This window comes from Luteimonas sp. GW821-FHT14E02 (assembly GCF_058803905.1).
Genome location: NZ_JBXAPK010000001.1, coordinates 229,948 through 459,372, shown reverse-complemented (window position 1 = coordinate 459,372; position 229,425 = coordinate 229,948). Strand labels below are relative to the sequence as shown.

The window sequence follows — 229,425 nt, the reverse complement described above, 5'->3', positions numbered from 1 at the left end:
ACCACGGAAGTGAACAACGGTAGCGGCGGCTCCGGCCAATCGAACTGGTTCAAGGGACCGGACGGCAATAGCGGCTCGTTCCAGACCTGGAGCAAGCGCAAGGGCGATACGGCGCGCGCGGTGCTGTACATGGCGATCCGCTACGAAGGCGGCGCCGACGCCAACGGCCAGTCCGAACCGGATCTGGAACTGACCGACAACCGCAGCCAGATCGTCATCACCTCCAGCTCGCCGGCCTACATGGGCCTGCTCTCGACGCTGCTCGCCTGGCATCAGGCCGATCCGCCGGACGCGGCCGAGCGCGAGCGCAACGAGGTGATCTACAGCTTCCAGGGCAATCGCAATCCCTTCATCGATCATCCGGAGTGGGCGACCAATGCGTTGTTCACCTCCAGCAAGCCGGCGAGTTGCCAGCTGCTGCCGTAATCCGCGCACTGCCCAGCTTTCGAATATCCCCCCTCTCCCGCTTGTGGGGGAGGGGATGGGGTGAGGACAAGCGCCCGCCCAGTTAAAATCGCCGCATGCAACTCATCGACATCGGCGCCAACCTCACCCACGACAGTTTCGACCACGACCGCGATGCCGTCCTCACCCGCGCGCAGGCGGCGGGCGTCACGCAGATGGTGATCACCGGCGCCAGCCGCGAGCATTCGCCCAAGGCACTGGCCCTGGCGCAGGCGCATCCAGGCGTGCTGTTCGCCACCGCCGGCGTGCATCCGCACCACGCCACCGAATACACCGACGAATGCGATGCCGAGATGCGCGCCTTGCTCGCGCATCCGGAAGTCGTCGCCGTCGGCGAATGCGGGCTCGACTATTTCCGCGACTTCTCCCCGCGCCCGTCACAGCGCAAGGCCTTCGAGCGCCAGCTGCAGACCGCCGTCGACACCGGCAAACCGCTGTTCCTGCACCAGCGCGACGCCCACGCCGACTTCATGGCGATGATGAAGAACTTCGACGGCAAGCTCGGCCCGGCCGTCGTGCACTGCTTTACCGGCACGCGCGAGGAACTGTTCGACTACCTCGACCAGGACTGGCACATCGGCATCACCGGCTGGCTCTGCGACGAACGCCGCGGCCAGCATCTGCGCGAACTGGTGAAGCACATCCCCGCCAACCGCCTGATGATCGAGACCGACGCGCCGTACCTGTTACCGCGCACGATCAAGCCGGCGCCCGCGCATCGCCGCAACGAGCCGATGTACCTGGCGCACATCGTCGAGGAGCTGGCGCGCGATCGTGGCGAGGATGTCGCCGCCTCATCGGCTGCGACGACTGCGACGGCCAGTGCTTTCTTTGGTCTTCCCGGAGCGCCGTAACGCCTCGGGTTCCGCCGCTTCCTTCTGCTGCTCTTTCGCGGGTTCGGCCACCACGCGCGTCAGGCGCCTGTCCGCCTTGGCAACGTCGAAACGCGTCCACTGCCTTCGCGCCGCGGCGGCCTCGGGTTGATCGTACAAGCGCTCGCGACAGGCATCGGCCGGCATTTCCAGGAAACGCACGGAGAGACCTTCTCCCGTCAACGTCATCACGCCGACGCCATGACGTTCGCTTTGCGCATAGCGGATTCGATCATTGCCCGTCGCCAGTAGCGGATCGAGCTTGCCGACCAACCGCTTCCCCGCTTCGGCCGTGGCCGGATCGGCGGCGGCGCTGCCCGCCATGATGTCGCGCAACGTCTGTGACGACACTGCCGGCACGGTGAATTCGACGGTGCGTTCGCTGAGCTGTGTAGCGAAGCCGGCATGGATGTCGCCCGAGAGCACTACCGCGCCGCCGGCCTTGTCGAGTTCGCGCACCCACGCATCGCGCTCACGCCCGAAACCGTCCCACTGGTCGACGTTGAGGTAGAACTTGCGCTGCATCAGCGCCGGCGCCTGCAGTTCGGGATCGGAGAGGTCGAGGATCATGGACGTCATCGACACGGAACTGGCGAGCAGTGTCCACTGCGTCGATTTTCCGTTGGCCAGCTGCTCCCGCAGCCAGGTTTGCTGGGCTTCGCCCAATGCGCTCGTCGCGCGACCTTCGGCTTCACGCAACGCAAGCAGCAGGTCGTAGCTGTCCTTGACGACGAAGTAGCGGCTGCCGAGATGGTGGAACAGCTTGCTCTTGCCGAACATCAGCCATGGCAGGCCACGCGGATAATCACCCTCTTTCGGCGGAATGTCCGCGCGCATGAATCCGGGCACCGCCTGGTTGTAGCGTTCGAGCACACTGTTCACCACGGTCAGCGCCATCGGCGCGGCGATCAAGGCCTGCGCACGCGCCTTGGCTTCGCGCGGGGCGAGCCCTTCGCCGACATAGGCCTTGCTCAGGGCGCGGCGCAGCGGCTTGCGCAGTGATTTCCATTGTTCCTCGCGCAGATCGATGTACGGCAGCAGCTTCGGGGACATCTTGTCGAAATCCATCCCGAGCTTAGGCAGCAGCGTTCGCAACGCCTCCTGGTCGTAGGCGAGCGCACCGGGGAACGCATCTTCTGGAATCAGATGATCGGGCCGCTTGCTACGGTAATCGAGCAATACCAGACGCGCGTTGCGGCCGAACTCCAGCGTGCGCCACAGCTTGGTCGCCGGGAACAGACGCTGCGCATCGACCCCGAGCACATCCACATTCGACGTGCCGTCATTCTCGACCTCGCCAACCTCCACATCCACCGGCATGTATTCGAAATACGCCTGCTCGGCGTTGCGGCGGCGCTGGCGGTCCTCGTCGTTGACGCGTCCGTTGCTGTAGACGGCGTGATCCTGCCAGCAGTCGTCGCTGAATTCATGATCGTCCCAGATCGCCACCAGCGGCGCGCGTTCGAGCAATGTCTGCAACACCGAGTCGCCACGATATTCGCGATGCAGCTGGCGATAGTTGTCGAGGCTGCGTGCGGCGAAATACGGTTTGCCGCCCTTGCCGATCTGCAAGGCGCCCGCCTGATCGGTGAACGTGATGCTGCGTGTGGCGTCCTGCGTCTGGAAGCTCTCGTCACCGACGGATTCGTAGATGAAATCGCCCAGGTGCAGGACGAAGTCGAGATCTTCCTGCAGCAGCGGCAGCAAGGTGTTGTACCAGCGTCCGCCGAAATCCTGACAGCTGACGAAAGCGAAACGCAGCGGCGCATCGGTATCGGCCGCCGGCGCGGTGCGCGTGCGTCCGTGCGGCGAACTCACCCAACCCTGCTCGGTCTCGCGCAGGAAGCGATAGTGATAATCACGACCGGGCTGCAGGCCTTCCACGCGCACGCGCAGGCAGTGGTCGGCTTGCGCATGTGCGACCAGATCACGCTCGACACGCAACTGCGTGAAGCCGGCATCGTCGGCCACCTGCAGCCGCAGCGGAACGTTCTGGCCATTCGTATCCGGCGCACGCGTCCACAGCAGGACCCGATCCGGCCGCGGATCGCCGGAAGCCAGCGACTGCGGAAAATGCGCTCGCGAAATCGTCGGCGAAGCAGCGCCGATGGCCGAAGCCAGCGCGGACCCGGCGAAAGGCACCGCAGCAGCCGACACCACCAGCGCCTTGAGGAACCTGCGTCGCGAAATTTGCTTGAAGTCGTGTTCCCGATCGGCGGCCAATGCCTTCTCCCCATCATCCCCTGGGTCACCCCCGGGTTCGGGGGAGACGAAACTGCGGAGGTTATCCCGAACCGGTGACCTTGGCATGACGCCGGGATGGAGTCATGCTCCCGCAACAGGGGGCGGACATGCTGCACAGCTGTCTTGCCTATCGCAGCGGGCATCCCATGCCCAACCAGGGGATCCATCACAACATGCGTACCGACCAACGCCGTCCGGCCGTTTTCCGCCGTCGCCTGCTTTCCCGCGCCCTGCGCGCCGCCCTTCCCGCCCTCGCCCTTCCCGCCCTCGCGCTTCCTGGGCTCGCCCTGCCGGGCCTGGCCCTGGCCCAGGAATCCGCACCGGCGAATTCCGATCCCGTCCAGCTCGATAAGATGGTGGTCACCGCGCAGAAGCGCGAACAGCAGGTGGAAGAGGTGCCGATCGCCATCACCGCCTACTCGGGCGATTTCATGGACAAGCTCGGCATCACCAGCATGGGCCAGCTCGCGGACTACGTGCCCGGTCTGCAGGTGCAGGAGCAGAGTCCGAACAACCCCGGTTTCGTGATCCGCGGTATCACTTCCGACAGCGGTGATCCGAAGGAAGCGCCGCGCGTGTCGGTGTTCCAGGATGGCATTTCGATCAGCAGTTCGCGTGGATCGTCGGTCGAATTGTTCGACATGGATCGCGTGGAAGTGCTGCGCGGGCCGCAAGGCACGCTGTTCGGGCGCGCCGCCGAAGTCGGCGCCGTGCATCTGATCCAGAACAAGGCGCGCGACGAAGATTCCGGGATGCTCGAACTGGGCGTCGGCAGCGAGAATCAGCGTCTGATCAACGGTTACGTGAACACTTCGATCGCGCCGGATGCCCTGTTCGCGCGCATGGCGGTGTTCCACGAAAAGCGCGACGGCAGCGTCGACAATGCCGCCGGCGGCACCTTGAACGGCAAGGACACCACCGCCGCGCGTTTCAGCCTCGGTGCGCGCATCGGCGAGGCTAGCAAGCTGGATTTCATCCTCAACTATCAGGAAGACACGCCGCCTGGCACCGATTTCCGTAGCGGCACCATTCCGAATCGCCGCGGCAGTACCAGCCATTACGACACTGCGGAACTCAATCGCGGCGACGAGCTGGGGCTGCGCCGGAAAGTCTACGGTGCGACGGTACTTGGATCGTTCCCGCTCAACGACAACTGGACGTTGAATACCATCAGCGGCTGGCGCGAGTTCGATTCGCATGAGGAATTCGACGCTGATGGTTCGCAGGTGTATGCGCTCGAATTCGCCGAAATCGCCGAAGGCACGCAGTGGAGCCACGAGCTGCGCTTCAATTACGATAATGGCGGCAGCTTCGCTGGCTTCTTCGGCACCAGCTACTTCGAGGAGGAAGGGTCGCAGACCGTGCCGTTCCGGACTGATGAACGTAGTCTGGCGGCGCTGCTATCGCAAAATGCAGAGTTTCGTCAGCAGGTATCCGATCTCCTCGGGGGAGCTACGGTTCCAATCATTCCGCCGACTTTGCCCGATGGCAGCCCGAATCTAAATTACACCCTCCTCGGATTGGAAGGCCTTCTCAAGCCTTATCACGAAGAGTCCTTTGCGAATTATGCGTCGACCAAATCTTGGGATCTCTTTGTCGACGGCACCTGGCGCGTCAATGATCGCTTTGAGCTCAGCGCCGGCTTGCGAGGAACAAAGGAGCGGCTATACGGAGCATACGAAGGCTTCAAGGGCAACACTGCAAGTCTACTCAATGGACTCGGCGGCACAAAGATCGACGCAACTGGCGAAGACACGGGCTCGGCGATTCGTCCCCTAGCGGGAAACAATATTCTTAACTTGGCCACCAATGGTCGTATGCAGCATAGCGAGTCTTTCGATTCGTTAGTCGGCCGTATTGCCGCTCGCTATGTCTTCAACGACCACTTGAGCGGATACGCCACCATCTCCCGCGGACGACGTCCTAACGTAATCAGCGTCGAACCACGAGACAGCAACGGCGTTGTCGTTCAGAAAACCGATGTGCTTCCTGCAGAAATCGTTGAGAGCTATGAAATCGGCATCAAGGGAAATGCCTTGAATGGCCGTCTGGTCTACGATTTGGCCGGTTACTGGTACAACTACTCCAACTTCCAATCCTCACGCCCAAATCCACGTGGCGGCACACCGCTTTTCATTCCCACCAATGCGGGCAATGCCACGGCTAAAGGCATCGAAGCTTCGATGAGCGGCAGGCTGGCGGACGGACTCACTGTTTTCGGTAACTATGCTTGGACGCATGCTCGTTTTGATGACCGTGATGACAACGGTAATCCTCAAGAATTTGCCGGCAATCGCTTCCGCCTGACACCCGACCATTCCGCCGCGATCGGCCTGGATTGGCAGGTTCCGTTCGGCTCGGGCGACTATTTCTATCTGCGCCCGTCGTATACCTGGAAGTCGAAGATCTACTTCGAGGACGAAAACACGCCAGGACTGGAACAGAAAGCCTACGGCCTGCTCAATCTGCGCCTGGGCGTGCGCCTGAACAAGGATTGGGACATCGGCGTGTGGGCCACCAACCTCACCGACGAGGAATATCTGATCGACGCCGGCAACACCGGCCGTCAGTTCAGCACGCCAACATTCGTCCCCGGTCGATCACGCGAATATGGTGTTTCAATTAGCGTGAAGTTTTAGTCAAATAACAAATCTTTTTCAAAAATCAATTTTGAAGAATTATACTCATTTAAGAGAGCTATTCCCGCACAACGGCAACGGTAAATTGCACTGCAAGATTTAACTCTCTAACAGCAGCGATACTCTCCACATCAAGGTAAAATTCGCTCGTCCCCCCCCCATCCTCATCAGCATCTACCGCGATGAAAACATCTATGTAAGCCTCTTCAACATCAGACAGACCTCGCGATATAACCCTACTATTGCTTAATCTTGACGCAATATCTTTAAGCGTGGCCGATATATCTCCCTCTGCTTGAATAGACATAGCCCACATTCCTGTCTTCTCAACAACCTCCTTACCAGAGGATGTTAGCCATCTATCTCCTTTCTTATGATACTGACTCGGGGCAATGCCCAGCTGCCTTGTTAATTCTTCAGGATTTAGATTGTCTCCCTTGAGATACACTGAAATCCGACTTATGACATTCAAATTACTCATTTTGATTTCACTTCATCTAAGTTGCCGACAACTTCGCCAGCAGGGTTCACAACGTCACCTGTATCTGGATTGACTCCGTAGTTTTCTTTGCCTCGACCACCACCCTGCCCTTTCTCGCTTTGTTTAATGCCATGGAACCTACCGCGTCCTTCCTTAGCCCCAACTCCATTTCGACGCCCCCACTCTTCCGCTCCTTTATCGCCGGGCCAATAGCTTGGAGGTAAAGCACTGGACCTCATCCCACATGGCCCGCCCCCTGGCATTTCACATGGAGATGCGCCCAACTCTGTAGGCCATACTAGTAATAATGGCAACAACACCCTACTCGCAATCAATTCAGGCCAGGGAACAGGAAGGGGAACTGGTCGCAGAGGCGTCATAGGTCGGGGAGCGGGGCGTGGAGCAGTTACTGGAACAGGCGGTAATGTTGTTGTCGGGGGCAATGCAACAGACCCAGCAGTCGCTGTAACTATTACTGGCGCTAGTTCTATAGGAAGATCTTCCTCTGCCGTTTCTCGCCCATCTGGATCCGTAAATCTATAAGGATTATTATTGGCATACCAATACCGATTAAAGTTGGTTCCTGTTACCGAGTCTGCCGTGACTGGATCAACCGAGAGGAACCGTCCGATATTGGGATCGTAGTACCGCTGCTGCATGTAGTTCAGCCCAGTGCTCGCATCCAGCGTATGCCCGGTATAGCCCGGCCCATCCTCCAGCGGCCGATTCAGCACCTGCCCGAACGGCTCGTATTCGCTCCTCTCGAGGATGGCGCGATTCTGATCCGTCTCCGCCACCGGACTGCCCAGCGCATCGGTGTGCTGGTATTTCGTCGTGGTGGTGCTGGTCGTGGTGTTCAGCTCTCTGAGCGCGACAAGACTGCCGCCGAGATAGATCGACTCCACCCGCTTGTTGTTACGGTAGTCGTAGCTGGTCAGCAGCTGCCCCGACTGGCTGTACATCTGATAGCTGCACGCTGCGGACGTGCAGCTGAGCACGCGCCGGCCCTGGCCGTCGTAGGCGTACCACTCCTTGCCCGGCACCTTGCGCAGTCGGTTGCCGTAGTCGAACTCGAAAGCCTGGCCGTTCTTGTTCGCCAGGTTGCCCTGCACGTCGTAACCCAGGCCGATCACCGTGCTGCCGGCGCAGCCTTCGCCATTAAAGTTGTTCTTGACGTTCGCCAGCCGCCAGTTGGCGTCGTAGCAGTACGCCAGGAGCCGTGCCTTGGTACCACCGATGACCACGCCGGTCAGGTTGTCGAGGCCGTCGTAGCTGTACAGGGCCACATGGTTCGCGGCATCGGTGCCGTACATCGGCGAGTCGACCTTGGTCAGCCGGTCCAGCTCGTCGTAGGTCATCGTGCGATTGCCGCGGTTGCCCGACAGGCCATCGCTGATCGCCGCCACGTTGCCGTTCTGGTCGTAGTCGTAGCTGTCGTCCAGGAACTTGCTGGTGCCGTAGTCGTCCAGGCTGCGGTCAGGCAGGTGGCGCAAGTTCTGCGTCAGCGTGTGCTTGATGCCGTTGCCGTAGGTGAACTGGGCAATCGCGCCGTTGGGGTAGTAGCTCACGCCGGTGGCGTAGGTGCCCGCCTGCGTCGGCTGGCCCAGGGCGTTGGGGGCGTAGTCGATCGACAGGCCGCTCGGGTAGGTCTGGATCTTCAGGGATCCGTTGGCGTCATAGCCGTAGCCGGCGCCCCACACCGAGGTGCCGCCCAGGTGGTTCAGGCTCTCGCCGGTCAACAGACGCCGCCGGTTGTAGGCATAGCTGGTGAGTGTCGGGTTGGCGACGTTCGGGTTCGTCACCGCGATCGAGGCCGGCAGGCCATCCGGGAAGTACGTCCAGGTCTGGTTGCCCTTGGTATCTGGGAAGTTCAGTGTCTTCAGGCGATTGCGCGCGTCGTACGTGCGCGTGACCTTGCGCGCGGCGATGCTGGCATCCGTGTCCTGGCAGCTGGTAGTGCTGGTGAGGTTGAGACCCGCCGCGCTCCAGTCCAGGTTGCCGGCGCCGTCGTAGTGCATCACTGTCGCCCCGGTCTCCGGTTCGATGGTTTTGCACAGCTCCTGCGCGGCGTTGTAGACGTAGCTGCGCGTCTGCGATAGCGGCGGTGGCACCAGGAACACGCCCGAGTTGTTGATCGTCAGGTTCGAGCCGCCGGTCTGGGAGATGCCGTGGACGTAGATCTTCTTGTTCGAGTGCTGGGTACGGATCGCATCGCTGATCGGGATCGAGAAGCGGTACGCGGTGCCGGAGGTCCCGCAACGAGTCGCGACCGCCGCTTCGCTGGCATTGCTGGCGGTGGTGATGGCGATGCCCGTGCCGGTGCCGGCTGGACCGCCGACATACACGTGCACGTCGATCGAGGCGATCACGCCGGTATCGCAGGCCCAGCCGTTGATCCGGTACTGGGTGCCCGACAGCACCACGCCGTCGATGTTGCCGATCACCTGGGCCCAGGCCGGCGCGCCTGTCAGCAACAAAGCCAGCAGCAGGAAGAAGCGCTTCATGGACAATCCTTGAAAGAAGGCACGGGGCCGCTGGCTCGCGTCCGAGGGACTCAAGGTCTGATGAGAGTCGTGCATGGCGGCGCCCCTTATTGATCCGGACCGGAGCGCGTGACCTGCAGCGGTTTGCCGTAGGCATCGCGCGGGATCGTGGTGCGCACGCCCTTGGGCTGATCGATCGCCACTGGCAGCTCGGTCGTGGGCTGGTCCCAGGCCATGTAGGTGGTGGTGGTCTTCTGGCCGCGCGGGTTGGTGACCCGGGTCTGGAAGCCGCTCAGGTACTCGGTGGTCGTGGTCAGCACGCCGAGTTCGGAGTCCTGCTTGACCGTGGTCGGACGATCCAGCGCGTCGTAGCTGGTCGTGGTGCCCTTGAGCGTCGTGTCGGTGTAGTTGGCCTGTCCGTTGGTGTTCATCGGATAGGACTGGAACACCAGCCGGCCCTGCGTGTCGTAGCGCTTGACGACCTCCGACATCGTGCCGGCGGTATTGCCCAGATCCACGCTCTGCTCGACCACCGGGCGCCACAGCGCATCGAAGATGGCTACCTTCCGGCCCTGGCCGGTGAGAGTCGTCTGCCGCCAATGGCCGGCGGGCATGCCGTAGGCCGCCGGATAGCCGTCATCGAAGGTGATCGAGGTCGAAGCCCAGGCCGAGGTGTCGCAGACGCCGGACTGGGTCTCCGAGGGGTAGGTGATCAGATTGATCCGGCCCATGGCGTCGTAGCCGTAGCAGGTCTTGGCGCCGGTCTCGTCGGTGACCGACTGGATCCAGCCGTTGTCGTCGACCACGGCCGACTCGGTGGCGCCGCTCGGGCTCTCGGGGGTGACCGGGTGCTTGATCGACTGCGGGGTGCCGCGCTTCCAGCTCGACAGGGTCGTGACGTTGTTGTTGCCGTCCTTCACCGTCGCCACCGTGCCGTCGGGGTTGTAGGTCAGGGTCTGCTTGAGCTTGCCGAAGGCGTAGCTGCGCAGCGGCAGCGCGGTCGTGGCGTCGTAGTCGGTCTGGGACATGACGTCGCCATCGCAGACGCTGCTGGCCGGCACCGAGGCCGTGCACGTCACCGATTTGACCTGGCCCAGCACCCACTTGGACAGGTTGTCCGAATAGGCTGTCGCCTCGGTGCGGCTGTAGCCCAACGAACTCGACTTGGTCACACTCAAGGGGCGGGCTAAAGAGTCGAAAGTCCCAACACTATGATTAAATGTAATGCCGTCCTGCTGAAACGAAGAAATTTGCACAGGGCGGCGTTTAAAGAATAATGGGTTTCCGTACATATCAGGAAGCCCGCTTCCTTTCGGGATATCACCATAGTTGTCTGGAAATGGATGTCCATTTAGCGTTTGAATATAAGAGATATTGCCTGATAAGTAGGCAACGCCATCCTTTTCTATAGTTTTTGACAGCAGTCTGCCTTGATTATTGCGATAATCGTTTCCAAAATTATATTTTTCAGCAACTCCGTTCGGCAGCGATACTTTTGTTATTGTATGGTCATCGCACGCCGCGCCTTGATTACACTGAAAGTCAAAAGACCAACTAGAGTCATATTCATAACTCCAAATCATTGCTGGAAGTCCAAGACCAGTTACTCGTTTTGTTTTTAATGATGCAACTCCATACACAGTTGGAACTCCAGTTACAACTGGAGTGGATCCAGCGGCTAACTCGCAACGACCAGGGGCATTGTTAACACCATGAAACATTGGACGAAAATCAAACTCCCCTTTTACGCCGGATGGATGCGTCATGACCTCCTTAAATAGGGGGAGGAATGCTGGATCAACTTCTTGATCTTCTCGGGGCTGACCCAAATTGCGTATACCTGCCTCACACTTTCCTTTCCAGTCATAACCATACCCGAAAAGCGTCAAGCCACTGCCACCTCCCCACTGACTAGCGTCCAGCTGCTTAGGATAAAAAATCCATTTTGAATTATCTGGAAGAGTAACAGAGCGCAAATATGGAAGTGCCGTGTTGTTTTCTCCAGTACGGTCATTGTCGTAAAGCCATGCTCTAGATCCTGATGTTATCTTTGATATTAATCCATCACTATATGTAACATCTATTCTAGCCCCGTCGCTGGAGACTATATTTTTTAACATAGCAGGATTAGATGTATCATAAGAATAAGTAATCGTGTTGCCGAAACGATCTGAAACTTTAGTGGCAAAAATATAATAATAGGACAATGGCCACGCCAGCTCTGGGGAACCTCCCAATATTGCGTTTGGGCGAAAATCTGGCGCATCAATTTCCACGATCCAATCGAAATAATAAACAACGCCATTAGGGAGCAACGCAGTGAACCCCTCCCCAGGGCCATTTTTAAGCGTGGCTATACAGCCTATTCTCCACTCAGACTTAGTCGACCCAAAATAGACTTTCCCATCCGAAGGTGTAGGCTGACCGGAGTTTTTTTGCAGAACAATCTCGCTACCACTGGCAGGAATATAAATTTCAACTCCATGCCAATAATTATGCGCATTTAGCTTGTATGGATAATAATTTGCTCCAACGGAAGGCAGATTTTCTTTTGGCGCATACTTTCCCGCGCTGCATCGCCTTGTTCCTGCCCCATCAACATTCCATCCATCCCTAGTGTCATATGTGCCCACCATATATGGCACATTAATCCCCCAATCCAAGAAGCCTGGCGGTGCAGGGACCGCCCTTGAGTATGGGCTTATGGTTTTCTTTATCCTTCCAAATATAAGATCGAGGCCATAGTTTGTTTTTATTACGGCATCATTTTGAATGAATGTCACGACTCCATCTTGGAGATTTATTTTTTCCCCGAACAAATCATTGTCCAATGATACAAAATTCCTAGATTTTTCAACCTCTTCATCATAAGAAAGGTGTGAACTAAAAGCCTGTGCGCTTACAAGGCTCGGCTTAATCACACTAAATATAATTAACGCAAATAAACTCGCATGAGTTTTCCATGGAGTTTTATTTCGAAGAGAATTTTTCATAATCATCGATCTCTTTGTTCTTGCTTTTCTGTTCATAAATGTACGAGTACTCCAACCGCTTCCAGTTGGACGTGTTTTTATGAGTAATCTAAGAAGTTGTTTTATCGCGGGTGAAGAATCCTAGGATCTTCTTACCGAACGCCACAATCACCAGCACCAGCGGGATCAGCAGCTTCTTCAGGCTTAGCAGCAGCACGCCAATCTTGGCGAGCAGGCCGGTTTTCGCGGCCAGGCCACCGCCGATCAGCGCCGCGATGCCGTAAGCGGCGACCTTGTCGGTGGACGCATCGTAATCGGCGTAGCGCGCGCCCTGATCGAACTCGGTCATCGGCAACAGCTGCTGCATGCCCGCCTGCACCGTCGGCAACTGGGACATCCCGCCCACCGCGTTGAGGCTGAGATAGCCGCGGCGCCCAAGCACACGGATGTCGTAGTTGAGCGTGTGCTGCTCGGAGCCCGCGAAATTCAGTTCCTTGGCCCAGATCAGCTTCTTGTTGGCGCTGTCGTAGCGCGGCGGCTCCGCCCAGCCGACGAGGTCGACGGTTTCGTAGCCGGCCTTCTTGCGCTCGGCGTTCTCTTCCTCCGTGCCTGCCTTCATGTCTTTCAGCAGTTCGTCGTAGTCGGTCTTGGCGGCGTCCTCGTCGGAGACGTAGCCGTCGTCGGAGTACGTCACCACCACCGCCCACGAGTCGTCGCTGGCGAGCGGTTGCGCGGTCGGCACCACCAGGCCGAGCACGGTATCGTCAGGCGGATTGCCCCACAGCTCTTCCAGCACCTTGCGGGCGTCGGCCTTGTCGAGATAGCGGAAGGCCGAGTCGAGTTTGAAATGCGCTTCGGCTTCCGGCACGGCGATCTCGCCGCTGCGGAATTGCAACCCATCGACGAAAGCTTTCAGCTTGGCTTCGCCATCGTCTTGGGCGAACGCGGTTGAAGTCACGGCCAGCAGGATGCCGACCGATAGCCATTTTGCGAACATGAGTGTGCCCCTTTCCTTGTGGACGTCCCCACGTCCTGTGATCAGTTTGCAACCGTGACGGGGTTCGCGCAAGCGCTTCGGCGTCAGGGTTTCGCCGGTTCTTCGCGCCGGGATTCGTAGCTCTGCAAGTGGATCCAGGCGGCGCCAAGCAGCGGTGCGTCGAGGCCGGCCGCGCGAGCGCGGTGCAGCATGTCGCCGACGATGTGTGCGGCTTCCACCGGTTGCCCGGATTCGAGATCGCGCAGCATCGAGGCGGTGAGCGGTGAGCCTGCCTGGGTCAGGGTGTCGCGGGCGGCAACCACGGTCTGTGCTGGCACCGGCTGCCCGGCGGCTTCAGCCACGGCGAGGCATTCGCGATGGAGGGCGTCCATGAATGCGGTGCCGCCCTCGCTGGCGACGATGCGGCCGACACTGGCACGCATCAGGCAGGTGCCGGCGGCGAGCGTGGCGAGGAAGCTGAACTTGTTCCACAACTCCTGCGCGATGCGCGGGCTGTGCAGGTGGTCGATTCCCGCCTGCGCGCACAGCGCGTCGAGCGCTTGCAGCTGCGAGGTCCCCACGCCCGGCGTGCGTTCGCCGAACGTGATCGAGGCCAGCCTGGCCAGATGCAAGACCTCGCCTCCCGGACCTTTCATCGCACTGATGACGCACAGCCCACCAAGTACGCGATCCGCGCCGAAGCAGGCATCGAGCGCGTCGTAATGGCGCAGGCCGTTGAGGATCGGCAGCACGGCCGTGTCCGGGCCGATGGCGGGCGCGATGGCCTCGATCGAGCTGTCGAGGTCGTAGGCCTTGCAGCTCAGCAGCACCAGATCGAACGGTCGGCGTGCCGCCAGCGACGGCAGTTCGTCCGCCGTTGTGTAAGCGACGCGGATGTCGGCATCGCCGAGCGGGCTGCGGATGCGCAGGCCATCGCGTTGCAATTGCGCCGCGCGCGCCGGCCGCACCAGGAAGGTCACGTCGGCGCCGGATTGCGCGAGACGTCCGCCGAAATAACCGCCGGTACCGCCCGCACCGAGGACGAGGATGCGCAATCCCGACATCACATCAGCTGCGCAGGCCGACGCCGCGCTTGAGCAGCCACAAGCCGAGCGCGGTCAGCGCGACGACGAAGCCCAGCATCAACGCATACGCCACCCACAGCGGCACGTCGGACACACCGAGCAGGCCGTAACGGAACGCGTTGACCATGTAGAAGATCGGATTGGCGTGGGTGAGCGTCTCGGCCCAGCCCGGCAGCAGCTTCACCGAATAGAACACGCCGCCGAGATACGTGAGCGGGGTGAGGATGAAGATCGGCACGATCGCCACGTCGTCGAATTTCTTCGCGTACACGGCGTTGACGAAGCCGGCCAGCGAGAAGATCGTCGCGCCCAACACCACCGTGCTCAGCGTCACCAGCGGATGCGGCAGGCGCACGTGGGTGAAGAACATGGCGATGCACAGCACGATCACGCCCACCATCAGACCGCGCAGCACCGCGCCGGTAACGTAGCCGCCGAGGATCACCCAGCTCGGCATCGGGCTGACCAGCAGTTCCTCGACGTGGCGTCCGAACTTGGCCCCGAAGAAACTGGAGGAGATGTTGCCGTAGCTGTTCTGGATCACGCTCATCATCACCAGGCCCGGGACGATGAAATCCATGTAGCGGATGCCGTCCATGGTGCCGACGCGCGAGCCGATCAGGCCGCCGAAGATGAGGAAGTACAGCGTCATCGTGATCGCCGGCGGCACCAGGGTCTGGCCCCAGATGCGCAGGATGCGTACCACTTCGCGGCGCACGATGGTGACGAAGGCCACCCAGTTGCGGCGGGCGACACTGGTCTGCGCGGCGGTTGCGGGCAGGGTTTGCGTACTCATGCGGCCTTCCCCTGCTGCTGCGCGGCGCCGTTCTGTCCGGTCAGGCGCACGAACAATTCTTCCAGGCGATTGGACTTGGTGCGCATCGAACGCACGCGGATACCGGCCTCGTTCAACGCCGCGAACACACGGTTGAGGTCCATCGCGCGCGGCATGTCGAGATCGAGCGTGTGGTCGTCGGTGGCGAGCAGCGTGGCGCCTTCGATGTGCGGCAGCGTCGGCGGCAGCATGCCGTCGATGTCGAACAGGAAGCCTTCGACGTCGAGCTTGGCGAGCAGCGCGCGCATCGGCCCCTGCTCGACGATCACGCCGCGATCGATGATCGCCAGATGCCGGCACAGGTTCTCGGCTTCTTCCAGATAGTGCGTGGTGAGGATGATGGTGGTGCCGGCGGCGTTGATCTCGCGCAGCGTGCTCCACATGCCGCGGCGGATCTCGATATCGACGCCGGCGGTGGGTTCGTCGAGGATCAGCAGCCTCGGCCGCGTCATCATGGCGCGGGCGATCATCAGGCGCCGCTTCATGCCGCCCGAGAGTGTGCGCGCCATGGTGCGGGCCTTGTCCCACAGCTGCGCACGCTTGAGCTCCTCCTCCGCGCGCACGATCGCCTCCGCGCGCGGGATGCCGTAGAACCCGGCGTAGTTGACCAGGATGTCGAAGGGCTTCTCGAACATGTTGAAGTTCAGCTCCTGCGGCACCAGTCCGATCAGGCGCATCGCGGCATCGCGCTGCGCGTGCAGGTCGACGCCGAACAGGCTGACATCGCCGGAAGTCTTGTTCACCAGCGAGGAGACGATGCCGATCAGGGTGCTCTTGCCGGCGCCGTTGGGGCCGAGCAGGGCGAAGAAGTCTCCGGGCTGCACGTCCAGCGACACGCCTTTCAGGGCCTGTACGCCGGTGTCGTAGGTCTTGCGCAGATCGCGGATGGCCAGCGCGGGCGCGCCGGGCACGGGTTGCGGGGATGGGGTCATGCTGGGTTCGTTGGCGTCTGCGGGGTGGGTCGCGTCGGGCTGTGCGTGCAATCGGAGCGTGTGCAATTCGGGCGTCGTGCGGGACGAGGCCCGCCGCGCCGGCGGCTTGGAGAGCGTGGAGGCCTGGGCCGGCGGAACGGTGTAATGCCACGATCGCAGCGGCGGAGCCGTTATTATAGGCGCCCTACGGGCCACGGCCCGGTAACGAACCGTTCCAGGGCTTTGAGCACATCTCAAGCCAGCCGAGCGATTTCCTCCGTACTGACAGGTCCTAGGTGCCCGTTCACTTCCCGCTGAAACTCGTCGGCCGCCGCATGCTGGCGCCGACCGTCGCCCACCTCTCCTTCGTCCGCGACGACGGGCAGCCGCTGGATTTCGTGCCCGGCCAGTTCGTGCAGGTGCATTTCAGCTATGCCGACGGCACCGGCACCAAGCGCAGCTACTCGCTGGCGACGATCCATGATCACGCCCTCGGCCCGGGCGACATCGTCGAGATCGCGGTGAGCTACGTCTCCGGCGGCGCCGCCACGGCGCTGTTCGAAGGCCTGCGGGATGGCGACCAGCTGCAGGCCAGCGGCCCCTACGGCCGGTTCTGCCTGCAGCCGGCCGACGCCAACCGGCGTTACCTGCTGATTGCCACCGGCACCGGCGTCACGCCCTATCGCGCGATGCTGCCGCTGCTGGAGCGGCAGATGGCCGAACGCGGCATCGAAGCCGTGCTGCTGCAAGGCGCGCGCACGCCGCAGGAATTGCTGTACGGCGATGAGTTCCGTGCCTTCGCCGCGCGCCATCCCGGTTTCCGCTACGTGCCGTGCCTGTCGCGCGAATTGCCCGAACCCGGCTCGCCGCATGCGCACCCCGACGTGCGCCATGGCTATGTGCAGCAGTTCCTCGACGAATTCGCCCCGCGCGCCGAGGGTGACATCGCTTATCTGTGCGGCAATCCGGATATGGTCGACGCCTGTTTCGAGGCGTTGAAGGGGCATGGGTTGCCGGTGCCGCAGATTCGGCGGGAGAAGTACGTCAGTAGCAAGTGAGCGTGGATGCCGGATGGATGCCTTGTCGCAGACCGCGTTGTTTTCGCCTGCGGACTTGCCTCGCAGCGCGCAGGGTTCCGTTCGATAGAAACGGATATGCCAGACAACCCCCTCAAGGTCCCATTCTCATGGGCCGAGAAATATCAGCCTAAGCCCCAGCTTTTGCAGTAAAAACCCTGATTGACGGCTAATCGCGGGGATGCCCAGAATCCGGGCCATATCCCTCTTGGGGGTCTAATTTTAGTTAGGTGCGCGCATGGGGATTGACGTTCTTTGGAGAGACGAGCGCGGACAGATCCTGGCTGCCGTCGAGGACCCGGAGATGCTGCTCAGCAGGCTTAGCAACCTGTTCTTTAGGCAAACAGGTAGCACCTGCCTTCGCTTCATAGATCCCGCGGGAGACGCTTGCTTCAACCAGCATCAGATTCCTGTCCTGCTCAGTGAGTTGCGCCACATCCTCCCGTCGGTATCTCATATGCGGACAGCCGAGCACCTCCAAAAGGTAGTTCGGCTCATTGAGGACTCGGGCCAAGCACACACCTACGTGTGGTTTATGGGCGACTAGCCGCGCACCTAGCAATTCATCCAAGCCGAAGCCGCTTCGCGGGGCGACTCAATTCAGGCGTTGAGCTGTATGGCCACAGATTTCGCATACGCGGCATTCTTTTTCCCGGTGCTAATTTGCATTGGCACCCTTATCGTCCTGGCCATAGGAGCACCCGCCGATAGGCAAGCCTTTGTTGGCCTAGGGCGCGTGCGCCTGGCGCGCGGTTATCTTGGGGCGCTGTTCGCAACTTTCATTTGCACCGCCATAGCAGCAACGCAACTAGGTTTTAACAAAGTCTCTCTTGGCCATATTACGTCTGGGGAGCTTCGCCACTTGCTTCCCGGTTATATGCTTTACTTCTTCGTATTGGCGGTCCCTTTCGTTCTAGTCGCTCTTACCGTCATTGGACTACCTGCACTGGCCGTGCTGCGCAAGCTCAACGCCATGACAACAGTTTGGATTGCTTGCGTTGCACTTGCCTTTTCTCTTGTTATTGGCACATGGACTTTGCTCAGTCCATATAACCTGTGGTGTTCCAGCCACTTGATTAAATGCGGGGTAGAGTCTGTCCTTTCAACGGCTATGTTCGCCACTCCTGTTGCAATCGGATTTGCGCTTTCCGCTAAGATTCCGTTTAGGCACCACGCAGATGCAGCCTAACAATTCGCTGAAGCGAAGCCGCTTCGCGGGTCGACTTAATTCAGATGTAAGACGCCATGACTCACCATCTCGCATCGTGCAGCTGCGGAAAACTCACCCTCAGCGCCCAAGGGGATCCCGTCCGCATCTCGATCTGCCATTGCCTCGCATGCCAAAAGCGCACCGGCAGCGTGTTCGGCGCCCAAGCCAGATTCCCCGCCGACGCAGTGACTATCCGGGGTGAGAGCACGGAGTATGTCCGGGTCGGCGACGAAGGCAGCGTGGCCCGGTTCCACTTTTGCCCGACGTGCGGTGCAACGGTCTTCTATCAGTTGGGTGCGATGCCGAACATCGTGGCAGTTCCCGTCGGTGTTTTCACCGACCCAAATTTTCCACCGCCCCGGATATCGGTTTATGAGGAGCGCATGCATCGCTGGGTGGGTCTTCCTCAAGACATCGAGCACATCGATTGAGTTGCCCAGCGGTCGTCGCCATCAACCGGCTTGCAGCTTGGCGGCATTGATCGCCCATTGAGCGGCGAAAGCACGCTGGTATGCAGGCCGCGCTTCGCCTCGGGCGACATAGGCGGCCAGGCTCGGAAATTCGTCCAGGATGCCCGACGGTCTCAGCCTGAGCAGCACCGACACCATCATCAGATCACCCGCGCTGAACCCGCCGTCGAGCCAGTCGGCGCCACCCAGACGGGCCGAAAGCTGGACCAGCCGATGGCGAATGCGTTCTTCGACCAGGGGCAGACGTTCCTTGGCCCAGGGCTTGTCGCCTTCCTGGAACTTGACGATGACGAGGTCGAGGATCGGTGGTTCCACGGTATTGAGCGCGGCGAACATCCAAGTGATGGCGCGCGCCCGCGCATTGGCGTCGTCCGGCAACAGGCCCGGGTGGTTTTGGGCGAGATGAAAGACGATCGCGCCCGTTTCGAACAGGACGAGATCGCCTTCCTCGTAGGTGGGAATCTGGCCGAAGGGATGCAGGCGCAGGTGCGCGGGTTCCTTCATCGCGCGGAACGAAACGAGGCGGACCTCGTAGGGTTGTCCGACTTCTTCCAGCGCCCAGCGCACGCGCGTATCGCGCGCCAGTCCCTTGCCGCCGTCGGGCGAGCGTTCAAAGGCGGTAATGGTGATGGTCATCGCGACGTGCTCCTGGTGAAAGCCGGTTGCGGGAGATCGGCTCAGACGGCCTGATTGCCCGCTTTCACCATGACGACGAACGGCCGGATGCGAATTCGACACATGCCGGAAAATCTTCGTATGAACGCGTGTCTTCCGGCGCGCGGGCTCGCGTTCGGCCCGAAGCGAACGTTCGCAATTGGCCGTCAGGCGCCGCCGCGCGCGGCCACCACCGGGGCCAGCGTTTCCAGCCAGCGCATCGCATGGCGCAGGCAGGCTGTCGTGCGCATGCGGCGTAGCTGAGCGGCGACGCCGGCCGTCACCGTCCACGCATCGCGACGCACGAATCCGAGCACGATGCGCCAATCCTCGCTGGCCGGCCGCACGCAGGCCTGCGGCGACAGCGCATCGCGCAGGCTGCCGCCGTAGCAGGTCGCGAGCGCGTCGTCGAAAGCCTCCGCCAGCAGCGCGCCGAGACGTTCGCGCGATTCCTCGATGCCGAGCACCGCCGTCGGATCACCACGCCCGGCCGGCATGTCGGTGGCGAGCACGGCCGTCGCGCGTGACCACGACACCGCACGCCGCTCAAGCTCGCTGTCCAGCAATGCCGCGACCAGCAGCGGGTGATAGCGCTGGAAGAAACGTGGCGCCGCGCCATGCGGCGCGGGCAGGTCTTCCCACGCCGAAAGATGTCCGTGCTGGTCCGCGCAGGCGCGCAGCACCGCATTCGCGGTTCGAATCGCGGCAGTGGCGGGCATGTCGGTGAACAGCGCGCACAACAGCAGTTCGGCCAGCAGATCGAGATCGCGCCGCCACAGGCACCACCACAGTCCGGTTTCCAGTGTGTCGTGGATGTCCGCCGCGGCATAGTCGCGCGGCAATGGATTTTGACCGAAGTCGGTGAGGTAGAAGATGGCGTGCGTCAGTGCGTAGCCGTCGTCGACCGTCAGCAGCGGCAGAAATGGGGAACGCGCCAACCAATGCAGCGGCTGCGGCCCCGGTTCGCCACCCGACAAGCCTTCGCCAAAGGCGACTTCCAGTGCCTGATAAGGACTGCGCTCGCAATGCGCACCCAACCCTGAGGCGTGGACGGCGGAAGCGGCGATGCGGAATCCCGGTATGTCGTATCCGAGCGCGGCCAGGAATCCATCGCCGAGCGCGAGCATCGGCAATCGCGACGGCTGCCACAGCATCCCTTCGAAGACGGCATCACCGCGCAGGCGCGTCTCGGCCCACTCCAACAGCGGCTCGGCCTGCGAGCGCACGCGCGCCCACGCCGGGGCATTGCGCGCCACGCCCCAGCACAGCAGGGCGATCTCGCACGCGGCCTTGTCGGCGGCGCGCTCTCCCGGCGCGCATTCGCGCAACGAGGGAAGGTTCGCATGCAGATACGAAAACACCGCATCGACGCAGAACGTGCCGCGCAGCTTCGCCGTGCCTGGCATGGACAGGACGGACCGCGTTGGCCCGTCCTGCATCGCGACGTTCGATCGCATGCTCAACCTTGCCGCTGTGCGCCGATTTCGTTGCGGACCAGTTCCTTCAGCGCGGCGCGGTCGAATTCTTCAAAGCGGCGCGGTCCTGGCCAGCGCCGGATGATCCAGCCGTTGCCGCACCAGAAGTCCCACGGATCCAGTCCGGACAGCGCCCCACCCTTGACCATCGAGGCGAGGGTGACGTCGAGATTGAGCAGCTTGCCCTCGACGAGGTTCTGCACGTTGTGTTCGAGATCATTGTTCCTGGGCATGTGCCTACTCCTTGCGATAAAGGTCCGCTCTCGATCGAGGCGATCGCGCGGGGAAGAGAGCCGTCCCTGGCAATCGCGGCCGGCAGGGGAATGCCGTGCGCGATGTCCGAAGCCTTGGGTTCAAATGTTCTGGGTCCGCTATGCGCCCTCATATCTATAAAACGGATTCGCTGGCGGGGAACTGACATGTCCGTGTCGGGTTTTTTTCGCGCCCGCGCGGCTCCGCCCTGCCTTTGGTCACGTTTCCGCAACGGCGCCGGCATGTCATCCTGAATCGACCGTCCCGCATCATGTCCGCCATCATGTCCCGCAAAGCCAGAGTCGTCCTCGTCGCGCTGTGCCTGCTCGCCTGGTTCGGGTACCGCTACGCGAGCGAACAGGCCGCGCCCGCGAACAAGGCCGACTCCGCCCGCGCAACGGCCGCGCCGGTGCCGACACGCATGTTCGGCCGCATCGCCTTCCAGCCGTGCACGCTGCCCTCGCCCACGGGCGCGCCGAGCGTGGAAGCGCAATGCGGCAAGTTCGAGGTCGCCGAGAATCCCGCGCTGCCGAAGGGCCGCAGGATCGCGCTCAACATCGCCTGGATTCCGGCGGTCGACGACAATCGCGACATCACCGATCCGGTGTTCATGCTCGCCGGCGGCCCCGGGCAGTCGGCGACGCGGAGCTACGCGATGGTGGCGCGGGCGTTCCGCGAAGTGGGCAAGCGTCGCGGCGTGATCCTGGTCGATCAGCGAGGCACGGGCGCGTCCAATTCGCTTGCCTGTGATGCGGCCGAGGATCCGGTCAACGATGATATCGAAGCGGGTGGTTCCGCTCGCGCGGCGGCTCTGTACTGCCGAGATGTTCTGTCGAAGCGCGCGGACCTCCGCTTCTACACCACCAGCGATGCGATCCGCGATCTGGACGCGGTGCGGGCGGCGCTGAGCGTCGACAAGATCAACCTGCTCGGCATCTCCTACGGCACGCGCGTGGCGCAGCAGTACGCGCGCCGCTATCCGCAACACACGCGCACGCTGGTGCTCGATTCGGTGGCGCCGAACACGATCTACCTCGGCAACGATTTCGCGCGCAACCTCGAATCCGCGCTCGATCTGCAATTCAGCCAGTGCAGCAAGCGACCGGACTGCGCGAAGCCGCTCGGCAATCCGCGCGAACGCCTGAACACCTTGATGACGAGGTTGCGGACGCAGCCGCCGCAGGTCACCTATCGCGACGCCAACACTGGCGAGAGCAAGCAGGAAACGCTCACGCGCGCGCACGTCGCCGCGCTCGCGCGCATGTACGCATACGCGCCCGACGCGGCCGCGGTGCTGCCGCTGCTGCTCAACGAAGGCGCGCAAGGCCGCTACGACGGCCTGATGGCGTTGTCGAAGATGCTGGGCGACGATCTTTCCGATCAGATGGCCATGGGCATGCAGTGGTCAGTGATCTGCGCCGAGGATGCCGACGGCCTGCGCAGCGATCCGGCGATGGCCGACTCCCTGCTCGGCAATGAGCTGATTTCGACGCTGCTCGCGCAATGCGAAGTCTGGCCGAAGGGACAGCGGCCGGCCGATTTCCACACACCGCTGCGCAGCGACGTGCCGGCGTTACTGCTCTCCGGCGAACTCGATCCGGTGACACCGCCAACCTATGCCGAAGCCGTCGCGAAGACGCTGCCGAACGCGCGAACGCTGGTGCTGCGCGGCCAGGGCCACAACGTGATCGGCGCCGGCTGCATGCCCAAGCTGCTGGCGCTGTTCTTCGACAGCGCCGATGCGAAATCCCTGGACACGAACTGCCTGTCGACCCTGTCGTACACGCCGCCGTTCACCACATTCAACGGATGGACGCCATGATCATCGCGGAACACCTGCGCAAGACCTTCAAGAGCAAGGCCGGTCCCGTGATCGCGGTCGACGATGTCGGCTTCGAGGCGCGCGATGGCGAAATCACCGGCCTGCTCGGCCCCAACGGCGCCGGCAAGACCACGACACTGCGCATGCTCTACACGCTGATGTCGCCGGAGCACGGGCGCGTGACGGTCGACGGTGGCGACGTCGCCCTCGATCCCGCTGCGGCGCGGCGCGCGCTCGGCGTGCTGCCGGATGCGCGTGGCGTGTACAAGCGCCTGACCGCGCGCGAGAACATCCGCTACTTCGGCGAACTGCACGGAATGGATCGCGCCCAGATCGATGCACGCACGCGCGTACTGGCCGAAGCGCTGCAGATGGAGGATTTCCTCGATCGGCAGACCGAAGGCTTCAGCCAGGGCCAACGCACCAAGACCGCGATCGCGCGCGCGCTGGTGCACGATCCGCGCAACGTCATTCTCGATGAACCGACCAACGGCCTCGACGTGATGACCACGCGCGGCCTGCGCAACTTCCTGCGGCAGCTGCGCGAGGAAGGCCGTTGCGTGATCTTCTCCAGCCACATCATGCAGGAGGTGGCGGCGCTGTGTGATCGCATCGTGGTGATCGCGCACGGGCGCGTCGTCGCGCAAGGCACGCCGGACGAACTGCGCGCGCAGACGGCGGAAGCCAATCTGGAAGATGCGTTCGTGAAACTGATCGGCTCAGACGAAGGGATGCTCGCATGAAGTCCTTGCTGATCGTCTGTCTGAAAGAGCTGCGCGAACTGGTGCGCGACCGCCGCACCTTGTTCCTGCTGCTGGTGATGGGCCCGCTGCTGGTCCCTGGCCTGATCATCGGCATCGGCACGCTGGCGCAGAACCGCGCCAAGAGCCAGACCGAGAAACCGCTCGCCATCGCCATGGTCGGCGCGGAACAGGCGCCGAACCTGATCGCCTTCCTCGCCAGCCAGGGCATCTCCCGCAAACCGATCGCCGGCGATGCCGACGCGGCGATCCGCAATCAGGAAGAAGACGTCTACCTGCGCATCGGCGAGGGCTATGCCAACGACTGGCGCGCCGGAAAGCCGGCGCTGGTGGAGATCGTGCACGACAGCACGCGCAACGATGCCGCGATTCCGGTCTCGCGCGTGGAAGCGGCGCTGGCGCTTTACAACGGCAAGGTCGCGGCGTTGCGGCTGGTCGCGCGCGGCATCAGCCCGAGCGTGGCCGCGCCGCTGGCCGTCTCGCACAAGGACCTGTCGACACCGGAAGCGCGGCGCAGCATGGCGCTGGTGTTCCTGCCCTACCTGCTGATCCTGAGCGCCTTCATCGGCGGCTCGCACCTGATCATCGACGCCACCGCCGGCGAGCGCGAGCGCCAATCGCTGGAACCACTGCTGGCCACGCCGGCTTCGCGCAGCGCCATCGTCAGCGGCAAGATGGCCGCGGCGTGCATCGTCGGTTTGATCAGCCTGTCGCTGACGCTGCTCGCGTTGAAGGCCGGCACGTTGCTCGCGCCCGGCGTCGGCCGCGTGATGGACGTGAGCGGACCGGCGATCGCGAAGATGCTGCTGATCCTGGTGCCGATGCTGCTGATCGGCAGTTCGCTGCTCACCTACATTTCGGCCGGCTCGAAATCGGTGAAGGAAGCGCAGGGCCACATGCCGATCCTGATGCTGCTGCCGATGGTGCCGACGATCCTGCTGATGGTGAATCCGGTGCGCACGGAGCTGTGGCAGTACGTGGTGCCGTTCCTGGCGCAGAACCAGATCCTGTTGAAGGTGATCCGAAGCGAAACCATCATGCCGCAGGAGTGGACGGTGTATTTCGCCGCGGGTCTGGGACTCGCTGCCGTGCTGTGGTTCGCGGCGACGCGGCGGTATCAGCAGGAGCGGCTGGCGATTTCGGGTTGATAGCGAACCCCGAAGAAGTCGAAGCGTTCTCGGATCGGTTCGACATTCTTCGTCATTCCCGCCTTCGCGGAAATGAAGAGCAAAAAACGAGAGCCGCGCATTTCTGCGCGGCTCTCGATCTTCAAACTCTTTCGAATTTTTACTTGCTGGCGCTGAATCCAATCTTGCGCCGCGTCGTCACCGCCGTCGGCACCGGCTCGAAACGCCAGCGCCTCACCGCCGCGACCGCTTCGCGATCGAACACGCGTGGTGGATTCGCGCGCACGACGCGGGCGCCGGTGACCGTCCCGTCGGTGCCGACCGTGAACTCGACTTCCACCTCACCCGACTGCCCCGCGCGCAGGGCATCCATCGGATAGCGCGGCTGGGGCGTGCTGACCGGTCGCAGTGTCGGCGCGGCGGCGGGTTCGGCTTCCGCCTTCGGCGCCGCAGCGGTGGCGGTCTGCTGCTCGCGCTGCGCGGCGGCCTGGCGCTCGGCTTCCCTTTGCGCCGCGGCCTTGCTTTCGGCTTCACGCTGCGCGGCGGCCTGACGTTCGGTCTCCTGCTGCGCGGCCAGTTGCTGTGCCGCCTGCTGCTGTTGCGCCGCCTGTTGTTGCTGGCGTTCCTTTTCGAGCTGCGCGGTGCGTGCCTGCTCCTGTTCGGCGGTCAGCTTTTCTTCCTCGCCGCGCTTGGTCACCGCTTCCTGCGCGGACGTGATGCTCGCCTTCAGGCGTGCCAGCGCGGGATGGCTCGGATCGGCCTTTTCGAGCAGGCTGTACAGGCGCTGCGCCTCGGTGAAATCCTCGCGATCACGGCTCTGCTCGGTGGCGATGACGGCCATCGGCAGCAGGTCGGTCAACGCGCTGGATGCACCGGGATCGCCGGGCGCCTTGTCGCGCAGCGCCAGGTAGTACTCCATGGCGTTGTCGCCGGCGGGCGCGTACAGGCGGCTTTCCTGATAGGCCTTGGCAGCCTTGTCGCGCAGCGTATCGGCGTTCAGCGCCGCCACTTCCTGTGACACGGCTGGTGCCGGCGCGGCGGACGATGCGGCACCGGAAGGCGTCGCAGTGCTTGCGGCATCTTCCTTCTTGCCGCAGGCGACGAGCGCAAGCATGAGGACGGCACCCGCCGTCATCCGCGCGCAGACCGTCCGATGTCGTCGCGTTCGTGGAACCATTCGTGGAGCAGGCATTTCTGTTATCCCCCTGGCGTGCCTTTGTGGCACCTCCTAAGGACGCGATAGTAGCGCGTGTTTGTCAACCAGGTCCGGTTAGAACCGTGACGCGATCGCGCCAACGCGCGATTTAACGTGATCGCTTAACACACACGGCGCCGATACCCTCGATACGCCGCCGCATGTCACTTGCCGATGCAAAAAGTGGAGAAGATGTGGCCGAGCAGATCGTCCGGGACGACCCGGCCAGTGATCTCGCCCAGCGCATCGTGGGCGGCGCGCAGCGACTCGGCGGCCAGGTCTAGGGTTTCCCCGGCCAGGGCCGTGCGCGCCATCTCCAGTTCGTCTCCGGCCCGGCGCAGCGCCTCCACCTGGCGCGCACGCGCCGTGAACGCGCCCTCGGCGTTTTCCGAGCCGCCCTGCGCCCAGATCGCGCGCAAGCGCGCATGCAGCCGGTCCAGGCCGATGCCGGTGCGCGCCGAAACGCGGAGGACGTCCTGCGTGTCCGCCGTGGCCTCCTTCCCTTCCGCCCCCGGCAACAGGTCCGCCTTGTTGTGCAGCCATAGCTGCAACGGCACGCCGGCGATCGCCGCCGCGACCGCGGCGCGGTCGGCCTCGGGTTGTCGCGCATCCAGCACCGCGATCGCCAGGTCCGCGCGTTCGAGCTCGGCGTGCGCCCGGCGCACGCCCTCGCGCTCGATCGTGTCCTCGGTTTCGCGCAGGCCGGCGGTATCGACCAGGGTCAGCTCGACGCCGTCGATGCGGATGGTTTCACGCAACAGATCGCGGGTGGTGCCGGCGATGTCGGTGACGATCGCGCGTTCGCTTCCGGCCAACGCGTTCAGCAGCGAACTCTTGCCCGCGTTGGGCGGGCCGACGATCACCGCATGCAGTCCGTCGCGCAGCTTCTGCCCGCGTTCGGCGTCGGTGAGCAGCGACGCGAGTGACGTGATCGCATGATCAAGCCCCGTGCGCAGCTGCGTGCCGCCGAGCGTGTCGAGCGGCTCGTCGGCGAAATCGATCGCGGCCTCGGTGTGGATGCGCAACCGCAGCAATTCGGCGGCGATGGCGTCGACGCGGCTCGAGAAGACACCGTCGAGCGCGCGACGGGCCGCACGTGCGGCGCGCATGTCGCTGGCGGCGATCAGATCGGCCACGGCCTCGGCCTGGGCGAGATCGAGTTTGCCGTTGAGGAACGCGCGTTCGCTGAACTCGCCGGGGCGCGCGTCGCGGGCGCCCAGGGCCAGGCAGCGGTGCACCAGTTGCTGCAAAACCGCCGGGCTGCCGTGTGCCTGCAGTTCGACCACGTCCTCGCCGGTGTAACTGGCGGGGGCCTGGAATAGCAGGACGATGCCGTCGTCGATGGTGGTGCCGTCCTTGTCGACGAAGCGGGCGTATTGGGCTTGTCGTGGTGTCAGTTGTTTCCCGGAGACCACTTCTCCGATCTCGCGCGCGCACGGGCCGGAGAGGCGCACGATGCCGACGCCGCCGGCGCCTGGGGCGGTGGCGATGGCGGCGATGGTGTCGGTTGTGGCTGGCATTGGCTTATGTTCGCAGAATCGGGAGCAAGAGCGTTCAGAAGCAAAGGCGTTTCGTCCGCTGCGCGGCCGAGTTCATTTCTTTTGATAAGCGTCAAAAGAAACGAACCAAAGAAAAGCGCTTTTCTCGACACAGCAATCCCATGGCGGATTGAGCCCCAGGATTTTCCGACTCGCCATCCATGGCTCGGTCGGAAAACGGCGGGCATCCATGCCCGCCGCCCTTCGGGTCTAGAGGCAATCATGGCTCGCAAGGTTTAGCAGCCAAGAGCAAAAGCTGCTCGGCTTTGCCTCGCCTTTCGCTTCTAAAAATGCTTGAGCGCCCCCACCAGCCGGAGACCCGGAGGGCGGCGCACAGGGATGTGCGCCGTTTTTCGACCGAGCCAGGATGGCGAGTCGAAAAATCCCGATAGCAATGAAACTCTGGGGCTGCTTCGTCGGGGAAAGCGTTTTTCTTTGGTTCGTTTCTTTTGACGCTTATCAAAAGAAATGAACTCGGCCGCGTAGCGGACGAAACGCTGTTGCTCTTCACAAGCAACAGCGAAAGCAAAAATGGATCCCAGCTTTCGCTGGGACGACGATCAAGCGAGAAGCTGGATGACCAGCCATTCGGCTGTTGAAAACCCGGCTTTCGCCGGAATGACGAGCAGCGGCAGAAGCAACAGCAAAAATGGGTTCCGCCTCGGGGGGCGAAACCCGGCCAGCCCCAGATTTGATCCAAGGCTGAGATGACAAGCATCAAACCAGGAAGTCAGGACTTCTCAGCCACTACCACCTTCCCACCCGGCGGATCCGAATACTTCTTCAGCATCAACCACTGCTGCAACAACCCAAGCCCACCGTTGGCCACCTGATACAACACCAGACCCGCCGGCAGGAACGCCAGGATCACGCCGAAAATTAGCGGCATCATCTGCATCATCTTCTGCTGCATCGGATCCATGCCGACCGCGGGCGTGAGCTTCTGCGTCGTCCACATGATCGCCATGTTGAGGATCGGCAGGATGAAGAACGGATCGCGCGCGGTCAGGTCCTGGATCCACAGCGTCCACGGCGCCTGGCGCAGTTCCACCGATTCCATCAGCACCCAGTACAGCGCCATGAAGATGATCATCTGCGGCAAGATCGGCAAGCAGCCGCCCACCGGATTGATCTTCTCCTTCTTGTACAGCTCCATCAGCGCCAGCTGGAATTTCTGCTTGTCGTCGCCGTAGCGTTCCTTCAGCTGCGCCACGCGCGGCTGGAACTTGCGCATCTTCGCCGCCGACTTGTACTGCGCGGCCGAGAGCGGGAACAGCAGCAGCTTCAGCAGCAGCACCATGCCGATGATGGTCCAGCCCCAGTTGCCGAACAGGCCGTGCAGCTTGTCCAGCACCCAGAACAGGCCCTCGCCCAGCATCGCGAAGAAGGAGTACTGGCTGTAGTCGACCGCGCGATCGAGCTTGGGCACATCCTGCGCCTGGATCTGCTTGACCAGTTTCGGTCCCACCCACAGACGCGCGCTGGTCGCGTCCTTCGCGCCGGGCGCGACGGTGAACGCGGGACCGGTGGCGGCGATGCTGTCCACACGGCCGGTGTGCGCGAGCGAGAACAACGCCGCCTGATCGCGCTGCGGAATCCACACGCTCAGGAAATGGTGCTGGAGCATGGCGATCCAGCCGCCGGTCACGGTGACGTTCACCGGGCCGTCTTCGGCGAAATCCTTGAACTTGCGCCGCTGGTATTTTTGATCCGCGTCCAGCCACGTCGCGCCGAGGAAGCTGTAGGACGCCGGATCGGTCATGCTGCTTTTGATTTCCGGCGGAATGCGCGCCAGCTGCCGATAGACATAGCCTGCCCACGGCTTGCCGCCGGCGTTGGCGACTTCATCGCGCACTTCGATCGCATAGCTGCCGCGTTTGATCGTCCAGATGCGGCGGATGGTCACGCCGTCCGGTCCGTTCCACACGAACGGCACCGAGATTTCACCCTGCCCGGTCGCAAGCGCGACATTGGTGTTGGCGGGATTCTCGGCGACGAAACCACTGACGTGATTCGGCGCGCTCGCGCCGTTCTGTCCCGTCCAGCCGCTTTGCGCGACGTAGTAATGCGCGGCGTTCTCGTCGAGCAGTTTGACCGGCGGGCTGCCCTTCTCGCGCGTCTGCGGGTACTGCAGCAGTTCCGCGTCGAACACGTTGCCGCCGTCCAGCACCAGGCGCAGCACGTCGGTGGTGACGGTCACGCGGGTGGCGGAAGCGTTCGCGGCAGGCGTCGGCGCAGCGGCGCTCGGCGTGGCGGGGGCGCTGGATGCGGCGCTCGGCACCGTGGGTGCGTTCTGCCCTGGAATCAGCGTGGGAATCGCGGCGCTCGGCGCCGATTGCTCGGTCGCGGCCGGGGCGGGCGGCGCGTTGCGTTCCTTGTTCCATTCCAGCCACAGGAAGGCGGCCACCGTCAGCCAGGCGAAGAGCAGGATCGTACGAGTCGGATTCATCGGGCAGGCGTGCTTGGGCCGTCGGAAGCAGAAGCATCCGACGCAGGACGGGAAGGGGAGTCGACGGACGGGGCGGGGCGAATTGTGCCGCCCCCCGGCGATACGGGCAATGCGCCGGCGCGTTGTAACAGTTGCAGGAAGGCCTCACGCAGCACGGCGTTGTCGCTTTTTGCGGCCGGAGGACGGGCCACGATCACGTAACTGCCCGCCGGCAGTTGCGCGCGCAGCTGGCGAAAGGTTTCGCGCAGCACGCGCTTGATGCGGTTGCGGCCGACGGCATTGGGATCGACTTTGCGCGAAACCGCCAGGCCCAGTCGCGCAGGTTCGCCATCGGCACACAGGTGCAGCGCGAACAGAGGCGAGGCCGTGCGGCGGCCTTGCTGGAAGATGCGGTCGAAATCGGCGCGTGCACGGACCCGCGCCCGGGGCGGGAGACCGGCGGTCATTGCGGCGACATTGTCGGGAGCCGGCGCGTCCGGACCTGTGGAAGGCCGGCGACCAGCACAAGGCCTGCCGTCAGGCGGTCAGGCGCTTGCGACCCTTGGCGCGGCGGCGGGCCAGCACTTTGCGGCCGTCGGCGGTCTTCATGCGGGCACGGAAGCCGTGGTCGCGCTTGCGCTTGAGGTTGCTGGGTTGGTAGGTGCGCTTGGTGGCCATGGCTGAATGCCAAATTCTGAAAGCAAGACCGACTACTTTAGCGATGCCTGGGCCCGATGGTCAAGTCAGGTCTGTATCGGCCAGGCGGTACCGCGTCGCCCTGGCTCAGCGTGCCAGCGGCACCCGACTTCAGATTTGTGATAACTATGTGATTTTACTCACAATATTATTGTGAACTTCACTGCAATTTCATCGCGGTTCCCTCAGTTTGAGCCAGCGCTCACTCATAGCGCCGCTCCGGACAAGCCAGCTTGCCCGTCAGCCATCCGAAACGAAACGGGGAACCCTTATGCGCTTCAAACAACTCGCCTTAGCCTTGGCGGGGTTGGGACTATCGGTCGGTGCCATGGCCGCCGCGTCCCAATTCCTGGACCCTCCACGCTCTACCCGCGCCGGCTCCATGCCGGTCACGCCCGCCAGCCTGGTCTCGGCGGCAAGAGGCGCGTCGTCGGCACGCGCCACGACCACCGCCACGACGTCGCTCTCGACGACCACCGACAGCGTGCTCGCGGACGAGACTCCCACCGAACCGCTTCCGCCAGGCACCGGCGGCGTCTCCGCCTTGAACAAGGCACTCCAGCTCATCATCACGTCCCTGATCAACATTCCGGTCATTCCGGATGTGATCATCGCGCTGATCCGCGCACGCGAAGAAACAGTTCCCAACGCGCGCCAGACGGCCGCGGTGACGACGCGCGATCAGCCGGTGCCGATCCGGCTGCGCGCCCTCGGCCCGGGCGGTGACTTCCTCGCCGACGAAACCGATCCGCTGTATCAGTACAAGGTCATCGAACAGCCCAAGCACGGCACGCTGTCCGGAACGCCGCCACATCTGGTGTACACGCCGGATCCCGGCTTCACCGGTTTCGATCGCCTGAAATTCCAGGTCGGCTATCCGTTGCAATTGCTGCCGCTGCCGAAAGTCGCGCAGATCGACATCAAGGTCAACGGCTCGTACAACACCTTCGAAAGCGGCCAGGTACGCCCGCTCGCGCTGAATTCCGACAAGACGCGGTTGTATGCGGTCAACACGCCCGACAACCGTCTGGAAATCTTCGACGTCACGCAGACCGTGCCGCGCCTGCTCGACAGCGTGCCGGTCGGTCTGGAGCCGGTCGCCGTCTCGCTGCGCAACGATGGCGAGGCCTGGGTGGTGAACACGTTGTCCGACAGCGTCAGCGTCGTCGATCTGGCCGCGCCGAAGCCGGCCGTGAAGCGCACGCTGCAGGTCGGCGACGAACCGCAGGACATCGTCTTCGCCGGTCCCAGCAAGCAGCGCGCTTTCGTCACCACCGCGCACCGCGGTCAGAACTCGCCGTCGGATCCGGCGCTACTGACGCCGGGTGTCGGTCGCGCCGACGTGTGGGTGTTCGACGCACCGAGCGTCGATCAGGCGCAGGGCGATGTCGCGCCGCTGAAGGTGCTCCCGCTGTTCGGCATGCCCGCGCGCGGTCTGGCGGTGAGCCCGGATGGCGGTACGGTGTACGCGGCGATCTTCAAGTCCGGCAACCAGACCACCGTCGTCGGCTCCACCAACCTGATCTTCGGGCCGAACAGCACCAAGTACGGCAAGAAGGGACTCAGCACCGACGCCAGCGGTCTTGGCGGCAGCAACCTGGAAATCCTGGGCGCCAAGAAAGCCCCCAACACCGGCGTGATCGTGCAATACAAGAACGGTCACTGGGTCGACAGCTACGGCACCAATTGGGACGCCTTCGTGCCCTACTCGCTGCCGGACAAGGACGTGTTCGCAATCGACGCGAACGCCGCCTCGCCGGTGATCAAGCAGGAAATCCCGCACGTGGGCACCTCGCTGTTCAACATCGCCGTCAATCCGGTTTCGGGCGCGCTGTACGTGTCCAACTACGATGCGAGAAATCTCGAACGCTTCGAAGGCGACGATCGCACCGACGGCAAGCTCTCGGTCAACGGCCGCTTCATCCGCAACCAGATCACCGTGATCAAGAACGGGCAGGTGCTGCCGCGCAACCTCAACAAGCACCTGGTGGATGCGCAGACGCTCGGTTCACCCGGCGACAGCCAGCGCAGCCTGGCGATGCCGCTGCAGATGCAGGTCAGCGACAACGGCCAGACGTTGTACCTGGCGGCCTACGGTTCCTCGAAGATCGGCGTGTTCAACGTCGACCAGCTGGAGAACGACAGCTTCGTGCCGTCGGAAAGCGCGCACATCAACGTCAGCGGCGGCGGTCCCGCCGGCCTGGTGCTGGACGAAGCGCGTGGCCGCATGTACGTGCTCACGCGTTTCAACAACAGCATCGCGGTGGTGAACACCGCATCGCGCGCTGAAACCGCATCCGTGCCGATGTACAACCCGGAACCGGATTTCGTGGTCAAGGGTCGTCCGTTCCTCTACGACGCGCGCTTCGCCTCGGCCAAGGGCGACGTGTCCTGCGGCACCTGCCATCTGTTCGGCGACATGGACGGACTGGCCTGGGATCTGGGCAATCCGAGGGATACGTGGAAGCCGAATCCTCGCAAGTATTCCGATCCGCTTTCGCTGTTCCTGGCCACGCGCGCCAATCATCCACTGAAGGGACCGATGACCACGCAGAGCTTCCGCGGCCTGGAATTCCAGGGCCCGCAGCATTGGCGCGGCGATCGCACCGGCGCCACGCGCGTGAACGGTGAACAGCTCGAGAAGGCCGCGTTCAAGGAGTTCCGCGTCGCCTTCACCGGATTGCTCGCGCGCGCGCAACAGCCGACGGAAGACCAGTTGAATCAGTTCACCGACTTCATCATGCAGCTGCGCTATCCGCCGAACCCGATCCGCAACCTGGACAACAGCCTCACGCCCAACCAGGCCGCCGGCAAGGAAGTGTTCTACAACCAGCTCACTTCGGGCTTCCCGACCTTCCGCGACGACATCGGCATCATGAATGGCTCGATGCTCACCTGCAACGAATGCCATTCGGTGCAGCCGGACTCGCAGCGCTTCGGTGGATCGACCCTGATGTCCTTCGAAAGCACGCCCATCTCGCAGGACTTCAAGATCCCGCATTTCCGCAACCTGTATCAGAAGGTCGGCAAGTTCGGCTTCAACATCCGCGGTTTCGCCAGTACGTTCATGGGCGATCAGGTGTCCGGCTTCGGCTTCCTCAACGATGGCACCGTCGACACGGTGGACACCTTCCTGAGGTTCGGAACCCGGGAAGCTGGATTCGATAGCCGCGTGTTCGTGTTCCGCTCCCAGGACGACATTCCCAAGGTGGCCGATTTCCTGTACGTCACCGACACCGGTCTCGCACCGATCGTCGGCCAGCAGGTCACATTGGGTGCAGGCAATGCGGGCGCGGTCTCGCGTCTGGATCTGCTTGAGCAGCGCGCCTTGGCGCACACGCGCACGGGTGGGCCGCTGACGCCGGAATGCGATCTTGTCGCCAGCGCGAAGATCAATGGACAGTCCTATGGCCTGCTGTTGCAGGACGATGGCAAGTTCGTGACCGACAGTGCCGTCTATCCGTCGATTTCGGACGCCGATCTGCGCGGCCTGCTCGTGCAGGAGGGCAACAGCGCCACCTTCACCTGCGCACCGCCGGGTTCGGGCCGTCGCATCGCGCTGGACCGCGACGAGGATGGCATTTTCAATGGCGCCGACACGGTGGCCAGCGGCCGCGCCGTGACCACCATTCAGCCGTACAACAACGAAAACGAGACCGACAAGATGGAAGACTCGTTCCAGAGCAACTACCTCCTCGAGATCGTGGAGAAGGCACTGCTGCGCTGGCCGGACTTCACGCTCCGATAAGGCACGGGCACCCGGCCTGGGCCGGGTGCTTGTTTCACATCACCACGGACCTCTCTCCCCGGACGGGGAGAGAGGTTTTTTTATGGCCACACATGACTTTCCGCGCAGCAATGGCACGATCGCAGATGCGCCGCCCCGGGCCCGGTGATAGTCTGCTCCGCTCCGTCGCGGTTCGGGCATGCCGGCACCCGGCGCCTGTTTCCCTTATCTGGTTTCAATGAGTCTCACTTCCCACCCCGACGCCTGGCCGCGCTGCCTGGAACGCCTGGAAGCCGAATTCCCGGCCGAGGACGTACACACCTGGCTGAAGCCGCTGCAGGCGACCTGGCGCGACGACGCCACCGTGCTGTACGCGCCCAACGCCTTCGTTCGCGACGAGGTGCGCACGCGCTATCTGGCGCGCATCCGCGAGTTGCTCGACCATTTCGCCGGCTCGCCGGAGGTGTCGCTGGAAATCGGTTCGCTGCCGCGCGCGACGACCGTGCAGGCCACACACGTCGCGCCGGCCTTTGCGACGCCTGTGCGCGGGTTTCCCGGCGGCGAGTCCTTCTCCGGCAATCTCGACGAGCATTACAGCTTCGACAACTTCGTCGAAGGCCGCAGCAACCAGCTCGGCCGCGCCGCCGCCTGGCAGGCCGCGCAGAAGCCTGGTGATCGCGCCCACAACCCGTTGCTGCTGTACGGCGGCACGGGCCTGGGCAAGACGCATCTGATGTTCGCCGCCGGCAACGAGATGCGCCGCATCAATCCGGGCGCGCGCGTGCTGTATCTGCGTTCGGAGCAGTTCTACAGCGCGTTTTTCCGTGCATTGCAGGAAAAATCCGCCGATCAGTTCAAGCGCCAGTTCCAGCAGATCGATGCGCTGCTGATCGACGACATTCAATTCTTCGCCGGCAAGGACCGCACGCAGGAAGAGTTCTTCCACACCTTCAATTCGCTCTTCGACGGCAAGCAGCAGATCATCATGACCTGCGATCGCTATCCGCGCGAAGTCGACGGCCTGGAGCCGCGCCTGAAGTCGCGCCTGGCCTGGGGTTTGTCGGTGGCGATCGATCCGCCGGATTTCGAAACGCGCGCGCAGATCGTGCTGTCGAAGTCGCGCGAGCGCGGCGCGCAGATTCCCGAGGACGTCGCGTTCCTGCTCGCCAAGAAGATGCGCAGCAACGTGCGCGATCTGGAAGGCGCGCTCAACACGCTGGCCGCGCGCGCCAACTTCACCGGACGCGCGATCACCGCGGAATTCGCCCAGGAAACCCTGCGCGATCTGCTCCGCGCGCAGCAGCAGGCGATCGGCATCGCCAATATCCAGAAGGTCGTGGCAGACTACTACGGGTTGCAGATCAAGGATTTGCTGTCGAAGCGCCGGACCCGTTCGCTGGCCCGCCCCCGCCAGGTGGCGATGGCGCTGGCGAAGGAGCTGACCGAGCACAGCCTGCCCGAGATCGGCGACGCCTTCGCCGGCCGCGACCACACCACCGTCCTGCACGCCTGCCGCCAGATCCGGACCCTGCTCGAGACCGACGGCAAGCTGCGCGAGGACTGGGACAAACTCATCCGCAAGCTCAGCGAGTGAGCAGATGAAGTTATCCCGGAAGGCAGTGGACGCAACCGGGAGAACCTGTGGATAACTGACCGGCCGAGGACGACGCCAAAAGTTGTCCACAGCTTGTCCGGAAGCCAGCGGTGCGTTATCAACGGACCTGGCTTCGAAAAATAGCGTTCAGAATCAAAAAGTTATCGGTGTTACCAACGCATTTCGGCGACACCAGCACCACCTGCTTTTGTATTTATCCAATTCCTTAGAGCATGGCCATAGGGGACCTGAGCAACATGCGTTTCAGTCTGCAGCGCGAAGTGTTTTTGAAACCCCTGGGCCAAGTGGTCAACGTCGTCGAACGGCGTCAGACCCTACCTGTGCTCGCCAATCTGCTGGTGCAGGTGAAGGGCGGACAGCTGTCGCTGACCGGTACGGATCTGGAAGTCGAGATGGTCGCGCGCAGCGCGGTCGAGGACGCCAAGGATGGAGAGACCACGATCCCGGCGCGCAAGCTCTTCGACATCGTCCGTGCCCTGCCCGACGGCAGCAAGGTGACGGTGTCGCAGACCGGCGACAAGATCACGGTGCAGGCCGGCCGCAGCCGCTTCACCTTGGCCAGCCTGCCGGCGAACGATTTCCCGTCAGTCGATGAAGTCGAGGCGACCGAACGTGTGTCCGTCGCCGAAGCCGCGTTGAAGGAACTGATCGAACGCACCGCGTTCGCGATGGCGCAGCAGGACGTGCGCTACTACCTCAACGGCCTGCTGTTTGATCTCGGTGACAAGCGTCTGCGTTGCGTGGCTACGGACGGTCATCGTCTGGCGCTGTGCGAGTCGGCTCTCGACGTGGCGGTGCAGGCCAAGCGCCAGATCATCGTGCCGCGCAAGGGCGTGCAGGAACTGCAGCGCCTGCTCGAAGGTGGCGATCGCGCGCTCGAGCTGGAGATGGGCCGCAGCCACATCCGGGTGAAGCGCGACGATGTCACCTTCACCAGCAAGCTGATCGACGGCCGTTTCCCTGATTACGAGGCCGTGATTCCGATCGGTGCCGATCGCGAGGTGCGGATCGAGCGCGAGGTGCTGCGCGCTGCCCTGCAGCGCGTGGCGATCCTGTCGAACGAGAAATACCGCGGCGTGCGCCTGGAAGTCTCGCCGGGGCTGCTGAAGATCAACGCGCACAACCCCGAGCAGGAAGAGGCGCAGGAAGAAGTCGAGGCCGAGACCAAGGTGGATGGACTGGCGGTCGGCTTCAACGTCAACTACCTGCAGGACGCCCTCACCGCCCTGCGCGACGAGCACGTGGTGCTGATGCTGCGCGATGCCAACTCCTCCGCCCTGGTGCGGGAAGCGAGCAGCGAGAAGTGCCGCCACGTCGTGATGCCGCTCCGGCTGTAATGCAGGTCCCTCTGCAAGAGCCCGGCCACCTCGCCCCGCTGACGGTGGGGCTACGATGGCCGGACTTTCCAATCAAGCGGTTCCACGTGGAACATCGCCGCCCGGTACCTGCCGGGCGGTGTCGTTTTAGGCGTTCCGCATGCGCCTGACCCGCCTCGACATCCGAGACCTGCGCCGCTTCGACACGGTCACGTTGGCCCCGGTACCCGGCCTCAACCTGATCACCGGCGACAACGGCGCCGGCAAGACCAGCGTACTGGAAGCCATCCATCTGCTCGCCTACGGCCGCAGCTTCCGCGGGCGCGTCCGCGATGGCCTGATCCGCAGCGGCGCCCCGGCCGTGGAAGTCTTCGCCGAGTGGTGGGAGAACGCCGGCGCACGCGTCCGCAAGGTTGGCCTGCGCCATAGCGGGCAGGCCTGGGAGGGCCGGCTGGACGGCGCCTCCGTCGGTCAGTTGGGCGAACTGTGCGCTGCGCTGGCGGCGGTGACCTTCGAGCCGGGCAGCCACGCCCTGGTCAGCGGGGGCGGCGAACCGCGCCGGCGTTATCTGGATTGGGGCTTGTTCCACGTGGAACCTGCCTTCCTGCCGCACTGGCGCCGCTATGCCCGCGCTTTGAAGCAGCGCAACAGCCTGCTCAAGCAGCGCGGCACGGCGGGGCGACGCGTCGGCGACGCCCAGCTGGAAGCTTGGGACCATGAGATGGCAGAGGCCGGAGAGCCTTTGACCCGGCTGCGCCAGCGCTATCTGGAGCAGCTGCAGGACGCCCTGCAACCCGCCTCCACCGAGCTTGCCCCGGAACTCGGACTTGCGACGCTGGACTTCCAGCCCGGCTGGCGCCGCGAGGATATGCCCCTGGCCGACGCCCTGCTCCTGGCCCGCGACCGCGATCTCGCCGCCGGCTACACCTCGGTCGGCCCGCACCGCGCCGACTGGCGCGTCCGCCATGCCGCCCTGCCGAACGGAGAGACCCTCTCCCGTGGTCAGGCCAAGCTCACCGCTCTGGCCTGCACCCTGGCCCAGGCGGAGCACTACGTGGCCCAGCGCGGCGAATGGCCGGTGGTGCTGCTCGACGATCTGGCCTCGGAACTGGATCAGGCCCATCAGGGCCGCGTCCTGCAGCGCCTGGCCGCGGGGGCCGCCCAGGTGATCGTCACCGGGACCGAGATCCCGGCCTCCCTGGCCCGGCTGGGGCTGGAAACGGCGAGGTTCCACGTGGAACAAGGCGCCATAAGCCCGTAGGGCGGGCCTTGGCCCGCCATCGCCATGATCTGTTCGTGGCGGCTTTCGATGGAGCGTCGGGTTTTTGAGGTGGCCATTTTTGAGATGGTCATGGCGGGCCAAGGCCCGCCCTACAAGTTGCCGCGAAACATTTCCTTCAAGCACCCGCGTGTCACGGGAAACGCAAGAGAACCCGCGCCAACCCGCCTCCACGCTGACTGCGACCGCGCCGGCACGGCGGCTTCGCCGCCTTCCGGATGCTATAATTTCGCCACAAATCCCTATAGCTAATGTGTCTCGGCGCCGGCTCCCAACGCCGCCGCCGCGGGAGCCTTGAGCCGCATGACCGAAACAACCGACGACGCCCTCCCCACCGGAGCTGGCGCCGGCCCAAACCAGAACAAGAACGCCCCGAACGACTACGACTCCAGCCGGATCACCGTGCTGCGCGGCCTGGACGCCGTGCGCAAGCGCCCCGGCATGTACATCGGTGACGTCCACGACGGCACCGGCCTGCACCACATGGTGTTCGAGGTGGTCGACAACGCCATCGACGAAGCCCTCGCCGGCCATGCCGACGACGTCGTGGTCACCATCCACGAGGATGGCTCGGTCAGCGTGTTCGACAACGGCCGCGGCATCCCGGTCGACATCCACAAGGAAGAAGGCGTCTCGGCGGCGCAGGTCATCATGACCCAGCTGCACGCCGGCGGTAAGTTTGACGACAACAGCTACAAGGTTTCCGGCGGCCTGCACGGCGTCGGCGTGTCGGTGGTCAACGCGCTGTCCTCCAGGCTCAGCCTGGACATCTGGCGCGACGGCCACCACCACCACCAGGAATACGCCATGGGCGAGCCCCTGGCGCCGCTGGCCGTGGTCGGACCGCAGGACGGCAAGCGCGGCACGCTGGTGCGCTTCTGGCCCTCGGCCGAGACCTTCACCGACATCGAATTCCACTACGACATCCTCGCCAAGCGCCTGCGCGAGCTGTCCTTCCTCAACTCGGGCGTGAAGATCACGCTGACCGACGAACGCGGCGGGCACACGCTCGAGGAAGGCGTGCGTCGCGACGTGTTCCAGTACGCCGGCGGCATCGCCAGCTTCGTCGAGCATCTGGCGCAGCTGAAGAATCCGCTGCATCCGAACGTGATCTCGGTGACCGGCGAACAGAGCGGCATCACTGTCGACGTCGCCCTGCAGTGGACCGACGCCTACCAGGAAACGATGTTCTGCTTCACCAACAACATCCCGCAGAAGGACGGCGGCACGCACCTGATTGGTTTCCGTGCCGCGCTTACGCGCACGCTGACCAACTACATCGAGCAGAACGGCATCGCCAAGCAGGCCAAGGTCACGCTGTCGGGCGACGACATGCGCGAAGGCCTGATCGCCGTGCTGTCGGTGAAGGTGCCGGACCCGAGCTTCTCCTCGCAGACCAAGGAAAAGCTCGTCTCATCGGAAGTGAGACCGGTTGTTGAGAGCACGTTCGGTGCACGTTTGGAGGAGTTCCTGCAAGAACACCCCCTCGAAGCCCGTGCCATCACCGCCAAGATCGTGGAGGCCGCCCGCGCCCGCGAGGCCGCGCGCAAGGCGCGCGACCTGACCCGCCGCAAGGGCGCGCTCGATATCGCCGGCCTGCCCGGCAAGCTCGCCGACTGCCAGGAAAAGGACCCGGCGCTCTCGGAACTGTTCATCGTCGAGGGTGACTCGGCGGGCGGCTCGGCCAAGCAAGGCCGCAACCGCAAGACGCAGGCGATCCTGCCGCTAAAGGGCAAGATCCTCAACGTCGAACGCGCGCGCTTCGATCGCATGCTCGGCAGCGCCGAAGTCGGCACGCTGATCACCGCGCTCGGCACCGGCATCGGCAAGGACGAGTACAACCCGGACAAGCTGCGTTATCACCGCATCATCCTGATGACCGACGCCGACGTCGACGGCTCGCACATCCGCACGCTGCTGCTGACGTTCTTCTACCGGCAGATGCCGGAGCTGATCGAGCGCGGCCACATCTACATCGGCCTGCCGCCGCTGTACAAGATCAAGCAGGGCAAGAACGAGCTGTATCTGAAAGATGATGCGGCGCTCGATGCGTATCTCGCCAACAGCGCGGTCGAGGCGGCCTCGCTGATTCCCGCCACCGGCGAGCCGGCGATCGAAGGCTCGGCGCTGGAGAAACTGCTGCTCGCCTATGCGGGTGCGCGCGAGACCATCGCACGCAACGCGCATCGCTACGATCCGAGCGTGCTCGAAGCGCTGATCGACTTCACGCCGCTCGATGCCCAGCATCTGGTCGCGAACACCGACGAACGTCATGAGCTCGACGCGCTGGAAGCCCGCATCAATCGCAGCGGGCTCGGCAAGCCGCGCTATTCGCTGCAGTTGCAGCTGGCCAACGAATCCAGAGCAGCCGCGCTGCTGATCACGCGCCGTCACATGGGCGAGGAGCTGGTGCAGGTGCTGCCGCTGTCGGTATTCGAAAGCGGCGAACTGCGTCCGCTGCGCGATGCTGCATCGCTGCTGCACGGCCTGATCCGCGAGGGCGCGCAGATCGTGCGCGGCAATCGCGCGCAGCCGGTGGCGAGCTTCGCGCAAGCGCAGGCCTGGCTGCTGGAAGAAGCGAAGAAGGGCCGCCAAATCCAGCGCTTCAAGGGCCTGGGCGAGATGAATCCCGAGCAGCTGTGGGATACCACGGTGAATCCGGAAACGCGTCGCCTGCTGCAGGTGAAGATCGAGGACGCGGTGGCCGCGGATCAGATCTTCTCCACGCTGATGGGCGATGTGGTGGAACCGCGCCGCGAGTTCATCGAAGATAACGCCTTGAAGGTGGCAAACCTGGATGTCTGATCTGGACGTCTGAAACAGAACGCCTCACGGGCGTCCCGATGGACGTCCCAGGCGAAGCAAGGGGACGCGCATGGAAGCTTACGATCCGAACACGCAGACGATCCCGGCATTGCCGCCGCAACGGGTGGCATCGCCGGTGTGGGCGTTCGCGCTCGATGCCGTGATCGCCGTGGCGATCATGCTCGCGGTGAGCATCGCCTACAGCATGCTGTGGGGCGTCTGGCTCGGATTCGAACAGAGTCGCCGCGGCGTGCCCTTCGATCCGGCGGTGATCCAGCAAGGGCCGGGCACGCTGTCGCTCCTGTTGATGACCTTGCTGGGAATGTCCGCCGCGGCGTTCACGGTTTATTTCTGGCGTCGCCGCGCCAGCGTGCAGGAGCGCGCGCTGTCCTGGCAGGCGGCGCGCAAGCCATCGACCTGGGGCTGGGTGCTGCTGACGCTCGTGGTCGTCATGTGCGCGAGCATGGGGACGACCTCGCTCGCCACATGGATCGATTCCAAGTTCGCGCCGAGCAACCTGGAGATCATGCAGGACATCCAGCAGCGCATGCCCTGGCTGCTGTGGGCGTTCGCTGTCGTGCTGGCGCCGCTGTATGAGGAAGTGCTGTTCCGACGCGTGCTGTTCGGGCGGCTGTGGGCGGCCGGTCGCCCCGTGCTGGGCGCGTTGCTCAGTTCGGTGCTGTTCGCGCTGGCGCACGAATTTCCGGGCATGGGCAACAACTCGCCCGCCGCCGCGGCGCTGCTGTGGGGGTACTACGTCCTCATGGGCCTCGCCCTGGCCTGGATCTACCGCCGCACGGGCACGCTGTGGGCGCCGATCGGGGTGCATGCGCTCAACAATCTCGCCGCCTGCATCATGATCGTCCTGGGCATTGGTTGATCGGGGATTAATCCTCGCAGGGCTAAAACGTCCCCGTCATCTCGACCGGGGAGCCCTGATGAAAATGTTGATGAAACCGCTGCCGCTGTTGCTCGGCCTGGCGATCGCCGCGACCGTCGCCGCCTGCGCCACCACCAAATCGCCCACCGGCCGCACCCAGTACGTCGGGGCCGTCTCCAAGGACCGGCTCAACCAGATGGGCCTGCAGGCCTTCTCCGAGCAGAAGTCCAAGGTGCCGCAGAGCAAGGACAGCAAGCAGATCGCCTACGTGCGCTGCGTGGTCAATGCGCTGACGAAGGAACTGCCGCCGCAGTGGCGGACCACCGGCTGGGAAACCGCCGTGTTCGTCAACAAGGATCCCAACGCCTTCGCCCTCCCGGGCGGCAAGGTCGGCGTCTACACCGGCATCTTCAGCGTGGCCAGGAACCAGGACCAGCTGGCGGCCGTGATCGGCCATGAAATCGGCCACGTCATCTCCAACCATCACGATGAGCGCATCACCCGCCAGATGAGCGCGCAGACGGGCCTGGGCATCGTCGGCGCCGTGCTGGGCGCGCGCTACGGCGAGGGCGCGGCGAATGCCACCAACCAGTTCGGTGGCATGGCCGCGCAGGGCCTGTTCCTGCTGCCGAATTCGCGCACCCAGGAGAGCGAGGCCGACGTCGTCGGCCAGCAGCTGATGGCCAAGGCCGGCTTCGATCCGCGCCAGGCCGTGAACCTGTGGCAGAACATGATCGCCGCCGGCGGCAGCCGCCCGCCGCAGTGGCTGTCGACCCACCCGGACCCGCAGGCGCGCATCAGCGAGCTGCAGGGGCGTGCCGCCGGCCTGGTGCCGACCTACGAGCAGGCGAGAGCCTCCGGGCACAACCCGAAATGTGGGTGAGGGGCTGCGTGCTGGCGGACGCCTTCAAGGTCGAAGGACGTCCTCAACGCTCTGAGGTGCTGTCGCCCTGAACGCCCGGCCATGGATTTGGAGCCGCGCCGTCAGCGCGGCGACAGGCCGGACGATCCGAAGTCTGAAATGTAGCGACATGGACGGCAGCGCAACACGAACCGATGAGGCCTCGTCACCGAATCGAAAGACAACCACATTTTCTGCTTTCGGAATCCCCGCTCCAGGTAATCCAGAGCCAAAAACCAGCCTTTTCCCGCCTAACCCACACCCTGAAATCCGCATTACCGACTGCCCCCTCAGCATCCGTTCACGAATGTCAACCCATGACAATGCAATGACATTTTTTGTCATTGCGGGGACAGATGAAGCTCACGTTAAATTCACATAGCGCTTGTCGCGCTCGATTCTGTTAGGGTTCGCACCCCCGGCCTCGCGACGGGTTCCAACTCCGCCCCCTTTCGTCTTGGTGATTTATGTCCAACAAGGCACGCAAGCATGCGCTGAGCGCAGCCATCGTCTCGGTGCTGCTCCTGTTCGCCACCTCGGAATCGCTCGCCCAGTCCGGCTCGGATGACGGCAACAGCCGGCGCGGCAGAAGCTCGCAGAAATCGGGCAAGGCCGAGGTGCTGTACCCGGACGCGGCGCGCAAGGCACCCGAGGGCAAGGCCGGCAAGCTGGCGTCGAAGATGCAGAAGATGCTGGACCTGTACAACGACGACAAGCAGCCCGAAGCGCGCACCGCCGCCGATGCCATCATCGCCGACGAGAAAGCCAACGCCTACGAGAAGGCCTTCGCCAACCAGATCGCCGCGCAGGCCGCCTACGGCCAGGACGACACCGCCGCCGCCAAGAAGTACCTGCAGCAGGCCATCGACCTCAACGCGCTCGACAACAACGGCCACTACCAGTCGATGTACATGCTGGCGCAACTGCAGATGCAGGACGACCAGTACGCCGAAGCGCTGGCCACGCTGGACAAGTTCCTGACCGAAACCAAGGCGCAGAAGCCCGAGTACCTGGTGGTGAAGGGCAATATCCTCTATCGCCTGGAGAAGTTCCCGGAAGCGATCGCCGCGCTGAAACAGGGCATCGACTCCGCCGGCGCCGACGCCAAGCCGGACTGGCAGCAGGTGCTGATGGCCGCCTACTTCGACAGCGACCAGCCGGCCGAGGCCGCCAAGGTCGCCGAGGGCCTGCTCGCCAAGAATCCGAACGACGTGAAGCTGCAGAACAACATGGCCGCCATCTACATGCAGGCCGGCCAGAACGACAAGGCGATCGCGCTGATGGAGAAGATGCGCGCCGCCGGTCAGCTCACCGACGAAAAGCAGTACCGCAATCTCTACGCCACCTACCTCAACACCGAGAACAAGGAAAAGGAAGCGATCGCGGTGATCGAGGACGGCTTCCAGAAGGGCATCCTCAAGCAGACCGACTACCAGCCGAATCTCGCGCTGGCGCAGGCCTACTACTTCTCCGATCAGATCCCGCAGGCGATCGAGGCCTACAAGAAGGCCGCGCCGCTGTCGCCGGATGGCGAAACCTACCTGAACCTGGCACGCATCCTGTGGCAGGAGAACAAGATTGGCGACGCCAAGCAGGCCGCGCAGAAGGCATTAGACAAAGGTCTCAAGAAGCCTGAAGACGCCAAGAAAATCCTTGCGCTGAAGGGGGGCTGATGTCAGCGCGCACGCCGCAGCGGTTGGTATCGCTGCCATCGATTGGTATAAGCTTAGAGGTTCCCGTGGCTGTGATTAGGCTGCGGTTCAACAACACCCGGTGCGCTGCGGCGTCCGGCCACATTCGAGCCTGCTGCGCATGACGGAACAGTTGCCAAAACACTCCGAGTACGGTCATTCCAAGTACGACGACCGCGACGAAGACGGTCTCAACTGGCCGCGCATCGCGGGCATCACCCTGGCCATTGCCGTGCACGTCGGCGCGCTGTTGCTGTTGATGGCGCCGGTGGCGCCTCCCGGCGGCCCGAAGGACGAGGAAGAGACCACCCGCGTGGTGATCATCGAACCGCCGCCGCCGCCGCCCCCACCGCCGCCGCCGCCGCCGGAACCGCCCAAGCCGCAGGAAATCAAGCAGCTGGCGCCACCGCAGCCCACGCCGCTGCCGCCGCCGCCGGAAGAGCCGCCGATCATCGTCGACACCCCGTCGCCGATGGATACCCCGGCCCCGCCGCCGGCCCCGCCGTCGCCGCCCGCCCCGGTGGCCGACATCGGCGCCAGCGTCGATATCTCGTCGAAGAACATGAACCCGCCGAAGTACCCGCCTGCGGCCGTCCGCGCCGGCATCGAGGGCACGGTGATCCTGATCATCGACGTCGACGCCAACGGCAACGTCACCAACGTGTCGGTCGAGAAGTCCAGCCGCAACCGCGATCTCGATCGCGCCGCGATGGAAGCCGCGCGCAAGTGGCGCTTCAACCCGTCCGTCGTCAACGGCGCGAAGGCCGCTGGCCGAGTGCGCGTCCCGGTCGACTTCAACCTCGGTTGATGCCGGCTTCGCCACGAATCCTTTCGCAACATCGTTCCACCGCTCCACTTAAATCCAAACCACAACATCCACAAAGGTAAGCGTCATGCTGCAGGAATCCACCACCGCGCCCGCCGCCGCCCCCACGGGAGGCGACGCCGCCGCTGCTCTGTCCCAGATGGGTGTCGACCATCTGATTACCGAGATGACCACCAACCCTGGGCAGCACGTCGTCCAGTGGGTGGTGACCATCACTCTGGTTCTGATGTCGGTGATGTCGATCTACTGGATCGTCGTCAACTTCCTCAAGAACGCCAACCTGCGTCGCCGCGGTGACAACGTCACCACCACGTTCTGGGAAACCACGAACGCGCAGGACGCGATCCGCCACATGGAAGATCAGCCCAAGAGCGAGCCGTTCTCCAAGATCGCCCTCGACGCTGCCCAGGCCGCCGCGCACCATCAGCGTCATGAAGGTTCGCGTCTGGTCGAGTCGCTCAACCGCTCCGAGTTCGTTGACCGCGCCCTGCGTCAGGCCGTGACCCGCGAATCGATGAAGCTCGAGAACGGCCTCACCGTGCTCGCCACCGTCGGTTCGACCGCGCCGTTCGTCGGTCTGCTCGGTACGGTGTGGGGCATCTACGGCGCGCTGATCCGCTTGGGCGCCGGTGGTCAGGCTTCGATCGACGCGGTGGCCGGCCCGGTGGGCGAGGCGCTGATCATGACCGCGGTCGGCCTGTTCGTGGCGATCCCGGCGGTGCTCGGCTACAACTTCTTCGTGCGCCTGAACCGCATCACCAACAACAAGTTCGACACCTTCGCGCACGACCTACACGACTTCTTCGCCACCGGCGCTCGCGTCGGCGAAGTGCCGGTCAAGCGTTGATCTTGTTGAATCGATCTCCCTGAATCCTGACGGAGCCCGACCATGGCCTTCAGTACCGGCGACGATAGCGGCGCACCGATGTCCGAGATCAACGTCACGCCCCTCGTGGACGTGATGTTGGTGCTGCTGATCATCTTCATGATCACGGCACCCCTGATGTCGCACAAGATCAAGGTGGAGTTGCCCAAGGCGAATCTCGACAAGATTCCCGATTCAACGCCGAAGACGCAGCCGATCACCATCACGGTGACCGATGATGGCAACCTGTATTGGAACGACCAGCTCGTCAACCGCGACACGATGGAAAGTCGTTTCTCGGTCGAAGCGCAGAAGACTCCGCAGCCGGAAATCCGTGTTCGTGGCGATTCCACCACCAAGTTCCGCTTCATCAATGAAGTGATGAACACAGCGCAAGGCCAAGGCATGCGCAAGGTCGGTTTCGTCGCCACGAAGGATCAGGGTAACTGAGGATTTAAGACCATGGCATTCAGTTCCGGCTCTACCGGCGGCCCGATGGCCAACATCAACGTCACGCCCCTCGTGGACGTGATGCTGGTGCTGCTGATCATCTTCATGATGACGGCGCCGATGCTGTCGTATCCGATCGATATCGATCTGCCGCAGCGCTCGCTCAATCCACCACCGACCACGGTCGAACCGCCGCCGCCGATCCGTCTGCGCGTCGATGCTTCCGGCCAAGTGTTCTGGAACGACAGCCCGACACCGCTCTCGGCTCTGCGCAACATGATGGAGACCGAGGTGCAGCGTGACGTCAACAACCAGCCCACGCTGGAAATCGACGTCAACGAAGATGCCGATTACGGCATCCTCGCCAAGGTGCTGGCCAGCGCCAAGAACGCACAGATGATCAAGATCGGTTTCGTCAAGAAGTAAAACCCAAGGCCGGCGCACCGCAGCGCGCCGGCCGGACGCTTACCAAACCTTTCAGCGCCGCCCAATGGGCGGCGCTTTTTTATGCGTGGCACAGACGGCCCATCGCTTCGTCATCCCGGCGAAAGCCGGGATCCAGCCTTCCGGTCAGCACATGATTTGCAGCCCCGGCAGAAAAGCTGGATCCCGGCTTTCGCCGGGATGACGAGTGTCTGGCTCATCCGAGAGGAGGGACCCGCTTGCAGACGCCGCGCGGCTGGGTGTAGCGTGAAGCCGTGCCCATTCCGGAAGCGAGGTGCGTCATGGCGTTCTCGAACGGTTCCGCGCAGCGCAGCATGGCCACGATCAACATCACGCCTCTGGTGGACGTGATGCTGGTGCTGCTGGTGATTTTCATGATCGCCGCGCCGATCGCGACGAAGGTGATTCCGATGACGCTGCCACAAACAACGCCGATCGACCCGGTTCAGCCGCAGCCGCCGATCGAGCCGATCAACTTGCGCGTCGAGGCTTCAGGCGACGTGCTCTGGAATGGCAGCCTCACTCCGCTTTCCGCCCTGCAGAACATGATGCAGGGCGAAGTCATGCGCGATCCGCGCAATGCACCGAAGCTGGAAATCGACGCCAGCGGCGATGCCGACTATGCGGTCGTGGCGAAGGTGCTGGCGGCGGCTGAGAACGCTGGCCTGGAGCAAGTCCGCTTCGTTCGGAACTGATTCGTCCGAAACTGACGAATCACACTGAAACGATGGCGAGGTAACGCTTCACCGTCGTCTCCAGACCGTCATACAACGCCTCCCCGATCAGGGCGTGCCCGATGGACACTTCGCTGACCTCCGGCACGCCGGCCAGGAACATGGCGAGGTTGGCTTGGTTGAGATCGTGCCCCGCGTTCACGCCGAGCCCCGCCGCCAGCGCGGCGCGCGCGGTCTCGGCATAGGCGGGCAGGGCGTCCAGACCGGTGCCGGCGGCGAAAGCGTCGGCGTAGGGACCGGTGTACAGCTCGATGCGATCGGCGCCGATCGCGGCGGCGCGCGCCACGTCGGCACCCGTGTCGGCGAACACGCTGACGCGGCAATCCAACGCCTTCAACCCCGCGATCAGCGGCTGCAGCGCCCCGGCATCGCGGGCGAAATCAAAACCGTGATCGGAGGTCAGCTGCGCATCGCTGTCCGGCACCAGTGTCGCCTGCGCCGGCCGCGCTTGCGCGCACAGGGCGTGGAAGCCTGGATAGCCGGCCCGCGCCGGCGCGAACGGATTGCCTTCGATATTCAGTTCGACGCCGTACTCGCGCGTGAGCGCGGCCAGCGCCAGCACGTCATACGCGCGCACGTGGCGCGCGTCGGGACGCGGATGCACGGTGATGCCATGCGCGCCGGCATCCAGGCAGACGCGCGCAGCGCGCAGGATGTCGGGCTCGCGCCCGCCGCGCGAGTTGCGCAGCACGGCGATCTTGTTGAGATTGACGCTGAGAACGGTCATCGCGTGTGCGTCGTCACAGGGGAATCCCGCACAGGCATGCGCCGCTTCGCGCATGCGCTCCACGTGAAGTCACGGTTGCGGTGAATCGTGCTGCGAATGGGAGGGCACGCCGGTGCTTTGGCTGCGCGCCTCGGCCTGCTCGCGCAGACGACGCAGCGCCTGCGGATCGAGCATAACCTCCACATCGCGGCTCTGGTTGCCGATGCGCTGCGCGAGCAGGCCCAGCACCCAGGCGATCAGGAGACCGAGCGCGGCCAACAGGCAGAGGATCACCACGACCATCGAGGTGGTCTTCAGGGCGATCACGAAAGCGACGATGGCCAGCAGCAGGTAAAGCCAGATCATCTGCGCCTCACGGGAAGGGAAGGGACCAGGTAGCCAAGTGTAAATGGCGATGCCGCACACTTGCGAGTCGAGGCCGCATTCGCGCGGCCGAGGCGGCATGAGCTGGGTGCCCGGTCACGAAAGGACGGGAGCCCGCGTCCCGGAACCTGGTGGCGATCACAACAGCGGCGAAAACAACCGCGCCACCGCCTCGGGCAGGCGCACGCCGAACAAGGATTGCGAGCGATCCTGGCGCACGCGCGGCGCGTGGGGGAACTCGCCTTCGATCAGGTGCGCCAGCTGCGCCGCGATGCCGGCGTCGTGGAACAGCATCGACACCTCGAAGTTCAGGCGGAAGCTGCGATTGTCGAAATTCGCGGTGCCGATCATGGCGACATCGTCGTCGACCAGCAGCGCTTTCGTATGCAACATGCGCGGACCGTATTCGTAGACCTTCACGCCCGCGGCCATCAGCTCGTCGTAGTAGGAGCGCGCGGCCAGCGTCACCAGCCGGCTGTCGCTGCGCTGCGGCACCAGCAGGCGCACATCCAGCCCGCCGAGCGCCGCCGAGGTCAGCGCCATCAGGGCCGCCTCGCCGGGCACGAAGTAGGGCGTGACCAGCCAGACGCGCCGAACGGCGGCATGGATCGCGCCCACGTGCAGGCGATGGATCGCCTCCCACGACGAATCCGGCCCCGAGGGCAGCACCTGCGCCGGGATCGGCCCCGGCCGCCGCTCGGGCAGATTGCGCGCCAGCTCCGCCACGATCTCGCGCGATTGCGTGGCGTACATCCAGTCCTCGACGAACACCAGCTGCAGCAAGTGCGCCGCATCGCCGTCGATGCGCAGGTGCAGATCGCGGTAGGCGTCCGCGCGCAGCGCCTCGTTTTCCTCGTCGGTGATGTTGATGCCGCCGGTGTACGCGATGCGACCGTCGATCACCACGATCTTGCGGTGCGTGCGCATGTTCACCCAGGTGCGCGTCCAGATGCGGCCGAAGCGCGCCGGGTGAAACCAGCAGAATTCGCCGCCGGCGCGGATCAACTCCTCGAAGAAGCGCGCATTGGCCTTCGATCCCACCGCATCGAGCAGCACGCGCACCTTCACGCCGGCGCGGGCACGTTCCACCAGCGCATCGCGGATCGCCGTGCCGGTGCGGTCGGGTAGATAGATGTAGTACTCCAGATGGATGTGCTCGCGCGCATTGCGGATGTCGGCCAGCAGCGCGTCGTAGGTGGCCGCCCCGTCGATCAGCAGGCGCACGTCCCGCGCCGACGAGGGCGGCAGTCCGGTGGTGCGCTGGCCGAGCCGGGCCAGTTCCGCGTTCTCGCCGCTGTCCTCGTCAAGCCTCCGCTCCTGCAGCGTGAGCCGGTTGCGGCCGCGCCGCAGGCGATGACGGGTGATCTTCTGCGGCCCGAACACCTGATAGATGACGAAGCCGACGTAGGGCAGGGCGGCCAGGCTGAGCAGCCAGCCCAGCGTCGCCGCCGGCTCGCGCTTCTGCAGCACGATCCAGCCGCACAGGCCGACCAGATAGATCACCCACACCAGGGTCACGTACATGCCCAGGTGCGGGATCGAGATGAATGCGTGCCACGCGTCCTGGAGCCACTCGATCATCGGTCAGTACCCTCAACGCGCTGACGGCGCGTTTCGATGTCGCGTCGGCTGCGACGGATGGGGCGTAGGCTAATGCCATGCGCGACAACGGCAAAGTGGCGGTCGGGAAATTCGGTGCGATCAAGGGTCGCGGCGCGGCCTCCTATGTCACCGGGCGCTACGAAAAGCGCGTGGCGCGCGCCGAGGACGACGGCTGGGGGTCGGCCTACGACTTCTCCGACGCGGCGGGCGAGGACGGTGAACAGCCACCGCACCCGGCGACCAGCGTCACCGAGGAGCGCGCGCGCAGCATCATCAGCCGCAACGATTCGCCCGACATCGGCTTCGGCCAGTCGGTGAACCCCTACCGCGGCTGCGAACACGGTTGCGTGTACTGCTTCGCGCGGCCCTCGCATGCCTATCTGGATCTGTCGCCCGGCCTGGATTTCGAAACCAGGCTCTACGCCAAGACCAACGCCGCCGAACGCCTGCGCGAGGAACTCGCCAAGCCCTCGTATCGCTGCTCGCCGATCGCGCTGGGCATCAACACCGATGCCTATCAGCCGATCGAGCGTCAATACCGCGTCACGCGTTCGGTGCTGGAAGTGCTGGCCGAGTGCAAGCATCCGGTCAGCCTGATCACCAAGAGCGCGCTCATCCAGCGCGATCTCGATCTGCTGGCGCCGATGGCTGAGCAACGCCTGGTCACCGTCTACGTCTCGGTGACCACGCTCGACAACAAGCTGTCCTCGAAACTCGAACCGCGCGCGGCGGCGCCGCACACACGGCTGAAGACGATCCGCGCCTTGCACGAAGCCGGTGTGCCGGTCGGCACGATGGTCGCGCCGGTGATCCCGATGATCACCGACAAGCATCTCGAAGCGATCCTGGAAGCCGCCTTTGATGCCGGCGCGCGCGCGGCCGGTTACGTGCTGCTGCGGCTGCCGCACGAGTTGAAGGAAGTCTGGCGCGAATGGCTGCAGCTCCACTATCCCGAACGCGCCCAGCACGTCATGAGCCTGATCCAGCAAATGCGCGGCGGCAAGGATTACGACTCCGCGTTCGGCACGCGCATGCGCGGCGAAGGCCCCTTCGCCGAACTGCTCGCCATGCGCTTCGCCAAGGCGCATCGCCGCCTCGGCTTCGGGCGTTTGCCGCCGCTGGATGGCAGCCGGTTCGTGGCGCCGCGTAAGCCGTCGCCGCAAGGCGAGCTGTTCTGACAGGAGCGCCGCCAATCCTAATGGCGGGACAATGAAACCCATGCGCCGTAATTGACGCTGTTGCGATGCCGCGCGCAGAATTCACATCTTCATTCATCCCACCCGACCACGGACATGACGCGGAATCCGCTACTGATCCTGCTGAATCACCAGCGCGCAAGCGCGGGTCGGGTGTGCCTGCCTTTCGTGACCGGACGCGACGGATCGAACTGATCCTTCCGCCCGACACGCGAAACGAACAAGCACCCGACCGGGTGCTTTTTTATTGCCTGTTTTTCGTCGCGATCGCTGCATCGAGCGTTAGCGGACGTACTGAATACCCAACCACACCGCATCAAACCCAAGGAGAACGTGCCATGCACCCACTCGCCGAGACCGAACCCTAGCCGCCCGTCCCGTTGCCAACAGGGGCGTGCGGCTCCGCATGTTGGCGACTGAAGAAACGAACTCATGAACACCCGCACACTGCTTTCCCGCTGGCGCAACATTGGCGTCATTGCCCACATCGACGCCGGCAAAACCACACTCACCGAACGCCTGTTATGGGCTTCCGGCGCCATCCATCGCATCGGCGAAGTGCACGACGGCGAGGCCACCACCGACTTCTCGGATATCGAACGTCGGCGCGGCATCACCATCGGCGCCGCGGCCGTGCGTCTGGACTGGACGCCACCAGGCGACCAGCCGCATCGCCTGACGCTCATCGATACGCCGGGCCACATCGATTTCGCGATCGAAGTGGAACGCTCCTTGCGCGTGCTCGACGGCGCGGTCGCAGTCTTCTCGGCCGTCGACGGCGTGCAGCCGCAGTCCGAAACCGTCTGGCACCAGGCGGAACGGCATGGCGTGCCGCGCATCGCCTTCGTCAACAAGATGGATCGACCGGGCGCCGATTTCGAACGCGTGCTGATGCAGCTGCGCGAAAAGCTCGACGCGCAACCGTGGCCGTTGGGCGTGCCGCTGGGCAGCGACGGCGCGTTCGATGGCTGGGTCGATCTCGTTCACCGCACGATCGTGCGCTGGAACGAGGCTGGCGAGACCGAACGCAGCAACTGGTCGACCGCTGACGCGGCAAGTTACGACGGCGCGCGGCAACGGCTGATCGAAGCGGTGGCCGCACACGACGACTTGCTTGCCGAGGCATACATCAACGAGCAGCCGATCGACGACGCGATGCTGCGCGCGGCCCTGCGCCGCGGCGTACTGGCAGGCCTTGGCGTGCCGGTGCTCGCGGGTTCGGCCATCCGCAACAAGGGCATCGATACGTTGCTCGACGCGGTCGTGCACTACCTGCCTTCGCCGCTGGATCGTCCCTCGATCCGGGCCGAGCGAAACGGCGAGGAGACGCGGCTCGCCGCCGATCCCGATGGTCCGCTCGCGGCGCTGGTGTTCAAGATCGCGCATCAGGCGCACGGTCCCGTGACGTATGTGCGCGTGTACTCGGGCACGCTTCGCGTGGGCGACACGGTGTGGCGTTCGCGGCAGGAAAATGCGCGTCGCATCGGGCGCCTGGCGATCGTGCAGGCCGACCGCACGCAGGACGTGACGCAGGCCATGGCGGGCGAGATCGTGGCGATCCTCGGCTGGAAGGATGCGCTCAGCGGAGAAACGCTGAGTGCTTCGACCATGCCGATCACGCTCGAAACCATACAGGCGCAACCCGCGGTGCTGTCATGGCGACTGTCGGCGCAGAAGGCGACCGACCTGATCAAGCTGGGCCAGGGATTGGCCGCGCTGGCGCAGGAAGATCCGTCGTTCCGCGTCGAGACCGACGCCGACACCGGCGAAACGCTGGCCTGGGGCATGGGCGAACTGCATCTGGAGGTGATGGTGGAACGCTTGCGCAACGAGTGGAACGTCGAAGTGCGCACCGGCACGCCCCGCGTGGCCTATCAGGAAACGCCACGCGCCGCGGTGCATGGCGTCGAGGGCAAGGTCGTCAAGCGCAACGGAGGCGTGGGCCAGTTCGCGCGCGTGGTGTTCGACATCGCGCCGCGTGAGGATGGTTTGGTCACTTTCGAAGACCACACCGTCGGCGGCGTGGTGCCGAAAGCGTTCGTGGCGGCGACCGAGAAAGGCGTGCGCGCGGCGTTGGCGGAAGGGCCGCGAGGCTATCCCGTCGTCGGCATCACGGTGCGCCTGATGGACGGTGAAACCCATGCGGTGGATTCGTCCGACCTGGCGTTCCAGCGCGCGGCGATGGAGGCAATGAAGACGGCACTCGCGCGGGTCGGCACCACGTTGCTGGAACCGGTGATGACCGTGGCCATCGACACGCCCGCGACACATCTGGGCGATGTCGTCGGCGACGTGCAGCGTCGCAACGGCCGCGTGGCGGCGATCGAGGACAAGGGCGCCCGAGCCGACATCCTCGCGCATGCGCCGCTGGCGGCGCTCGCCGGCTACACCACGGCGCTGCGCTCGCTCACGCAGGGGCGCGCGCAGGCCAGCGTGGTCTTCCACGGCTACGAGGAAGCCCGTGGTCAATGAGTGATGCAACGTGGAGGCGCCGGGGGAAACTGAGTTGACCCCGGCGCCTCTTTTTTGTTCTGGATGAACGGCTTGATGAGGGACGACCTCCGCCCATTCACGAACCTTACGCCCTGTCCACGGCCTTCTTGCTAAGTTGTCGGCCGGACAGGCAAGGTCATGGAATGTCGAACGTGGACAGCAGCAACGGGGGGGCGGATGACGGGCGGTTTCGTCTGGCGATGGCATCGGCGGGCATCGGCATGGCGATCGCCGATCTCAACGGCCTCTGGCTCGAGGTGAATCCCGCCCTCGAACGCATGCTCGGCTACAGCGCCGAGGAACTGATCGGCAAGCCGGTCTATCAGTTCAGCCATCCCGACGAGATCGTGACGGTGAAGAAATCCATCACCGACCTGGCCAGCGGCGCGCGCGAGACGGTCGATGCCCGCAGGCGCTACATCCGCCGCGACGGGCAGATGGTCTGGGTGCATCTCAACGTCGCGATGATGCATGACACGCGCGGCAAGCAGGTGTATTGCATCCTGCAGTTGCGCGACATCACCGCGCAGCACGAAGCCGAGCAGGCATTGCGCGAACTCAACGAGACGCTGGAGCGCCGCGTGGCCGAGCGCACCGCGGAAGTGGAAGCCATCAACCGGCAGCAGGAATTGTTCGCATACGGCGTGTCGCACGATCTGCGCGCGCCGTTGCGGGCGGTGGAAAGTTTCGCCGGTCTGCTCGCGAAACATCGCGGCGCCAAGCTCGACGACACCGCGCGCGATTACCTCGATCGCATCCGCAAAGCGACCACGCAGATGGCGACGCTGATCGACGGACTGCTCGAACTGTCCCGCGCCTCGCGCGCCGAACTCAAGCTGCAACCGGTCGACATGAGCCTGCTGGCCGACTGGGTGGCGATCGAGCTGGCCGAGGCCGAGCCGCAACGCGCGAACAAGATCGAGGTGGAGCCGGGCCTGGTGGCGTTCGGCGACGAACGCCAGCTCAAGGTGTTGCTGGGACAATTGCTGCACAACGCCTGGAAATTCTCGCGTGATCGCGATCGCGTCGAGATCTCGGTCAGTGGCCGGTGCGAAGGCGACCACATCGTCATCGACGTGCGCGACCGCGGCATCGGTTTCGACATGCGCTATGCGAACAAGCTGTTCGAACCGTTCCAGCGCCTGCATGGCCCGGAGCAGGCCGGTGGCAACGGCATCGGCCTCGCGGTCGCGCACCGCATTGTCGAGCGCCATCGCGGACGGCTGTGGGCAGAGTCGGAAATCGAAGTGGGCAGTACGTTCCATCTCGAACTGCCGGCGGTGGCGGAAGCCCCGGGACCTCGGAATCCTGGCTAGAAAATCCGTCAACGTGCCGCAGACGCGACGACGTTTAGGCTCTATTCTCCAGTGGCCCTGAAGCCTGGGCCTGGGAGCCATCAGCCACGAAGCGGGAAGGCATGTCGCAGAAAGAAATTTTGCTGGTCGAAGACAATCCGGACGACATCGAACTGACGAAGATCGCCTTTGCCGAGGCCAGGATCGTCAATCCTCTCACCGTGGTCGGCGATGGCGCCGAGGCGCTCGATTACCTGTTCGCGCGCGGCAAGCATGCCGGCCGCAATCTTGGCGAGTTGCCGACCATGATCCTGCTCGATCTGAATCTGCCCAAGGTCGACGGCCGCGAAGTGCTGGAAGCGATTCGTGCCGACGAGCGCACCCGGCATCTGCCCGTGGTGGTGCTGACCACCAGCGCCGAGCCTTTCGATGTCGAGGCCTGTTATGCGCTCGGCGTGAACAGCTATATCCGCAAGCCGGTGGATTTCGAGCAGTTTGTCGGAGCGGTGAAGCAGGTGGGGTTGTATTGGCTGGTGTTGAACCAGCCGCCGCGTCCACTTGTGTGAGCGCTGAAATGCTCTAAGCGCCCGCGTTCTCGCCGTACAGCGCCTGCGCGCGCTGAAACAGGATCCAGCTGGTGGCGATGAACTTGTCGCCGCGCTGCGGACGATTGCCGCGATGGGTGTGCGTGAACGCGGTCGGCGCGATCAGCAGGGTGCCGGTCGTGGGCTGGATCTTGCGTTGCTGGAACAGGAATTCGGTTTCGCCTTCCTCGAATTCCTCGTTGAGATAGAGCGTCCACAGCAGATGCCGATGCAGGGTCTCGACGCTGGCATCGCGCGGATACAGTTCGCAGTGCCAGTACGGATAGCCGCCGGACCCCGCTGTGTACCACTGCAGGTTGATCGTGCCGGGGCGCAGGCAGGTGCGCGCCAGTTCGCCCAGGCGCCGATCGTCCATCGCCGAAAGATCCTCGGCGGTGAGGCGTTTCGGTGTTCCGTCTTCGCCGGGCTGTTGCAGCATCAGCGGCGCGATCAGCGCCTGCGGATAGCGGCGCAGGTAGGCGAGCAGGCCGTCGTAGACGGCGACGTTGAGCGCCTGTTCCACGTCGGCCCAGTCCTGGCGGCCGGTCAGTGACAGATCGCGGCTGCGCTTGAGTTCGGGATGTACGCCACCGCCGACGCGGCCCGGTGCCAGCGCATCGCTGGCGCGCAGGCGTTCGACGATTGCCGCGCAGGTTTCGCGCGGCAATGCTTCATCGAAGACTTCGATGAAGTCGTGCGTCGTGGTCATGCGGCCGCGGCGTCGTGTTCGCGGTGATAGCGCATGGCGGCTTCCACCTCGCCCTTGGAACCGAGAAACACGGGCACGCGCTGGTGCAGCTGTGTCGGCGGGATGTCGAGCATGCGTCCACGGCCGTCGCTGGCGGCGCCGCCGGCCTGTTCGACCAGCAGGCTCATTGGATTGGCTTCGTACATCAGGCGCAGCTTGCCGGGCTTGCCTGGGTCCTTGCGATCCCAGGGATAGATGAAGATGCCGCCGCGCGTGAGGATGCGATGCACATCGGCCACCATCGAGGCGATCCAGCGCATGTTGAAATCCTTGCCGCGCGGCCCTTCCTTGCCCGCCAGCAGATCGCCGACGTAGCGCTGCATCGGCGCTTCCCAGTGGCGTTGATTGGACATGTTGACGGCGAATTCCTTGGTCTCTTCCGGAATGCGCATGTTGGCTTGCGTCATCACGAACGAACCCTGTTCGCGATCCAGGGTGAACGCATGCGTGCCGTTGCCGATGGTGAGGACGAGCATCGTGCTCGGCCCATAAATGCAGTAGCCGGCCGCGACCTGCGCGGTGCCCGGCTGCAGGAAATGTTCGTCTTCAGGCTGCGCGATATCGTCCGGACAGCGCAGTACCGAGAAGATGGTGCCGACGCTGACGTTGACGTCGATGTTGCTGCTGCCATCGAGCGGATCGAACAGCAGCAGATAGTTGCCGCGCGGATACATGTCCGGGATCGGCTGGCTGTGGTCCATTTCCTCCGACGCGCAGGCGGCGAGATGGCCGCCCCAGGCATTGGCTTCCAGCAGGATTTCGTTGCTCAGCACGTCGAGCTTCTTCTGCGCCTCGCCCTGCACGTTGCCAGTGCCGGCATCACCCAGCACGCCGCCGAGCGCGCCCTTGCCCACGGCGACGGAAATGCTCTTGCAGGCGCGCGCGACCACTTCGATCAGCAATCGCAGGTCCGGCTTGATGCGGTCGCTGCGCTGTTCTTCGATCAGGTAGCGGGTCAGGGAGATCTCGGACATGGGCTCGCTGGCAGAGGACAGGGGCCGTCATTATGGAATGAGACGCGATGACAAACGAATCGCGACATGGGGAAACCCCGGCGTTTTGTTCACGGCACACGCCCGCCATCGGGGTTTCGCGCCCGCGAAATCGATTTCAGATCACCCGCAGCGTGATCGCCTTCAGCACCGCCCGCGTGCGGTCGCGCGTGCCCAGCTTGTCGAGGATGGCCGAGACGTAGTTCTTCACCGTGCCTTCGGCGAGAAACAGGGTGCGCGCAATTTCCTTGTTGGAATAGCCGCCGGCAAGCAGGCGCAGGATCGCGACCTCGCGCTCGTTGAACGTGTCCGACGGCGGTGCCTCGTCGTGGAACCGGTAGCGCGCACGCACCGGATCGGTGCTGACCGGTTGCAGCAGCGAATCGCCGCCGGCTACGCGCACGATGGCATCGCGCAGATCCTCCGGCGCGGCATCCTTGAGCAGGAAGCCCTGCGCGCCGGCTTCGCGTGCGCGCAGCAGCAGTTCGCTGTCGTCGAAGGTGGTCAGCAGCAGCACCGGTGTGGCATCGCCGCGTTCGCGCAATGCACGCAGCAGAGCGATGCCGTCGAGGCCGGGCATGCGCACATCGCTCAGCACCACGTCGACCGGCGATGCAGTGAGCTTGTCGAGCAAGGCGTGCCCGTCCTCGGCTTCGACGGCGACGACGATGCCGAGGTTCTGCAGCAATGCGCGCAGACCGGCGCGCACCAGCGCCTGGTCGTCGGCCAAGGCGACGCGCAGCGGGGCCGTCACAACCAAACTCCCGCGATACGCAGCCCGGCGCTCACAACGGAAGACTCGCGTGAAGCCGAAGCGCACCCGATGCACCGGGTGCGATCGTCAGCGTTCCGCCCGCGGCCGCGACACGCTCGCGCATGCCGGACAGGCCGTTGCCTTCGCGCAGTTCGCCGCGCAGGCGGCCGTCGTCCTCGATGGTGATCAGCAAGTTGTCGTCCTCGCATTGCAGTTGCACGCCCAGGGTGTCGGCGTGAGCGTGTCGCGCGGAATTGGTGAGCGCTTCCTGCACCAGGCGCAGCACCGTTTCGGCGACGGCGGGATCGCGCACCTGCACATCGTCGTCGATGCGCAGATGCAGGCGTGGTTTCGGCATCGGCGCGGCCAGGGCGCGCAGCGCGATGGCGAGATCGAGGCCGTGCGTGTCGCGCAGCGCCGACACCACGCTGCGGATGTCCTCGAGCAGTTCGCCGGAGAGTTGTTCGGCGATGCGGATTTCACCGCGCTGTCCGAGTACCGGATCGGACTGCAACGCGCGCAGGTTCAGGCGCATCGCGGTGAGCTTGTGGCCGGCCACATCATGCAGTTCGCGCGCTACGCGCAGGCGCTCGGCATCGCGCGCGCTGTCGGCGAGCAGGGCGCGGGTGGCGAGCAGGTCGGCGTTGACCAGGGCGAGCTGGTCGCGCGTGCGCTCGGCGCGCTTGGCGTAATAGGCGATCAGTGCGGCGAAGGCCTGAAACCCGAGAAACACGGTGACCACGACCGGTGCGCTCTCCACGCGCCCGCGCCGCAGGATCAGGTACAGGATCAGGTTCAGCGCGACCACGATCACAACCGTCGTGCGCGGCGAATAGGTCAGCGCGAGCTGCGACACCAGGATCACCAGAAGCGCCGGCGCCACGCCGCCACGGGGCGCGATCCAGATCACCGTCAGCGCGCACAGCGCCTGAAAGGCGAACCAGACGGCCGTGCGCAGCGAAACGGAATGCTCGATCAGATTGGTCAGCAGACTGGTGATGAGGAAACCCGTCATCGCCGCCCAGATCAGCGGACCGTGCGCGCTGTCGTAGGGAAGCGCCAGCCACACCGCGGCCCAGGTCAGCAGCACCGGCAGGTTGAAGGGGGTCAGCAGCGCGCGCAGGAAATTCCTCACCCGGCCATGCTGCGAGTTGGCGGCGGCGCTGGCAATGCGTGGCGCACAGAAAGTGACTTCCGGCAGGGCGAGGCATCCGTCAGTCAGCGATGCGGCGCCAGGGGCGGCGGTCGGAGATCACGCAATGAGCGGAAAGTGACTTCTGGCAGGTCATCCCGATGACTGCGGGCACTGCTCCTGCGGCCGGCTTCGGCGGAGCCTGATCACCAGGACACAGCCGAAGGATTCCCGCCATGACCGCCTACCGCCTCCTCGTCATCGTGCACGGCATGATGGGCTTGGTCGCCCTGATCAGCTTCTGGAGCGCGGGCTTCCTGCGCAAGGGCGGGCCCTGGCATCGCCGCGTCGGCCGCGTGTATCTCCTGGCGATGGTCGGCATCCTGGTCACGGCCGTGCCGATCACCGCGAAGTTCTTCCTCGACGGCCGCACCGTCAGCGGCGTCTTCCTCGGTTTCCTGGCGGTGATCACGGCCGCCGGCGTGTGGAGCCAGTGGCGCGCCATCCTCGACAAGCACGACGTCGTCCGCTACACCGGGCCGGTCTACGTGGGACTGGGCGTGCTGTCGCTGGTCAGCGGCGTGGCCGTGCTGATCTTCGGCCTGAAAACGGGCACGACCCTGCTGACCGGTTTCTCGCTCGTCGGCATCTTGGCCGGCGTCGCTTCGGTGTATAAGCGCCTGCATCGCGAACGGCTGGCCGCGCGTCCGCGCTGGTGGATGATCGAGCACTACACCGCGATGCTCGGCAACGGCATCGCCACCCACATCGCTTTCCTGTCGATCGGATTGCCGCGTTTGATGCCGGCGCTCAAGGGCGACACCTTGCAACTGCTCGCCTGGTTCGGACCGGTGGTGGTGGCGGGGATCGCGAAATGGTGGCTGGATCGCCGCTGGAAGACGAAGCTCAGGCTCGCGCCGGTGACGCAGGGCTGACAGCGAAGCCCCGCATTGCCGACGCAGGTGGCGCCCACTAATCGGACATCAGACGTCGCCGTCCGTCGCCCAGCCCTCGCCGGTGCCGCGGTTGAGCACCACATCTCCCGGCAGCACCTCGCCGGCCGGAATCGAAGGCTGCTGCGCCAATCGCGCGTAGATCGGCGTGAAGTCCGGCTCCGTCGCGCGGATCAGCTGCTCGAAGCTGTCGATGACGAAGTAGGTCTTCTGATACGTGTCGATGCGGTAGCGCGTGCGCATGATGCGCTCCAGATCGAAGCCGATGCGGTTGGACGCGTTGCTTTCCAGGCAGTAGATCGACTCGCCCTTCGACGAGACGATGCCGCTGCCGTAGATGCGCAGGCCATCCGGCTGCTGGATCAATCCGAACTCCACCGTGTACCAGTACAGCCGCGTGAGGTTCTGCAACGCCTCCGGCCCGATCCCGTGCGCCTTCACGCCGCCCTTGCCGTAGGCCTGCATGTACTCGGCGAACACCGGGTTCATCAGCAGCGGCACGTGGCCGAACAGATCGTGGAACAGGTCGGGTTCCTCGATGTAGTCGATCTGCTCGGGCTTGCGGATCCACCACGTCACCGGGAAGCGGCGGTTGGCGAGATGGTCGAAGAAGTCCAGTTCCGGCAGCAGGCCCTCCACGCCGATCAGCGTCCAGCCGGTGGCCTCGCCGAGCACGCGGTTGATCTCGTCGAACTTCGGGATGTGATCGGGCGTCATGCCCATCGCGTCCTGCGCGATCAGGAATTCATCGCTGGCGCGGCCGACCAGCAGCTCGCGCTGGCGTGCGTACAGCTGTGCCCAGGTGGCGTGGTCGTCGGCACTGTAGTCGTCCCAGGGCTGCTCGATGATCCCGGTGGCGTAGACCGGCACCTTGCCCTTGTCGGTATGCAGGTTTTCGACGCGGCGTGGCTGGGCGGACATGGGGGATTCCTGGGATTTCCGAATATCGACTTTAACCGCGGATCGGCGCAATGGGCTTGCGTAGTTGCATGAAATCCCGGAATAGGCGCACGATTATTGCGTATAATTGGATTCAGGCGCTTGAAAATGTCCAGCATCGCCCTCGACCGTACCGACCTCCAGCTCCTGGCCGAACTGCAACGCGACGGCCGCCTGACCAATACCGAGCTGGCCGAACGCGTCCACCTCTCGCCCTCGGCCTGCCTGCGCCGCGTGCAGCGACTGGAGCGCGAGGGCGTGATCGCCGGCTACCACGCCGAACTCGACCCTGAACGCCTGGGCCTCGGCCTGCGGGCCTTCGTGCGCGTGCGCCTGGGGCGCCACGATGCCGCCGCGGTGGCCGCCTTCGCCGAATTCGTCACCGGCTGGGACGAAGTGGTGTCCTGCCACGCGCTCACCGGCGACATGGACTACCTGCTGCAGGTGGTGGTGCGTGATCTGGAACACTTCTCGCGCTTCCTGCTCGACAACGTCCTCGCGCTGGCCGGTGGCGCCGACGTCAATTCGAGTTTCGTGCTGCGCACGGTGAAGGCGCCGCGCGGGTTGCCGTTGCCGCGGGGGTGAGCGCGCCCCTCTCCTGCGTGCGGGAGAGGGAAATGCGAGCGCAGCGAGCGAGGGTGAGGGTTCGGCTCTTCGTGAAAAGCCACCCTCACCCCACCCCCTCTCCCGCACGCGGGAGAGGGGCTATCGGGCTGCGGAGCTGAAATGAAAGCGGGTTAGCGATTGGTCTTCACAAACTTCCCGCCGAAGAAATCCCCATCGTTCCAGCGCGGCGGTTGCGCCGCATCGCCCACCAATCGACCCAGGCGTGCGCTGACGCGCGCGAGACGTTCGGCGTCCCCGTACTGGATCGGCTGCGCGGCATCGTCGCAGGGCCGGTGATAGCAGTTGCGCAGGTAATAGCGCAGCGCGATCTTGGGATTGCGCGCCTTGTCCGCATCGGCTGGCGTCACGCCACCGACCAGATAAAGCGCGGGAATGCCGGCGCGCACGAAGGCATACTGGTCGCTGCGGATGAAGGCGGTTTCTTCCGGAAAGGGATCGGGCGACACCACGACACCGATGTCCTTCGCGGCGGCGGCGAGGTCGTCGCGCAGTGAGGAATGCTCGGCGCCGATGCCGGAAACGTCGGTGCTCGGCGCCATCAGCACCGGCATGTCGAGGTTGAGGTTGGCGACGAACGAACTGCCCGCGGGCGGATGCGTGGCGAGCCATTCCGCACCCAGCAGTCCTTTCTCCTCGCCGACCACCGCGGCAAACACCATCGAGCGTTTCGGCGCGGGCCTGGCGGCGACGAGCTGGCGCGCGCTTTCGAGCATGATCGCCACGCCCAGCGCGTTGTCGATCGCGCCGTTGTAGATATTGTCTTGAAGCCGGCGATCGTTCTCCACCGGCGCGCCGACGCCGAGATGATCGAGGTGCGCGCTGTAGACCACGGACTCCGCGGAGCGCGAGGCATCGCTGCCCGGCAGTCTTGCCAGCACGTTGCGGGACTCGATCGGCTCCACGCGCGTGCGTTGCGCAAGCACGAGCGTGCCGGGCAGGGCGAAGCCCTTCAGTGCATCCTTCCTGGCGTCATCGAACAGTTCCGCCGCCATGCGCGGCTGATCCGCGAACACCAGATCGGCGGCGCCGGCGCTGACATTCATCACCGCGCGCAGCTGCGGAAAGACGCCGATCGCCTTGCCGGATTCGTCACGAAGCCGCATCGAGGGCCGATCCCAGCCGTCCGCATCGTGCGACCAGGGCGAGTGCGCTTCGTTTTCCGGCGTATTGATGACGACGGCGCCGACCGCGCCGCGTTCGGCGATCACGCGCAGCTTTTCGGACAGCGCCGAATGGAAGGCGCGCTGATCGTCGTTGAAACGCGCCGGTGCGCCGTTGAACAGCACGGCGATCTTGCCGCGCAGATCGACGCCGGCGAAGTCGTCATGCTCAAGCGCAGGTGCGTGCACACCCTGGCCGATGAAGATCGCCGGCGCTTCGACCTGCGCCTGCGGCGCATCGAAATCGGCTCGGGGCAGATACTGGTCGCGAAAGCGCAGTGCGATCGTGCGGCCGTTGCGATGCACTTCGAAACGCGCGCCTTCGGCGAGACGGGTCGCTTTCAGCAGCGGCACGCGCTGGAAGAACGTGTTCGCATCGCCGGCGGGCTTCAGGCCGATGTCGGCGAAGCGCCTGGCGACATAGTCCGCGGCCTTGTCATAGCCGGGGGTGCCGGTTTCGCGACCTTGCATCGCATCGTCGGCGAGTGCGCGCACGTCGGTCTCGATGCGCAATGCCGCCGGGTTCGATGCCCAAGGGGAGGGGGCCTTCGCTGCATCGGCAGTGGGCGCGGGAGATTCGCGTTTGCACGCCGAGAGCAGGAGCAGTGAAACGACAGAGACGGCCAGTACGCGATGCAGCCGCGCGCGCAGGGGTCGATATCGGAACGCACGAGTGGAAACAGTACGGAACATCGTCATGGAGCAATCGTCGTCATGAAGTCGCGGATCGCCGCGGCAAAATCGCGGGTATTTTCGTAGTACGGCAGATGCCCGGAATCCAGCTGCACCACCCGCTGGTGCGGGAATCGGAAAGTCTTGTAGTGATCCGGGCCGACGGCATGGTCGCGACGGCCGCTGAGGATCAGGACAGGGCTCCGGATGCTCGCGGTCATCTGCGTGTAGTCCCGGTAGTACTCGGGCAGATCCTTCGGACGTGTCACGACGGCCATGCCGTAATCGATGGTGCGGGGATAGCTTTCATCCAGCTCGCTCATCGTGCGGACGGTTGTCTTGTCGTCGCTGAGGAAGCGGTAGCCGTTGCCGCTTTCCTGCAACGCGGCGCGCGCCCGCTCGTGCGCAGTGGCGAGGGCATCGCCGGAGACGTCATCGGCGACGTCGAGCGCAGGGGTCTTGAGCAAGCTGCTGACGAAGTGGATCTGCATCCGCCGTTGTTCGTCGCCCATGAAATGCAGGGAAGTGTTCGCCATCACCAGTGCCGAAACGTGTTCGGGGTAGCGCTGCGCGTATGCCACCGCGAGGATGCCGCCGAACGAGTGCGCGATCAGGCACGGCTTGTCGACACCCAGCTGCCGGCGCACGTCCTCCATGTCCTGTACGACGCGGTCGAGGTGGTAGTCGGTGGCGTTGCTGGATTTTCCTGATCCGCGCTGGTCCAGGTAGACCATGGTCAGGAAGGCCTCCAGGGAATCGCCGCCCATCCGCTCGAACGAGAGCGAACCTTGCCCGGGACCACCATGCACGAACAGGCAGACCGGACCCTGTCCGGCCACCTTCACGTACAACTCGGTGCCATCGGACACCTTGATCCGGCGCTCGCCGGCCGGTAGCGAGCGGTTTGGGGCTTCCGGCTTGGCACCGGTTGCGGTCGGTGCCGGCGCGTTGCAGGCCACAAGCAGCAGGCACAGCAGGGCGATGGGAATGCAAGGTCGCATGGTGATGGTTCGGAAAGAGCCCGTCACGATGGTGGCGCCAGGATGGGGCAATCGCCAAGGCCATCGGTCACGGATGACGTGGCTGCCGTCGATGAGATGCTCCGCGTGCCGTTCAGCGGGCCGGAGATTCCGGCAGGTACTGCGCCGCTATCTTCAGCGCGAGACGGTAAGGCTCCGGATCATTGCGATTGGTCAGCAGGATCACCGTCAGATGCCGTTGCGGCCAGCGCACGATGACATTGCGGAAGCCGATGGTTTCACCGGAATGCCACAACACTTCGCCGTGGATGCGCCATCCGTAGCCATAGCCGTCGACATCGGGTTCGTCGGTCTTGGTATGCGAGGCGAAGGCGAGCTTGCGGGACGCCGCGCTCAGCAGGCGATCGTCATACAACGCCGCATCCCACTTCGCCAGATCGTCGATCGACGAATACACGCCGCCGTCGCCGAGCACGGCGCTGGTCGAACTCTGGTCGGTGCGTTGCCAGGCGCCGTCGATGTGGCTGTAGCCGTAGGCGCGGTTGGTCACCGTCGAGATACCTGGCTCGAAGGCAACGGTGTTGGTCATGCCGAGCGGCTGGAAGATGCGCTCGCGCAGGAAGCTGGCGAAGCCATGCCCCAAAGAGCCGCGTCCGGATGCCTTGCCAACGATCAGTGCGAGCAGGGCGTAGCCGCTGTTGCTGTAGCGGTAACTCGTGCCAGGTGCGAAGTAGAGCTTGTGCTGAGTTTCCAGCAGATGCAGCACGTCGATGTCATGGACCTGCTCGCGCGCATCCGGCGCCATCACGTCTTCGTAGTCGATCAGTCCCGACGTGTGGGTGAGCAGATGGCGCAGCGTGATCGGATCGGCCACGGCGGGCAGCGACGGCAGCCACCGACGCACCGGATCGTCGAGACCGAGCTTGCCGTCCTCGGCCAGCAGCAGGATTGCCGCCGCAGTGAACTGCTTGGTCACCGAGGCGAGGCGAAAATTGGTCTGCGGCGTGACCGCGGCACGGGCTTCCAGATCGGCGAGGCCGTAACCGCGACGTACCAGCGGCGTGCCGTCGCGCAGCACCAGCAAGGCGGCGCCAGGACCGTCGTCGTGGGCGTAGTCGCGCATCAGGAGGTCGGTCGATGATTCCATCGAGGCAGGAGAGGACGGACCGACGCTCGCGCAACCGCCAATCGCGGCGCCGAGGAGCAGGGACAAGGCGGTCGGGCGCATGGCCGGATTGTACCCGGCGGCGGTTTTCGTGGCCCCGTCAAAAAGCAAAGGCCACTCGGAGGTGGCCTTTGTGAAACCGGCATGTCGCCGAAGCGATCAGAACCAGCGATTAGAACTAAGTGATTAGAAGCGGTACTCGGCGCTGAGCGTCCAGGTCGTCACCTTGACGTCGAAATCCGTACCGAACAGCTCGGGCTTCACCTTGGTGTAGTCGTAGTTCAGACCCAGGCCGAAGTTCGGCGAGAAGTCGTAGCCGAGGCCGACACCGACATAGGGACGCAGGTCGGTGTCGTCGTCGTTGCCGAGGAACGTGTCGACCTCGACCTTGGCGTTGACGATGCCCGCGCGGCCACCGAGATAGAAGCCGAGGTCGTCGTTGCCGAAATTCTTCTTGGCGGTGACGCCGACGCCAAAGCCGTTGACCTTGGTGTCGATGCCGTCGGATTCGTCGTCACCATACTGCGTGTAGAACCCCTCGACGGCCCAGTTCGGGCTGAAGTAGTAGCCACCGCGAATGCTGAAGGAGCTGTCGTCGCCGTCGGCATCGCCGCCGAACTTGCTGTTGCCCGCCTCGACGCGGACGAAGCCGAAGCCGGGTTCGTTGGCCGACACGGTCAGGGGCAGAGCGGTGGCCGCGAGCGTGAGGGCCAACACCAGAATCTTTTTCATCCTAAATCCTCAAAGAAAAGAGGCCCGTCATTGGGCGGGCGCGAGAATAACGAAAAATTAATGCCTGTCAATGTGAAGAATTGCACAGGCGGAGCGCCGGTTCGACCGCGGCGCGCGCTACGCGATCGCCCACGCCGGTGATTCGCACGGCGTGGGCGGTTGCGGTAGCGGTTGGATCAGAAGCGGTATTCCAATCCCAGCGACAAGGTCTGCAGCTTGACCTTGGTTTCCTCGCCATCGAACTTTGGCTTGCCCTGCGCATAGTCGTAGCTCAGCCCGAGGCCGAAGTTCGGATTGAAATCGTAGCCGATGCCGACGCCGGCATAGGCATTGTTCCAGCTGTCGTCAACGCTGTCGCTAAGGTCGAGGAACCGCAGCTTGGCCTTGGTTTTGGCATGGATCACGCCGGCGCGGCCGCTGACGTAAAAGCCCAGATCGTCTTGGCCAAAATTCTTCTTGGCGAAGATGCCTGCACCGATGGCAGCGGTATCGACCGTGAATTTGCCGGTTTCCTCGCCGCCATCCTCGAAGACGATGTCGTCGTTCTCGTAGCCGCCGAAGTCGCTGTAGAAGAATTCGAAGCCGAAGTTCGGTGTGTAGTAGTAGCCGCCGCGCAGGCTGAAGGATGTGTCGTTGTCGTCGTCCTTCAAACTGGAATCGCTCAAGTTGAGATCGTGCTTGGTGTCACCGGCCTCGGCGCGGATGAACCAGCTTCCGGGACGATTGGCCATGGCGGACAGCGGCAGCATGGCGGCGCCCAGCGCGGCTGCCAGCACCAGAATCTTTTTCATCCTGAATCCTCAAATAGATAAATGCCCATCATTGGGCATCGCCAGAATAACGAAACTTTAATGACAGTCAATCATCCCGGCCGTCATTCGACCGGATAAACCCCGTCCTCGAATGTTTCCGGGTGGTAGCCCTTGCTGCCGATCAACTGCGCCAGCGGGCTGCGCGGGTCCTCGCCCGCGCGCAGGCGCGCGAGCACGTGGGCGAAGTCGTAGCGCGGTCGCCAGCCCAGTTCCTCGCGGGCCAGGGCGTTGACGTAGACGCGATCGATGCTGGGGAACATGCGCCAGCCGCGATGCGCGTACTCCTCGGCATACTCGGGCACGTAGCGCGCGAGCACCGACGGCGCGTCGGTGCGCAGCTGTGCAAGGTCGTCCCGGCCGAACGGGGTGGTCGCGCTGATAATGTAGCGCCCGAACCCGATCGCGGCCGCCCGTTCGATCGCCAGCAGGTGCGCGTCGACCACGTCCTGCACGTCGACGCGGCGATAGAGGAATTCGTTGGCCTTGATGTTGCCGTCGGCGAAGGCGTCGCGCAGCGCGCGGCTGTCGTCCGGTTCGGGGAAGAAGCGCGAGGTGCGCAGGATCAGGCAGGGCAGCTTGCGGTTGCGGTGGAACAGCCGGCACAGGTCCTCGGCGGCGGTCTTGGTGGCGCCGTAGATGTTCTTGGCGACGGGCGTCACGTCTTCCGTGATCCAGGCGGCGGGCGCACCGGCGGGCGGGACGAGCGCGTCGCCGAACGTGCTGGTGGTGCTGGTGAAGACGAAGGCGCCGACGCCCTGATTCGCTGCGGCTTCCAGCAGGTTCAAGGTGCCGGTGATGTTGGTGTCGACGAAGTCCTGGCGCGCATGCGTGGCCACGTGCGGCTTGTGCAATGTGGCGGCGTGCAGTACCACGTCGACGCCCTGCATGCAGTCCTCGACGAAAGCGGGATCGACGATCGAACCGACGCGGTCGGTGTGGTCGGAAGCGGCGATGTCGATGCCGATCGTGTCGCGATTCTGCTCGCGCAGCGTGCGCATCAACCCTTCGCCGAGATGGCCGGCGCTGCCGGTGACGAGGATTCGCATGTGGAATCTGCCGGGAAGAAAGAAGCGCAGATTCTAGAAAAGATTCAAGGGTGGCCGTTATGGGCGCGTGCAAGGATTCGCCAAGAGCGTCAAACAAAATGGCAAGGCCTTTCGGCACGCTCTTCGCCCGTCATTCCGGCTTTCGCCAGAATGACGGGCTTATGGTCGGGCGCCTTAGGTATCGCCGCCGGAGCGATCCTCGCGCGGAGGGAAACGCAGCACGACCCCTCGCGGCTCTTGCTGGCGCTGCCACAACACCGGCACCTCCTGCGGGCGTTCCGGCTCGAACTGGTCGCGATCGGTGCGCGCGGCCTCCTCGGCCAGTTCTTCCTCGATTTCCCAGCTGTACTTGTGTCGCGGCGCCTGCGGATCGCGCTGGCGGAACAGGAAGGCCGACACCGCGCCGGCCAGCGCCCCGCCCAGATGCGATTGCCACGATACGCCCGGCTCGCGTGGCAGGATCGTCAGCAGCATGCCGCCGTAGAGCAGGAACGCGATCATCGCCGCGGCGATGGCGGGACGGTCGCGGCGCAGCAGGCCGAGGAAGAACACCAGGAACATCAGCCCGTGCGTGAGCCCGCTGGCGCCCAGATGGTGCGAGCCGGCGGCACCGAGCAGCCACGCGCCCAGGCCCGAGCCCAGCCAGATCAGCGGGATCGCGCGCAGCGTCGCGCGCGGGTAGACGCTGCCGGCAAGCGTGCCCAGCAGCAGCAGCGACACCGCATTGGCGCCCAGGTGTTCGAGCGAGCCGTGCAGGAGCGGCGCGGTCAGCAGGCCCAGCAGTCCCGAGACGGACTGCGGCACCACGGTCAACGGTTCCCAGTCGAAGGCGGTCTGTGCCGCGAACATCGCCGCGAGCAGCAGCACGAAGGCCAGGCTGAGATTGAGCGCCCGCAGCAGCCGGGCGCGATCGGCCTTGCGCTGGGCCGGGGTGTCGGGCGGAGCTTCCGGCATCTCGAGGTGCATGAGCGAGCAATGGCGGCGGAATCGGCCGGATGCAAGACCGCGTTTCCGGGTCCTTTTTGGGAGAAAGCATCCCAGGATCGCGGAATGGGTGGAGAAGTTCTACGCCACCACGCCATTTCGACCGCTTCGATCTCGTTGAAAACGGGGATCAAGGGCTCGTCTCGCTAAAATAGCAGGATGACCGACGCCCTCCCCAACATCCGCCTCAAGAACGCCTGGAAATCCAACCACCCCTGGATCTTCCAGAAACTGGTCGACAAGCCCGCCGTCCGGCCCAAGCCCGGCAGCATCGTCGATGTGGTCGGCGTCGATGGCGTGTGGATCGGCCGCGGCTTCTACAACGGCCATTCGCGCATCGCGCTGCGCATCCTGGAAACCGATCCCGATGCGGTCATGGATGCCGCCTGGTTCACCGCGAAGATCGGTGAAGCGGTGCGCCTGCGCCGCGAAGTGCTGAAACTCGACGAAGTCTCCGACGCCTGGCGCGTGGTGCACAGCGAGGGCGATGGCCTGTCCGGCCTCGTGGTCGATCGTTACGGCGATCTGCTCGTGGTCGAGTTCTTCAGCGCCGGCATGTTCCGCCATCGCGAGTGGATCTACGACGCGCTGCGCCAGCACTTCCCCGGCGCACGCTTCCACAGCTTCGCCGACGAGCATGTGCAGAAGCAGGAAAGCTTCGACTTCCGTGGCAGCGAACCGGCGTCACCATCCGTCATCACCGAATACGGCGTGAAATTCCGCGCCGATCCCGCCGGCGCGCACAAGACCGGCTTCTTCGCCGACCAGCGCGACAACCGGCAATGGCTGTCGCAGCAGGTCGCGGGCAAGCGCGTGCTTGATCTGTGCTGCAACACCGGCGGCTTCGGCGTGTACGCGGCGGTGCGCGGTGCCAGCGAAGTGGTCGGCATCGATATCGACGAGGACGTGCTCGAGATCGCCCGCGGCAACGCCAAGCTCAACATGCCGTTTGAGAGCGGCGCGCGCGTGCGATTCGTGCAGGCCGACATCTTCCCGTGGCTGCGCGATGCCGCCAACAACGGCGAGCGCTTCGATGTGGTGATCCTCGATCCGGCCAAGATGACGCGCGATCGCGAACAGGTGATCACCGCGCTGAAGAAATATCTCGACATGAACAAGCTCGCGCTCGGCGTGGTGAAGCCGGGCGGCCTGTTTGCGACCTTCTCCTGCACGGGCCTGGTGAGCGAGGAGCAATTTCTCGACATGCTGCGCCGCGCCGCGTTCTACGCCGGCCGCACGGTGCAGGTGCTGAAGGTGGCCGGCGCCGGTGCCGACCATCCGTTCCTCGCGCATGTGCCGGAATCGCGCTACCTCAAGGCGGTGTTCTGCCGCGTGCTCGATTAGCGCGGTCTGGAGGCGGACGGCTCAGGGCGCATTGGCCTGCATCGTCTCCAACTGCTTCTGACACGTCGCGAGATCGGTGAACACCATGTATTCGATGTCGTCGTTGACCTCGCAGAGGTAGCTCGGCACCGTGCCGGTGAACCCGCCTTCGGCGGAATGCTTGCAACGCTGGAAGCGCGCGCGCAGCTTCGGGCCGATCTTGGTACAGCGCGCGGATTCGGGATGCAGCCAGTCGAAGCCGTAGTTCCCGGCGGACAGCGCGACAGGCTCGACGGCGAGGGAAGACGAAGCGCTAAAGATCGTGGCGAACGCTGCCGCCAGGGCGAAAACGCGAAGACGCATGAGTCGGGTCCTTCCGATGGAGATGATCCAGCATGGACGAGCAGTCGAAGGCATTCAAGCCCGCGCGCGCATGCGAACCCATCGTCGATGGAAGAATTTGCGATACCGGCGTGATTGCCGCGTGAGCGAGGAATGACATGTCGCTTCGCGATCTGCTCCTTCATTTGCAACGTTCGCCATTCATTGAGTTCGAACTAATACTTTCCGGCTAATCTAGGGTTTTCCCCAGTTCCCATGATCGGGGCCGCGGGTCCATGTTGGTTTCGCAGCGAATGCGATGCCCCTTCATCGACCGGCGCGATTTTTCAGATGTGGCGCGCGTGTTGGAGCCGATGAGACGCATCGCTTCCTCCGGAAGACGGCCTTTGCGAAAACCTTTCGCAAGGCTCCGGTCGATCTCAACGATGCGAGGCTCTTCTCATGGCAGTCGGTCCCATTACCCAGAGAAACACGACTACTCAAGACCCAGGCGAAAATGGCGATGAGGTGTCTACCGGCAGGGCCGATCTCGAGAAGCTGGCGGACAAGCTGCATGATGTCGGCGAAAAATCCGCGAAGAAGGACGATTACAACAGGCGCCTGGAATCGCTCGCGAGCGAGTTCCTGCCCACGCTGAGTAAGGAAGACCAGGGGCGCTTCATCGGTGTCGTCATGGAGAAGGACAAGGGCGCGCTCGGCTCCTGGCTGCAGGGCGATCGCTTGAGCAAGCTGGTCGACGATGGACGCATCAGCGCCGACGATCGGCAGCGCGTCCTGGACGGCGTGACACGCGGCTACAACGACGACCACATTCCGAAGGAAAAGGCGTCGGAATTCATCGACACCGACAACGCCAAGCCCGGAGGCGACGACAACGGTGGTTCCAAGGCGCCGCCGGAAGATGCCGAGGCGCCCAAGGACGTGCTGGACGGCGGCTTCAAGGAAGTCGGCGACAAGGACTCCATCGATTACGACAACATCGAAAACGTCTCGTATCCCGGCGAATACGAGGACGGATGGCTTCGCCTCGAGATGAAGGACGGCGGCAAGTACGCGGTGAATGCCGCCAATTCGCCGGAGGTCTACGACCTGGCGGAGCGCAAGTACCTTGATCTTGGCCAGGGAACGATCGATGGCATGCGCGAGAAGGTCAAGCTCGACAAGGTGGCCGACACCGATGTGTTCTCGCTGGAGACCAGCGAGGAGGTGGACGGTCACAAGCTCAAGGTCGGCGACGCGGCGCTGAAGCTGATGATCGACGAAATCAAGGGCAAGGACGATCTCTACGAGGACAGTCCGCAGGCGCAATTCCTGCGCATGGTTGAGGCGCGCAGCGCGGTGACCAACGGCAAGTTCATCCATCCGGTCTACGAAAACCGCCACATCAATGTTGGCGGCCGCACCAAGACCGAAACGGAAAACCTGATGAAGCTGGAATCGGCCGACATGCAGGAGATGTTCGACGAGGGCGCCATCAACCGGAAGCTCGACGCGCTGATGGGCGACGAGCAGGTCTCCGCGCTGTACCAGAAGAGCCTGAAGGCGGCGATCGAGAAGGTGCCGGAAAGCGATCGCACGGGTATGGCGGACAAGCTCGCAAAGGTCGTCGAAAGTCCGGATTACGTGATCGCGGCCAACAACCTGCCCGAAAACGACAAGCCGCGCGCGAAGGCGGACATCGAGGATGCGGTCTCGCAACTGGCCCTGCTCGATCCGGATCGCGCCAGGACCGCCGGCCAGACGTTCGCCGTCCATGCGCTGGCGAGCGATATCGATACGAAGCTCGCGCATCCGGAAGCGATCGCGCCGGAGGCGGAGGTCGATGGCGTCGACGCGGGGCTGGCGGCGATCAAGAACGGCATGGACAAGGCGAAGCTGCCCTTCGATCTGGCCGATGGCATCGACGAGTTCCTCGAAAAGGGCGGCGACGAGGCCAAGCAGGATTTCGCGAAGGTCGCCGCCGGCTTGCGTCAGGAAGGCTATGCGCAGGAGGACATTGACAAAGTGTTCTCCGATGTCGACTTCGCCAGCGACAAGAAGGATTCGATCCGCGGCCTGGTCGACGATCTCTCCTCCAACGGCCTGCTGCCGGCGGTGAGCGGCGCCATCGGCATCACTTCGACCGTGCGCAGTCTGGTCAACGACGGCTTCGGCGAGACGCCGGAAGAAAAACTCGCCGTCGCCGGCGGCATCATCGGCATGGTCGGATCCCTGGAGGGCGCGGGCAAGCTGCTGGGCAATCTTGCCAAGGGGATGGACGGTTCGGCGCTGGATTTGCTGGGCGTGGCCAAGGGCATCCAGTCCAACATCGGTGTGGAAACCAGGCACGGCAACCAGGCGGTGTCCGCGATTGGCGAGAACGTCGCCGGCACGGACATTCCCGCCGCCGAGGTGCCGAATTCGGACAAGGTGCTCAAGGGGCTGGAAGGCGCGGCCGGCGACACGGGAGGCATGGATCCCGCGCGCCTGTCGAAATCGACGCTGAAGGTGTTGTCGGATTATTCGGGCAAGGCCGGAGGCATGTTGAGTGTGGTCACGGGCGGCATGAATGCGGCCGCTGCCTTCTCAGGAGACAGTTCACCGGCCGAAAAGGCCGAGGCGGTGCTGGGCGTGATGTCCGGGACGCTCGAGGTGGCGCCCGATGTCCTGAAGGCGGGAAGCAGGTTCGTGTCCGCGGTCGGCGGCAACGCGGCCGGTGCCGTGGCCGAGCGTGTGGCGGGCGCCCTCACCCGCGGCCTGGGCCCGATCGGCGTGGCGCTGACCGTGGTGTCCGAATTGGTGTCGGTATTCGTCAACGACGCCAAGGACAAGAAGGAAGCGAAGGAACAGTACGAATGGTTCTCCAAGCTGGGCGAGGATGGCGTCACCAAGGGCGACTGGAATCTCAAGTACGACTACGCGGTGACTACGCTCAACAGCTTTGGCAATGCGCGCGACTACATCGATAACCTGCGCGATCTGCGCGATGCCGACTGGGGCGGGCGCCAGGCGCCGAAGGACCGGAGCATCTTCGATTTCCATCGCGAGGAATTCGCCGACTTCAAGACCAAATGGGAAAAGGATCGCGGCGCGGATACGTACGTGGAATTCCTCGACCCGGACAAGCGCAAGGCGGATTTCAAACGAGAGAAGGACCACATGGACGAGGTCAAGGAGTACATGGACTCGCATCCGACCTACTTCCCGGGCTACAACGACTGGGTATTGGAGCTTTGAATCACCGGCGTCAGGTGATGACCAGTTTTCCGGTCCACATCACACCTGACGGCGGCCATGGGTCGCCGTTGCGGACGTTCCGGCCAGCCTTGATCTGCGATTCATGGCGCGACCTGGGCGACCGATTGCGAATCAGAACGCGTCACTGACGTACTGCCCTGATAGATCGAGAGATCGGATCGAAGGGGCATTTCACGTGCGGCGCCATCATCCTGGCGGGCCGTGGAGCGGAAACCGCTTCCCACGCCATTTGCGGTCCCGTTCGCAGCCCTTGGGACGGCCGCGACTACACTATCCGCATGCCCGCCATCGAACTCCTGCTGTTCCTGCTCGTCCTCGGCATCGTGGCCGTGATCGCGCTGCTGCTCGTCTTGCTGCTGCGCAAGCCCGAGCGCGTGCTGGAAGCGGCCTTGCGCGAGGAGCAGCGCAGTGGCCGCAGCGAATTGCGCGAGCAGCTCGACAGTCTGTCGGCAGCGCAGGAGCAGCGCATCGAGGGATTCGGCGCGCGCCTGACCGATCTGAGCACGCGCACGGATCAGCGTCTGGACGTGCTGCGCGAGGCCTTGACCGAGGACGCGCGCAAGGCGCGCACAGAAGGCGCGGAACTGCAGCAGCGCTTCGCCGACGTCCTCGGCCAGCGCCTGAACGAGCTGACTCAGCGCAACGAGCAGCGCATCGGCGAGATGCGCACGACGCTCGAACAGAAGCTGCGAGAACTGCAGACCGACAACGCCGCCAAGCTTGAGCAGATGCGCGAGACGGTCGACGAGAAATTGCAGACGACGCTGGAAACGCGCCTGGGCGCCTCGTTCAAGCTCGTTTCCGAGCGGCTCGAACAGGTGCAGCGCGGTCTGGGCGAGATGCAGCAGCTGGCGACCGGTGTCGGCGATCTCAAGCGCGTGCTGAGCAACGTCAAGACGCGCGGCATCTTCGGCGAGGTGCAATTGGCGGCACTGCTGGAGCAGGTGCTGACCATCGAGCAGTACGAAACCAACTGCGCCACCGTGCCGGGCAGCAACGAGCGCGTCGAGTTCGCGGTGAAGCTGCCGGGGCCGCGCGATGATGCGCCGGTGTTGTTGCCGATCGACGCCAAGTTTCCGCGCGAGGATTACGAGCGTCTGCTCGATGCGCAGGAGCGCGGAGATCTCGAAGCGGTCGCCGTGGCTTCAGCCGCGCTGGAGCGGCAGGTGCGGGTGGAGGCCAAGCGCATCCGCGACAAATATCTGGCACCGCCGCATACGACCGATTTCGCGTTGCTGTTCCTGCCCATCGAAGGGTTGTATGCGGAAACGCTGCGGCGCCCGGGCCTGTTCGATTCGTTGCAGCGGGATTATCGCGTCACGCTGGTCGGACCGACCACGCTGCTGGCGCTGCTCAACAGCCTGCAGATGGGGTTCCGCACGCTGGCGATCGAGAAGCGCTCCGGCGAGATCCGGCAGCTGCTCGGTGCGGTGAAGGCGGAGTTCGGGAAATTCGCCGGCGTGCTGGAGAAGGCGCGCGATCAGCTCGACACGGTGCGCAACAGCATCGACAAGGCCGGTGTGCGCACGCGGGCGATCGAGAAGCAGCTCAAGGGTGTGGAGACGCTGCCGGCCGCGGAGGCGCAGAGGATGCTGGGGGGTGATTCGGAGTCCGAGTAGCGGAGCTTTTTCGCTCGTCATTCCCGCCTGTGCGGGAATGACGAGCCAAGGCTGAAGCCTTCCGAACAGCCCGGCGTCAGATCAGGGGACCGACGTGCCCGGCACGATCGGCATCACATCCACCGGTACGGTGGGATTGTCCTGATCGTCCTGCAGGTAGTCCGGCAGCGCTTCGTCCTGCTGCTTCTTGCGGTTGCTATCGTTGAAGATCTGGTAATTGCGGCGTTGCAGCCAGGCATCGCGCACCAGCGAGTAGTCGTCGGCCGCGCCTTCGCGGATCTCGTCGACCGCGAACAGCTTGGTGCGCACGTCCACCAGCTGCAGGCCCTGCAGGAAGATGCGCGCCTTGTCGTTCTCCACCTGCCGCAGCGGCGAGAGCGGCGCGTCGCCGACCAGGCCGAAGGTGTCGCGCACGGTGCGCGGACCGAACAACGGCAGTTCGACGTAGCGCGAACGCTGCCAGCCCCACACGCCGAGCGTCTGGCCGAAGTCCTCGCTCTTGTTCGGAACCTTGCCGCGCGAGGCGGGATCGAAGATGCCGCCGATGCCGATGGTGGAGTTGATCAGGAAGCGGCCGAGCGAATCCCAGGCCTGCTTCGGCTTGCCCTGCAGTAGCGCATTGAACGCGCTGACCGGCTGGCCGAGGTTGTTGAAGAAGTTGCTCACGCCAAGACGCACCGGGCGCGGCACGACCTTCACGTAGGCCTTGGCGAGCGGCTTGGCGACGCCGCGGTCGACGGCGTTGTTGAAGCGGTGCACCTTGCGGTTCCACTTCTCCCACGGGTCGAAGCTTTGCGGCTGTTCGGCCGGTGCGGGCAGGGTGGAATCGGCGACGGGGTCGTAAGGGGCCTGCTGCTGCGAGCCGTAGATCGCGGCGCTGTCCTGTTCCGCTTGTGTGGGCGCGCCGGTGGCGGGCGCGCTCGCGTCCTGTGCGGTGGCGGGCGTGGTGTCCGCCGTGGGGGGGGCCGCGCTGTCCGGGGCGACGGGTGGGTTCGCGGACGGCTGCGTCGTCGAGGCCTCGGCCGGCGCTGTCTGCGCGGGCGCCGTGGCCGCGGTCTCGCTCTGGACCGGGGTCGACGTCTGCGCGTTGTCGCGCACGCCGCCCTGTCCCGCGCAGGCGCTCGCCAGCAGGGTCGCCGCCAGCAGGGCCGCCGCCAGGATCGGCGATGGGCCGCCAACGCGGCGAAGGGATGAGATGGGGGTCATGGGAGGCACTCCGTCGCGAACATCATGGGGGAGAAACCGATCAAGCCGCCGCGAAGGCCAGGTTCGGGGTCAGTCGATAAGCAGCGCGCAGTTCGGCCAGGCCGGCGGGTTCGCCGTCGATCGTGACCTCGCCGCCGGCGCGCGCGGCCAGTTCCGCCAGCAACGCCAGGCCGGCGCTGTCCAGGCGTTCCACCGCGCGCAGGTCGAGCCGGCGCACGCCGGCCGGCGCCCCGATCTGTTTCCACAATGCGGTGACGCCGCTGCGCAGCAGCGCGCCGCTGAAAATCAGCGCGTCGCCTTCGCGGCGGACCTGGGAAGCGGTGGCGGCGGAGGCCATGGCGGGCTGCTTATTTCTTATTGCGATCGACGGGCGCGGCCTGCAGCTGGCCGCTGCGCAGCTCGGCCGCCACCTGCGGGATCGACTTGCGCTGCAGCTCGCCGTCGAACTGCTGGCGGAAGGTCTGCACGAACGACACGCCTTCCACCATCACGTCGAACACCTTCCACTGCCCGCCGCTCTGGCGCAGCAGATAGTCGACCGGAATGGCGTCGCCGCCGCTGCGCAGCAGCTCGCTCGACACCTTCACGCCGAGCCCGCGCGGCAGCGGCGTCTCGTTTGTCACGCGCACGCGCAGCTGGGTGTTGAAGTCCAGCAGCGAGGAGCCGTAGCGCTGCATCAGGCCATCGGCGAGGGCATCGGCGAAGGTCTTGATGTCGGCGTCGGAGGCGCCGCGGCCATGGCGGCCCAGCACCTGTCGCGCCGCGTAGTCGCGATCGAAGATGTTGTTGAATTCGGTCATCACGAACTGGCGCAGGGCCGCACGGTTGCGCGTGAACTCGGCGCGGCGGCTTTCCAGCGTGGTCAGGATGCGCTGGCTGTTGTCGAGCACCAGCTTGCTGGGCGAACCCTGCTGCGTGCTGGCGGCAGGCGCGGCGGCTTTCGCGGCGGACTGCGCCAGCGCCAGGCCGGGCGCTGCGGCGAGCAGCGAGGCGGCGACGAGGAGGGACAGCACGTTACGTTTCATCATTGCGGTTTCGCCTCTTCATTGGGGGCGGGAGTAGAAGGAGTGCCGGCATCGCCGGCGGCGCCGGGCTTGTCGCCGCCGCCGCCGCTGAAGATGTACTTGCCGACCATCTGGATCAGGTCGACGGCTGGCGTGGTGAATGCGATCTCGTCGCCCGGTTTCAAGGCCTCCGGATCGCCGCCCGGCTGCAGGCCGACGTAGCTGTCGCCGAGCAGGCCGTTGCTGAGGATGCTGGCCGAGGTGTCGGCGGACAGATCGTTGTAGCGGCTGTCGATGGCCAGTGTGGCCACCGAATCCAGGCGCTTGGGATCCAGGCCGATGCTGTCGACCCGGCCGATGGTGACGCCACCGATCTTCACCGGCGCCATCGGCCGCAGCTGGCCGACGTTGGTGAAACGCGCCTTCAGCTCGTAGGTATCGCCGCTGAAGCCAAAGCGGCCGTTGGTGGAGGCGATCGCCAGCACCAGCAGCGAGCCCAGCGCCAACAGGAGGAAGGCGCCGACGGCGAATTCGAGACGGGGACCGCGGGTACTCATGGAGTCACCTGAACAATAGGGCAGACAGGACGAAATTGAACATCAGCACCAGCAACGATGCGTTCACCACAGCGCGCGTGGTGGCCACCGAGGTGCCCTCGATGGTCGGCTCGGCGTGGTAGCCGACGTAGCAGGCCACCATCGCGGCGACGCCGCCGAACACCGCCGACTTCTCGAACGCCACCAGGAAATCGTGGCGGAAGTCGACCGCATCCTTGAGCACCTGCCAGAACGTGCCGGCATCGATGCCGAGCACGTGCACAGCCTCGAAATAGCTGGCGGTGATGCCGAGGCTGCAGAAGAAGCCGGTGAGCAGCGGCACGGTGAGCACCGCCGCCCAGAAGCGCGGCGCAACCGCCTTGGCGACCGGATCGATCGCCATCAGGCCAAGCGCGGTAACTTGGTCCGTGGCGCGCATCAGGCCGAGTTCGGCGGCGATCGAGGAGCCGGCGCGGCCGACGAACAGCAGCGCGGTCAGCACCGGTGCCAGCTCGCGGTACAGGCCGAGGCCGACCAGCGCGCTGATCTGGCCGGCAGCGCCGTAGGTTTCCAGCGCGCGATAGCCGAGCAGGGTGACCGACAGGCCGACGAAGGCGCCGCCGACGGCGATGATCGGCAGGCTGCGCGCGCCGATCTTGTAGATCTCGCGGATCAGCTCGGCGAAGAAATCGGCGGTCGGTTTCGAGGCGCGCAGCACCGACAGCGAGAACAGCCCGGCGCGGCCGAGCGAACGGGTGGCGGCGACGAACGCCATTACGCGGCCTCCGTGCGGGATGCGCTGTCAAAGGCGATGGGCCCATCCGGCTCGCCGCGCAGGAACTGCAGCACCAGCGGGTCCTGCGTCGCCTCCAGCTCCGCCGGCGTGCCGGAGAAGACGATGCGGCCGTTGGCGATCACGATGGCGCGATCGGCCACCGGCAGCGTCTCGTGCACGTGGTGGGTGACGATGATGCTGGTCAGGCCGAGGCTGTCGTTCAAGCGCGAGATCAGGCTCATGATCACGCCGCTGGCGATCGGGTCCAGGCCGGTCAGCGGTTCGTCGTAGATCATCAGCGGCGGATCGAGCGACAGCGCGCGCGCCAGCGCCACGCGCCGCGCCATGCCGCCGGACAGCTCGCGCGGATACAGATCGGCGGCGGTGCGCAGGCCGACCGCGTGCAGCTTCATGTCCACCAGGCGCCGGATCACAGGCTTGGGCAGATCGGTGTGCGCGCGCAGTGGCAGCGCCACGTTCTCGGCCACCGTCAGGTCGGTGAGCAGGCCGTTGCCCTGCAGCAGCACGCCGATGCTCTTGCGCAGCTCGAGCAGGGCGCGCTGGCGCTGCGGGACGGGCTGGCCGAAGACTTCCACGCTGCCCGCGGCCGGGACCAGTTCACCGGTCAGCGCCGCCAGCAGCGTCGACTTGCCGCTGCCCGACGGCCCCAGCACCGCTGTCACGCTGCCGCGCGGCACGGCCAGATCGATGCCGGACAGCACTGTCCGCGCGCCACGGTCCAGGCGCACGCCGGACAGGCGCACGGCGATGTCTTGCTGCGATGGCGAAAGCTCGGCGGACATGGGGCGGCTGGGTATGAAGGGGGTTTTCGCCCGGGCATACGGGCGTAATCCCGCACAGCTTGGATAAACGCGGCTGAATAGGATTAAACCGGACAGTACAGGAATTATCCCCATTCCGCGCCGCACGTCACGCTGCCGGGCGCCCGGTTGTGACAGGGCGCCGGCATGGATTCACCGCAACCAGCCCTTGCGCTTGATGTAGACCAGCGGCAGCAGCGCGGCGAACAACGTGAGCACGATCGACATGGTGAAGCCGTGCTTCCAGGTCAGCTCCGGCATCACCGAGAAGTTCATGCCGTAGAAGGTCGCCACCAGCGTCGGCGGCAGGAACACCGCCGTGATGATGGTGAACACCTTTACGATCTGGTTCTGCTTGATGTTGAGCAGGCCGACCACCGAGTTCTGCAGATAGCGCACCTTGTCGTGCTCGAACATGGCGTGCTCCTTCACGCCGTTGACGTCGGCGATCAGTTCCTTCACCAGCGCCTGCAGATCCGGGTCCTTGCGGCCGTCCACCTCGCCGTTGAGGTAGCGCACCACGCGCGCCAGGCCGAGCTGGCTTTCCAGGCAGCGCGAGATCAGCTCCTCGCTGTCGTTGAGATCGAGCAGGGTCTCGGTGAGATCGCTCACGCCCAGTTCGCGTCCGGACGTGCCGGTGTCGCTGGACAGGTTGGCGATGGTGTCGGCCGTCTGCTCCAGCGCCTCGGCGATGCCTTCGATCACCTGGCTGGTGCCATCGTTGACGCCGGCCAGGATCATGCGCAGCAGCGACTTGGCATCCGTGGCTAGGCCGCTCTTGCGCGCGAGCCGTTGCAGGGCGCGGCTGAGTGGGGTGAATTCCGGCGTGTCGTGCAGTGTCACCAGCAGGCGGTCGCCCAGCACGAAGGTGACCTTGTGGAACTCCGGCTCGCGACGCTCGTTCATCGCCACGATCTCCGCGAACAGGTACACGTATTCCTCGTCCTCGTGGACGCTGGAGTGCTGCAGCTGCGGATCGACGTTGTAGTGCTCGCGCAGCAGATCCAGATCGCCCGGCTGCGTCTGGCCGATGTCGATCCACAGGAAGCCGCCGTGTTCGGGCAGCGGCGCCAGGCCGGCCTGCGACTTGATCTTGTCCTCGTGCAGGAAGATGGAACGGATCATGGGAATCTCCTGGTCGAAATTACGAAGTAACGAAATTTGGCGAAGCAAGGTCAGCGCGTGGCCAGCGGCGTGCGCAGGATCTGTCCGGTGGCGGCGTCGATTTCCACCTGCCAGGGTTTGCCGTCGCGGATGGCGGTGGCCTGGAAGCCGTCGCCGCCGGCATGGAGGCCGCGAATCTCCACGAAGCCGCCGCGCGCGAGCGCTTGCCGCGCCTGCGGCAGCGACATCGGTTCAATGATTGGCGCGGAAGCGCGTTTCCTCGCCGCGCTGAAATCGCCGTGCGCGGGCGAGGTCGACGATGTCTTCGTCGTTGCCTCGTCGGGCTGCATCTGGTGGATCGCCAGCAAGACCGCCGAGAGCAGGACATAGAGAATGATCACGGCGAGGATCACTTCGTTCTCCAGCCGCGATTTCTGGATTTCGGGGCGTGCGCGCTTGAGGTTCATGGGCGTTCTCCGCAACGTGGGTGGGTCAGTGGGGAAGCAGGACGTTCAGGCCGAGCGTCAGCCAGGAGCCGTTCTCCGGCCCGGTCTGGCGGCCGAGCAGGAGGTCGAGCGTCGTGAGTTCGTTCAAGGCGTGGCGAACGCCGAATTGGCCGACCGCGGTGCCGCGATGGTCGCCGTAGGCGTCGGCGAGCAGCGTCCAGGCTTGCGCCAGTTCGAGTTCGAGCCCGACACCGCCGGTGACGACGCCAGGAATGCCTTCCGATTTGCTCCAGCCGAGATTGGCGTGCAGGACGGCGCTGCGTCGTGCGTCGACGGCGACGCTGAAGGGGACGTTGGCCGACCAGCCGGTCCAGCGATCGACGCCGGCATCCCAGTTCGCGCCGAGGGAAACACCCATGCCCCAGGCATGCGTGTCGAAATCGCGGAACAGATGCTTGGCGCCGAGCGTCCAGAGCGGCCCGGCATCGGGATGCGTGGATCGGCTGACGCCGAGCGCGAGTTCGGTGCCGGCGACATTGCAGGCGGGAACCGCGCTCAGCTCATGCCCGGGTGCATGCATGCGTACCCACGATTCCACCTGACAATGACCCGGCGGCGTGATGGCCGCATCGTCGACGTACAGGCTCGCGCCCGCCCATGCGCGGAACGCGCAGAGCGGCACGCAGATCGCCAGCATCGCGGCAAGCGGAAACTTGAAGGGCATCGGCGCTCTCCGGAACACGGAAATGCCGAAGGCCTCCCACTCGGGAGTTGCGTGGATTGCGTTGGGGATTGCGAGGTTAGGACGCGAGTGTCATTTCGCGTGCCACGGCCCCGTCCTGAGCGGACGGGACCGACCTTGGGTCAGCGGGTCCGTCGGCTCAGGAGCAGCAACGAGATCGACTATGACTGTCCAAGGTGGGCGGCCCTCTGGGCGGGTGGGAAACGAAGGCGCGCACTATAAGCGCGTGCGCCGGGAGGGGCAACCCGTGATTCGCAGGTTTTACGGGCAATTTATGAGCGGTTTCGCGAGAAGGCGGTCGGTGCAGGCCGTGCCAGAGGCTGCCCGCTCCGGCGCCGCATCAACGCTCGACGACGCATCGGAACTTCTCGCTTCGCGCGACCCGTCTCCGGCATCATGCCGCGATGCCCGAACAGCGCGGCCAACGCAGCGGCTTCCGCCTGATCCACTCCAACGCGCTCGACGTGCTGGCCGCGGTGTTGGCCGAGCGCCTGCGTGCGCCGCCCTCCGACGGCGACTGGCTGCGACCTGAAACGGTATTGGTGCCGCAGTATTCGATGCGGCGCTGGTTGCAGCAATTCCTGGCCGAGCGCATCGGCATCTGCGCCAACGTGCGCTTCCTCACGCCGGGCGAATTCGTCGACATGGCGCTGGACGCCAACCTCGGCGCCGCCGCGCCCGCCGATCGCCTGCGGCCGGAAGCGCTGCGCTGGCATCTGTTGCGCGAACTGCGCATGCGGCCGCCCGCCGATTACGCGCGCTTCGTCGCCAACGCCGACGGTGCCGGCGAACGCAAGGCGTGGTCACTGGCCTGCGCCCTGTCCGAGACGTTCGAGAAATACCAGGCCTGGCGCCGCGATCTGCTGCTGCGCTGGGAAGCCGGCGCCGAACCGGAGGACGCGCAGGCGCAGCTGTGGCGCCGCATCGCGCGCGGGCGTGCGCATCGTGCGCGCCGCATCGGCGATTACCTGCAACATTTCGGCGCCGAAAGCGTTGCCATGCCAGGGCAACTGCCGCCACGGCTGTTCGTCTTCGCCTGCCAGAACGTCTCGCCGGATGTGCTGCAAGTGATCGCGAGCCAGGCGCGCGCCGGCGAACAGGATTTCTTCCTGCACACGCCCAGCCGCGCCTACTGGGGGGATCTCGCGCGCTGGGCGCGCACGTATGTGCCGGCCGAGATCGACCCGCCTGTCGGAAACCATGAAGGCTTGTTCGACGATCTTTTCGGCTTCGATCACGACAACCTCGACCGCCGTAACCCCCTGCTGGCCGCGTGGGGGCAGGCCGAACGCGATTTCATCGCCGCGCTCGGTGGCGGCGAAGCGGTGCGGGCGCACTACGAAGCACAGGCGTTCGTCGAGCCGCCGCGCGCGACGTTGCTGGGACGTCTGCAGGCCGATGTCCTCGACAATCGCGCCCCGCTGATCGAGAGCACACTGGTCGAGAGCGCCGACCGCGCATGGCCGCGCGCGCGCGTCGATCGTTCCGACACCAGCCTGCAATTCCATGCCTGTCATACGCGTCTTCGCGAGGTGCAGGTTCTGCACGATCAGCTGCGCGCGCTGCTGGAAACGCCGGGCAGCGACGATGCGCCGCGCCTGGACCCGCGCGACATCGCCGTGCTCGCCCCCGACATCGACGCCTACGCCCCCCACATCGAAGCCGTGTTCGGTGGCGCGCTCGGCACGTCGCGCGAGATTCCCTACACCATCGCCGATACCAGCCCGCTGGCCGGCGAACCGCTGGCGGACGCATTCCTGCGCCTGCTCGATCTGCCGCTGCGGCCGCTGCGCCTGACCGAATTCCTCGATCTGCTCGCGGTGCCGGCGATCGCGCGCCGCTTCGATCTCGACGATGGCGCGCGCGCCAGCTTGCAAGCCTGGCTGGAAACGGCCGGCGCACGCTGGGGACTCGATGGTGCCGATCGCATGCGCGCTGGCGCCTTGAATGATGATGTCTACACCCTGCAATTCGCGCTCGACCGGCTCTTGCTCGGTTACGCCGCCGATGCGGAGGAAGACATCGCCGGCGTGGCGCCCTGGCCCGAACTCGAAGGACAGTCAACGCGGGCACTCGATGGCTGCCTGCGCTTCGTCGCGCTGCTGCGCGAAACGGCATCCGCGCTGACCGGCCCGCATGCGCCGGGCGAGTGGGCGATGCGGCTCGATCATCTGCTCGATGCCGCTTTCGGCGCCGAGCCCGACGACGCGGGCGACCGACGCACGCTGGAGCGCCTGCGCCAGGCCGTGGCCGCCTTCGCCGACGGCGCGTCCGATGCCGGTTTCGATGCGCCGGTCGAACATGCGCTGCTGCGCGATCAGTTGCTCGCTGACCTGCACGCGGCCGATGCGCGCGCGCCGTTTCTCTCCGGCGGTGTCTGCTTCGGCCGCATGGTGCCGATGCGGCTGATTCCCTTCCGCGTGATCTGCCTGCTTGGCCTCGACGACGGCGCGTTCCCCGCGCGTGAAACGCGTGATCCGCTCAATCGCATCCAGCAGGCGCTGGACACGCCGCAGCGCCGCATCGGCGATCCCTCGCGGCGCGACGCGGATCGTTATCTGTTCCTGCAGCTGTTCAATTCCGCCGGGCGCGTGCTCTATCTCAGCTGGGTGGGTTTCGATGCGCGCGATGGCAGCGTGCGCGAGCCCTCGATGCTGGTGTCAGAACTGCTCGACGTCGCCGCGCGCTATCACAGCGGCGATGCCGACGCGATTAAGCACGACTTGGTGGTGCGGCATGCCTTGCAGCCATTTTCTCCGGCGGCCTTCGGCGCGGCGCATGTCGATGAAGGCGAGGGTGATCCGCGACGCTTCAGTTTCGATGCGCGCTGGCGTGAGGCGATTCCTGAAAACGCGCTCATGCAGGAGGTGCCTGTCGAAACGCCGGTCTTCGCGATGGCGCTGCCGCCGCGTGCGCAGGCGGGAGAGGACAGTGAGATCGACGAAGTCGTCACGCTGGAACAACTGCGCCGGTCGCTGAGCAGACCGCAGGCGGTGTACTTGCGCGAAGGTCTCGGTCTTCGCCTGCCCGAAGACACGCCGCCGCTCGCCGAGCACGAACCGCTCGGCATGCCTGATGCGCTGCAGCGCCACGCCTTGCGTCAGAGCATCTTCGAGCGATGGCTGGAGACGGGGTCGGCGCCGGATCCGCGACAGTTGCACACGCACCTGCTCGCACGCGCGCAACTGGCGCCCGGTGCCGACGGTCTCGCCACGTTGGCGATGGTGATCGCCGAAGTGCGACCCTTCGCCGAGGCCGCGCTGTCGGTGGGATTCCAGGGTGAAGGCGATCCAATCAGCTTCGCGCAAACGGTGTTCGATTTCGGGAGCGCGATGCCACGCGCGCGCTTCGGCGGCGGATTGTGGGGCCGCTATCGGCAAGGATTCCTGCGCGTCGCGTTGAATCCAGGCGGATTGCATGGCGGCCATGTCCTGCGACATCGCCTTGATGCATTGGTCGCCGCCACATTGAACGAGCCTGTGCCGGTATTCGAGCTGTCCGTCGACGGCAAGGGTGGTTCGCCGCGCATCGAACAGATTCCAATGCCGGAACCCGAAGACGCGATGCGGGCATTGCAGTCACTGCTGGCGCTGCGCCGCCGCCTGTTGCGCGCGCCGCTGCCGTTCCTGCCCAAGAGCGGCTATGCGTTCTACCAAGCCGGTGATGAGGATGTCGGCCTGCGCGCCGCACGCGCGCAATGGCTGGGCAACGATTTCGGATTGCCGGGCGAGGCCGATGCGGCGACGCGGCTGGCCTTGCGCGGCTGCGATCCGTTCCTTGATGGCAATATCGAGATGCGCGGCCGCTTCGCCGATGCCTCGCGAGCGATCTTCACCGCGCTGATCGAAAGCGACAGCACCGGCGTGGAGGCACTGCCGTGAGCGGAGCCGCGATTCCGGGCGGCGACGTCGTCTTCGACACGAGCCTGGACGAACGCAGCCTGATCGAGGCCAGCGCCGGCACCGGCAAGACCTATGCACTGGCCGGACTGTTCGTGCGTGCCGTGATCGAGCGGCGCCTGCGCGTGCCGCAGATCCTTGCCGTCACGTACACCGTCGCCGCCACGCAGGAGCTGCACGCGCGCGTGCGCCAGCGGCTGGAACGCGCCGAAGCATTGGCGGCGAACTGGCAGGAAGAGGGCGGCACGGACGACGATGCGGAGACAGCCATGCTCCGCGGGCTGCTACGCAACGCATTGCACGATGGAAGCGGTGAAACCCTGATGTCGCTGCGCTGGCGCCTCGCGCGCGCGGCACGCGATCTTGATCTTGCCGCCATCTCGACCATCCATGGCTTCTGCCAGCGCGTGCTCGCCGAGCATGCGCTCGAGACCGCGCAACCCTTGCTCGCCGCCGAGATCGAAGCCCGCGACGCCGCGGCGCGCGCGCGGCTGGCAGTGGAGTTGTGGCGCGAATTCTCGCAGCAAGAGAGTGAGGCCGCGCTCTCGGACGATTTGTTCCTGCGCCGTCGCTTCGGTGATCTTGCCGGACTGGCCGATGCCATCGATACGCTGCTCGCGCCGGAACCGCTGCTGCCGCCGGCACTCGCGGCACTCCCGGCCGATCCACGGCCGGCGATCGCGGCAAGCTGGTGGGCGTTGCGCACGGCTTTCGACGCAGACGGCGAGGCCGTGCGCGAGATGCTGCAGCTTGCGATCACGGACAAGACGCTCAACAACAGCCAGTACAAGCCCGCGCACGTCGATGCGCTGTGGCGCTGGTTCCTGGCGCAGCCTCCCGACCTTCCACCTGCGCAGTTGCACGAGAAGCTGGCCAAGTACACGCCGCAGGCGCTGTCGGCCGGGACGAGCCAGAAAGGGCAGGGAAAGACGCCGCAATCCTCCTTGTTTGCAAGCATCGCGGCGTTCTGCGAGGCGCAGGCGACGTTCTCCGTCTGGCAGGAGGCTCGCGATCTGCAGCGTCTGCATGCGTTGCGCGAGGCGGCCCGTCGTCGCGATGCTGCTTACAAGACATCGTTCAATGTGCGCGATTACGACGATCTGATCAGCGCTGTACACGCCGCCGCCGTCGATCCGCGCATCGGCCCGCCGCTGGCGGCCGCGCTGCGTGCGCAGTTCCCGCTGGTGCTGGTGGATGAGTTCCAGGACACCGATGCGCGGCAGTGGGCAATCTTCGAGGCATTGTTCGGCAGCGGCGGCCTCGTGCTCGTCGGCGATCCCAAGCAGGCGATCTACCGGTTCCGCGGCGGCGACGTGCACACGTATCTGCAGGCGCGTGCGAGTGCCGAGAACACGCTGTCGCTGCAGCGCAACTTCCGTTCGCGCCCTGGTGTGCTCGCCGCCATCGAAGCCATGTTCGCGCAAGCGCCTGACGATGCGCTGGGCGAGGGCATCGCCTTCGAACCGGTGGCGCCCGGAGGCCGTGCGCGCGATGACGATCTCCGCTTCGACGACGCACCAGCGCCCGCACTCGCTTTCCACACCGTGCCGGCGCGTGAGGATGCGCGTGCGAAAGACTGGGCCAAGGAAGATTCGATCCGCATCGCCGCGGCGCTGTGCGCGGATGCGATCCGCGATCGGCTGCAGTTTGCCCGTGATGGCCGCTTGCTGCGCCGCGATGGCGCGTTGGGTTTGCGTCCGCTCGAACCACGCGATTGCGCCGTCCTGGTCCGCACGCACCGCGAAGCCGATGCCGTGCGCCGCGCCCTGGCACGCCGCGGCGTGCCGGCGGTGGCCAGCGGTCGCATCAGCCTGTTCGAAACCGAGGAAGCCGATGAACTGCTGACCCTGCTGCTGGCACTGCGCGAGAGCCGCGACGATCGCCGCCTGCGCGCGGCACTGGCAACGCGCCTGCTCGGGTGCACGGCAGTCGATATCGATGCGCTCGATCAGGATTCTCGTCTCCTGCGCGATTGGCAACAACGTTTCGAGGACTGGCGCACGCGCTGGGAACGACACGGGCCACAAGCCTTGATCGCGCAGGTCGTCGCCGAACATGCGGTGCGCCTGCTGGCCGAAGCCGATGGCGAACGCCGCGTCACCAATCTGCTGCAACTTGGCGAACTGCTGCAGGAAGCGGGTAGCCGCAAGCTCGGCACGCAGGGCCAGCTCGACTGGCTGCGTGGCGCCATCGCCACCGCCGAGCCGGACGACGAAGCGCAGCAACCGCGCCTGGAGTCGGATGCCGGCCGCGTTCACATCCTCACGTTGCACAAGAGCAAGGGACTCGAATATCCGCTGGTGTTCCTGCCCTTCGTCGGCATCGGCCGCGATCCGCAGCGCAATCTCAAGGTGGCCGTCTATCCGCATGAAGGCCAGCGCGTGCGGCAGTGGAAGACTGAGCAGGCCTATCCCGGCGCGCCGTCGTGGGATGAAGCCGTGCGGCGTCATGTCGAGGAGGATCGCGCCGAGGACATGCGCCTGCTGTACGTCGGCCTCACCCGCGCGCGCGATGCGCTGTGGCTGTGCGGCGGCGCGCTCGCCGAGCATGCCGGCACCGCGCTGCAGCGTCTGTTGCAGGGCGAGGCGCCATCGCCGGTGCTGCGCGAGTTGCTGGGCGGCGATCTGCTCCTGAGCGAAGGCTTGCCGGATATGTTGCTTCGACGTCTTTCGCCAACGCCCACCGAAGGCGCACCGCTGGCGCGCATCGCGACGCGCCGCCTGCAGCGAGACTGGTGGATCCACAGCTTCAGCCAGCTGCATCAGCAGAAATCGCAGGGCGCGCAGGCGTTGGCCGACGAGGCGCCCGCCGACGACGAGCGAGTCACGCAGCCTGGCACGGACCCGCGACTGGGTGGCACGCGTTTCGGCAATGCCTTGCATCATGCGCTGGAGCACGTCGATTTCTCCGCGTGGCGCGATCATGGCGACGAGGACATCCCTTTGTCGCAACGCGAGATCCTGCTCGAGGCCCTGCGCAGCCAGCGCTATCGCGATGACGATCTCGATCTCGGCCTGCAGGCGCTGGCGCCGCTGGTCGCGCGCACGCTCAACGTTCGATTGCCGGAGGGCGTCCGGCTCTGCGATCTCGCGCCGGAAGCCCGCGTGTCCGAACTGGAATTCCATTTCGGATTGCGCGGCGCCGCCACCCGCGATCTGTTGCGACTGCTGCAGACGCACGGCTTGCTGCAGGATCGTCACGACTTCGGCGCGTGGCCGCAGTTGTCGGGCCTGATGACCGGCAAGCTCGATCTGACCTATCGCGTCGGCGAGCGCGTCTACGTGCTCGACTACAAATCGAACCAGCTGCCGTCCTACGACCAGGCGACCCTGGCCGAGCGGATGCGGGCCAGCGAGTACGACCTGCAGGCCTTGCTGTACGCCGTCGCCTTGCAGCGCTGGCTGCGTCTGCGGCTGGGCACGGCCTACGACTTCGATCGCCACTTCGGCGGCGCGCGTTATGTCTTCTGCCGCGGGCTCGATGCGCGGCACGACTTCGACGACCAGATGCCTGCCAGAGGAGTATTCGTCCCCGAGTTGCCGCGGGCGCTCGTCGATGCAGCCGAGGCGCTGCTGGCGGGTGATCCATGAGCATGCCGTCATGAGCGTGCTGTCGCAACTGCGCAAACATGAGGCCGTGCGCGCGGTCGATCTCGCCCTGGCTGATACGCTGCAACGCCTGCGGCCCGAGACCGGCGAACTCGTGCTGGTGGCGGCCGTGCTGGCTTCGCTGGCCGTCGCGCATGGGCACGCCGCCTTCGATCCGGAGCATCCGCAGCTTCTGCTTGGCGAAGCCTCCGGCGATTGGCCGGAGGCCGCGACGTGGCGGGATGCGTTGCGCGCATCGGCGTGGGTCTCGCAGCCGACTGCCGGGGGGATCGCCGATCCTGCAAAACCTCTCGTGCTCGAACACGGATTGCTGTACCTGCGCCGCTATCGCGAGTATGAACGCCGTCTCGCCGCACGGTTGCTGCGGTTGGCGGCCGCGCCGGTCACGGCTTTCGATCGAGAAGCGATCGCGCCGTTGTTCGCCGCGTTGTTCCCGGATGCCAGTGAACAGGATGATCAGGCGCGGGCCGCGCTTCAGGCATTGCTGCGCCCGTTGCTGCTGATCACGGGTGGTCCCGGCACCGGCAAGACCGCGACCATCGCCCGCCTGCTCTTGCTGCTGCTGGCGCAAGCACGCGCGGATGATCGCGATGGCCTGCGCATCGCACTCGCCGCGCCGACGGGACGGGCCGCTGAGCGCATGGCCGAGAGTTTGCGGCAAATCTCCACCGGCCTGTGCGAGCTGCCCGGTGTCGATGCCGCGTTGTGCGATGCGTTGCCGAAGCAGGCCCACACGCTGCATCGCCTGCTCGGCACGATTCCCGACAGCCCGCGCTTCCGGCATGGGCCGGATCTGCCGTTGCCGTTTGATGTCGTCGTGGTCGATGAGGCCTCGATGGTCGATCTTCCGTTGATGTGCAAGCTCGTCGAGGCCGTGCGCGATGGCGCGCGGCTGATCCTGCTTGGCGATCGTGATCAGCTGCCTTCGGTGGAAGCGGGCGACGTGCTGGCCGCCATCGTCGATGCCTTGTTGCATCCGGATGGAGATGACGAGCGGGTGTCGCCTGCCATCGTGGCCAGCCTGCGTGGCAGCCGCGTGCATTTGCGCCGCAGCTATCGCCAGTCGCGCACGCTTGAACTCGCACCGCTGGCCGATGCCGTTCGCCGGGGCGATGCGGACACCGCCTGGCAACTGCTGCAGTCCGGCGCGCTCTCTGGCGTGCATTTCGAGCCTGGCCTGCTGGATCCCCTGCATGGCGCCACGCGCGAACGGTTGCTCGCCCCCTGGCGCGAGTTGCAGACCTGCACCGACCCCGCGACCGCGCTCCGGCTCGCTGGGCGGCAGCGTCTTCTCGCGGTGTTGCGGGAGGGGCCGCAGGGAGCGGCTGCCTTGAACGCGCGGATCGAGGAGGCGCTGGCCGGTAGTCACCGCGCGCCGTACTTCCACGGACGTCTGCTCCTGATCGCCGAGAACAGCGCGCGGCACGGGCTGTTCAACGGCGACATCGGCGTCTGTCTGCGCGATGGGGAAGGCGATGTGCTCGCCTGGTTCGCCGATGGCGCGGGCGGAGTGCGGCATTTCCATCCTTCGACCTTGCCCGCGCATGGCGGCGCGTTCGCGATGACCGTGCACAAGGCGCAAGGCTCCGAATTCGATACCGTTTGGCTACTGCTGCCGCGACGCGACGTGCGCCCGCTTTCGCGCGAGCTGCTCTACACCGCGCTCACGCGCGCCCGTGACGCCGTGCATCTGTGCGCTGGCGAGGCCGTCATTCGCGCCGCGCTCGGCCGTCGCGCGCAACGCATTTCCGGGTTGTCCGCGCGTTTGTGACTTGCGTGCCGAAACGGGCGGCCGAGCGTCGTCGAATAATGTTTTTCGCGCGAAGACATCCTTCACGAAGCTGATCGGATTCGGCGCCTTCGAGAGGCGTTATACCGGCGTACAGCCCCGCGCCCGCCGAGGGTTCTGGCTTCACATCGGACCGACGGTGGCATCGATAACCTCCATCGCCAAGCTAAAGGAGGCACAGGACCGGAATAGGGACGGGACGAAATGCCCATGAGCCATTACAAACGACATCACATCGACGCGCGCGACGTCACGAAACGTCCTCTCAGGGTGCATGCCGCCCCTGTGCCGTCTGTCTTGTCGGATCTGGAAGAGGCCCACTTCCGCAATCATTTCCGCGATGCGGCCTATTACTCCACGGGGCGCGACTGGAACGACTACGCGCCCGCGTATCGTTACGGCTATGCGGCGCGCGGCGCTTATCGCGGTCGGCGCTTCAGCGATGTCGAGCATTTGCTGGCCCGCGACTGGAATGGCCGCAGGGGCGCGTCGCGCCTGCTCTGGGCCGAGGCGCGCGGCGCCGTGCTGGATGCCTGGCACTATCTCGACGAGGAAGCGCTTCTGAGTGAGCATGCCTCGGGCCGCGACGGACGGCATTGAGAAGCGCCACAAGACATCGACTTCGTTCCGCCTGAAGAAGACGAGCCATCGTCGAATAGAAAATCGATTCGCGATCTTTCCGGGATCGAGGCTTCTCGCCGACTGGATGGGTCCTCTGTTTTTCTTCGCAAAGACCTGAATCCTCGCGAGTGCGTTCGATTTACCCGAATCACGGGACGAGGAGTACCATGACGGGCTTCGCACGAGCAGATGGTTGACGAACATGGCGAATTCCCACGACGAACGCAACGGCATCGACCGGGCGCAGGCCGAAGAGGCGGTGCGCACGCTGTTGCGCTGGGCCGGTGACGATCCGAAGCGGGAAGGATTGCTGGATACGCCCAAGCGCGTCGTGGACGCGTATGGAGATTGGTTCAGCGGATACGAGGACGATCCACGCGAGTATCTGGAGCGCACGTTCGAGGAAGTGGCCGGGTACGACGAAATGATCGTGCTGCGCGACATCTCCTTCGAGAGTCATTGTGAACACCACATGGCGCCGATCATCGGGCGGGCGCACGTGGGCTATCTGCCGGACGGCAAGGTGGTCGGCATCAGCAAGCTGGCGCGGGTGGTGGAGACGTATGCGCGGCGGTTCCAGGTGCAGGAGAAGATGACGGCGCAGATCGCGCAGAGCATCCAGGAAGTGCTGCATCCGCTCGGCGTCGGTGTGGTGGTGGAGGCCACGCACGAGTGCATGACCACGCGCGGCATCCACAAGCGCGGCGTGAGCATGGTGACGTCGAAGATGCTCGGTACCTTCCGCGAGGATGCGCGGACGCGTTCGGAATTCCTGCGCTTCCTGCGAGGCGGCCAGGAAGGCTGAGGCCGCGTGCCAGCGGACGCCCTCAAGGTCGAAGGGCGTCATCAACGCCCTGAGGCGTTGCGGCTCCGAACGCCCGGCCATGGATGACGAGCCATCCCGCTGTTGAAAGCGCCGTTGGCCAGAACCCGAAAAGCAAGTGCGAGGCGCAGTCCCTGAGACAGCGCCCGCGCTAAACTGGCGCTCTTTCGTCCTCCGCGAACTCGTCGTGACCACCTCCTTGCAAGCGCCGGGCGCGCGTCGCGCCGCAATCGTGTTCATCTTCATCACCGTCCTAATCGACATCCTGGCGTTCGGGTTGATCATTCCGGTGTTGCCGCAGCTGGTGAAGCAGTTCGCCGGCGGCAGCACGATCAGCGCGCTGCACTGGACCGGCGTGTTCGGCCTGATGTTTTCGTTGATCCAGTTCGTGAGCGCGCCGATCCAGGGCGCGCTTTCGGATCGCTTCGGGCGGCGTCCGGTGATCCTGCTGTCGTGCTTGGGACTGGGCGTCGATTTCATCTTCATGGCCGTGGCCAATTCACTCCCATGGCTGTTCGTGGGGCGGGTGGTCTCGGCCATCACCTCGGCCAGCTTCACCACCGCCAATGCCTATATCGCCGACGTCACTCCGCCGGAGAAGCGTGCGCAGGCGTTCGGGATGATCGGCGCGGCGTTTGGCCTGGGCTTCGTGGTCGGTCCGGCGATGGGCGGCTGGCTGGGACATTTCGATTTGCGCTGGCCGTTCTGGGGCGCGGCATTCCTGGCGCTGTGCAATTTCATCTACGGCTGGTTCGTGCTGCCGGAGTCGCTGGCACCGGAACACCGTTCGCCGAAGTTCGACTGGAAGCACGCCAATCCGTTCGGCTCGCTGCAACTGCTGCGCGGCTATCCGCAGATCTGGGGACTGGTGACGGTGGTGTTCCTGATCAATCTGGCGCACTACGTCTATCCGAGCGTGTTCGTGCTGTTCGCCGACTACCGTTTCCACTGGGGACCGGAGGCGGTCGGCAGCGTGATGGCGCTCGTGGGCATCTGCGGCGTGATCGTGCAGGCGGGATTGGTGAAGCACGCGGTGGCGGCGTGGGGAGAGCGGCGCGCGTTGCTGGTCGGGCTTTCCGCGGGCGTCATCGGCTTCACGATCTATGGATGGGCGCCCACCGGGTTGCTGTTCCTGATCGGCGTTCCGATCATGGCCTTCTGGGGCTTCGCCATGCCGGCGACGCAGGCGCTGGTCACGCGGCAGGTGGCACCGAACGTGCAAGGCCGCATCCAGGGGGCGCTGTCGAGCCTGGCCAGTCTGGCCGGTATCCTCGCGCCGATGTTCTATACGAGCATCTTCGCCTGGTTCATCGAGCCGGCAACGCCGGTGCACCTGCCGGGCGCGCCGTTCTGGACGGCGGCATTGCTGATGGTGCTGGCGATCGGAGTCGCCTGGCGATATGCGCGGTCAAAAACGGCCGCGGCGTCCGCCAGCGTGGATCCGGATCCAGCCTGAGCGGGGCCGCCGGTTTGGGTGCAGAATCGGCGGAACATTGATACGAGGGAACCGACATGCGCCTTGCACTTGTACTCGGTCTAGTCCTGACCATCGCCGGCTGCGGCACGATGCAATACGAAAACACCAGCGCGGCAGTGGATGCGAATCCGCTCTGCGTCAGTCAGCCGGATCGTCCCGGTGAACCGGTTGCGAGCAACTGCGAGCGCAAGGCAACAGGGAGCTGGTCGACGGAGCGGAAGAGCGAGCCGGTGGATCTGAGCGGCAAGAAAGAAGATTAAGCGCGGGATTCTTCTGAGCCGGAAAAGGATGTTTGCGACCAGATGGTCATGCAGTTTCGGCAGATCAACAACAAGCTGCGCCAGTCGTTCGAACACTGAGCATTGGACCGGAGTGCAGGCGCTGCCTTTCTCCTCCAGAAAAGAAAAACCCACCTCCCCGTGAGGAGGTGGGCCAAGAGCCGAAACCCTGGAGAGAGGTTTGGATCAGGTCTTCGGCGGTGACGACGGATCCGCCGGCGGGGTCTGCTGATCATCCTTCGGCGGTTCGGACGCCGGTGGCATGGAGCCGTCGGCCGGCGGAGTCGTGCTGTCCGCGGGCGGGGTGGTCGTATCCGCCGGTGGCGCGGTGCCATCGGCCGGAGGCGTCGTGGTGTCAGCGGGCGGCGCTGCGGAATCAGTGGCGGGCGCTGTCGAATCCGCCGGCGGAGTTGCTTCCGGTGTGGCCGATTCGGGCTTCGGGGAACAGGCCGACAGCGTCAGCGCAAGGGCGGCGGCCAGCGGCAACAGGATGCCTTTCATGCAATGTCTCCTCGTCATGGGTCGTTGCGACGGTCACGATTCTCCACATGCAGATGTAGCAGAAGCGTTAGTTTTCGCGAATGAAAACGTATGTTGTGCCGATCCGTGACGCAATCGGTTCATGCAAACGGGTTCGATGTACACAAGCGTTCAGGCTGTGCGACGCATCGCGACGCTCATTGAACCTCGGGCAACGATTCGGCCGACATCGGAATCACCGCCCAGAACGGAACATCCGCTTCGGCCCAGCCTGCGGTGGCATCGTTGAGAATTTCGAGCAGGATGGCGAACGCCTCGGGCTCCGCGCCGCGCCACGCGGCGATGTGATCGAGCACAAGCACGTAACCCTTGGCCGGCCACCACGACAGATCGCCGAGACAGTCTTCCAGCGCATCCCAGTTGGCGCCGAACCAGTCGGGAAAGCGCAATGCCTGGGCGAAGCGGTCGAGGATCTCGTCCTTGTCGGAGCAGCCGGCGCAGTCGATGACGGCGACGGCGAAATCGAGGCCGAGCGCGGCTTCCTCCAGCGCTTCGCGGTCGCGGATGTCGACGAAGTACGCGCCGCTTTGCGCGGGATCGGACAGCAGCGAGCCGAGTTCGAGCGTGCTCATCGCCGCGCGGCCTCCGGTTCGGCAACATCCGATGTGAAGCGGCGGAAGCTGCGGTAGTGATCGTCGGTGTAGAAGAATTCCTGCGGCGGATCGCCGCCGGTGACGATGCGTCGCGCGCCGCGATCGTCCGATCCGGGCGTGTCCACGGTGTATTCGCGGTAGTAGCCGCGCGGTTGCCGGGGCAGGCGGCCTTCGCGGTTCTGGAAGGTGCTGCCGTCCTGGCGGTGCGGGAAGGGACCGTCGTCGCGGATCAGTCGCAGGGTTTCGATCGCTTCTTCGGGCAGCCATGCCGGTGGCGATGCATTCGATGTGGATGGCGCGCGGCTTGTCTCCGTCGCGCCGGGCAGCGATTGCGTGGGCGTGCGTGCTTCCTCGTGGGTGGTCGCGGGCGCCTGCGCAGGTACGGGCGCGCGTTGCGACCATGCCCAGAGCGCGATCAGGGCCACCACCGCGATCAGCCAACCGTAACGGCGCATCGTTCCTCTCGCTTGTCGATCTCTCGCTTATCAGTTGCCGGGCAGCGCTGGATCAGCCGCAGGCGATCCTGACGATCTTGCCCTTCTCGTCCAGTTCGATGTTCAGGCGGCCGCTGCTGTAGTCCATCGTCACCGCGTCGCCGGGCTTGATCACGCGATCGCGCTTGGCGCCGGTGGCGCTGCGGATGGCGCCAAGCGTGGCATCGCTGGCGTCCTGTCCGACATAGGACTGCACGGCATTGGCGTTGCAATCGCCGGGCGCGTTGGCGTCATCGGGATTGGCGGGCGCGGCGGCCGCGGGTGGTGATGAAGCACTCGTGTCCGAAGCGCCGGCCTGATCGTGCGCGCAGGCGGACAGGGACATGGCCATCGACAAAGCGAGCAGCATGCGGAACGACATGAGGGTGTCCTCCAAAAGAGAGCGACAGCCTGCCGCGCCCGGTGTATCAAAAGCGTTAAAGACGATGCCTCGATCTCGCGAAGGTCATCGGACGGCGGCGCGCTTCGCTGCAGGCAGCGCGGCGCGGATCATGGCGTTGTAGCCGGTGGCGAGCACGCCGAAGCCGGTCTCGGTGGGATGGATTTCGTCGTACCAGAACGCGGGATCGTCGGCATCGCTCACCTGGCTGAAGTCGGCGAAGGTGAACAATGCAGGAAATTCGCGCTTGGCCGCCGCCAGCACGTGATCGCGGAAGCCCTGCACGAGCAGCAGATCGGCGAAACGCTTGGCTTCCGTCTTGTTGCCGAGCACCGGTTTCATCGGCGGCCACAGCCAAGGGCCGACGTTGCCGATCAGCGGCGCGGCGAGGCCGAGGTTCTTGATGCTGACCTTGCCCGGATCGCCGATGCGCTGCAGGCGCGCGTAGCCGTGGCCGACCACGCGGAAGGCGCCGCCCACGCCGCTGAGCGCCGAGAGCAGGATGCGGTAGCGTTCGAGGATGCCCTCGAACACGCCGGCCTCCAGCAGGCGATCGAAGGCCGCGTCGGCATCCATGCGGCCGGTGTTCGCGAACAGTTTCGCCAGCGGCACCATGCCGTCGTTGCCGCCGATGCTCACGCAGACGAGATCGAACTCGCGCGACTTCAGGCGTTCGGCGTAGTTCGCGCACAACGCCGGCGTACACATCTTGGACGCGGTCAGGCCCGGTCCGCCCAGGCGCAGCGAGATGCCGTCGATGCGGGAGAAGCTGTTCCAGTACAGATTCTTGTACAGCGGCGTGCTGAACCAGGAATCGCCCCAGTACGCGATCGCCGGGCGCGTGCGCAGGTAGTCGCGCCAGACGCGGCGGTTGCGGCTGCTGGGCGTGCCGGTGGCGGCGCGGACCTGATCCCAGTTGTCGTAGATGCGCTTGAGCTGCATGGCGACCTCCCGGCGAGGGAACGACGATGCGTTCGGGAGGTGACTATGTCATGTCGGTGGCGCGGGAAACGAGACTGGATGGCGGATCTGGCGGACAGAGCCGGCTGAGCTTCTCCCGCCGCGCGTCAGTCGCGCCGGTCGTCGTCCACTAGCGACAGCGGCGGCGCCACCATCTCCAGCGAGCGGCGCTCGGCCGCCACGCCCCAGATCGCCTGCACGAGTCCTGCGCCGATCATCAACGCCGCACCGATCAGGTAGCCGATGAAGACGTTGTCGCGGCTGGCGGTCTCGATCAGCTCGCCGAACAGCAACGGACCGCTGATGCCGCCAAGCCCGGTGCCGAAGGCGAAGAACACGGCGATCGCGAGCGCGCGGATTTCCAGCGGAAAGGTTTCGGCGACGGTGAGGTAGGCGGAACTGGCGGCGGCGGAGGCGAAGAAGAAGATCACCATCCAGGCGATGGTCTGCTGGGTGGCGTCGAGCACGTTCTGCTGGAACAGGTAGCCCGAGATCGTGAGCAGCACGCCCGACATGATGTAGGTGAAGGAGATCATGATGCGGCGGCCGTAGCGGTCAAACAATGGACCGAGCAAGAGTGGCCCGCAGAAGTTGCCGAGCGCGAACGGCAGGATGTACCAGCCGACACTGGCGGAAGGCACGCTGTAGAAATCGGTGAGGACCAGCGCGTAGGTGAAGAAGATCGCGTTGTAGAAGAATGCCTGCGAGGTGAGCAGGGCCATGCCCACCAGCGAACGCCGGCGGTGGCGCTGGAACAGCACCTGGATCACCTCGCGCAACGAGGTATGGTGACGGCTGCGCAGACGCAGGGATGTCCCCGGCTCGGTCGGCGCGAGGCGATGGCCTTCGCGCTCGAAGCGCGACTCGATGTCGGCGACGATCTCCGTGGCTTCCTTATGGTGGCCGTGGATCAGCAGCCAGCGCGGGCTTTCCGGAATCCACCAGCGCATCAGCAGGATCACCAGGCCCAGCACCGCGCCGATGCCGAAGCACAGGCGCCAGCCGAGTTCGCCGCCGACCAGGCCCGGATCGAGCAGCACAATGGCACCCACGCCGCCCACCGCAGCACCGACCCAGAACGTGCCGTTGATGGCGAGATCGACCCAGCCGCGATAGCGCGGCGGCGTGAATTCCTGGATCGTGGAGTTGATCGCCGAATATTCGCCGCCTATGCCGGCGCCGGTGAGGAAGCGGAACAGGAGGAAGCTCCACAGATTCCAGGAGAACGCTGTGGCGGCCGTGGCGGCGATATAGACGGCGAGGGTGACGAAAAAGAGTTTGCGCCGCCCTATGCGATCGGCGAGCCAGCCGAAGAACAGCGCCCCCAGCACGGCGCCGGCGATGTAGGCGCCGCCAGCGAGGCCGACGTCGGCGTTGTTCAGGCGCAGGACCGGGCTTTCCTTCAGCGCGCCCGCGACGGCGCCGGCCAGCGTCACCTCCAGGCCGTCAAGCAGCCAGGTGATCCCGAGCGCGAGCACCAGCAAGGTATGGAAACGGCCCCAGGGCAGACGGTCGAGGCGGGCAGTGAGATCGGTGTCGAAGACCTGCGGCTCGACAGTGGCGGTGGCGGTCATGAAGGAACGGCGTACCCGGGAACTGCGGAATCCCGCAGGGTAGCGTGCTCGCGCAAGGAGGGCATGCTGCCCTGCGCCATCGCATGCTCGATTCGTGACGTGCCGGGCATGTCATGGCGTTTCATGGCAGGACTGCGGCCAATGACTGGAATGGAGATTCCGCGATCCCCGGGGAAGGCCGCGGCGGCGCCATGGCGAATGGCAGGGGGTGAAATGGCATCGCTTGATTACGATGAGAAGTTCGCCGTTTTGCGCAGGGGTTTGGAATGTCGCGTCCGTTGTCCGATCGTCCGTCGTCGCTGCTTGCCGCCGCCATGCTGGCGCTCGGATTCGCCGCCATTCCCGCTGCAATTCCCCTCGCGCACGCGCAGCGCAACACGATGCCGGCGGAGACCGCGTACCCCGGCACCATCGCGCTGGAGGTGGACGCCACCGATCTGCAGCACCGCGTCTTCCGCGTCAGGCAGCGCATTCCGGTGCAGCCTGGCCCGCTGACGCTGCTGTATCCGCAATGGCTGCCCGGCAGGCACGCCGGCTACGGTTCGGTGGACAAGTACGCCGGCCTGACGATCACCGCCAACAGCCAGCGCCTGGCCTGGAAGCGCGATCCGCTCGACGTGTACGCCTTCAACGTGGACATCCCGCAGGGCGTGAGCGAGATCGAGATCGCCGCGCAGTACATCACGCCCACCGATCGCGAGCAGGGCCGCGTGGTGATGACGCCGGCGATGCTCAACCTGCAATGGAACATGGTGGCGCTGTATCCGGCCGGGCACGCGGCCAGCAGGATCACGATCGTGCCGACACTGAAAGTGCCCGCGGGCTGGCAGCCGTTCACCGCGCTCGATGTCGACACGCGCGCGGGCGATACCGTGCGCTACAAGCCGGTCGACTTCGACACCCTCGTCGATTCCCCGGTCTACGCCGGCAGGCACGCCAAGACGTTCGATCTTGATCCGGGCGCGAAGGTGCCGGTGCGCCTGAACGTGGTCGCCGACGATCCGCGCTATCTCGAAGCCAAGCCCGAGCACCTGGCACAGCACCGCAATCTCGTGCAGCAGGCCTACAAGCTGTTCGGCTCGCATCATTACGACCACTACGACTTCCTGTTCTCGCTCTCCGACCAGATGTCCGGCAACGGCCTGGAGCATCAGCGTTCCAGCGAGAACGGCATGGGCGTGGACTATTTCAAGGACTGGGACCCGAAGGTCGGCACCGACGATCTGCTGCCGCACGAGTTCACGCATTCGTGGAACGGCAAGTTCCGTCGTCCGACGGGCCTGCTCACGCCGAGCTTCAATGTGCCGATGCAGGATGACCTGCTCTGGGTCTACGAAGGGCAAACCCAGTACTGGGGCAACGTGCTCGCCTCGCGCGCGGGCCTGCGCACGCAGGCGCAGTCGCGCGACGAACTGGCACTGGTCGCCGCCACCTACGCCGACAATCGCCCCGGCCTGGACTGGCGCGACGTGCAGGACACCACCAACGATCCGATCATCGCGCAGCGCCGCCCCAAGCCGTATCGCGGCTGGCAGATGAGCGAGGACTACTACCAGGCCGGCCAGCTGATCTGGCTCGAGGTCGATGCGCGCCTGCGCGCGAAGAGCGACGGCAGGAAATCGCTGGATGATTTCGCGCGCGCCTTCTTCGGCGTCGACAACGGCAGCTGGACGGCGAAGCCATACGACTTCGAGGAAGTGGTCGCCACGTTGAAGAATGTGGTCGTGGACGACTGGGCGAGCTTCCTGCGCGCGCGCCTGGACGGTCATGGCCCGCTGACCGGCGGACTGGAAGCGAGCGGCTGGAAGCTGGTGTACACCGACACACCGAACGCGGCGGCGAAAGCGCAGGCCAAGGGGCCGCGCGGCAGCGACGATTTCCTCTACTCGCTCGGTTTCACCATCGGCAAGGACGGCAAGTTCAGCGATGTGCGCTGGGATGGCCCCGCGTTCAACGCCGGCATCGGCGCCGGCATGAGCCTGCTCGCCGTCGACGATCGCGCCTACAGCAAGGAGAACCTGGAGGACGCGATCAAGGCCGCCAAAAGCTCAGGCGCGCCGATCAAGTTGCTGGTGAAGGATTTCGACCGTTATCGCACGGTGTCGATCGACTATCGCGGCGGGCTGCGTTATCCGCATCTGGAACGCATCGAGGGCAAGGCCGATCATCTGACCGCGATCTTCGCGCCGAAGAAATAATCGGTATCGGGGACACGGCCGGAGGATCGCATGGAGCGCATCGTGTCCAGGGAAGGCGGCATCGGTTCGCGCAACGCGGGCATCGATGCGCTGCGCGGCCTCTCGATCCTGCTGGTGGTAGTCCACCACATCGCCCTGCGCATTCCCTTGCGCGAGACCGCGCTGATCGACTTCCTGCCCAAGCGCCTGCTCAACGCGCTCAGCTACAACGGCTACGAAGCGGTCTTCGTGTTCTTCGTGATCTCCGGGTTCCTGATCACGCTGCATTCGTTGCAGCGGTGGGGCCGTCTGTCGGCGATCGACATGCGCGCGTTCTACCTGCGACGCGTCGCGCGAATCGTGCCGTGCCTGTTGCTCCTGCTGGCGGTGTTGTCGGTCATGCACCTGATCGGTGTGCCGAATTACGTGATCGACAAGCCCACGCAATCGCTGGGCGGCGCCTTGCTGTCGGCGCTCGGCCTGACGCTCAACTGGTATGAAGGCCGCACCGGCTGGCTGCCGGGCGGCTGGGATGTGCTGTGGTCGCTGTCGATCGAGGAAGTGTTTTATCTCGGATTTCCGCTCGCATGCCTGCTGTTGCGCGGCGGCAGATGGCTGGCGGTCGGGCTCGCCGTGCTGGCGTTGTCATTGCCGGTCACGCGCGCGGCGCTGGAAGGCAACGAGATCTGGCAGGAGAAAGCCTATCTGCCGGGCATGGCCGCGATCGCGACCGGCGTGCTCGCGGCGATGGCGGTGTGGCGCTGGCGCGCGAGCGTGCGCGAGGCGACGCTGCTGTGCGCGCTCGGTATGACGGGCTGCATCGCCGTGCTGGGCTGGGGCGGCGTGCTGTGGGAGCCGCTGGGCAACGGCACGATGCTGGTGCTCACCGGCTCCGCGGCCTGTCTGATCATGGGATTGCACTGGCGCCAATCGCGCGGCCTCGCAGCGGCACCGCGCGGCACGGGTTGGCTGCGTTCGTTCGGGCGTCTGAGCTACGAGGTGTATCTCACCCATATGTTCGTGGTGTTCGCCGTGGTCGGCTTGTTCCGGTTGAGCGGCGGCGACATGCGTGGCGGGTTCTGGTGGTATCCGCCGGCGCTGTTGCTGTGCTGGGTGCTCGGCGTGGCGGTCGCGCGCTGGTATTCGGAGCCGTGCGACCGGGCACTGCGCCGTCGCTGGCTGGCGCGCGCCCAAACGCCCGTCACCGATGCGCCTGACGTACTGGCGCGCCCTTCATCGCAAGAGTGAGCGTCGCCGCCGGCTTCTCGGCCCTGCCTACGACATCTCCCCATCGACCGCATCGGCTACAGCAGGCGGCGCATCCATGCGCTTGCGCCACAGCATGCTGCGCAGCACGCCATCACGGCGGATCAGGCCGTGATACAGCGCCGCGGCGAAGTGCAGGAGGAAGACGCTGAACAACAGATAGGCCAGCGCGCGGTGCGACCAGCGCAACACCGCGAACCAGGTGGCGTTAACGGGCGCGATCGCGGGCAGCTGCCACCCTCCGCCCAGGCTCACCGGATAACCCCCGGCCGAGAGCATCATCCAGCCGACCAGCGGCAGCGCGAACATCAGCGCGTACAGCAGCCAGTGCGATGCGATCGCGGCTAGCCGCTGCATGCGCGGCAGATCGCCAGGCAGCGGCGGTGGCGGATGCCGCAACCGCCAGACGAGGCGGATGCAGGCCAACGCGAGGATCGTGATGCCGAGCGGCTTGTGCAAGCTCAGCAGCCAGTTGTGCCTGTCCGACACGGTCGAGACCATGCCGATGCCGATGAACACCATCGCCAGGATCAGGATCGCCATCAGCCAGTGCAGCACGCGCGCCGGCAACGAGAAGACATCCGAAGGGAATCGTTTCGAGGAGGGCAGGCTCATCGACGAGGCTCCTGTGATTGTGCTGCCGCGCCCTTCGCTTCTTCGAGCGTGCGGCGGCGATAGGACTCGGCATACGCGGCCGAACGCGCCGGCAGCAGCGGATCGTCGGAAGCGGCGATGCCCTCGGGCAGGACCAGCGGATCGAAGTTGATGTCCCGGCATTCGCCGTGGTCCTGCGGCTGGCTGCGTTCCAGCGTCACGATGCCGGCATCGATGTCGCGGCGATCGGCGGGCCAGGCGCGGGTCGCATCATGGGTGGGATCGCCGGGTGCGGCCAGCGTCACCAGCAAGTGCCAGCGCAGCGGCCCCTGGGCGAGACGTTGCACGAGCTCGTCGTCGAGTACGTTCCTGTCGCGTGCCGTCGCGCCTTCCGGCGCCGGAGTGCCGTCGGGCACCACGCGCCAGCGCACCGCATGGCGCGTGCCGGTGGCGTCGATGAAAAAGAACGCATTCAATCCGTAATAGGTTTCGCTCGCGTAGCTCGCCGAGGGCCGGTGGCTTTTCATCCAGGCGAGGAAGGGCGCGCTTTCCGGATGCGCGGCGAAGAACGCGGCCTGCTTCGCGGGATCCGGTTTGCCGGTCGCCGGATCGGGCCGGCTGGCGAGCATCTGCTCGTAGAAGGCCTGTGGCGTGGCGACGGCGAAGAACGGCGTGTTGTTCATGCCGGTGCGCCATTGCTGGCCGTCGGCCTGGGTAAAGCGCAGGGCGAAACTGCGGATCGGCACGCCGTCGTCGGGCGCCTGCGGATTGCCGCCGGGAATCGCGAACCGTCCGACCACGGGCGTGCGCCCCGGCGCGAACAATGCCGCCCTGGAGTACGCCGCAGCCGCGCCGTTGCTGTCGAAATATCCGGTGACGCAGACGCCCTTGGCGTGATTGCGGCGATATCCGGGATGCAGGCCGCCGTTGGTCTGCAGGCCGTCGACGAACCGTTGCGGTGTCAGCCTCCCGGGATCGAGCCAGCCGCCGACGTAACCGAAGGCGAGGGCGCTGCCGGCGACGGCGAGTGCGATCAGGGCCCAGCGTGGCCCATCGCGCCGTGGCGGCGCGGGCGTTTCATGGGCGGTCTCTGGCGGCATGCGGGAATCCGGAGGTGGCGATGCCTGGATGACGACCGGCGGCAGGCTTTATTCCCGCCCTCGCGGAATAAACTCGGCGCGGCGACGTCTTCCCTGGGACGACGCCCCGAATCCGCCCGCTTTCCCATGTCCGCCGCCGACATCGACACCAGCCTGCGCGAACAGTTGCCCGCCTTGCGCCGCTATGCGCGCTGGCTCGCGCGCGATCCGCACGCGGCTGACGATCTGGTCCAGGCCGCGCTGGAACGCGCGATCACGCGCTGGGACAGCCGCCGCGACGAGGAGGCGCTGCGGCCGTGGCTGTTCGCCATCGTCTATCGCCGCTTCCTCGACGGACGGCGCCGCGCGAAACGCGATGCCGGCCTGCTGGCGGCCCTGGGCACCTCGACCGACACCCAGCCTTCCGTCGAGCGCGAGCATCTCGCGCGCTCCACGCTGGATGCCCTGGAACGATTGCCGGTCGAACAGCGCAGCCTGCTGATCCTGGTTTCGGTGGAAGGTTTGAGCTATCGCGACGTAGCCGAGATGCTCGAAGTTCCGATCGGCACCGTCATGTCGCGGCTGTCGCGCGCGCGCCAGGCCTTGCGACGGCTCAGCGAGGGCGAAACGCCGGCGCCCGCGCTGAGGCTGTTGAAATGATCCCCGCCATTCCTCCGACAAATCGTCCCCGATGAGCACGACACCGACCGAATACGAACTGCATGCCTACGTCGACGGCGTGCTGGAGGGCGCGCGCCGCGCGGAGGTCGAGGCGTGGCTCGCCCAGCATCCCGAGCGCGCCGCCGAACTGCGCGCCTGGCAACGCGACGCGCAACAGCTGCGCGCGGCATTCGCGGGCGAAACCCTGTCCGCAGCGCCCGAACTCGATCCCTCGCGTCTGCGCGCGAGCCTGGCGCGTGCGCGCCGCGTGCGCTACGCGATGGCCGCCTCGGTGCTGTTGAGCATCGGCATCGGTGGGCTGATGGGGTGGCAGATGCGCGGGTGGACGCAGCCGGCAGCGGTGGCTTCAGTGGCGGTGCCGATGGGCGATGCGATCGCGGCGCACCGGCTGTTCGCGACACGCCATGACTTGCGTCCCGATCGCGCCGCCGCCAACGGCGATCTGCAGGCCTGGCTGGATACGAACTTCCGCGAACCGATGCGGCTGCCGGACCTGCGCGCCTCCGGGTTCCGCCAGAGCGGCGCGCGCCTGCTGGCGACCGAGCAGGGCACGGCCGCGTTGATCGTCTACGAGAACGCGACAGGCGAGGCGATCAGCTTCTACATTCGCCCGCCGGGGCCGCGGCATCGCCTGCTGCCGCGCGGGGACCGGCGCGACGGCGATCTGCTGGCGCAGTATTGGTCGCGTGGCGGCTACAACTACGCGATGGTCAGTCGCGACGACGACAGCAGTGCGGAGATCGTCCGGCGCGTATTGCGGGATTCGATCTGATCCGCGCCATCGCCGCGAGTGTTCGCGAGATGCGCGAAACGCGATGAGCGATTCGTCGGCGGAACCCTATTTGCTTCTGGGTTCGGGAAACGTCGCGATCCGCTCCATCAGATGACCGGCTTCGATCAGGCGTTCCCGCTCCTTGGCGGTCAAGCGCGTCTGCATGACATCGATCAGCCAGTGCTCGCGGCGGGCGCGGCTTTCGCCGAGCAGGCGGCGGCCCGTCTGCGTCAGCTGCACCCTGACCTTGCGACGATCCTCGGCATCGGGGATCCGGACGATGAGGTCGTCCTCTTCGAGATCGCGCAAAGCCTTGGCGAGATTGGAGGAGCGCATGCCTTCCGACGCAGCCAGCAGCGAGGGTGTGGCGTCCTTGCCGAGACGGTCGATGGCGCCCATCAGCAGCAAGCGCGCCCAGGGCAGCGTTTCGGTCTGTGCTTCCTGGCGTAGACGGCGCACCAGGGACATCAGTTGTTCGCGCAAGCGTCTGGCGTCGGCATTCTTCATCGGCGGCGGGATTCCAGAGCGGATCGACAGCTTAACCTGGGGCTAAACAAGCCGAGCGTGTGGAGGGAAGTGCATGATTGATATATAAAGATAGCTATTTTAATATAGCTAAATACTCAACCCCAGACAAGCCTCTTCCCGAGCCGCGGAACCAAGAAATGAACACCGCACTGATCGGCCTCGACTACATCGTCGACATTGCCCATCCGGATGGAAAAATCGCGCGCTCCGCTAGGCACGTCGCCGAACGCGACGTGATCGCCAAGGCCAACCGCGCGCTGGCCATCGCGCGGGAGAAGGGCTGGTTCCGCATCCTGGTCAGGGTGGGGTTCGCGGCCGGCTATGCCGATCAGCCCAGGCAGTCGCCGATGTTCGGCCGGGCGCACGCGCTTGGCGCGATCGCCCTCGATGGGCCGGGAACGGCGTTTCATCCGGAGCTGCAGGTCGAACTCGCCGACCTCGTCATCACCAAGCCCCGCGTGAGCGCCTTCTACGGCACGAGCCTGGACGCGGCGCTTCGCGCGCATCGCATCGAGCGGCTCGTGATCTGCGGCGTCAGCAGCAGCTGGGCGGTGCAGAGCACGGCGCGCGATGCGCATGACCGGGACTATCAGGTCATCGTTCTCGAGGATGCCTGCGCCGCCGCTAGCGAAGAAGAACATCGCAGTTCGATGGCGCTGCTGGCCACCATCGCCAGCGTCATCACCGTCGAGGAACTGTCGCGGCTGTGACGACCATCGCCGGCAGCTGGATGCATGCCGAGATCGATGCGCCGCGGCTGCGGCGCACCGTGATCGTGTTGCTGCCGCTGTTGCTGGTTGCCCTCGTGACGGGTGACGAGCGCTGGCTGGGCGCGCTGGTGGTCACGATCTCTTGTTTCATCGCGTTCGACAGTGCTTCCCTCGCACCGACGGGTGTCTTGCTGCACGGGCTGGTCGTCCTGATCGGATTTCTGGCGCTGTTCTTTGCACTCCGAGTGCCCGTAGTTTTCGTCCTCGGCTGCGCCGTGTTGGCGGCCATCACGACAGGCATCACGCGTTATGGCAGCGGCTTGCGTTCGCTGGGCAGCTTTACGTTCGTGCCTGCGTTGTATCTCGCTTGCGAGGCTGCGGAAAACTGTCCGCCGGCGATGTTTCCGCAACGCGCCGCGCAGCTCTTGCCGTATTTCTGTGCCGCGATCCTTCCCGTCCTGGTTGCATCGCTGGTGGTGCATTCGCGGAACAAAGCGTTTCGCGACGGCGGCATTCTTGCCAAGCTGACCAGGCTTCGAGGCGAAGGCGACTTGGGAGAACGCCGCCTGGCCGGCGAGGCCGTCGTTGCGGTCGTCCTGGCCGTGTCGATCGCCGCCGCGCTGGTCGAGTGGCTGCGGCTCGATCACGGGCAGTGGGTGGTGTGGTCGGCCGCGAGTATCGTCACTGGCGATATCGTCACGGCGCGGCGCAAGCTGCGTGATCGCTTTGGCGGCGCGCTGGTGGGCGTTCCGGTTGGGATCGTGCTTGGCTTCATGCTGCCGCACGCGACCATCGCCTATCTGCTGACAATGGCCGCGATTCCGCTCACCTTCGTCTCGTTTCGTCGCTACTGGGTAGGCTTCGGCGCGCGCTGCGCCTGCATCGCCTGCGCCCTGGTCCTCGCCGGCCAGTCCGCGGCCATCGCGGAAGAGCGCGCGCTCAACGTGCTGCTGGGCGGCGCCATCGGTGCCCTTTGCGTATTTGGCATTCACGCGATGGCGCGTAGCATGCGCGCATGAACATCCCTCGCGTGCGGCCGTCGTTCCGTGCCGCATGGTCTTCCGACCTCCCTCCGCCCGCCGTCCCGGTGGGCGCGATCGTTCCGGATGCCGTATCGAAGACGCCATCACGTGCAGCGGGGCATGAGCTTCTTCCAGCAGCGCGGACTGCGCTTCGAATATCGAGGAGATTGCGATGAAGGCGGCGGAATTGTTCGTCAAGGCCTTGGAGGCCGAGGGTGTGCGTCACATCTTCGGCGTTCCCGGCGAAGAGAATCTGGATTTTGTCGAAGCGCTGCGGCATTCGTCGATTCGTCTGATCGTCACGCGCCATGAGCAGGCCGCCGGTTTCATGGCGGCGACGTGGGGGCGCCTCACCGGCGAGGCGGGCGTGGCGCTGTCCACGCTCGGGCCGGGCGCCACCAATCTGGTCACGGCCGCCGCGTATGCGCAGCTGGGCGCGATGCCGATGCTGATGGTCACCGGCCAGAAACCGATCCGCACGCACAAGCAAGGTTTGTTCCAGCTGGTGGACGTGGTCGACATGATGCAGCCGCTGACCAAGTACACGCGTCAGATCATCTCGGCGGCGACGATTCCGGCGCGCATCCGCGAAGCCTTCCGCCGCGCCGAGGAGGAGCGGCCGGGCGCGGTGCATCTCGAACTGCCGGAGGATGTGGCCGGCGACAACGCCGACGATGCGATCCTGCTGCCCACCGAATACGCGCGCCGCCCCCTCGCCGACGATGCCGCGCTGGCGCAAGCGGCCGAGGCGATTCGTAATGCTCAACAGCCGATCCTGATGATCGGCGCGGGCGCCAACCGCCAGCGCACCGCCAAGGCGCTGCGCGATTTCGTCGACAAGCTCGGCATCGCCTTCTTCACCACGCAGATGGGCAAGGGCGTCGTCGACGAGGAACATCCGCTGTGGCTGGGCAATGCCGCGCTTTCAGATGGTGACTTCGTACATCGCGCCATCGATGCCGCGGACGTGATCATCAACGTCGGCCACGACGTGGTGGAGAAGCCGCCGTTCTTGATGCGCAAGGGCCGGCGCACGGTCATCCACATCAATTTCTCGTCGGCCGAGGTCGACACGGTGTACTTCCCGCAGATCGAGGTCGTCGGCGACATCGCGCACACGGTCGAATGGCTGACCGGGGCGATCGAGCCGCAGGCGCATTGGGACTTCGCCTTCTTCGACAAGGTGCGCGTTGCTTTTCATGAGCAGCTGCATGCCTACGCCGACGATCCGCGTTTCCCGATGCATCCGGTGCGCATCGTCGAGGACACGCGCAAGGGCATGCCGGACGACAGCATCCTGTGCCTGGACAACGGCATGTACAAGATCTGGTACGCGCGCTACTACCGTGCCCGCAGCCCGCACACGGTATTGTTGGACAATGCGCTGGCGACGATGGGCGCCGGCCTGCCGTCGGCGATCGCGGCGAAGATGGTGCATCCGCATTGCAAGGTGCTGGCGATCTGCGGCGACGGCGGCTTCATGATGAACGCGCAGGAGCTGGAGACGGCGGTGCGGTTGAAACTCGATCTGGTGATCCTGCTGCTGCGAGATGATGCCTACGGCATGATCCGCTGGAAGCAGGCGGAGATGGGATACGAGGACTACGGAATGCACTTCGGCAATCCCGATTTCGTCGCCTTCGCCGAGGCGCATGGTGCGCACGGGCATCGTCCGGCCAGCGCCGACGAATTCCTGCCGACGCTACAGCGTGCCTATGATCAGGGTGGCGTGCATCTGATCGATCTGGCGATCGATTATTCCGACAACCATCGCGTGCTCAACGAGGAAATCCGCGAGTTGAGCGCCGCAGTGTAGAAAGTCATCGATCAAAGCGGCGCCAGCCCCTCTCCCGCAAGCGGGAGAGGGGCTTAGGAGGCATGGTCGAATCGATCGCGGATCAGGCTGCCTGCACGATCCGCAGCGGGTTCTTCCATTCCTTGAGCAGCTCCGCCTCGCGCGCCTTGGCCTTGTGCAGGTGCGCTTCCTTGACGTGGCCGTAGCCGCGGATCTGTTCGGGAATGCCGGCGATCTCCACTGCCAGGCCGACGTTGCCGGCATCCAGCGTATCGAGCAGGCCACCGATGGTCTTCTCGTAATCGGCGATCAGCTGGCGCTCGCTCTTGCGCTCGGCGGTGTAGCCGAAGATGTCGAGCGCGCCGCCGCGCAGGCCGCGCAGCTTGGCGAGCAGCTTGAAGGCGGTGAACACCCACGGGCCGTATTCGCGCTTCTGCAGGCGTCCTTCGGCGTCCTTCTTCGCCAGCAGCGGCGGGGCAAGGTGGAAGTGCACCTTGTAGTCACCGTCGAACTGCTGTTCGATACGGCGCTTGAATTCGCCGCTGGTGTACAGGCGCGCCACTTCGTATTCGTCCTTGTACGCCATCAGCTTGAAGAAGTAGCGGGCGACGGCTTCGGACAGGTCGGTGGAGCCGGGGACCTTGGCGATCTCCACATTGCGCACCTTGGTGACAAGGTCGGTGTAGCGCTTGGCGTAAGCGGCGTTCTGGTAGTCGGTGAGGAAGGCGCCTCGGCGGCTGATCACTTCGTCGAGCGAGCGCGACAGGCGCAGGTCGTCGAGCGGGAGGAAGCTGACGTTGTCATTGCCTTGCGCAGGCACGTGGCGCAGTTCGTCGCCGCGACGCTGCGGCGCGGGTGCGGCGGTCGCGCCCCATTCGGTGCTTTCCCATTCGCCCGGCGGCAGCGATTGCAGCGCGTTCGGGGTGCTTTCGGCGGCGGTGAGCGCGTTGCGAACGATGCCGGCGGCCTCGGCCACGGCGTCGGGATCGACCGCGGCCAGTCGGCCCCAGGCGAAGGCGGTCTTGTTCATTTCGATCGCGGCGCCGTTCAATTCCACCGCGCGCATCAGCGCCTCGAACGAGATCGGCACCAGGCCGCGCTGCCAGGCGTAGCCGAGGATGAAGAGGTTGGCGGCGATGGCATCGCCCATCAGCGCGGTGGCGAGTTGTGTGGCGTCCACCAGCATGGGGGCGCCATCGCCCATCGCCTGCTTCACGGCATGCACGATGTCGGTGGCCGGGAACTGCATGTCCGGACGTGTGGTGAAGGTGCCGGGCATCGCTTCGTAGGTGTTGAGCACGACTTGGGTGCGGCCGACGCGGATCTTCGACAGCGCCCAGTAGTCGTTGACCACGACCATGTCGCAGCCGAGCACGAGGTCGGCCTCGCCCGCGGCGATGCGCACCGCGTGCAGGTCCGCGGGCGTGCGCGCGAAGCGGATGTGGGTGGTGACGGCGCCGCCCTTCTGGGCGAGGCCGGTCTGGTCGAGGACGGTGGAGCCGCGGCCTTCCAGATGTCCGGCCATGCCGAGCAGGGCGCCGATGGTGACCACGCCGGTGCCGCCGACGCCGGTGATGAGGATGTTCCAGGGCTGCGACAGGTCGGTGGCGAATTGCGGCATCGGCAGGTTCGCCAGGCGATCCGCCGCGCTTGCTTTCTTGCCTTTACGCGGTGCGCCGCCGTGCACAGTGACGAAGCTGGGGCAGAAGCCTTCGACGCAGCTGTAGTCCTTGTTGCAGTTGCTCTGGTCGATCTCGCGCTTGCGGCCGAACTCGGTGTCCTTGGGCAGCACGGAGACGCAGAAGCTCTTCACGCCGCAGTCGCCGCAGCCTTCGCACACGAGCGTGTTGACGAAGACGCGCTTCTGCGGATCGACCATCTTGCCGCGCTTGCGGCGGCGGCGCTTCTCGGTGGCGCAGGTCTGGTCGTAGATCATGATGCTGACGCCCTTCACCTCGCGCAGGCGTTTCTGCGTGGCGTCGAGTTCGCGGCGGTCGAGGAATTCCACGCCGGACGGGAAGATGGTCTTGTCCGCCCATTTCTCGATGTCGTCGGAGAGGACCACGATCGTCTGCACGCCTTCGGCGCGCATCTGGTGCGCGATCTGCGGCACCGACAGCGTGCCGTCGACCGGCTGGCCGCCGGTCATCGCCACCGCGTCGTTGTAGAGAATCTTGTAGGTGATGTTGACGCCGGCCGCGATCGACTGGCGGATCGCCAGCGAACCGGAGTGGAAGTAGGTGCCGTCGCCGAGGTTCTGGAACACGTGCGGCGTATCGGTGAACGCGGCCTGCCCGCACCAGGTGACGCCTTCGCCACCCATCTGGGTGAAGGTGTCGGTGCTGCGGTCCATCCAGGTGACCATGTAGTGGCAGCCGATGCCGCCGAGCGCGCGGCTGCCTTCCGGCACCTTGGTGGAGGTGTTGTGCGGGCAGCCGGAGCAGTAGTGCGGCACGCGCGGGAACTGCGCGCGCGGCAGGGCCAGTTCGCTTTCCTTGGCGTCCATCCAGCGCAGCACGTCGCGCATTTGTTCGGAGTCATGGAAGCGCTGGATGCGGCGCGCGATCACACCGGCGATGCGCGCGGGCGTGAGCTCGTTGGTCGACGGGAGAATCCATTCGCCGCTTTCGTCGTACTTGCCGACGATGCTCGGACGGTCACCATCGAAGTTGTAGAACAGCTCCTTCATCTGGCTTTCGATGAAGCTGTGCTTCTCCTCGACCACGACGATGTCCTGCAGGCCGCGCGCGAAGTTGCGGATGCCGATCGGCTCCAGCGGCCAGGTCATGCCGACCTTGTAGACGCGGATGCCGAGTTCGGCGCAGGCGCGCGCGTCCAGGCCGAGGTATTCCAGCGCCTGCAGCACGTCGAGATAGCTCTTGCCGGTGGTGACGATGCCCAGGCGCGCGTTCGGCGAATCGATCACGGTGCGGTCGATGCGGTTGGCGCGGGCGAAGGCTTGCGCGGCCTTCACCGCGTAGCGGTGCAGGCGCATTTCCTGGTCGAGCGGCGGATCGGGCCAGCGGATGTTCAAGCCGCCCGGTGGCATCTCGAAATCGTCCGGGGTGACGATCTGCAGCGCGAATGGATTCACATCGACGGACGCGGAGGATTCCACCGTCTCGGCAATCGTCTTGAAGCCGACCCAACGGCCCGTGTAGCGCGACATCGCCCAGCCGATCAGGCCGAGTTCGAGGATGTCCTGCACGCCGGCCGGATTGAGGATCGGCATCATCGCGCTGGTGAATTCGCCTTCCGAGCCGTGCGGCAGCGTGGAGGAACGGCAGGCGTGGTCGTCGGCCGCCAGCGCCAGCACACCGCCGTGTTTCGACGTGCCGGCGGCGTTGCCGTGCTTGAACACGTCGCCGCAGCGATCCACGCCCGGGCCCTTGCCGTACCACATGGCGTAGACGCCATCGACCTTGGCGCCGGGGAACAGGTTGGTCTGCTGCGTGCCCCAGACCATGGTCGCGCCGAGGTCCTCGTTGAGGCCGGGCTGGAATTTCACGCCGGCTTCGGCGAGATATTTCTTCGCGCGCCACAGTTCCAGGTCGAAGCCGCCGAGCGGCGAGCCGCGATAGCCGGAGATGAAGCCGCCGGTGTTCAGGCCGGCGGCCTGATCGCGCAGCCGCTGCATCAGCGGCAGCCGCACCAGCGCCTGCACGCCGCTGAGGTAGATGCGGCCCTCGGTGCGGGTGAACTTGTCATCGAGCGTGTAGTCGGGGTCGACCACGCCGTGCGTGAGCAGAGTGTTGGCGGAGGCGGGCGAAGACAGTTCGGCGGTGCTGGTCATGGGGCCTGCTCGTGGCGACGGCGCGTGGAACGCACCGCTGGCTGCGGAAAGGCGGCGATTTTAACAGTGCGCGCGCTTCCCCTTCTCCCCTCGGGAGAAGGTGCCCGAAGGGCGGATGAGGGCGGGAAAATCCCGACCCACTGAACCGTCCTCGGCCAGTCGTTCTCGCGCCCTCATCCGGCGCTGTGCGCCACCTTCTCCCGGCGGGAGAAGGGAAATGCGGCGCTACTGCGCGTCTTCGATCGGGATGTTGTGCTTGAGCAGCCAGTCCTTGATCGCCTCGCGCTGGCGGCGGGTCTCGCCGTTGAGGACCTTGTCCGGCGTCATGAACAGGTAGCGCTGGAAGGTCGAGCCGCGGGCGTTCTTGAGGTTCGGGTTGGCGCCGTCCTCGAGCAGCTGCAGGGCGCGGCCCATCTCGTTGATCTTGGCGGCCACGTGCAGGGCGGAATTGCCCTGGCGGTCGACGGCGTCGAGCTTGGCGCCGGCCTTGAGCAGCAGATCGGCGTTCTCGGCACGTTCGGTCATCAGCGCGGACATCAGCGGCGTGGCCTGGGTGAGCGTGTTCGGAGTGTCGGGGCTCACGCCGCGCGCCAGCAGGGTTTCCAGCCAGTACTTGGTGTTGGCCTGGGCGGCCAGGTGCACGGCGGTGTTGCCGTCGCTGTCGCCTCGGGTGGGGTCGGCGCCGGCGGCGAGCAGGGCTTCGAAGCCGCTGCGGGTCTGGTTGAGCATCGCCCACTGCAGCAGCGGCAGCCCGTTCTCGCCCTCGGCGTTGGGATTGGCGCCGCCGGCGACCAGTTCGCGAATCTTGCCGGCATCCCCGTCCTTGACGGCCTCGGCCAGGGTGGCGGTGGTGGAATCGGTGAAGATCTTGTTGCTCGACATCGCAGAGGTTCCTGATCGGGCGCAGGCGGTGCAGGCGAACAGCATAAGCGACGCCAACAGCGCCAAGCGAACGCCGGACCGCAGCGCGGAAACTGTCACGGAAGGGGTCGTCTCATGGGAGAGTCCGCGGGAGATCGCGGTGGAACACGCATTCGATGATGGGATCATGGGCTTCAAAATGAACAGGCCCGGCTGCCGAATACAGCCGAGCCTGCAGCATAACGGAACGAAAGAAATGGACCGTTAGAGGAAGGACTGTCACCAGTTCCAGGGCATCGCCTTGCTGACCTTGTCGCCGACCCAGCTGGCACCGTCGGCGATCTTGCCGCCGGTCCACTTCAGGCCGTCGACGGTCTTGCCGCCGAGCCACTGCGCGCCGTCCGTCAGGGCCTGCGCGCCGTCGCCGAGGCGATCGACGCCCCATTCGACCAGGTCGCCGCCCTTGTCGGTCAGCCATTCCACGCCCTTGCCGAGGCCGTCGGTGCCCTTGGCGACCAGGTTGCCGCCGCCTTCGACCAGGCTGGCGACGAAGTCGAGCGGTTTCTCGACGATCGTGCCGCGGCCGACGTCGCGCAGCAGCTGGCCGCCGGTGTCGGTGACGTTCTGCACCGTGTCGCCGGCCAGCGACAGCGTGTTCGACGCGGTCTTGCCGACCAGGTTGAGGCTGCCGTCGACCACGTCGCCGACGATGCTGACCGTGCCTTCGACGTAGTTGCCCTGGCCGTAGTCGTTCTGGGCGGTGGTCTTGATCTCGCCGACGGTGTCCTTGACGGTGTTGACGGTGTCGTTGAAGTTGCTGCGGACACTCTGGGCGAGGTTGCCGATCTGGTTGAACACCATCTCGCCGCCGTTCTGGATGGTGTTGAACACCAGTCCATGTTCCTTCGGCTCGTAGGGCGTCTGCGTGCGCAGCGATTCGACGTAGGACGTGTCGTCGCCGCTGCCACCGTGCGTGCCGATGACCGGCGTGGTACCGGGCACGGGAGCGACGCGCAGTTCGTGGCCGACGGCGTTGGGCGGCGAGCCCACCGGGATCGGGAGGATCGGCAGATCCTGCTGCGCGAGCGTCAGCGGATCGGTGTTGACCACATAGCGGCGGATCTGGCCGCTGTCGGCCAGATCGTCGCGCACCGCGTTCGGATTCATGCCGAGGGCGCGCAGGCTGTCGTTGCTGACACCGGCGGCGTTGAAGGTGACGGCGCTGGCGTCGACCGACAGGGCTGCGAACGACGCCAGGCCGCCACCGAGTGAGTGACCGGCGAAGGCGACGTTGCCCTTGCCGAATTCGTCCGTGGCTTCCTTGGCGAGCGCCATCGCCTGGTTGTACTGCTTGGTCTCCAGGCCGAAGGCCTGTCCGGCGTCGGCGCGCAGGTCGCCCATTTCCTTCGGATTGGTGCCGGCGTAGGCGACGACGTACTGGCCCTGCGGGTTCTGGAAGATGGCCGCGCGGAAGCCGCTGGTCGTGTCCTCCAGCATCTTCGGATCGATGTTGATCCGGTTGCCGTTGGCGTCGACCAGGTGATCGGGGTTCTCGCCCGGCGCCGTCTGCAGGCGGGTCCAGCCCGCGGCCTTCAGTTCGGCTTCGGACTTGGTGCCGGTGAGGCCGGTCTCGGCATCCGGAACGTCATACGAATCGTTCGCCATCTGCGCGAACAGCAGATCGTTCTGCTGCTGCGGATTGGTGCCGGCGATGCTGTCGCTGAAGGTGCCATCGCCCCTGGGCGCCGGTTGCGGCTCCGGAGGAGGGGGCGGCGGCGGCGGCGGCGGCGGGGGAGGTGGTGGAGGCGGCGGTGGCAGATAAGGTTCGATGGGGAAGCCCATTGTCGCGTCTCCACGGAGAATTCCGGTCAGTGGCGCGCAGCATAGGCAAGCCGCTCCCAGACTGAACAGCTAGGACTAACCCTAGTGGTGAGCGAGTTGAATGCGGGGTCGCGGGCGAAGTTGGCCCGTTTTGTGACACCTGGCGGGAATCGGCGCGGGTTTGGCCGTGGTCGATTGCCTGAACTAAGCCAAGCCGGGCAGTAGCTTTGGCTCGAATGAGCAGTTAGGCCTCATCCACCAGGCGGTTGAGGCCATAAGGATCGAACTCAAAGCCAAGCTGCTCCGTCATGAAGGCGCAGACGTGCCTCGCATCTTCCAGTGAAGGGACCTGGATTGCCTCGCACCGTAGAGATGTCTTGTACATCACTCCGGTTTCGGTCTGCACGGCGTAGTGGCTGACCTCGTCGATCGCCACCCGGACAGAGTGGTTTCTCAAGGGACCAATTGGCGTGCAGAGCTGAAACTCGTGGTTAGAGTCTTTTGCCTGGAAATAAGAGAACGACTCCCCAGCTTGTGGACGCATGGGCAGTTGGTGAGCAGCGAAGAGCGTACAAACAATATTTGGCGTTTCATCGCTCAGGTGCACCACATCAATCCAAATCTCGACTTCAAACAACGCGGGTCTCCTGTGAGGCCTAGTAGAGCTTCGGATGTCGTATCACGCGTGATTCGCTACGACGTTCAGCCCGCGCCGGCCTCAAGCGGAATCTGGTGCGCGCGCAGCCAGGCCACGACCGCTTCGCGGTTCTGCTTCGCCTCCGCGGTGAGCGATGCGGCCGGTGTCTTGAAGAAATAGGCCTGAAAGGTTGCGTCCTGGGCGTTGCGCGCATTCGGGTTGGCGCCGCGTTCGAGCAGCAGCAGCACGTGCTGGCCGGCATTGATCATGGCGGCGACATGTAACGGCGTGTTGCCGCCCCTGTCGGCGAGATCGGGCTTGGCGCCGTGTTCGAGCAGCATGCGGAATTGCGCGTCGGTGCGCGGACCGGCCGCGCCGCTCAGCGGCGGCGCGCCGGAGCGTTGGTGCGGAATGTTGGGGTCGGCGCCGGCGGCGAGCAGGCGCTTGAGATATTCCGGATCGTTGGCGATGGCCGCGGTGTGTACCACGGTGCTGCCGCCGAGGCCGTAGCGGTTGGGGTCGGCGCCGTTGTCGAGCAGGGCCTGCAGGCCGTCGACGTTCTGCGCGGTCAGGGCGTACTGCAGCAGGTTCGTGTGGTCCTCGGCCTGCGCGTTCGGATCGGCGCCCGCCTTGATCAGTTCGCGCACCCGCGCAGCATCACCATGCGCGGCGGCGTCGGCGAGTTCGGCGATCTTGGGATCGTGGAAGACCTTGTCGGCGTGCGGGGCGGTTTCAGCCTTGTCGGCGGCGGGCATGGCGTTCTCGCGGCAGGCGGTGCCGAGCAGTATGAGTGAAAGCAGCGGGGCGAAGAGAAGGGCGGAGCGCATGTCCGGAGGGAATCCATTGACCGGGAAGTGCGCAGCTTAAAGCCCCTTTGCCGTGGCGAAAGGGGGCGGTGAGTGCCACGCATCGCCGGGATGTCCGGCGGCTTGCCTACGACGCCCAGGGCCGCTGTTCTTCCAGTGCCTCGATCATGGTCGATTGCCGATGCAGATCGGCGACGCGCGCGGCCTTGTCCTGCAGGTAGTCGGCGGTGCGCCGCGCCATCTCGACTGGGTTCCAGGTCCATTCCGGCGCCTTGATCGGCGGCAGCGGGTCTTGGAGCGTGATTTCGTGGCCGGGCGCGTCCGGCATGATGCTGCTCAGCCCGGGCGTGTCTTCCTGCGCCGCGGTCAGCGGATCGCCGGCGACGTTGTAGCGGCGGATCAGCCCATCCTCGGCCTGCTGCTTGACGGCGCCGGGATCGAGACCGAGGCGCTCCATGGTCTTGTCGTGCACGCCGGAGGCGTCGAAGGTCACCGCCGGCACGCCGGTGGCGAGCGAAGTGATGCCGGCCAGTCCACCGCCGAGCGAATGCCCGGTGATGACGAGGTTGCCGTCGCGGCCGAATTCGCTGTTGGCCACCAGCTGCCCCAGCTGCACGGCCTGGTCGTACTGCTCGGCGTCGAAACCGAGGCCCTGCGGGAAGTTGGCGCCGGTCCAGTCCTGGGTTTCGTTCGAGCCGGAGAAGGCGAGGACGTAATTGCCGTCGCCGTTGGTGTAGACGCCGGCGCGGAAGCCGGTTTCCGGTGTTTCCAGCAGCGCGGGATCGATGCCCGCGGCTTGCAGATCGGCATCGCTCACGCGCGTCCAGTTGCCGACCTGGGTGGTGTTCGGGTCGTAGGCGGCATTGGCGATCTGCATCAGATCGAGGTCGATCGGCTTGCTGTCCTGGCCGCGCACCTCGCTGGCGAAGCCGGTCGCGGTGGCGCCGCCGGGGCCGGTCTTCGGCGTGAAGTTGGCCTGCAGCCCGGCGATGGCCGGGTGGTAGGACGGTTCCGGCAGGGACGGCTGAGTCGCCGCGGGTGGTTCCGGCGGTGGCGGCGGCGGGGGAGGCGGTGGCGGAGGCGCCAGCAGGTGCGATGCGCCGTTGATCGGTCCCAAGCCCATGTGCGTCTGCCCCCGGAGGAATCCTGGACATGTTCTAAATCCGCCGGAGCCGGGCGGACAAGCTGGGGCGTGCCCTAGCTCGGGAGAATCAGCCAGGTTGGGCGCCGACCGGGAAGTCGTCCAGTTCGCTCAACGGGATGCGCACGATCTGCTGGGGGCCGTCGCCGCCGTCGTACTGGCTCGATCCGTTCTCGTAGGTCACCCACAGCTCGTCGCCCACGATGTTGAGGCCCTGGGCCCAGCTGTCGAGCTTGCCGTTGTCCACGTCGATGCTGTCGCCGTCGGCGGCGAATGTGGTGTCCGTGCTTTCGATCGGCTGATAGACCAGCCGTTGCTCGCCGGTGCTGAACAGCAGGCCCTGCCCATCGTTGACCACCGTGACGCCCTGCGCGCGATCGGGCGCGGCGATCGGGCCGGACGGATTGTTCAGGCTTCCGTCGGCGCCGATCTCGAAGCGCCAGACGGCGCCGGCCGTGTCGGTATCGCCCGCGTCCTTGTTGTAGGTGCCGACGTAGGCGTAGTTCCCGTGCACGGTCATGAAGCTGGCATTGGAAACGAAACCGCTGTCGTCGGGAGCGGAGGGTTGGGGAATCACCTCCAGCGCCGGCACTTCGACGCGGCCGGTGGCGGGATTCACCGGCGCGCTGTCGATCTGCGCGCGTGAATACACATAGATGCCGTCGGTGTCGGAAACGTAGACGAAATCCCCGTTGGTGGCGACGCCGCCGCCATGCGTGGGCGCCTTGTACGCGCTGTCGCCTTCCGGGCCGAGCAGGGCCACTGAACGTTCCGCGCCGATCCTCGTGTCCTGGATCGACAGCAGCACGCCGCGTTCGGCGAGATCCGATTCCCGGAAGGGAAGTCCCTCGGGCGGAAGGTACTGGCTGTCGTCATAGCCGAGGCCGACGAAATCGGCCAGCGTCGACCGGTCGTGGTAGTAGTACGTGGTCAGCAGCTCGCCATTGTCCGCATATGCCTGGCCTTGCGGTGTCCAGCCCTCGTCCAGATGCACCAGTCCGGGCGTGAGGTATGTCTCGGCCGACGTCGACGGATTCCCGGCATCGGGAATGTCGTACTGCGTCGGAAGGTAAGGCGACGTCGGGCCGACAGGTCCGGGGACGGTCATGTGCCCTTCCTCAGGCTTTCGAACATGCCGGCAGGGTAGTGGGCGGCGTTGCCGGCGGCATCTGGGGAAAACCCCTGGAGCGAGGATACTGTGTCGTGTCCACGCATCCGAGAGGAGGCCGTTCATGATTCGTGTGTTGCTCGCTGGCCTGATCATCGCGCTCGGCATTCCGCCCGCATTCGCCGCCGACCGCATCACCGGCCAGCCTTTCGCCACCCGCAGCGAGGTCTACGCGCCGCATGCGATGGCGGCCACCTCGCAGCCGCTGGCCACGCAGATCGCGCTCGACACGATGAAGGCCGGCGGCAGCGCGCTGGACGCGGCGATCGCCGCCAATGCCGCGCTTGGCCTGATGGAGCCGACCGGCAACGGCATCGGCGGCGATCTGTTCGCGATCGTGTGGGACCCGAAGACGCGCAAGCTCTACGGCTACAACGGCTCGGGACGCTCGCCGAAGGCGCTCACGCTGGCCGAGTTCGAAAAGCGCGGGCTCACCGACATTCCGCCGCACGGCCCGCTGCCGGTCAGCGTACCGGGCACGGTCGATGCCTGGTTCGCGTTGCACGAACGCTTCGGCCGCCGCCCGATGCGCGAGAACCTCGCGCCCGCCATCCGCTACGCGCGCGAAGGCTTTCCGGTGAGCGAGGTGATCGCTTATTACTGGAATCTCTCGGTGCCGCGCTTGTCGAAATGGCCGGGGTTCAAGGAACAGTTCACCCTCGACGGCAACACGCCGGGGGAAAGACGCGCGCCACGCACGGGCGAAATCTGGAAGAACCCGAATCTCGCCGACACGCTCTCGAAGATCGCCGAGGGCGGCCGCGACGCGTTCTACACCGGCGAGATCGCGCGCGTCATCGACGCCTACTTCAAGGCCAATGATGGCTTCCTGCGCTATGAGGACCTGGCCGAGCATCATGGCGAATGGGTGGAGCCGGTCAGCACGAATTACCGCGGCTACGACCTCTGGGAGCTGCCACCCAACGGCCAGGGCATCGCCGCGCTGCAGATCCTCAACCTGCTCGAACCCTACGATCTGAAAAAATACGGTTTCGGCAGCCCGGAACACGTGCATCTGTTCGTCGAAGCCAAGAAGCTCGCCTTCGCCGATCGCGCCGCGCTCTATGCCGATCCGGACTTCTACAAGACGCCGGTGGAGAAGCTGATCTCGAAGGCATACGCGCAGGAACGCGGCAAGGGCATCTCGCTCGACAAGGCTGCGCGCGTGGTCGCACCGGGCATTCCGGCCCAGGTGAATGAAGGCGACACCATTTATCTCACCACCGCCGATGCCGACGGCATGATGGTCTCGCTAATCCAGTCCAACTATCGCGGCATGGGCAGCGGCATGGCGCCGCCGGGGCTGGGCTTCATCTTCCAGGATCGCGGCGAGATGTTCGTGCTGAAGAAAGGACATCCGAACAGCTACGCGCCGGGCAAGCGTCCGTTCCACACCATCATTCCCGCCTTCGTCACCAAGGACGGCAAGCCGTGGCTGTCCTTTGGCGTGATGGGCGGGGCGATGCAGCCGCAAGGGCACGTGCAAATCCTGCTGAACCTGCTCGACTTCGGCATGAACCTGCAGGAAGCCGGCGACGCACCGCGCATCCAGCACGACGGCGATGCCGAACCGACCGGCCAGAACACGGCGACGCGCGACGGCGGCGAGGTCGATCTGGAAAGCGGCTTCCCTTACGAAACCGTGCGCGCGTTGATGCGCAAGGGCCACAGCGTGCGTTTCGCCGACGGGCCGTATGGCGGCTATCAGGCGATCATGGTGAATCCGCATGGCGGTTATGTCGGCGCCAGCGAATCGCGCAAGGATGGGCAGGCGGCCGGCTATTGAGGCGATGACGTGGGATGATGGGATTCCGCATCCAGGTCGATGGCTTATGTCGCTGAAACCCTTGCTCGTTCCCGGTGTATTGGCTTGTGCGCTTGTCGCCGGCCTGTCTTCCGCGCAGATGCCGGACTTCGAGGCTTCCGACCAGGACGCCGCGGGCATCGGCGCCGCCGAGGGTTATCACCAGCGATTGTCCGCGCAGCTCGCGGCCAAGGGTGGCGCGCGAGAATTGGCGCTGGCGGCGCTGCTGCGCGGCAAATCCACCCAGGGCCAGATGCAGGCGGGTGCGCCGGCCGGCGACGAGCCATCGCAACCGGTCGAAGAAGACGCCGACGCGGACGCCTGGCGCAATCGCGCGGTAGCGGCGCCCGGCCGCGATCCGATCGCCGACCTGCTGTTGCTTGCCGCCGGCGGCCAAACGCGCCAGGAGGCCGCGGCCGATTGGGCGAAGGCGGAACCGGACAACGCCGCGCCGCTGCTCTACGGCGACCAGCCGGTCGACGCGCTGCTGGCGGCGTTGCGCGAACGCCAGCGCTTCGATTTGCACTACCTCGACATGGCGCGCTGGCTGACCCAGGCCTACGCCGGCACGCCGCCGAACGACCAGGAAGCCGCGGCGATGTTCGCATCTCCCGCCGAGCGCGAGACCTTCGCCGCGAATGCCGCGATGGGCCTGTGGGGCAGCGCCATTCCATTGCCGAGCTTCACGGAGTTGCTCTCCGCCTGTCGCGGCGCGGCGCTGACCAAAACGCCCACGCGCGCGGCCGATTGCCGGCATCTGGCGGAGATGTTGAGCGGCGCCTCCGATACCGCGATCGGTCGCGCCATCGGCAGCGGGCTGCGGGTCGATACGGCTGCTGACGAAGCCGCGCGTGCCGCCGCCGAGGACGCGCGTCGCAGCGTCGCCTGGCAGCTGCGCCAATTCGGACAAACCACCAGCGCGCAACCGGACAACGGCGCCGCGCAGCTCAAGCGGCTGCTGGCCGACACTTCCATCCACACCGAGATCGACCTGATCGCGCGCGTGTTGAAGGAAGCGAACATTCCGCTGCAGCCGCCCGCCGACTGGCGGCCCGAGCAGCCCTGAGTGCATCGCAAGATGGACTAGTCCGGAACTGGACTAGTCCGCCGACACCGTCCGCTCGCGCGCCCACTCGCGCAGCGCGCTCACCTGTTCGGCCATCAGTACCGACAGCGGCCGCGTCTGCTTGAGCTCGGCGCGCAGCTGGAATTCGTTGAGCGGCGCCGATGCCGCGTGCGCGGCGTAGAGCGCCGAGACGATGGCCTGCTCGATCTCGGCGCCGGAAAACCCGTTCGCCGCTTGCGCCAGGGCCGCGAGGTCGAATTCCTCCGCCGTCAATCCGCGCTTGCGCAGATGCAGCGCGAAGATTTCGGCGCGCGCGTCCATATCGGGCAGGTCGACGAAGAAGATCTCGTCGAAGCGGCCCTTGCGCAGCAGTTCCGGCGGCAGCGCGTCCACCTGGTTGGCGGTGGCGACCAGGAACACCTGCGACTTGCGTTCGGCCATCCAGGTGAGCAGATAACCGAGCACGCGGCGCGACACGCCGCCGTCGGAGTCGCCGCCATCACCGGCCAGGCCTTTCTCGATTTCGTCGATCCACAGCACGCACGGCGCCAGCTGTTCCGTGGAGGCCAATGCCATGCGCAGGTTGCGCTCGGTCTCGCCGTGGAACTTGTCGTAGAGCGTGCCGAAATCCAGCCGCACCAGTGGGACGCCGAATCCACCAGCGACCGCCTTGGCCAGCAGCGACTTGCCGCAGCCCTGCACACCGAGCAACAGCACGCCCTTGGGCGGATCGAGTCCGGGTGGCGCGTTGCCTTCGACGAATACTTTGCGGCGCTGCTCGATCCAGCGCTTCAGGCGCTTCGCGCCGGCCACGTCGGCGAAGCGCGCGGTGTCGTATTCGTAATGCAGGTGGCCGCTGCGGTTGAGCAGTTCGAACTTGAGCTTGGCCAGCTCCGGCAGGTCGTTCGCGTTGAGCACGCCGTCGCGGAAGATCAGCTGGCGGGCGATGCGGCGCGCGTCGGTCAGGCTCAGGCCCTGCAGGTTGCGCACGATCTGGCGCACCGCGTCGGCGTCCACTTCCACGCGTTTGCCGCCGTTCTCGGTGGCGTAGGCGCGCGCCTCGTCCTGCACCAGCTTCAGCAATGCGTTCGCGTCGGGCAGGCGCGGGGCGAAGCGGGTGGCCAGGGTTTCCAGTTCGTCGGGCAGCTCGATCTTCTGGCCGACCAGCACCAGGCAGTGCGGCTGGCAGTCGCGGCGCTGCAGGATGTCGCGCAGCTGGCGCTGCGTGCCGGCGTAGCCGAGGTAGGGATGGAAATCGAGCAGCAGGTACACGCCGCGCTGCGAGGCGTTGCGGATCGCCGAGAGCGTGGTGCCGGTGTCGGGCGGGGTCTCGGGCGGGTCCTCGTTGTCGAGGTCGATGCGGCGCAGGCCCTCGGTGATCGACCAGCGGTACAGCGCGCGCCACACGTGCAGCAGCGATTGCCGGAACAGATCGATCACGCGGGCTTCGTCCGGCGTCTCGATCACGATCAACGGCGTGCCGGCACGGATCAGTGCGGCGAGGTCCTGCAGTTCGCTCATGCGCGGGGTCGGTTGATCGTGGTCCTTGGAGCGCGGCGACGATAGCAGAAGGACACCCGGGACGGTCGGCCGTCATCGCAACTTCGAGGGAGCCGTGCAGGCGGCATTCCGCCTGGGATCGCGGCTTTTGCCGCCGTGAGGCGCCGCGAAGTCATGGTTCCGGCGTCGTGGCCCCGCGCCTAGGGCGCGTGCGAATCGTCTGGTGTACGCTCGCGGTTCGTTTCCTTGAGCGGAGGTTGCGCATGAAGACGGTGCTGGTGGCCAGTTCCAAGGGGGGCGTCGGCAAGACTACGATCGCGACCCATCTCGCGGCCCAGTCGGCGTTGGCGGGACTGAGCACCGTGTTGGTGGATGCGGACCCGCAGGGCTCCTCGACCCGCTGGGCCGAGCGCCGCGCCGGCCTGCAGAGCGCCGTGCTGCCGATCGACGGGACCCGCCGCAGCTGGCACAAATCGGTGCCCGAGGATGCCCAGCGCCTGGTCATCGACGCCGCCGCCGGTGCCATGCGGGAAGACCTCGACTCCCATCTGGACGCCGCCGACATGGTGGTGGTGCCGGTGCAGCCTTCGGTGCTGGACATCGACGCCACGGTCAACTTCCTCAATTCCCTGGCCAAGCACCCGCGCGTGCGCAAGGGCCAGACGCGCGTGGGCCTGGTCGGCAACCGCCTCAAGCCCTGGACCAACGCCTCGCAGCAGGCCCTCGACCTGCTCAAGCAATGGCCCTATCCGGTGGTGGCGCAGCTGCGCGACAGCCAGGCCTACGTGATGCTGACCGGGCTGGGCAAGAGCCTGTTCGACTACAACTCCGCGCAGGTGCGCCAGCACCAGGAAGACTGGCAGCCCTTGCTGCGCTGGCTGAAGAAGTGAAGGAGCGGGACGCGATGCGACCCGTCGATTGGCGCGCCATTCCCGAGAAAGCGGGCGTCCAGCGACGTTGCGGGCCGTGATCGGATTCTTCGCGAAAGGCTAAAGACACTCGATTCCCGCTTTCGCGGGAATGACGACGGTAAACTCTCAGCACCCTGCCGCTTCACGGCCCTCCATGCGCGAACTGATCCTGCTCCGCCACGCCCACGCCGAACCGGTCGCTCCGGGCGAAACCGACCTCGACCGGCCACTCTCGGCCGAGGGCGCCGCGGAGGCCGAAGCCGCCGGCCGCTGGCTGCACGAACACAAGCTGGTGCCGGACCGGGCGCTGTGCTCGCCCTCGCGGCGCACCCGCGAGACGCTGGAAGCGGTGCTGGGCGTGATCGGCTATGTCGATCAGCGGCTGGAAACGGACATCTACGAGGCGTCCTCCGGCGCCCTGGCGGCGCTCGCCGATGCCCATCGCGACGTCGACCGGCTGATGCTGGTCGGCCACAACCCGGGGCTGGAACGCCTCGCCGCCTTGATGCACAGCGGACAATCCGGTGACTACCGCGGCATGCCGCCGGCCGGGATCGTCGTGCTGACGCTGCCGGCGGATGCTGAAATCGAGCCAGGGATTGCCACGCTGTCCGCGTTCTGGTGGCCGTGAGCATGTTGGCGGCCATTTCTCGCCCGAGTGCCGGCGAGAAGGGGACGGCACGTCCGCCGCGCGTGCTGCGGCGGATGGCGGCCTGGTCCTGTCTGCTGGGCGCCCTGTTCGCGGCGCCGGCGGGCGCGGCCTCGATCGACACGACGAAGTCGGAAATCGGCTTCACCCTGCGCACGCGCTGGGGACAGGTGCTCGACGGCCGCTTTCCGCACTACAGCGGCGAGATCGCGGTGCTGCCGGACGGCCGCCATCAGGTGCGCCTGCAGCTGTCGGCGCGCGATGTCGAGATCACCGGCAACAAGACCTACACCAAGCTCACCCGCGGCCGCAGCTTCTTCGACGCCGAGCATTTCCCGACCATCGAGTTCGTCTCCGAACCGTATCCGGCGAGCCTGACCCTGGAAGGCGGTGCGCTGATCGGCGCGCTGCGCATCCGCGGCGTGCGTCGCAACGAGACGTTCACCGTCGAGCAGGCCGCCTGCCCGCGTCCGGCGCGCGACTGCGACGTGATCGCGCATGGCAGCATCGACCGCAATGATTACGGCGTGGACCGCTGGCGCTTCGCCCTGTCCGACCGTGTGGTGTTCCGCCTGCGCGTGCGCACCCTGCCAGAAGAATGAGAGGCGCAGGACCAGCGTTGCGGAGAAGCGGGTTGAGGAAGGCAGGTTGGGCAGGCATCGCCAGGGAGGGGCGTCCCGTTGAGTAATCGGGTGAAGACGAGTGGCGGGATGGGAGCGGGGCGGTGGCTGACACTGCTCCTCGCGCTCGCCTGCGCGTCCTGCGCCAGCCTCACGCCGGTGCAGCGCGATCGCGCGCTGCGCATCGCCGCCGAGGCGCGTTCCACCGAGATCACCTGCCAGGAACCGGACACCGCCTGCGCGCAGCCCTCGCCGCTGCGCGAACTGGCCGTGCGCGCCTACGGCGAGAGCGTGCCGGCCGCACCCAAGCATTACGCGCTGCTGCTCGACTACGGCCAGGACGCGCTGCTGGCGCGCCTGAACCTGATCCGCAGCGCCACCCGCAGCATCGATCTGCAGACCTACATCTTCGATGAGGACGACGCCGGCCACCTGGTGCTCGACGAACTGCTCGCCGCCGCCCGCCGCGGCGTGCGCGTGCGCGTGCTGGTCGATCAGCTCTCCGCGCTCAAGCGCGTCGACACCCTGGCGGCGCTGGCCGGCGTGCACGCCAATTTCGAACTGCGCGTCTACAACCCGGTGCTCGGGCGCGGGCGCATCAACTATCCGATGTACGCCTTCGCCGCGGCGTGCTGCTGGCGCACGCTCAACCAGCGCATGCACAGCAAGTTGCTGCTGATCGACGGCATCGTCGGCATCACCGGCGGGCGCAACTACCAGAACGATTATTACGACTGGAGCAGCGTCTACAACTTCCGCGATCGCGACGTGCTCGTGGCCGGCCCGGTGACGACGGAGATGTCCGTCAGCTTCGAAACCTTCTGGAACGCGCGCCGCACGCGCCGCATCGCCGAACTCGTCGACGTCGGCAAGCGCCTGCTCGACTACGGCGTGCCGGTGCTGCCGCCCAACGACTACGAACTGCCCGAGCGCGCGCAGCGCATGGCCCGCGATGCCGGCGACGAGACGCTGGTGCGCGATCGCCTCGCCGCCGCGGCGATGTCGGTGGAAGGCGTCGAATTCATCGCCGACCTGCCGGAGAAGCACCGCCGCAGCAACGAGAACGAGACCGCGCCCTCGGCGCGCCGCCTCCACGAACTGGTGGCCTCCACGCAGTCGGAAATGCTGCTGCAGACGCCCTATCTCGTGCTCTCGCCGGCCGCGCAGGACCTGTTCCGCGAACTGCGCGCGCGCAAGCCGCGGCCGCGCGTGGTCATCTCCACCAATAGCCTCGCCGCCACCGACGCCTTCATCGCCTACGCGCTCTCGTACAAGTACAAGCGCCGCTACCTGCGCGATTTCGGCTTCGAGATCCACGAATACAAGCCGTTCCCGCAGGATGCGCCGTTCGACGTGGAAGCCACCGGCGCGGTCGACATCCATTGGAACGACGACGGCACGCCGGTGATCAGCGATGCCGCGCCGGCCGGAGGCAAGACGGAAGCCAGCAGGCATGGCCGCGAGCGTCCGCTCGGGCGCGAATACTCGGCGCTGCGCTGGACCGGTTCCTCGGTCAACAAGCCGGTCAAGCTCAAGCGCGGCGGCACGCGCTTCGGTCTGCATGCCAAGTCGATGGTGATCGACGAGCGCATCGGCGTGGTCGGTACCCACAACTTCGACCCGCGCGGCGACCGCTACAACACCGAGAGCGCGGTGGTGATCGCCGATCCCGTCTTCGCACAGGCCCTGGCCAAGAGCATCCGCCGCGACATCGAACCGGCCAATGCCTGGACCATCGCGCGGCGCGACAAGCCAATGCTGTTCTCCGGCCTGGAGTACTCGCTGGCGAAAGTGTCGGAACAGCTGCCGCTATTCGATTTCTGGCCGGTGCGCTACGCCACCAGCTACGAATTCAAGCCGAGCCCGGACTGCCCGATGCCGTTGCCGCCCAATGATCCCAACTTCCGCCGCTGCTACGAGCCCGTGGGCGATTTCCCGGAAGTGAAGATGGGCTTGAAGGGCCTGCTGACGCGGATCTTCACCGCGTTCGGGGCTGGTCTGGCGCCGATTTTGTAACCGCCCACCAGATCGTCATCCCAGCGAAAGCCGGGACCCACTGTGCTGTTGCCTTTTCTGCGGCCACGCAAAAATCAAAATGGGTCCCAGCTTTCGCTGGGATGACGGGCGGTCTCTCGGTCAGAGCGCCAAGACCAGCTCCAGGGGCCATCTCCCGAGCACCACTTCGGCTGTAGCGGGGCTCGGGTTCCGGGATTTCATGGCGACTAGGCCATCGGTCATGGCAACCGTGCGCCATCCGGCCGCATCCAATCCCTTGATTCCACAGGCATGTGTCCCGGCCTCCACCCATGACTTTCGAGGGGGCATGACTTCCGGCACATGGTTCTGATGTTTAGGTGTTATACTTTACCAACACACCACTTCACTATCACTCCAACGGAGACCGCCATGAACCTGCAGACCCGCCCCGCCGCTTCCTCCACCGCCCTGGTCGCCGCCGCTCCCCACAACCGCCAGACCTCGCCGTCCGACTTCCGCCGCGAAGGCCGCGCCCGCGATTTCGGCATCGGCTACGGCCGCAGCAGCGGTTACGCCAGCAGCCGCCGCTACGCCAGCAACTGGGGCAACACCCGCTTCGAATTCTGCTGAAACCGACACTCGAACCAACATTTTCCCCCGGAGATCGTCATGAACCTGCACGCCCGCACCACGTTTTCCCTCGCCCTGGTCGCCGCCGCCGCCCGCAACCGCCAGACGCTGACCCCCGAGGCGCCCAAGCCTTCCGAGTTCTACCGCGAAAGCCGCGCGCGCGACTTCGGCATCGGCTACGGCCGCAGCAGCGGTTACGCCAGCGGCCGCCGCTACACCAGCGACTGGGGCAACGCCCGCTTCGAATTCTGCTGATCGGAACTACGCTCCGGTCCACGCGAAATGCTCTAGTCTGCGGCGCTTCCCCCTGATGGCGCCCCCACATGACCGGCAGCATTTTTCGCAAGACCGCCACACCGGAGGCCCTGAACGCCTCCGCCCGCAACACGGCGATGGAAGCCCTGGGCATCGTCATCACCGAAGTCGGCCCCGACTACGTGCGCGGCACCATGCCGGTGGACGCGCGCACCCACCAGCCCTACGGGCTGCTGCATGGCGGGGCCTCGGTGCTGCTGGCGGAAACGCTGGGCAGCAGCGCCGGCAACCTGTGCGTGGGCGAGGACGCGCTGTGCGTCGGCATCGAGATCAACGCCAACCACGTGCAGGGCGTGCGCGAAGGCACGGTGACCGGCACCGCGCGACCACTGCACATCGGCCGCAGTACGCAAGTGTGGGAAATCCGCATCGAGGACGAAAGCGCCCGCCTGGTCTGCATTTCCCGCCTCACGCTGGCGGTGGTGCCGCGGCGTGCCTGAGGCGCCACGCGACGCATGTACCGCAAAACACTGCATGCCGTGCATGATCTGTAGCCGGACTCTAACCCCGTTCGGTATCGTGACGACCCCCCACTGCCATCTAGCCGCCCTCTGTCCGTGCGCGCCCTGCGTTACCTGATCCGCGTTCCGTTCCTGCTGTGGCACATCTTCATCGATCTGCCGCTGGCATTGATTGTGATGCTGCCACCGTGGTGCGCGTGGCAGGTCGGCGGCACGCGGCTGGACCATCGCGTCATCCGTGCCTGGTCGGCGGGACTGATGCGCGTGTTCGGATTCCGCCTCAAGCGCATCGGCACGCCGGTGCCGGGCGCGGTGCTGTTCGTGGCCAACCACGTCAGCTGGGTCGACATCGTCACCCTGCACAGCCAGCGCATGATGGGATTCGTCGCCAAGCGCGAGATCGCCAGCTGGCCGCTGGTGGGCTGGCTGGCCACGCGCGGCGAAACCATCTACCACGAGCGCGGCAATCCCGAATCGCTGGGTGGCGTGATGGAGGAGATGCAGGCGCGGCTGCTCGCGGGCCGTTCGGTCGGCGTGTTCCCGGAAGGCCGCACGCGCGATGGTCACGCCGTCGGTCCGTTCCATGCCCGCATCTTCCTGGCCGCGGTGGAAGCCGGCGTGCCGGTGCAGCCGGTGGCGCTGTGCTACGGCAAGCAGGCATCCGCGCAGCACATCGTCGCGTTCGGGCCGAAGGAAAGTTTCTTCGCCAATTTCGTGCGCCTGGTCGGCGAGCCGTCGCGCGAAGTCGATGTGATCTTCCTCGAACCGATCACGCCGGAAGGCGCGGGCGGACGCCGCCGCATCGCGGAACTCGCGCGCGAGCGCATCGTGACTGCCATGGGGCAGGCGGACTGAGGCGGCGGCCGTGGACGTCTCGCTGCCGCTGCCCACCCCCGCATTGCCGCGGGAAAGTGATTACAAGCCGCCGCTGTGGCTGCGCAACCGGCACGTGCAATCGTTCCTGGGCGGCAGTCCGTTCCGGCGCGCGCACGGTGCGCGCGCCCTCGCGCGGCTGGGCGCGATCACGCAAGAACACCTGATCGACGGCGGCGACGGCGTGCGCCTGCACGGCCTGTACAGCACGCTGCCCGGATTGCGTCCGCGCGGCCTCGCCCTGCTGCTGCACGGCTGGGAAGGCAGCACCGAATCCAGCTACATGCGCACGACCGCCGTGCATCTGCTGCGGCGCGGCTTCGACGTGTTCCGCCTCAACTTCCGCGATCACGGCGACAGCCATCACCTCAACGAGGCGCTGTTCCACTCCAACCGCATCGGCGAAGTGGTGCACGCGGCCTGCGACATCGCGCGGCGCTTCTGGCCCGAGGCTGGACCGCAGCGCCCGCTGGTCGCGGCCGGCTATTCGCTCGGCGGCAACTTCGCGCTGCGCCTGGCCGTGCGCGCGAGCGCGGCCGGCCTGCCGCTGGCGCGCGTGGCCGCGGTGTGCCCCGTGCTCGATCCGGCCAAGACGATGCTCTGGATGGAAGAGCACGCACCAGCGGTCTACCTGCGCTACTTCGAGAAGAAATGGCGCGAATCGCTGCAACGCAAGCGCGCGTTGTTCCCGGAGCAGCACAATTTCGACGACGCCACCTTGCGCCTGCGCATGCGCGAGCTGACGCAGTGGCTGGTGCAGCGCCACACCGACTTCGAAACCCTCGACCATTATTTCGACGGCTACAGCATCGCTGGCGATCGCCTGGCCGCGCTGGACGTGCCGGCCGACATCCTCACCTCGGCGGACGATCCGGTGATCCCGGTCGAGGATTTCCACGCGCTGGTGCCGGCACCGGCGATGACGGTGGAGATCGCGCGTTGGGGCGGGCATTGCGGCTTCCTGGAGAACGCGCGGCTGGATGGGTTCGCCGAGCGTTGGGTGGCCGAGCGGTTGACGGGCTCCGCGCCGATTGCCTGAGGCGCCAGAGTTGTCATTCCCGCGAAGGCGGGAATCCAGCGACTTCCGTCAAGGCTTGCGCGATCGTCCCCCGAAAGACACTGGATTCCCGCCTTCGCGGGAATGACGAGCAAAAACAACTGCGCCTTGGGAATGTGACGGGCAAAAGCCAACCGCGTCCTCGGGCAGGCCGTCCGGGCGGGGCTAGACTATGCGGTTCCGGGCCTCCGCCCGTCATCGCAGGAAGCCCATGCAAGCACGGATCTACGACGCCCTGCGCCGCGGCGCCCATGCCGAGGCACTGACGCTGGCGCGCGACGCCATCGCCGCCACGCCCGATCAGCCGCAGGCACATCGCTGGCTGGCGCTGGCCCTGGACGCCGGCGGCGACCGTGACGCGGCCCTGGCGAGCATCGATCGCGCCATCGCGCTGGCGCCGGAGGATGCCGACCTGCATTTCCAGCGCGCCGGTTTCCTGCTCGGCAAGCGCGACGTGGACGCCGCGCAGGCGGCGCTGTCGCAGAGTGTGCAGCTGGATCCCAACCAGTTCGGCGCCTACATCCTGCAGGCGCAGCTGGCGATCGCGCGCGGCGATCTCGACGAATCGCAACGCCTCGCCAGGCTGGCCGCGCGCATCGCGCCGGGCCATCCCTGGCTGCGCATGATCGAAGGCACGCGGGCGCTGCAGCGCGGCGACGCCGATGCCGCGCTCTCGCTGCTGTCGAGCGCCGCGCGACAGGCGCCGGACGATACCCAGATCCGCTACGTGCTCGGCTTCGCGCATCTGCAGAAAGGCCATCTGGCCTTCGCCGAGCACGCGTTCAAGAGCGTGCTCGGGCAGCTGTCCGATGCCGACAACCTGCGCGCCCTGATCGCGGACCTGCAGCGCCAGCAGGGCCGCGTCGACGATGCCGCGGACACGTTCGCGCCGCTGGCCGCCGCCGCCGATGCGACGCCGGCGATGCAGCGGCTCGGCGGCCAGCTGGAACTGGCGGCCGGACGCGTCGATCGCGCACTGCCGTTGCTGCGCGCGTCGCTGGCGGCGCAGCCGGAGGACCCGCTCACGCTGGCGGCGATCCTGGAAGTGTGGCAGCGCACGGGCGATCGCGACGACGCCCGCCGCACGCTCGACGCCGCGCTGGCGACCTCGCCGCAGGTGGAAGGCCTGTGGCGCGCGCGCGTCGCCGTCGAACCGCTCGATGGCGAGGACGTGCTGGCGGTGTTCGACCGCTGGTTCGCCGCCTCGCCCAATGCGCTCGCGGCGCTCGATCTGCAGATGCGCGTGTACACCACGCGCGGCGACGCGGCGCTGGCGGAAGCCACGGCGCGCCGCATCATCGAACAGCAGCCGGATCACGTGCCGGCGCAAAGCTGCGTGGCCGATGCCCAGCTGCGCCGCGATCCGAAAATGGCGGTCGCCCATCTCAACGACCTGATCGCCAGGACCGAGAGCGAGGACTTGCGGCGCGTGTATCGCGGCTGGCTCGGTCTCGCCCAGGACGCCGCCGGTTATCGCGACAAAGCGGTGCAGACCTGGCTGGCATTGCAGGACGACACCGCCGAACAGCGGATGCCGCCACCGGAACCGACCACGTCCTCCGCGCCGCTGCCGCCACTCACCGACATCATCCCCGGCACGCCACCGGCCGTGTTCCTGATCGGCCCGCCGGGCACGTCGGTGGAACGCATCGCCACGCTGCTGGCCGGCTGCATTCCGGCGTTCCGCGGCGATCGCTTCCAGGCGGAGCCGCCGCGCGATGCGCTCCAGCAGTTCAACACCTATTCCCGGCTCGCCAGCGGCGAACTGGCGACCGCCGACGTCGCGCAAAGCTGGTACACGCAGCTGCCCGCGCGCGGCCTGCCCAATGCCCAGATCATCGACTGGCTGCCGTGGTGGGACAACGCGCTGCTCGCCGTCCTGCGCGCGCACATCCCGCAGGCGGGCCTGCTCATCGCGCTGCGCGATCCGCGCGACATGCTGCTCGACTGGCTGGTGTTCGGCGCGCCGTTCCGTTTTATCTCCGCCGATGATGCGGCGCAGTGGCTGGCGCGGCATCTCGAACAGATCGTCGCGATCGAGGAAGGCGACCTGTTCCGGCGCACGCTGCTGCGCATGGATGCCATCGTCAACGACGAGGCCGCCGTGGCGCAGGTGCTCGGCGAAGTGCTGCAATCGCCATTGCCGCCGCCGCCGGCCGGCATGTTCGGTGCGCCGCGTTTCGCCGCCGGCCGCTGGCGCGATTACGCGCAGGTGCTGGCGCAACCGTTCGCGACGCTGGCACCGGTGGCGCGAAAACTGGGTTATTCCGAATAGAAGGAGCACCGCATGCGCATCTCCAGCAAGAGTTTCGAACACGGCCGACGCATCCCCGCGACGTTCGCGATGGGCGCGCCCGATGGTTTCGGCGGCAACCGGAATCCGCAGCTGTCATGGAGCGAAGTGCCGGCGGAGGCGAAATCCCTGGTGTTGCTGTGCGTCGATCCCGATGCGCCCGCCGATCCGTCGCTGGTCGGCAAAGAAGACGTTGAGATTCCCGTCGATCATCCGCGCGGCCAGTTCGCGCACTGGGCGATGGTCGACATCGCGCCGGACGTGCGCGAGATCGCCGAAGGCGGCTGCAGCGACGGGGTGACCAAGCGTGGCAAGCAGCATCCGGACGGCCCGTCCGGCGCACGCCAGGGCCGCAACGATTACACCGGCTGGTTCGCCGGCGACGCCGACCTTGGCGGGGATTACTTCGGCTACGACGGCCCGTATCCGCCGCCGAACGATCTGCGCGTGCATCGCTACTTCTTCCGCCTGTTCGCGCTCGACGTGGCAAAGCTCGATCTGCCGGAGGGATTCACCACCGCCGACGTGCAGCGCGCCATTCAGGGGCACGTGATCGCGGAGGCCGCGACCTACGGCACCTACACGCTCAACGCCAAGGCGAATGTGCCTTGAAAGATGCCCGGGCGCACCGGCCCGGGATTCATGAACAAGGTCAGCAGACGTTCCTCGGAACGTCGTCGATGAACGCGCCGCGCCGACTGTGCCATTCGGCAAATTGGGCTAGCATGCCGCCGTAGCTACGGGGATCGCCGACCATGTCCTACCAACGCAGTCTGGAGCGTCTGGTCGATGCTGTGCAGGAGCTGTCGCTCGCGCGTGATCTCGATGCGGTAACCGCCGTCGTCCGCCGCACCGCGCGCGCGCTCACCGGCGCCGACGGCGCCACCTTCGTGCTGCGCGACGGCGACGAATGCTACTACGCCGACGAGGACGCCATCGCGCCGCTGTGGAAGGGGCAGCGCTTCCCGATGTCGATCTGCATCAGCGGCTGGGCGATGCTCAACCGCAGCGCCACCGTGATCGAGGACATCTATCTCGATCCGCGCATTCCCCACGAAGCTTATCGCCCCACCTTCGTCAAAAGCCTGGTGATGGTGCCGATCCGCACGCGCGACCCAATCGGCGCGATCGGCAACTACTGGGCGCAGACGCATCGCGCCACCGACGAGGAAGTGCATCTGCTGCAGGCCCTGGCGGATTCGGCGTCGGTGGCGATGGAAAACGTGCAGGTCTATTCCGAACTCGAACGTCGCGTCGAGGAACGCACGCAGCAGTTGCATGCGGAGATCTTCGAGCGCCGCCGCGCGCAGGAGGAGGTGCACCGGCTGTCGCAGACCGACGAACTGACCGGCCTGCTCAATCGGCGCGGCTTCTTCGAACAGGCCGAGCACATCTATGCGATGTTGCGCGATCGGGGCGAGAGCTGCAGCCTGATCTACGCGGATCTGGACGGACTCAAGCGCGCCAACGACGTGGCCGGCCACGCCGCCGGCGATGAATTGATCCGCGCCGCGGCGGAGCTGTTGCGCCACGTGTTTCGCGAAGGCGACCTGCTGGCGCGCATCGGCGGCGACGAATTCGTGGTGCTCGCGGCGGGCTATGCGCCCGTTGCCGACGAACTGCGCCTGCGCATGGCGGCGCGGGCGCAGACCTGGGAAGCCTCGTCGAAGCTGCAGGCCGCACCACAATTCAGCATTGGCGTGGTCCAGGCGGTGAACGGCAGCGACGCCACGCTCGACCAGCTGATCGCCGAGGCGGATCGTTCGATGTACGCCGACAAGTGCCGGCGCCGGGAAGGCGCCACGGCGGCGCGCTGACGCGCATTCCCCAGCGCTGCATTCCGATGCGCGCCGGATCCGGTGACGGCCTCGTGCGCCGCGTCGTGCTAGCGTCAGGCAACTTTTATCGAGTACGGCACAGGGGGCTGTGTGGGCGGGATCGTGAGTCAGCGTGATATCGAACGCGTCGAGGCCGAAGACCCGTCGCCCGACCTTCCCGAAAGTACCTATGCGCTGATCGGCCGCGCCGCTACGCAACGCCCCGACGCGCCCGCGCTGTCGTTCTTCCTGCAGCTCGACAATTTCCGCCGCCCGGAGACCTGGACTTATCGCCAGTTGTTCGCGCGGATCACCCAGACCGCAAACCTGTTCCATGCCCTCGGCGCGGACAAGGACACGGTGATCGCCTATGTCTTGCCCAACCTGCCGGAAACGCACTGGACGATCTGGGGCGGCGAGGCGGCCGGCATCGTGCTGGCGATCAATCCGCTGCTGGAGGCGGCGGCGATCGCGGAGCTGCTGGACACCGCGCAGGCCACGATCCTGGTCACGCTGGCGCCGTTTCCGGGCACCGATCTCTGGCAGAAGGTGCAGCAGGCGATCGCGCAGGCGCCGTCGTTGAAACACGTGCTGTCGATCAATCTGGCCGATCATGTCCCGGGCATCAAAGGCTGGATCGCGAAACGGCTGCAGCGTCGCGAGGAGAAGCGCTTGCATGGCAGGCGCGGCGTCGCCGGCGCGTTGCCGAAGCATTTGGACGTGCGCGACTTCAAGACCGCGCTCGACGAACAGCCCGCGGATCGCTTGCGCAGCGGGCGCACCATCCGGGCGAGCGACTATTCCTCGTTCTTCTGCACCGGCGGCACGACCGGCACGCCGAAGATCGCCATGCGCCGGCATGGCAACGAGATCGCCAATGCCTGGAGCGCCGCGCAGACGTTCGGCGATGTCTTCAAACCCGACGTCACTCTCTTCTGCGGCTTGCCGCTGTTCCACGCCAATGCCGTCTTCGTCACCGGCCTGCTGCCGTTCTCGCAGGGCGCGCACGTGGTGCTGGGACCGCCGCAGGGGTATCGCACGGAAGGGCTGGTCAAGCGGTTCTGGGAGATCGTCGAGCATTACCGCATCAATTTCTTCTCCGGCGTGCCCACCTTGTACACCGGCCTGTTGCAGCTGCCGGTGGAGGGCCGCGATCTGAGTTCGCTGCAATTCGGCATCTGCGGCGCGGCGCCGCTGCCGCTGACGGTGTTTCGCGAATTCGAAGCGCGCACGGGCCTGAAGATTCTCGAAGGCTATGGCCTCACCGAAGGCAACTGCGTCAGCAGCGTGAATCCGCCACTGGGCGAACGACGGCCGGGTTCGATCGGTTTGCGCCTGCCCGGACAGCGGATGAAAGCCGTGCAGCTGGACGAGGACGGTAACTACGTGCGCGATTGCGCGGCGGATGAAGTCGGCGCGTTGCTGATCAGCGGACCGAACGTCTTCGCCGGTTATCGGATCGCGGCGCAGGACAAGGGGCTGTGGGTCGATCTGGGCGACGGCAGGCGCTGGCTCAATACCGGCGATCTCGCGCGCCAGGATGCGGAGGGTTATTTCTGGCTGACCGGCCGCAAGAAGGAGTTGATCATCCGCGGCGGCCACAATATCGATCCGGCGATGATCGAGGACCCGCTGCATCGCCATCCGGCGGTGCAGACCGCCGCGGCGATCGCGCGGCCGGATGCCTATGCCGGCGAACTGCCGGTGGCCTACGTCCAGCTCAAGCCCGGCGCTGCGGTCAGCGAAGAGGCGCTGCTGGAATTCCTGCGCGGCGAGATCGCCGAAAGAGCGGCGCTGCCCAAGCGCGTCCGCATCCTCGACATCATGCCGCTGACGCCGATCGGCAAGATCTACAAGCCGGCCTTGAAGCGGCGCGAAGCCGAGGACGCCTTGCGCGCCGCCCTGGACGAGGCGGGCCTGGCCGTCTACGAACTGCGCGTGGAAGACGACAAGCTCGGCGGGCTGGTGGTCTACGCCACGCCTGGCGACGGCGTGGCGCCAGATGACGTGCGGCAGGTGCTGGAACGCTTTCCGCTGGGCGTGCGTTTGCGGTAGCCCGCGGCGGCTGCCGGGACGATGCATCGACATCGTCCCGGCGGATCAAACCGCTTACTTCGTGTCGGGCACTTCGCTCTCGACCACCATGTCGAGCACGTACACCACCGAAGACGCGTCGGCTGGTGGATTCTTGCGTTCAAAGCGCTTCACCCGCACGACGTCGCGCTGACCGTCGATGTGCTCGTAGCCCTGGATGTCCTCGTACAACGGCTGCCACTCGGCCTTGGCGGGTTTCTGCACGCCGTTTTCCGCGTACTCGCGCTCGCGCACCTGCAGGCATTGGTAATTCGGGATCAGCGGGTGTCCGCACGGCACGCGCTTGGTGGCGACTTCGAAGAACTGGATCTTGCCCGGGCCGCCGTAACGCGTTTCCGGCGTCGGTTCGCCGGTGAAGGTCAGCGTGTCGCCGTTGCCCGACACCAGGGTGAGCTGCGGCGCCTCGGCGTTGTCGCCGATGGTCGTTTGCAGCTTGCCCTTCAGGCGCGCGCTGATCTCGCTGTCGAGTTGCATGAACGACGAATCGACGCAGGCCATCAGGGTGGAACCGATCTTCTCGCCGACCTCGATCGCGCCCTGGTGTTCGGTGTAGTTGCCGAACAGGCGGTTGCAGCCGCCGCTGATGTTGAACCGGCCATCGGCGAAGGTCAGCTGCAACGGGCGCTTCGGATCTGTGCCGGGCTGCAGCGTCGCGATCGGCTGGCCTTTGCCGTCGACGGCCTTGCTCAGACGCCAGTAATAGCCGGACAGCGTGACGGCGGGCTGCGTAGCCGAACCGGCCTGTGTCGTGGATGGCTGCGTGGCCTGCGCTTCTGGCGAAGCGGGCGGCGTGGTGCAGGCGGCCAGCAGCGCGGTGACAAACAGGGAGGCGGCGAGGGCGGTCTTCGTCATGGCCTTGCGTCTTTTCGAAGGAGGAGAGCCAGGATCAACGCGTGGTGCCGTGGATCGGGGTCATCGGGTCATCCGGCGCCGCCGAAGCGTTCAGTCTTCGACCGCCCGTGCTTCGACCAGTCGCGACTCAGTGCGCCACTGGCAGGAACCACAACAGCGCCACGCCGAGCACGGCGCGATAGATCGCGAACGCCGTGAAGCGATGCGACTGGATATAGCGCAGCAGCCATTTGACCGCGATGAAGGCGGTGACCGCCGAGGCCACGAAGGCGATCGTCAGCGCGCTCCAGTCCTCGTGCGCGAGGCCGCCGCTCTTGTAGACGTCCAGCAGTTCGTAGCCGGTCGCGGCGAACATGGTCGGGATGCCGACCAGGAAGGCGAACTCGGTGGCCGCGACACGGTTGGTGGTGCCGAACAGCAACGCCACGAAAATCGTCGCGCCCGAGCGCGAGGTGCCCGGAAACACGCCCGCGACCACCTGCGCGATGCCGACCAGAATGGCGACGGTCCACGTGATCGCGCTGCGTTCGCCCAGCACCTGCGCGCGCTTGGCCGCGAAATGCTCGGCCAGCACCATCCACACGCCGCCGAGGATCAATGCCCAGGCGATCGGCTGGATCGTGTCGGGCAGGGTCCAGCCGAGTTTCTTGACCAGCAGGCCGCCGGCCGCGGTCACCGCGAATGCCACCGCGAGCTTCAGGGCGTAGTCGCGCTGCGCCGGTTCGCGCAGGCCGACCAGCAGGCCCCACAGGCGCTGCCAGTAGATCAATACCACCGCGAGGATCGCGCCGGCCTGGATCGCGATGTTGAACAGGTCCGAACGGTGGCCCAGCCAGTGCTCGGCGATCAGCAGATGGCCGGTGCTGGAAATGGGGAGGAATTCGGTGATGCCTTCGATGATGCCCAGCAACAGGGCGGCCAGGAGGTCGGACATGTAAGAAATGGGGGAATCGGGGAAACAGGGCAGCACAGAGGATAGCAGTCGCGCCATGACGCACCGCTTTGGTGCAAACGGGCGCCAGAGATGCCCTCAAGAGGTGCTCAACATCTCAAAACCCTTCATCTGGCTTTAACAATCAAGGGCTTGCGAGCGAAAACGACGTTGGCATGACTTGTGCTTTGTAACTCTTGTCTCGGCCTGCCGGCCGCACGATTCCCCCTTTCACTTTCCACCGGATCACAAACAACATGTCCATCGAACACGTCGAAAAGCTCGTCAAGGATCACAAGGTCGAATTCGTCGACCTGCGCTTCGCGGATGTCCGCGGCGTGCAGCACCACGTCACCTTCCCGAAGTCGATCATCGAGCCCGGTCTGTTCGAGGACGGCAAGATGTTCGACGGTTCCTCGATCAGCGGCTGGAAGGGCATCAACGAATCCGACATGGTGCTGCTGCCCGATCCGGACACCGCCTTCCTCGATCCGTTCACCGCAGATCCGACGCTGGTGCTCAGCTGCGACATCCTCGATCCGGCGACGATGCAGGCCTACTCGCGCGATCCGCGCGGTGTCGCCAAGCGCGCCGAGGCCTATCTGAAGTCCAGCGGCATCGCCGACCAGGCCTTCTTCGGTCCGGAGCCCGAGTTCTTCATCTTCGATTCGGTGCGCTATGCCAACGAGATGGGCCACACCTTCTTCCACATCGATTCCGAAGAAGCGCACTGGAACTCGGCCAAGGAATATGAAGGTGGCAACAGCGGCTACCGTCCCGGCATCAAGGGTGGGTATTTCCCCGTGGCGCCCCTGGACTCGCTGCACGACATCCGCGCCGAGATGTGCAAGACGCTCGAGCAGGTCGGCATCGAAGTGGAAGTGCATCACCACGAAGTCGCCAACGCCGGCCAGTGCGAGATCGGCACCAAATTCAACTCGCTGGTGAAGAAGGCCGACGAGCTGCTGACGATGAAGTACATCATCAAGAACGTCGCCTTCCGCAATGGCAAGACCGCCACCTTCATGCCCAAGCCGATCGTCGGCGACAACGGCAGCGGCATGCACGTGCACCAGTCGCTGGCCAAGGGCGGCGTCAACCTGTTCAGCGGTGACGGCTACGGCGGCCTGTCGCAGACGGCGCTGTGGTACATCGGCGGCATCTTCAAGCATGCGCGCGCGATCAACGCCTTCACCAACTCCACCACCAACTCCTACAAGCGCCTGGTGCCGGGCTTCGAGGCGCCGGTGATGCTGGCGTACTCGGCGCGCAACCGCTCCGCCTCGTGCCGCATTCCGTATGTGAGCAATCCGAAGGCGCGCCGCATCGAGATCCGCTTCCCCGATCCGATGCAGTCCGGCTATCTCACCTTCGCCGCGCTGATGATGGCGGGCCTGGACGGCATCAAGAACCAGATCGATCCGGGCAGCCCGAGCGACAAGGACCTGTACGACCTGCCGCCGGAAGAGGAGAAGGGCATCCCGACCGTGTGCCACTCGCTCGACCAGGCGCTGGAAGCGCTCGACAAGGATCGCGAGTTCCTCAAGGCCGGCGGCGTGTTCTCCGACGACTTCATCGACGGCTACATCGCGCTGAAGTTGAAGGAAGTCACCGCGTTCCGCGCGGCGACCCATCCGCTCGAATACCAGATGTACTACGCAATCTGACATGTGTGTTGCCCTCCCTTCGCGCGCCGCGAAGGGAGGGATCGGGCCAGCTCCGCAGTTGTTTTTTGCAACGGAACGAGGTGTCTTTTTTGGAAATCCGCCTGGACGACCTTCAATCCACCGAAGTCATCGCATTGCTGCGCGAGCACTTGCACGGCATGCGCCAGGTGTCACCTCCGGAAAGCACCCACGCACTGGACCTCGCCGAGCTGCGTCGTCCGGAGATCACGTTTTGGAGCGTTTGGGAGGGAGACGAGCTGGCCGGCTTCGGCGCGCTGAAGGAGCTGGATCCGCTGCATGCGGAGATCAAGTCGATGCGCACGGCGATCGCGCACAAACGCAAGGGGGTTGCGTCGCGATTGCTGGAGCATCTCGTCGCGGAAGCGGAGCGCCGGGGCTATCGCCGGCTGAGCCTGGAAACCGGCTCCATGGATTATTTCGAACCCGCGCGCCAGCTGTACGCGCGTTTCGGATTCGATATCTGCGCTCCGTTCGATGCGTACGTTGAAGATCCGAACAGCGTTTTCATGACGAGGGAGATCAGCTCGAGGGAAGCAGGCGAAGGAGCCGGCCAGCTTCGTGCTTTCGCGTGATCCGGACGACGGAGATGCGAAAACGCGGGCAAGCCGAGCCGACAGGAGAAAGGTAAACGGTCAGGGCGCCATAGAAGCGGCCGGCCAGCAACATCAGCAGTGACCGGGGAGGGCCATCCTTTGAAGAGGGCCTGTCATGTCGTTCCGAAAGATTGCAATCGCATCGTCCCTAACTCTGCTCATGTTCGGAGCGGGTTACGCGCACGCCGGCACCACAGGCTCGGTCGCCCTGACCAGCGATTATGTTTTCCGTGGCGTGTCCCAGACCAACGAAGACCCCGCTCTGCAGGGCGGCATCGAATACGCCCACGACAGTGGTTTCTACATCGGCGCCTGGGGCAGCAACATCAGCTGGCTCTCCGACATCCCCGGTGACATCTCCAGCAGCCTCGAACTCGATGGCTACTTCGGCTATCGCGGCAAGGCCGGCGAGATCTTCGCCTACGACGTCGGTGCGCTCACCTACTACTACCCGGGCGATTTCCCCGACGACTTCAACGAGGCCAACACGACCGAGCTTTACGTCGGCGGCACCCTCACGCCGATCGAGGAGCTGTCGCTGGGCCTGAAGTACTCCTATTCGCTGACCGACCTGTTCGGCTACGTCGATTCCGACGGCAGCGGCTATCTCGACGCCTCGGTCAACTGGACCTTCACGCCGGGCTGGACGCTCAACGTCCACGGCGGCAAGCAGTGGATCAAGGAGAACGAGGATTTCGAATACACCGACTGGAAGCTCGGTGTCACCAAATCCTTCGACAACGGCTTCTCGATCGCCGCGGCCTACACCGACACCAACGCGGACGAGGTGCTGTACACCAACGCGCGTGGCACCAAGATCGCCGACGGGCGTTTCGCGGTGACTTTCGCCAAGGCGTTCTGAGGCAGCGATGCATATCAAGACTGGGAGAACCGCATGAAACTCATCACCGCCATCATTCGCCCGTTCAAACTCGACGACGTGCGCGGCGCGCTCACCGAGGTGGGCGTGTCGGGCATCACCGTCACCGAAGTCAAGGGCTTCGGACGGCAGAAAGGCCACACCGAGCTGTATCGCGGCGCCGAATACGTCGTCGATTTCCTGCCGAAGCTGAAGATCGAATGCGCGGTCACCGAAGAGCTGCTCGAACGCGCGCTGGAAGCGCTGCAGTCGGCGGCGGGCACGGGCAAGGTCGGCGACGGCAAGATCTTCGTCACGCCGATCGAGCAGGCCATCCGCATCCGCACCGGCGAGCTCGGCGCCGATGCACTCTGACATCCACACGGAGGCAACCATGAAGACTCGATTTTTCTCCGGGTGGTCCACCCGTGTTCACGCGCTGTGCCTGACGCTGTTGTGTGGCCTGATGTTGTCCGGCCTCACGGCGGTCGCCTTCGCGCAGGAGCCCGCTGCGGCGCCTGAGGCAGCGGCGAGCGCACAGGAAACGCCAGCGGCATCGGCTGAAGCAACTGCCGCGCCCGCGGAAGCTGCCGCGGCTGCCACGGAAGAAGCTCCTGCCGCGCCAGCACCGACAGCCAGCAAACCCGACACCGTCTGGGTCCTGGTCTCCGCGGCGCTGGTGATCTTCATGACGCTGCCGGGCCTCGCGCTGTTCTACGGCGGCCTGGTGCGTTCGAAGAACGTGCTGTCGATCCTGATCCAGAATCTCACGGTGTTCTCGCTGATCGCGGTGTTGTGGGCGCTGTACGGCTACAGCTTCGCCTTCACCGAAGGCAGCGCGTTCATCGGCGGCACGGATCGATTGTTCGCGAAAGGGCTGGATGCGAATGCGCTCGGGGCCACGTTCACCAAGGGCGTCTACATTCCCGAGCTGGCGTTCTTCGTGTTTCAGGGCGCCTTCGCCAGCATCACCTGCGCGCTGGTGCTCGGTGCGTTCGCCGAACGCGTGAAGTTCATCGGCGTGCTGGTGTTCACGGTGCTGTGGTTCACCTTCGCCTATCTGCCGATGGCGCACATGGTGTGGTTCTTCCCCGGCCCGGATGCGTTCACCGACGCCGATGCGGCGACCAAGGCGCTGGAGAAATCCGGCTTCCTGTTCGCCAAGGGCGCGCTGGACTTCGCCGGCGGCACGGTGGTGCACATCAACGCTGCCATCGCCGGCCTGGTCGGTGCGTATGTGATCGGCAAGCGCACCGGTTACGGGCGTGAGGCGATCAAGCCGCACAACCTGACGCTGACGATGATCGGCGCCTCGATCCTGTGGGTGGGCTGGTTCGGCTTCAACGCCGGTTCCGCGCTGGAAGCGAACGGCGTGGCCGCGATCGCCTTCGTCAACACCTTCCTCGCGACAGCGGCGGCGGTGGTGGCGTGGGTGCTGGTGGAGTGGATCACCAAGCGCAAGCCCTCGCTGCTGGGCGCGGCCTCGGGTGCGGTGGCGGGACTCGTGGCGATCACGCCGGCGGCCGGTTTCGTCGGCCTGTGCGGCGCGCTCGCGATCGGGGCGATCGCCGGTGTGCTCTGCCTGTGGGGCGTGAGCGGATTGAAGCGCCTGCTCGGTGCCGACGACAGCCTCGACGTGTTCGGCGTGCATGGCGTGGGCGGCATCACCGGCGCGTTGCTGACCGGCGTGTTCGCGGCGCCGAAGCTGGGTGGTTCGGGCATCTGGGATTACGTCACCGAAACCGCGCTGCCGGAATACGACATCGCCGGACAGGTGTGGATCCAGGCGCAGGGCGTGCTGCTCACGGTCGTGTTGTCGGGCGTGGTGGCGCTGGTGTCGTTCCTGATCGTCAAGTTCACCGTCGGCCTGCGCGTGCCGGAAGACGCCGAACGCGAAGGCCTCGACATCACCTCGCACGGAGAAAGCGCATACGAAGCATGACGGCCGTGCGGCGGGTCTAGACCCTCCCCGGGGCCGCCGCACCATGCTGTTCATCCCGATGCATCCGCGCATGCGGTGCATCGGGATTTTTTTGTCTTCGCGTCATGCCCGATGCGACTTGCAAATCGTCGCGCGCACGGTTGCAATGCGGCATGCGCTTCCGACATCTCATCGCCGCCGTCCTCGTCGCGGCGCTCGCCGCCTGCGCGCACGCGCCGGAACACAATCCGCTCGCGCAATGGGTGCCATCGAAGAATTTCGGGCCGCGCAAGGCCGTGCTGATCGTGATCCACGCCACCGAACAGGACTCGGTGCAGGAAAGTCTCGACACGCTGCGCACCGCCAACAGCGGTGGCCCGGTCAGCGCGCACTACTTGATCGGCCGTGACGGCAAGCGCTATCAACTCGTGGCCGATGGCGAACGCGCCTGGCACGCGGGGCCGGGGCGCTGGGGCACGATCGGCGATCTGAATTCCGCGTCGATCGGCATCGAGCTCGACAACGACGGCCTTGCCGAATTTCCTCCCGGGCAGATCGACAGCCTGCTGGTGCTGCTGGAGGACTTGTGCACGCGCTTGAACATCGCGCGCACCGACATCGTCGCGCATGCGGACTTCGCGCCGACACGCAAGCGCGATCCGGGCGCGAAATTTCCCTGGAGGCGGCTTGCCGAGGCCGGTTTCGGCCGCTGGCCGGCGGCGGATGCGGGCGAACCGCCGCCCGGTTTCGATCCCTGGCTGGCGCTGCGCCTGATCGGCTATCCGTTGGAAGATCGGGCCGCGACCGTGCGCGCGTTCCATCGCCACTTCCGCGGCAGCGAGACCGACGTGCTCGATGCCGAGGACTTGCGCATCCTCCACGCGTTGACGCGATCGACGGACTGAGCGATTCCGGTCACGCCGCGGCGGCGGCCCGTGGCGATAGCCATGTCTCCAGCGCCGTCAGCACCTCGCTGCGGCCCGGATCGGCTTCGTTGAACAGCTCGTGATAAAGCGTGTCGAACTTCTGCGTGGTCAGCAGCGCGGGCGACGCGACGGCGGCGAAGTCGCGGCTGCCGGCGGGATCGACGAGGTAGTCGTCACCCGCGTACAGGAGCAGGCTCGGCACTTGCAGCTGCCGGGCATCGGCGATGCACGCCGGCCCTGCGTGGAAGATGAAATTCGCCAGGCGCGGTGTGATCCAGCCATAGCGCAACGGGTCCCGTTTGTACGCAGGCCCGACGGCGGGATCATGCGAGAGCTTGTCGGCTTTCAGGCCGGCGCGCAGCGGCAGGTTCGGCAGCCACGACGCCAATCGCGCGGCCAGGGATTGCAGCCACCTGGGTTCATGCGCGCGCAGCACGGGCGAGGAGAGCATCAGCAGCGGCGGCGCGATGCGGCCATCCAGCACCGTGCGCAGCGCGACCAGGCCGCCCATGCTGTGACCGAGCAGCAGTGGCGCGAATCCGAGCGAAGCCGCGTAGTCGGTGTAAATGTCGGCCAGGTCCTCCAGCAGCGCGTCCGCGCGCGGAATCGCGCCGTGCTGTCCGGCCGTGCGGCCGTGCCCGCGCTGGTCGTAGCTGCGCACCGCATAGCCGCGCCGGTTGAACCACTGCGCCAGCGCGTCGTAGCGCCCACAATGCTCGCCGAGGCCGTGCACCAGCAGCACCGCGCGGTGCGCGCCGGAGATCGGCCAGTCGCGCACGAACAGCGCGGCGCCATCGCGCATCGTCAGCGGTGCGAGGGCCGCAGTCTCCCGTGCCTGTCCGTCGTCTGGAGGCATACGCCCTCGAAAACCATGGATGTTCAGCAGACGATGCACCGTCGCCAAGGACCGCGCAACCGGGGCGTTGCCGCACCGCGCCATTGTCCACCGTGCGCATCGTCGCGATTGTCCTGGCTGAACGGGTATCGGAGCCGACACCCGTCACGCCGCAACGGCGATGCCGGTCGACCGCGGACCGCTCGTCGGCGGGGCCGGTGCCGGCCGAAGAAATTCACCGGTGTTGAACGATCGTGCGCCTAGCGTGCTTCGACCGCATCCGCGGTTTCCCTCGCCCGAGGTCCGCCATGAGACCGTCCGCCGCTGTGCCGCGCCCGCTGCTGGCAGGGGCGCTGTGTGCCGTTTCCGCGCTGGCTTCCGCCGAAGTCGTGGTGGTGCCGCTGCGCAGTTTCGAGGAAGTGCCGTCAGTGTCGTCGACGGCGAAAGGCGCGTTCGTGGCCTTCATCGACGATCGCCAGGGCAGCATCCGTTACGAGTTGCGCTACAACGCGCTGCAGGGCGATGTCCGTCAGGCGCACATTCATTTCGGGCAGCGCGGCGTCAACGGCGGGGTGAGCGTGTTCCTGTGCCAGACCGCGGCCAATCCCGATCCCACCGGCCTGGCGCCTACGTGCGCCCCCGCGCCCGCGCGCGTGACCGGCACCCTGACCGCCGCCAACGTGATCGGACCCGCGGGGCAGGGCATCGCCGCGGGCGAATTCGCCGAACTGGTGCGCGCGATCCGTGCGGGCGCCGCATACGTCAACGTGCACTCCAGCACGTTCCCGGCGGGCGAAGTGCGCGGACAGACGCATCACGGCTGGTCGGATTGAGGAGAGGTTCAGTCACTGCACCTGGCGATAACGCCGCGATTCCCCGGCGTTAACTCCCGTCATCGTACGGTGGTCGTGCGCCGACGTGAGCCGCGTGCGCGTTTTCGTCGGCGTATGACTCCTTCATTGAGGACGCCGATATGAAACCGATCACCCTTGTTGCAGCAGGCACCTTGCTTGCCAGTGCGCTTTCCGGTGCCGCCATCGCCGCCGATTCCAGGGCCGGCGGACAGCAGACCACGGAAGGCATGGCGCAGGATTCCTCACAGCAGCCGATAGGCGACAGCTGGATCACCACCAAGGTCAAGGCCGAATTGCTGGCGGCGCGTGATGTCTCGGGCCTGGAGATCAACGTCGAAACGCTCAACGGCCAGGTCAGGCTGTCCGGCACCGTCGAGACGCAGGCGCAGGCCGACAAGGCGGTCGCCGTGGCGCGCGGCGTCAAGGGCGTCAAGGACGTGGATGCGACCGCGCTGACCTTGAAGGGTTCGGCGGGCCGCTGAGGCAAGCAAAGGGAGACTGACATGCCGACCTGTGATGTTTGCGGCAACGACTACGACAAGACCTTCACCGTTTCGATGGGAAGCGAGCGCGGCACCTTCGATTCCTTCGAATGCGCGATCCATGCCATGGCGCCGCGTTGCGCGCATTGCGAATGCCACATCGTCGGCCATGGCGTGGAGCACGCGGGCCGGTTCTACTGCTGCGCGCACTGCGCCAAGACGGCCGGCGTGCGCGGGGTCGAAGACCGGGTGTAGAGGCGGATCGCGCCGCGCACTTCACTTCGGCACGGTCTATCTATCCGGCTTCCGTGCCGATGGTTTCCAGTGTGCGGCGCAGCCGCGACAGCGCCGGCGCGATCTCTTCGGCATCGATCACGCCATAGCCGAAGGAGAGCGCCGGCTGCCGTGGCGGCGTCAGTGAATATTCCGCGATCGATTGCGCGCCGGGCGCATGCCGCCGTGCGATGGCGATGATGCGATCGGCGTGTTCCGGTGCACGGATGCGCGCCGCCAGGTGCAGGCCGGCTTCGGAAGGAATCGGGTCGAGCCATGCGCCCAGTTCGCGTCGCAGGCCATCGAGCAGGGCCTCGCGCCGCGCGGCGTAAAGCGTGCGCATCCTGCGCACGTGCCGCGCCATGTGGCCGCCCTGGATGAACGTGGCGAGGGTCGCCTGCGCGATCTCGTCGCAATGTGAATCGGCGTACTGCTTGGCCGCGAGCAGGCCATCGCGCGCCCATGCCGGCGCGACGACGAAACCCTTGCGCAGGGCGGGGAACAAACTTTTCGAGAACGTGCCGACGTAGAACACCAGCGCGTCGCAGTCGAGCGTCTGCAGGGCATCCAGCGGACGGCCGCCGAAGCGGAATTCGCCGTCGTAATCGTCCTCGATGATCACCGCGTCGTGCCTGCGCGCGAACTCGAGCAGGGCGGTGCGGCGTCGCAGCGACAACGCGACGCCGGTGGGGGATTGATGCGAAGGCGTCACGCAGATCACGCGCGCATCGTCCGGCAGCTGATCGACGCACAGGCCTTCGTCATCCACCGGAATCGCCGCCACGCGCGCGCCGGCGTTGGCGAAGGCGGTGCGGAAGGTCGGATAACCCGGATCCTCCACCGCCACGCAGGCGCGATCGGGCGTCACCAGCAGGCGCGCGAGCAGATCGAAGGCCTGCTGCGCGCCGGAGGTCACGATCACATCCTCGCCCGTGCACGCCACCGCGCGCGCGAACGCGACGTGCTGCGCGATCGCCTCGCGCAACGCGGGAATGCCTTCGGTGGGCGGATAACGGAAGGGCGACTTCGCCCACGCACGCAGAGACTGCGCCGACAGCTGTCGCCATAACGCATGCGGGAAATGGCGGTAATCGGGAACGCCGATGCGGAAGCTGCGCGGCGGCAGATCGGACGGCGCGATCGGCCCCATGAAAGGCGGCTGCCAGTAAGTGGGGTTCAGACGATGATCGTCCGGCTTCGGCAGATGCCGCGCGACGTTCGCGGGGCGTCTGGCGGCGATGCTGGCGACCGTGGCCTTCGCGCCCGGTTTCGGCACCACATAACCCTCTGCCATCAGCAGGTCGTAGGCGGCGACCACCGTGTTGCGCGCAATGCCGAGCACGGCGGCGACCCGGCGCGTGGCGGGCAGGGTCGCGCCCGCGGCCAGGCGGCCGTCGAGGATCGCGGCGCGCAGCTGCTGGTGCAGGGCTTGCGTCAGCGAGCCCTGTCCGCGCGCCGGCAGGGCCAGGGCGAAGGGAAAAACTGGCTCCATCTATTTTCCAAAAACTGGAATCTCCAAGGGTCCAGATTACGCCCTTCAATAGCCTCAGGCGGCAATCCCGGCCGCCGCGCCCAATCCAGCTCCGCGAGGCCCGCCATGCCCTGTTACGTCTGCGCCACCTGCGGTACCCAGTACGCCGAAACGGCCGCGCCGCCCGCGCATTGCCCGATCTGCGAGGACGATCGCCAGTACGTCGGCTGGCAGGGCCAGGCCTGGACCACCCACGAAGCGCTGGCCGCCAAGCACACGCAGCGGCTGGAAGACGACGCCGGCCTGCTCGGCATCGGCCTGTCGCCGGACTTCGCCATCAACCAGCGCGCGCTGCATCTGCGCACGGACGCCGGCAACCTGCTGTGGGAGTGCGTCAGCCTGGTCACCGACGAGGCGGTCGCCGCCTTGCAGGCGCGTGGCGGTGTCGACCGCATCCTTATCTCGCATCCGCACTTCTACACGGCGATGGTGGAGTGGAGCGAAGCGCTCGGCGGCGTGCCGATCCTGCTGCACGAGGCCGACAGGGCCTGGGTGCAGCGGCCGTCGAAGCGGATCGAATTCTGGAGCGGCGACACACTCGCGCTGTCCAACGACGTCACGCTGATTCGTTGCGGCGGCCATTTCCCCGGCAGCACCGCCATCCACTGGAAGCGTGGACCGCGTCCCGGCGGCACACTGCTGCCGGGCGACGCGCTGCAGGTCGTATTCGACCGCCGCCACGTCACTTTCATGTACAGCTATCCCAACTACGTGCCGATGAACGTGAGCGACGTGCGCGCGATGCGCGAGCGCCTGGACCCCTTCGATTTCGAGGACGTGTACGGCTACACCTGGGGCCGCAACATCATCGGCGGCGGCCGCGCGGCCGTCGATGCCTCGTTCGATCGCTTCCTGCTCGCCGCCGCCGCTTGACACACCATCGATACTGATCGCCCGAGGATATCCTCATGCAAGCCATCGAGACCGCTCCCGTGTCGACCACGACTCCCGCCGAACGCGCCTGGCTCACGCCGCTGGAACTATCCGTGCTTGGCGCGATCTGGGGCGCCTCGTTCCTGTTCATGCGCGTGGCCGCGAACGACTTCGGCCCGATCGCGCTGGTGGAAGTGCGGCTCGCGCTCGGATCGATCGCGCTGATGCCGCTGCTGTGGCGCGCGCGGCGGCAGTTTCCTCTGAGCTTGTGGCCGAAGCTCGCATTGATCGGTGCGATCAACTCGGCGCTGCCGTTCCTTCTGTTCGCCTGGGCCGCGCAGCGTGCGCCGGCCGGCGTCGGCGCAATCACCAATGCGATGACGGTGCTGTTCACCGCGCTGGTCGGCTTCCTGTTCTTCGGCGAGAAGATCGGCACGCGCCGCGCCGTCGCGCTGGTGGCGGGATTCGCTGGTGTCGTGGTGCTGGCGAGCAGCAAGGTGGCCGGCGCCAGCATCGGCTGGGCCGTCGCCGCGGGCGCGACCGCCTCGTTCCTGTACGGCATCGGCATCAATCTGGTGCGCCGGCATCTGACCGGATTGCCGCCGGCCGCGGTCGCCTCCGCCACGCTCGGCAGTGCCGCGTTGCTCGCGCTGCCGTTCGCGATCGCGACCTGGCCGCAGGCGGCCATTCCGATGAAATCGTGGGTGTCGGCCGCGCTGCTTGGCATTCTCTGCACCGGCCTGGCTTTCGTCCTGTATTACCGATTGATCGCCCGCATCGGCGCCGCGCGCGCATCCACGGTGACCTATCTCATCCCGCTGTTCGGCGTCGCCTGGGCATGGTTGCTGCTCGACGAACCGCTCACGCTGAAGATGGGCATCGCCGGTGCGCTGATCCTCGGCAGCGTCGCCTTCAGCCAGCGCGCGCCGAAGTAGCGGCCGCGCGCCATCCTCCGTGCTACGTTGCCGCCTTCGATCCGCAGGCGAGGGACGGCGATGGCAACGGTGCTGGTGACCGGCGGTTCGGGATTCGTCGGCAGTCATTGCCTTCTGCAGTTATTGGCCGCCGGCCATGCCGTGCGCACCACGGTGCGCGACGCGAAGCGTGAAGCCGGCGTGCGCGCCATGCTTGCGCAAGGTGGCGCTGAGCCCGGAGACCGGCTTTCCTTCGCCGTCGCCGATCTCGAACGCGATGCGGGCTGGCCGGAAGCCGTCGCCGGTTGCGACTACGTGCTGCACGTCGCTTCGCCGTTCCCGGAAAGCCTTCCGAAACACGAAGATGAACTGATCGTCCCCGCGCGCGAGGGCGCATTGCGCGTGCTGCGCGCCGCGCGCGATGCCGGCGTCAAACGCGTGGTGCTGACATCCTCGTTCGCCGCGATCGGCTACGGCCATCCGCCGCGGCAAGCCCCGTTCGACGAAACCAGCTGGACGCAGCCCGATGGCGCCGACGTGCTGCCCTACGTGAAATCGAAGACGCTGGCCGAACGCGCCGCCTGGGATTTCATCGAGCGCGAAGGCGGCGGGCTGGAACTGTCGGTCGTCAATCCGGTGGGTATCTTCGGTCCGGTGCTGGGGCCGGATTACTCGACCTCGATCCTGCTGGTGCAGCGGTTGATGGATGGCGCCATGCCGGGCTGTCCGCGTCTGTACTTCGGCATCGTCGACGTGCGTGACGTGGCCGCGCTGCATCTGCGCGCCATGACCGATCCCGCCGCGAAGGGCGAACGCTTCCTCGCCGTCGCCGGCGATTTCCTCTCCATCCGCGACATGGCGAAGGCGCTGAAATCGCGCATGGGCACCGCCGCGAAACGCGTGCCGACCTTGCAATTGCCCGACTGGCTGGTGCGCTTGGCTTCGCTGCGCGATCCGGCCGTGAAGCAGATCCTGCCCGAGCTTGGCAAGCCGAAGAACGCGACGTCCGAGAAAGCGCGGCGCGTGCTGGGCTGGACGCCGAGACCGAGCGAGGATGCGCTGGTCGCCACTGCGGAAAGCCTCGTGCGGCTTGGCTTGTTGAAGTGAGTCGTTGAAGTGAAGAGTTGAAGTGAAGCGACGAAATTGTTTTCGTCACAACGCCTGACAAAAATACCGTGCCCAACAAAAAATGCCGTCATCCCGGCGAAAGCCGGGATCCAGCCTTTCGTCCGGGAACGAATCTTCCAAGCAAAAAGCTGGATCCCGGCTTTCGCCGGGATGACGAGGCGGAAGAATTGGGCGCTTCTCCTGATCCTATCGGGTGCTCTTAGGAATCGCCCGTCAACTCCGACAACAGCGCGCGCACCAACGGCGAAGAAGCTAGCGTCTTGCGCGTGAGCGCATGCACGCTGCGGCTGAGCGGCAAGCCACCGGGTTCGCGGGTCACGATCGCCTCAGCGCTTGGGAAACGCAGCCCGAGTTCCGGCGCAAAGCCCACACCGAGTCCCGCCGACACCATCCTGAGCAGCAGATCGTAATCGTCGACGGTATGGGCGATCCGCGGCGCGAAACCGGCGGCCGCGCAGGCGCGTTGCGCCAGCAGGTGATCGTCGGTCTGCCGCGATCCGACGATCCAGTGTTCCCGCGCCAGCCGCTCCAGCGCGATCGGTCCGCGCTCGGCTCGCCACGCTGCCGGCAACGCGAGCAGCACGCGTTCTTCCAGCAGCAACTGTGAAGCGAGACCGGCCACCTCCGGTCGCGGCACCAGGTTGTAGGCGAACGTGATGGCTAGATCGCAGCGGCCATCGCGCACGGCCTCGATCGCATCGGCGGATTCGAGTTCGCGAAGCACCACGTGCATCTGCGGGAAGCGATCCCGCAGCCGCACGATCGCCGGAAGCAGATGCGTCCTGGCGAACGTCGAGAAGCAACCGACTTCCAGTGTGCCCTTCGGGTGTTCGTCGGCCGCACGCAGGTCGCGTTCGGCGGCCTCGACCGCTTGCAGGATCGCATCCGCATGCGACACCAAGCGCGTGCCTTCCGCGGTCAGGCGCACGCGGCGCCCGACATGCTCCAGCAAGGCGACGCCGGCTTCGCGCTCGAGCGTGGCGAGCTGCTGCGACACCGCGGAGGAGGTGAGGCCGAACGCATCGGCGACCGCCGTCATCGTGCCGCGATGGGCGAGTTCCCGAAGCAAACGCAGGCGGGTCAGGTCAAACATCAAGAAAATCTTACAATCAATTGAAGATTTGCGAAGTGGACCTGACAGATTAGCGTCGCTAAGGTCCCTCTCCATCGAGCCGGGACGGCCCGGCGAATGGAGAACGCCATGATCGAACAGCGGGTGATCCCGGCAGCCAGCGGTGTCGGGCTGCGACTCGGGCGCGGCGAACGACTGCGCATCATCGATCCGCAAGGCGGACAGAGCGGCGATCGCGCTGTCCTCGTGTCCCGCCTCGACCTGCAACGGCGGCGCGTCGCCCAGGCCGCTCGCCTTCGAAATTCTCGGCGACTGACGCCACGCAACCGGAGATTCGAATGACCAGGCTTTCCCTGTTGGGGATTCCCAACGACGACAATTCCTCGTTCCTGCAGGGCCCCTCCGAGGCGCCTCCCCTGATTCGCCGCGCCCTGTACTCCGACGCGTACAGCGCCTGGAGCGAAACCGGAATCGATCTGCTCGCCGCCGGCAGACTGACGGATCATGGCGACATCCGTTTCGATGGCGCTTCCGATCCCTGGAGCCTCATCGAGCAGCGTGTAAGCGATGCGATGGCATCCGGCGATCCATTGATCTGCCTCGGCGGCGACCATGCGATTACTTATCCGATCCTGCGCGCGGTGCGTCGCCGCCATGCCCGCTTGACCATCCTGCACATCGACGCGCATCCGGACATCTACCACGCCTACCAGGACAATCCGCGCTCCCACGCCTCGCCATTCGCGCGGATCATGGAAGAGCGGCTGGCCGATCGCCTGATCCAGGTCGGATTGCGCACGCTCAATGCCGAGAACCGCGCACAGATCGAACGCTTCGGCGTCGAGATCGTCGAAGCGGCGCACTGGCGCGGAGACCTCCGGCTCGACATCACAACCCCGGTCTACCTCTCGCTGGACCTCGACGGGTTGGACCCGGCCCACGCCCCCGGCGTCTCGCATCGCGAACCCGGCGGCCCGACGCTGCGTCAGGTGATCGATCTGATCCAGGGCATCGGGCAGCCGATCGTGGCCGCCGATATCGTCGAGTACAACCCGCGTTGCGATCTTTCCGACATGACGGCGCTCGTCGCGGCGAAGCTGCTCAAGGAAATCGGCGGAATGATGGTGAAGAACGCGCGGAAGAGTGCCGCAGCAGCATGAACTGATCGCACGAGCGCGGTCGCGCCCACGCCTGGGTGAAAGGTATGTGAAATCTCCAGTCGGCGCGCGGCAGCGGGATGCCGCGCGTTGTCGTGTCATCGCGACCCACGGGATTCACGCAAGCGAGACGCGAATAACGTTCAAGCTGTGCAGCAGTTCATGCAAGTATCAAGCCGCGTTGACGGGTTCGATAAAACCGATCCCAGGTCCCATGAAGACCGTTGAGGGCTCGATAGACTGCAATCCACCGGTATCGGTCGCGAGATGGGGAGTGGGGAGACACGATGAAGGCAATCATCCTGACCGGAGGCTCCGACGGCGACGTCCATCCTCATCTCGCGCTCGCCAGCGCGCTGCGCGAGCGCGGGCACGAGGTCGTGTTCCTGGCGACGTTCGAATATATCGAGGCGGCGCGATCGCTCGGATTGCGCGCCATCTGCACCCTCGGCGGCGACGAGAAGCGCGCCTTCAACGAGGAGGCGAGCCGCATGCGGCCGCTGCAATGGATCCGCAGCCATTTCCGGTTCTTTTCCGGGAAGATCGCCGCCTGTGCGCGCTTGGCCGCGAACGAGATCGATGACGACACGGTGATCATCTCGCCGTTGTCTGTTTCCGGCATCGCGCGGTTGTTGCACGACCGCTACGGAACGCCCTACGTGTCGACGATGCTGACGCCGGCCGATCTGATCTCCCTGCGTGATCCGCCGTTCTACAAATCCTTGCGCGGCGTGCTCGGGTTGCCATATGGATTGCGCCGTCCGGCGTTCGCGGCCGTCGAATATGCCTTGATCGATCCGCTGTGCCGAAGCCTGCTGCGCGAAGCCGCGCGCGACCTCGACCGCACGCTGCCACGGCGGATGTACAGCCGCTGGCTGTTTTCGCCGCAGCGCATCGTCGGCCTGTTTCCGGAATGGTTCTGCAAGCGCCCGCCGGATTGGCCGGCGCATGTCACGCTGACTGGGTTTCCGCTGTATCGCAGCGCCGACGCGGCGCGCGAACTGCCGGAAGGGTTGCTGCGTTTCCTCGACGCCGGATCGCCACCGGTGGTGGTCGCGGCCAGCACGGCGGCGACGAAGAGCCGTGCCTTCTTCGAAATGGCGATCGCGGCGCTTCAGTCCGCCGATCAGCGCGGCATCCTGGTGACCCGCCTCACCGATCAGCTGCCGCCGCTGCCGGACGGCATCACGCACGAGTCGTATCTGCCGCTCGATTTGCTGCTGCCGCGCGTGGGCGCGTTCGTGCACCAGGGCGGCGTTGGCATGGCCGCGCTGGCGATGTCGGCCGGCGTACCGCAACTGATGCTGCCGTCCTTCACCAACCAGACCGACAACGCGCGCCGCGTCGCCGCGTTTGGTTGCGGCATCACGCTGGAACGCGATCGCGATGCCGCGACACTCGCGGCCGCGCTGCGCGAACTCGTCAGCCCGGCGAGCATCGAGCGCTGTCGTGCCGTGCAGCAGAAGACCGAACCCGGTGAGCGCGCATGCGCACGCGCGGTCGAGGTGATCGAGCAGACCGTGCGTGATGCGCGCGGCCTCGCGCTTGCGGCGTAGGCGGGTAAAGGCATTTATCGCGTTGAATCAGTCGGAATGCGATTCGTGCGCGGCCATGCGGGTGTTCGGTGTTTGCGTCTTCCGCGCAACGCCAGCGTCATTCCCAGCCACCCCTGCAGCGGCAGGGTCAGCACCAGCCCGGCGCAGAACCACCATGGATAGTCGGCACCCATCTGAACCACGCCCCACAGAGCAAAGGCCAGCAGCAACACAAACAAGATCAGTGCGTGGACGCGAGGCGCGCAAGGCGCCAGGCGCGCCACCATCCAGATGGCGGCCGTGCCGGACGCGATCACCCAGCCAAGATCCCAGGCCAGCCGGCCGTCACCGCCCGGCGGCAATCCGAATCGTTCCGCAAGCCAGCCACCCGCCTGATTGATCAGCACCACTGCCGCGGCGGCGAAGAGAATCACCAGAATTGAGCGCAACAGGGTGATCGGCTTTCGCCAGTACGACATTGGGCTTTGATCCGGTGGGCGCGAATGTCGCGGGACAGATGATCAGGCTGCCGGAATCCAAAACGACAGGCGGCAAGCATGCCGCCGAAGTGTGCGCCTGCCCCGGACGCATGGCATGTGCCGGCAGGCGGTGTGCCTGTTGGCGTGGCGAGGCGCCGGTGATCACTGCCCGCTGGCGGCTTCGGAGGGCTGGGGTTCGATCTCGCGCCGCGACATGAGCCCCTCGCGCAGGCGCGGCACGGCAAAATCGAGAAAGGCGCGCAGTTTCAACGGCAATCGCCGGCCTCCGTCGAAGACCAGGTTGACGGGGGCGGGCGCCGTTTCGTATTCGCGCAATACCAGTCGCAAGGCACCGGTTCGCACGTGCTCGGCGGCCTGATACGAGATGACGCGCGTGAGGCCGGCGCCAGCGATTGCCGCGTCGACGGCGGCTTCGGCGGTGTTCACGACCAGCCGCGTGCGAACCGGGACCAGCGATTCGACATCCTCATGCGTGAAGCGCCAATAGTCCGGAACAGACAAGGCTTCGAACGTGACGCATGTGTGCGTGCGCAGGTCTTCGGGAACTTCCGGCACGCCTTGCCGCGCGAAGTAGGCCGGGCTTCCACAGATCACACGCCGGAATTCCCCGATGCGAGTGGCCGTCAGGCGACTGTTGGGCAATTCGCCGATACGCACCGCCAGATCGATATGGTCGTCGGCGAGATTGACGACGCGGTCTCCCAATACCAGCCGGACATCAACCTCCGGATACACCTGCAGGAATTCGACGATCACTGGCAGCACGTGCAGGCGCCCGAAGGCGATCGGCGCCGTGATGACCAGATCCCCGCGCGGTTCGGAGTATTCGCCGGCGGCGGTGCGCTCGGCTTCATTGATGTCTTCAAGAATCCGTTTGCACGAGGCGACGTAGTCACGGCCCGCATCGGTCAGCACAAGCTTGCGCGTGGAGCGGTTGAGCAGTCGCGTGCGCAGATGGGTCTCCAGATCGGTCAGTTTCCGGCTCACGGTGGCGAGCGGCATGTCGAGCTTGCGGCCCGCCGCCGACAGGCTGCCGCATTCCACGGTGGCCAGAAGCACCGTCATCGCCTCCAGGCGGTCCATGTCTATTCTTCCAAAATTCGGAATAATGATTCCAAAATATACTAAGTAGTTTGCAAATATGGAATAATTTAGGCTGAGTCTCTCGGCCCACAGGCCCTTTTCCCAGAGCACTCAGATGTCCCGCATTCCAACCCCCGCCACGATCGAATCCGCTCCCGCCGCATCCCAGCCGCTGCTGGAAGCCGTCAAGCAGCAGTTGGGGGTGGTGCCGAACCTGTTCCGCATGGTGGCCAACAGCCCGGCCGCCCTCGAAGGCTATCTCGGCATGTCCGGCGCGCTCGCGACAGGCGCGCTACCGGCGCAGACCCGGGAACGCATCGCCCTTGCCGTGGCCGAGATCAACGGCTGCAGCTACTGCCTGTCCGCGCATACCTATCTGGGCAAACACCTGGCCAAGCTCGACGACGCCGAGATCGCCGCGAACCGCAGCGGAACCTCGAACGATCCGAAGGCCGATGCCGCGGTGCGCTTCGCCGCTCAGGTGACTCGTCTGCGCGGCAAGGTCAGCGCGGAGGATCTGCTCGCAGTCAAGCACGCCGGCTACAGCGATGCCCAGATTGTCGAGATCGTCCAGCACGTCGCCCTCAACACCTGGACGAACTACATCAACGAAGTCGCCGCCACCGAAATCGATTTCCCGGTGGTCAATGCGCGATTGGCCGCGTGAGTATCGGCATCTCCGGTCGTTCGGGCGGACAGCCCGGCCGGCTGCGGAACTTCACCCCACTGGAGACTTTATGGACCGTCCACCCTTGCCGCCGTTCTCGTTGGAGACGGCCATACAGAAAGTGCGTCTGGCCGAGGACGCATGGAACTCACGCGATCCGGCTCGTGTCGCGCTGGCATACACGGTCGACAGCCAGTGGCGCAATCGCTCGGAGTTCTTCAGCGGGCGCGAAGCCATCGAGGCGTTCCTGACGCGCAAGTGGCAACACGAACTTGAGTATCGGTTGATCAAGGAGTTGTGGGCATTTCGGGAGAACCGGATCGCGGTCCGCTTCGCCTACGAATCGGTCAATGCGCAGGGGCAATGGACGCGCAGCTACGGCAACGAAAACTGGGAGTTTGACGAGCACGGGTTGATGCGCCGGCGTCTTGCCAGCATCAACGATCTTCCGATCGCTGAAGGCGACAGGAAATTCCACTGGCCGCCGGGGCGCCGTCCGGATGAACACCCGTCGTTGAGTGACCTTGGACTCTGATGCTGACGCCGTGACCACTCGAAAGTATTCCAGCGATATCGCGTTCACGCCCGCGGTGAAGGCGTTGCAGGAGCGCCGGGGCTCGCGCCAAGCCTATGCGCGCATGGAAGAGGGCGGGGCGTGGAACACGGTGATCACGCCTGAGCTGAGGGCGTTTATCGCGGAGCAGCGCAGTGTGTTCCTGGCGACGGTCAATGCCGAAGGCCAACCTTATATCCAGCATCGCGGCGGTCCGCCCGGCTTCTTGCGGGTGTTGGACGAGCGCACGCTGGGGTTCGTCGATTTTTCAGGGAATCGGCAATACATCAGCACGGGGAATCTGCTCGAGAATCCCAAGGCGCACCTGTTCCTGATCGACTATCGCCATCGCCGGCGGGTCAAGGTATGGGGAGAAGCGCGGGTGGTGGATGCGGATGAGGACTTGCTCGCACAGCTGATGCCGGAGGGCTACAAGGCGAAGCCCGAGCAGGTCATGTTGTTCACCGTTTCCGCATGGGACGCCAACTGTCCGCAACATATTCCGGTGCGGTACGAGGCGGCCGACGTATTGGCGGCGCTTTCGGAAAAGGACAAGCGGATCGAGGCATTGGAGGCTGAGCTCAAAGAGTTGCGAGGTCTTGCCCCGCGCGTCGGCGGGCGCTAGCTTCGAACCGGATTTGTTTCCACGGCGAAGCGCTTGCTTCCGGGGCGGTGGTCGTCAGGCTGGTCTCCCGAGCCGCAGGGGACGCCTCCGGACCTGGCGAGCCGCGCGATTCCAGTGGCGGCTTCGACCGATGGAATCCGTGCGTTCATCCAACGCCTGCACTATATTGGTGCAATGAGCGCCGACACTGCCGCCTACGACCTGTTGAGCACGCCCCTGGCGCAGGCCGACGCGGATGGCCACATCCTCTCGGCCAATATCGCCTTCGCCCGCTGGCTGGGCGTCAGCGCCAAACGCATGCCGGGCCTGCCGCTGGCCGCCTTCGAGTTCGAGGGCGATGCACTGGCGCGGTGCATGGCCGATCGCGGCGAGCGCGAGCTTGTGTGCCTGCGGCGCCTGCCGCTGGCGTTCCCCGGGGCCATCGGGCCGCCGCATTTCGCCGATGTCTGGCTGGCCCGGCTCGATGCCGGCGGCTGGCGGCTGGAGGCACATCCGGTCGACGAGTTTCCGGGGGAGGATCCGCTGTCGGCGCTGCCCTCGGCGATGTCGGCCGCGTTGAAAGGTCTCGCGCACGAGTTGCGCAATCCGCTGGCGGGCGTGAAGGGCGCGGCGCAGTTGCTTTCGCGGCGTCATGACGATCCGGTTTCGCGCGAACTCACCGGCCTGATCGAATCGGAAGTCGAACGCCTCACGCAGTTGCTCGATCGTCTGCTCTCGCCCGCGCCGCCGCAGCCGCACACCGATCTGAACATCCACGTCGTGCTCGAACGCGTGCTGCGCCTGGCCGAAAGCGACGCGGGCTGGACGGTGAAGCTGTTGCGCGACTACGACCCGAGTCTGCCCGATCTACGTGGCGATGCCGACCGACTGACACAGGCGGTGTGGAACCTCGTGCGCAACGCCATCGAAGCGGGCGCCGCCACGGTCACGCTGCGCACGCGTGCCGAGCACGGCGCGCGCATCGCCGATCGTCTGTATTCGGTGGCGTTGCGTCTGGAGATTTCCGACGACGGGCATGGCGTGCCGGAGTCGCTGGCCGAACAGGTGTTCCTGCCGCTGGTGTCCGGGCGCGCGGAAGGCAGCGGCCTTGGCCTGGCATTGGCGCAGCAGGTGGCGCGCGAGCATCGCGGCTCACTGACGTTCCGCTCGCGGCCGGGGCATACCGTTTTTACGTTGCTGCTACCGCTGGTGCTCACCGAGCTGGAGCACATTGAGTTGAAGCAGACAGAACTGAAGCAGGAATTCGCCAATGGCAAATGAGCCGCTCCAAGGTCAGCCGTCCCAGGAGCAGGCCCATATCTGGGTCGTCGATGACGATCGCAGCGTGCGCTTCGTGCTGGCAACGGCATTGCGCGACGCCGGTTTCGAGGTGACGGGATTCGACTCCGCGCAGTCCGTGCTCGAAGCGCTCGGCACGCGCACGGCACCGCAGCTGTTGTTCACCGACGTGCGCATGCCCGGCGACGATGGCCTGGTATTGCTCGACAAACTCAAGCGCACGCATCCGCGACTACCGGTGATCGTGATGTCGGCCTACACTGACGTCGCCAGCACGGCGGGTGCATTCCGCGGTGGTGCGCACGAATTTTTATCGAAGCCTTTTGATCTCGACGATGCGGTCGCGCTGGCAACGCACACGCTCGCGCAGCAGCGCGAAGCGGCCGAGGGTGAGATCGCACCGACCGGCGATGCGGGAGGCGATGCCGATTCGCTGATCGGCGAGACGCCGGCGATGCGGCAATTGTTCCGCGCCATCGGCCGTCTGGCGCAGGCGCCGTTGTCGGTGCTGATCACCGGCGAAACCGGTACCGGCAAGGAGTTGGTGGCGCGCGCGCTGCATCGCGAATCGCCGCGCGCGCGCGGGCCGTTCGTGGCCTTGAACACGGCGGCAATCCCGGCCGAACTGCTGGAAAGCGAGCTGTTCGGCCACGAAGCCGGTGCTTTCACCGGCGCGGCGAAGCGCCACATCGGGCGTTTCGAACAGGCCAACGGCGGCACGCTGTTTCTCGATGAGATCGGCGACATGCCGCTGCCGTTGCAGACGCGATTGCTGCGCGTGCTAGCCGAGGGCGAGTTCTTCCGTGTTGGCGGACGCGAGTTGATTCGTGTCGAAGTGCGCGTGGTGGCGGCGACGCACCAGCATCTGGAAGCGCTGGTCGCCGATGGCCGTTTCCGCGCCGATCTGCTGCATCGTCTCGATGTGGTGCGCTTGCGCCTGCCGCCCTTGCGCGAACGTCGCGAGGATATTCCGAGGCTGGCCGAACGTTTCCTGCAATCCGCCGCCGAACGTATCCAGGCGCCGCCGAAGCGTTTCGGCAAGGCCGCGCTGGAACGCCTGCTCGCCTACGACTGGCCCGGCAATGTGCGCGAGCTGGAAAACCTGTGCTGGCGCGTGGCCGCGCTGGCGCCGACGGACACGATCACTGTCGCCGATCTCGATGGCACCCTGACCGCGAGCGCGCCGCCGACGGTGCCCGCCGTCGCGACCGACTGGGATGCGGCGCTCGCCGAGTGGACGCATGCGCGTTTGCGCGCGGGGGACGAGGACATCCATGCGCAGGCGCGCGAGCGTCTCGATCGTGTCCTGCTCGAAGTCGCGCTGTCGCACACGGGCGGCAGGCGCGCGGAGGCCGCGGCACGGCTCGGACTTGGGCGCAATACGGTGACGCGCAAGCTGGGATCGGGGCGCAAGCCTCGATGAGTGCGATCACTATCGAGGCTTGCGTAAATTTAAGTGACGAGCGAATGCTTTCCGCTCAACACTTACGAACGCTTCATCTTGCATAAACCCCGCGCTGATTAGCGTAACCTTCCCCCGTTGACGGAGTCTGTCATGCAAGTCTCCATGCGTCATACATTGCTTTCGGCCGCGATCGTCATGATGGTTGCCGCCTGTTCCAGCACTTCCGGCACCAAACCTTCGCCAGGCGCGACACCGAAGTCCGTGCCGGTTCCGACCACGAGCACGGCGAAATCGGCGACAGCGAATCTCGCCTCCGCATCGGGCAGTCTGGTCAGCGGCAAGCTCACGCTCGTACCGATGCGCGATGGCGTGCACATCACTGGCGAGATCGGTGGTCTTGGCGCGGGGAAAACGCATGCCATCCACGTACACGAGAAGGGCGATTGCAGCGCGGTGGATGCCAGCAGCGCGGGCGGACATTTCAATCCCACCGGCAACCCGCATGGCCGCGCGGGGACGGGCACGCATCACGCGGGCGACATGGACAACATCGTGGCCGACGCCGACGGTGTTGCGAAGATCAACATCCATCTGATGGGCGTCACGCTGGGCGGCGGCGCCTTCAATGATGTCGCCGGCAGGGCGATCGTGGTGCATGCGGCGGCGGATGATTACAGAAGCCAGCCGGCCGGCAATTCCGGTGCGCGCGTGGCTTGCGGTGTGATCAATGTGACGCAGTGATGCTTTCCCTTCTCCCCTCGGGAGAAGGTGCCCCGCAGGGGCGGATGAGGGCAGGGAATAACTTGCCGGAAGGTTTCCGTGAGCTGGAATTTTCCCGCCCTCATCCGTCGCTTCGCGCCACCTTCTCCCGAAGGGAGAAGGAAACCAAAGCTCGTTTACAGTTCTTCCACGGGATCGCCGTTGCAGTGCGCGAATGTCACGGCAACGCCATGCGCCATCAGCACCGCGGCCATTTGCCGCTGACGGGCTTCGAAATGCGAGAAGCCGCGCTGCAGGCGTTCGATGTCCTCGCCGACATCGCGCGCGTAGCGCTTGCGCCAGGCGTCGGGCGTGAGCAGGGCGATGCGCGCCTCGCCGTCGACGTAATGCAATAACGGCTCCGGTGGCGCATCCAGCCAGGCTTCGCGCTGCGGCGAGAGCAGCGCCGTTTCCAGGATCGGCCACAGCGGCGCCAGTCCGGCGTGTTCGTACTGCATCGCCGTGAGCGCGCACAGGTCGTGTACGGTGAGGTAGCGGGCGTGCTCAACGCGCAGCCCGAAGACTTCCTGTGCCTGCAGGGCGGTGGCCGCGCCGGCCATGCCGCGTTCCATCAGATCGCGTTCGAATGTATCGCCGACCTGTCGCGCGATGGCGGCGTCCCCACTCAGCAGCCACGGCACCAGGCGCAGTGGTCCGCCAGCGTAATCGCCGGAGGGTGACAATGCCCCGGGCAGGCGATCCTCGTGGCTGCCGAAGGCGATGATGCGGCCTTGCTCGCCGCGGTTGCCCGGCGCGCGCGCGCCGAGCTGATCGAGCTCGTGATGCACGGGCCAGCCCGGGCGCAGCAGTTCCACGGGGTCGTAGTGGGCGCCGACGATGATCAAGTCGAGCGCCGCGGCGTCGGCGGCGAAGCCGGCGAGATCGTGCGCGATCGCGGCTGCCAGCGCGCCCGCGGCCTGTTGCGGGAGTGCGTCGCGCGTGGTCCCGTCGCTCGGGGCGAGTTCCAGCGCCAGTGCGCCGAGCACTTGGAAGGAGGGGTCATTCATTGCGAATCGGGGTCACTTCGAACAGTCACGCATCGAGCCACAGCATCTAATGTGGCGAGGATACGGGTTTTTGCGAGGAGTTCACGCCACGTGATTGGCCCTGCGCAGCGACAGCGCTAGACTGCATGCCTCCCGCCCAGCCGTCAAAGCGCGCCGTCGGAGATGGCGCTCGAAAACCGAGGAACCCCCATGCTACAAGGCCGTCCCGTCGCCGTGCTCGGCGGCGTCCGCATCCCCTTCTGCCGGCAGTACACGGCGTACACGGATGTCGGCAATCTCGGCATGTCGGTCCGCACGCTCGGCGCCCTGGTGGAGAAATTCGGCCTGCACGGCCAGCAGCTGGGCGAAGTGGCGATGGGCGCGGTGCTCAAGCACAGCAGCGACTGGAACCTCGGCCGCGAGGCGACGCTGTCCTCCGGCTTGTCGCCGCTGACGCCGGGCATCACCCTGCAGCGCGCCTGCGGCACCTCGCTGGACAGCCTCATCACCGTCGGCAACAAGATTGCCACCGGGCAGATCGAATCCGGCATTGGCGGCGGTTCGGACACCACCTCCGATGTGCCGATCGTGTTCGGACAGAAGCTCCGCCGCCGCCTGATCGCCGCGGTCACGGCCAAGACCACGAAGGACAAGCTGCGCGCGTTCAAGGGCTTCCACCTGCGCGAGTTGAAGCCCGAGTACCCGGGCGTGGCCGAACCGCGCACCGGCAAGTCGATGGGTGACCACTGCGAGGACATGGCCAAGGAGTGGAACATCGCGCGCGATTCGCAGGACGAACTCGCCGTCGCCTCGCATCACAAGCTGGCCGCGGCTTACGAGCGCGGCTTCTTCGACGATCTGGTGGTGAGCTTCCGTGGCGTCTCGCGCGACAACATCCTGCGCGCCGACACTTCGATCGAGAAGCTGGCCACGCTCAAGCCCGCGTTCGACAAGATTTCCGGTCGCGGCACGCTCACCGCCGCCAATTCCACGCCGCTCACCGATGGCGCGGCCGCCTGCCTGCTGTCCTCGGACGAGTGGGCGGCCCAGCATGGACATGAAGTGTTGTGCCACATCCGCGACGCGCAGGTGGCCGCGGTCGATTTCGTGCATGGCGAAGGCCTGCTGATGGCGCCAACCATCGCGGTGCCGGAGATGCTCAAGCGCAACGGCCTCACCCTGCAGGATTTCGACATCTACGAAATCCACGAAGCCTTCGCCGCGCAGGTGCTGTGCACGCTGCGCGCCTGGGAAAGCGAGGACTACTGCCGCAACCGCCTGGGCCTGGACGCGCCGTTGGGCAAGATCGATCCGGCCAAGCTCAATCCGCTCGGGTCCTCGCTCGCCACCGGCCATCCGTTCGCGGCCACCGGCGCGCGCATCGTCGCCACCGCCGCCAAGCAGTTGAAGGAACGTGGTCGCGGCCGCTGCCTGATCTCGATCTGCACTGCTGGCGGCATGGGCGTGGTGGCGATCCTGGAGCGTTGAGGCGTTGCGGTCCTGACGGCACGCTCAGGCAACGTCCCACAATTGCCGCGCTTCCTCGGCGAGGACGTCCGGCAGTTCCTCCGGCCAGAACGTCTTCATGCCCTCCAGCCGGCGCACGCCGCGCGAGTTGCCGAAGGCGCGATCCAGGCGATCCGGGCTGTCCGGCGAGAAGAGCGTGTCGGCCGCACCCCATACGATCCGTACCGGTCCTTTGAAACGCTTCAAGGCGGGCGCGATGCCGGTCAGCGGGTTGGGTTCAAAGCCGATGATGGACGCATCCACCAAGGCGCGTTGTCGTGGTGAGCGGATCAATGGCTTGAAGTAGTAGTCGATCGCTTCGTCGGTGAGTGTCGCGGGATTGGCGTAGACCGCACCGCCGATGGCGTTCGGCAGCCGGGCGGAGGCTTTGTCCGCCAGCCAGCCGTCAAACACGTCGGTGGATTTTCCGGCGTGCGCGAGCGCGATCAATGGCTTGAGCGCGGAAGGCGGGCTGTCCTGCGCTTCGTCGCCGTTGGTGAGCAGCACGGTGCGCACACGCTGCGGATGGCGCGCGATGATGAGCTGTGCGATAGCATCGCCGCTGTCGTTCGCGATGAGGTCGACATCCCGGATGGCGAGCTTGTCCAGCAACGCCAGCAGCATGGCGGCCTGCGCGGCGGGCGTCACGCTCTGGCCGGGGGCGACGCGGGTGTATCCCAATGCCAGCAGGTCGGGCGCGATGCAGCGACGATGCGCCGAGAGGCGATCGAGCGCGCCACGCCATTGGAATCCGTTGTACGGATGGGCGTGCAGGAACAGAGCCGCCTTGCCCGTGCCGCGTTCGATGTAGGCGATCTCGCCGAAGCGGGTTTTGGCGAAGCGTCGCGATGCGTGGTATCGCGCGGCATTCAACGGAGCGTTCGTATCAGTGGTCGTGTCACGGACGCTGGCGATCGCGCGAACGCTGTGTCCGCTCAATATCCCACCCGCCAATGCGCCGGCCGCCAGGCCGATGAACTGTCTGCGTTGCATGCACGTGTCCTCGGAAAATGGAGCCTCTTGGCTCGACGGCGAGGAGCATGGGCGGGCGGCGAGAGCCCCGGCAATGACCTCCGAGGTCATATCGCCGCGATTTCGCACGAGATAGGCCATCAGTCATGGCTCGCAGCGGCCATGGCCTCACTATGATCACTGCGTGGAATCTCCGCCGCGCACGCCGAAGCCATCGAACCCCCATGCGCATGCGGGTGTGCTCTTGCGCGAATGGCGCGCAGCGCGCGGATTGAGCCAGCTGGATCTGGCATTGAGCGCGGGTGTCTCCGCGCGCCATCTGAGCTACGTCGAAACCGGAAAGGCGCAACCCAGCCGCGAGATGGTGCGGCGCTTCGCCGAAGTGCTGGGCATGCCTGCGCGCGAGCGCGATGCCCTGCTGGTGGCCGCGGGCCACGCGCCGGAAGCGGCAGAGACGGTGTTGAGCGGATCGGAGCAGGCGAACATCCAGCGTGCCGTCGATTACTTCCTTGCCCAGCATGAACCCTATCCGGCGTTTCTGGTGAGCCGGCACTGGGACGTGCTGATGGCTAATCGCGGCGCGCAACGCATTGGCGATTTCGTCATGGACGGCCGTCCGAGCGCGCATCGGAACATCATCCGCCAGGTCTTCGATCCCGCCGACATGCGTGCGGCCACGGCGAACTGGGAGGAGCTGGCGGGCGAGCTGATCCGGCACGTGCATGCGGCGGTGGCGGCGATGCCGTCGGACCCGGTGCCGCGCGCCCTGCTCGAGGAGGCGCTGGCCTACCCCGGCGTTCCGCCGCAATGGCGCACGCGCGATCCGGATGCAACGCTGTCTCCGCTGCTGACCACGGTGTTTCGCAAGCATGGGCGCGAGTTGCGCTTCTTCTCCACCTTCACCATGTTCGGCTTCGCCCGGAACATCACACTGCAGGATCAGCACATCGAATGCTGCTTTCCGATGGACGATGCCACGGCCGCGTTCTGCCATGAATTGCGCGATCGAGAAAAGACAGCCAGCGAGGCCGGGCAACACGCCTGAAGGCCATCGATCTCGCCCGGACAGGTTGCGTCGCCATCGCCGGCGGGCGATTGGCGCGGCCAGCCGTGGTTTCGCTCCGCATCGCCGACGGCGGAACGCGGCGGTGATCCTGGGCCGCCGCTTCCGTTAACCCCGAAGCGCTGGGTGGCGCGTATGCAGTCCTCGCCGACTGCAACGTCCACCCACCTTCATCGCCAAGGGGTTCACCATGCAAGCGAATTTCCGCACCGGTCTGCTGCTGTGCTGCCTGACCGTGCTCATCGGTGCCTGCGCCAAGCAGGAATCACCCGCGTCCGCCGGCGTCGCGGCCGACACCGAGATGGCGCAGGCCGTACTGGCCGAGAAGGTCGCCGCACCCGCGCCACCGCCCATGCAGCCGCAGGAAGCGCGGGCGCGGATCGCCACCACCGCCACCGTCCCTGACGCCGGATCGGCACCCGCGCCCGACACGCAGACGCAACTGCAATCCTCGTCGATGGCCTTCAACGACGGCGAGCGCAAGTTCATCCGCACCGCCAACGCACAGTTCAGCGTGAAAGAGGTCTATCGCTCCGCGCTCGCCATCGAGGATCTGGCCGCGCAGTACGGCGGTTTCGTCACCCGGAACGACATCCGCGCCGATATCGAGAGCACGCTGTCGCGGCCCGACGGCGACGGTCAAGTGATCGATCTGGCGACCTACGTCTTGCGCGCGGACTTGCAGGTGCGCGTGCCGAGCGCGCGCACGCAGGAGTTCCTGCGCGCGATGGCGGCGCAGGTGGAATTCCTCGACCGTCGCGGTTTCTCCGCGCAGGACGCGCAATTCGAACTGCTGCGGCAGAAGCTGGCGTTCGCGCGCCAGCAGCAGGCGCAGGGCGCGCTGGGCGAAGTGGCCGACGGCGCGGGCAGGGCATCGGCGAAAACCGAGGCGATCTATGCGCGCGCCGAGGCGCAGGCACAGCGTGATGAAGCCTTGATTGCGCAGAAGACCTTCGAGGATCGCGTGGCCTACAGCACGATCGATCTCGCGCTGTATCAGGCCCCGCAGGTGCGCCGCACGGTGCGTCCGGATGTGGAAGCGATCGTGCGCGCCGAATCGCCGGGTTTCTTCACGCGCCTGTGGCATTCCATGCGTGCGGGATGGGACGGCTTCTTGAATCTCGTCCTCGCCCTGGCCGCGCTGTGGCCGTTGTGGCTGGTCGCGATCGTGGCAGGCTGGTGGCTGCGCCGGCTGATGATGCGCCGCCCGCGCGCTGTCGCGCCGGTGGCTGCGCCCTCCGTCGAAACTCGTTCTGATGCCTGATGCACGATGCACCTCCACTCCGGCGCCGCGTCGCCGGAGCGGAGGTCATGGCGAAGGCGTGGCCGGCGCCACCAGATAATCCAGATGCGCGATGCGCCACAGGCCACCGCTGCGCACCAGCAGGGCATCGTCGACCACGACCCTGCTGGATCGGCGATGCGTGAAGTGCGCCCAGCCCACATTCCCGGCATTTTCGATGCGCTCGATGCGGCGCTCCACGCTTTGCGGCCGGGTATCGGTCGCGGCATCCCTGTCGAAGCGCGCCGACCATTCCGCGATCGGCCACGCCACCAGCTCGCCGTCTTCGAGCGTTGCCGTCTGCGCCTGCGGCAGATAGGCGCTGGCGAGCAGGCCGCCGTCATTGGCGTCCATCGCGGCGAGCTTGCGCCGGATCAGGGCTTCGATCTCCCGTTTGCCGCGCGCGTCGGCGGCCCGGGTGTCCGCAGTCGCATCGGCCAGCGATTGCCTGACGAAGACCTTGCCGACGATGCGCCAACGGCCTTCGATGCGCAGCAGCGTGAGGTAATCGCGGAACTGGAAATCGTCGAACCGGCTCAGCGCTTCCGCCGATGCACCGTCGCCGCTCTGGTCGATCCACAGGATGCGCCGCTCCCGCGCGACAGGGATTGCCTGCGCGGGATCGGCCAGACGCGCCTTCCAGCGATTCTGATCGAGCGATTGCAGGCGTCCCTCGGCATCGGCCCAGAACATGATCGTGCCGGGATGGAAGGCGAGGCCGAGCAACTTCGGATCGCGTTCGTCGTTGGCGGCGAAGTAGTGGCGGATCGCCTGTTCGATGCCGGCGCGATCGGGAGCGGCGGATTGGGCCATCGCGAGTACGGGTGCCGAAACGAGCAGCAGCGAGAGCAGGGCGCGAAGCATGGGAAATCCCGTCGGGGAGCGAAGGGCAAGCTAGCGCGTTGACACCGTTCGATCCATCTGATTTTCTTTGAGTCCATCGTCAAGGAAAATCGAACGATGCGATACGCATTGCGATTCCTGCCGAGCTTCCTCGCCGTGGTGGATGCCGGTGGTGTGCGCGCGGCCGCGGCGCGCCTGCACAAGACCCAGGCCGCGGTGAGTTACGACCTGCAGCAGTTGCAGGCCGCGCTCGGCGTGCAGTTGTTCGTGCGCAGCGGGCGCGCACTGCGTCCCACCGCGACCGGCGAGCGGCTCGCGCAGGCCGGTGGCGATTGGCTGGCCGTACTGGAAGCGGCGGTGGGCAGCGGATGCGAGGAGACGACGCCGGTGCGCATTGCCGCCGTCTCGGGATTCGGCCGCTACGTCGCGCATCGGCGATTGATGCGGCATGCCGATGGCCGTCCCTTGCGCCTGCACTATCTGCTCAATGATGCGGTGCTGGCGCAGGTGCGCGATGCGCAGGCGGATTTCGGTTTCTGCTTCAGCAGCCGGCCGAGCCGGGCGCTCACTTTCGTTCCCGTGTATCGCGAGCGGTTGGTGCTGGTCGTGCCGCCGGACTGGCGGATGCCGCGCGAGGCCGTCGCCCGCAGGCGATTGCTCGCGGAGCGCCCGGCGGTGACCTACGACGAAAGCGATTATGTGTTCGCGCGCTGGTTCGACGCGGCCTATCGTGATCCGCGCCATCGTTGCGTGCCCGGCGATCATTACGCCGAGCTGGAAGAAGTACTGGCCGCCGTGGCGGCAGGCCGCGGCTACAGCATCGTGCCCGGCGATGCGGCGCAAGCGCTGGCGCGGCTGCATCCGGTCAGGATTCCGACACCGCAGCCGCCAGTGGAGAACCAGGTCTATGCCGTCCACCGCGTTGGGGACGACCGCTGGAACGGTTACTGGCGCGCGTTCGCCGCGCGCGGATGAGGAAGCGGGATCGCGACGACGCTTCGGCGATCAGAGCTTCGGCGATCAGACAAGAGCGGTCAGAGCAGCCCGTGCCTTGGCGATTCCTGCTGCGGCCGATCCTGCTGTCGCGCGTCGATCGACTGCTGCTGCCGCGTTTGCAGTTCGAGTGCCTGATTGACCGACTCCAGGCGCTGCATCGATTCGGCCACCGGCGTCTGCGTGGCGAGCTGCGTGGGCATGTGGGCGCGCAGCATGGACGGATCGTCTGGCCGTCCCTGCACGAGGAAGACGTTCTCGCCGGGGGCGACGTTGCGGTTCCTGCCGTCGCTCAGCATCACGTGATCGACGCGGGTCAGCCCGTTCTCCTTCGCCAGCGGCAGCAGGCTGGCGGCGAGGCGGTCGCTGGCCTCGTCGGACGCGCGGCCGTGCTGGGCGTCCAGGCGCTGCACGCCATCGCGGATCTGGGAGTACAGCGGATAGTCGGGATGCGAGGATTGCATGGCATCGGGTCTCATCGGTGGAACACGAGTCGCGCGAATCGTATCGCCCATCTCCATTGCGAACCAAGCGCCGGCGTCTCAGATCGGCTGCGCACAAGGCTTCCGGATGACTGCTGCGGTGCAACAGCGACCGTATGTCATGAAGACATTACGCAATTTTCATTGTTCCACGACGGAACGAGGCGCTAAATCGCTGCGCGAACCATACGGGTTCGTATAGAAGCGTATTGGACGCCTTCGGGAGGGGGCAGCTCATGCGTCGATTCGTCGAGTCGTTTTTGTTGTGGGCGGTGTTGCTGCTGGGCGCCGCGCCCGCCATGGCGGGGGGATTCAATGCCAGCTATCGCGTGATCCCGGTGTACGGCGGTGTCTCGACCACGGGCGTGGTGTTGACGCCCAGGGATCAGGGGCCGGGGCCGTTTCCGCTGATCGTCATGCCGACCAGTTGGGGCGCGCCCAATCTGGAATACGTGGGACGCGGCAGCATCCTCGCCAGCCAGGGCTACGTGGTGGTGAGCTACACCTCGCGCGGATTCTGGGAGGCGGGTGGGCTGGTCGACATCGCCGGTCCGGAAACGATCGAGGACGTGAGCGCGGTGATCGACTGGGCGCTGGCGAACACGCCGTCCGATCCGAAGGCGGTCGGCGCGTCCGGCATTTCCTACGGCGCGGGGATCAGCCTGCTTGCGGCCGAGCGTGATCCGCGCATCAAGGCGGTGGCGGCGCTGAGCGGCTGGGCCGATCTGGAAGCGTCGCTGTACGCGAATCAGACGGTGAGTCAGCAGGGCGCGGCGTTGCTGGTCCTGGCCAGCACGTTCACTGGTCGGCCTGGGCCGTTGCTGGCAGAGGCTACCGCGCACATCGCGCTCGGCGATTTCGACGGTGCGGTCGCGGGCCTGTTGCCGCATGCACCGGTGCGCAGCGCGATCACCGATGTCGCCAGCCTCAACGCCAACAAGACGGCGGTGCTGCTGGCCAATGCCTACGGCGACAGCCTTTTCCCGCCGCTGCAATACATCAACTTCTTCAACCATCTCAGCGGTCCCAAGCAGTTGCTGTTCGCGCATGGCGATCACGGCACGGTGGAAATTCCGGGCGTGCTGGGTCTGCCGAACGAAGCCTATGACGCGGCCGGTCGCTGGTTCGATCGTCATCTAAAGGGCCTGGACAACGGCGTCGACAGCGAATCGCCGGTGCGCCTGAAAACGCAGGACGGGCAATGGAACGGCTACGCGGACTGGGCGGCGGTGCAGGCCGGTGCGACGACGTTCGGGCTGGGCAAGCCCGGCGGCCTGTTGCCGACCGGTAGCCTGAGCGCAGGTACCAGCAGCGGCTGGCAGCATCGCATCAACACCGGCGCGCCCACGTTGGCCACCTCCGGCATCGTCTTCGCCAGCGGCTTCCTGCAGGGGCTCACGGTGGCGCAGCCGGTCTCGGTGCCGCTGATCTCGCGCTTCGATGCCGCGGTCTGGTCCGGACCGGCTTATGCGACGCGCAAGCGCGTCACGGGTGCGCCGAAGCTGCACATCACGGTGACGCCGAGCCAGGCGAACACCTCGCTGTTCGCCTATCTCTACAGCGTGGACGTGTTCGGCACCGGCGAACTGCTCACCCACAAGCCCTACAGCCTGCGCAACGCCATGTCGGGTGTGGCACGGACGCTCGACATCGAGCTGGAAGCCACCAGCTGGGAAATCCCGGCCGGCCGCAAGCTGGTACTGGTCGTGGATACCATCGATCCGCGCTACGCCAGCGCCAGCCAGTTGGGCGGGAACGTGGTGTTCAGCTCGCCCGCATCGAGCCCGTCGACGCTGACGGTGCCGCTGCGCTGATCCAAGCCTGAAAGGCGGCGCCCGCCAACTTCCGGCAGGCGCCGCCGTTTCGATGCCGTGGCAGAGTCCTTCCGTCTTCGATGGAGGGAGCGCTCATGCGCGAAGCGATGGCGACAAGCCGCTGGCGGGCAATCCCGCTCGGGATCGTGATGCTGTTGTGCCTTGCCGCGGGCCAGGCCATTGCCGCCGACAAGCCGGCCACGGATGTGATTCATCAGCTGCGCATCTACGAGATCTTCGACGGCAACAAGCAACAGTTCCATGAGCGCTTCCGCGATCATGCGATGCGCATCATGGCGCGCTACGACTTCAGGATCGTCGCCACCTGGGAATCGAAGAACGAGGATCGCACCGAGTTCGTCTATCTGCTCGAATGGCCCGACAAGCAGACCATGGATGATCGCTGGGCGAAGTTCATGGCGGATCAGGAGTGGGGCGACATCAAGAAGGCGTCGCGCAAGTACGGTGCGATGGTCGGGGAGATCGAGAGCCGTGTGCTGGTGCCGACGGACTATTCGCCGCGCATGAAGCTGATCGACTGATCCGTTTTTCGTTTAAGCGGATACCGATGCTCGTTATTCTCGCGAAAGCAGGAATCCAGTGTCTTTCGATCAGACGAAGCCGGGATAACGGCTAAAGTCGCTAGATTCCCGCCTTCGCGGGAATGACGAGCAAAAAGCGAATAGCGATTTCGCGACGTCACGCGTTCTTACTCGCGCAGGCGCGGCACACCGTGCTGATCGCGCTCCTCGATCCCGGCCTGATCGTAGATCTTCTGTCGCAGATCGCGGCCACCCAGCTCATGCACGGCTTCGCCGCGTGCCGCGCGCAAGGCGTTGGCGTAGCTCTGCCGCGCGCGCGCCTCATCGCCAGCGCTGGTGTAACCGTGGCCGAATTCTTCCCAGGCCTCGCTGCCCGCGCCCTGCGCCAGCGCGCGATGCAGGTAATCCTCGGCCTGCTTCCACTGCCCTTGCGCGCGCGCGAGGCGGGCGAGGGTGAGCAGCAGCGCGGGGCTGGAGGGATGCGCCTGCAGCCAGCGTTCGGCGTTGCCACGACGCTGTTCCAGTCGCTGGATCGGCAGGGTGCCGTAGCTGGTGGCCAGGCGTTCGTCCCAGCGTGATTCCAGCGCCTGTTCGACGGATTTGGCGGCCGCGTCTTCCCAGCGCAGCGCGGCGGCGCGTTCGGCGTAGGCGATGACCACGCCGGCATCCGCTTTCAACGCCTTCGGCAATTGTTCCCAGCGGTCGGCGAGCACGTTGGCGTCGCCGGCCTCGCGCAACGCGGCTTCGGCCCAGCGCGTTTCGAACTCCGACAATTGCGTTTCGGACAGCGCCTGCTGCTGACGCAGCGGACCGAGCAGACCGTAAGCCTGCGCGGCTTGTCCGGAGGCCGCCAGCGCCTGCGCGCGCAATGCCAGACCGCGCGGCGGCAATGGCTGCGCCGCCGGCGCATCGAGCGCGACCAGGGCATCGGTGGGACGGTGTTCGGCCAGCGCGAGTTCGGCGCTGCCGATCGCGCGCACGGCGGCGTGTCGATCCGCGAGCGACTCCAGATGCGCGTTCGCCGCCACGGTGTCGCCGCGCGCGAAGGCGGCTTCGGCGGCGAGGCCGCGCGCGGCGCCGGCGGTCGCATCGTCCTGCGCGGCCTGCGCCAGCAGTTTTTCGGCGCGTGTGTAATGGCCGAGGCGCAGCGCATCGAGACCGTCGCCCAGGCGTGCGCGCGTCTGCCGGTCGCGGCGGCCGCGCCAGGCGCGGAACGGCAGGGAGATCAGTGTCCAGGCCAGCCACAGCACGAACAGGACCGCGACCAGTACCAGCACCGCAGACACCGCGGTCATCGAATATTCCATGCCGCGATAACGCACCAGCACGTAGCCCGGGTCCTGCAGCAGCAGTTGCGCGATCAGCGCGCCGACCAGGGCCAGCACGATCCAGAACAGGAGGTTGCGGAACAGGTTCATCGTGGGGCTCCCTCGATCGCTTGTATCAATCCCGACCGAACGGTGGCTTGGGGTCGCTGAACGTCGCCCGACGCGCGCGGGCGGGCATTCATTTCGCAGCGCGCATCGCGCGCAGTTGCGTCAGGGTGGTGCCGAGCGTCGGCAGGGTGATGTCGAGTTTCAATTCGCGCAATGCGCGTAATTCGGCGCGACGTTCGCGCAGCGCGGGCGATTCCGGCCACAGGCGCGTCACCCAGCCGTCGGCGCGCGTGAGTGCGCGGCGATAACCGTCGCGATCGCGGCGTTCGACCGCGGCCTGCGCCAATGTGATTTCCAGTTGCAGCGCGGCAAGCGCGGCGGCGCGATCGCCCGGTTCCACCGCGACGCTGCTGTTGGCCGGGCGCACCTCGATCAATCGCGAGAACGCGCGGCGCCACCACGGCGCCTGCGGGTCCACGGCCGTCGGCGTGCTCGTCGGCAGGGCTGGCAGCGAGGCCGCGAAGGCATCCAGCCGTCCGGCCGCCACCGCGCGCGGATCGTCGGGCAGCGCGTCGATCGCGCTGCGCTCCTGCGTGAGCGTCTGGCGCAGGCTGAGATAGGCCGGGTCGTGGATGCCTTCCAGCAGCGTCGCCGCCAGCGCGTAGGCGTGACGCGCGCCGCCGAGATCGCCGGCCAGGCGCAGGCGCTGCTGGGCCAGGCCGAGCACGATCTCCAGTTCGTCCAGACGCAATGCCTGCGTGCCGTTGTGCTCGGGATCGGCGAACTTGGACACGCTGTCCTCGATCAGCGCGGCGCGCTGGCCGAGGCCGAGCAGTTCGTCGCGCAGCACGCGGTTGGTGGCATCGCCTTGTTGCAGGCGGCGTCCCTGCGCGCGCTGGTCCTCGCGCAGCGCGTCGGTGCGTGCTTCCAGCGCGGCCAGACGCTGTGTGGATTGCAGTTCGGTGTTGCGCGCATGCGCCCGGTCCTGCTGCCACCAGCGCCAGCCGAACCAACCGGTCGCGCCGAATGCCACCAGCACGAGCAGCCAGAGGAGCGGTGCAGCGCCACCACGTCGTTTTGTGGTGGAGGGAGTGGGTGTGGGCGTGCTCAAAGTCGGAAGCTGGGCGTCGGGGGACGGACAAATCCTAGCGGATCGGCGTCAGCGACGCTGTGCTTGAGCGGCTTTGGCGGCGGCGAGCAGGCTGCGCGGACGCGCGTTGTCGGCGATCGTGATGTCGGTCCAGCCCAGGCCGCGCGCGAGTTCGGCCAGCCGCGCGCTGGCGGCGCTCACCCGCGCGCGGCGCAGGATGGCGGCAGCGTCGGGCGGGAGCGCCGCGAGCAGTGTCTGCAAGGCCTCGCCGCTGCTCAGCATCAGCCAGGCCGGCGTGTCGAGCGCGCGCAGCGTGGCGATGCCGCGCTGCGATGGCGGCACCGGCACGCGTTCGTAGACATCGACGCGATGCAGGCGCGCGCCGCGTCGCTGCAAGGCGGGCGCGATGCGGTCGCGCCCGCCCGGGGCGGTCAGCACGGCGACGTCGGTGCCGCGGATATCGTGCAGTTCCGGCATCGCGAGCAGGCCTTCGCTGTCCATGCGCTCGGGCTTCCAGACGCGGGCGATGCCGGCATGCCGCAGGGCCGCCGCGGTGCCGTCGCCGACGGCGTACCAGCGCTGCCCACGACGTTCGCGCAGCGGCCGCAGCGCCCGTGCCGCGCGCGCGGCCGCGGGACTGGTGACGATGACATGCGGTGCGACCAGCGCCTCGTGTAGGCGCACGCGCGTGGCGTCGTCGTCGCGGACGACGAGCTTCCACGGCGAGAGCGCGATCGTCCGCGCGCCATGCGCCGCCGCCGCGCGCCGCAGCGCTTCGTGGTCGCCGACCGGGCGCAGCGAGATCACGGCGCATCCGGACAACGGCGAGTGGAGCGGCGTTTCCGCAGGCGCCTCCGGAATCGGCGGCGTGGCGGCGCGAATGTGGGAACGGCGCGACATGATGCGGGCCAGCTTGGACATTCGTCGCAACGTCCGCAAGCGAGCTTGCGGCAGAATGGTGTGTTTGGGCATCGGTCCGGGCGCGGCAGCGCGGACGATGGCCGCTTGTGCAATCCCCCACGACTCAAGGTCCCCCATGCCGTCGACAGACGAAGCCCTGCGAGCACTCAACCACCATTACCAGTCCATGCCCCCGGTGGCGACGATGCAGCTCAGCATCGCCGGCTACGACGGCGAGCGCCTGCGCCTGCACGCGCCGCTGGCGCAGCATCTCAACGACAAGGGCAATGCCTTCGGCGGCAGCCTGATCTCGCTGCTGACGCTGGCCTCCTGGGGCCTGGTGACGATGCACGTGCAGGCGGCGGGTCTGGAGGCGGATGTGTACGTCGCCGACAGCGAGGTCCGCTATCTCGCGCCCCTGTACGCCGACATCGAGGCGGTCTCGCAGCTGGCCGAGGACGCGTCCTGGGACGATTTCATCAATATGCTGCGCAGCCGCGGCCGTGCCCGCACCACCCTGGTCGCCCATGTGCCGCTGCCGGACGGACGCATCGCCACCACCTGTCGTTCCCGTTACGTGGCGATCCTCAAATCGTGAACGTCGCGGCACTGCTACGATGTGGCCCTTCATTGGGGAGGCGATCGTGATGCGGGCTTTGAAATCGATGGGTCTGGCGGGATTGGTGCTCCTGCTGACATGCCTGGTCGGCGCCTGCGCCACCTCCAAGAGGAACATGAAGTTCGACGAGGCGGTGTATGCCTATTCGGCGGCGATCCGCTGGGGGGATTTCGAAGGTGCCTGGACGATGGTCGATCCGGAGTACCGCAAGGAACATCCGATCACCGACCTGCAGCTGGAGCGCTACAAGCAGATCCAGGTGTCCGCCTATCGCGACATCGCCACCAAGAACGGAGCCGAAGGCACCGTGTTGCGCGAGATCTTCATCGGCGTGATCAACAAGCACGACATGTCCGAACGCAGCGCGCGTTACACCGAGCGCTGGCGTTACGACGAGGCCACCAAGACGTGGTGGCTGACGGTGGGCTTGCCAGATTTCTGGCAGGGCGAGTGACCGCGCTAGCCGATGCCCTATCGGCATCGGCTGCGGTCGCGAGCGCCCGGCCATGGATGGCCGGGCTGGACGTTCCGAAGCCAGCGTAGTGACGCCAAGGATGGCAGCGAAGCTCTTGTCGAAGCGGACCGATGCCCTATCGGCATCGGCTGCGGTCGCGAGCGCCCGGCCATGGATGGCCGGGCCGGACGTTCCGAAGCCAGCGTAGTGACGCCAAGGATGGCAGCAACGACTCCTTCTCGCACAGTTCCAGGCATCGTCAGTTGTGGGATTCCTTCACGAACAGACGCTCGCTGATGAAATCCAGGAACACCCGCGACTTCGGCGACATGTAGCGATGCGCCGGCCATAACGCCCAGAACTGCCCGTGCTGCGTTTCGAAACCGGGCAGCACGCGCTTGAGCGCGCCGGAGGCCAGGTAGTCGCGGGCCAGGATGTCGGCGGTGTAGACGATGCCGAGGCCGTGCACCGCCGCCAGCAAGGTCGCTTCGCTGTTGTTGCAGACCATCGCCGCGGGCAGATGCGGCGGTGCCTCGCCCGGCGCCAGGCGCAGTGACCACTCCTGCAGCTTGCCGCTGTCGGCGAAGCGGAAGAGGAGGCAGTCATGCGCTTCCAGATCCGCCGGCACGCGGGGTTCGCCGCGCCGCGCCAGATAATCCGGGGAGGCGCACAGCAGGAAGCAGAACGGCCCGAGCCGGCGTGCGCGCAGACGCGAGTCGGGCATGTCGCCGCTGCGGATCACCATGTCGAACCGGCCTTCGATGACGTCGACGATCTGGTCGTTGAAGTCCAGATCCAATTCGATCTCGGGATAGCGCGCACGGAATTCGCCCAGCACCGGCACCAGGAAGCGGTAGCCCACCGTCGGCAGGCTAACGCGCAAGCGGCCGCGCGGCGTCTGCATGGTGTGGGTGAGCATGGCCTCGGCGTCTTCCAGCTCGTTCAGCAGCGGCCGGCAGCGCTCGTAGAACTGCTGGCCCTCCTCGGTCAGGCGCACATTGCGGGTGTTGCGCTGGAGCAGGCGCACGCCGAGTTGCTGCTCGAGCTTGGCCACGCTCTTGCCGATCGCGGAGGAGGACACGCCGAGGGCGCGCCCGGCGGCGACGAAGCTGCGCAATTCGGCGGTGCGGACGAAGGCCAGCAAGCTGCCCAGCTTGTCCATGCGGCGGGTCTCCGGTGTAGCGAGGACCCATTATGTCGATTTGCTCCATAAAGCTTGAACCAGATCGACATTTTTCCCCGATTGCGGACGATCTAGGCTGTAGTTCCCTCGCTCCCCCTCTCCCCATGTCCTCGCCACTGCCGCCGGCGGTTTCGTCCGGCCGTTTCGATCGTTTCCTGATTCTGGGCGCCGTCTGCCTGGCCTCGCTGTCCCTGCCCATGAGCTTCACCGCGCCGCCGATCGCGATTCCGGCCATCGCGGCCGAGCTCGGTGGCAGCCCGGTGGCGCTGAACTGGATGACCAATGCCTTCATGCTCGCGATCGCCAGCAGTCTGATGGCGGCGGGCGCGCTCGCTGACGCTTACGGGCGTAAGCGGGTGTTCGCCATCGGCATCATCTCCTTCGCCGTCGTGTCGCTGCTGCTGTCGCTGGTGCCGAATCTGATCGCGCTCAATGCACTGCGCTTCGCGCAAGGCATCGCCGCGGCGCTCGCGTATGCGGGCGGCACCGCGGCCTTGTCGCAGGAGTTTCATGGTCCGGCGCGCATTCGCGCCTTCAGCATGATCGGCACCAGTTTCGGTCTCGGTCTGGCCTTCGGCCCGAGCCTGGCCGGCTGGCTGGTGGAGTCGTTCGGCTGGCGCTCGATGTTCCTGGCGAGCGTGACGATCGCGCTGCTGGCGATCGTGTTCGGCGTGCCGCGCCTGCGCGAATCGCGCGATCCCAACGCCGCCGGCCTGGACTGGCCCGGAACGCTGACCTCGGCGGTGATGCTGGCACTGCTCACGATCGGGGTGCTCGGAGCGCCCGATCGCGGCTGGGGAGATCCGTGGACGATCGCCGCCTTGTTCGGCGCGGCAGTCTTCCTGGCGGTGTTCGTGTGGGTGGAGATGCGCTCGGCGCGGCCGATGCTGGATCTGAGCCTGTTCCGCTACCGCAGCTTCGTCGGCGTGCAGTTGCTGCCGATCGGGACGGGCTTTTGCTATCTCCCCCTCATCGTCATTCTCCCGGTGAGCCTGATCGGCATCCATGGCTACTCGGCGCTCGAGGCGGGCCTGCTGATGCTCGCGTTGTCCGCGCCGATGCTGGTGGTGCCGTTCCTGTCCGCCTTGCTGAGCCATCGCGTCAGCGCCGGCGCCTTGTGCGGCGTGGGGCTGTTGCTTGCCGCGGGGGGATTGGTGTGGATGGGCACGGTGGTGTCCGATCCGACGTCCGCGCGCCTGATCGGGCCGATGCTGGTGATCGGGGTCGGTTCGGCGATTCCATGGGGTCTGATGGATGGTCTGGCCATCAGCGTGGTGCCCAAGGAGCGCGCCGGCATGGCGATCGGCGTGTTCGGCGCCTGCCGCGTTTCCGGCGAAAGCATCGCGATCGCGGTGGCCGCCGTGACCTTTGCCGGGTTGATCGGGTTGCGGCTATCCGACGTCAGCGGCGGCCATCTGATCGATGCCGGCGCGCTCTCCGAGGCGGGGCAGCGGCTGGCCACCGGCGATGCGCGTCCGGCGCAGGCCCTGCTGTCCTGGCTCGATCCCGCCACGCTGATGCATGGCTACGACACCGCGTTCGCCTGGCTGATGTACGTGCTGGCGGGCGCCACGGCGGTGATCGCCGGGGTCGCCTACCTCATGCTCGGCAACGCGTCGGCGCACGAGCCGGTCGCGATGGAGGACGTCGCCGTGACGGAACCACGCGGCGACGAGGACCTCTGCCCGGAAGGCCCCGCCTGCTGATCGCGCGGACCGGTTTCGCGCATTGCGATCGTGGCCGGCAGTCCCGGGCCACGATCGTTCGGGGAGACGCTGAGCACGACCGTCCGCTCATGCGACAATCCCCGCCCCGTTGCATCCTTGCCATTCCGTGACCCTCGACGAACTGCTGGCCTTCGCCGGCCGCAACCCCCTCCTCTCGACCGCCCTGGCCGGTCTGACCGTCGCGATCATCGCCAACGAGATCGCGCAGCTGTTCCGCGGCTACAAGACCGTGCGCGCGGCCGAACTCACCGCGCTGATCAATCGCGACAACGCGCTCGTGGTGGACCTGCAGCCGATCGCCGACTTCGAGAAGGGCCACATCCCGGGCGCGAAGAACGTGCAGATGAGCCAGTTCGACCCGGAGAACAAGCAGCTGGCGGCGGCGAAGGCACTGCCGGTGGTGCTGGTCTGCAAGACCGGCCAGACCTCCGGCGATGCCGCCAAGCGGCTGAAGAAGGCAGGTTTCGAGCGCGTCTACGTGCTCGATGGCGGCATCGGCGGCTGGCTGCAGGCCGATCTGCCGCTGGCCAAGGGCAAAAAGTAAGCCGCTACCAGCAAGCCACGCGAAGACGCCGCGTCCGCCGCAGATCGGTCACCGATTGCGTGCGATAATCACCCTCTTTTCCCGTTTCTATCCCGCTTCTTTACTCAAGTTCCCAGCCGGAGTGCACTCGAAATGTCCGACCAAGCCCAGAACGGCGCCGCCCCGGTCGCCAATGGCCCGCAGTTCAGCGTCGAGAAGATCTACATCAAGGATGTTTCCTTCGAGGCGCCCAACGCGCCCGCCGTGTTCAATGAACAGGGCCAGCCGCAGCTTCAGATGAATCTCAACCAGCGCGTGCAGCGCTTGAACGACACCGCCTTCGAAGTGGTGCTCGGCGTCACTTTGACCTGCACCGTCAACGAGAAGACCGCGTATCTGGCCGAAGTGCAGCAGGCCGGCGTGTTCGGCCTCGCCGGGTTCGACGAGAACGTGCTCGACGCCATGCTCGGCACGCACTGCCCGAACGTGCTGTATCCCTACGTGCGCCAGACCATCGGCGACCTGATCCAGGCCGGCGGCTTCCCGCCGTTCCTGCTGCAGCCGATCAACTTCGACGCGCTGTACGCCGAAGGCCTGCGCCAGCGCGCCCAGCAGGGCGATCTGGCCAACAGCGAGACCGCCGGCAACGCTTGATCTGCCGCGAGGGCGGTCATGACGTCAGCGGGACAGGACACATTGTCGGTCGCGGTGCTCGGCGCGGGCTCCTGGGGCACCGCGCTGGCAGCGCTGGTCGCGCGCCATCAACATCGCACGGTCCTGTGGGGCCGTGACGAGGCGGTGATCGCCGCCATCGACGAACGCCACGAGAACTCGCGTTACCTGCCCGGCATCGCACTGCCGGCGTCGCTGCGCGCCACCACCGATCTGGTCGCCGCGCTGCGTGATGCCGATCTGGTGCTGGTCGTGGTGCCGTCACATGCGTTCGCCGAAACCTTGCGCGAGCTGGCGCCGCATCGTCCCGCGCACGCGGGCGTGGCGTGGGCGACGAAGGGTTTCGAACCCGGTTCCGGGCGTTTCCTGCATGAAGTCGCAGGCGAGGTGCTGGGTCCCGGCGTGCCGCTGGCCGTGGTCACCGGACCGTCGTTCGCGAAGGAAGTCGCGCTCGGCCTGCCGACCGCGCTCACCGTGCATAGCAACGACGAGGAATTCGGCCAGCAGGTCGCCGACGTGCTGCACGGCCCCGCCTTCCGCGCCTACACCGGCGACGACATGCGTGGCGCCGAACTCGGCGGCGCGATGAAGAATGTGTTGGCGGTCGCCACCGGCGTCGCCGACGGCATGAATCTCGGACTCAATGCGCGCGCCGGCCTGATCACGCGCGGCCTCAACGAAATGCTGCGGCTCAATCTCGCCATCGGCGGACGCGCGGAAACGCTGATGGGCCTCGCCGGCCTCGGCGATCTGGTGCTCACCTGCACCGGCGATCTCTCGCGCAATCGCCGCCTCGGCCTCGCGCTCGGCCGCGGCCAGACGCTCGACGATGCCGTGCGCGAAATCGGGCAGGTCGTCGAGTCCGTGCAGACTGCCGACGAAGTGATGCGCCTGGCCGATCGCCATGGCGTTGAACTGCCGATCGCCCGCAACGTGCGTGACGTGCTGCATGGCGACATCACGCCGGCCGAAGGCCTCGCGCGCCTGCTCGCGCGCGAGCAGAAGGCGGAATATCCCACCGACCTGTTCCACTGACAGCAAGTTCGCTGTCGGCGCGACATCGCGTCCGCAATCTTTTCGCCGTCATTTCCGCGAACGCGGGAATCCAGCGACTTTCGTTTTTGGTTTGCCGCGCCGGCCAGGAAGACGCTGCATTCCTGCGTTCGCAGGAATGACGGGCAAAAGACGATAAAGACAATAAAAAGGCCCGGCCATTGCTGGCCGGGCCTGGTCGCGACGCGTTTAGAGGGAGAGAGAGAACGCGGCGCGGTGAGCGGTGTCGCGCTGGCTTACCAGCTGACGCGCGGACCGACGAACCACTGCACATCGCCGCCCTTGATCAGCTTGGCGTCGGCGGAAATGCCCCAGGTCTGGTTGAACTTCACCTGCGCGCCGAGGCGGCCGTAGAAGTCGTGGTTGTCTTCCAGCACGTACTTGGCCTTGTCGTCGTAGTGCTCGTAACCGGCCAGTGCGTAGCCTTCCAGGTTCGGCAGCAGCGAGGCACGCACGCCGACCTCGGCGCTGTAGCCGTCGAAGTCGAAGCCGTGGCCGGCGTCGAACTTCTCGTAGGCCACGCGCGAGAGCAGGTCGACCTTCGGCGAGATCTCGCGGTTGTAGCCGACGCCGACGCGCCACTGGTCGAAGTCGGTGCTGGTGTCGTCGATTTCCTGGTTGCTGTAGGCGCCGAACAGGTGGAAGTTCGGATGCACGACGACTGAGCCGTCGATGCCCCAACCGTCGGCATCGGCGCCGTCGGTGTTGGTCGCGGCATAGCCGCCCTGGACATAGTTGTAGGACACGCCTTCAGCGGCGGAAGCAGCAAATGGCACAGCCGCCGCCAGCGCGAGGGCAAGCAGATAGCGTTTCATGGGGGAGTCTCTCTAGAGGGTGGTTCTTGTTCTTGGTTTTTTTAAAAGAACCGGCCCAGGCGTCCTAGGGGAGGGAGAGAACCGTTGAGGGGAATCACGGCGACGCCTGGACCGGTGACGCGCATTTTCCCCCGGGTGCGGCAACGCGGACTGAATAATGAACTGAAAAGTACAGGAACTTTTCAGCATGGGCGGGGTCATGCGCCGCCCTCGATTGCCGCCCGGGCGACGCTCGGCGCGTCACACAAAAAGCCTAAAAAGCCCGTTCTCAAGGGGACGCGGAGGACATCCGCGCGTCGGGACTCGGCCGTTCACCGCTCAATAATGTGACGTTTGTCATATTTTAAGAGACGACTTCGTCACATCAGCGGATGGGGAGACAGTCGTTGCAACCAGGCCAGTGCCGACATTCGACCGGTGCTTCGGGCGCTTTGGCGTCATTCAACAGAGAGCGAGTGCAACGCATGAACAAGCTATACCAAGGGGGGCGCGATTGCGTCCGCGGAGCGGCTTCCAAGCCGATGGTCAAGGAAACCGGCATGCGCGGGGGGAAGCTGCGCCTGACGGCACAAGGGTCGGCCCTGCTGGCCGCGGGCCTGCTGGTCGGCGGTTGGCTGGTGCCGACGCAGCAGGCGCAAGCACAGGTGTACTGCGTCGATGCGGCCGGCAATCCGGTCGATCCGGCGGGCGCGGAAGGCAGTGATTCGGTGACCTGCGGCCCCAACGCGCAGGCGATCGGCCCCAACAGCGTGGCGGTCGGCAATGGCGCGAAAGCCGACGCGGCCAGCGCCGTCGCGATCGGCGTGGACGCCCATGCGGTGGCGGTGAGCAGCGTCGCGATCGGCAGCCTGGCGGTCGCCAACGACACCAACAGCCTCGCCCTCGGCGCGAACACGAGCGCCACCGGCACCAGCAGTATCGCCCTGGGCGATCGCGCCGCCAGCAACGGCGCCAACGCGTTGGCGCTGGGCGCGAACACGAGTGCCACCGGGACCAGCAGCGTCTCGCTTGGCGATCGTTCGGTCGCCAACGGCGACAACACGCTCGCGCTTGGCGCCAACACGCAGGCCACCGCGACCAGCGCCGCCGCCATCGGCGATCGCGCCGCGGCCAGCGGCATCAATTCGGCCGCCCTCGGCGCGAACACGCAGGCCACGGCCACCAGCAGCGTGGCGCTTGGCGACAGCGCGGTGTCCAACGGCGTGAACGCGTCGGCGCTCGGCGCGAACAGCCAGGCGCTCGCGGTCAGCTCGGTCGCGGTCGGCGACAGCGCCATCGCCAACGGCGCCAACGGCATCGCGATCGGTTCCAACGCCACCACCGCGGCCGTCGAGGACGCCACGGCGATCGGCAAGAACACGCTCGCCAGCGGCACCGGCGCGGTCGCGCTCGGCGGCGACGCCGTCACCGGCGCGCAGGCGACGGGTAACTACGCGCTCGCCTTCGGTGCGAACAGCGCCGCCAGCACGCTCAACGCGGTGGCGGTCGGCAACAATGCGCAGGCGACCGGCGAACAGGCCACCGCGCTCGGCGCCGACACTATCGCCAGCGGCGAGCAGAGTATCGCCTCGGGCGTGGGCAGCACGGCCAGCGGCAACGGCAGCGTCGCTTCGGGCGCGCTGAGCGTGGCGTCGAACAACGAAACCACGGCGTTGGGTTACTTCAGCACGGCTTCCGGCGACAGCGCTGCGGCGGTCGGTGCGGAAAGCACGGCCAGTGGCGATTTCAGTTCGGCGTTCGGTTTCGGCGCCAATGCCAGTGAAGCCAACAGCGTGGCGTTGGGCGCGAACAGCACCACGACGGCAGCGGTGGCCACGCCGAGCGGTGTCATCGACGGCACGACGTACACCTATGCGGGCGGTGCGCCAGCAGGCGTGGTGAGCGTAGGTGCGCCGGGCGCGGAGCGTCAGATCCAGAACGTCGCGGCGGGACAGGTCAGCGCGACCAGCACCGATGCGGTGAACGGTTCGCAGCTGTATGCCACCAATCAGGCGATTGAGAACCTGACGAGCACGATCGAAGTGGGGCAGGTGCACTATTTCAGCGTCAACGACGATGGCGTGCAGGCCGGCAACTACAACAATGATGGTGCCACCGGGCAGAATTCGATTGCCATTGGGCCAGATGCAAGTGCGCAGAACTACAACACTACAGCGATGGGCACGCTCTCCAAGGCGACGGGCATCGCGGCAACGGCCATAGGTGATCGGGCAGTTGCAAGTGGAATCCAGGCAACCGCCGTGGGATCGCAAACAAATGCACTGGGTTTCCATTCGAGTGCCATTGGCACAGATGCTCGAGCGGAGAACGACGGCGATACCGCAGTAGGTAACCGTGCTTTTGCATCCTCTGGTTCTGCGACTGCGCTTGGCGATCAATCCTCAGCCGTAGGCGCCAACTCCATAGCCATAGGGAAATACTCCTATGCCGCTGAAGAAAGTGCGATCGCCATTGGTACCTCGCGGGCATATGGCGAGAAATCCATAGCTATCGGTACGTCGCAAGCAGACGGTGTAGAGAGCGTGTCGGTGGGCTCGCAGGCTTCCGCATCCGGCGATCGGAGTCTTGCTTTCGGCTCGGATGCAGAGGCTTCGGCATTGAATGCTTTGGCCATCGGCGCCGGCGCGCAGGCCGTCCATGGCAACAGCGTGGCACTCGGCGCGGGCTCGGCCACCACGGTGGGCGCGCAGAGCGGCTACAACGCCGCGTATGTGGGCAGCAGCAATTCGACGGGCGAAGTGAACGTCGGTGGCCGCACCGTCACCGGCGTGGCACCGGGCATCGCCGGCACCGACGCGGTGAACGTCGATCAGCTCAAGGCGGGCGTGGATTCGGCCAACGAGTACACCAACACGCAGATCAGCACCGTCAACACGCGCATCGACAACCTCGACAACCGCGTCACTAATATCGAAGGCGACATCACCGACATCAAGGGTGACATCACCAATATCGACAACCGGGTGACGGACATCGAGGGCTCGGTCACTGAGATCAGCAACACCGTCAACCAGTTCGACAACCGCATCACCAATGTCGAGAACGGGTCGAGCGGCATGTTCCAGGTCAGCCAGGACCACAACACGCCGCCGCCGAAGCCCACGGGCACCAACTCCGCCGCCGGTGGCGCCGGCGCGGTGGCCTCGGGCAACAACGCGCTGGCCGTCGGCAACGACAGCACTGCGTCGGGCAACAACAGCACGGCGCTGGGCACGGGTTCCACGGCGTCCGGCGCGAGCAGCGCCGCGATCGGCCAGGGCGCCAACGCCTCGCACGGCAACAGCGTGGCGCTCGGCGCGGGCTCGTCCACGACGGTGGGCGCGCAGACCGACTACAACGCCGCCTACGTCGGCAACAGCACGTCGACGGGCGAAGTGAACGTCGGCGGCCGCACGATCACCGGCGTGGCGCCGGGCATCGCCGGCACCGACGCGGTGAACGTCAACCAGCTCAGCGCCGGCGTGAACTACGCCATCAACCAGGCCAACCAGTACACCGACAACCGCATCAGCCAGATCGAGAACGATGTGTGGAACATCGATCGCGGCTATCGCGGCGCCACCGCCTCGGCGATGGCGATGGCCGGTTTGCCGCAGGCCTATCTGCCGGGCAAGAGCATGCTGGCGGTCGGTTTCGGCGGCTATCAGAGCGAGTACGGCATGGCCGTGGGCCTGTCAGGCATCACCGAGAACGGACGCTACGTCTACAAGGCCCAGGCCAGCGGCAACACCGTGCGCGACTGGGGCTTCTCGGTCGGCGCCGGCATCCAGTGGTAAGGGGGCGCAGCGCGGCACGCGGCGGTCGTGTGGCCGCCGCGTGTCTGCGCGCACCGTAATCGATGACATTCGAATCTGGGGTACGACAACATGAAGTTTGATTTTTCTGTGGGTAAGCAAGGAATGCTGGCCGTGAGCGTCATGGCGATCGCGTTGACGGCCTGCGGCACGCGGCATGTCAGCCGCGACATCGGCGACGATGGCCGCGCGGGCGAGGTGATCTTCCCGAAGGTGGAGGACATCGTGCTGAAGGAAGGCACGTTCCCGAACCTCGACAATTTGCGCGCGGTCGCTCCGGGCGTGACCAAGGATCAGCTGTACGATCTGCTCGGCCGTCCGCACTTCCGCGAAGGCTATGCCGGCGTGCGCGAGTGGGATTATCTCTTCCACTTCCGCAAGGACGACGGCACTGTGGACACCTGCCAGTACAAGGTGATCTTCGACAAGGACTACCACGGCCAAAGCTTCCACTGGGCGCCGGAGTCGTGCGCGGACGTGCTGAAACCGGCGGCGCCGGCCGTCGCGCCCGCGCCGGTCGCGCAGAGCAAGCCGATCTCGCTGTCGGCCGATGCGATGTTCGCGTTCGGCAAGGCCGAACTCTCGCCGCAGGGCCGCAGTGAACTGTCGGCGTTGGCCGCGCAGCTCAAGTCGGCGTCCTCGGCGCGCGCCACCGTGATCGGTCACACCGATCGCATCGGCAATGAAGCGGCCAACCAGGCGTTGTCGGAACAGCGCGCGCAGGCGGTGCGGCAGTTCCTGCTCGATCAGGGCGTGACCGCGGCGATCACCGCCGAGGGTCGCGGCGAACGCGAGCCGGTAAAGGAATGCGAGGAGCAGCCGCGCAAGGCATTGATCGCTTGCCTGGCGCCGAATCGCCGCGTCGAGATCGCGGTCGAAGGCAACCAGTAAGCGCGCGCTTCGTGAGCCCGCACATCGCGCGACCGGCGACGGTCGCGCGATGACGTTGCATCGTCAGACGAAACCGAGCTGCCGCCACGCCTCGAACACCACCACCGCTACGGCGTTGGAGAGGTTGAGGCTGCGGTTGTTCGGCCGCATCGGCAGGCGCAGGCGTTGCGCTTCCGGCACCGTGTCGATCACTTCGGGCGGAAGCCCGCGCGTTTCCGGCCCGAACAGGAACGCATCGTTCTCAACGAAGCGCGGCTGGTCGTAGCGCACGGCGTTGCGCGTGGAGAGGGCAAACAGGCGTGGCGGCGCGATCGCCTGCAATGCTGCGTCCAGTGATGTGTGCACGCGCACCGGCGCATACTCGTGATAGTCGAGTCCGGCGCGGCGCAGCTGCTTGTCCTCCAGCGTGAAACCGAGCGGCGCGATCAGATGCAGTCGCGCGCCGGTGTTGGCGCACAGGCGGATCACGTTGCCGGTGTTGGGCGGAATTTCCGGCTGGTAGAGCAGGACGTCGAACATATGGCGATTGTAAGAGGCGGGTGGGTGCGCGTCGTTCGCGTCAGCGATCCGCGAACACGCTCTCGCGCCCGGTGAACAACGCGTCCTGCGCGCGCAGGTGCTCGAACAGGAATTCGCCCAGCACGCGGAGGCGCCGCGCCTGCCGCAGGTCCGGATGCGTGATCAACCACAGCGGCACCGCGGCGTCGTCGAGCGTGGCGCCGACGCGCCGCAGCGCGGGTTCGCGATCGGCGAGATAGCAGGGCAGGGCGGTCATGCCCATGCCGGCCTTCGCCGCCTGCAGCAGTGCGAGCAGGGAATCGCCGCGATGCACGATGCGTTCGCGCGCCACGTGCGCGGCGATCCAGCGCGCGCTGCCCACGTGCGAGAGCGATTCGTCGGGCACGATCCAATCGTGTTCGGCGAAATCCTCATCGCCGAGGCCGCGTTGCATCTGTCGCGCGAGATACTCCGGCGTGGCGTAGCGCGCGATCGCGACCGTCGTCATCTGTCGTGCGATCAGATGGTCCGGTACCGTGGCCGTGGGGCGGATCGCCATGTCGGCATCGCGCCGGCTCAGGTCGAAGATGGCATTGCCGGCGGCGACTTCGATCACGATGCCCGGTTCGAGCCGGCGGAACTCGGCGAACAGCGGCGCGACGATGTGCAGCAGGGTGTCGGTGGTGGTGACGCGGATGCGGCCGGACAGGCGCAGATCCTCGCCGAGCAGGCGGCGGTCGAGCGCGTCGAGTTCCTCGCCGATGCGGTCGGCGGCGGCGATGGCGATCTCGCCGGCAGGCGTGGGCGAGTAGCCGCCGCGCGCGCGGTCGAACAGGCGCGCGCCGATGCGCGCCTCCAGCGCGGCCAGGCGGCGGAAGGCCGAGGAGTGATCCACGCCCAGCCGCTTCGCCGCGCCGCCCAGGCTGCCGCGATCGGCGATGGCCAGGAGCAGGCGGAGGTCATCGAGCGCGATGCCGCCCGTGGAGGTGGTTGTTTTCTTTTTACGCAAACTAGATGTTCTTTTTTGCCATATTGGTTTGCGGAGAATACAACAACATCCTTGGACTCCCCATCCCGGAGTCCCGTCATGAAGCTCTACTACGCCACCAACAGCTGCTCGCTTTCACCCCACATCATCGCCAATGAGGCTGGCATCTCCCTCGAACTGGAAAAGGTGAACATCACCAAGGCTCCGCATTTGACGGAAGCCGGGCAGGATTTTGCCGAGATCAATCCGAAGGGCTACGTGCCGGCGCTGCGCCTGGACGACGGCCGCCTGCTGACCGAGGGCGTGGCCATCGCCCTATACCTGGCCGACCGAGCGCCACAGAGCGGGCTGGCCCCGGCCGAGGGCACGCCCGAGCGCTACCGCCTGCTGGAATGGCTCACCTTCATCAGCAGTGAATTGCACAAGGCCTACAGCCCCTGGCTGTTCCATCCCGAACTCGGCGAGACGGCGCAGCAGGCCGCGCGCGCGAAGATCGCCGACCGGCTGGCGCTGATCGAAAAACACCTGGCCACGAATGCCTATCTGCTCGGCGAGCAGTTCAGTGCCGCCGACGCCTACGCCTTCACCGTGATCGGCTGGTCGAAGTGGACCCGCGTCGACCTGACGCCGTATCCGCGCCTGCGCGACTACCTGCAGCGCATCGCCGCGCGTCCGCACGTGCGCGAGGCGATGCGCGCGGAAGGCATGGCGATCGCGGCGGCGGCCTGAGCATCGCCATGAGCCACGCACTCGCATGGGGAATGCTGCTCGTCGCCGGCGTGCTCGACGTGCTGTGGGCGCTGGCGATGAAGCAGGCCGAGGGCTACACGCGGCTGGGCTGGAGCCTGGTGTCGCTGTTGCTGCTCGGCGCGTTCGTCTGGTTGCTGGGCAGGAGCCTGAGCGTGCTGCCGGTCGGCACCGCCTACGCGGTGTGGACCGGGATCGGCGCGGTGGGCACGGTGCTGACAGGGGCGTGGTTGTTTGGCGAATCGCTGGGCGCGGCGCGTTTGAGCGGTGTCGCGCTGGTGCTCGCGGGCATCGTGGTGCTGAAGCTGGCGCCGGGGTGACGCCCGCTGCCGCCATTCCCGCCTTCGCGGGAATGACGGGCAAAAGCAGTGACGTTCACCAAGGCAGTTCGCGGCCCTGCCAGTCGAAGAAATGTCCGCTCTGCGCAGTCGTCGCGCCATCGATCACGCGCAGCAAGCCGCTCACCGCATCGGCGGCCGGCACCGTGGCATCGCGCCCGCCCATGTCGGTCTGCGCCCAACCCGGATGCAGCGCGATCACGGGAATGCCACGCGGCGCCAGCGCCTGCGCCAGCAACGCGCTGACCATGTTCAACGCGGCCTTGCTGATGTTGTAGCTCGGCGTGCCGAAACGGCTCACGCCGGCGATGGAGCCAAGTTGCGAACTGAGATTGGCGACCTTCCCGCCATCGGCGAGCGACTCGGCCAGCGCCTGCGTCAGCAGTAGCGGGCCCATGGCATTGGTGCGGAAGCTGTCCTCGACGATGCTCGCGCTCAGGCGCCCGAAGCGTTCGCCCGAATGCAGCACGCCGGCATTGTTGATCAGCAGGTCGAGCTTGCCCGGTCCGCTCCCGTCCTGCTCGCCGTCGTCCTGGCCGCCCAGCACCAGCGGCAGCTCGCGCGCCAGTTCGAGATGGGTTTTCGGATCGGCCACGTCCAGCGGCAGCAAGTGCAGGCGCCCCGGATGGCTGCCGGCGAGGGCATTGAGCGCGGCGGCCTTGCCCGGTTTGCGGCAGGCCGCGATCACGTGATCGCCGCGCGCCAGCAACTGGCGGACGAATTCGAGCCCGAGGCCACGGTTGGCGCCGGTCACCAGGCAGTGTCGGGAAGCCATGGGGGAAGTCTATAACGTCCGGGAGCCGCGAAACCCCCACAGGACTTGTGGCCTAGGTCGCAGTCCGGGCCGAGCGGCTAGGATGCAAGACCTTCCGTCCATCGCACAGGAGTGCCGAATGCCGTCCTTCGCCGTCCGTCCGTCCGCCGCGCCGCGCCGCCCGCGCGCCGCCTTGCTCGCTCTCGCCCTTGGCGCCGCCCTCGGCAGCCTGGCACCGGTCTCCGCATTCGCCGCGCCGGCGACGGCCAAGAACGTCGACATCCCCTATGAGCAGTTCACCCTGCCCAACGGCCTGCGCGTGATCGTGCATACCGACCGCAAGGCGCCGATCGTGGCGGTGAACATCTGGTACCACGTCGGCAGCAAGGACGAGCCGGCCGGACGCAGCGGCTTCGCGCATCTGTTCGAACATCTGATGTTCAACGGCTCGGAGAATCACAAGGGCGAATTCTTCGAACCGTTCGAACTGGTCGGCGCCACCGACATGAACGGCACCACCAACAACGACCGCACCAACTATTTCGAGAACGTGCCCACCACCGCGCTCGACATGGCGCTGTGGATGGAATCCGACCGCATGGGCCACCTGCTCGGCGCCATCGACCAGAAGACGCTCGACGAGCAGCGCGGCGTGGTGCAGAACGAGAAGCGCCAGGGCGAGAACCAGCCCTACGGCCAGGTGTGGGAGAAGCTCGCCCAGGTGATGTACCCGAAGGGCCATCCCTATCACCACACCACGATCGGCTCGATGACCGATCTCAACGCCGCCTCGCTGGAGGACGTGAAGAACTGGTTCCGCACCTGGTACGGCCCCAACAACGCCGTGCTGGTGCTGGCCGGCGACATCGACGTGAAGACGGCCAGGGAAAAGGTGGCGAAGTATTTCGGCGACATCCCGGCCACCCCGAGCATGGCGCAGCCGAAGGTGGACGTGGCCCGGCGCACGGAGAACACGCGCGAGGTGATGCAGGACAAGGTGCCGCAGGCGCGCATCTACCGCGTCTGGAACGTGGCTCAGGTCGGCACCGCCGACAACGATCGCCTGCAGCTGTTCTCGCAGGTGCTCGGCGGTAGCCAGTCCTCTCGCCTGGACAAGCGCCTGCTGCATGAGGAGAAGCTGGTCGACAGCATCGGCACCGACATGGACGTGCAGCAGCTCGCCTCCAATTTCATCATCACCGCCAACGTCAAGCAGGGCGTCGATCCGGCCAAGGTGGAGGCGATCATCGACGAGGAGTTGAAGAAGCTCGTCACCGAAGGTCCCAGCGCCGCCGAACTGCAGCAGGCCAAGACCGTCTACCGCGCCGGCTTCATCCGCGGCATCGAGCGCATCGGCGGTTTCGGCGGCAAGGCCGACGCGCTGGCGCAGTGCGCGGTGTATGAAAGCGACCCGGGTTGCTTCCGCACCTCGCTGAAGAACATCGAGACCACCACCGCCGATCAGCTCAAGGCCGTCGGCGGCCAGTGGCTCGGCGTCGGCAGCCACACTCTGGTGGTGGCGCCGGGACAGCGCACGGCGCTGGTCGAGGAGCCGAGTGAAACGCCGACCCCGCTGACCCTGCCGGCGGTCGATCCGAAGTACAAGACCGCCGCCAGCGACGTCGACCGCGCCAAGGGCGTGCAGGTGCCCTCGCAGTTCCCGGAACTGAAGTTCCCGCAACTGCAGCGCGCCACGCTCAAGAACGGCACCAAGCTGATCCTGGCCGAGCGCCGCGGCGTGCCGGTGGTGCGGATGAGCTACGAGTTCAACGGCGGCTCGGCGAGCGATGACAAGGCCACGCTTGGCGCGGCCAGCTTCACCATGGGCATGCTCGACGAGGGCGCGGGCGATCTCGATGCGCTGGGCTTTGCCAACCGCGCCGAATCGCTGGGCGCCAGCCTCGGCGCCGGCGCCTCGATCGACGGCAGCAACGCCTCGCTGTCGGCGCTGAAGGAAAACCTCGATCCTTCGATCGCGCTGTTCGCCACCATGCTGCGCCAGCCGCGCTTCGACCAGAAGGAGATCGATCGCGTGAGGGCGACCTGGATCGCCGGCATCCAGCAGGAAAAGGCGCGCCCGAACGGCGCCGCGCAGCGCGTGCTGCCGCCGCTGCTGTACGGCGCGGGCCATCCGTATGCGATTCCCTTCAGCGGCACCGGCACCGAAGCCTCGATCCAGGCGCTGAGCCGTGACAACCTGCTCGCCTACCAGCGCACCTGGCTGCGTCCGGAAAACGCCACGCTGATCGTGGTCGGCGACACCACGCTGAAGGAGATCGTGCCGCTGCTCGACAAGCACCTCGGCGACTGGAAGGGCGAGGGCGCCGCGCCTGCCGCCGCGACCATTCCGGAGGTGGCGCGTCCGGCCAAGCCGCGCGTGTATCTGATCGACCAGCCGGGCGCCGTGCAGGCCACCATCCTCGCCGGTGAACTGGTGCCCTCGACCAAGGATGCGGGATCGGTGAAGTTCGACATCGCCAACGCCGTGCTCGGCGGCGAATTCTCCTCGCGCCTGAACATGAACCTGCGCGAGGACAAGCACTGGGCCTACGGCGCCTACAGCTTCAGTTCCGGCGCGCTCGGACAGCGGCCGTGGATCGCCTTCGCGCCGGTGCAGATCGACAAGACCGCCGATTCGCTCAAGGAACTGCAGCGCGAGATCAGCGAGTACGTCAGCGGCAAGGCGCCGCCGAGCGCTGCCGAGGTCGCCAAGATCCAGGCCACCGAGATTCGCGGCCTGCCCGGCGCCTACGAAACCTCGGCCGCGGTGATGGGCACGATCGGCGGCATCGTCCGCTACGGCCGTCCCGACGACTACGTGTTCAAGCGCAAGGCCGAGATCGAAGGCCTGACGCCGGCGCAGGTGGCCGAGGCGGCGAAGACCATCGACGCCAATACCCTGACCTGGGTGGTGGTCGGCGACCTGAAGCAGATCGAACAGCCGATCCGCGCGCTGAACCTCGGCGAGGTGAGCGTGGTCGACGCCGACGGCAAGGCCGCTGGCAAGTAAACGTTCGCGCTGTACGGTGTCCGCGATGCCCGCCACAATGGCGGGCATCGCATTTTCAGGCAGAGGTGATCATGTTCGAGTCGCGCATTTACAGGCATGTCCTGATCGGACTGCTGGCCGTGTCCACGGGCGCTTGTACCTGGGTGCACATGGCGCAGGGCGCCTCCGCGGTGAAGGTGGCGAGTGCCGCGCCTTCGGGGTGCGAGAAGCGGGGCGACATCACGGTGTCGGTGACCAGCAAGGTCGCGCTGTACAACCGCAACCAGCTGCGCGTGCGGGAAGAGCTGGAGACGCTCGCTCGCAACGAGGCGGTCGGGATCGGGGCGGATACCGTCAATCCGATTGATCAGCCGGCGAATGGGAATCAGACGTTTGCGGCTTGGAAGTGCGGACGCTGAGCGAAACGGGTCTCTTGAACAAGGAAATCCTCACCCAGCTGCAAGAAGCGCTTGTCTCTCATGGGCTGCCCGTCGTCAAGTATGCGGATTTCATTTCCGTCGAGGGCGGTCGCCTTGAATTGGAGGCCGAAGTATTCGAGCGAGAAATTTCATCTGCTGGCAAAGCCTCGGTTGTCTTGGAGGTCAGAGCGTACTCGGCGCTTCTTGGTGGAAGGCCCATCATTGAATGTTTCGCTGGCGTAGGGGATTCCAAGGATCAAGCGGTTTCCAATGCTTTCGCAAAGATGCTGCTCGGCGTATTCCACGTTCTCATTGAAGCGCTTACCAACCATTCCTGTGAGGACCAAGTCGAGGTCGAAAGCTGGAAGCGTCAAGACGCGGCCTGGAAAATTTTCAGTGGGCCTCTTCTTACGCAGTATTCGGACAATTCCACTCTCTCGGATTCCTATCCCGAGGTCATTTCCAAACTTGACGCTCTGTTTGTCGAAATGGCGACCCCGGGTCCGCATTGGATCCGCGTATTTGTAGGCGCGTACCACGGTCAGATTCAGGCGATCGAAGTGCTCTTGGACAATGAGGATTGGGAGCAGGCTCGATCTATCTTGGTATCACAAGGCTGGGCATGCACCGAGGACTATCAGTCGCTTCGCCACTTCGTCCTTGCGCTTCCCGCTTAACCTGCAAGGCATCAGCGGAATGCCGCAATTTGTGGCAAACCAATTAGGGAACCGTCCTGGCAACGTCCAGCTTCGGACAGTCCGGCCCGGCTATCCCTGGCCCAGTCGTTTACCAGAACTGTGCGGCCGTGCCGCACTTGGCACGCTCTGACCCGTCCCTACGCATGCGCACGGTCCCCGAAACCAGTACCCTATGTGCCCTTTCGCCAGCCTGACGGCGGCCAGCCCATGCTCTTTCAACACGTCGCCATCGCCGGCCTCGCCCATATCGACGCCCCGCGGCGGCTCTCCAGCCAGGAAATCAATGCCCGCCTCAAGCCGACCCTGGACCGGCTGAAGATCAAGGCGGACATGCTGGAAACCATCGCCGGCGTCAGCGAGCGCCGCCTGTGGGACGGCAATGTGAAGCCGTCCGATGCGGCCACCCTGGCCGGCGTGAAGGCGCTGGCCGACGCCGCCATCGAGCCCGACCGCGTCGGCCTGCTGGTCAACACCTCGGTCAGCCGCGACTTCCTGGAGCCGTCCACGGCCTCCATCGTCGCCGGCAACCTGCGCCTGGGCGAGAACTGCCAGAACTTCGACGTGGCCAACGCCTGCCTGGCATTCCTGAACGGCATGGACATCGCCAGCCGCATGATCGAGCGCGGCGAGATCGACTACGCCCTGGTGGTCGACGGCGAAACCGCCGACCTGGCCTACGAGAAGACCCTCGACCGCCTGACCCGTGCCGACGTCACCGCCGAGCAGATGCGCGACGAGATCGCCACGCTCACCCTCGGCTCCGGCGCCGCCGCCATGGTGCTGGCGCGTGCCGAACTGGCCCCGGGCGCTCCGCGTTATCGCGGCGGTGTGACCCGCTCGGCCACCGAGTGGAACCACCTGTGCCAAGGCGATCTGCACCACGATCGCATGATCGCCGACGGCCGCATGCTGATGATCGAGGGCCTCAAGCTCGGCCACAAAACCTGGGCCGCCGCGAGGCTGGCGCTGGGCTGGGTGGCGGACGAACTCGACGAATTCGTCATCCATCAGGTCAGCAAGCAGCACACCAAGGCCTTCCTGCGCGCTTTCCGCATCGATCCGAAGAAGGTGATGACCATCTTCGGCGAGCACGGCAACATCGGCCCGGCCTCGGTGCCGATCGTGCTGAGTAAGCTGCGCGAGAAGGGCCGCCTGAAGAAAGGCAGCCGCATCGCCCTGCTCGGCATCGGCTCGGGCCTGAACTGCTCGATGGCGGAAGTGGTGTGGTGAACGGCGGCGCGGATCGCGTCGCCGTCATCGCAAACGTCATCCTGTCGTAAGCCCGCTTCGTGACAGCGGCGGGTTTCCGTTCGATCGCATGAATTTTCCCGACTATCCCTTCGCTCCACGGCGCTTCGAAGTACGTCCCGGCATCGCGATGTCGTACCTCGACGAAGGTCCGCGCGATGGCGAAGTGGTGGTCATGCTGCACGGCAATCCGTCGTGGAGCTATTACTGGCGGCATCTGGTGCTGGCGTTACGCGATCCGGCTGCCGGAAAGGCATACCGCTGCATCGTGCCGGATCATGTCGGCATGGGGCTGTCGGACAAGCCGAACGATCTGCCTTCGGTGTCCCCGCACTACCGCTACACCCTGCAGTCGCGCGTCGACGATCTCGGCGCGCTGCTCGATCACCTCGGCATCGATGGCCCGGTGACGCTGGCCGTGCACGACTGGGGCGGCATGATCGGCTTCGGCTGGGCGCTCTCGCATGCGGCGCAGGTGCGGCGCCTCATCCTCACCAACACCGCGGCCTTCCCGCTGCCGGCGGCGAAGAAGATGCCGTGGCAGCTGTCGTTCGGACGCGACTTGCGCATCGGCGGTGCGCTGATCCGTGCCTTCAACCTGTTTTCGGCCGGCGCCTCGTGGCTGGGCGTGGAGCGGCGCATGCCGCCGGACGTGCGCCGTGCCTACGTGGCGCCCTACGACAGCTGGGCCAACCGCATTGCCACGCTGCGCTTCATGCAGGACATCCCGCTGCGCCCCGGCGATCCGGCCTGGGCATTGGTGGAGGAAGCGGGGCGGCGGTTGCCGGAATTCGCCGACCGCCCGACCTTCATCGGCTGGGGCCTGAAGGATTTCGTCTTCGACCACCACATCCTCGACGGCTTCCGCCAGGCCCTGCCGCAGGCACGGGTGCAGGCCTACGACGATGCCGGGCATTACGTGCTGGAGGACAAGCACGAAGCGCTGGTGCCGATGATGCGCGCGTTTTTGGATGCGAATCCCCTGGACGCGAATCCGCAGCCCTAACGCCCAAACACAAGGACGCGCGGCAGGCGAGAATAGCGGCATGACCGACCCCTGCAACATCGCCGCCGCCCTGCCGAAACTCGCGGCCGAGCGCCCCGACCAGATCGCGATGCGCTGCCCGAGCGGGGGCGGCCGTTACGACGTCACGCTGACCTACGCGCAGCTGGACGCGCGCAGCGATGCCATCGCCGCCGGGTTGGCGCGTCACGGCATCCGCCGTGGCGTGCGCACCGTGGTGATGGTGCGGCCGACGCCGGAATTCTTCCTGTTGATGTTCGCGCTGTTCAAGGCCGGCGCGGTGCCGGTGCTGGTCGATCCCGGCATCGACAAGCGCGCGCTGAAGCAATGTCTGCGCGAAGCGCAGCCGCAGGCCTTCATCGGCATTCCGCTCGCGCATCTGGCGCGCGTGCTGCTCGGGTGGGCGCGTTCGGCGCGCATCCGCATCACCACCGGCGCGTTCGCGCTGCTCGCGGATACGACGCTGGCGCGCGTGGAGCGCGATGGCGCCGTGATCCACGCCAACACCGCAGGTTCCTCGCAGCTTGCCGACACCGAGCCGGACGAAGTCGCCGCGATCGTGTTCACCAGCGGCTCCACCGGCATCCCCAAGGGCGTGGTGTACCGCCATCGCCATTTCGTCGCGCAGATCGAGATGATGCGCGCGGCCTTCGACATGCAGCCCGGCGGCGTCGACCTGCCGACGTTTCCGCCGTTCGCCTTGTTCGACCCCGCGCTCGGGCTCACCTCGATCATCCCCGACATGGACCCCGCGCGCCCGGCCTCGGCTGATCCGCGCAAGCTGCTGGCAGCGATCGAACGCTTCGGCGTGACGCAGCTGTTCGGATCGCCGGCGCTGATGCGCGTGCTCGCCGAACACGGCGCGCCGTTGAAAGGCGTCACGCGCATCACCTCCGCCGGCGCGCCGGTGCCGGCCGACGTGGTGGCGAAGATCCGCACGCTCATGCCCGAACACGGTCAGTTCTGGACGCCGTATGGCGCCACCGAATGCCTGCCGGTGGCGACGATCGAGGGCCGCGAGCTGGTGCTCTTGCGCGAGCGTACCGAAGCCGGTGCCGGCACCTGCGTCGGCCGGCCAGTGCCGCCGAACGAAGTGCGGCTGATCCGCGTCACCGACGATGCGATCGAGCGCTGGTCCGACGATCTGATCGTGCAGGGCGGGCTGGTCGGCGAAATTACAGTCGCCGGCCCGACCGCCACTGACACCTATTTCAGTCGCGATGCGCAGACGCGTCTGGCGAAGATTCGCGAAGCCCTGCCCGACGGCAGCGAGCGCGTTGTGCATCGCATGGGCGATCTCGGCTATTTCGATCGCGATGGCCGCCTGTGGTTCTGCGGACGCAAGACGCAGCGCGTGGTCACCGCCGCGACGACATTGTGCACGGAGCAGATCGAACCGGTGTTCAACACGCATCCCGACGTGCGGCGCACCGCGCTGGTCGGTGTCGGCGCCTTGGGCACGCAGCAGGCCGTGCTGTGCGTGGAGTTGCGCGCCGGCGTGGAGGCCGGGGAATGGCCGCGCATCGAGCAGGAATTGCGCCATCTCGGCGAAGGCCACGTGCATACGGCCAAGGTGGAGCGCTTCCTGCATTACCCAAAATCATTTCCGGTCGACATCCGCCACAACGCCAAGATCGGGCGCGAGAAACTCGCGCTGTGGGCGGCGAAGCAGAAGCCGCCGAAGCGCGGCGACACGCAGGAAGACGGATGGGGCAGAGGCAAGTGACGCGCGTCCTGGTGACGGGCGGTGGCGGATTCCTCGGTCAGGCGCTGTGCCGCGGGCTGATCGCGCGCGGTCACGCGGTCACGAGTTTCAATCGCGGGCACTATCCCGCGCTCGATGCGCTCGGCGTGCATCAGGTGCGGGGTGATCTCGCCGATCGCGATGCGGTGATCGCGGCGGCGGCCGGGATGGAGGCGATCTTCCACAACGCCGCCAAGGCGGGTGCCTGGGGCAGCTACGAGAGTTATCACGAAGCCAACGTGGTCGGCACGGAGAACGTGCTCGCCGCCTGCCGCGCGCATGGTGTCGGTCGATTGATCTATACCTCGACGCCGAGCGTGACGCATCGCGCCACGCATCCGGTCGAGGGCGGCACCGCCGACTCCGTGCCCTACGGCGAGGATCTCAAGGCGCCGTATGCGCACACCAAGAAGATCGCCGAGCAAGCCGTGCTTGCCGCGAACGATGGCGTGCTGGCCACCGTCGCGCTGCGCCCGCGCCTGATCTGGGGGCCGGGCGACAACCAGCTGCTGCCGCGCCTGATCGAGCGCGCGCGCAGCGGCCGCCTGCGTTTGGTGGGCAGCGGCGACAACAAGATCGACACGACCTACATCGACAACGCCGCGCAGGCGCACTTCGACGCCTTCGATCACCTCGTCCCCGGCGCAGCCTGCGCGGGCCGCGCTTATTTCATCAGCAACGGCGAGCCGAAGACGCTGCGCGAGACACTCAACAGCCTGCTGCAGGCCGCGGGCGCGCCGCAAATCGAGGGCACCATTCCCTTCGGCGTCGCTTACGCCATAGGCGCGGTCTGCGAGACGCTGTGGCCGCTGCTGCGCCTGCGCAGCGATCCGCCGATGACGCGCTTTCTCGCCGAACAGCTCAGTACCACGCACTGGTACGACATGACGCCGGCTACGCGCGATTTCGGATACGTGCCGCGCGTCAGCTTCGCCGATGGTTTGGCGCGATTGGCCGCGGCGTACCGGGCTTGAGAGTGAGATAGCAGGAGGTCTCCGGATGAGCTGCGGATCGTCCTGCAGTTCCACCTAGGGCTGGTCTAGATCACGACATCACTGGACTGCTGCGCGCGGGCTCGTTCTGGCCGCGCGCAAGTTCCTGCTGTTGTGTCAGCGCCCGTTCCTGCGTCAAGGCCTGATTGGCCGTCTGCAGCTTTTCGTCCGACTGTTCGACCGGCGTTCGTGCCAGCAGCTCGACAGGCGCGTAGGCGCGTTTGTTCGCGGGATCGCCGGGATCGTTCGGATTGCCTTGAACCGCGAAGAGGTTGCCGTTCTTCCCCAGGATCACATGATCAACGCGGTTCAGCGCGTTGCCCGCGAGCGAGTAGTCGGACTTGTCCGGGCACATCTCCCGGTTGTCCTTGCACGCCGTCAACAAGCCGCGACTGATGCGTTCGCTCATGTCGTCGTAGGGTTTGCCCAGCCCGTCATCAATCTTGCGCACGCCCGCGCGAATCTGTTCCAGCATCGCGTGGTCTTCGTGATCCGGATCGGCAGGGCTACGCCGTCTGTGCTGATTGACGGGCGGCGGCAACGGATCCGGCAAGCCAGGGCGATGGTCCGGGTGATCGGGATGCCCTGGAGCTGTTGGCGCTTGGGACTCAGGAGTCGCGGGAATCGTCCTGCCGGGAGCCATGTGGTCCTGGCGATCAGTCTCTCGGCTTTGCGTTCTTTCAGGTGGTGCGAAGTTCAATGTGGCGGCGTCAATGTCGCCAGTCTGCGGCAATCCGTGCGCGCGCTGGAAATCCAGCAATGCGCCTTGCATTCCGATGCGGTAAACGCCGTCTTGATCGAGCGGCTTATCGCCCGCAGAGCGATACCCTTCGTTCGACATGATGCGCTGCAAATCCTTGAGTCGTTCGCTAGATTCGCCTAGACGAATGATTCCATCGTCCACGATTGCAAGTGGCTCCACGCTAACGCGCTGTTCGGCTTCGATAGGCAAACGGCCGCTCGTCAGGTCTGAGATGTAGTTCTCGTACTGTTGGTGGTAGCGCGTGTCCATCTCCAAATGAGTATGAACTTTTCCGGTTTGCACTCGTCCTTGTGTACCAAGAGCTTGTCCATAGGTAACGGTATCTCCCTCAGACACGGCAATATTTGTCATGTGTCGGATTCGCGCAATCACATCCCCATCTTGTCGGTCGTAAATGTCAACTAATCCTTCGGTCGCGTTAACTCGGCCGACATAACCACTAATTGGCGATGGTACATCGACACTACGAGCCAAAGTTGAGCCCGTAGGTTGAGTGGGGTCTTCCAACATGAAATCTTTCTTCAACAAGACCTGGTCTGCCTTCAGGCCATAGGTGTTGCCGTTTCGGGGGATTTCGATTTCTTGAATTTCCCCGCCTATATAGGCGTGGGTACGGCCAGCCTGCCCTTCCACGATTACGCCGTCCCGCATATAAGCGTTGTAGTTGTCTCCTGGATGATGTGTTACCAAACTGTCGAAGCTGGTGACAGGTTCATTGACTTGACCGCGGCTGGACGTACCCGGGGCTCCAAGCTGAATAACACGATAGGTTGTAGCAGGACTTGGGTTGTTCATTTGACCTACTTGTTCTTATTACATTTCGTGTAGGTCGTCGCTATCCGTCCGTTCGTGACGGTCAAATAGGGTCCATCTAGAACGAATATTTCGACAATTCGTATCTGATTACCATCGTATTGCTCGATGGACTCCGCTCTCCAGACGCTTGGAGAGCTAGATATTTTTCGAACCTTCTCCGGTTTGAGGGTTTTTTCATACCCCAAAATCTGATCTGGCTTGATCTCAAGCCCTCCATCACTGCCGTAAGGAGTAGGTGGATTGCAGGGGATCGGCCAAGGATCCCATATGCCAAATAATTCGCTCGGATAGGCAGCCGCCCAGTTTAGGCGCACACCTTGCGGCGTTGACGACCCCGCTGGGTATTCAGTGGCCGAAGCTGGTACCTTTTGTTCGCCAGTCGCGCATGCGCCGGAACTCAAGGCAAGCAACAACACGCTGTAAGCAGAATGCCGAAGGTTCACCATGCTGCCTCGTCCCGATCCGTCCCTGTGTGGAGGGAAACGTATTCGTGGCAGCGTGAAGGAGTGGTTAATAAGGGCGTAATAGACCCATCAGACCGAGCTGCGCAGCGCAGCATCGGCCGCATGCCGCTCGACCGCAAAATCAATCAACCGCGTGATCAATTCGCTGTAGCTGATCCCACTGGCCTGCCACAGCTTCGGATACATGCTGATGCGGGTGAAGCCGGGCAGTGTATTGACCTCGTTCACCACGATGCGGCCTTCCGCGGTCAGGAACACGTCCACGCGCGCCAACCCCGCGCACTCCAGCGCGCGATACGCGCGCAGCGCGACGTCTCGGATGCGATCGTTGGCCTCGGCATCGATCGCGGCGGGCACGACGACTTCCGCGCCGCTTTCATTGATGTACTTGGTGTCGTAGGCATAGAACTCGTCGTGCACCACGATCTCGCCGCAGACGCTGGCCTGCGGGTCGTCGTTGCCGAGCACGGCGCATTCGATCTCGCGTCCGACGATCGCCGCTTCCACCAGCACCTTGTGGTCGTAGGTGAAGGCGAGCGCGACGGCTTCGCGGAATTCGGCTTCGTCGCGCACCTTGCTCACGCCGACCGACGAGCCCTGGTTGGCCGGCTTGACGAACATCGGCAGACCGAACTGTGTCTTCAGCGTTTCGAAATCGGCCGTGTCGCGCCGCTTGAGGGTGACGAACGGCGCCACTTCCAGTCCGGCATCGCGCAGCAGGCGCTTGGCGACGTCCTTGTCCATCGCCACGGCCGAGCCGAGCACGGGCGAACCGACGAAGGGCAGGTTGGCCATGCGCAGCAGGCCCTGCAGGGAGCCGTCCTCGCCGAGCGTGCCGTGCACGATCGGGAAGATCACGTCGATCTGGTCGAGGCTACGTGCGGGATTCTCTGGGAGTAGCTGCCGTTCGCCACGTCCCGGCACCATCGCCAAGGCTTCACCGCTGCGGTTGAGGGCGATCCGCGCCGGATCGTCGGCGTTGAGCAGGAAGTCGCGGGCGTCGCTCAGGTGCCACTGGCCCTGCTTGTCGATGCCGATCAGGCTGACGTCGAAGCGCTCGCGGTCGAGGGCGTCGAGGATGTTTCGCGCCGATTGCAGTGAAACCTCGTGTTCCGCCGATTTGCCGCCGAAGATGATGCCGACACGGAGCTTGCTCACGTTTTCAGGGTCCGAACGATGAAGTGGATGCGATTGGACACCCATTCTAGCGGCCCGCCGCAGGCGCTGCCGGATAGAATGCGCGGATGGCAGAACCGCTTTTCAACTGGAAGCAGCCCGCCGGCCGTGCGCTGGAAACTGCGCTCAATCGCGCGCTGGCGCTCGATCCGGAGACGCGCACCGGCCTGAAGCCGCTCGACGGCCGCAGCATCACGCTGACGCTGGAGGCCCCGGCGCTGGCATTGCAGCTGCGGGTGCAGGGCGAGCGCCTGGTGGTCGGGCCGGTCGAGGAAGGCCGGGAGCCTGACCTGGCGGTGCGCAGCACGTTCGGCGCATTGGTGTCGCAGCTGCCCTTCCTGCGTCGCGACGACGCACCGCCGGTCGGCCGCATGCGCGTGTCCGGTGATGCCGACCTGGCGCGGCGCCTGCAGCGGCTGGCCGAGCGTTTCGATCCGGACTGGCAGCAGCCCTTCGCCGCTGTCTTCGGCGACGTGCTGGGCGTGCAGATCGCCAACGCCGTGGCCGCCGGCCTGAAGCAGGCGCGGACGCTCGGCAAAAACGCCGCCGAGAGCGCCGCCGAATACGTGACCGAGGAGTCGCGCGACGTGGTGCCGCGTGACGAGCTGGCCGCGTTCCACGACGACGTCGATGCCTTGCGCGATGACGTGGAGCGAATCGCCGCCAAGATAAGCCGACTTCAGCAGGCTGTTGCATTGAGAAGTCCGGGCGTGGATGGCCGGGCTCCTGCGGAGGGATCCGCGCCATGATCGCCTTCACGCGCGCCGCCAAGATCGGCCGGGTACTGCTGAAGTATCGCCTGGACGATCTGCTCGACGGCACGCCGGCCGAACGCTGGCTCAATCTGATGCGGCCGTTCGTGCCGCGTGCATCGAAGGAGATCGCCGCGCAGTCGCGTGGCGCGCGCCTGCGTTGCGCGCTGCAGGAGCTTGGCCCGATCTTCGTCAAGTTCGGGCAGATCCTGTCCACACGCCGCGACATCATCCCGCCCGACATCGCGGTGGAGCTGACGCTGCTGCAGGATCGCGTGGCGCCTTTCGATGGCGACGACGCGCGCCGCATCGTCGAAGCTTCGCTCGGACGCAGTGTCGACACCGCCTTTGCGAGCTTCGACACCACGCCGCTGGCCTCCGCCTCGATCGCGCAGGTGCACGCCGCGACGCTGCCGCCGGAGAAGGGCACGCCTCAGGAGGGCACGCCGCCACGCGAAGTGGTGGTGAAGGTGCTGCGGCCGAACATCGAGAAGCAGATCGCCGCCGACATCGCCTTGCTCAAGAATGTCGCGAGCCTGGTCGAACGCACCCATCCCAGTGCCGACAAGATCCGGCCGCACGCGATCGTCGCCGAGATCGAGAACACGCTCGCTGCCGAGCTCGACCTGCTGCGCGAGGGTGCGAACGCCTCGGTGTTGCGCCGCTTCTGGCAGAACTCCGACGATCTCTACGTGCCGGAACCGATCTGGAGCCACACCACCGAGCGTGTGCTCACGCTCGAGCGCGTGTACGGCATTCCCAGCGACGACATCGCCGCGCTCGATGCCGCCGGCATCGACCGCAAGGCGCTCGCCGCCAAGGGCACGCGCGTGTTCTATGCGCAGGTGTTCCGCGACAATTTCTTCCACGCCGACGCGCACGCCGGCAACATCTGGGTCGACATCGACCCGGCGCGCAAGAAGAGCCCGCGCTTCATCGCGCTGGATTTCGGCATCATGGGCCAGCTTTCGGACGAGGATCAGTACTACCTCGCCGAGAATTTCATGGCGATCTTCAACCGTGACTACCGTCGCATCGCCGAACTGCACGTGCAGGCCGGATGGATGCCGGCGCACAGCCGGATCGACGAGCTGGAAGCGGCCGCGCGCACGGTGTGCGAGCCGTACTTCACCCGGCCGCTGTCGGAAATCTCGCTGGCCGAGGTGCTGATCAAGCTGTTCCGCACCGCGCAGCGGCACGAACTGACATTGCAGCCGCAGCTGATCCTGTTGCAGAAGACCTTGCTCAATATCGAGGGTGTTGGTCGCCTGCTCGATCCCGAACTCGACATCTGGGCGGTGGCGCGGCCGGTGCTCGAACGCATCATGATCGAGCGCTACAGCCCGCAGCGGTTGATGGACCGTTTCCGCAAGCATTTGCCGGAACTGGTGACGCATGCACCGGAAATGCCGCGCCTCTTGCACGCCTGGTTGCAACAGCAGGTGGATGGACGACACGAGCTGTCACTGCGCTCGAAGGATCTGCACGAACTCACCCAGACCATGAAAGGCATGCAGCGGCGCACGGTGTCGGCGATCCTCGGCACCGGCCTGCTGATCGCGGCGGCGGTGCTGTACGCATTGGATGCCGGCGGGATGCGCTTGCTGTCGATTCCCGTCGCCGCGTGGGTGGCAGGCCTTGGCGGTTTATGGGCGCTGATCGCGGCCTGGCCGCGGCGCTGAGCCGCGCGCGATGATCCAAACGCTATACGGCGACGAATTCCTCGCCGTCGTCGACAAGCCCGCCGGGCTGATGGTCCACGACAGCAAGCTGGCGCGTGGGGAAACCGACTTCGCGGCCGATCGTCTGCGCGAGCAGTTCGGACGCCAGATCTTCCTCGTGCATCGGCTCGATCGCGCCACCAGTGGCTGCCTGCTGCTGGCGTTCGATCGCGAGACCGCGTCGCTGCTGGGCAAGACGCTGATGTCGCGCGCGGTGGAAAAAGATTACCTGGCGGTTTGTCGCGGCTGGCCGGCGGAACAGGCATTCGTCGTCGATCATCCGCTCGACGGCGGCCCGGGCAAGCCGGAGAAGAAACCCGCCATCACCCGTTTCGCGCGATTGGCCACGACAGAACTCGAGATTCCGTCCGGCGAATTCGCCACCTCGCGCTACGCCTTGCTGCAGGCCTCGCCGGAAACTGGACGCTTCCGCCAGATCCGCCGGCACCTGAAGCACCTCTCGCATCACCTGATCGGCGACAGCAGCCACGGCGACGGGCGCCACAACCGCATCTTCCGGCAACTCGGGGTGCATCGCATGCTGCTGCATGCGTGGCGGCTTTCATTCGATCATCCGCACACGGGGCGGCGCATCCGTGCCGAGGCGCCGTTTGATGCGGAATTCAGTCGCGCGCTGGCCCTGTTCGGGCCGGATGCGGTCAGTTCCTTCGAAATCAGCGCCCTCGACGCGACGCGGCCTGATTGAGCGCGCCGTCGAAGTCGCGCTTGGCGTCCTGCAGCGCCGGTATCAGCTGGCGGCTGATGTCGTTCACGACGCCCTGCAGGGACTGCATGATCTCGGTCGCGTTGCCGCCGCTGATGTTGAGTCCCTCGGCGGAGCCGTAGCCGTTCTGTCCGGACAGCATCTGCGCGGCCAGCGCCTGCAGGTCCTGGCCTTGCAGCCCTTGCAGGCCACCCTGGAGCGACAGGCTGTCGCCGATCCCGCCCAGCCCATTGGTCTCGGCGCCGGCCGAATAGACCCGCCCCAGCCGTTCCCGGACATTGGCGTTGCCGTAGGCCGCTTCATAGTCCTGTGGCGAGCGCGTGGTCAGCTGGCGCCACTGCTCGGCGAGCGGCGATTCGGCGGCGGGTGCGCCGGACGCGGCCTGTTGCGGGATGGCGTCCTGCGGCGGTTGCTGTGCCGGCACCTCCGCCCAGCTGGAGGAAATCTGCGGCGTGGCCGAGACATCGGCGATGTCGACGCTGGAGGCGCCATCGATCCGGGCCGGGTCCTGCGGCGCGGCGAAGGCGGTCGGAATGGCCGTTGCCATGGCGAGCAAGGCGGCCGGGAGCAGGGATGAGCCTTTCATGGCAGGCGCTCCTAACGGGGGAAACCCGATGATCCGCCAGCGGCCGGGGCGGGTCAAATGCCGGCCGGCGACGGGCGCAATCGCACGCGTCGGGAGGGCGAGGCGGTGGAATTACGGGGTTTTTGCCGGAGATTTCTCAGCACCGGTCCGTGCGCGGTCAAGTTCTGCCGAGAGGTCCCGCTTGAACTCCTCTATGACCGGGGCAATCTGTTTCTGCATCGCCGCCATCGTGTTCTGGACCAGTTGTGGCGTTTTGTCGAGCAAATTCTGGCCGGCCGGCGTCTTGTAGAACTCGATCAGGGCGTCGATGTCTTCCGCGCTGAACGTCTGACGGTAAAGATCGCGATACATCGGTTCGAGCTTGTCCCACGACATCACCTGCGTCATGCGTTCGGAAGCCTTGCGCATCACTGATTCGAAAACCTGGCGCTGCTCATTGGTGAAAGACTGGCCGGCAACGATCTGCTCCACCAGCTGCCGTTGCGAGGCCTCAATCTGCGGCAACATGGCTTCCACGGAAGCTTTCGCCCGCGAAAGCTCCAGTAGTTGGTCGAGTTTGGGGTCACTGGGCGGCGCGGCGATCGCGGGGGCCGTCAAACCGATGAGAGCGGGGCCGAGCAGGGCGGCCAATAGCAAGGTGCGCAGGGACATCGGGGAATCCTCCATGACGAAAGACCGTATGGTCGAGGAAGCCGCGCGCGGCCGTCAAACCGCGCCGTCGACGAAGACGCGGCGACAGCCGCGGCTACAATCGGCGCCATGACCACCCCGGCCATCACCATCCCGGAGCAGGAATTGACCGAACGCTTCGTGCGCGCGGCGGGCCCGGGTGGCCAGAACGTCAACAAGGTGGCGACGGCGGTGGAGCTGCGTTTCGACGTGGCCGGTTCGCCTTCGCTGCCCGAGCCCGTGCGTGCGCGCCTGCTCGCCAAGCGCGACCGCCGCATGACCGACGAAGGCATCCTGGTGATCAGCGCGCAGCGCTTCCGCACCCAGGACCGCAACCGCCAGGACGCGCGCGAGCGGCTGGCCGCGTTCATCGAATCCGGCCTGCACGCGCCCAAGCCGCGCATCGCCACGCGCCCCAGCCGCGCGGCCAAGGCACGGCGGCTGGACGCCAAGCGCGAACGCAGTACGATCAAACAGGGGCGTTCGCGGCGCGGCTGGGACGATTGAGCCGGAAGGATCGAGCTGTAACGATTGAGCCGTTGAATGAAGAGGGCGGCGCCGGATCGATCGGCGCCGTTGGAACTCGGGGAGAGGCATGAGCGATACCGATAGCGACGACCAGCACCGCGATCACAACCAGCACGACGGTGTCGTGCCGATCCTGCCGCCCAACGCACCGCAGGTGAAACACAACGGCTTCACCCGCTGGCTCGGCCGCAGCATCCTGCGCCTGGGCGGCTGGCGCGTGATGGGCTCGTTTCCCAATATCCCGAGGCTGGTGATGATCGGCGCGCCGCACTCGTCCAACTGGGATGCCGTGTGGGCGTTCGCGGCCAAGGTCGCGATGGGGCTGGACGTGCGCATCCTGGTCAAGGACTCGGTCTTCCGTATCCCGGGCTTGGGCTGGATGTGCCGGCGGCTGGGCATGATGCCGGTCGACCGCAGCGCGCCGGCCGGCGTGATCGAACAGGCCGCGGCACTGATCCGCGACCAGGAACGCTTCTGGTACGGCCTGGCGCCGGAAGGCACGCGCAAGCGCGTGGAGCGCTGGAAGACCGGATTCTGGAAAATCGCCAAGGCCGCCGAGGTGCCGATCCTGGGCATCTATCTGCACTATCCCGAACGCGTGATCGGCGTCGGGCCGCTGTTCCATCCCACCGACGACATGGCCGCCGACATCGCCGCCATCCGCAAGTGGTACCTGCCGTGGGAAGGTAAGCACCACGGCACGCAATGACGTCGCGCAACTGCTAAGCTGCGCGCCATTGCCGGGTGGAGGGGAAACACTCGGTTCACCCAAGTTGTAGTCGTCGTGCGGGGGCACGATGAGCGCCCAGGGAACGGAATCAGCCGCGTCTTCTTCTTCGCCCGAACCGGACATCTGGCCGGATCGAATCCTGCGCGCGTTGTTCGGCCGCTTCGACTGGCAACCGCCGCGCTGGCTCGCGGCGTGGGGCGCCAGCCTGCGCATGCGGCCGATGCATTGGCTCGGCGGCGCGTTCGCGCTGATCGCATTGCTGTTGTGGTGGCACACGAAACCGCCGGCACCGCCGCAACCGGATGCGCTGGAAGTCCGACTCAGCGAACCGGCGCGCACCGACTACACGCAGACGCCGCCGAAACTCTCGCCGCTGCGCCTGCATTTCTCCGGCTCCGCTGCGCCGCTCGACCAGGTCGGCAAGGCGCCGAAAGGCGTGACGCTGCAGCCGTCGCATCCGGGCGAATGGATGTGGAGCGACGACAGCACGCTGGTGTTCACGCCGGCGAAGGACTGGCCGATCGCCACCGAATTCGAGATCACGCTCGATCCCGCCGTCGCCGTGGCGCCGAAGGTGCGGCTGGTGGCGAGCGAATTCGAGTTCACCACGCATGCCTTCGAGGCCAGTGTCGTGACGTCGGAGTTCTATCAGGACCCGCAGGACCCGAACCTGAAAAAAGCGGTGTACGAACTGAAGTTCTCACACCCGGTCGACGCGGCTTCGCTGGAGAAGCGCATCGGCTTCACCTATACCGATGGCGCCGGCAGGACGCTGCCGTCGCCGACGAAGACGCTCGTCTACGATGAACGCAGATTGCGCGCCTGGGTGCATTCGGCGCCGCTGACGATTCCGGACAATGGCGGCAAGCTGCTGCTGGAAGTCGACGAAGGCGTCGTCAGCACGCTCGGCGGCGAAGGCACCGCGGAGACGCTGTCGTCGAATGTCGGGTTGCCATCGCTCTACAGCGTGGCGGTGGACAGCATTGACGCCACGCTTGCCGAGAACGATCGCTACGAGCCGGAACAGGTGCTGGTGCTGACCTTCAACCAGGCCATGCGCGATGCCGACGTCTCGCGCGCGGTCGAGGCGCGGCTGCTGCCGGAGAAGAATCCGAAGCTGCCGGCCAAGCAGCAATCGAGCCCGTACAACTGGTCGGCGAACGAAGTCGACGAAGCGATCCTCAAGCAATCCACGAAAGTCGCGCTGACGCCACTGCCGGCCGAGCGCGAATTCGTCGAGACGCACAGCTTCAAGTATCAGGCGCCGCCGAACCGCTATCTGGTCATCCGCGTGGCGAAGGGCCTGAAGTCCTTCGGCGGCTTCCTGCTCGGACAGCCCGTGAACGAAGTGCGGCAAGTGCCGCCGTATCCGGAACTGCTGCGCTTCGTCGGCGAAGGCTCGCTGCTGTCGCTGCGCGGCGAGCGCCGCGTCAGCATCGCCGCGCGCAACGTGCCGGGTTTGCGTCTGGAAGTGGCGCGCGTGCTGCCCGGCGCGCTGCATCAGCTGGTGCAGAACAATAGCGGCGACTACACCAATCCCAGTCTCGATTATCTCGACGAGGACAGCCTGGTCGAGCGCGAGGAAACGCGGCGCAGCTTCCCGACGGACGACCCGGCGAAAACACGCTATGAAGGCGTCGACCTCGGCGAGTATCTCGCCCCCGGCAAGCGCGGCGTGTTCCTGCTCAGCCTGCGCAAGCTGGACGCGGAAGACGCCAAGAAGACCGCGCGGGAAACCTTGGATGAAAATTCCGGCGAGGAAAACGATCGCCGCCTGATCGTGCTCACCGACCTCGGCATGATCGCCAAGCTGGCGCTGGATGGCAGCCGCGACGTGTTCGTGCAGTCGATCGCCAGCGGCACGCCGGTCGCCGGCGCGCGCGTGCGCGCGATCGCGCGCAACGGCGAAACCCTGGTCGATGCCACCACCGACGCCGGTGGCCACGCACGCCTGCCGGCGCTGAAAGCGTTCGTGCGCGAGAAGAAGCCGGTGATGCTCACCGTCGAGCAGGGCAGCGACCTGTCGTTCCTGCCGATCGCAGACAACGGCCGCACGCTCGACTACTCGCGCTTCGACATCGGCGGCGAGGAGAACGCGGCCGAATCCGGCGCGCTGAAAGCAAACCTGTTCTCCGATCGCGGCCTGTACCGGCCCGGCGACACCGTGCATCTCGGGTTGATCGTGCGCGCCGCCGACTGGTCGCGCCCGCTCGCCGGCCTGCCGCTGGAACTGGTGGTGACCGATCCGCGCGGCTCGGTGGCGCAACGCCAGCGCCTCTCGCTCGGCGAAGTGGGTTTCGAAAGCGCCGACTTCACGCCAGGCGAGAACGGGCCGAGCGGCACCTGGTCCGCGGAACTGTTCCTGATCGGCAAGGAAAACGAGCGCACCAGCATCGGCAGCACCACGGTGCAGGTGCGCGAATTCCTGCCCGACTCGATGCGCGTGGAAGCGCGCTTCTCGGCGCAGGTCAGCGAAGGCTGGGTCAAGCCGGAAGGCCTGAAGGCCGTGATCACGGCGGAAAACCTGTTCGGCACACCGGCGCAGGAACGCCGCGTCGAAGCGAGCATGGTGCTGCGCCCCGCGTTCCCCGAATTCACGCGCTGGCCGGGATGGAATTTCTACGACCCGCAGCGCGCCAAGGAAGGCTACGACGAAGCCCTGAGCGACGCCAAGACCGACGCCGAAGGCAAGGCCGAGATTCCGCTCGGCCTGGAGAAGTACGCGCGCGCCACCTATCAGCTCAGCTTGCTGGCGCGCGCGTTCGAACCGGGCAGCGGCCGCAATGTCGCCGCCAGTGTCACCACGCTGGTATCCAGCAACGAATACCTGATTGGCATCAAGAGCGCCGACGCGCTCGACTACGTCAAGCGCGACAGCAAGCGCGGCGTGCAGCTGGTCGCCATCGGCGCCGATGCGAAAGCGCGCGCGGTGACCGGATTGCATGCGGTGCTCGTCGAGCGCCGTTACGTTTCGGTGCTGACCAAGCAGGATTCCGGCGTCTACAAATACGTCTCGCAGCTGCGTCTGGACGATCGCAAGGACACGCCGCTCGCGCTCACCGCCGCCGCGCAAACCTATCCGTTGCCGACCGACAAGCCCGGCGACTTCCGTCTGGAAATCCGCGACGGCAACGGCAACGCGCTCAACCGCATCGACTATAGCGTGGCCGGCGCCGCCAACCTCACGCGCTCGCTGGAGCGCAACGCCGAACTGACCTTGTCGCTGTCGAAGACCGACTACGCGCCGGGCGAAGAGATCGAGATCAGCGTGCGCGCGCCGTATGCCGGCGCCGGTCTGATCACGCTCGAACGCGACAAGGTCTACGCCCACGCCTGGTTCAAGGCCGACACCACCGCCTCGGTGCAACGCATCCGCGTGCCGGCCGAGTTCGAGGGCAACGGCTACGTCAACGTGCAGTTCGTGCGCGATCCGAACTCGGACGAAGTGTTCATGAGCCCGTTGTCCTACGGCGTGGCGCCGTTCAAGGTCAACCGGAAAGCACGCACGCAGTCGCTGTCGGTCGACCTGCCGAAAGTCGCAAAGCCCGGCGCCGACATCCCGCTCACGATCAAGACCGAAGGCCGCGCGCGCGTGGTCGTCTTCGCGGTCGACGAAGGCATTCTGCAGGTGGCGCGCTATCGCGTCGGCGATCCGCTCGACACCTTCTTCGCCAAGAAGATGCTGCAGGTGGAGACCGCGCAGATCCTCGATCTGATCCTGCCCGAGTTCAGCCGCCTCACCGGCATGGCCGCGCCCGGCGGCGACAACGGTTCGGACCTTGCCAAGAATCTCAATCCGTTCAAGCGCAAGAGCGAAAAGCCGGCGGTGTGGTGGTCGGGGCTAGTCGACGTCGACGGCGAGAAGACGCTGCATTTCAGCCTCCCCGACCACTTCAATGGCAAGGTGCGCGTGGTGGCCGTGGCGGTGACGCCGCAGAAGATCGGCCTCCTCGAAACCAACATGCTCTCGCGCGGCGATTTCGTGCTCACGCCGACGCTGCCCACGCACGTCGCGCCGGGCGACGAATTCGAACTGCCGATCGGCATCGCCAACACCGTGCCGGGCGCCAAGGCGGCGCTGCCGGTGACAGTGAGCCTGCTGCTGCCGCCTTCGTTGCAGGCAGTTGGCGCGACCAAGGCGACGCTCGCGCTCGCGCCCGGCCGCGAGGGCACGGTGCGCCTGCGCCTGCGCGCGGGTGATCGTCTCGGCGCGGCCGCGGTGACGATGGTGGCGCAGTCCGGCAAGTATCGCGCGCAGCGCCGCATCGAGCTGTCGCTGCGTCCGGCGGTGGTGATGCGCCAGGAGTTGCGCGTCGGCCATACCGCGACGCGGCTGGAACTGAAGCAATTGCGCACGATGTACGACCAGCTTGCGCAGCGGCGCATCGCCGCGTCGACATCGCCCTTCGTCGCCGTCGACGGCCTCAGCGCCTATCTCGCCGACTATCCGCACCTGTGCACCGAACAGATCGTCAGCGCGGCGATGCCGGCGCTGCTCAGCAGCGCGCATCCGGAATTCGCACTGATGCCAGCGGATCAGGTCAAGAACTCGACCAACAAGGCGCTCGGCGAACTGCGCTCGCGCCAGAATTCCGACGGCGGCTTCGGATTGTGGTTGGCGACACCGGACGTCGATCCCTTCGTCTCCGCCTACGCCACGCTATACCTGATCGAAGCAAACGAGCGTGGGCAAACGGTGCCGCGCGATCTGCTCGATGCCGCCAACCGCTATCTCAGAAGCATGGCCGCCGACCGCGCGCTCACCTCGCAGACGCAGTTGCGCGCCCGCGCACTCGCCGTCTACCTGCTGATCCGCCAGGGCCAGAACGCCAACAATCTGCTGGCCGGTGTGCGCGAACAACTCGAACGCGATTTCCCTAAGCGCTGGCAGCAGGACGACGCCACCGCGATGCTACTGGCCGCCAGCCATCGCCTGTTGCAGCAGGACAAACCGGCCAACAACCTGGTTGCCGTGGTGTTTCCGCGCATCAACGCGGCCAAGCCGGCGCGCTCCTTCGCCTACGCCGACTACTACGATCCGGGCATCGCGCAGGGCTGGTCGCTGTACCTGCTGTACAAGCATTTCCCGGAGCAGGCCAGGCGCCTCGGCAGCAGCGCCATCGATCGTTTGCTGTCACCGTTGCGCGATGACAGCTACAACACGCTTTCGTCCGCCTTTATCCTGCTGACGCTGGAAGCCTACGGCGCCGCGCAGGCATCAGCAGTACCGCCGGGGCTGGAAGCCATCGGCGCCGACAACCGCGCCCGTGCGATCGGTGATGTCGCCGGCCTGCTGCGCCGTGCCACCTTCACCGGTAGCGATCGCAGCCTGCGTGTGTTGCCCACAGGCGGCAGTACCGCCTGGTATGCGCTCGCGCAATCCGGCTTCGATCGCAAACCGCTGCCGGCGGTGCAGGACAAGGGCCTGGAGGTCGTGCGCGACTACCTCGATGATGCGGGCAAGCCGCTGACCGAAGTGCCGCTCGGCAAGGAAGTCACCGTCCGCCTGCGCGTGCGCGCGCTGGGCTCGCGCACGTACAGCAACATCGCCATCGTCGACCTGCTGCCGGGTGGTTTCGAGACGGTGATGCAGACCGTCCCGGCGACATCCGATGAAAGCGAATCAGAGGAATACGAGGAAGGTTGCGAGGAGGAGTGCGGGGAATCTCCCGAAAGCACCGGGACGCCCGGTCCCGCGCCGGCCACCTTGGCGCTGCCGGGATCGACGTTCTATCCCGAGCACGTCGAACCGCGTGAGGATCGCGTGCTGCTCTACGGCCTCGTCACTGGCGAGATGAAGGAATTCCAGTACCGCATCCGCCCGGGCAATGCAGGCCGCTTCGTCGTGCCGCCGATCTATGCCGAATCGATGTACGAGCGTGGTGTTTACGCGCAGGGCGCTGCTGGAAATACATTGATTGTACGGGTGCCCGGGAAGTGAAGATCTCGGGCATCGAAGCGTGCCAGCGATGGGGCGCTTTGCAACAGGCCTGATGGCATGAAGATGTGTCCTGGAGCCGTAATCCCGTGAAGCCACGTAAGCCCGCGATCTATCTGGTGGTAATCGTGCCAATCCTGTGTGGTGGCATGATCGCGATCTCCGCATGGCTGGTGTCCGCATATGCGGCGATGCGGGGCATCTCGATGAAAGATGTTCCGGATGCGGCAGCACTATTGATCATATTTCCCGCGCTCATCGTCTGGATTCCGATTGCGCTTCTGCTTGCGAACTGCGTCATGGCAGTGATACCACCATTGGGCAGGATTGCGCAGGCATACGCAAGGCGTACTGGCACGCCAGGATTCCTCAAGACTCAGCTTCAACTGATGGGATTGGCGGTGACCCTCGCCTTGATTTGCGTGCCGATCATCATCTACGGGTTCTCGCGCTGATGCCCGATGTGTCTTTTCGGGACCGTAGATGGGCGCGCTGGCTGGTGGTACTCGCCGGCCTTCTCATGGTTGCGATCGCGATCCGTCTTTATCCGCATCCAGCGCTGTCGCAAGGGTTGCCGCAGTCGATCGCCGTCTACGACAGGCAAGACCGTTTGCTTCGGTTGGCCTTGGCTGACGATCAGCGCTATCGGTTATGGATTCCGCTGCAAGACATTGCGCCGGGCCTGGTGCAAGGGACGCTGCTGCACGAGGATGCCTGGTTCTACCTGCATCCGGGCGCGAATCCGGTCAGCCTGCTACGCGCAGCCTGGAGCACATACGCAGGCGGTGGCGCACGCATCGGCGGCTCCACGATTACTATGCAATTGGCGCGCCTGCGTTGGCGTCTGGACACGCGATCACCGCGCGGCAAGCTGGCGCAGATCCTGCGCGCGTTGCAACTGGAAGCCTGCTATTCCAAGCGCGACATCCTAGAGGCCTATCTCAATCTCGCGCCCTACGGCGGCAACATCGAGGGCGTCGGCGCGGCGAGCCTGATCTATTTCCGCAAGCCGGCTTCCGCGCTGACATTGCCCGAAGCGCTGACGCTGGCGGTGCTGCCGCAGGCGCCGACGCGACGCGGACGATTGCAGGCGATGGAAAACGCACGCGATGCCGGGTACGCCGGTGCTGGCCTGTCCGCCGCGCGCGCGCGCCTGTACGCGCGCTGGCGCGAGAAGCATCCGCCACCCGACCGGCAGGAGCTGGCCGCGCAGGACGCGCTGATGGCATTGCCATTGTCCTTACGCCCACCACGCACGTTGCCGTTCGCGGCGCCACATTTCGTCGACCGCGTGCTAGGCGAACGTAGCCTGCATCCGACCGAGGGCGCGCGATTGACCACGACGCTCGATCTGCGTCTGCAACGCCTGCTCGAAGAACGCTTGCGCATGCATCTGGAGCGCGTGCATCGCCTCGGCCTGCGCAACGCCAGCGCGATGCTGATCGATACCCGCGACATGGGCATCCGCGCGCTGGTTGGATCGGCGGATTATTTCGACGCGGGCATCGCCGGGCAGGTGAACGGCGCAGCGGGCAAACGTTCGCCCGGTTCCACGCTGAAACCTTTCATCTACGCGCTTGCGCTCGATCAAGGCGTGCTGCATCCGGCCACAGTATTGCGCGATGTGCCGAGTGCGTTCGGCCCGTACACGCCGGAGAATTTCGACGGCCGCTTCCTTGGCCCCGTCACGGCGAGCGATGCGTTGATCCGCAGCCGCAACATCCCGGCGGTGGCCGTGGCGGCGCAGTTGAATCAGCCGAGTTTCTATCAGTTCCTGCGCGACGCCGGCATCTCGCGCCTGGCCAGCGAACGTCATTACGGTCTCGCGCTGGTCCTCGGCGGTGGCGAGGTCACGATGGAGGAGCTCGCGCGCCTGTACGCGATGCTCGGCAACGATGGCTTGTTGAAGCCGCTGCGTTGGCGCGAACAGGATTTCGCGTCTGACGGCACAGCTTCCGGCGGCACCGCACTGCTCAGCGCGGAGGCGGCCTTCATCGTGCGCGACATGCTGCTGCGCAATCCACGTCCCGACATCGGTGCGGCCAGCGGCGTGCGCGAGTTGCCGGTGGCGTGGAAGACGGGCACGTCATGGGGATTCCGAGATGCCTGGAGTGCCGGGCTGGTCGGCCCGTATGTGCTGGTGGTGTGGCTGGGCAATTTCGATGGCTCGTCCAACCCGGCATTGATCGGCGTCGATGCCGCGGCGCCATTGTTCTTCTCGATCGTCGACGGGTTGCGGGCGGCGCGCATCGACTTGCGCGAGCCGGCGCGCCGCTGGCCGCTCAATCTCAAGCGCGTGGAGATTTGCCGCGCCAGCGGCGATCTGCCCAATGCCTGGTGCCCGCAACGCGGCTGGACCTGGTTCATTCCGGGCAAGTCGCCGATCCGCGTCAGCACCGTGCATCGCGCGGTCGCGGTGGATCGCGATACGGGTCTCGCGGTTTGCGGAGATGCCGATCCTTCACGCGTGCGCATGGAGGTGTACGAGTTCTGGCCCACCGATCTGGCCCGCGTCTTCGCCCAGGCCGGCATCCCGCGCCGCAAGCCGCCGGCGGGCTGTGCATTGGACGATCACGGCCTCGGCTCGCCGCCGCGCATCCAGTCGCCGCTGCGCGCGACGCGCTACACGCTGCGACTGTCGCGCCCGCAGCAATCGGCGATCACGCTCAACGCCAGCGTCGACGCCGACGTGGCGCGGGTGTTCTGGTTCAGCGGCGACAGTTACATCGCCACCACCCGGGCCGGAGAGAGCGCCAGCTGGACACCTGCCCAAGCCGGTGTTTTCCGCATTTCAGCCGTCGACGACCATGGCCGCGCCGACACGCGGGAAGTGGAAGTCACGATGGCGAAGTAACGCCGCGGCTTGCTTCTCAAGAGCCGCTTCGCAGTGCGTGTTTTTCGGGCTTTCCTGAACGAGGCGATGAACCAATTGCACATGCTGCGCTCAGCCACGGGGCGCTAGGCTGCACCGTTTTCCGTTTGATTGTTGTTTCGATCGTTCCTATCTGGAGTTCCCATGACGCGACACCTCGCGCTTGCCGCCGCGATTACCCTTGCGCTGGCGGCCTGCCAACAGCAGGCGCCGGAAAATAAATCCGCCAACACAGAAGCCAAATCCGCCGCCGTGACCCCCGCCAGCGAAAACCCGCTCCTCACCCCCAGCACGCTGCCGTTCCAGGCGCCGCCGTTCAACAAGATCAAGGACAGCGACTATCTGCCGGCTTTCGAAACAGGCATGCAGCAGCACCTGGCCGAGATCCGCAAGATCGCCGACAACCCGGAAGCGCCGACCTTCGCCAACACCTTCGAGGCGATGGAGCGTAGTGGCCAGACCCTCACGCGCGTGAGCCGCATCTTCTTCGGCCTGGTGCAGGCCGATACCAACCCCGAGCGCGAGAAGACGCAGAAGGAAATCACGCCGAAACTGGCCGCGCATCAGGACGAGATCAGTCTCGACCCGAAACTGTTCGCGCGCATCCAGACCGTCTACGACCAGCGCGACAAGCTCGAACTCGATCCACAGCAGAAGCGCGTGGTCGAGCACACCTATGAAGAATTCGTGCGCGCCGGCGCCAAGCTGTCCGACACCGACAAGGCGGCGCTGCGCAAGCTCAACGTCGAGGAATCCTCGCTCGCCACCGATTTCCACACCAGGCTCGTCGCCGCGGCCGCCGCTGGCGCGGTGGTGGTCGAGGACAAGGCCAAGCTCGATGGATTGTCCGAGGGTGACATCGCCGCCGCCGCGGAAGCGGCCAAGTCGCGCAAGCTCGACGGCAAGTGGGTGCTGGCGCTGCAGAACACCACGCAGCAGCCGGTGCTCGATTCGCTGAAGGATCGCGATCTGCGCGCCAGGGTCATGGCCGCGTCGGAAACGCGCGCCGAGCACAACGACGCCAACGACACGCGCAAGATCATCCAGCGCCTCGCGCAGCTGCGCGCGCAGAAGGCCAAGCTGCTCGGCTTCGACAGCTACGCGGCCTACAGCCTGGGCGACCAGATGGCGAAGACGCCGGACAAGGCGCTCAAGCTCCTGTCCGACACCGTGCCGGCGGCCACTGCCAAGGCGCGCGGCGAGATCGCCAAGATGCAGGCGGTGATCGACCAACAGCATCCTCCTTCAAAGCCCGGCGGTTTCAAACTTGCCGCCTCGGACTGGGATTTCTACGCCGAACAGGTGCGCAAGGCGGAATACGATCTCGATCAATCGCAGATCAAGCCGTATTTTGAACTCGACAACGTGCTGCAGAACGGCGTCTTCTATGCCGCCAACCAGCTCTACGGCATCACCTTCAAGGAGCGCAAGGACATCCCGACCTATCACGCCGACATGAAGGTGTACGAGGTGTTTGACAAGGATGGCAGCACGCTGGCGCTGTTCTACACCGACTACTTCAAGCGTGACAGCAAGTCAGGCGGCGCCTGGATGGATGTGTTCGTCGAGCAGGACGGGCTGGCCGGCACCAAGCCGGTGGTCTACAACGTCTGCAACTTCACCAAGCCGGCGCCGGGACAGCCGGCGCTGCTGAGCTTCGACGACGTCACCACGTTGTTCCACGAGTTCGGCCACGCCCTGCATGGCATGTTCTCGAACGTGAAGTATCCCTCGATCGCCGGCACCAGCACCTCGCGCGACTTCGTCGAATTCCCGTCGCAGTTCAACGAGCACTGGGCGTCCGATCCGAAGGTGTTCGCCAACTACGCCAAGCACTACAAGACCGGTGAGCCAATGCCGGAAGCGCTGGTGGAGAAGATCAAGAAGTCGCGCACCTTCAATCAGGGCTATGCGACGACCGAGTACCTGTCCGCCGCGCTGCTTGATCTCGCCTGGCACACGCTGCCCGCCGACGCGCCGGTGCAGGATGTGGACAAGTTCGAGGCCGAGGCGCTCAAGCGCTTCAAGGTCGATCTGCCGGAAGTGCCGCCGCGCTATCGCACCACCTATTTCGATCACATCTGGGGCGGCGGCTATTCGGCCGGCTACTACGCCTACTTCTGGTCGGAAGTGCTGGACGATGACGCGTTCGAATGGTTCAAGGAGCACGGCGGCCTGACCGCGGAGAACGGCCAGACCTTCCGCGACAAGATCCTCTCGCGCGGCAACACCGTCGACCTCGCCACGTTGTATCGCGATTTCCGCGGCAAGGATCCGAGCGTGGAGCCGTTGCTGGAGAGCCGTGGCTTGAAGTGAGGTTCGCGAGCGGGTGACATTGGATGCACGACGGGCGGCCATGGGCCGCCCGTCGCGTTTGCGATAAGGTATTCGCAGGAGCGAGACCGCGCATGAAGCCAGACATCCAACCGAACAAAGTCGTCGTCCTGTCCGGCTCCGGCCTGAGCGCCGAGAGCGGGCTGCCCACGTTTCGTGATTCCAACGGACTGTGGAACCAGTACTCGTGGCACGAAGTCGCCAGCCCCGAAGGCTGGCGACTGCGCCCCGAGGCCGTGCTCGCGTTCTACAACGAACGCCGGGAGCAGGCATGGCAGGCGGCGCCGAATGCCGCCCATCTCGCCATTGCCGCATTGGAAGCGGTCTATGACGTGGTCGTGATCACGCAGAATGTCGACGGGCTGCATGAGCGTGCCGGATCAAACAACGTGATCCATCTGCACGGCCAGCTCGCCTACGCGCGCGGCACGTCGAATACACCCAAGCGCTACCACATCGGCGGTGATCCGATCTCGATGGGCCAGCTGTGCGAGGACGGAACGCAGCTCCGGCCGGATATCGTGTGGTTCGGAGAAGAAACGCAGCACATGACCGAGGCGCGCGCGCACGTGCGCACCGCCGCGAAGGTTCTGGTGGTGGGCACTTCGCTCAGCGTCTTTCCCGCCGCATCGCTGGTCAACGTCGCCCGCAATCGGGCCGAGAAAGTGCTCATCTCGCTCGAAATGGACAAAGTGCCGTATGGCTTCAGTTTCATTCGCAGCAATGCCGCGACCGCAGTTCCGAAACTGGTCGAAAGATGGCTCGCCGATGGCGCAGCGGGTTCCGATGATGCGTCGGGGTCGGAGTCGCTCGACGAGCCGATCTGATCGGGATCTTGTCGACGGGTTCAGTGAATGGCCGTCTCGTCGAGCCGTACCAACTTGTCTGGATTGCGCATGACGTAGATGCCGGTCATCCGTCCTTCGGCATCGTAGGAGAAGGACACCACGCCCACCGTCGCGCCTTCCTGCTGCAGGAGCAGGCCGAGATTGCCGTTGATGGTCGCCGGCACCTTGCGGTAGCCCGGCCACCAGAAGTGCAGCTTGTCGGTGATGAAATCGAGCACCAGCGTCTTGCCTTCCAGCACTTCGCCAAGCGCCGCAACCTTGCCGCCGCCATCGGCCGACAGCCGGATGTCTTCCGACAGCATGTTCGCGAAAGGACCGGCCGATCCGGTCGTCACCGCCTGCTCGAAGGCGGCGAGCAGTTGCTCCTGGCGCCGCATCGGCACGACACTGCGCACCTGTGATTGCTGGATGTTGTCTCGGGCACGCGAGACCAGCTTGCGGCAGGCCGCTTCCTGGATCTCCAGCGTGCGCGCGATCTCGGAATAGTCGACGTCGAAGATTTCGTGCAGCAGATAAGCCGCGCGCTCCTTCGGCGTGAGCCGCTCCAGCATCAGCAGGAACGCGGTGCTCATCGAGGAGGCGAGCGCGGCGGCGTCCTCGAAATCGGCACCGGTGGTGAGGGGCGTGGTGAGGATTGGCTCGGGCAACCAGGTGCCCACGTAGCTCACACGCGTCCTGTGCGCGGAACGCAGCAGATCGAGGCAGCGGCGCGTGCAGGCGGTGGTCAGCCAGGCGCCGGGATTCTCGATCGCGGCGCGGTCGGCGTCGCGCCATTTCAGGAAGGTGTCCTGCACCGCGTCCTCGGCGTCGGCATGCGAGCCGAGGATGCGGTAGGCCAGCCCCAGTAGGTTGGGACGGGCCTGTTCGAACAGGACGGCATCGTCATGCGGGGTCATGTCAGTGCCTCGAAACGTTCACGCGGTTCCAGAGATTGGTCATGGCCACATCGGTGGTCAGGGCGGCGATCTGCTGATCGGAGAAATGTTCACGCAGATGGGCACGCAGGGTGCCGAAATCAGTGGCGTGGTCGATCGTCGTCAAGGCTTCGGCCCAGGCCAAGGCTGCTTTCTCACGATCATTGTAATCGTTCAACTGACGCCAGTTGGGCAAGCGTTCAAGACGCTGCTCGGTTTCGCCACGCTCGAGCGCCTCGCGTACATGCATGCGCACGCAGAAGCCGCAGCCATTGATCTGCGACGTGCGAAGCTGCACCAGGGCCTGTAGCCGTGGATCGGCGCTCAGATCGTTGATCAGCGGATGCGCATTGGCGAAATGGGCGATCACATCGGGGATTTCCTGTTCGTATCGAATGGTCTGGGTGTTGTTCATCGTCGGCTCCGGCATGGTGGGCGGCTGCCCTGTATTGGAATGACGATCGGCGCCGCCGCTTTGTGACATCGCTTGAAATCATCCACGGAAGGCGTAGCATTTCATGCAAGCTCAGGGACAGACCCGGGGCTGCCAACCAACCGTGAGGGAGCCTCATGGACTTCGATTATCTCGTCTTCATCGGGCGTTTCGAGCCCTTCCATAACGGCCATGCCGCCGTCGCCCGCCATGCGCTGGGCCGTACTTCCAAGCTCATTTTCCTGGTCGGTTCCGCCGACATGCCGCGCACCGTCAAGAATCCGTGGACGGTCGCCGAGCGCGCAGTAATGATCCAGGCCGCGCTCGCGGATGCCGCCGGGCGGCTGCTGATTCGTCCCTTGCGCGATCACCTCTACAACGAGAGCCAGTGGATCGCGGGCGTGCAACGCGCGGTCGTCGACGCGATTCGCGCTGATGGCGGCGATCCAAGCGCACGGGTCGGTCTGATCGGCATGGACAAGGACGCTTCCAGCTACTACCTGCGTGAATTCCCGCAGTGGCCGCTAGTTGACGTGCAACACACCGAGATGCTGTCGGCGACGGAGCTGCGCCGCTATCTGTTCGCCGCCGGCGACATCGATTTCCACGGCGCGCTGCTGATGTTGCGTGGCAACGTGCCGGCGTCCGTGTTCGACATGCTCGAGGCGTTCCGCAAGAACTCGCCGACCTACGCCGACCTGGTCGCTGAATATCGTTTCATCGAGCAGTACAAGGCAGCCTGGAAAGACGCGCCGTATCCACCAACCTTCGTCACCACCGATGCCGTCGTGGTGCATTCCGGTCATGTGCTGCTGGTGCGGCGTCGCGCAGCACCCGGCAAAGGGTTGTGGGCGTTGCCAGGTGGCTTCGTCAATCAGAGCGAAAGCATCCTCGAGGCCTGTCTGCGTGAATTGCGCGAGGAAACCAGGCTCAGGATTCCGATGCCGGTGCTGAAAGGATCGCTCAAGTCGCAGCACGTCTTCGATCATCCGGATCGCAGTGCGCGCGGGCGCACCATCACTCACGCCTTTCATTTCGATTTCCCGGCCGGCGAATTGCCGGACGTGCGTGGCGGCGATGATGCCGACAAGGCGCGCTGGGTACCCGTTAGCGAAGCCCTGGAGATGGGGCCGAAGCTGTTCGAGGACCACCTGCATATCCTCGAATTCTTCCTGGGCCTCGGTTGACGCTATGTGGGTCCCTCGACAAGAGCCCGCACACCTCGCCGCGCTGACGGCGCGGCTGCGATGTGCGGACTTTCCAAATTTCCGCTGGCGGATAGACCGCCGGCCTCACTCGACGCGAAGGAGCTTCCGTCATGCAATGTCTCGATAACCTTCTCCTCAACACCGACAGCTACAAGGCCAGCCACTGGCTGCAATATCCGCCCGGTACCGATGCCACGTTCTTCTACGTGGAGTCACGCGGCGGTATTTACGACCGCACCGTGTTCTTCGGATTGCAGGCGATCCTGAAAGAACACCTGGCCAAGCCGATCACCCATGCCGATGTGGACCAGGCACGTGACGTATTCGCCGCTCACGGCGAGCCGTTCAACGAAGCGGGCTGGCGCTACATCGTCGATCAGCACGCCGGCTTGTTGCCGATCCGCATCCGTGCGGTGCCGGAAGGCGCGGTGGTGCCGACGCACCACGCGTTGATGACGATTGAGTCGACCGACCCGAAGGCGTTCTGGGTGCCTTCGTATCTGGAAACGATGCTGCTGCGCATCTGGTATCCGGTGACGGTGGCGACGATCAGCTGGCACGCCAAGCAGACGATCCGTCAGTTCCTGGAGCGCACCAGTGATGATCCGCAAGGGCAGCTGCCATTCAAGCTGCACGATTTTGGCGCGCGCGGGGTATCGAGCGTGGAGTCGGCGGCGATCGGCGGCGCCGCGCATCTGGTCAACTTCCTCGGCACGGATACCGTGTCGGGACTGCTGCTGGCGCGCGCGCATTATCACGAGCCGATGGCTGGTTTCTCGATCCCCGCGGCCGAGCACAGCACGATCACCAGCTGGGGCCGCACGCACGAGGTCGACGCGTACCGCAACATGCTCAAGCAGTTCGCCAAGCCCGGCTCGATCGTGGCGGTGGTGTCGGACAGCTACGACATCTATCACGCGATCCGCGAGCACTGGGGCAAGACGTTGAAGGACGAGGTGATCTCTTCCGGCGCTACCGTCGTGATCCGTCCCGATTCAGGCGATCCGGTGGCGGTGGTGCATCAGTGCCTCGAATTGCTGGACGAGGCGTTCGGCCATACCGTCAACGGCAAGGGCTACAAGGCGCTCAACCACGTTCGCGTGATCCAGGGCGATGGGATCAACCCGACCAGCATTCGCGCCATCCTCGAGCGCGTCACCAGCGCCGGCTATGCGACCGACAACGTCGCCTTCGGCATGGGCGGCGCGCTGCTGCAGCAGCTCAATCGCGACACGCAGAAGTTCGCGCTGAAATGTTCCGCTGCGCGCATCGACGGCCGCTGGATCGACGTCTACAAGGATCCGATCACCGACCAGGGCAAGCAGAGCAAACGCGGCCGCATGACGCTGCTCAAGCATCGCGAGTACGGCAACTACCGCACCGTGCCGGTATCGCCGGAGGCCGCTTCGCTGGCCGATGTCGAGAAGCCGCTGGGCTACGACGATGCCATGGTGACGATCTGGGAGGACGGAAAGCTGATCCGCGACTGGACCTTCGCGCAGGTGCGCGAGCGCGCGGATGCGGAGCGGTTGTAACGATAGCTTTTAAGCTCGTCTTATGCTTTTAAGAGTCAAAAAGCGAACGAGTAAATAGGAGACCCGGAGGGCGGCGCACAGGATGTGCGCCGTTTTTCGACCGAGCTATGGATGGCGAGTCGAAAAATCCTGATAGCAATGATGCTCTGGGGTTGCTTTGTCGGGGAAAGCGTTTTTTCTTTGGTTCGTTTCTTTTGACGCTTATCAAAAGAAATGAACTCGCCCCGAAGGGGCGAAACGCTTTTGCTTTTCACAAGCAACGGCAAAAGCAACAACCAAATGGATCCCAGCTTTCGCTGGGACGACGATCAAGCGAGAGGCTGGGTGACTAGCCCCCGACTGTTAAAAACCCGGCTCCCGCCGGAACGATAAGCAAAGTCAAAGCCCTTTCCCAAAAAAGCGAAAGGGCTTTGAAAAGAGGCGCTCTACCTCAACGCCCGGCAACCTTCTCCCGCACCGGCAACGTCTGCGGCCAACCGCCAGCCAACGCCTTGAACAACGCGACCGCACTGGTGGCACTACGCGTGCGTCCATCAGCGAAGGCATCCTCGGCTTGCAGGCGGGTACGTTCGGCATCCAGCACTTCCAGCAGGCTGGTCGCACCGGCTTCGAAACGCACACGCGCCAGTTGCGCGGCGCGCGCGCTGTCGCTGGCGGCACGTTCGAGATGCGAGTCCTCCTCGCGGGTGCGATCGAAGCTCACCAATGCATTCTCGGTGTCTTCCAGCGCCAGCAGCACGGCTTGCTGATAGCGTGCCAGTTCGCCTTCGGCTTCCGCATCGGCGGCCTTGATGCGCGCGCGCACGCGGCCGATGTCGAGGAACGACCAGTCGATGCCGAGCGCGACCAGACGCGTTTCGCTGCTGCGCTCGAACAGGTTGCTGCTGTCGATCGCCTGGCTGCCGATCAGCCCGCCGAGTGTGAAGCGCGGGAACAGATCAGCGGTGGCCACGCCGATGCGTGCGGTGGCCGAATGCAGGCGCTGTTCGGCGGCGGCGACGTCGGGACGACGGCGCAGCAGATCGCCCGGCGCGCCGGGATCGATTCCCGCCGGCAGTGTCGGCAGCGGCTTGGGTGGCGCTAGTTCCGTGAGCAATGCATCGGGCGTGCGCCCGCTCAGCACCGCGAGGCGATGCATGTCGGTGGCGATGAGCGCTTCCAGCGCGGGGATGCGGGCAGAGGTCGATTCCAGCTGCGCGCGGGCGCGGGCGGTGTCGAATTCGCTGTCGCGTCCGGCGTTGTAGCGCGCCTCCACCAGCTGCAGGGTTTCGCGCTGGTTGTCGGCGTTCTCGCGCGCCACGCGCAGGCGTTCCTGCAATCCGCGCAGTTCGAGATAGGTGCGCGAGACTTCACCGACGATGGCGACCTGCGCCGCCTGCAGATCGGCGGCGGTGGCGGCGGCGTCGGCGCGATTGGCTTCGACGTTGCGGCGGATGCGGCCGAACAGGTCGAGTTCCCAGGCCGCATCGACCTGGGCGCTGAAAGCGTCGCTGTCACGATCATTGCGCGACACGCCGGGCTGCTGGTCGGCGCTGGCGCGGTTGTTGCTGGCCTGGCCGCTGGCGGTGAGCGTGGGGAAGTAATCGAACTTCGAGCTACGCAGCAGCGCGTTGGCGCGGTCGTAATTGGCAAGGGCGATGCGCAGATCGTGGTTGGCCGACAGCGCGGCCTCCACGAGCGAGGTCAGCTGCGGATCGTTGAAGCCGAGCCAGAACGCGTCATCGGCGGCGGGCGTTGCGGTTTGTGCGACGCCTTCGGGCGTCACGGCTTGCGCGAAGCGTTCGGGCGTGGCGACCGTCGGCCGCGTGAAGTCGGGGCCGACGGCGCAGGCGGCGAG

At 65.7% G+C, this 229,425-nt stretch carries 202 protein-coding genes (2 of these 202 cut by a window edge); 117 read left to right on the top strand and 85 right to left on the bottom strand.

The genetic code is table 11. The annotated features are described in order from the left end of the window. Together AC1RNP_RS01925 and AC1RNP_RS01920 are read left to right on the top strand one after the other, a co-directional pair. On the top strand, positions 1–426 hold the 3' portion of the coding sequence (locus AC1RNP_RS01925; protein WP_493049527.1) for an endonuclease. It extends 1,326 nt beyond the left edge of the window; the window shows 426 of its 1,752 coding nt (coding positions 1,327–1,752); its start codon lies off the left edge, out of view; it ends in the stop codon at positions 424–426. A 95-nt stretch (positions 427–521) separates the two neighbouring features. Then, the gene (locus tag AC1RNP_RS01920; protein ID WP_493049526.1) at positions 522–1,319 is read left to right on the top strand and encodes a TatD family hydrolase; all 798 of its coding nucleotides are present in this window, start codon (positions 522–524) and stop codon (positions 1,317–1,319) included. Here the strand turns inward: AC1RNP_RS01920 and AC1RNP_RS01915 are convergent. Continuing rightward, positions 1,260–3,560: an alkaline phosphatase D family protein gene (locus AC1RNP_RS01915; RefSeq protein ID WP_493049525.1), complete on the bottom strand. Its 2,301-nt coding sequence runs from the start codon at positions 3,558–3,560 to the stop codon at positions 1,260–1,262. The two genes, AC1RNP_RS01920 and AC1RNP_RS01915, sit on opposite strands and share 60 nt — an antisense overlap. Before the next feature lie 104 nt (positions 3,561–3,664). Here AC1RNP_RS01915 and AC1RNP_RS01910 point away from each other — a divergent pair, with 104 nt between their 5' ends. Then, the gene (locus AC1RNP_RS01910) at positions 3,665–6,220 is read left to right on the top strand and encodes a TonB-dependent receptor (RefSeq protein WP_493049524.1); all 2,556 of its coding nucleotides are present in this window, start codon (positions 3,665–3,667) and stop codon (positions 6,218–6,220) included. 58 nt (positions 6,221–6,278) lie between these two features. Here AC1RNP_RS01910 and AC1RNP_RS01905 read toward each other — a convergent pair whose 3' ends face one another. The 7 genes from AC1RNP_RS01905 to AC1RNP_RS01875 form a co-directional block, all read right to left on the bottom strand. After that, positions 6,279–6,701 carry a DUF4279 domain-containing protein gene (locus AC1RNP_RS01905; RefSeq protein ID WP_493049523.1) on the bottom strand — a complete coding sequence of 141 codons (423 nt, stop codon included), beginning with the start codon at positions 6,699–6,701 and terminating at the stop codon, positions 6,279–6,281. After that, positions 6,698–9,205: an RHS repeat domain-containing protein gene (locus tag AC1RNP_RS01900; RefSeq protein ID WP_493049522.1), complete on the bottom strand. Its 2,508-nt coding sequence runs from the start codon at positions 9,203–9,205 to the stop codon at positions 6,698–6,700. Before AC1RNP_RS01900 ends, AC1RNP_RS01905 begins: the two co-directional genes overlap by 4 nt. An 86-nt stretch (positions 9,206–9,291) precedes the next feature. Beyond that, entirely contained in the window at positions 9,292–10,362 is a 1,071-nt protein-coding gene (locus AC1RNP_RS01895) for an RHS repeat domain-containing protein (protein WP_493049521.1), read from the bottom strand. A gap of 1,903 nt (positions 10,363–12,265) precedes the next feature. After that, positions 12,266–13,153: a DUF2167 domain-containing protein gene (locus tag AC1RNP_RS01890; protein WP_493049519.1), complete on the bottom strand. Its 888-nt coding sequence runs from the start codon at positions 13,151–13,153 to the stop codon at positions 12,266–12,268. An 83-nt stretch (positions 13,154–13,236) separates the two neighbouring features. Continuing rightward, the gene (panE, locus tag AC1RNP_RS01885) at positions 13,237–14,187 is read right to left on the bottom strand and encodes a 2-dehydropantoate 2-reductase (protein ID WP_493049789.1); all 951 of its coding nucleotides are present in this window, start codon (positions 14,185–14,187) and stop codon (positions 13,237–13,239) included. 13 nt (positions 14,188–14,200) lie between these two features. Further along, complete coding sequence (locus AC1RNP_RS01880) at positions 14,201–15,013, bottom strand: ABC transporter permease (protein WP_493049518.1); 813 nt, start codon at positions 15,011–15,013, stop codon at positions 14,201–14,203. After that, a complete protein-coding gene (locus AC1RNP_RS01875; RefSeq protein ID WP_493049517.1) occupies positions 15,010–15,984 on the bottom strand; it encodes an ABC transporter ATP-binding protein in 975 nt (324 codons plus the stop codon). Before AC1RNP_RS01875 ends, AC1RNP_RS01880 begins: the two co-directional genes overlap by 4 nt. A 275-nt stretch (positions 15,985–16,259) precedes the next feature. Here AC1RNP_RS01875 and AC1RNP_RS01870 point away from each other — a divergent pair, with 275 nt between their 5' ends. Continuing rightward, positions 16,260–17,021 carry an FAD-binding oxidoreductase gene (locus AC1RNP_RS01870; protein WP_493049516.1) on the top strand — a complete coding sequence of 254 codons (762 nt, stop codon included), beginning with the start codon at positions 16,260–16,262 and terminating at the stop codon, positions 17,019–17,021. Positions 17,022–17,265: 244 nt separating this feature from the next. Here AC1RNP_RS01870 and AC1RNP_RS01865 read toward each other — a convergent pair whose 3' ends face one another. After that, the gene (locus AC1RNP_RS01865; protein ID WP_493049515.1) at positions 17,266–17,553 is read right to left on the bottom strand and encodes a hypothetical protein; all 288 of its coding nucleotides are present in this window, start codon (positions 17,551–17,553) and stop codon (positions 17,266–17,268) included. 102 nt (positions 17,554–17,655) lie between these two features. Between AC1RNP_RS01865 and AC1RNP_RS01860 the strand changes: the two genes are divergently transcribed. Beyond that, positions 17,656–18,228 carry a hypothetical protein gene (locus AC1RNP_RS01860; RefSeq protein ID WP_493049514.1) on the top strand — a complete coding sequence of 191 codons (573 nt, stop codon included), beginning with the start codon at positions 17,656–17,658 and terminating at the stop codon, positions 18,226–18,228. Between the two features lie 56 nt (positions 18,229–18,284). Continuing rightward, positions 18,285–18,680: a GFA family protein gene (locus AC1RNP_RS01855; protein ID WP_493049513.1), complete on the top strand. Its 396-nt coding sequence runs from the start codon at positions 18,285–18,287 to the stop codon at positions 18,678–18,680. Between the two features lie 21 nt (positions 18,681–18,701). On the opposite strand, the gene AC1RNP_RS01850 is transcribed toward AC1RNP_RS01855, so the two are convergent. From AC1RNP_RS01850 to AC1RNP_RS01840, 3 genes are all read right to left on the bottom strand, one after another. Then, positions 18,702–19,355 carry a glutathione S-transferase family protein gene (locus tag AC1RNP_RS01850; protein ID WP_493049512.1) on the bottom strand — a complete coding sequence of 218 codons (654 nt, stop codon included), beginning with the start codon at positions 19,353–19,355 and terminating at the stop codon, positions 18,702–18,704. A gap of 185 nt (positions 19,356–19,540) precedes the next feature. Then, complete coding sequence (locus AC1RNP_RS01845; RefSeq protein WP_493049511.1) at positions 19,541–20,779, bottom strand: DUF6895 family protein; 1,239 nt, start codon at positions 20,777–20,779, stop codon at positions 19,541–19,543. 53 nt (positions 20,780–20,832) lie between these two features. Next, positions 20,833–21,081 (bottom strand): hypothetical protein, encoded by a 249-nt coding sequence (locus tag AC1RNP_RS01840; RefSeq protein WP_493049509.1) that lies wholly within the window; start codon positions 21,079–21,081, stop codon positions 20,833–20,835. Positions 21,082–21,371: 290 nt separating this feature from the next. Here AC1RNP_RS01840 and AC1RNP_RS01835 point away from each other — a divergent pair, with 290 nt between their 5' ends. From AC1RNP_RS01835 to AC1RNP_RS01825, 3 genes are read left to right on the top strand one after another with little or no spacing between them, the layout of a single operon-like run. Then, positions 21,372–22,922 (top strand): alpha/beta hydrolase, encoded by a 1,551-nt coding sequence (locus AC1RNP_RS01835; RefSeq protein ID WP_493049508.1) that lies wholly within the window; start codon positions 21,372–21,374, stop codon positions 22,920–22,922. Then, a complete protein-coding gene (locus AC1RNP_RS01830; RefSeq protein ID WP_493049507.1) occupies positions 22,919–23,665 on the top strand; it encodes an ABC transporter ATP-binding protein in 747 nt (248 codons plus the stop codon). The genes AC1RNP_RS01835 and AC1RNP_RS01830 overlap by 4 nt, the downstream gene beginning before the upstream one ends. Then, positions 23,662–24,831, top strand: a complete 1,170-nt coding sequence (locus AC1RNP_RS01825; RefSeq protein WP_493049506.1) for an ABC transporter permease — start codon at positions 23,662–23,664, stop codon at positions 24,829–24,831. Before AC1RNP_RS01830 ends, AC1RNP_RS01825 begins: the two co-directional genes overlap by 4 nt. Before the next feature lie 139 nt (positions 24,832–24,970). Here AC1RNP_RS01825 and AC1RNP_RS01820 read toward each other — a convergent pair whose 3' ends face one another. From AC1RNP_RS01820 to rpmH, 5 genes are all read right to left on the bottom strand, one after another. After that, on the bottom strand, positions 24,971–25,924 hold the full coding sequence (locus AC1RNP_RS01820; RefSeq protein ID WP_493049505.1) for an energy transducer TonB: 954 nt from the start codon (positions 25,922–25,924) through the stop codon (positions 24,971–24,973). Positions 25,925–26,169: 245 nt separating this feature from the next. Further along, entirely contained in the window at positions 26,170–27,525 is a 1,356-nt protein-coding gene (gene mnmE, locus AC1RNP_RS01815; RefSeq protein ID WP_493049504.1) for a tRNA uridine-5-carboxymethylaminomethyl(34) synthesis GTPase MnmE, read from the bottom strand. Positions 27,526–28,273: 748 nt separating this feature from the next. Then, on the bottom strand, positions 28,274–29,992 hold the full coding sequence (yidC, locus tag AC1RNP_RS01810) for a membrane protein insertase YidC (protein ID WP_493049503.1): 1,719 nt from the start codon (positions 29,990–29,992) through the stop codon (positions 28,274–28,276). Beyond that, entirely contained in the window at positions 29,989–30,438 is a 450-nt protein-coding gene (gene rnpA / locus AC1RNP_RS01805; RefSeq protein WP_493049502.1) for a ribonuclease P protein component, read from the bottom strand. Before rnpA ends, yidC begins: the two co-directional genes overlap by 4 nt. Positions 30,439–30,508: 70 nt before the next feature. Further along, positions 30,509–30,649: a 50S ribosomal protein L34 gene (gene rpmH / locus AC1RNP_RS01800; protein ID WP_041043460.1), complete on the bottom strand. Its 141-nt coding sequence runs from the start codon at positions 30,647–30,649 to the stop codon at positions 30,509–30,511. Between the two features lie 346 nt (positions 30,650–30,995). Between rpmH and AC1RNP_RS01795 the strand changes: the two genes are divergently transcribed. From AC1RNP_RS01795 to AC1RNP_RS01735, 13 genes are all read left to right on the top strand, one after another. Further along, positions 30,996–34,415, top strand: coding sequence for a beta-propeller fold lactonase family protein (locus AC1RNP_RS01795; protein ID WP_493049501.1), 3,420 nt, complete (start codon positions 30,996–30,998; stop codon positions 34,413–34,415). Between the two features lie 217 nt (positions 34,416–34,632). Continuing rightward, a complete protein-coding gene (gene dnaA / locus AC1RNP_RS01790; RefSeq protein WP_493049500.1) occupies positions 34,633–35,988 on the top strand; it encodes a chromosomal replication initiator protein DnaA in 1,356 nt (451 codons plus the stop codon). A 257-nt stretch (positions 35,989–36,245) separates the two neighbouring features. Beyond that, positions 36,246–37,346, top strand: a complete 1,101-nt coding sequence (gene dnaN, locus AC1RNP_RS01785; RefSeq protein WP_493049499.1) for a DNA polymerase III subunit beta — start codon at positions 36,246–36,248, stop codon at positions 37,344–37,346. Between the two features lie 139 nt (positions 37,347–37,485). Further along, positions 37,486–38,586 (top strand): DNA replication/repair protein RecF, encoded by a 1,101-nt coding sequence (recF, locus tag AC1RNP_RS01780; RefSeq protein WP_493049498.1) that lies wholly within the window; start codon positions 37,486–37,488, stop codon positions 38,584–38,586. Between the two features lie 321 nt (positions 38,587–38,907). Further along, on the top strand, positions 38,908–41,409 hold the full coding sequence (gyrB, locus tag AC1RNP_RS01775) for a DNA topoisomerase (ATP-hydrolyzing) subunit B (RefSeq protein ID WP_493049497.1): 2,502 nt from the start codon (positions 38,908–38,910) through the stop codon (positions 41,407–41,409). Positions 41,410–41,479: 70 nt separating this feature from the next. Next, positions 41,480–42,289 carry a CPBP family intramembrane glutamic endopeptidase gene (locus AC1RNP_RS01770; RefSeq protein WP_493049496.1) on the top strand — a complete coding sequence of 270 codons (810 nt, stop codon included), beginning with the start codon at positions 41,480–41,482 and terminating at the stop codon, positions 42,287–42,289. A gap of 64 nt (positions 42,290–42,353) precedes the next feature. Next, a complete protein-coding gene (locus AC1RNP_RS01765; RefSeq protein ID WP_493049788.1) occupies positions 42,354–43,172 on the top strand; it encodes a M48 family metallopeptidase in 819 nt (272 codons plus the stop codon). A 485-nt stretch (positions 43,173–43,657) separates the two neighbouring features. Further along, a complete protein-coding gene (locus AC1RNP_RS01760) occupies positions 43,658–44,863 on the top strand; it encodes a tetratricopeptide repeat protein (protein WP_493049495.1) in 1,206 nt (401 codons plus the stop codon). A gap of 139 nt (positions 44,864–45,002) precedes the next feature. Continuing rightward, positions 45,003–45,689, top strand: coding sequence for an energy transducer TonB (locus AC1RNP_RS01755; RefSeq protein ID WP_493049494.1), 687 nt, complete (start codon positions 45,003–45,005; stop codon positions 45,687–45,689). Between the two features lie 85 nt (positions 45,690–45,774). Next, positions 45,775–46,554, top strand: coding sequence for a MotA/TolQ/ExbB proton channel family protein (locus AC1RNP_RS01750; RefSeq protein ID WP_493049493.1), 780 nt, complete (start codon positions 45,775–45,777; stop codon positions 46,552–46,554). 42 nt (positions 46,555–46,596) lie between these two features. Then, positions 46,597–47,022, top strand: coding sequence for an ExbD/TolR family protein (locus tag AC1RNP_RS01745; protein WP_493049492.1), 426 nt, complete (start codon positions 46,597–46,599; stop codon positions 47,020–47,022). A 12-nt stretch (positions 47,023–47,034) separates the two neighbouring features. Next, the gene (locus AC1RNP_RS01740) at positions 47,035–47,448 is read left to right on the top strand and encodes an ExbD/TolR family protein (protein ID WP_493049491.1); all 414 of its coding nucleotides are present in this window, start codon (positions 47,035–47,037) and stop codon (positions 47,446–47,448) included. A 299-nt stretch (positions 47,449–47,747) separates the two neighbouring features. Next, a complete protein-coding gene (locus AC1RNP_RS01735) occupies positions 47,748–48,161 on the top strand; it encodes an ExbD/TolR family protein (RefSeq protein ID WP_493049490.1) in 414 nt (137 codons plus the stop codon). A 19-nt stretch (positions 48,162–48,180) separates the two neighbouring features. On the opposite strand, the gene AC1RNP_RS01730 is transcribed toward AC1RNP_RS01735, so the two are convergent. The 3 genes from AC1RNP_RS01730 to cls form a co-directional block, all read right to left on the bottom strand. Continuing rightward, positions 48,181–48,927, bottom strand: a complete 747-nt coding sequence (locus tag AC1RNP_RS01730) for a pyridoxine 5'-phosphate synthase (RefSeq protein WP_493049489.1) — start codon at positions 48,925–48,927, stop codon at positions 48,181–48,183. 69 nt (positions 48,928–48,996) lie between these two features. Beyond that, positions 48,997–49,272, bottom strand: a complete 276-nt coding sequence (locus AC1RNP_RS01725; protein ID WP_493049488.1) for a hypothetical protein — start codon at positions 49,270–49,272, stop codon at positions 48,997–48,999. Positions 49,273–49,428: 156 nt separating this feature from the next. Beyond that, on the bottom strand, positions 49,429–50,871 hold the full coding sequence (cls, locus tag AC1RNP_RS01720; protein ID WP_493049487.1) for a cardiolipin synthase: 1,443 nt from the start codon (positions 50,869–50,871) through the stop codon (positions 49,429–49,431). 77 nt (positions 50,872–50,948) lie between these two features. Here cls and AC1RNP_RS01715 point away from each other — a divergent pair, with 77 nt between their 5' ends. From AC1RNP_RS01715 to AC1RNP_RS01700, 4 genes are all read left to right on the top strand, one after another. After that, entirely contained in the window at positions 50,949–52,070 is a 1,122-nt protein-coding gene (locus tag AC1RNP_RS01715) for a PA0069 family radical SAM protein (RefSeq protein WP_493049486.1), read from the top strand. A 450-nt stretch (positions 52,071–52,520) separates the two neighbouring features. Then, a complete protein-coding gene (gene fusA, locus AC1RNP_RS01710; RefSeq protein ID WP_493049485.1) occupies positions 52,521–54,560 on the top strand; it encodes an elongation factor G in 2,040 nt (679 codons plus the stop codon). Positions 54,561–54,733: 173 nt separating this feature from the next. Further along, entirely contained in the window at positions 54,734–55,897 is a 1,164-nt protein-coding gene (locus AC1RNP_RS01705) for a sensor histidine kinase (RefSeq protein WP_493049484.1), read from the top strand. 101 nt (positions 55,898–55,998) lie between these two features. After that, a complete protein-coding gene (locus AC1RNP_RS01700; RefSeq protein ID WP_493049483.1) occupies positions 55,999–56,442 on the top strand; it encodes a response regulator in 444 nt (147 codons plus the stop codon). Between the two features lie 13 nt (positions 56,443–56,455). Here the strand turns inward: AC1RNP_RS01700 and AC1RNP_RS01695 are convergent, their stop codons facing one another. The 4 genes from AC1RNP_RS01695 to AC1RNP_RS01680 form a co-directional block, all read right to left on the bottom strand. Continuing rightward, positions 56,456–57,169 carry a 2OG-Fe(II) oxygenase gene (locus AC1RNP_RS01695; RefSeq protein ID WP_493049482.1) on the bottom strand — a complete coding sequence of 238 codons (714 nt, stop codon included), beginning with the start codon at positions 57,167–57,169 and terminating at the stop codon, positions 56,456–56,458. Then, positions 57,166–58,182, bottom strand: coding sequence for a class 1 fructose-bisphosphatase (locus AC1RNP_RS01690; protein WP_493049481.1), 1,017 nt, complete (start codon positions 58,180–58,182; stop codon positions 57,166–57,168). The genes AC1RNP_RS01695 and AC1RNP_RS01690 overlap by 4 nt, the downstream gene beginning before the upstream one ends. Positions 58,183–58,318: 136 nt before the next feature. Then, entirely contained in the window at positions 58,319–58,954 is a 636-nt protein-coding gene (locus AC1RNP_RS01685; RefSeq protein WP_493049480.1) for a response regulator transcription factor, read from the bottom strand. A gap of 31 nt (positions 58,955–58,985) precedes the next feature. After that, positions 58,986–60,176: a histidine kinase gene (locus AC1RNP_RS01680; protein ID WP_493049787.1), complete on the bottom strand. Its 1,191-nt coding sequence runs from the start codon at positions 60,174–60,176 to the stop codon at positions 58,986–58,988. A gap of 146 nt (positions 60,177–60,322) precedes the next feature. On the opposite strand from AC1RNP_RS01680, the gene AC1RNP_RS01675 reads away from it, so the two are divergent. Further along, entirely contained in the window at positions 60,323–61,021 is a 699-nt protein-coding gene (locus AC1RNP_RS01675) for a hypothetical protein (RefSeq protein ID WP_493049479.1), read from the top strand. A 48-nt stretch (positions 61,022–61,069) separates the two neighbouring features. On the opposite strand, the gene phhA is transcribed toward AC1RNP_RS01675, so the two are convergent. Beyond that, complete coding sequence (gene phhA, locus AC1RNP_RS01670) at positions 61,070–61,960, bottom strand: phenylalanine 4-monooxygenase (protein ID WP_493049478.1); 891 nt, start codon at positions 61,958–61,960, stop codon at positions 61,070–61,072. Positions 61,961–62,086: 126 nt separating this feature from the next. Here phhA and AC1RNP_RS01665 point away from each other — a divergent pair, with 126 nt between their 5' ends. Then, positions 62,087–62,563, top strand: coding sequence for an Lrp/AsnC family transcriptional regulator (locus AC1RNP_RS01665; RefSeq protein WP_493049477.1), 477 nt, complete (start codon positions 62,087–62,089; stop codon positions 62,561–62,563). A gap of 152 nt (positions 62,564–62,715) precedes the next feature. Here the strand turns inward: AC1RNP_RS01665 and AC1RNP_RS01660 are convergent, their stop codons facing one another. The 7 genes from AC1RNP_RS01660 to AC1RNP_RS01630 all read right to left on the bottom strand — a co-directional run bounded on the left by AC1RNP_RS01660 (position 62,716) and on the right by AC1RNP_RS01630 (position 70,138). Continuing rightward, positions 62,716–64,464 (bottom strand): M28 family peptidase, encoded by a 1,749-nt coding sequence (locus AC1RNP_RS01660; protein ID WP_493049476.1) that lies wholly within the window; start codon positions 64,462–64,464, stop codon positions 62,716–62,718. Then, positions 64,461–65,438 (bottom strand): alpha/beta fold hydrolase, encoded by a 978-nt coding sequence (locus AC1RNP_RS01655; RefSeq protein ID WP_493049475.1) that lies wholly within the window; start codon positions 65,436–65,438, stop codon positions 64,461–64,463. Before AC1RNP_RS01655 ends, AC1RNP_RS01660 begins: the two co-directional genes overlap by 4 nt. A 112-nt stretch (positions 65,439–65,550) precedes the next feature. Beyond that, positions 65,551–66,645, bottom strand: coding sequence for a serine hydrolase domain-containing protein (locus AC1RNP_RS01650; RefSeq protein WP_493049474.1), 1,095 nt, complete (start codon positions 66,643–66,645; stop codon positions 65,551–65,553). A 123-nt stretch (positions 66,646–66,768) separates the two neighbouring features. Further along, positions 66,769–67,314: a porin family protein gene (locus AC1RNP_RS01645; protein WP_493049473.1), complete on the bottom strand. Its 546-nt coding sequence runs from the start codon at positions 67,312–67,314 to the stop codon at positions 66,769–66,771. A 176-nt stretch (positions 67,315–67,490) separates the two neighbouring features. After that, positions 67,491–68,105 carry an outer membrane beta-barrel protein gene (locus AC1RNP_RS01640; RefSeq protein ID WP_493049472.1) on the bottom strand — a complete coding sequence of 205 codons (615 nt, stop codon included), beginning with the start codon at positions 68,103–68,105 and terminating at the stop codon, positions 67,491–67,493. Between the two features lie 83 nt (positions 68,106–68,188). After that, positions 68,189–69,172 carry an NAD-dependent epimerase/dehydratase family protein gene (locus tag AC1RNP_RS01635; RefSeq protein ID WP_493049471.1) on the bottom strand — a complete coding sequence of 328 codons (984 nt, stop codon included), beginning with the start codon at positions 69,170–69,172 and terminating at the stop codon, positions 68,189–68,191. Positions 69,173–69,346: 174 nt separating this feature from the next. Then, the gene (locus AC1RNP_RS01630) at positions 69,347–70,138 is read right to left on the bottom strand and encodes a rhomboid family intramembrane serine protease (RefSeq protein ID WP_493049470.1); all 792 of its coding nucleotides are present in this window, start codon (positions 70,136–70,138) and stop codon (positions 69,347–69,349) included. A 177-nt stretch (positions 70,139–70,315) separates the two neighbouring features. Between AC1RNP_RS01630 and AC1RNP_RS01625 the strand changes: the two genes are divergently transcribed. Then, a complete protein-coding gene (locus AC1RNP_RS01625) occupies positions 70,316–71,500 on the top strand; it encodes a class I SAM-dependent rRNA methyltransferase (RefSeq protein ID WP_493049469.1) in 1,185 nt (394 codons plus the stop codon). A gap of 21 nt (positions 71,501–71,521) precedes the next feature. On the opposite strand, the gene AC1RNP_RS01620 is transcribed toward AC1RNP_RS01625, so the two are convergent. Beyond that, positions 71,522–71,842, bottom strand: a complete 321-nt coding sequence (locus tag AC1RNP_RS01620) for a hypothetical protein (RefSeq protein WP_493049468.1) — start codon at positions 71,840–71,842, stop codon at positions 71,522–71,524. 486 nt (positions 71,843–72,328) lie between these two features. Between AC1RNP_RS01620 and AC1RNP_RS01615 the strand changes: the two genes are divergently transcribed. Together AC1RNP_RS01615 and AC1RNP_RS01610 are read left to right on the top strand one after the other, a co-directional pair. Next, positions 72,329–75,037, top strand: a complete 2,709-nt coding sequence (locus AC1RNP_RS01615; protein WP_493049467.1) for a hypothetical protein — start codon at positions 72,329–72,331, stop codon at positions 75,035–75,037. A gap of 299 nt (positions 75,038–75,336) precedes the next feature. After that, complete coding sequence (locus AC1RNP_RS01610; protein ID WP_493049466.1) at positions 75,337–76,677, top strand: DNA recombination protein RmuC; 1,341 nt, start codon at positions 75,337–75,339, stop codon at positions 76,675–76,677. An 81-nt stretch (positions 76,678–76,758) separates the two neighbouring features. On the opposite strand, the gene AC1RNP_RS01605 is transcribed toward AC1RNP_RS01610, so the two are convergent. The 9 genes from AC1RNP_RS01605 to AC1RNP_RS01565 all read right to left on the bottom strand — a co-directional run bounded on the left by AC1RNP_RS01605 (position 76,759) and on the right by AC1RNP_RS01565 (position 83,293). Continuing rightward, positions 76,759–77,883: an MlaA family lipoprotein gene (locus AC1RNP_RS01605; RefSeq protein WP_493049465.1), complete on the bottom strand. Its 1,125-nt coding sequence runs from the start codon at positions 77,881–77,883 to the stop codon at positions 76,759–76,761. 40 nt (positions 77,884–77,923) lie between these two features. Further along, positions 77,924–78,220, bottom strand: a complete 297-nt coding sequence (locus AC1RNP_RS01600) for an STAS domain-containing protein (protein ID WP_493049464.1) — start codon at positions 78,218–78,220, stop codon at positions 77,924–77,926. A gap of 10 nt (positions 78,221–78,230) precedes the next feature. Beyond that, positions 78,231–78,908, bottom strand: coding sequence for an MlaC/ttg2D family ABC transporter substrate-binding protein (locus tag AC1RNP_RS01595; RefSeq protein WP_493049786.1), 678 nt, complete (start codon positions 78,906–78,908; stop codon positions 78,231–78,233). Beyond that, positions 78,908–79,444 carry an outer membrane lipid asymmetry maintenance protein MlaD gene (mlaD, locus tag AC1RNP_RS01590; protein WP_493049463.1) on the bottom strand — a complete coding sequence of 179 codons (537 nt, stop codon included), beginning with the start codon at positions 79,442–79,444 and terminating at the stop codon, positions 78,908–78,910. The genes AC1RNP_RS01595 and mlaD overlap by 1 nt, the downstream gene beginning before the upstream one ends. 4 nt (positions 79,445–79,448) lie before the next feature. Continuing rightward, positions 79,449–80,198, bottom strand: a complete 750-nt coding sequence (locus tag AC1RNP_RS01585) for an MlaE family lipid ABC transporter permease subunit (protein WP_226467436.1) — start codon at positions 80,196–80,198, stop codon at positions 79,449–79,451. Then, positions 80,198–81,001: an ABC transporter ATP-binding protein gene (locus AC1RNP_RS01580; protein WP_493049462.1), complete on the bottom strand. Its 804-nt coding sequence runs from the start codon at positions 80,999–81,001 to the stop codon at positions 80,198–80,200. Before AC1RNP_RS01580 ends, AC1RNP_RS01585 begins: the two co-directional genes overlap by 1 nt. 171 nt (positions 81,002–81,172) lie before the next feature. Then, complete coding sequence (locus tag AC1RNP_RS01575) at positions 81,173–82,144, bottom strand: CorA family divalent cation transporter (RefSeq protein ID WP_493049460.1); 972 nt, start codon at positions 82,142–82,144, stop codon at positions 81,173–81,175. A 50-nt stretch (positions 82,145–82,194) separates the two neighbouring features. After that, entirely contained in the window at positions 82,195–82,590 is a 396-nt protein-coding gene (locus AC1RNP_RS01570) for a hypothetical protein (RefSeq protein WP_493049459.1), read from the bottom strand. 25 nt (positions 82,591–82,615) lie between these two features. Then, positions 82,616–83,293 carry a PA4824 family protein gene (locus tag AC1RNP_RS01565; protein WP_493049458.1) on the bottom strand — a complete coding sequence of 226 codons (678 nt, stop codon included), beginning with the start codon at positions 83,291–83,293 and terminating at the stop codon, positions 82,616–82,618. A gap of 422 nt (positions 83,294–83,715) precedes the next feature. Here AC1RNP_RS01565 and recC point away from each other — a divergent pair, with 422 nt between their 5' ends. From recC to AC1RNP_RS01530, 7 genes are all read left to right on the top strand, one after another. Next, the gene (gene recC / locus AC1RNP_RS01560) at positions 83,716–87,192 is read left to right on the top strand and encodes an exodeoxyribonuclease V subunit gamma (RefSeq protein ID WP_493049457.1); all 3,477 of its coding nucleotides are present in this window, start codon (positions 83,716–83,718) and stop codon (positions 87,190–87,192) included. Then, the gene (locus AC1RNP_RS01555; RefSeq protein ID WP_493049456.1) at positions 87,189–90,800 is read left to right on the top strand and encodes a UvrD-helicase domain-containing protein; all 3,612 of its coding nucleotides are present in this window, start codon (positions 87,189–87,191) and stop codon (positions 90,798–90,800) included. Before recC ends, AC1RNP_RS01555 begins: the two co-directional genes overlap by 4 nt. A gap of 10 nt (positions 90,801–90,810) precedes the next feature. Continuing rightward, positions 90,811–92,589 carry an exodeoxyribonuclease V subunit alpha gene (recD, locus tag AC1RNP_RS01550; protein ID WP_493049455.1) on the top strand — a complete coding sequence of 593 codons (1,779 nt, stop codon included), beginning with the start codon at positions 90,811–90,813 and terminating at the stop codon, positions 92,587–92,589. A gap of 228 nt (positions 92,590–92,817) precedes the next feature. Continuing rightward, positions 92,818–93,207: a hypothetical protein gene (locus AC1RNP_RS01545; protein ID WP_493049454.1), complete on the top strand. Its 390-nt coding sequence runs from the start codon at positions 92,818–92,820 to the stop codon at positions 93,205–93,207. A gap of 223 nt (positions 93,208–93,430) precedes the next feature. Next, positions 93,431–94,033 carry a GTP cyclohydrolase I FolE gene (gene folE, locus AC1RNP_RS01540; protein WP_493049453.1) on the top strand — a complete coding sequence of 201 codons (603 nt, stop codon included), beginning with the start codon at positions 93,431–93,433 and terminating at the stop codon, positions 94,031–94,033. Between the two features lie 205 nt (positions 94,034–94,238). Continuing rightward, entirely contained in the window at positions 94,239–95,507 is a 1,269-nt protein-coding gene (locus AC1RNP_RS01535) for a TCR/Tet family MFS transporter (RefSeq protein ID WP_493049451.1), read from the top strand. A gap of 56 nt (positions 95,508–95,563) precedes the next feature. After that, positions 95,564–95,788, top strand: a complete 225-nt coding sequence (locus AC1RNP_RS01530) for a hypothetical protein (protein ID WP_493049450.1) — start codon at positions 95,564–95,566, stop codon at positions 95,786–95,788. A 204-nt stretch (positions 95,789–95,992) separates the two neighbouring features. Here the strand turns inward: AC1RNP_RS01530 and AC1RNP_RS01525 are convergent, their stop codons facing one another. The 6 genes from AC1RNP_RS01525 to AC1RNP_RS01500 form a co-directional block, all read right to left on the bottom strand. Then, entirely contained in the window at positions 95,993–96,307 is a 315-nt protein-coding gene (locus AC1RNP_RS01525) for a hypothetical protein (RefSeq protein WP_493049449.1), read from the bottom strand. 176 nt (positions 96,308–96,483) lie between these two features. Further along, the gene (locus AC1RNP_RS01520) at positions 96,484–96,918 is read right to left on the bottom strand and encodes a barstar family protein (RefSeq protein ID WP_493049448.1); all 435 of its coding nucleotides are present in this window, start codon (positions 96,916–96,918) and stop codon (positions 96,484–96,486) included. Then, entirely contained in the window at positions 96,915–97,394 is a 480-nt protein-coding gene (locus tag AC1RNP_RS01515) for a guanyl-specific ribonuclease (protein WP_493049447.1), read from the bottom strand. The genes AC1RNP_RS01520 and AC1RNP_RS01515 overlap by 4 nt, the downstream gene beginning before the upstream one ends. 52 nt (positions 97,395–97,446) lie before the next feature. Continuing rightward, positions 97,447–97,794 carry an I78 family peptidase inhibitor gene (locus AC1RNP_RS01510; RefSeq protein ID WP_493049446.1) on the bottom strand — a complete coding sequence of 116 codons (348 nt, stop codon included), beginning with the start codon at positions 97,792–97,794 and terminating at the stop codon, positions 97,447–97,449. An 84-nt stretch (positions 97,795–97,878) separates the two neighbouring features. Next, positions 97,879–98,754 (bottom strand): SGNH/GDSL hydrolase family protein, encoded by an 876-nt coding sequence (locus AC1RNP_RS01505; protein WP_493049445.1) that lies wholly within the window; start codon positions 98,752–98,754, stop codon positions 97,879–97,881. A 125-nt stretch (positions 98,755–98,879) separates the two neighbouring features. Next, complete coding sequence (locus AC1RNP_RS01500; RefSeq protein WP_493049444.1) at positions 98,880–100,346, bottom strand: MFS transporter; 1,467 nt, start codon at positions 100,344–100,346, stop codon at positions 98,880–98,882. Between the two features lie 266 nt (positions 100,347–100,612). Here AC1RNP_RS01500 and AC1RNP_RS01495 point away from each other — a divergent pair, with 266 nt between their 5' ends. Together AC1RNP_RS01495 and AC1RNP_RS01490 are read left to right on the top strand one after the other, a co-directional pair. Next, positions 100,613–102,544, top strand: a complete 1,932-nt coding sequence (locus AC1RNP_RS01495) for a M61 family metallopeptidase (protein WP_493049443.1) — start codon at positions 100,613–100,615, stop codon at positions 102,542–102,544. A gap of 30 nt (positions 102,545–102,574) precedes the next feature. Then, entirely contained in the window at positions 102,575–103,771 is a 1,197-nt protein-coding gene (locus AC1RNP_RS01490) for an acyltransferase family protein (protein WP_493049442.1), read from the top strand. A 27-nt stretch (positions 103,772–103,798) separates the two neighbouring features. Here AC1RNP_RS01490 and AC1RNP_RS01485 read toward each other — a convergent pair whose 3' ends face one another. Together AC1RNP_RS01485 and AC1RNP_RS01480 are read right to left on the bottom strand one after the other, a co-directional pair. Beyond that, the gene (locus AC1RNP_RS01485; RefSeq protein WP_493049441.1) at positions 103,799–104,404 is read right to left on the bottom strand and encodes a cytochrome b; all 606 of its coding nucleotides are present in this window, start codon (positions 104,402–104,404) and stop codon (positions 103,799–103,801) included. After that, positions 104,401–105,483 (bottom strand): catalase family peroxidase, encoded by a 1,083-nt coding sequence (locus AC1RNP_RS01480; protein WP_493049440.1) that lies wholly within the window; start codon positions 105,481–105,483, stop codon positions 104,401–104,403. Before AC1RNP_RS01480 ends, AC1RNP_RS01485 begins: the two co-directional genes overlap by 4 nt. Before the next feature lie 126 nt (positions 105,484–105,609). Here AC1RNP_RS01480 and AC1RNP_RS01475 point away from each other — a divergent pair, with 126 nt between their 5' ends. Beyond that, a complete protein-coding gene (locus AC1RNP_RS01475) occupies positions 105,610–106,122 on the top strand; it encodes an RNA polymerase sigma factor (RefSeq protein ID WP_493049439.1) in 513 nt (170 codons plus the stop codon). A gap of 31 nt (positions 106,123–106,153) precedes the next feature. Beyond that, a complete protein-coding gene (locus AC1RNP_RS01470) occupies positions 106,154–106,915 on the top strand; it encodes an anti-sigma factor family protein (RefSeq protein ID WP_493049438.1) in 762 nt (253 codons plus the stop codon). A gap of 66 nt (positions 106,916–106,981) precedes the next feature. On the opposite strand, the gene AC1RNP_RS01465 is transcribed toward AC1RNP_RS01470, so the two are convergent. Continuing rightward, complete coding sequence (locus AC1RNP_RS01465; protein WP_493049437.1) at positions 106,982–107,422, bottom strand: MarR family winged helix-turn-helix transcriptional regulator; 441 nt, start codon at positions 107,420–107,422, stop codon at positions 106,982–106,984. Positions 107,423–107,580: 158 nt separating this feature from the next. On the opposite strand from AC1RNP_RS01465, the gene AC1RNP_RS01460 reads away from it, so the two are divergent. The 3 genes from AC1RNP_RS01460 to AC1RNP_RS01450 all read left to right on the top strand — a co-directional run bounded on the left by AC1RNP_RS01460 (position 107,581) and on the right by AC1RNP_RS01450 (position 110,991). Beyond that, positions 107,581–108,153 (top strand): cysteine hydrolase family protein, encoded by a 573-nt coding sequence (locus tag AC1RNP_RS01460; RefSeq protein ID WP_493049436.1) that lies wholly within the window; start codon positions 107,581–107,583, stop codon positions 108,151–108,153. Further along, positions 108,150–109,172 carry an FUSC family protein gene (locus tag AC1RNP_RS01455; RefSeq protein WP_493049435.1) on the top strand — a complete coding sequence of 341 codons (1,023 nt, stop codon included), beginning with the start codon at positions 108,150–108,152 and terminating at the stop codon, positions 109,170–109,172. Before AC1RNP_RS01460 ends, AC1RNP_RS01455 begins: the two co-directional genes overlap by 4 nt. Before the next feature lie 175 nt (positions 109,173–109,347). After that, entirely contained in the window at positions 109,348–110,991 is a 1,644-nt protein-coding gene (locus AC1RNP_RS01450; protein ID WP_493049434.1) for an acetolactate synthase large subunit, read from the top strand. 82 nt (positions 110,992–111,073) lie between these two features. On the opposite strand, the gene AC1RNP_RS01445 is transcribed toward AC1RNP_RS01450, so the two are convergent. Further along, positions 111,074–114,763 (bottom strand): indolepyruvate ferredoxin oxidoreductase family protein, encoded by a 3,690-nt coding sequence (locus AC1RNP_RS01445; RefSeq protein WP_493049433.1) that lies wholly within the window; start codon positions 114,761–114,763, stop codon positions 111,074–111,076. Between the two features lie 225 nt (positions 114,764–114,988). After that, on the bottom strand, positions 114,989–115,645 hold the full coding sequence (locus tag AC1RNP_RS01440) for an ankyrin repeat domain-containing protein (RefSeq protein ID WP_493049432.1): 657 nt from the start codon (positions 115,643–115,645) through the stop codon (positions 114,989–114,991). On the opposite strand from AC1RNP_RS01440, the gene AC1RNP_RS01435 reads away from it, so the two are divergent. Then, positions 115,635–115,892 (top strand): hypothetical protein, encoded by a 258-nt coding sequence (locus tag AC1RNP_RS01435; protein ID WP_493049431.1) that lies wholly within the window; start codon positions 115,635–115,637, stop codon positions 115,890–115,892. The genes AC1RNP_RS01440 and AC1RNP_RS01435 overlap by 11 nt on opposite strands. An 11-nt stretch (positions 115,893–115,903) precedes the next feature. Here AC1RNP_RS01435 and AC1RNP_RS01430 read toward each other — a convergent pair whose 3' ends face one another. From AC1RNP_RS01430 to AC1RNP_RS01410, 5 genes are all read right to left on the bottom strand, one after another. After that, positions 115,904–117,466 (bottom strand): Tle-like phospholipase domain-containing protein, encoded by a 1,563-nt coding sequence (locus AC1RNP_RS01430; protein WP_493049430.1) that lies wholly within the window; start codon positions 117,464–117,466, stop codon positions 115,904–115,906. Between the two features lie 223 nt (positions 117,467–117,689). Next, positions 117,690–118,082, bottom strand: coding sequence for a hypothetical protein (locus AC1RNP_RS01425; RefSeq protein WP_493049429.1), 393 nt, complete (start codon positions 118,080–118,082; stop codon positions 117,690–117,692). 65 nt (positions 118,083–118,147) lie between these two features. Continuing rightward, positions 118,148–118,909 carry an ankyrin repeat domain-containing protein gene (locus AC1RNP_RS01420; RefSeq protein ID WP_493049428.1) on the bottom strand — a complete coding sequence of 254 codons (762 nt, stop codon included), beginning with the start codon at positions 118,907–118,909 and terminating at the stop codon, positions 118,148–118,150. Between the two features lie 106 nt (positions 118,910–119,015). Beyond that, positions 119,016–120,011, bottom strand: coding sequence for a Tle-like phospholipase domain-containing protein (locus tag AC1RNP_RS01415; RefSeq protein ID WP_493049427.1), 996 nt, complete (start codon positions 120,009–120,011; stop codon positions 119,016–119,018). A gap of 88 nt (positions 120,012–120,099) precedes the next feature. After that, the gene (locus AC1RNP_RS01410; RefSeq protein WP_493049426.1) at positions 120,100–121,137 is read right to left on the bottom strand and encodes a hypothetical protein; all 1,038 of its coding nucleotides are present in this window, start codon (positions 121,135–121,137) and stop codon (positions 120,100–120,102) included. Between the two features lie 124 nt (positions 121,138–121,261). Between AC1RNP_RS01410 and ggt the strand changes: the two genes are divergently transcribed. Both ggt and AC1RNP_RS01400 read left to right on the top strand, forming a co-directional pair. Next, positions 121,262–122,983, top strand: a complete 1,722-nt coding sequence (ggt, locus tag AC1RNP_RS01405; protein WP_493049425.1) for a gamma-glutamyltransferase — start codon at positions 121,262–121,264, stop codon at positions 122,981–122,983. A 46-nt stretch (positions 122,984–123,029) separates the two neighbouring features. Beyond that, positions 123,030–124,067 carry a hypothetical protein gene (locus tag AC1RNP_RS01400; protein ID WP_493049424.1) on the top strand — a complete coding sequence of 346 codons (1,038 nt, stop codon included), beginning with the start codon at positions 123,030–123,032 and terminating at the stop codon, positions 124,065–124,067. 33 nt (positions 124,068–124,100) lie between these two features. Here the strand turns inward: AC1RNP_RS01400 and AC1RNP_RS01395 are convergent, their stop codons facing one another. Continuing rightward, entirely contained in the window at positions 124,101–125,588 is a 1,488-nt protein-coding gene (locus tag AC1RNP_RS01395) for an AAA family ATPase (RefSeq protein ID WP_493049423.1), read from the bottom strand. Between the two features lie 242 nt (positions 125,589–125,830). Here AC1RNP_RS01395 and AC1RNP_RS01390 point away from each other — a divergent pair, with 242 nt between their 5' ends. The 13 genes from AC1RNP_RS01390 to AC1RNP_RS01330 all read left to right on the top strand — a co-directional run bounded on the left by AC1RNP_RS01390 (position 125,831) and on the right by AC1RNP_RS01330 (position 139,225). Further along, positions 125,831–126,457 (top strand): nucleotide-binding protein, encoded by a 627-nt coding sequence (locus AC1RNP_RS01390; RefSeq protein WP_493049422.1) that lies wholly within the window; start codon positions 125,831–125,833, stop codon positions 126,455–126,457. A 175-nt stretch (positions 126,458–126,632) separates the two neighbouring features. Further along, entirely contained in the window at positions 126,633–127,109 is a 477-nt protein-coding gene (locus tag AC1RNP_RS01385) for a SixA phosphatase family protein (protein ID WP_493049421.1), read from the top strand. Between the two features lie 2 nt (positions 127,110–127,111). After that, positions 127,112–127,729, top strand: a complete 618-nt coding sequence (locus AC1RNP_RS01380; RefSeq protein ID WP_493049785.1) for a YceI family protein — start codon at positions 127,112–127,114, stop codon at positions 127,727–127,729. A 108-nt stretch (positions 127,730–127,837) separates the two neighbouring features. Next, positions 127,838–129,763, top strand: a complete 1,926-nt coding sequence (locus AC1RNP_RS01375; protein ID WP_493049420.1) for a phospholipase D family protein — start codon at positions 127,838–127,840, stop codon at positions 129,761–129,763. Positions 129,764–130,153: 390 nt separating this feature from the next. Further along, positions 130,154–130,354: a hypothetical protein gene (locus AC1RNP_RS01370; protein WP_493049419.1), complete on the top strand. Its 201-nt coding sequence runs from the start codon at positions 130,154–130,156 to the stop codon at positions 130,352–130,354. A 39-nt stretch (positions 130,355–130,393) separates the two neighbouring features. Beyond that, on the top strand, positions 130,394–130,609 hold the full coding sequence (locus AC1RNP_RS01365) for a hypothetical protein (protein ID WP_493049418.1): 216 nt from the start codon (positions 130,394–130,396) through the stop codon (positions 130,607–130,609). Between the two features lie 68 nt (positions 130,610–130,677). Continuing rightward, a complete protein-coding gene (locus AC1RNP_RS01360; protein ID WP_493049417.1) occupies positions 130,678–131,109 on the top strand; it encodes a hotdog fold thioesterase in 432 nt (143 codons plus the stop codon). A gap of 117 nt (positions 131,110–131,226) precedes the next feature. Beyond that, complete coding sequence (locus AC1RNP_RS01355; RefSeq protein WP_493049416.1) at positions 131,227–131,985, top strand: lysophospholipid acyltransferase family protein; 759 nt, start codon at positions 131,227–131,229, stop codon at positions 131,983–131,985. A gap of 43 nt (positions 131,986–132,028) precedes the next feature. Next, entirely contained in the window at positions 132,029–133,042 is a 1,014-nt protein-coding gene (locus AC1RNP_RS01350) for a YheT family hydrolase (protein ID WP_493049784.1), read from the top strand. Positions 133,043–133,271: 229 nt separating this feature from the next. Beyond that, positions 133,272–135,335, top strand: a complete 2,064-nt coding sequence (locus AC1RNP_RS01345; RefSeq protein ID WP_493049415.1) for a tetratricopeptide repeat protein — start codon at positions 133,272–133,274, stop codon at positions 135,333–135,335. A gap of 12 nt (positions 135,336–135,347) precedes the next feature. Continuing rightward, complete coding sequence (locus tag AC1RNP_RS01340) at positions 135,348–135,965, top strand: YbhB/YbcL family Raf kinase inhibitor-like protein (RefSeq protein ID WP_493049414.1); 618 nt, start codon at positions 135,348–135,350, stop codon at positions 135,963–135,965. A 143-nt stretch (positions 135,966–136,108) separates the two neighbouring features. After that, entirely contained in the window at positions 136,109–137,170 is a 1,062-nt protein-coding gene (locus AC1RNP_RS01335) for a GGDEF domain-containing protein (protein WP_493049413.1), read from the top strand. Positions 137,171–137,293: 123 nt separating this feature from the next. Beyond that, positions 137,294–139,225: an acyl-CoA synthetase gene (locus AC1RNP_RS01330; protein WP_493049412.1), complete on the top strand. Its 1,932-nt coding sequence runs from the start codon at positions 137,294–137,296 to the stop codon at positions 139,223–139,225. 54 nt (positions 139,226–139,279) lie between these two features. Here AC1RNP_RS01330 and AC1RNP_RS01325 read toward each other — a convergent pair whose 3' ends face one another. Further along, positions 139,280–140,116, bottom strand: a complete 837-nt coding sequence (locus AC1RNP_RS01325) for a DUF4377 domain-containing protein (protein WP_493049411.1) — start codon at positions 140,114–140,116, stop codon at positions 139,280–139,282. 127 nt (positions 140,117–140,243) lie between these two features. Then, positions 140,244–141,050, bottom strand: a complete 807-nt coding sequence (locus AC1RNP_RS01320; protein WP_493049410.1) for an undecaprenyl-diphosphate phosphatase — start codon at positions 141,048–141,050, stop codon at positions 140,244–140,246. Between the two features lie 254 nt (positions 141,051–141,304). Between AC1RNP_RS01320 and glnA the strand changes: the two genes are divergently transcribed. The 6 genes from glnA (at position 141,305) to AC1RNP_RS01290 (ending at position 147,013) form a co-directional block, all read left to right on the top strand. Continuing rightward, entirely contained in the window at positions 141,305–142,714 is a 1,410-nt protein-coding gene (gene glnA / locus AC1RNP_RS01315) for a type I glutamate--ammonia ligase (protein WP_493049409.1), read from the top strand. Positions 142,715–142,719: 5 nt separating this feature from the next. Continuing rightward, complete coding sequence (locus tag AC1RNP_RS01310; RefSeq protein ID WP_493049408.1) at positions 142,720–143,307, top strand: GNAT family N-acetyltransferase; 588 nt, start codon at positions 142,720–142,722, stop codon at positions 143,305–143,307. A gap of 181 nt (positions 143,308–143,488) precedes the next feature. Further along, positions 143,489–144,190 carry a TorF family putative porin gene (locus AC1RNP_RS01305; RefSeq protein WP_493049407.1) on the top strand — a complete coding sequence of 234 codons (702 nt, stop codon included), beginning with the start codon at positions 143,489–143,491 and terminating at the stop codon, positions 144,188–144,190. A gap of 33 nt (positions 144,191–144,223) precedes the next feature. Continuing rightward, positions 144,224–144,562: a P-II family nitrogen regulator gene (locus tag AC1RNP_RS01300; protein WP_226467481.1), complete on the top strand. Its 339-nt coding sequence runs from the start codon at positions 144,224–144,226 to the stop codon at positions 144,560–144,562. Between the two features lie 19 nt (positions 144,563–144,581). After that, positions 144,582–146,129 (top strand): ammonium transporter, encoded by a 1,548-nt coding sequence (locus AC1RNP_RS01295; RefSeq protein ID WP_493049406.1) that lies wholly within the window; start codon positions 144,582–144,584, stop codon positions 146,127–146,129. A gap of 152 nt (positions 146,130–146,281) precedes the next feature. After that, a complete protein-coding gene (locus AC1RNP_RS01290; RefSeq protein ID WP_493049405.1) occupies positions 146,282–147,013 on the top strand; it encodes an N-acetylmuramoyl-L-alanine amidase in 732 nt (243 codons plus the stop codon). A gap of 10 nt (positions 147,014–147,023) precedes the next feature. Here the strand turns inward: AC1RNP_RS01290 and AC1RNP_RS01285 are convergent, their stop codons facing one another. Beyond that, entirely contained in the window at positions 147,024–147,890 is an 867-nt protein-coding gene (locus tag AC1RNP_RS01285; RefSeq protein ID WP_493049404.1) for an alpha/beta hydrolase, read from the bottom strand. Between the two features lie 287 nt (positions 147,891–148,177). Here AC1RNP_RS01285 and AC1RNP_RS01280 point away from each other — a divergent pair, with 287 nt between their 5' ends. The 3 genes from AC1RNP_RS01280 to AC1RNP_RS01270 all read left to right on the top strand — a co-directional run bounded on the left by AC1RNP_RS01280 (position 148,178) and on the right by AC1RNP_RS01270 (position 149,460). Further along, on the top strand, positions 148,178–148,702 hold the full coding sequence (locus AC1RNP_RS01280) for a CHRD domain-containing protein (RefSeq protein ID WP_493049403.1): 525 nt from the start codon (positions 148,178–148,180) through the stop codon (positions 148,700–148,702). A 140-nt stretch (positions 148,703–148,842) separates the two neighbouring features. Continuing rightward, a complete protein-coding gene (locus tag AC1RNP_RS01275) occupies positions 148,843–149,205 on the top strand; it encodes a BON domain-containing protein (RefSeq protein WP_493049402.1) in 363 nt (120 codons plus the stop codon). Positions 149,206–149,226: 21 nt separating this feature from the next. Then, a complete protein-coding gene (locus AC1RNP_RS01270; protein ID WP_493049401.1) occupies positions 149,227–149,460 on the top strand; it encodes a hypothetical protein in 234 nt (77 codons plus the stop codon). Between the two features lie 40 nt (positions 149,461–149,500). Here the strand turns inward: AC1RNP_RS01270 and pdxR are convergent, their stop codons facing one another. Then, entirely contained in the window at positions 149,501–150,970 is a 1,470-nt protein-coding gene (gene pdxR / locus AC1RNP_RS01265) for a MocR-like pyridoxine biosynthesis transcription factor PdxR (protein ID WP_493049400.1), read from the bottom strand. Positions 150,971–151,075: 105 nt separating this feature from the next. Between pdxR and AC1RNP_RS01260 the strand changes: the two genes are divergently transcribed. Genes AC1RNP_RS01260 through AC1RNP_RS01250 form a run of 3 tightly spaced genes read left to right on the top strand, consistent with a single transcriptional unit; the run spans position 151,076 to position 153,903 of the window. Beyond that, a complete protein-coding gene (locus AC1RNP_RS01260) occupies positions 151,076–151,882 on the top strand; it encodes an MBL fold metallo-hydrolase (protein WP_493049399.1) in 807 nt (268 codons plus the stop codon). 35 nt (positions 151,883–151,917) lie between these two features. After that, entirely contained in the window at positions 151,918–152,817 is a 900-nt protein-coding gene (locus AC1RNP_RS01255) for a DMT family transporter (protein ID WP_493049398.1), read from the top strand. A gap of 60 nt (positions 152,818–152,877) precedes the next feature. After that, a complete protein-coding gene (locus tag AC1RNP_RS01250; protein WP_493049397.1) occupies positions 152,878–153,903 on the top strand; it encodes an SDR family oxidoreductase in 1,026 nt (341 codons plus the stop codon). Between the two features lie 220 nt (positions 153,904–154,123). On the opposite strand, the gene AC1RNP_RS01245 is transcribed toward AC1RNP_RS01250, so the two are convergent. Beyond that, entirely contained in the window at positions 154,124–155,017 is an 894-nt protein-coding gene (locus tag AC1RNP_RS01245; protein WP_493049396.1) for a LysR family transcriptional regulator, read from the bottom strand. Positions 155,018–155,125: 108 nt separating this feature from the next. On the opposite strand from AC1RNP_RS01245, the gene AC1RNP_RS01240 reads away from it, so the two are divergent. From AC1RNP_RS01240 to AC1RNP_RS01230, 3 genes are all read left to right on the top strand, one after another. Next, a complete protein-coding gene (locus tag AC1RNP_RS01240) occupies positions 155,126–155,338 on the top strand; it encodes a hypothetical protein (protein ID WP_493049395.1) in 213 nt (70 codons plus the stop codon). Beyond that, positions 155,335–156,156 carry an agmatinase family protein gene (locus tag AC1RNP_RS01235; protein WP_493049394.1) on the top strand — a complete coding sequence of 274 codons (822 nt, stop codon included), beginning with the start codon at positions 155,335–155,337 and terminating at the stop codon, positions 156,154–156,156. The genes AC1RNP_RS01240 and AC1RNP_RS01235 overlap by 4 nt, the downstream gene beginning before the upstream one ends. A 284-nt stretch (positions 156,157–156,440) precedes the next feature. After that, complete coding sequence (locus AC1RNP_RS01230) at positions 156,441–157,709, top strand: glycosyltransferase (protein WP_493049393.1); 1,269 nt, start codon at positions 156,441–156,443, stop codon at positions 157,707–157,709. A gap of 14 nt (positions 157,710–157,723) precedes the next feature. On the opposite strand, the gene AC1RNP_RS01225 is transcribed toward AC1RNP_RS01230, so the two are convergent. Continuing rightward, a complete protein-coding gene (locus AC1RNP_RS01225) occupies positions 157,724–158,167 on the bottom strand; it encodes a hypothetical protein (RefSeq protein ID WP_493049392.1) in 444 nt (147 codons plus the stop codon). A 162-nt stretch (positions 158,168–158,329) separates the two neighbouring features. Continuing rightward, positions 158,330–159,271 (bottom strand): LysR family transcriptional regulator, encoded by a 942-nt coding sequence (locus tag AC1RNP_RS01220; protein WP_493049391.1) that lies wholly within the window; start codon positions 159,269–159,271, stop codon positions 158,330–158,332. A 115-nt stretch (positions 159,272–159,386) separates the two neighbouring features. On the opposite strand from AC1RNP_RS01220, the gene AC1RNP_RS01215 reads away from it, so the two are divergent. The 6 genes from AC1RNP_RS01215 to AC1RNP_RS01190 all read left to right on the top strand — a co-directional run bounded on the left by AC1RNP_RS01215 (position 159,387) and on the right by AC1RNP_RS01190 (position 164,540). After that, the gene (locus AC1RNP_RS01215; RefSeq protein WP_493049390.1) at positions 159,387–159,938 is read left to right on the top strand and encodes a carboxymuconolactone decarboxylase family protein; all 552 of its coding nucleotides are present in this window, start codon (positions 159,387–159,389) and stop codon (positions 159,936–159,938) included. A 70-nt stretch (positions 159,939–160,008) separates the two neighbouring features. Next, on the top strand, positions 160,009–160,473 hold the full coding sequence (locus tag AC1RNP_RS01210) for a nuclear transport factor 2 family protein (RefSeq protein WP_493049783.1): 465 nt from the start codon (positions 160,009–160,011) through the stop codon (positions 160,471–160,473). Positions 160,474–160,483: 10 nt separating this feature from the next. Continuing rightward, a complete protein-coding gene (locus tag AC1RNP_RS01205) occupies positions 160,484–161,116 on the top strand; it encodes a pyridoxamine 5'-phosphate oxidase family protein (RefSeq protein WP_493049389.1) in 633 nt (210 codons plus the stop codon). A gap of 174 nt (positions 161,117–161,290) precedes the next feature. After that, positions 161,291–162,376 (top strand): two-component system sensor histidine kinase NtrB, encoded by a 1,086-nt coding sequence (locus tag AC1RNP_RS01200; RefSeq protein WP_493049388.1) that lies wholly within the window; start codon positions 161,291–161,293, stop codon positions 162,374–162,376. After that, positions 162,366–163,817, top strand: a complete 1,452-nt coding sequence (gene ntrC, locus AC1RNP_RS01195; RefSeq protein ID WP_493049387.1) for a nitrogen regulation protein NR(I) — start codon at positions 162,366–162,368, stop codon at positions 163,815–163,817. Before AC1RNP_RS01200 ends, ntrC begins: the two co-directional genes overlap by 11 nt. A 132-nt stretch (positions 163,818–163,949) precedes the next feature. Continuing rightward, on the top strand, positions 163,950–164,540 hold the full coding sequence (locus AC1RNP_RS01190) for a superoxide dismutase family protein (RefSeq protein ID WP_493049386.1): 591 nt from the start codon (positions 163,950–163,952) through the stop codon (positions 164,538–164,540). A 155-nt stretch (positions 164,541–164,695) separates the two neighbouring features. Here AC1RNP_RS01190 and AC1RNP_RS01185 read toward each other — a convergent pair whose 3' ends face one another. Further along, complete coding sequence (locus AC1RNP_RS01185) at positions 164,696–165,565, bottom strand: hypothetical protein (RefSeq protein WP_493049385.1); 870 nt, start codon at positions 165,563–165,565, stop codon at positions 164,696–164,698. 189 nt (positions 165,566–165,754) lie between these two features. Here AC1RNP_RS01185 and AC1RNP_RS01180 point away from each other — a divergent pair, with 189 nt between their 5' ends. Beyond that, entirely contained in the window at positions 165,755–167,032 is a 1,278-nt protein-coding gene (locus AC1RNP_RS01180; RefSeq protein ID WP_493049384.1) for an acetyl-CoA C-acetyltransferase, read from the top strand. A 24-nt stretch (positions 167,033–167,056) separates the two neighbouring features. On the opposite strand, the gene AC1RNP_RS01175 is transcribed toward AC1RNP_RS01180, so the two are convergent. Next, positions 167,057–168,043 carry an alpha/beta fold hydrolase gene (locus tag AC1RNP_RS01175; RefSeq protein WP_493049383.1) on the bottom strand — a complete coding sequence of 329 codons (987 nt, stop codon included), beginning with the start codon at positions 168,041–168,043 and terminating at the stop codon, positions 167,057–167,059. 163 nt (positions 168,044–168,206) lie between these two features. Here AC1RNP_RS01175 and AC1RNP_RS01170 point away from each other — a divergent pair, with 163 nt between their 5' ends. Continuing rightward, positions 168,207–169,067: a helix-turn-helix domain-containing protein gene (locus AC1RNP_RS01170; protein ID WP_493049382.1), complete on the top strand. Its 861-nt coding sequence runs from the start codon at positions 168,207–168,209 to the stop codon at positions 169,065–169,067. 208 nt (positions 169,068–169,275) lie between these two features. After that, complete coding sequence (locus AC1RNP_RS01165) at positions 169,276–170,349, top strand: DUF4349 domain-containing protein (RefSeq protein WP_493049381.1); 1,074 nt, start codon at positions 169,276–169,278, stop codon at positions 170,347–170,349. 45 nt (positions 170,350–170,394) lie between these two features. Here the strand turns inward: AC1RNP_RS01165 and AC1RNP_RS01160 are convergent, their stop codons facing one another. Beyond that, positions 170,395–171,231 (bottom strand): nuclear transport factor 2 family protein, encoded by an 837-nt coding sequence (locus tag AC1RNP_RS01160; protein ID WP_493049380.1) that lies wholly within the window; start codon positions 171,229–171,231, stop codon positions 170,395–170,397. A gap of 96 nt (positions 171,232–171,327) precedes the next feature. On the opposite strand from AC1RNP_RS01160, the gene AC1RNP_RS01155 reads away from it, so the two are divergent. Then, positions 171,328–172,185 carry a LysR family transcriptional regulator gene (locus AC1RNP_RS01155; protein ID WP_493049379.1) on the top strand — a complete coding sequence of 286 codons (858 nt, stop codon included), beginning with the start codon at positions 171,328–171,330 and terminating at the stop codon, positions 172,183–172,185. A gap of 59 nt (positions 172,186–172,244) precedes the next feature. Here the strand turns inward: AC1RNP_RS01155 and AC1RNP_RS01150 are convergent, their stop codons facing one another. Next, the gene (locus tag AC1RNP_RS01150; protein ID WP_493049378.1) at positions 172,245–172,667 is read right to left on the bottom strand and encodes an XVIPCD domain-containing protein; all 423 of its coding nucleotides are present in this window, start codon (positions 172,665–172,667) and stop codon (positions 172,245–172,247) included. 254 nt (positions 172,668–172,921) lie between these two features. On the opposite strand from AC1RNP_RS01150, the gene AC1RNP_RS01145 reads away from it, so the two are divergent. Then, positions 172,922–174,499, top strand: coding sequence for a CocE/NonD family hydrolase (locus AC1RNP_RS01145; protein ID WP_493049377.1), 1,578 nt, complete (start codon positions 172,922–172,924; stop codon positions 174,497–174,499). Positions 174,500–174,594: 95 nt separating this feature from the next. Continuing rightward, positions 174,595–175,041 carry an NIPSNAP family protein gene (locus tag AC1RNP_RS01140; protein ID WP_493049376.1) on the top strand — a complete coding sequence of 149 codons (447 nt, stop codon included), beginning with the start codon at positions 174,595–174,597 and terminating at the stop codon, positions 175,039–175,041. Between the two features lie 167 nt (positions 175,042–175,208). Here the strand turns inward: AC1RNP_RS01140 and AC1RNP_RS01135 are convergent, their stop codons facing one another. The 3 genes from AC1RNP_RS01135 to AC1RNP_RS01125 form a co-directional block, all read right to left on the bottom strand. After that, positions 175,209–176,459: a heme biosynthesis protein HemY gene (locus tag AC1RNP_RS01135; RefSeq protein ID WP_493049375.1), complete on the bottom strand. Its 1,251-nt coding sequence runs from the start codon at positions 176,457–176,459 to the stop codon at positions 175,209–175,211. Positions 176,460–176,547: 88 nt separating this feature from the next. Next, positions 176,548–177,528: a uroporphyrinogen-III C-methyltransferase gene (locus AC1RNP_RS01130; RefSeq protein ID WP_493049374.1), complete on the bottom strand. Its 981-nt coding sequence runs from the start codon at positions 177,526–177,528 to the stop codon at positions 176,548–176,550. A gap of 48 nt (positions 177,529–177,576) precedes the next feature. Further along, a complete protein-coding gene (locus AC1RNP_RS01125; RefSeq protein WP_493049373.1) occupies positions 177,577–178,407 on the bottom strand; it encodes a uroporphyrinogen-III synthase in 831 nt (276 codons plus the stop codon). Positions 178,408–178,543: 136 nt separating this feature from the next. On the opposite strand from AC1RNP_RS01125, the gene AC1RNP_RS01120 reads away from it, so the two are divergent. Both AC1RNP_RS01120 and AC1RNP_RS01115 read left to right on the top strand, forming a co-directional pair. Then, entirely contained in the window at positions 178,544–179,005 is a 462-nt protein-coding gene (locus tag AC1RNP_RS01120) for a YiiD C-terminal domain-containing protein (protein ID WP_493049372.1), read from the top strand. Positions 179,006–179,054: 49 nt separating this feature from the next. Next, positions 179,055–179,480, top strand: a complete 426-nt coding sequence (locus AC1RNP_RS01115) for a hypothetical protein (RefSeq protein WP_493049371.1) — start codon at positions 179,055–179,057, stop codon at positions 179,478–179,480. A 259-nt stretch (positions 179,481–179,739) separates the two neighbouring features. On the opposite strand, the gene AC1RNP_RS01110 is transcribed toward AC1RNP_RS01115, so the two are convergent. Continuing rightward, entirely contained in the window at positions 179,740–180,642 is a 903-nt protein-coding gene (locus AC1RNP_RS01110) for a LysR family transcriptional regulator (RefSeq protein WP_493049370.1), read from the bottom strand. Between the two features lie 125 nt (positions 180,643–180,767). Here AC1RNP_RS01110 and AC1RNP_RS01105 point away from each other — a divergent pair, with 125 nt between their 5' ends. The 4 genes from AC1RNP_RS01105 (at position 180,768) to AC1RNP_RS01090 (ending at position 184,620) form a co-directional block, all read left to right on the top strand. Continuing rightward, positions 180,768–182,369 (top strand): MFS transporter, encoded by a 1,602-nt coding sequence (locus AC1RNP_RS01105; protein ID WP_493049369.1) that lies wholly within the window; start codon positions 180,768–180,770, stop codon positions 182,367–182,369. 127 nt (positions 182,370–182,496) lie between these two features. Further along, entirely contained in the window at positions 182,497–182,934 is a 438-nt protein-coding gene (locus tag AC1RNP_RS01100; RefSeq protein WP_493049368.1) for a rhodanese-like domain-containing protein, read from the top strand. A 132-nt stretch (positions 182,935–183,066) separates the two neighbouring features. Further along, complete coding sequence (gene secB, locus AC1RNP_RS01095) at positions 183,067–183,567, top strand: protein-export chaperone SecB (RefSeq protein ID WP_226467517.1); 501 nt, start codon at positions 183,067–183,069, stop codon at positions 183,565–183,567. An 18-nt stretch (positions 183,568–183,585) separates the two neighbouring features. Further along, the gene (locus tag AC1RNP_RS01090; protein ID WP_493049367.1) at positions 183,586–184,620 is read left to right on the top strand and encodes an NAD(P)H-dependent glycerol-3-phosphate dehydrogenase; all 1,035 of its coding nucleotides are present in this window, start codon (positions 183,586–183,588) and stop codon (positions 184,618–184,620) included. Between the two features lie 254 nt (positions 184,621–184,874). Here the strand turns inward: AC1RNP_RS01090 and AC1RNP_RS01085 are convergent, their stop codons facing one another. Continuing rightward, complete coding sequence (locus AC1RNP_RS01085) at positions 184,875–185,453, bottom strand: OmpO family porin (protein WP_493049366.1); 579 nt, start codon at positions 185,451–185,453, stop codon at positions 184,875–184,877. A 464-nt stretch (positions 185,454–185,917) separates the two neighbouring features. On the opposite strand from AC1RNP_RS01085, the gene AC1RNP_RS01080 reads away from it, so the two are divergent. Both AC1RNP_RS01080 and AC1RNP_RS01075 read left to right on the top strand, forming a co-directional pair. Further along, a complete protein-coding gene (locus AC1RNP_RS01080) occupies positions 185,918–189,229 on the top strand; it encodes a YadA family autotransporter adhesin (RefSeq protein WP_493049365.1) in 3,312 nt (1,103 codons plus the stop codon). A 123-nt stretch (positions 189,230–189,352) separates the two neighbouring features. Next, positions 189,353–190,138, top strand: a complete 786-nt coding sequence (locus tag AC1RNP_RS01075) for an outer membrane protein assembly factor BamE (protein ID WP_493049782.1) — start codon at positions 189,353–189,355, stop codon at positions 190,136–190,138. Between the two features lie 63 nt (positions 190,139–190,201). Here AC1RNP_RS01075 and AC1RNP_RS01070 read toward each other — a convergent pair whose 3' ends face one another. Both AC1RNP_RS01070 and AC1RNP_RS01065 read right to left on the bottom strand, forming a co-directional pair. After that, the gene (locus AC1RNP_RS01070; protein WP_493049364.1) at positions 190,202–190,657 is read right to left on the bottom strand and encodes a tRNA (cytidine(34)-2'-O)-methyltransferase; all 456 of its coding nucleotides are present in this window, start codon (positions 190,655–190,657) and stop codon (positions 190,202–190,204) included. A gap of 40 nt (positions 190,658–190,697) precedes the next feature. Further along, a complete protein-coding gene (locus AC1RNP_RS01065) occupies positions 190,698–191,645 on the bottom strand; it encodes a LysR family transcriptional regulator (protein WP_493049363.1) in 948 nt (315 codons plus the stop codon). 78 nt (positions 191,646–191,723) lie between these two features. Between AC1RNP_RS01065 and gstA the strand changes: the two genes are divergently transcribed. Both gstA and AC1RNP_RS01055 read left to right on the top strand, forming a co-directional pair. Then, positions 191,724–192,353, top strand: a complete 630-nt coding sequence (gene gstA, locus AC1RNP_RS01060; RefSeq protein WP_493049361.1) for a glutathione transferase GstA — start codon at positions 191,724–191,726, stop codon at positions 192,351–192,353. 8 nt (positions 192,354–192,361) lie between these two features. Then, positions 192,362–192,691: a DMT family transporter gene (locus AC1RNP_RS01055; protein ID WP_493049360.1), complete on the top strand. Its 330-nt coding sequence runs from the start codon at positions 192,362–192,364 to the stop codon at positions 192,689–192,691. A 55-nt stretch (positions 192,692–192,746) separates the two neighbouring features. Here AC1RNP_RS01055 and AC1RNP_RS01050 read toward each other — a convergent pair whose 3' ends face one another. Further along, positions 192,747–193,484 (bottom strand): SDR family oxidoreductase, encoded by a 738-nt coding sequence (locus AC1RNP_RS01050; protein WP_493049359.1) that lies wholly within the window; start codon positions 193,482–193,484, stop codon positions 192,747–192,749. A gap of 118 nt (positions 193,485–193,602) precedes the next feature. On the opposite strand from AC1RNP_RS01050, the gene AC1RNP_RS01045 reads away from it, so the two are divergent. From AC1RNP_RS01045 to oleD, 7 genes are all read left to right on the top strand, one after another. Beyond that, positions 193,603–196,473, top strand: coding sequence for a M16 family metallopeptidase (locus AC1RNP_RS01045; protein WP_493049358.1), 2,871 nt, complete (start codon positions 193,603–193,605; stop codon positions 196,471–196,473). Between the two features lie 71 nt (positions 196,474–196,544). Next, positions 196,545–196,871: a DUF4156 domain-containing protein gene (locus AC1RNP_RS01040; protein ID WP_493049357.1), complete on the top strand. Its 327-nt coding sequence runs from the start codon at positions 196,545–196,547 to the stop codon at positions 196,869–196,871. A gap of 14 nt (positions 196,872–196,885) precedes the next feature. Beyond that, positions 196,886–197,548 carry a DUF6348 family protein gene (locus AC1RNP_RS01035; protein ID WP_493049356.1) on the top strand — a complete coding sequence of 221 codons (663 nt, stop codon included), beginning with the start codon at positions 196,886–196,888 and terminating at the stop codon, positions 197,546–197,548. Between the two features lie 228 nt (positions 197,549–197,776). Further along, complete coding sequence (locus AC1RNP_RS01030) at positions 197,777–198,799, top strand: 3-oxoacyl-ACP synthase III (protein ID WP_493049355.1); 1,023 nt, start codon at positions 197,777–197,779, stop codon at positions 198,797–198,799. A gap of 88 nt (positions 198,800–198,887) precedes the next feature. Continuing rightward, the gene (locus AC1RNP_RS01025) at positions 198,888–199,823 is read left to right on the top strand and encodes an alpha/beta fold hydrolase (RefSeq protein ID WP_493049354.1); all 936 of its coding nucleotides are present in this window, start codon (positions 198,888–198,890) and stop codon (positions 199,821–199,823) included. Positions 199,824–199,863: 40 nt separating this feature from the next. Further along, the gene (gene oleC, locus AC1RNP_RS01020) at positions 199,864–201,567 is read left to right on the top strand and encodes an olefin beta-lactone synthetase (RefSeq protein ID WP_493049353.1); all 1,704 of its coding nucleotides are present in this window, start codon (positions 199,864–199,866) and stop codon (positions 201,565–201,567) included. Further along, positions 201,549–202,559 (top strand): 2-alkyl-3-oxoalkanoate reductase, encoded by a 1,011-nt coding sequence (oleD, locus tag AC1RNP_RS01015; protein ID WP_493049352.1) that lies wholly within the window; start codon positions 201,549–201,551, stop codon positions 202,557–202,559. Before oleC ends, oleD begins: the two co-directional genes overlap by 19 nt. Before the next feature lie 70 nt (positions 202,560–202,629). Here the strand turns inward: oleD and AC1RNP_RS01010 are convergent, their stop codons facing one another. Both AC1RNP_RS01010 and ddlA read right to left on the bottom strand, forming a co-directional pair. Continuing rightward, positions 202,630–204,135, bottom strand: a complete 1,506-nt coding sequence (locus AC1RNP_RS01010; RefSeq protein ID WP_493049351.1) for an XVIPCD domain-containing protein — start codon at positions 204,133–204,135, stop codon at positions 202,630–202,632. A 554-nt stretch (positions 204,136–204,689) separates the two neighbouring features. Beyond that, positions 204,690–205,778 (bottom strand): D-alanine--D-alanine ligase, encoded by a 1,089-nt coding sequence (ddlA, locus tag AC1RNP_RS01005; protein WP_493049350.1) that lies wholly within the window; start codon positions 205,776–205,778, stop codon positions 204,690–204,692. An 86-nt stretch (positions 205,779–205,864) separates the two neighbouring features. Here ddlA and AC1RNP_RS01000 point away from each other — a divergent pair, with 86 nt between their 5' ends. Genes AC1RNP_RS01000 through AC1RNP_RS00990 form a run of 3 tightly spaced genes read left to right on the top strand, consistent with a single transcriptional unit; the run spans position 205,865 to position 208,975 of the window. After that, on the top strand, positions 205,865–206,545 hold the full coding sequence (locus tag AC1RNP_RS01000; RefSeq protein WP_493049349.1) for a ubiquinone biosynthesis accessory factor UbiJ: 681 nt from the start codon (positions 205,865–205,867) through the stop codon (positions 206,543–206,545). Next, positions 206,542–208,230, top strand: coding sequence for a ubiquinone biosynthesis regulatory protein kinase UbiB (ubiB, locus tag AC1RNP_RS00995; protein WP_493049348.1), 1,689 nt, complete (start codon positions 206,542–206,544; stop codon positions 208,228–208,230). Before AC1RNP_RS01000 ends, ubiB begins: the two co-directional genes overlap by 4 nt. A gap of 10 nt (positions 208,231–208,240) precedes the next feature. Then, positions 208,241–208,975: a pseudouridine synthase gene (locus AC1RNP_RS00990; protein WP_493049347.1), complete on the top strand. Its 735-nt coding sequence runs from the start codon at positions 208,241–208,243 to the stop codon at positions 208,973–208,975. On the opposite strand, the gene AC1RNP_RS00985 is transcribed toward AC1RNP_RS00990, so the two are convergent. Further along, positions 208,944–209,579 (bottom strand): hypothetical protein, encoded by a 636-nt coding sequence (locus AC1RNP_RS00985; RefSeq protein WP_493049346.1) that lies wholly within the window; start codon positions 209,577–209,579, stop codon positions 208,944–208,946. The two genes, AC1RNP_RS00990 and AC1RNP_RS00985, sit on opposite strands and share 32 nt — an antisense overlap. A gap of 111 nt (positions 209,580–209,690) precedes the next feature. Continuing rightward, entirely contained in the window at positions 209,691–210,230 is a 540-nt protein-coding gene (locus AC1RNP_RS00980) for a DUF2059 domain-containing protein (protein WP_493049345.1), read from the bottom strand. Between the two features lie 108 nt (positions 210,231–210,338). Between AC1RNP_RS00980 and arfB the strand changes: the two genes are divergently transcribed. From arfB to AC1RNP_RS00945, 7 genes are all read left to right on the top strand, one after another. After that, positions 210,339–210,755 (top strand): alternative ribosome rescue aminoacyl-tRNA hydrolase ArfB, encoded by a 417-nt coding sequence (gene arfB, locus AC1RNP_RS00975; RefSeq protein ID WP_493049344.1) that lies wholly within the window; start codon positions 210,339–210,341, stop codon positions 210,753–210,755. Between the two features lie 88 nt (positions 210,756–210,843). Then, a complete protein-coding gene (locus tag AC1RNP_RS00970) occupies positions 210,844–211,485 on the top strand; it encodes a lysophospholipid acyltransferase family protein (protein WP_226467541.1) in 642 nt (213 codons plus the stop codon). A gap of 88 nt (positions 211,486–211,573) precedes the next feature. Further along, the gene (locus AC1RNP_RS00965; protein WP_493049343.1) at positions 211,574–217,447 is read left to right on the top strand and encodes an alpha-2-macroglobulin family protein; all 5,874 of its coding nucleotides are present in this window, start codon (positions 211,574–211,576) and stop codon (positions 217,445–217,447) included. Positions 217,448–217,533: 86 nt separating this feature from the next. Next, entirely contained in the window at positions 217,534–217,899 is a 366-nt protein-coding gene (locus AC1RNP_RS00960; RefSeq protein WP_493049342.1) for a hypothetical protein, read from the top strand. Positions 217,900–217,964: 65 nt separating this feature from the next. Next, positions 217,965–220,298: a penicillin-binding protein 1C gene (gene pbpC / locus AC1RNP_RS00955; protein ID WP_493049341.1), complete on the top strand. Its 2,334-nt coding sequence runs from the start codon at positions 217,965–217,967 to the stop codon at positions 220,296–220,298. A 162-nt stretch (positions 220,299–220,460) separates the two neighbouring features. Next, positions 220,461–222,632 carry a peptidyl-dipeptidase Dcp gene (gene dcp / locus AC1RNP_RS00950; RefSeq protein ID WP_493049340.1) on the top strand — a complete coding sequence of 724 codons (2,172 nt, stop codon included), beginning with the start codon at positions 220,461–220,463 and terminating at the stop codon, positions 222,630–222,632. Between the two features lie 92 nt (positions 222,633–222,724). After that, positions 222,725–223,477, top strand: coding sequence for an SIR2 family NAD-dependent protein deacylase (locus AC1RNP_RS00945; protein ID WP_493049339.1), 753 nt, complete (start codon positions 222,725–222,727; stop codon positions 223,475–223,477). Positions 223,478–223,497: 20 nt separating this feature from the next. On the opposite strand, the gene sigJ is transcribed toward AC1RNP_RS00945, so the two are convergent. Continuing rightward, positions 223,498–224,394: an RNA polymerase sigma factor SigJ gene (sigJ, locus tag AC1RNP_RS00940; RefSeq protein WP_493049338.1), complete on the bottom strand. Its 897-nt coding sequence runs from the start codon at positions 224,392–224,394 to the stop codon at positions 223,498–223,500. 1 nt (position 224,395) lies between these two features. Beyond that, complete coding sequence (locus AC1RNP_RS00935; RefSeq protein ID WP_493049337.1) at positions 224,396–224,827, bottom strand: carboxymuconolactone decarboxylase family protein; 432 nt, start codon at positions 224,825–224,827, stop codon at positions 224,396–224,398. 155 nt (positions 224,828–224,982) lie between these two features. Here AC1RNP_RS00935 and AC1RNP_RS00930 point away from each other — a divergent pair, with 155 nt between their 5' ends. Next, positions 224,983–226,032 carry a bifunctional nicotinamide-nucleotide adenylyltransferase/Nudix hydroxylase gene (locus AC1RNP_RS00930; protein WP_493049336.1) on the top strand — a complete coding sequence of 350 codons (1,050 nt, stop codon included), beginning with the start codon at positions 224,983–224,985 and terminating at the stop codon, positions 226,030–226,032. A 131-nt stretch (positions 226,033–226,163) separates the two neighbouring features. Next, on the top strand, positions 226,164–227,588 hold the full coding sequence (locus AC1RNP_RS00925; RefSeq protein ID WP_493049335.1) for a nicotinate phosphoribosyltransferase: 1,425 nt from the start codon (positions 226,164–226,166) through the stop codon (positions 227,586–227,588). 430 nt (positions 227,589–228,018) lie between these two features. On the opposite strand, the gene AC1RNP_RS00920 is transcribed toward AC1RNP_RS00925, so the two are convergent. Continuing rightward, positions 228,019–229,425, bottom strand: partial view of an efflux transporter outer membrane subunit gene (locus AC1RNP_RS00920; protein WP_493049334.1) — the 3' portion only. 42 nt of this gene lie beyond the right edge of the window; the window shows 1,407 of its 1,449 coding nt (coding positions 43–1,449); the start codon falls outside the window, past its right edge; the stop codon is at positions 228,019–228,021.

Excerpts from the sequence above, each read along its gene's own strand:
- AC1RNP_RS01920 (WP_493049526.1), top strand. The coding sequence starts at position 522 with ATGCAACTCATCGACATCGGCGCCAACCTCACCCACGACAGTTTCGAC.
- AC1RNP_RS01910 (WP_493049524.1), top strand. The coding sequence starts at position 3,665 with ATGCTCCCGCAACAGGGGGCGGACATGCTGCACAGCTGTCTTGCCTAT.
- AC1RNP_RS01905 (WP_493049523.1), bottom strand. The coding sequence starts at position 6,701 with ATGAGTAATTTGAATGTCATAAGTCGGATTTCAGTGTATCTCAAGGGA.
- AC1RNP_RS01900 (WP_493049522.1), bottom strand. The coding sequence starts at position 9,205 with ATGAAGCGCTTCTTCCTGCTGCTGGCTTTGTTGCTGACAGGCGCGCCG.
- AC1RNP_RS01890 (WP_493049519.1), bottom strand. The coding sequence starts at position 13,153 with ATGTTCGCAAAATGGCTATCGGTCGGCATCCTGCTGGCCGTGACTTCA.
- AC1RNP_RS01880 (WP_493049518.1), bottom strand. The coding sequence starts at position 15,013 with ATGAGTACGCAAACCCTGCCCGCAACCGCCGCGCAGACCAGTGTCGCC.
- AC1RNP_RS01875 (WP_493049517.1), bottom strand. The coding sequence starts at position 15,984 with ATGACCCCATCCCCGCAACCCGTGCCCGGCGCGCCCGCGCTGGCCATC.
- AC1RNP_RS01860 (WP_493049514.1), top strand. The coding sequence starts at position 17,656 with ATGGCCACAGATTTCGCATACGCGGCATTCTTTTTCCCGGTGCTAATT.
- AC1RNP_RS01855 (WP_493049513.1), top strand. The coding sequence starts at position 18,285 with ATGACTCACCATCTCGCATCGTGCAGCTGCGGAAAACTCACCCTCAGC.
- AC1RNP_RS01850 (WP_493049512.1), bottom strand. The coding sequence starts at position 19,355 with ATGACCATCACCATTACCGCCTTTGAACGCTCGCCCGACGGCGGCAAG.
- AC1RNP_RS01845 (WP_493049511.1), bottom strand. The coding sequence starts at position 20,779 with ATGCCAGGCACGGCGAAGCTGCGCGGCACGTTCTGCGTCGATGCGGTG.
- AC1RNP_RS01840 (WP_493049509.1), bottom strand. The coding sequence starts at position 21,081 with ATGCCCAGGAACAATGATCTCGAACACAACGTGCAGAACCTCGTCGAG.
- AC1RNP_RS01835 (WP_493049508.1), top strand. The coding sequence starts at position 21,372 with ATGTCCGCCATCATGTCCCGCAAAGCCAGAGTCGTCCTCGTCGCGCTG.
- AC1RNP_RS01830 (WP_493049507.1), top strand. The coding sequence starts at position 22,919 with ATGATCATCGCGGAACACCTGCGCAAGACCTTCAAGAGCAAGGCCGGT.
- AC1RNP_RS01825 (WP_493049506.1), top strand. The coding sequence starts at position 23,662 with ATGAAGTCCTTGCTGATCGTCTGTCTGAAAGAGCTGCGCGAACTGGTG.
- AC1RNP_RS01820 (WP_493049505.1), bottom strand. The coding sequence starts at position 25,924 with ATGCTTGCGCTCGTCGCCTGCGGCAAGAAGGAAGATGCCGCAAGCACT.
- mnmE (WP_493049504.1), bottom strand. The coding sequence starts at position 27,525 with ATGCCAGCCACAACCGACACCATCGCCGCCATCGCCACCGCCCCAGGC.
- yidC (WP_493049503.1), bottom strand. The coding sequence starts at position 29,992 with ATGAATCCGACTCGTACGATCCTGCTCTTCGCCTGGCTGACGGTGGCC.
- rnpA (WP_493049502.1), bottom strand. The coding sequence starts at position 30,438 with ATGACCGCCGGTCTCCCGCCCCGGGCGCGGGTCCGTGCACGCGCCGAT.
- rpmH (WP_041043460.1), bottom strand. The coding sequence starts at position 30,649 with ATGGCCACCAAGCGCACCTACCAACCCAGCAACCTCAAGCGCAAGCGC.
- AC1RNP_RS01795 (WP_493049501.1), top strand. The coding sequence starts at position 30,996 with ATGGCCGCCGCGTCCCAATTCCTGGACCCTCCACGCTCTACCCGCGCC.
- dnaA (WP_493049500.1), top strand. The coding sequence starts at position 34,633 with ATGAGTCTCACTTCCCACCCCGACGCCTGGCCGCGCTGCCTGGAACGC.
- dnaN (WP_493049499.1), top strand. The coding sequence starts at position 36,246 with ATGCGTTTCAGTCTGCAGCGCGAAGTGTTTTTGAAACCCCTGGGCCAA.
- recF (WP_493049498.1), top strand. The coding sequence starts at position 37,486 with ATGCGCCTGACCCGCCTCGACATCCGAGACCTGCGCCGCTTCGACACG.
- gyrB (WP_493049497.1), top strand. The coding sequence starts at position 38,908 with ATGACCGAAACAACCGACGACGCCCTCCCCACCGGAGCTGGCGCCGGC.
- AC1RNP_RS01770 (WP_493049496.1), top strand. The coding sequence starts at position 41,480 with ATGGAAGCTTACGATCCGAACACGCAGACGATCCCGGCATTGCCGCCG.
- AC1RNP_RS01765 (WP_493049788.1), top strand. The coding sequence starts at position 42,354 with ATGTTGATGAAACCGCTGCCGCTGTTGCTCGGCCTGGCGATCGCCGCG.
- AC1RNP_RS01760 (WP_493049495.1), top strand. The coding sequence starts at position 43,658 with ATGTCCAACAAGGCACGCAAGCATGCGCTGAGCGCAGCCATCGTCTCG.
- AC1RNP_RS01755 (WP_493049494.1), top strand. The coding sequence starts at position 45,003 with ATGACGGAACAGTTGCCAAAACACTCCGAGTACGGTCATTCCAAGTAC.
- AC1RNP_RS01750 (WP_493049493.1), top strand. The coding sequence starts at position 45,775 with ATGCTGCAGGAATCCACCACCGCGCCCGCCGCCGCCCCCACGGGAGGC.
- AC1RNP_RS01745 (WP_493049492.1), top strand. The coding sequence starts at position 46,597 with ATGGCCTTCAGTACCGGCGACGATAGCGGCGCACCGATGTCCGAGATC.
- AC1RNP_RS01740 (WP_493049491.1), top strand. The coding sequence starts at position 47,035 with ATGGCATTCAGTTCCGGCTCTACCGGCGGCCCGATGGCCAACATCAAC.
- AC1RNP_RS01735 (WP_493049490.1), top strand. The coding sequence starts at position 47,748 with ATGGCGTTCTCGAACGGTTCCGCGCAGCGCAGCATGGCCACGATCAAC.
- AC1RNP_RS01730 (WP_493049489.1), bottom strand. The coding sequence starts at position 48,927 with ATGACCGTTCTCAGCGTCAATCTCAACAAGATCGCCGTGCTGCGCAAC.
- AC1RNP_RS01725 (WP_493049488.1), bottom strand. The coding sequence starts at position 49,272 with ATGATCTGGCTTTACCTGCTGCTGGCCATCGTCGCTTTCGTGATCGCC.
- cls (WP_493049487.1), bottom strand. The coding sequence starts at position 50,871 with ATGATCGAGTGGCTCCAGGACGCGTGGCACGCATTCATCTCGATCCCG.
- AC1RNP_RS01715 (WP_493049486.1), top strand. The coding sequence starts at position 50,949 with ATGCGCGACAACGGCAAAGTGGCGGTCGGGAAATTCGGTGCGATCAAG.
- fusA (WP_493049485.1), top strand. The coding sequence starts at position 52,521 with ATGAACACCCGCACACTGCTTTCCCGCTGGCGCAACATTGGCGTCATT.
- AC1RNP_RS01700 (WP_493049483.1), top strand. The coding sequence starts at position 55,999 with ATGTCGCAGAAAGAAATTTTGCTGGTCGAAGACAATCCGGACGACATC.
- AC1RNP_RS01695 (WP_493049482.1), bottom strand. The coding sequence starts at position 57,169 with ATGACCACGACGCACGACTTCATCGAAGTCTTCGATGAAGCATTGCCG.
- AC1RNP_RS01690 (WP_493049481.1), bottom strand. The coding sequence starts at position 58,182 with ATGTCCGAGATCTCCCTGACCCGCTACCTGATCGAAGAACAGCGCAGC.
- AC1RNP_RS01675 (WP_493049479.1), top strand. The coding sequence starts at position 60,323 with ATGACCGCCTACCGCCTCCTCGTCATCGTGCACGGCATGATGGGCTTG.
- phhA (WP_493049478.1), bottom strand. The coding sequence starts at position 61,960 with ATGTCCGCCCAGCCACGCCGCGTCGAAAACCTGCATACCGACAAGGGC.
- AC1RNP_RS01665 (WP_493049477.1), top strand. The coding sequence starts at position 62,087 with ATGTCCAGCATCGCCCTCGACCGTACCGACCTCCAGCTCCTGGCCGAA.
- AC1RNP_RS01660 (WP_493049476.1), bottom strand. The coding sequence starts at position 64,464 with ATGACGATGTTCCGTACTGTTTCCACTCGTGCGTTCCGATATCGACCC.
- AC1RNP_RS01655 (WP_493049475.1), bottom strand. The coding sequence starts at position 65,438 with ATGCGACCTTGCATTCCCATCGCCCTGCTGTGCCTGCTGCTTGTGGCC.
- AC1RNP_RS01650 (WP_493049474.1), bottom strand. The coding sequence starts at position 66,645 with ATGCGCCCGACCGCCTTGTCCCTGCTCCTCGGCGCCGCGATTGGCGGT.
- AC1RNP_RS01645 (WP_493049473.1), bottom strand. The coding sequence starts at position 67,314 with ATGAAAAAGATTCTGGTGTTGGCCCTCACGCTCGCGGCCACCGCTCTG.
- AC1RNP_RS01640 (WP_493049472.1), bottom strand. The coding sequence starts at position 68,105 with ATGAAAAAGATTCTGGTGCTGGCAGCCGCGCTGGGCGCCGCCATGCTG.
- AC1RNP_RS01635 (WP_493049471.1), bottom strand. The coding sequence starts at position 69,172 with ATGCGAATCCTCGTCACCGGCAGCGCCGGCCATCTCGGCGAAGGGTTG.
- AC1RNP_RS01630 (WP_493049470.1), bottom strand. The coding sequence starts at position 70,138 with ATGCACCTCGAGATGCCGGAAGCTCCGCCCGACACCCCGGCCCAGCGC.
- AC1RNP_RS01625 (WP_493049469.1), top strand. The coding sequence starts at position 70,316 with ATGACCGACGCCCTCCCCAACATCCGCCTCAAGAACGCCTGGAAATCC.
- AC1RNP_RS01620 (WP_493049468.1), bottom strand. The coding sequence starts at position 71,842 with ATGCGTCTTCGCGTTTTCGCCCTGGCGGCAGCGTTCGCCACGATCTTT.
- AC1RNP_RS01610 (WP_493049466.1), top strand. The coding sequence starts at position 75,337 with ATGCCCGCCATCGAACTCCTGCTGTTCCTGCTCGTCCTCGGCATCGTG.
- AC1RNP_RS01605 (WP_493049465.1), bottom strand. The coding sequence starts at position 77,883 with ATGACCCCCATCTCATCCCTTCGCCGCGTTGGCGGCCCATCGCCGATC.
- AC1RNP_RS01600 (WP_493049464.1), bottom strand. The coding sequence starts at position 78,220 with ATGGCCTCCGCCGCCACCGCTTCCCAGGTCCGCCGCGAAGGCGACGCG.
- AC1RNP_RS01595 (WP_493049786.1), bottom strand. The coding sequence starts at position 78,908 with ATGAAACGTAACGTGCTGTCCCTCCTCGTCGCCGCCTCGCTGCTCGCC.
- mlaD (WP_493049463.1), bottom strand. The coding sequence starts at position 79,444 with ATGAGTACCCGCGGTCCCCGTCTCGAATTCGCCGTCGGCGCCTTCCTC.
- AC1RNP_RS01585 (WP_226467436.1), bottom strand. The coding sequence starts at position 80,198 with ATGGCGTTCGTCGCCGCCACCCGTTCGCTCGGCCGCGCCGGGCTGTTC.
- AC1RNP_RS01580 (WP_493049462.1), bottom strand. The coding sequence starts at position 81,001 with ATGTCCGCCGAGCTTTCGCCATCGCAGCAAGACATCGCCGTGCGCCTG.
- AC1RNP_RS01575 (WP_493049460.1), bottom strand. The coding sequence starts at position 82,144 with ATGATCCGTTCCATCTTCCTGCACGAGGACAAGATCAAGTCGCAGGCC.
- AC1RNP_RS01570 (WP_493049459.1), bottom strand. The coding sequence starts at position 82,590 with ATGAACCTCAAGCGCGCACGCCCCGAAATCCAGAAATCGCGGCTGGAG.
- AC1RNP_RS01565 (WP_493049458.1), bottom strand. The coding sequence starts at position 83,293 with ATGCCCTTCAAGTTTCCGCTTGCCGCGATGCTGGCGATCTGCGTGCCG.
- recC (WP_493049457.1), top strand. The coding sequence starts at position 83,716 with ATGCCCGAACAGCGCGGCCAACGCAGCGGCTTCCGCCTGATCCACTCC.
- recD (WP_493049455.1), top strand. The coding sequence starts at position 90,811 with ATGAGCGTGCTGTCGCAACTGCGCAAACATGAGGCCGTGCGCGCGGTC.
- AC1RNP_RS01545 (WP_493049454.1), top strand. The coding sequence starts at position 92,818 with ATGAGCCATTACAAACGACATCACATCGACGCGCGCGACGTCACGAAA.
- folE (WP_493049453.1), top strand. The coding sequence starts at position 93,431 with ATGGCGAATTCCCACGACGAACGCAACGGCATCGACCGGGCGCAGGCC.
- AC1RNP_RS01530 (WP_493049450.1), top strand. The coding sequence starts at position 95,564 with ATGCGCCTTGCACTTGTACTCGGTCTAGTCCTGACCATCGCCGGCTGC.
- AC1RNP_RS01525 (WP_493049449.1), bottom strand. The coding sequence starts at position 96,307 with ATGAAAGGCATCCTGTTGCCGCTGGCCGCCGCCCTTGCGCTGACGCTG.
- AC1RNP_RS01520 (WP_493049448.1), bottom strand. The coding sequence starts at position 96,918 with ATGAGCACGCTCGAACTCGGCTCGCTGCTGTCCGATCCCGCGCAAAGC.
- AC1RNP_RS01515 (WP_493049447.1), bottom strand. The coding sequence starts at position 97,394 with ATGCGCCGTTACGGTTGGCTGATCGCGGTGGTGGCCCTGATCGCGCTC.
- AC1RNP_RS01510 (WP_493049446.1), bottom strand. The coding sequence starts at position 97,794 with ATGTCGTTCCGCATGCTGCTCGCTTTGTCGATGGCCATGTCCCTGTCC.
- AC1RNP_RS01505 (WP_493049445.1), bottom strand. The coding sequence starts at position 98,754 with ATGCAGCTCAAGCGCATCTACGACAACTGGGATCAGGTCCGCGCCGCC.
- AC1RNP_RS01500 (WP_493049444.1), bottom strand. The coding sequence starts at position 100,346 with ATGACCGCCACCGCCACTGTCGAGCCGCAGGTCTTCGACACCGATCTC.
- AC1RNP_RS01495 (WP_493049443.1), top strand. The coding sequence starts at position 100,613 with ATGTCGCGTCCGTTGTCCGATCGTCCGTCGTCGCTGCTTGCCGCCGCC.
- AC1RNP_RS01490 (WP_493049442.1), top strand. The coding sequence starts at position 102,575 with ATGGAGCGCATCGTGTCCAGGGAAGGCGGCATCGGTTCGCGCAACGCG.
- AC1RNP_RS01485 (WP_493049441.1), bottom strand. The coding sequence starts at position 104,404 with ATGAGCCTGCCCTCCTCGAAACGATTCCCTTCGGATGTCTTCTCGTTG.
- AC1RNP_RS01480 (WP_493049440.1), bottom strand. The coding sequence starts at position 105,483 with ATGCCGCCAGAGACCGCCCATGAAACGCCCGCGCCGCCACGGCGCGAT.
- AC1RNP_RS01475 (WP_493049439.1), top strand. The coding sequence starts at position 105,610 with ATGTCCGCCGCCGACATCGACACCAGCCTGCGCGAACAGTTGCCCGCC.
- AC1RNP_RS01470 (WP_493049438.1), top strand. The coding sequence starts at position 106,154 with ATGAGCACGACACCGACCGAATACGAACTGCATGCCTACGTCGACGGC.
- AC1RNP_RS01465 (WP_493049437.1), bottom strand. The coding sequence starts at position 107,422 with ATGAAGAATGCCGACGCCAGACGCTTGCGCGAACAACTGATGTCCCTG.
- AC1RNP_RS01460 (WP_493049436.1), top strand. The coding sequence starts at position 107,581 with ATGAACACCGCACTGATCGGCCTCGACTACATCGTCGACATTGCCCAT.
- AC1RNP_RS01450 (WP_493049434.1), top strand. The coding sequence starts at position 109,348 with ATGAAGGCGGCGGAATTGTTCGTCAAGGCCTTGGAGGCCGAGGGTGTG.
- AC1RNP_RS01445 (WP_493049433.1), bottom strand. The coding sequence starts at position 114,763 with ATGACCAGCACCGCCGAACTGTCTTCGCCCGCCTCCGCCAACACTCTG.
- AC1RNP_RS01440 (WP_493049432.1), bottom strand. The coding sequence starts at position 115,645 with ATGTCGAGCAACAAGATCTTCACCGATTCCACCACCGCCACCCTGGCC.
- AC1RNP_RS01430 (WP_493049430.1), bottom strand. The coding sequence starts at position 117,466 with ATGGGCTTCCCCATCGAACCTTATCTGCCACCGCCGCCTCCACCACCT.
- AC1RNP_RS01420 (WP_493049428.1), bottom strand. The coding sequence starts at position 118,909 with ATGCGCTCCGCCCTTCTCTTCGCCCCGCTGCTTTCACTCATACTGCTC.
- AC1RNP_RS01415 (WP_493049427.1), bottom strand. The coding sequence starts at position 120,011 with ATGGGCTTGGGACCGATCAACGGCGCATCGCACCTGCTGGCGCCTCCG.
- AC1RNP_RS01410 (WP_493049426.1), bottom strand. The coding sequence starts at position 121,137 with ATGACCGTCCCCGGACCTGTCGGCCCGACGTCGCCTTACCTTCCGACG.
- ggt (WP_493049425.1), top strand. The coding sequence starts at position 121,262 with ATGATTCGTGTGTTGCTCGCTGGCCTGATCATCGCGCTCGGCATTCCG.
- AC1RNP_RS01400 (WP_493049424.1), top strand. The coding sequence starts at position 123,030 with ATGTCGCTGAAACCCTTGCTCGTTCCCGGTGTATTGGCTTGTGCGCTT.
- AC1RNP_RS01395 (WP_493049423.1), bottom strand. The coding sequence starts at position 125,588 with ATGAGCGAACTGCAGGACCTCGCCGCACTGATCCGTGCCGGCACGCCG.
- AC1RNP_RS01390 (WP_493049422.1), top strand. The coding sequence starts at position 125,831 with ATGAAGACGGTGCTGGTGGCCAGTTCCAAGGGGGGCGTCGGCAAGACT.
- AC1RNP_RS01385 (WP_493049421.1), top strand. The coding sequence starts at position 126,633 with ATGCGCGAACTGATCCTGCTCCGCCACGCCCACGCCGAACCGGTCGCT.
- AC1RNP_RS01380 (WP_493049785.1), top strand. The coding sequence starts at position 127,112 with ATGTTGGCGGCCATTTCTCGCCCGAGTGCCGGCGAGAAGGGGACGGCA.
- AC1RNP_RS01375 (WP_493049420.1), top strand. The coding sequence starts at position 127,838 with ATGGGAGCGGGGCGGTGGCTGACACTGCTCCTCGCGCTCGCCTGCGCG.
- AC1RNP_RS01370 (WP_493049419.1), top strand. The coding sequence starts at position 130,154 with ATGAACCTGCAGACCCGCCCCGCCGCTTCCTCCACCGCCCTGGTCGCC.
- AC1RNP_RS01365 (WP_493049418.1), top strand. The coding sequence starts at position 130,394 with ATGAACCTGCACGCCCGCACCACGTTTTCCCTCGCCCTGGTCGCCGCC.
- AC1RNP_RS01360 (WP_493049417.1), top strand. The coding sequence starts at position 130,678 with ATGACCGGCAGCATTTTTCGCAAGACCGCCACACCGGAGGCCCTGAAC.
- AC1RNP_RS01345 (WP_493049415.1), top strand. The coding sequence starts at position 133,272 with ATGCAAGCACGGATCTACGACGCCCTGCGCCGCGGCGCCCATGCCGAG.
- AC1RNP_RS01340 (WP_493049414.1), top strand. The coding sequence starts at position 135,348 with ATGCGCATCTCCAGCAAGAGTTTCGAACACGGCCGACGCATCCCCGCG.
- AC1RNP_RS01335 (WP_493049413.1), top strand. The coding sequence starts at position 136,109 with ATGTCCTACCAACGCAGTCTGGAGCGTCTGGTCGATGCTGTGCAGGAG.
- AC1RNP_RS01325 (WP_493049411.1), bottom strand. The coding sequence starts at position 140,116 with ATGACGAAGACCGCCCTCGCCGCCTCCCTGTTTGTCACCGCGCTGCTG.
- AC1RNP_RS01320 (WP_493049410.1), bottom strand. The coding sequence starts at position 141,050 with ATGTCCGACCTCCTGGCCGCCCTGTTGCTGGGCATCATCGAAGGCATC.
- glnA (WP_493049409.1), top strand. The coding sequence starts at position 141,305 with ATGTCCATCGAACACGTCGAAAAGCTCGTCAAGGATCACAAGGTCGAA.
- AC1RNP_RS01305 (WP_493049407.1), top strand. The coding sequence starts at position 143,489 with ATGTTCGGAGCGGGTTACGCGCACGCCGGCACCACAGGCTCGGTCGCC.
- AC1RNP_RS01300 (WP_226467481.1), top strand. The coding sequence starts at position 144,224 with ATGAAACTCATCACCGCCATCATTCGCCCGTTCAAACTCGACGACGTG.
- AC1RNP_RS01295 (WP_493049406.1), top strand. The coding sequence starts at position 144,582 with ATGAAGACTCGATTTTTCTCCGGGTGGTCCACCCGTGTTCACGCGCTG.
- AC1RNP_RS01290 (WP_493049405.1), top strand. The coding sequence starts at position 146,282 with ATGCGCTTCCGACATCTCATCGCCGCCGTCCTCGTCGCGGCGCTCGCC.
- AC1RNP_RS01285 (WP_493049404.1), bottom strand. The coding sequence starts at position 147,890 with ATGCCTCCAGACGACGGACAGGCACGGGAGACTGCGGCCCTCGCACCG.
- AC1RNP_RS01280 (WP_493049403.1), top strand. The coding sequence starts at position 148,178 with ATGAGACCGTCCGCCGCTGTGCCGCGCCCGCTGCTGGCAGGGGCGCTG.
- AC1RNP_RS01275 (WP_493049402.1), top strand. The coding sequence starts at position 148,843 with ATGAAACCGATCACCCTTGTTGCAGCAGGCACCTTGCTTGCCAGTGCG.
- AC1RNP_RS01270 (WP_493049401.1), top strand. The coding sequence starts at position 149,227 with ATGCCGACCTGTGATGTTTGCGGCAACGACTACGACAAGACCTTCACC.
- pdxR (WP_493049400.1), bottom strand. The coding sequence starts at position 150,970 with ATGGAGCCAGTTTTTCCCTTCGCCCTGGCCCTGCCGGCGCGCGGACAG.
- AC1RNP_RS01260 (WP_493049399.1), top strand. The coding sequence starts at position 151,076 with ATGCCCTGTTACGTCTGCGCCACCTGCGGTACCCAGTACGCCGAAACG.
- AC1RNP_RS01255 (WP_493049398.1), top strand. The coding sequence starts at position 151,918 with ATGCAAGCCATCGAGACCGCTCCCGTGTCGACCACGACTCCCGCCGAA.
- AC1RNP_RS01250 (WP_493049397.1), top strand. The coding sequence starts at position 152,878 with ATGGCAACGGTGCTGGTGACCGGCGGTTCGGGATTCGTCGGCAGTCAT.
- AC1RNP_RS01245 (WP_493049396.1), bottom strand. The coding sequence starts at position 155,017 with ATGTTTGACCTGACCCGCCTGCGTTTGCTTCGGGAACTCGCCCATCGC.
- AC1RNP_RS01240 (WP_493049395.1), top strand. The coding sequence starts at position 155,126 with ATGATCGAACAGCGGGTGATCCCGGCAGCCAGCGGTGTCGGGCTGCGA.
- AC1RNP_RS01235 (WP_493049394.1), top strand. The coding sequence starts at position 155,335 with ATGACCAGGCTTTCCCTGTTGGGGATTCCCAACGACGACAATTCCTCG.
- AC1RNP_RS01230 (WP_493049393.1), top strand. The coding sequence starts at position 156,441 with ATGAAGGCAATCATCCTGACCGGAGGCTCCGACGGCGACGTCCATCCT.
- AC1RNP_RS01225 (WP_493049392.1), bottom strand. The coding sequence starts at position 158,167 with ATGTCGTACTGGCGAAAGCCGATCACCCTGTTGCGCTCAATTCTGGTG.
- AC1RNP_RS01220 (WP_493049391.1), bottom strand. The coding sequence starts at position 159,271 with ATGGACCGCCTGGAGGCGATGACGGTGCTTCTGGCCACCGTGGAATGC.
- AC1RNP_RS01215 (WP_493049390.1), top strand. The coding sequence starts at position 159,387 with ATGTCCCGCATTCCAACCCCCGCCACGATCGAATCCGCTCCCGCCGCA.
- AC1RNP_RS01210 (WP_493049783.1), top strand. The coding sequence starts at position 160,009 with ATGGACCGTCCACCCTTGCCGCCGTTCTCGTTGGAGACGGCCATACAG.
- AC1RNP_RS01200 (WP_493049388.1), top strand. The coding sequence starts at position 161,291 with ATGAGCGCCGACACTGCCGCCTACGACCTGTTGAGCACGCCCCTGGCG.
- ntrC (WP_493049387.1), top strand. The coding sequence starts at position 162,366 with ATGGCAAATGAGCCGCTCCAAGGTCAGCCGTCCCAGGAGCAGGCCCAT.
- AC1RNP_RS01190 (WP_493049386.1), top strand. The coding sequence starts at position 163,950 with ATGCAAGTCTCCATGCGTCATACATTGCTTTCGGCCGCGATCGTCATG.
- AC1RNP_RS01185 (WP_493049385.1), bottom strand. The coding sequence starts at position 165,565 with ATGAATGACCCCTCCTTCCAAGTGCTCGGCGCACTGGCGCTGGAACTC.
- AC1RNP_RS01180 (WP_493049384.1), top strand. The coding sequence starts at position 165,755 with ATGCTACAAGGCCGTCCCGTCGCCGTGCTCGGCGGCGTCCGCATCCCC.
- AC1RNP_RS01175 (WP_493049383.1), bottom strand. The coding sequence starts at position 168,043 with ATGCAACGCAGACAGTTCATCGGCCTGGCGGCCGGCGCATTGGCGGGT.
- AC1RNP_RS01165 (WP_493049381.1), top strand. The coding sequence starts at position 169,276 with ATGCAAGCGAATTTCCGCACCGGTCTGCTGCTGTGCTGCCTGACCGTG.
- AC1RNP_RS01160 (WP_493049380.1), bottom strand. The coding sequence starts at position 171,231 with ATGCTTCGCGCCCTGCTCTCGCTGCTGCTCGTTTCGGCACCCGTACTC.
- AC1RNP_RS01155 (WP_493049379.1), top strand. The coding sequence starts at position 171,328 with ATGCGATACGCATTGCGATTCCTGCCGAGCTTCCTCGCCGTGGTGGAT.
- AC1RNP_RS01150 (WP_493049378.1), bottom strand. The coding sequence starts at position 172,667 with ATGCAATCCTCGCATCCCGACTATCCGCTGTACTCCCAGATCCGCGAT.
- AC1RNP_RS01145 (WP_493049377.1), top strand. The coding sequence starts at position 172,922 with ATGCGTCGATTCGTCGAGTCGTTTTTGTTGTGGGCGGTGTTGCTGCTG.
- AC1RNP_RS01140 (WP_493049376.1), top strand. The coding sequence starts at position 174,595 with ATGCGCGAAGCGATGGCGACAAGCCGCTGGCGGGCAATCCCGCTCGGG.
- AC1RNP_RS01135 (WP_493049375.1), bottom strand. The coding sequence starts at position 176,459 with ATGAACCTGTTCCGCAACCTCCTGTTCTGGATCGTGCTGGCCCTGGTC.
- AC1RNP_RS01125 (WP_493049373.1), bottom strand. The coding sequence starts at position 178,407 with ATGTCGCGCCGTTCCCACATTCGCGCCGCCACGCCGCCGATTCCGGAG.
- AC1RNP_RS01120 (WP_493049372.1), top strand. The coding sequence starts at position 178,544 with ATGCCGTCGACAGACGAAGCCCTGCGAGCACTCAACCACCATTACCAG.
- AC1RNP_RS01115 (WP_493049371.1), top strand. The coding sequence starts at position 179,055 with ATGCGGGCTTTGAAATCGATGGGTCTGGCGGGATTGGTGCTCCTGCTG.
- AC1RNP_RS01110 (WP_493049370.1), bottom strand. The coding sequence starts at position 180,642 with ATGGACAAGCTGGGCAGCTTGCTGGCCTTCGTCCGCACCGCCGAATTG.
- AC1RNP_RS01105 (WP_493049369.1), top strand. The coding sequence starts at position 180,768 with ATGTCCTCGCCACTGCCGCCGGCGGTTTCGTCCGGCCGTTTCGATCGT.
- secB (WP_226467517.1), top strand. The coding sequence starts at position 183,067 with ATGTCCGACCAAGCCCAGAACGGCGCCGCCCCGGTCGCCAATGGCCCG.
- AC1RNP_RS01090 (WP_493049367.1), top strand. The coding sequence starts at position 183,586 with ATGACGTCAGCGGGACAGGACACATTGTCGGTCGCGGTGCTCGGCGCG.
- AC1RNP_RS01085 (WP_493049366.1), bottom strand. The coding sequence starts at position 185,453 with ATGAAACGCTATCTGCTTGCCCTCGCGCTGGCGGCGGCTGTGCCATTT.
- AC1RNP_RS01080 (WP_493049365.1), top strand. The coding sequence starts at position 185,918 with ATGAACAAGCTATACCAAGGGGGGCGCGATTGCGTCCGCGGAGCGGCT.
- AC1RNP_RS01075 (WP_493049782.1), top strand. The coding sequence starts at position 189,353 with ATGCTGGCCGTGAGCGTCATGGCGATCGCGTTGACGGCCTGCGGCACG.
- AC1RNP_RS01070 (WP_493049364.1), bottom strand. The coding sequence starts at position 190,657 with ATGTTCGACGTCCTGCTCTACCAGCCGGAAATTCCGCCCAACACCGGC.
- gstA (WP_493049361.1), top strand. The coding sequence starts at position 191,724 with ATGAAGCTCTACTACGCCACCAACAGCTGCTCGCTTTCACCCCACATC.
- AC1RNP_RS01055 (WP_493049360.1), top strand. The coding sequence starts at position 192,362 with ATGAGCCACGCACTCGCATGGGGAATGCTGCTCGTCGCCGGCGTGCTC.
- AC1RNP_RS01050 (WP_493049359.1), bottom strand. The coding sequence starts at position 193,484 with ATGGCTTCCCGACACTGCCTGGTGACCGGCGCCAACCGTGGCCTCGGG.
- AC1RNP_RS01045 (WP_493049358.1), top strand. The coding sequence starts at position 193,603 with ATGCCGTCCTTCGCCGTCCGTCCGTCCGCCGCGCCGCGCCGCCCGCGC.
- AC1RNP_RS01040 (WP_493049357.1), top strand. The coding sequence starts at position 196,545 with ATGTTCGAGTCGCGCATTTACAGGCATGTCCTGATCGGACTGCTGGCC.
- AC1RNP_RS01030 (WP_493049355.1), top strand. The coding sequence starts at position 197,777 with ATGCTCTTTCAACACGTCGCCATCGCCGGCCTCGCCCATATCGACGCC.
- AC1RNP_RS01025 (WP_493049354.1), top strand. The coding sequence starts at position 198,888 with ATGAATTTTCCCGACTATCCCTTCGCTCCACGGCGCTTCGAAGTACGT.
- oleC (WP_493049353.1), top strand. The coding sequence starts at position 199,864 with ATGACCGACCCCTGCAACATCGCCGCCGCCCTGCCGAAACTCGCGGCC.
- oleD (WP_493049352.1), top strand. The coding sequence starts at position 201,549 with ATGGGGCAGAGGCAAGTGACGCGCGTCCTGGTGACGGGCGGTGGCGGA.
- AC1RNP_RS01010 (WP_493049351.1), bottom strand. The coding sequence starts at position 204,135 with ATGAACAACCCAAGTCCTGCTACAACCTATCGTGTTATTCAGCTTGGA.
- AC1RNP_RS01000 (WP_493049349.1), top strand. The coding sequence starts at position 205,865 with ATGGCAGAACCGCTTTTCAACTGGAAGCAGCCCGCCGGCCGTGCGCTG.
- ubiB (WP_493049348.1), top strand. The coding sequence starts at position 206,542 with ATGATCGCCTTCACGCGCGCCGCCAAGATCGGCCGGGTACTGCTGAAG.
- AC1RNP_RS00990 (WP_493049347.1), top strand. The coding sequence starts at position 208,241 with ATGATCCAAACGCTATACGGCGACGAATTCCTCGCCGTCGTCGACAAG.
- AC1RNP_RS00985 (WP_493049346.1), bottom strand. The coding sequence starts at position 209,579 with ATGAAAGGCTCATCCCTGCTCCCGGCCGCCTTGCTCGCCATGGCAACG.
- AC1RNP_RS00980 (WP_493049345.1), bottom strand. The coding sequence starts at position 210,230 with ATGTCCCTGCGCACCTTGCTATTGGCCGCCCTGCTCGGCCCCGCTCTC.
- arfB (WP_493049344.1), top strand. The coding sequence starts at position 210,339 with ATGACCACCCCGGCCATCACCATCCCGGAGCAGGAATTGACCGAACGC.
- AC1RNP_RS00970 (WP_226467541.1), top strand. The coding sequence starts at position 210,844 with ATGAGCGATACCGATAGCGACGACCAGCACCGCGATCACAACCAGCAC.
- AC1RNP_RS00965 (WP_493049343.1), top strand. The coding sequence starts at position 211,574 with ATGAGCGCCCAGGGAACGGAATCAGCCGCGTCTTCTTCTTCGCCCGAA.
- pbpC (WP_493049341.1), top strand. The coding sequence starts at position 217,965 with ATGGTTGCGATCGCGATCCGTCTTTATCCGCATCCAGCGCTGTCGCAA.
- dcp (WP_493049340.1), top strand. The coding sequence starts at position 220,461 with ATGACGCGACACCTCGCGCTTGCCGCCGCGATTACCCTTGCGCTGGCG.
- AC1RNP_RS00945 (WP_493049339.1), top strand. The coding sequence starts at position 222,725 with ATGAAGCCAGACATCCAACCGAACAAAGTCGTCGTCCTGTCCGGCTCC.
- sigJ (WP_493049338.1), bottom strand. The coding sequence starts at position 224,394 with ATGACCCCGCATGACGATGCCGTCCTGTTCGAACAGGCCCGTCCCAAC.
- AC1RNP_RS00935 (WP_493049337.1), bottom strand. The coding sequence starts at position 224,827 with ATGAACAACACCCAGACCATTCGATACGAACAGGAAATCCCCGATGTG.
- AC1RNP_RS00930 (WP_493049336.1), top strand. The coding sequence starts at position 224,983 with ATGGACTTCGATTATCTCGTCTTCATCGGGCGTTTCGAGCCCTTCCAT.
- AC1RNP_RS00925 (WP_493049335.1), top strand. The coding sequence starts at position 226,164 with ATGCAATGTCTCGATAACCTTCTCCTCAACACCGACAGCTACAAGGCC.